The 228,996-nt window shown below is 61.0% G+C and carries 209 protein-coding genes and 7 pseudogenes (2 of these 216 only partly in view); 125 read left to right on the top strand and 91 right to left on the bottom strand.

The features are described from left to right. A protein-coding gene (locus tag NE851_RS03305) for a hypothetical protein (RefSeq protein ID WP_047612826.1) crosses the window boundary here: on the top strand, positions 1-56 show its 3' portion. It extends 223 nt beyond the left edge of the window; only the last 56 of its 279 coding nucleotides appear in the window; its start codon lies beyond the left edge, outside the window; it ends in the stop codon at positions 54-56. A 236-nt stretch (positions 57-292) separates the two neighbouring features. Here the strand turns inward: NE851_RS03305 and NE851_RS03300 are convergent, their stop codons facing one another. The 3 genes from NE851_RS03300 to NE851_RS03290 all read right to left on the bottom strand — a co-directional run bounded on the left by NE851_RS03300 (position 293) and on the right by NE851_RS03290 (position 4,428). After that, entirely contained in the window at positions 293-2,386 is a 2,094-nt protein-coding gene (locus tag NE851_RS03300; RefSeq protein WP_063476001.1) for a carboxy terminal-processing peptidase, read from the bottom strand. A gap of 258 nt (positions 2,387-2,644) precedes the next feature. Beyond that, the gene (locus tag NE851_RS03295) at positions 2,645-3,109 is read right to left on the bottom strand and encodes an NUDIX hydrolase (protein WP_063476000.1); all 465 of its coding nucleotides are present in this window, start codon (positions 3,107-3,109) and stop codon (positions 2,645-2,647) included. A 101-nt stretch (positions 3,110-3,210) separates the two neighbouring features. After that, complete coding sequence (locus tag NE851_RS03290; RefSeq protein ID WP_063475999.1) at positions 3,211-4,428, bottom strand: flavin monoamine oxidase family protein; 1,218 nt, start codon at positions 4,426-4,428, stop codon at positions 3,211-3,213. A gap of 100 nt (positions 4,429-4,528) precedes the next feature. Here NE851_RS03290 and NE851_RS03285 point away from each other — a divergent pair, with 100 nt between their 5' ends. Together NE851_RS03285 and NE851_RS03280 are read left to right on the top strand one after the other, a co-directional pair. After that, the gene (locus NE851_RS03285) at positions 4,529-6,070 is read left to right on the top strand and encodes a cation:proton antiporter (RefSeq protein ID WP_063475998.1); all 1,542 of its coding nucleotides are present in this window, start codon (positions 4,529-4,531) and stop codon (positions 6,068-6,070) included. A gap of 304 nt (positions 6,071-6,374) precedes the next feature. Further along, positions 6,375-6,680: a hypothetical protein gene (locus NE851_RS03280; protein ID WP_047612813.1), complete on the top strand. Its 306-nt coding sequence runs from the start codon at positions 6,375-6,377 to the stop codon at positions 6,678-6,680. A 102-nt stretch (positions 6,681-6,782) separates the two neighbouring features. Here the strand turns inward: NE851_RS03280 and NE851_RS03275 are convergent, their stop codons facing one another. Next, positions 6,783-7,679, bottom strand: coding sequence for a GGDEF domain-containing protein (locus tag NE851_RS03275; protein WP_047612810.1), 897 nt, complete (start codon positions 7,677-7,679; stop codon positions 6,783-6,785). A 204-nt stretch (positions 7,680-7,883) separates the two neighbouring features. Between NE851_RS03275 and NE851_RS03270 the strand changes: the two genes are divergently transcribed. From NE851_RS03270 to NE851_RS03240, 7 genes are all read left to right on the top strand, one after another. Continuing rightward, positions 7,884-8,318 carry a hypothetical protein gene (locus NE851_RS03270; RefSeq protein ID WP_063475997.1) on the top strand — a complete coding sequence of 145 codons (435 nt, stop codon included), beginning with the start codon at positions 7,884-7,886 and terminating at the stop codon, positions 8,316-8,318. A gap of 511 nt (positions 8,319-8,829) precedes the next feature. Next, positions 8,830-11,820 carry an ATP-binding protein gene (locus NE851_RS03265; RefSeq protein ID WP_183844790.1) on the top strand — a complete coding sequence of 997 codons (2,991 nt, stop codon included), beginning with the start codon at positions 8,830-8,832 and terminating at the stop codon, positions 11,818-11,820. Positions 11,821-11,835: 15 nt separating this feature from the next. Continuing rightward, the gene (locus NE851_RS03260; protein ID WP_183844789.1) at positions 11,836-12,984 is read left to right on the top strand and encodes a YcaO-like family protein; all 1,149 of its coding nucleotides are present in this window, start codon (positions 11,836-11,838) and stop codon (positions 12,982-12,984) included. After that, a complete protein-coding gene (locus tag NE851_RS03255; protein WP_183844788.1) occupies positions 12,977-13,741 on the top strand; it encodes a TfuA-like protein in 765 nt (254 codons plus the stop codon). Before NE851_RS03260 ends, NE851_RS03255 begins: the two co-directional genes overlap by 8 nt. Before the next feature lie 54 nt (positions 13,742-13,795). Further along, positions 13,796-15,004, top strand: a complete 1,209-nt coding sequence (locus NE851_RS03250; protein ID WP_254956245.1) for a gluzincin family metallopeptidase — start codon at positions 13,796-13,798, stop codon at positions 15,002-15,004. Between the two features lie 19 nt (positions 15,005-15,023). Beyond that, complete coding sequence (locus NE851_RS03245; protein WP_047612795.1) at positions 15,024-15,500, top strand: hypothetical protein; 477 nt, start codon at positions 15,024-15,026, stop codon at positions 15,498-15,500. Positions 15,501-15,523: 23 nt separating this feature from the next. Continuing rightward, complete coding sequence (locus NE851_RS03240) at positions 15,524-15,889, top strand: hypothetical protein (protein ID WP_097595652.1); 366 nt, start codon at positions 15,524-15,526, stop codon at positions 15,887-15,889. A 97-nt stretch (positions 15,890-15,986) separates the two neighbouring features. Here NE851_RS03240 and NE851_RS03235 read toward each other — a convergent pair whose 3' ends face one another. The 6 genes from NE851_RS03235 to NE851_RS03210 form a co-directional block, all read right to left on the bottom strand. After that, entirely contained in the window at positions 15,987-17,357 is a 1,371-nt protein-coding gene (locus NE851_RS03235; protein WP_047614861.1) for an alpha-glucosidase/alpha-galactosidase, read from the bottom strand. Positions 17,358-17,379: 22 nt separating this feature from the next. Then, positions 17,380-19,047: an ABC transporter ATP-binding protein gene (locus NE851_RS03230; protein WP_047612786.1), complete on the bottom strand. Its 1,668-nt coding sequence runs from the start codon at positions 19,045-19,047 to the stop codon at positions 17,380-17,382. A 10-nt stretch (positions 19,048-19,057) separates the two neighbouring features. Next, the gene (locus NE851_RS03225; RefSeq protein ID WP_047613456.1) at positions 19,058-20,194 is read right to left on the bottom strand and encodes an ABC transporter permease; all 1,137 of its coding nucleotides are present in this window, start codon (positions 20,192-20,194) and stop codon (positions 19,058-19,060) included. A 1-nt stretch (position 20,195) separates the two neighbouring features. Continuing rightward, positions 20,196-21,203, bottom strand: a complete 1,008-nt coding sequence (locus NE851_RS03220; protein ID WP_047613455.1) for an ABC transporter permease — start codon at positions 21,201-21,203, stop codon at positions 20,196-20,198. A 173-nt stretch (positions 21,204-21,376) separates the two neighbouring features. Beyond that, positions 21,377-23,464, bottom strand: coding sequence for an ABC transporter substrate-binding protein (locus NE851_RS03215; RefSeq protein ID WP_254956238.1), 2,088 nt, complete (start codon positions 23,462-23,464; stop codon positions 21,377-21,379). 122 nt (positions 23,465-23,586) lie between these two features. Further along, entirely contained in the window at positions 23,587-25,053 is a 1,467-nt protein-coding gene (locus NE851_RS03210; RefSeq protein ID WP_047612781.1) for an alpha-glucosidase/alpha-galactosidase, read from the bottom strand. Positions 25,054-25,298: 245 nt separating this feature from the next. Here NE851_RS03210 and NE851_RS03205 point away from each other — a divergent pair, with 245 nt between their 5' ends. Beyond that, complete coding sequence (locus NE851_RS03205) at positions 25,299-26,141, top strand: AraC family transcriptional regulator (protein WP_047612778.1); 843 nt, start codon at positions 25,299-25,301, stop codon at positions 26,139-26,141. A 19-nt stretch (positions 26,142-26,160) separates the two neighbouring features. Here the strand turns inward: NE851_RS03205 and NE851_RS03200 are convergent, their stop codons facing one another. Next, the gene (locus NE851_RS03200) at positions 26,161-27,222 is read right to left on the bottom strand and encodes a class I SAM-dependent methyltransferase (protein ID WP_047612777.1); all 1,062 of its coding nucleotides are present in this window, start codon (positions 27,220-27,222) and stop codon (positions 26,161-26,163) included. Between the two features lie 328 nt (positions 27,223-27,550). Between NE851_RS03200 and NE851_RS03195 the strand changes: the two genes are divergently transcribed. The 6 genes from NE851_RS03195 to NE851_RS03170 all read left to right on the top strand — a co-directional run bounded on the left by NE851_RS03195 (position 27,551) and on the right by NE851_RS03170 (position 33,332). Then, on the top strand, positions 27,551-27,871 hold the full coding sequence (locus tag NE851_RS03195; RefSeq protein ID WP_047612775.1) for a helix-turn-helix domain-containing protein: 321 nt from the start codon (positions 27,551-27,553) through the stop codon (positions 27,869-27,871). 3 nt (positions 27,872-27,874) lie between these two features. Beyond that, a complete protein-coding gene (locus NE851_RS03190) occupies positions 27,875-28,135 on the top strand; it encodes a hypothetical protein (RefSeq protein WP_047613454.1) in 261 nt (86 codons plus the stop codon). A gap of 9 nt (positions 28,136-28,144) precedes the next feature. Next, positions 28,145-28,384, top strand: coding sequence for a hypothetical protein (locus NE851_RS03185; RefSeq protein ID WP_047612774.1), 240 nt, complete (start codon positions 28,145-28,147; stop codon positions 28,382-28,384). Then, a complete protein-coding gene (locus NE851_RS35425) occupies positions 28,269-28,613 on the top strand; it encodes a hypothetical protein (RefSeq protein ID WP_080759866.1) in 345 nt (114 codons plus the stop codon). The genes NE851_RS03185 and NE851_RS35425 overlap by 116 nt, the downstream gene beginning before the upstream one ends. A 125-nt stretch (positions 28,614-28,738) precedes the next feature. Continuing rightward, complete coding sequence (locus tag NE851_RS03175) at positions 28,739-31,300, top strand: GcvT family protein (protein ID WP_097622684.1); 2,562 nt, start codon at positions 28,739-28,741, stop codon at positions 31,298-31,300. 511 nt (positions 31,301-31,811) lie between these two features. Further along, positions 31,812-33,332, top strand: a complete 1,521-nt coding sequence (locus tag NE851_RS03170) for a cyclic nucleotide-binding domain-containing protein (protein WP_063475985.1) — start codon at positions 31,812-31,814, stop codon at positions 33,330-33,332. 72 nt (positions 33,333-33,404) lie between these two features. Here NE851_RS03170 and NE851_RS03165 read toward each other — a convergent pair whose 3' ends face one another. The 3 genes from NE851_RS03165 to NE851_RS03155 form a co-directional block, all read right to left on the bottom strand. Then, positions 33,405-33,629, bottom strand: coding sequence for a hypothetical protein (locus NE851_RS03165; protein WP_063475984.1), 225 nt, complete (start codon positions 33,627-33,629; stop codon positions 33,405-33,407). Next, positions 33,626-34,378 (bottom strand): COG4280 domain-containing protein, encoded by a 753-nt coding sequence (locus tag NE851_RS03160; protein WP_183844786.1) that lies wholly within the window; start codon positions 34,376-34,378, stop codon positions 33,626-33,628. The genes NE851_RS03165 and NE851_RS03160 overlap by 4 nt, the downstream gene beginning before the upstream one ends. A 207-nt stretch (positions 34,379-34,585) precedes the next feature. Next, entirely contained in the window at positions 34,586-35,323 is a 738-nt protein-coding gene (locus NE851_RS03155; RefSeq protein WP_183844858.1) for a phosphatase PAP2 family protein, read from the bottom strand. 192 nt (positions 35,324-35,515) lie between these two features. On the opposite strand from NE851_RS03155, the gene NE851_RS03150 reads away from it, so the two are divergent. Further along, on the top strand, positions 35,516-36,058 hold the full coding sequence (locus NE851_RS03150) for a hypothetical protein (protein WP_183844785.1): 543 nt from the start codon (positions 35,516-35,518) through the stop codon (positions 36,056-36,058). Positions 36,059-36,063: 5 nt separating this feature from the next. On the opposite strand, the gene NE851_RS03145 is transcribed toward NE851_RS03150, so the two are convergent. The 5 genes from NE851_RS03145 to NE851_RS03125 all read right to left on the bottom strand — a co-directional run bounded on the left by NE851_RS03145 (position 36,064) and on the right by NE851_RS03125 (position 40,739). After that, positions 36,064-37,554, bottom strand: coding sequence for an HAL/PAL/TAL family ammonia-lyase (locus tag NE851_RS03145; RefSeq protein WP_183844784.1), 1,491 nt, complete (start codon positions 37,552-37,554; stop codon positions 36,064-36,066). After that, positions 37,551-38,327, bottom strand: a complete 777-nt coding sequence (locus NE851_RS03140) for an ABC transporter ATP-binding protein (RefSeq protein ID WP_183844783.1) — start codon at positions 38,325-38,327, stop codon at positions 37,551-37,553. The genes NE851_RS03145 and NE851_RS03140 overlap by 4 nt, the downstream gene beginning before the upstream one ends. 23 nt (positions 38,328-38,350) lie before the next feature. After that, positions 38,351-39,055, bottom strand: a complete 705-nt coding sequence (locus tag NE851_RS03135; protein ID WP_028759049.1) for an ABC transporter permease — start codon at positions 39,053-39,055, stop codon at positions 38,351-38,353. Positions 39,056-39,065: 10 nt separating this feature from the next. Beyond that, positions 39,066-39,791, bottom strand: a complete 726-nt coding sequence (locus tag NE851_RS03130) for an ABC transporter permease (protein ID WP_183844782.1) — start codon at positions 39,789-39,791, stop codon at positions 39,066-39,068. A 105-nt stretch (positions 39,792-39,896) separates the two neighbouring features. Then, positions 39,897-40,739: a transporter substrate-binding domain-containing protein gene (locus NE851_RS03125; protein ID WP_127430027.1), complete on the bottom strand. Its 843-nt coding sequence runs from the start codon at positions 40,737-40,739 to the stop codon at positions 39,897-39,899. Positions 40,740-40,935: 196 nt separating this feature from the next. Between NE851_RS03125 and hutC (NE851_RS03120) the strand changes: the two genes are divergently transcribed. Next, complete coding sequence (gene hutC, locus NE851_RS03120) at positions 40,936-41,691, top strand: histidine utilization transcriptional repressor HutC (protein ID WP_028757215.1); 756 nt, start codon at positions 40,936-40,938, stop codon at positions 41,689-41,691. 34 nt (positions 41,692-41,725) lie between these two features. On the opposite strand, the gene hutC (NE851_RS03115) is transcribed toward hutC (NE851_RS03120), so the two are convergent. Together hutC (NE851_RS03115) and NE851_RS03110 are read right to left on the bottom strand one after the other, a co-directional pair. Continuing rightward, positions 41,726-42,448 (bottom strand): histidine utilization transcriptional repressor HutC, encoded by a 723-nt coding sequence (gene hutC / locus NE851_RS03115; protein WP_028757214.1) that lies wholly within the window; start codon positions 42,446-42,448, stop codon positions 41,726-41,728. A 119-nt stretch (positions 42,449-42,567) separates the two neighbouring features. Then, positions 42,568-43,914: a formimidoylglutamate deiminase gene (locus NE851_RS03110; protein WP_183844781.1), complete on the bottom strand. Its 1,347-nt coding sequence runs from the start codon at positions 43,912-43,914 to the stop codon at positions 42,568-42,570. 122 nt (positions 43,915-44,036) lie between these two features. Here NE851_RS03110 and hutI point away from each other — a divergent pair, with 122 nt between their 5' ends. The 6 genes from hutI (at position 44,037) to NE851_RS03080 (ending at position 50,790) form a co-directional block, all read left to right on the top strand. Next, positions 44,037-45,299, top strand: a complete 1,263-nt coding sequence (hutI, locus tag NE851_RS03105; protein WP_183844780.1) for an imidazolonepropionase — start codon at positions 44,037-44,039, stop codon at positions 45,297-45,299. Continuing rightward, on the top strand, positions 45,296-46,831 hold the full coding sequence (gene hutH / locus NE851_RS03100; protein ID WP_183844779.1) for a histidine ammonia-lyase: 1,536 nt from the start codon (positions 45,296-45,298) through the stop codon (positions 46,829-46,831). The genes hutI and hutH overlap by 4 nt, the downstream gene beginning before the upstream one ends. Before the next feature lie 52 nt (positions 46,832-46,883). Next, positions 46,884-47,687 carry an N-formylglutamate deformylase gene (hutG, locus tag NE851_RS03095; RefSeq protein WP_028757210.1) on the top strand — a complete coding sequence of 268 codons (804 nt, stop codon included), beginning with the start codon at positions 46,884-46,886 and terminating at the stop codon, positions 47,685-47,687. Between the two features lie 44 nt (positions 47,688-47,731). Then, positions 47,732-49,405 (top strand): urocanate hydratase, encoded by a 1,674-nt coding sequence (gene hutU / locus NE851_RS03090; protein ID WP_028757209.1) that lies wholly within the window; start codon positions 47,732-47,734, stop codon positions 49,403-49,405. 5 nt (positions 49,406-49,410) lie between these two features. Continuing rightward, positions 49,411-49,986, top strand: coding sequence for a HutD/Ves family protein (locus NE851_RS03085; RefSeq protein ID WP_028757208.1), 576 nt, complete (start codon positions 49,411-49,413; stop codon positions 49,984-49,986). Between the two features lie 174 nt (positions 49,987-50,160). Next, a complete protein-coding gene (locus NE851_RS03080; protein ID WP_028756049.1) occupies positions 50,161-50,790 on the top strand; it encodes a J domain-containing protein in 630 nt (209 codons plus the stop codon). A gap of 18 nt (positions 50,791-50,808) precedes the next feature. Here NE851_RS03080 and NE851_RS03075 read toward each other — a convergent pair whose 3' ends face one another. The 3 genes from NE851_RS03075 to NE851_RS03065 all read right to left on the bottom strand — a co-directional run bounded on the left by NE851_RS03075 (position 50,809) and on the right by NE851_RS03065 (position 52,061). Further along, on the bottom strand, positions 50,809-51,510 hold the full coding sequence (locus tag NE851_RS03075) for a DUF899 family protein (protein ID WP_028757207.1): 702 nt from the start codon (positions 51,508-51,510) through the stop codon (positions 50,809-50,811). A gap of 79 nt (positions 51,511-51,589) precedes the next feature. Further along, positions 51,590-51,745, bottom strand: coding sequence for a hypothetical protein (locus NE851_RS03070; protein ID WP_174824428.1), 156 nt, complete (start codon positions 51,743-51,745; stop codon positions 51,590-51,592). Between the two features lie 55 nt (positions 51,746-51,800). Next, positions 51,801-52,061, bottom strand: coding sequence for a DUF982 domain-containing protein (locus NE851_RS03065; protein WP_183844776.1), 261 nt, complete (start codon positions 52,059-52,061; stop codon positions 51,801-51,803). A 514-nt stretch (positions 52,062-52,575) separates the two neighbouring features. Here NE851_RS03065 and NE851_RS03060 point away from each other — a divergent pair. From NE851_RS03060 to NE851_RS03050, 3 genes are read left to right on the top strand one after another with little or no spacing between them, the layout of a single operon-like run. Then, complete coding sequence (locus NE851_RS03060) at positions 52,576-52,920, top strand: ArsR/SmtB family transcription factor (protein WP_028756051.1); 345 nt, start codon at positions 52,576-52,578, stop codon at positions 52,918-52,920. Further along, entirely contained in the window at positions 52,901-53,386 is a 486-nt protein-coding gene (locus NE851_RS03055) for an SRPBCC family protein (RefSeq protein WP_183844775.1), read from the top strand. Before NE851_RS03060 ends, NE851_RS03055 begins: the two co-directional genes overlap by 20 nt. After that, positions 53,379-53,999, top strand: a complete 621-nt coding sequence (locus NE851_RS03050; RefSeq protein ID WP_028757559.1) for a glutathione S-transferase family protein — start codon at positions 53,379-53,381, stop codon at positions 53,997-53,999. The genes NE851_RS03055 and NE851_RS03050 overlap by 8 nt, the downstream gene beginning before the upstream one ends. Positions 54,000-54,320: 321 nt before the next feature. Here the strand turns inward: NE851_RS03050 and NE851_RS03045 are convergent, their stop codons facing one another. Further along, positions 54,321-54,503, bottom strand: coding sequence for a hypothetical protein (locus NE851_RS03045; protein ID WP_028756053.1), 183 nt, complete (start codon positions 54,501-54,503; stop codon positions 54,321-54,323). 70 nt (positions 54,504-54,573) lie between these two features. Between NE851_RS03045 and NE851_RS03040 the strand changes: the two genes are divergently transcribed. Beyond that, positions 54,574-55,215 (top strand): alpha/beta hydrolase family protein, encoded by a 642-nt coding sequence (locus NE851_RS03040; RefSeq protein ID WP_028756054.1) that lies wholly within the window; start codon positions 54,574-54,576, stop codon positions 55,213-55,215. A gap of 23 nt (positions 55,216-55,238) precedes the next feature. On the opposite strand, the gene NE851_RS03035 is transcribed toward NE851_RS03040, so the two are convergent. From NE851_RS03035 to pcaQ, 4 genes are all read right to left on the bottom strand, one after another. Then, positions 55,239-55,910: an RES family NAD+ phosphorylase gene (locus NE851_RS03035; RefSeq protein WP_028757560.1), complete on the bottom strand. Its 672-nt coding sequence runs from the start codon at positions 55,908-55,910 to the stop codon at positions 55,239-55,241. Further along, positions 55,907-56,431, bottom strand: a complete 525-nt coding sequence (locus tag NE851_RS03030) for an MbcA/ParS/Xre antitoxin family protein (RefSeq protein WP_183844774.1) — start codon at positions 56,429-56,431, stop codon at positions 55,907-55,909. Before NE851_RS03030 ends, NE851_RS03035 begins: the two co-directional genes overlap by 4 nt. 81 nt (positions 56,432-56,512) lie before the next feature. Next, on the bottom strand, positions 56,513-57,202 hold the full coding sequence (locus NE851_RS03025; protein ID WP_047614815.1) for a methyltransferase family protein: 690 nt from the start codon (positions 57,200-57,202) through the stop codon (positions 56,513-56,515). A gap of 19 nt (positions 57,203-57,221) precedes the next feature. Next, positions 57,222-58,139, bottom strand: coding sequence for a pca operon transcription factor PcaQ (pcaQ, locus tag NE851_RS03020; RefSeq protein WP_028757563.1), 918 nt, complete (start codon positions 58,137-58,139; stop codon positions 57,222-57,224). A 94-nt stretch (positions 58,140-58,233) separates the two neighbouring features. Between pcaQ and pcaD the strand changes: the two genes are divergently transcribed. The 8 genes from pcaD (at position 58,234) to NE851_RS02980 (ending at position 64,572) form a co-directional block, all read left to right on the top strand. Continuing rightward, positions 58,234-59,043 (top strand): 3-oxoadipate enol-lactonase, encoded by an 810-nt coding sequence (gene pcaD / locus NE851_RS03015; RefSeq protein WP_183844773.1) that lies wholly within the window; start codon positions 58,234-58,236, stop codon positions 59,041-59,043. Beyond that, positions 59,040-59,444: a 4-carboxymuconolactone decarboxylase gene (gene pcaC / locus NE851_RS03010; protein ID WP_028757479.1), complete on the top strand. Its 405-nt coding sequence runs from the start codon at positions 59,040-59,042 to the stop codon at positions 59,442-59,444. The genes pcaD and pcaC overlap by 4 nt, the downstream gene beginning before the upstream one ends. Before the next feature lie 9 nt (positions 59,445-59,453). Next, entirely contained in the window at positions 59,454-60,203 is a 750-nt protein-coding gene (gene pcaH / locus NE851_RS03005; protein WP_028757480.1) for a protocatechuate 3,4-dioxygenase subunit beta, read from the top strand. Positions 60,204-60,205: 2 nt separating this feature from the next. Then, on the top strand, positions 60,206-60,817 hold the full coding sequence (pcaG, locus tag NE851_RS03000) for a protocatechuate 3,4-dioxygenase subunit alpha (protein ID WP_028756260.1): 612 nt from the start codon (positions 60,206-60,208) through the stop codon (positions 60,815-60,817). A gap of 197 nt (positions 60,818-61,014) precedes the next feature. Beyond that, on the top strand, positions 61,015-62,061 hold the full coding sequence (locus tag NE851_RS02995; RefSeq protein WP_183844772.1) for a 3-carboxy-cis,cis-muconate cycloisomerase: 1,047 nt from the start codon (positions 61,015-61,017) through the stop codon (positions 62,059-62,061). A gap of 326 nt (positions 62,062-62,387) precedes the next feature. Beyond that, on the top strand, positions 62,388-63,218 hold the full coding sequence (locus NE851_RS02990) for an MBL fold metallo-hydrolase (protein WP_028756262.1): 831 nt from the start codon (positions 62,388-62,390) through the stop codon (positions 63,216-63,218). A gap of 86 nt (positions 63,219-63,304) precedes the next feature. Further along, positions 63,305-63,679, top strand: a complete 375-nt coding sequence (locus NE851_RS02985) for a GFA family protein (RefSeq protein ID WP_168332386.1) — start codon at positions 63,305-63,307, stop codon at positions 63,677-63,679. Between the two features lie 23 nt (positions 63,680-63,702). Next, the gene (locus NE851_RS02980; protein WP_168332385.1) at positions 63,703-64,572 is read left to right on the top strand and encodes an alpha/beta fold hydrolase; all 870 of its coding nucleotides are present in this window, start codon (positions 63,703-63,705) and stop codon (positions 64,570-64,572) included. Between the two features lie 41 nt (positions 64,573-64,613). Here the strand turns inward: NE851_RS02980 and NE851_RS02975 are convergent, their stop codons facing one another. Together NE851_RS02975 and NE851_RS02970 are read right to left on the bottom strand one after the other, a co-directional pair. Beyond that, positions 64,614-65,375: a polysaccharide deacetylase family protein gene (locus NE851_RS02975; RefSeq protein ID WP_183844771.1), complete on the bottom strand. Its 762-nt coding sequence runs from the start codon at positions 65,373-65,375 to the stop codon at positions 64,614-64,616. Beyond that, entirely contained in the window at positions 65,372-66,463 is a 1,092-nt protein-coding gene (locus NE851_RS02970) for a glycosyltransferase family 4 protein (RefSeq protein ID WP_168332383.1), read from the bottom strand. The genes NE851_RS02975 and NE851_RS02970 overlap by 4 nt, the downstream gene beginning before the upstream one ends. Positions 66,464-66,644: 181 nt before the next feature. On the opposite strand from NE851_RS02970, the gene NE851_RS02965 reads away from it, so the two are divergent. Together NE851_RS02965 and NE851_RS02960 are read left to right on the top strand one after the other, a co-directional pair. Next, positions 66,645-68,363: an adenylate/guanylate cyclase domain-containing protein gene (locus NE851_RS02965; RefSeq protein WP_063475966.1), complete on the top strand. Its 1,719-nt coding sequence runs from the start codon at positions 66,645-66,647 to the stop codon at positions 68,361-68,363. After that, positions 68,363-69,241: an FkbM family methyltransferase gene (locus NE851_RS02960; RefSeq protein WP_168332382.1), complete on the top strand. Its 879-nt coding sequence runs from the start codon at positions 68,363-68,365 to the stop codon at positions 69,239-69,241. The genes NE851_RS02965 and NE851_RS02960 overlap by 1 nt, the downstream gene beginning before the upstream one ends. Positions 69,242-69,459: 218 nt before the next feature. Here the strand turns inward: NE851_RS02960 and NE851_RS02955 are convergent, their stop codons facing one another. Further along, a complete protein-coding gene (locus NE851_RS02955) occupies positions 69,460-69,906 on the bottom strand; it encodes a DUF805 domain-containing protein (RefSeq protein WP_168332381.1) in 447 nt (148 codons plus the stop codon). Positions 69,907-70,151: 245 nt separating this feature from the next. Continuing rightward, positions 70,152-71,057: an NAD(P)/FAD-dependent oxidoreductase gene (locus NE851_RS02950; RefSeq protein WP_168332380.1), complete on the bottom strand. Its 906-nt coding sequence runs from the start codon at positions 71,055-71,057 to the stop codon at positions 70,152-70,154. 132 nt (positions 71,058-71,189) lie between these two features. Here NE851_RS02950 and NE851_RS02945 point away from each other — a divergent pair, with 132 nt between their 5' ends. Then, entirely contained in the window at positions 71,190-71,645 is a 456-nt protein-coding gene (locus tag NE851_RS02945) for an Rrf2 family transcriptional regulator (protein WP_183844770.1), read from the top strand. A 7-nt stretch (positions 71,646-71,652) separates the two neighbouring features. On the opposite strand, the gene NE851_RS02940 is transcribed toward NE851_RS02945, so the two are convergent. Then, positions 71,653-72,132 carry a class I SAM-dependent methyltransferase gene (locus tag NE851_RS02940; protein ID WP_028755871.1) on the bottom strand — a complete coding sequence of 160 codons (480 nt, stop codon included), beginning with the start codon at positions 72,130-72,132 and terminating at the stop codon, positions 71,653-71,655. A 72-nt stretch (positions 72,133-72,204) separates the two neighbouring features. On the opposite strand from NE851_RS02940, the gene NE851_RS02935 reads away from it, so the two are divergent. Then, a complete protein-coding gene (locus tag NE851_RS02935; protein WP_183844769.1) occupies positions 72,205-73,431 on the top strand; it encodes a DUF3095 domain-containing protein in 1,227 nt (408 codons plus the stop codon). On the opposite strand, the gene NE851_RS02930 is transcribed toward NE851_RS02935, so the two are convergent. Then, positions 73,421-74,758: a nucleotide sugar dehydrogenase gene (locus NE851_RS02930; protein ID WP_168332378.1), complete on the bottom strand. Its 1,338-nt coding sequence runs from the start codon at positions 74,756-74,758 to the stop codon at positions 73,421-73,423. The genes NE851_RS02935 and NE851_RS02930 overlap by 11 nt on opposite strands. 471 nt (positions 74,759-75,229) lie before the next feature. Between NE851_RS02930 and NE851_RS02925 the strand changes: the two genes are divergently transcribed. The 10 genes from NE851_RS02925 (at position 75,230) to NE851_RS02880 (ending at position 89,868) form a co-directional block, all read left to right on the top strand. Further along, entirely contained in the window at positions 75,230-76,573 is a 1,344-nt protein-coding gene (locus tag NE851_RS02925) for an adenylate/guanylate cyclase domain-containing protein (RefSeq protein WP_183844768.1), read from the top strand. Positions 76,574-76,728: 155 nt separating this feature from the next. Next, positions 76,729-78,618, top strand: a complete 1,890-nt coding sequence (locus NE851_RS02920) for an ABC transporter ATP-binding protein (protein ID WP_047612666.1) — start codon at positions 76,729-76,731, stop codon at positions 78,616-78,618. Beyond that, positions 78,618-80,525 (top strand): ABC transporter substrate-binding protein, encoded by a 1,908-nt coding sequence (locus NE851_RS02915; protein ID WP_028755866.1) that lies wholly within the window; start codon positions 78,618-78,620, stop codon positions 80,523-80,525. Before NE851_RS02920 ends, NE851_RS02915 begins: the two co-directional genes overlap by 1 nt. Before the next feature lie 3 nt (positions 80,526-80,528). Beyond that, a complete protein-coding gene (locus tag NE851_RS02910; RefSeq protein ID WP_028755865.1) occupies positions 80,529-81,527 on the top strand; it encodes an ABC transporter permease in 999 nt (332 codons plus the stop codon). Then, positions 81,527-82,699, top strand: a complete 1,173-nt coding sequence (locus tag NE851_RS02905) for an ABC transporter permease (RefSeq protein ID WP_028755864.1) — start codon at positions 81,527-81,529, stop codon at positions 82,697-82,699. The genes NE851_RS02910 and NE851_RS02905 overlap by 1 nt, the downstream gene beginning before the upstream one ends. A 96-nt stretch (positions 82,700-82,795) precedes the next feature. Then, positions 82,796-84,004, top strand: a complete 1,209-nt coding sequence (locus NE851_RS02900) for a glycosyltransferase family protein (protein WP_028755863.1) — start codon at positions 82,796-82,798, stop codon at positions 84,002-84,004. Positions 84,005-84,013: 9 nt separating this feature from the next. Continuing rightward, on the top strand, positions 84,014-85,261 hold the full coding sequence (locus NE851_RS02895) for a glycosyltransferase (protein WP_047612654.1): 1,248 nt from the start codon (positions 84,014-84,016) through the stop codon (positions 85,259-85,261). After that, the gene (locus NE851_RS02890; RefSeq protein WP_047613441.1) at positions 85,258-86,403 is read left to right on the top strand and encodes a glycosyltransferase family protein; all 1,146 of its coding nucleotides are present in this window, start codon (positions 85,258-85,260) and stop codon (positions 86,401-86,403) included. Before NE851_RS02895 ends, NE851_RS02890 begins: the two co-directional genes overlap by 4 nt. Before the next feature lie 182 nt (positions 86,404-86,585). Next, a complete protein-coding gene (locus NE851_RS02885; protein ID WP_254956172.1) occupies positions 86,586-89,300 on the top strand; it encodes an ABC transporter ATP-binding protein in 2,715 nt (904 codons plus the stop codon). Positions 89,301-89,400: 100 nt separating this feature from the next. Continuing rightward, positions 89,401-89,868: a cyclic nucleotide-binding domain-containing protein gene (locus NE851_RS02880; protein WP_003563501.1), complete on the top strand. Its 468-nt coding sequence runs from the start codon at positions 89,401-89,403 to the stop codon at positions 89,866-89,868. A gap of 96 nt (positions 89,869-89,964) precedes the next feature. Here the strand turns inward: NE851_RS02880 and NE851_RS02875 are convergent, their stop codons facing one another. Continuing rightward, complete coding sequence (locus NE851_RS02875; RefSeq protein ID WP_047612644.1) at positions 89,965-91,296, bottom strand: MFS transporter; 1,332 nt, start codon at positions 91,294-91,296, stop codon at positions 89,965-89,967. A 379-nt stretch (positions 91,297-91,675) separates the two neighbouring features. Here NE851_RS02875 and cyoA point away from each other — a divergent pair, with 379 nt between their 5' ends. The 5 genes from cyoA to NE851_RS02850 are packed head-to-tail and all read left to right on the top strand — an operon-like array spanning position 91,676 to position 96,695. Next, the gene (cyoA, locus tag NE851_RS02870; protein WP_063475959.1) at positions 91,676-92,845 is read left to right on the top strand and encodes a ubiquinol oxidase subunit II; all 1,170 of its coding nucleotides are present in this window, start codon (positions 91,676-91,678) and stop codon (positions 92,843-92,845) included. Positions 92,846-92,887: 42 nt separating this feature from the next. Further along, positions 92,888-94,891: a cytochrome o ubiquinol oxidase subunit I gene (gene cyoB, locus NE851_RS02865; RefSeq protein ID WP_047612638.1), complete on the top strand. Its 2,004-nt coding sequence runs from the start codon at positions 92,888-92,890 to the stop codon at positions 94,889-94,891. A gap of 6 nt (positions 94,892-94,897) precedes the next feature. Next, complete coding sequence (gene cyoC, locus NE851_RS02860) at positions 94,898-95,518, top strand: cytochrome o ubiquinol oxidase subunit III (RefSeq protein ID WP_028756183.1); 621 nt, start codon at positions 94,898-94,900, stop codon at positions 95,516-95,518. After that, the gene (gene cyoD / locus NE851_RS02855; protein WP_028756182.1) at positions 95,515-95,916 is read left to right on the top strand and encodes a cytochrome o ubiquinol oxidase subunit IV; all 402 of its coding nucleotides are present in this window, start codon (positions 95,515-95,517) and stop codon (positions 95,914-95,916) included. The genes cyoC and cyoD overlap by 4 nt, the downstream gene beginning before the upstream one ends. Beyond that, complete coding sequence (locus NE851_RS02850; RefSeq protein WP_183844767.1) at positions 95,913-96,695, top strand: SURF1 family protein; 783 nt, start codon at positions 95,913-95,915, stop codon at positions 96,693-96,695. The genes cyoD and NE851_RS02850 overlap by 4 nt, the downstream gene beginning before the upstream one ends. On the opposite strand, the gene NE851_RS02845 is transcribed toward NE851_RS02850, so the two are convergent. The 3 genes and pseudogenes from NE851_RS02845 to NE851_RS02835 form a co-directional block, all read right to left on the bottom strand. Further along, positions 96,676-98,604 (bottom strand): hybrid sensor histidine kinase/response regulator, encoded by a 1,929-nt coding sequence (locus NE851_RS02845; RefSeq protein WP_254956141.1) that lies wholly within the window; start codon positions 98,602-98,604, stop codon positions 96,676-96,678. The two genes, NE851_RS02850 and NE851_RS02845, sit on opposite strands and share 20 nt — an antisense overlap. A gap of 69 nt (positions 98,605-98,673) precedes the next feature. Next, the gene (locus NE851_RS02840) at positions 98,674-100,080 is read right to left on the bottom strand and encodes an FAD/NAD(P)-binding protein (RefSeq protein ID WP_254956139.1); all 1,407 of its coding nucleotides are present in this window, start codon (positions 100,078-100,080) and stop codon (positions 98,674-98,676) included. 325 nt (positions 100,081-100,405) lie between these two features. Beyond that, positions 100,406-100,843 (bottom strand): annotated as a pseudogene (locus NE851_RS02835) (flavodoxin family protein); the annotation flags it as partial. Positions 100,844-100,967: 124 nt separating this feature from the next. Here NE851_RS02835 and NE851_RS02830 point away from each other — a divergent pair. The 5 genes from NE851_RS02830 (at position 100,968) to NE851_RS02810 (ending at position 107,696) form a co-directional block, all read left to right on the top strand. Then, positions 100,968-102,929 (top strand): ABC transporter ATP-binding protein, encoded by a 1,962-nt coding sequence (locus tag NE851_RS02830; RefSeq protein WP_179869510.1) that lies wholly within the window; start codon positions 100,968-100,970, stop codon positions 102,927-102,929. Between the two features lie 90 nt (positions 102,930-103,019). Continuing rightward, positions 103,020-104,918, top strand: coding sequence for an ABC transporter ATP-binding protein (locus tag NE851_RS02825; protein ID WP_254956136.1), 1,899 nt, complete (start codon positions 103,020-103,022; stop codon positions 104,916-104,918). 106 nt (positions 104,919-105,024) lie between these two features. Next, entirely contained in the window at positions 105,025-105,342 is a 318-nt protein-coding gene (locus NE851_RS02820) for a hypothetical protein (RefSeq protein WP_254956134.1), read from the top strand. A 152-nt stretch (positions 105,343-105,494) separates the two neighbouring features. Further along, positions 105,495-106,586, top strand: coding sequence for a LacI family DNA-binding transcriptional regulator (locus NE851_RS02815; RefSeq protein WP_254956131.1), 1,092 nt, complete (start codon positions 105,495-105,497; stop codon positions 106,584-106,586). Positions 106,587-106,658: 72 nt separating this feature from the next. After that, positions 106,659-107,696, top strand: coding sequence for a LacI family DNA-binding transcriptional regulator (locus NE851_RS02810; RefSeq protein ID WP_254956129.1), 1,038 nt, complete (start codon positions 106,659-106,661; stop codon positions 107,694-107,696). 7 nt (positions 107,697-107,703) lie between these two features. Here NE851_RS02810 and NE851_RS02805 read toward each other — a convergent pair whose 3' ends face one another. Together NE851_RS02805 and NE851_RS02800 are read right to left on the bottom strand one after the other, a co-directional pair. Further along, a complete protein-coding gene (locus NE851_RS02805) occupies positions 107,704-108,996 on the bottom strand; it encodes an MFS transporter (protein WP_063475953.1) in 1,293 nt (430 codons plus the stop codon). 141 nt (positions 108,997-109,137) lie between these two features. Continuing rightward, on the bottom strand, positions 109,138-110,337 hold the full coding sequence (locus tag NE851_RS02800; RefSeq protein WP_097630784.1) for a multidrug effflux MFS transporter: 1,200 nt from the start codon (positions 110,335-110,337) through the stop codon (positions 109,138-109,140). A 272-nt stretch (positions 110,338-110,609) separates the two neighbouring features. Between NE851_RS02800 and NE851_RS02795 the strand changes: the two genes are divergently transcribed. Further along, positions 110,610-111,353 (top strand): TetR/AcrR family transcriptional regulator, encoded by a 744-nt coding sequence (locus tag NE851_RS02795; protein WP_254956125.1) that lies wholly within the window; start codon positions 110,610-110,612, stop codon positions 111,351-111,353. A gap of 29 nt (positions 111,354-111,382) precedes the next feature. On the opposite strand, the gene NE851_RS02790 is transcribed toward NE851_RS02795, so the two are convergent. After that, positions 111,383-111,823 (bottom strand): response regulator, encoded by a 441-nt coding sequence (locus NE851_RS02790; RefSeq protein ID WP_254956123.1) that lies wholly within the window; start codon positions 111,821-111,823, stop codon positions 111,383-111,385. Between the two features lie 280 nt (positions 111,824-112,103). Between NE851_RS02790 and NE851_RS02785 the strand changes: the two genes are divergently transcribed. Next, positions 112,104-112,643 (top strand): L,D-transpeptidase family protein, encoded by a 540-nt coding sequence (locus tag NE851_RS02785; protein ID WP_254956121.1) that lies wholly within the window; start codon positions 112,104-112,106, stop codon positions 112,641-112,643. Positions 112,644-112,661: 18 nt separating this feature from the next. Here NE851_RS02785 and msrA read toward each other — a convergent pair whose 3' ends face one another. Continuing rightward, positions 112,662-113,366, bottom strand: coding sequence for a peptide-methionine (S)-S-oxide reductase MsrA (gene msrA / locus NE851_RS02780; protein WP_254956119.1), 705 nt, complete (start codon positions 113,364-113,366; stop codon positions 112,662-112,664). A 198-nt stretch (positions 113,367-113,564) separates the two neighbouring features. Between msrA and NE851_RS02775 the strand changes: the two genes are divergently transcribed. From NE851_RS02775 to cueR, 5 genes are all read left to right on the top strand, one after another. Further along, the gene (locus NE851_RS02775) at positions 113,565-119,033 is read left to right on the top strand and encodes an alpha-2-macroglobulin family protein (RefSeq protein ID WP_254956108.1); all 5,469 of its coding nucleotides are present in this window, start codon (positions 113,565-113,567) and stop codon (positions 119,031-119,033) included. Beyond that, positions 119,033-121,114, top strand: a complete 2,082-nt coding sequence (gene pbpC, locus NE851_RS02770; protein WP_254956106.1) for a penicillin-binding protein 1C — start codon at positions 119,033-119,035, stop codon at positions 121,112-121,114. Before NE851_RS02775 ends, pbpC begins: the two co-directional genes overlap by 1 nt. A 103-nt stretch (positions 121,115-121,217) precedes the next feature. Further along, entirely contained in the window at positions 121,218-123,827 is a 2,610-nt protein-coding gene (treY, locus tag NE851_RS02765; RefSeq protein ID WP_183844756.1) for a malto-oligosyltrehalose synthase, read from the top strand. A gap of 108 nt (positions 123,828-123,935) precedes the next feature. Beyond that, the gene (locus NE851_RS02760) at positions 123,936-126,461 is read left to right on the top strand and encodes a heavy metal translocating P-type ATPase (protein ID WP_028759051.1); all 2,526 of its coding nucleotides are present in this window, start codon (positions 123,936-123,938) and stop codon (positions 126,459-126,461) included. 9 nt (positions 126,462-126,470) lie between these two features. Beyond that, the gene (cueR, locus tag NE851_RS02755) at positions 126,471-126,860 is read left to right on the top strand and encodes a Cu(I)-responsive transcriptional regulator (protein WP_097543521.1); all 390 of its coding nucleotides are present in this window, start codon (positions 126,471-126,473) and stop codon (positions 126,858-126,860) included. A gap of 37 nt (positions 126,861-126,897) precedes the next feature. Here cueR and NE851_RS02750 read toward each other — a convergent pair whose 3' ends face one another. Then, on the bottom strand, positions 126,898-127,206 hold the full coding sequence (locus tag NE851_RS02750; protein WP_028759112.1) for a hypothetical protein: 309 nt from the start codon (positions 127,204-127,206) through the stop codon (positions 126,898-126,900). A gap of 189 nt (positions 127,207-127,395) precedes the next feature. Between NE851_RS02750 and NE851_RS02745 the strand changes: the two genes are divergently transcribed. The 3 genes from NE851_RS02745 to NE851_RS02735 are packed head-to-tail and all read left to right on the top strand — an operon-like array spanning position 127,396 to position 129,420. Beyond that, positions 127,396-127,935 (top strand): sigma-70 family RNA polymerase sigma factor, encoded by a 540-nt coding sequence (locus NE851_RS02745; RefSeq protein ID WP_003553462.1) that lies wholly within the window; start codon positions 127,396-127,398, stop codon positions 127,933-127,935. Continuing rightward, positions 127,922-128,689, top strand: a complete 768-nt coding sequence (locus NE851_RS02740; protein WP_028759110.1) for an anti-sigma factor family protein — start codon at positions 127,922-127,924, stop codon at positions 128,687-128,689. Before NE851_RS02745 ends, NE851_RS02740 begins: the two co-directional genes overlap by 14 nt. Before the next feature lie 20 nt (positions 128,690-128,709). Continuing rightward, positions 128,710-129,420 carry a Bax inhibitor-1/YccA family protein gene (locus tag NE851_RS02735; RefSeq protein ID WP_028759109.1) on the top strand — a complete coding sequence of 237 codons (711 nt, stop codon included), beginning with the start codon at positions 128,710-128,712 and terminating at the stop codon, positions 129,418-129,420. Positions 129,421-129,641: 221 nt separating this feature from the next. Here NE851_RS02735 and NE851_RS02730 read toward each other — a convergent pair whose 3' ends face one another. The 6 genes from NE851_RS02730 to NE851_RS02705 all read right to left on the bottom strand — a co-directional run bounded on the left by NE851_RS02730 (position 129,642) and on the right by NE851_RS02705 (position 136,564). Continuing rightward, positions 129,642-130,772 (bottom strand): RHE_PE00001 family protein, encoded by a 1,131-nt coding sequence (locus NE851_RS02730; protein ID WP_097595603.1) that lies wholly within the window; start codon positions 130,770-130,772, stop codon positions 129,642-129,644. Positions 130,773-131,221: 449 nt separating this feature from the next. Beyond that, positions 131,222-131,893, bottom strand: coding sequence for a response regulator transcription factor (locus tag NE851_RS02725; RefSeq protein ID WP_028758519.1), 672 nt, complete (start codon positions 131,891-131,893; stop codon positions 131,222-131,224). Positions 131,894-131,932: 39 nt separating this feature from the next. After that, a complete protein-coding gene (fabG, locus tag NE851_RS02720) occupies positions 131,933-132,691 on the bottom strand; it encodes a 3-oxoacyl-ACP reductase FabG (protein ID WP_028758520.1) in 759 nt (252 codons plus the stop codon). Continuing rightward, the gene (locus NE851_RS02715; RefSeq protein ID WP_028758521.1) at positions 132,688-134,397 is read right to left on the bottom strand and encodes an acetolactate synthase catalytic subunit; all 1,710 of its coding nucleotides are present in this window, start codon (positions 134,395-134,397) and stop codon (positions 132,688-132,690) included. The genes fabG and NE851_RS02715 overlap by 4 nt, the downstream gene beginning before the upstream one ends. A gap of 2 nt (positions 134,398-134,399) precedes the next feature. Next, a complete protein-coding gene (locus NE851_RS02710; RefSeq protein WP_029868299.1) occupies positions 134,400-135,761 on the bottom strand; it encodes an aspartate aminotransferase family protein in 1,362 nt (453 codons plus the stop codon). Positions 135,762-135,865: 104 nt separating this feature from the next. Then, entirely contained in the window at positions 135,866-136,564 is a 699-nt protein-coding gene (locus tag NE851_RS02705) for a GntR family transcriptional regulator (protein ID WP_097595676.1), read from the bottom strand. 239 nt (positions 136,565-136,803) lie between these two features. Here NE851_RS02705 and NE851_RS02700 point away from each other — a divergent pair, with 239 nt between their 5' ends. From NE851_RS02700 to NE851_RS02685, 4 genes are all read left to right on the top strand, one after another. Further along, a complete protein-coding gene (locus tag NE851_RS02700; protein ID WP_183844754.1) occupies positions 136,804-137,913 on the top strand; it encodes an ABC transporter ATP-binding protein in 1,110 nt (369 codons plus the stop codon). Between the two features lies 1 nt (position 137,914). Then, entirely contained in the window at positions 137,915-138,823 is a 909-nt protein-coding gene (locus tag NE851_RS02695) for an ABC transporter permease (protein WP_029868302.1), read from the top strand. A 70-nt stretch (positions 138,824-138,893) separates the two neighbouring features. Then, entirely contained in the window at positions 138,894-139,664 is a 771-nt protein-coding gene (locus tag NE851_RS02690) for an ABC transporter permease (protein ID WP_097595598.1), read from the top strand. A gap of 34 nt (positions 139,665-139,698) precedes the next feature. Next, entirely contained in the window at positions 139,699-140,754 is a 1,056-nt protein-coding gene (locus tag NE851_RS02685; RefSeq protein ID WP_097595675.1) for an extracellular solute-binding protein, read from the top strand. A 15-nt stretch (positions 140,755-140,769) separates the two neighbouring features. On the opposite strand, the gene NE851_RS02680 is transcribed toward NE851_RS02685, so the two are convergent. Both NE851_RS02680 and NE851_RS02675 read right to left on the bottom strand, forming a co-directional pair. Continuing rightward, positions 140,770-142,011, bottom strand: coding sequence for an 8-amino-7-oxononanoate synthase family protein (locus NE851_RS02680; RefSeq protein WP_183844753.1), 1,242 nt, complete (start codon positions 142,009-142,011; stop codon positions 140,770-140,772). 114 nt (positions 142,012-142,125) lie between these two features. Then, a complete protein-coding gene (locus NE851_RS02675) occupies positions 142,126-142,941 on the bottom strand; it encodes a winged helix-turn-helix transcriptional regulator (RefSeq protein WP_254956086.1) in 816 nt (271 codons plus the stop codon). 182 nt (positions 142,942-143,123) lie between these two features. Here NE851_RS02675 and NE851_RS35480 point away from each other — a divergent pair, with 182 nt between their 5' ends. From NE851_RS35480 to NE851_RS02660, 4 genes are all read left to right on the top strand, one after another. Next, positions 143,124-143,381 (top strand): Y4oE-related protein, encoded by a 258-nt coding sequence (locus NE851_RS35480; RefSeq protein WP_097595593.1) that lies wholly within the window; start codon positions 143,124-143,126, stop codon positions 143,379-143,381. A 253-nt stretch (positions 143,382-143,634) separates the two neighbouring features. Then, positions 143,635-143,874 carry a type II toxin-antitoxin system ParD family antitoxin gene (locus tag NE851_RS02670; protein WP_029868342.1) on the top strand — a complete coding sequence of 80 codons (240 nt, stop codon included), beginning with the start codon at positions 143,635-143,637 and terminating at the stop codon, positions 143,872-143,874. Beyond that, positions 143,871-144,203, top strand: a complete 333-nt coding sequence (locus NE851_RS02665; RefSeq protein WP_183844752.1) for a type II toxin-antitoxin system RelE/ParE family toxin — start codon at positions 143,871-143,873, stop codon at positions 144,201-144,203. Before NE851_RS02670 ends, NE851_RS02665 begins: the two co-directional genes overlap by 4 nt. A gap of 157 nt (positions 144,204-144,360) precedes the next feature. Next, positions 144,361-144,810, top strand: coding sequence for a 2'-5' RNA ligase family protein (locus tag NE851_RS02660; protein ID WP_245434957.1), 450 nt, complete (start codon positions 144,361-144,363; stop codon positions 144,808-144,810). A 90-nt stretch (positions 144,811-144,900) separates the two neighbouring features. Here NE851_RS02660 and traA read toward each other — a convergent pair whose 3' ends face one another. Next, complete coding sequence (gene traA / locus NE851_RS02655; protein ID WP_254956080.1) at positions 144,901-149,517, bottom strand: Ti-type conjugative transfer relaxase TraA; 4,617 nt, start codon at positions 149,515-149,517, stop codon at positions 144,901-144,903. A gap of 213 nt (positions 149,518-149,730) precedes the next feature. Here traA and NE851_RS02650 point away from each other — a divergent pair. The 5 genes and pseudogenes from NE851_RS02650 to NE851_RS35255 all read left to right on the top strand — a co-directional run bounded on the left by NE851_RS02650 (position 149,731) and on the right by NE851_RS35255 (position 152,585). Beyond that, positions 149,731-150,019, top strand: a pseudogene (locus NE851_RS02650) (TraC family protein). Next, a complete protein-coding gene (locus tag NE851_RS02645; protein ID WP_097596299.1) occupies positions 150,009-150,248 on the top strand; it encodes a conjugal transfer protein TraD in 240 nt (79 codons plus the stop codon). The pseudogene NE851_RS02650 and the gene NE851_RS02645 overlap by 11 nt, the downstream one beginning before the upstream one ends. After that, the gene (gene traG / locus NE851_RS02640) at positions 150,239-152,152 is read left to right on the top strand and encodes a Ti-type conjugative transfer system protein TraG (RefSeq protein WP_097596300.1); all 1,914 of its coding nucleotides are present in this window, start codon (positions 150,239-150,241) and stop codon (positions 152,150-152,152) included. Before NE851_RS02645 ends, traG begins: the two co-directional genes overlap by 10 nt. 92 nt (positions 152,153-152,244) lie before the next feature. Further along, positions 152,245-152,406: a hypothetical protein gene (locus tag NE851_RS35260; protein WP_368411030.1), complete on the top strand. Its 162-nt coding sequence runs from the start codon at positions 152,245-152,247 to the stop codon at positions 152,404-152,406. Beyond that, entirely contained in the window at positions 152,403-152,585 is a 183-nt protein-coding gene (locus NE851_RS35255; RefSeq protein WP_368411028.1) for a PhnA domain-containing protein, read from the top strand. The genes NE851_RS35260 and NE851_RS35255 overlap by 4 nt, the downstream gene beginning before the upstream one ends. Here the strand turns inward: NE851_RS35255 and NE851_RS02630 are convergent. The 5 genes and pseudogenes from NE851_RS02630 to NE851_RS02610 form a co-directional block, all read right to left on the bottom strand. Then, entirely contained in the window at positions 152,569-152,982 is a 414-nt protein-coding gene (locus tag NE851_RS02630) for a hypothetical protein (protein WP_097596301.1), read from the bottom strand. The two genes, NE851_RS35255 and NE851_RS02630, sit on opposite strands and share 17 nt — an antisense overlap. Next, on the bottom strand, positions 152,982-153,248 hold the full coding sequence (locus NE851_RS02625) for a type II toxin-antitoxin system prevent-host-death family antitoxin (protein WP_097596302.1): 267 nt from the start codon (positions 153,246-153,248) through the stop codon (positions 152,982-152,984). The genes NE851_RS02630 and NE851_RS02625 overlap by 1 nt, the downstream gene beginning before the upstream one ends. A 191-nt stretch (positions 153,249-153,439) precedes the next feature. Continuing rightward, positions 153,440-153,899: pseudogene (locus tag NE851_RS02620) on the bottom strand (hypothetical protein). 317 nt (positions 153,900-154,216) lie between these two features. Then, a complete protein-coding gene (locus NE851_RS02615; protein WP_174824426.1) occupies positions 154,217-154,384 on the bottom strand; it encodes a hypothetical protein in 168 nt (55 codons plus the stop codon). A gap of 339 nt (positions 154,385-154,723) precedes the next feature. Then, positions 154,724-155,047, bottom strand: a complete 324-nt coding sequence (locus NE851_RS02610; protein WP_028758523.1) for a DUF736 domain-containing protein — start codon at positions 155,045-155,047, stop codon at positions 154,724-154,726. Between the two features lie 568 nt (positions 155,048-155,615). Between NE851_RS02610 and NE851_RS02605 the strand changes: the two genes are divergently transcribed. Both NE851_RS02605 and NE851_RS02600 read left to right on the top strand, forming a co-directional pair. Continuing rightward, entirely contained in the window at positions 155,616-155,939 is a 324-nt protein-coding gene (locus NE851_RS02605) for a WGR domain-containing protein (protein ID WP_409527186.1), read from the top strand. A gap of 124 nt (positions 155,940-156,063) precedes the next feature. Then, positions 156,064-157,254 carry a DUF1173 domain-containing protein gene (locus tag NE851_RS02600; RefSeq protein ID WP_028758524.1) on the top strand — a complete coding sequence of 397 codons (1,191 nt, stop codon included), beginning with the start codon at positions 156,064-156,066 and terminating at the stop codon, positions 157,252-157,254. 396 nt (positions 157,255-157,650) lie between these two features. On the opposite strand, the gene NE851_RS02595 is transcribed toward NE851_RS02600, so the two are convergent. The 3 genes from NE851_RS02595 to NE851_RS02585 form a co-directional block, all read right to left on the bottom strand. Then, positions 157,651-158,676 carry an ABC transporter permease gene (locus tag NE851_RS02595; protein WP_028758525.1) on the bottom strand — a complete coding sequence of 342 codons (1,026 nt, stop codon included), beginning with the start codon at positions 158,674-158,676 and terminating at the stop codon, positions 157,651-157,653. A 42-nt stretch (positions 158,677-158,718) separates the two neighbouring features. Then, complete coding sequence (locus NE851_RS02590; RefSeq protein ID WP_254956074.1) at positions 158,719-160,260, bottom strand: sugar ABC transporter ATP-binding protein; 1,542 nt, start codon at positions 160,258-160,260, stop codon at positions 158,719-158,721. A 78-nt stretch (positions 160,261-160,338) separates the two neighbouring features. Next, positions 160,339-161,301, bottom strand: coding sequence for a sugar-binding protein (locus tag NE851_RS02585; RefSeq protein ID WP_028756645.1), 963 nt, complete (start codon positions 161,299-161,301; stop codon positions 160,339-160,341). Between the two features lie 333 nt (positions 161,302-161,634). Between NE851_RS02585 and NE851_RS02580 the strand changes: the two genes are divergently transcribed. Continuing rightward, positions 161,635-162,744 (top strand): LacI family DNA-binding transcriptional regulator, encoded by a 1,110-nt coding sequence (locus NE851_RS02580; RefSeq protein WP_028756395.1) that lies wholly within the window; start codon positions 161,635-161,637, stop codon positions 162,742-162,744. Between the two features lie 316 nt (positions 162,745-163,060). Here the strand turns inward: NE851_RS02580 and NE851_RS02575 are convergent, their stop codons facing one another. The 3 genes from NE851_RS02575 to NE851_RS02565 all read right to left on the bottom strand — a co-directional run bounded on the left by NE851_RS02575 (position 163,061) and on the right by NE851_RS02565 (position 165,874). Beyond that, positions 163,061-163,978, bottom strand: coding sequence for a sugar ABC transporter substrate-binding protein (locus NE851_RS02575; RefSeq protein ID WP_028758526.1), 918 nt, complete (start codon positions 163,976-163,978; stop codon positions 163,061-163,063). 79 nt (positions 163,979-164,057) lie between these two features. Then, positions 164,058-164,822: an ATP-binding cassette domain-containing protein gene (locus NE851_RS02570; protein WP_028756648.1), complete on the bottom strand. Its 765-nt coding sequence runs from the start codon at positions 164,820-164,822 to the stop codon at positions 164,058-164,060. Beyond that, positions 164,819-165,874: an ABC transporter permease gene (locus NE851_RS02565; RefSeq protein WP_174824425.1), complete on the bottom strand. Its 1,056-nt coding sequence runs from the start codon at positions 165,872-165,874 to the stop codon at positions 164,819-164,821. Before NE851_RS02565 ends, NE851_RS02570 begins: the two co-directional genes overlap by 4 nt. Before the next feature lie 99 nt (positions 165,875-165,973). Here NE851_RS02565 and NE851_RS02560 point away from each other — a divergent pair, with 99 nt between their 5' ends. After that, the gene (locus NE851_RS02560; RefSeq protein WP_028756358.1) at positions 165,974-166,861 is read left to right on the top strand and encodes a GntR family transcriptional regulator; all 888 of its coding nucleotides are present in this window, start codon (positions 165,974-165,976) and stop codon (positions 166,859-166,861) included. A gap of 258 nt (positions 166,862-167,119) precedes the next feature. Here NE851_RS02560 and NE851_RS02555 read toward each other — a convergent pair whose 3' ends face one another. Together NE851_RS02555 and NE851_RS02550 are read right to left on the bottom strand one after the other, a co-directional pair. After that, on the bottom strand, positions 167,120-167,653 hold the full coding sequence (locus tag NE851_RS02555; protein ID WP_028756359.1) for a hypothetical protein: 534 nt from the start codon (positions 167,651-167,653) through the stop codon (positions 167,120-167,122). Positions 167,654-167,768: 115 nt separating this feature from the next. Further along, positions 167,769-168,434 (bottom strand): transcriptional regulator, encoded by a 666-nt coding sequence (locus NE851_RS02550; protein ID WP_028756649.1) that lies wholly within the window; start codon positions 168,432-168,434, stop codon positions 167,769-167,771. 638 nt (positions 168,435-169,072) lie between these two features. Between NE851_RS02550 and NE851_RS02545 the strand changes: the two genes are divergently transcribed. After that, positions 169,073-169,624: a DUF2087 domain-containing protein gene (locus NE851_RS02545; RefSeq protein ID WP_097545231.1), complete on the top strand. Its 552-nt coding sequence runs from the start codon at positions 169,073-169,075 to the stop codon at positions 169,622-169,624. Between the two features lie 469 nt (positions 169,625-170,093). On the opposite strand, the pseudogene NE851_RS02540 reads toward NE851_RS02545, so the two are convergent. The 4 genes and pseudogenes from NE851_RS02540 to NE851_RS02525 all read right to left on the bottom strand — a co-directional run. Next, positions 170,094-170,393 (bottom strand): annotated as a pseudogene (locus tag NE851_RS02540) (zincin-like metallopeptidase domain-containing protein); the annotation flags it as partial. A 110-nt stretch (positions 170,394-170,503) separates the two neighbouring features. Further along, the gene (locus tag NE851_RS02535; protein ID WP_254956064.1) at positions 170,504-171,496 is read right to left on the bottom strand and encodes a tyrosine-type recombinase/integrase; all 993 of its coding nucleotides are present in this window, start codon (positions 171,494-171,496) and stop codon (positions 170,504-170,506) included. Then, the gene (locus NE851_RS02530; RefSeq protein WP_254956062.1) at positions 171,493-172,431 is read right to left on the bottom strand and encodes a tyrosine-type recombinase/integrase; all 939 of its coding nucleotides are present in this window, start codon (positions 172,429-172,431) and stop codon (positions 171,493-171,495) included. Before NE851_RS02530 ends, NE851_RS02535 begins: the two co-directional genes overlap by 4 nt. Then, complete coding sequence (locus tag NE851_RS02525) at positions 172,428-173,648, bottom strand: site-specific integrase (RefSeq protein ID WP_254956290.1); 1,221 nt, start codon at positions 173,646-173,648, stop codon at positions 172,428-172,430. Before NE851_RS02525 ends, NE851_RS02530 begins: the two co-directional genes overlap by 4 nt. A gap of 239 nt (positions 173,649-173,887) precedes the next feature. Here NE851_RS02525 and NE851_RS02520 point away from each other — a divergent pair, with 239 nt between their 5' ends. From NE851_RS02520 to NE851_RS02505, 4 genes are read left to right on the top strand one after another with little or no spacing between them, the layout of a single operon-like run. Beyond that, positions 173,888-174,979: an alkene reductase gene (locus NE851_RS02520; RefSeq protein ID WP_254956060.1), complete on the top strand. Its 1,092-nt coding sequence runs from the start codon at positions 173,888-173,890 to the stop codon at positions 174,977-174,979. Between the two features lie 31 nt (positions 174,980-175,010). Then, positions 175,011-175,634 (top strand): TetR/AcrR family transcriptional regulator, encoded by a 624-nt coding sequence (locus NE851_RS02515; RefSeq protein ID WP_254956058.1) that lies wholly within the window; start codon positions 175,011-175,013, stop codon positions 175,632-175,634. A gap of 51 nt (positions 175,635-175,685) precedes the next feature. Beyond that, positions 175,686-175,973, top strand: coding sequence for a YciI family protein (locus NE851_RS02510; RefSeq protein WP_254956055.1), 288 nt, complete (start codon positions 175,686-175,688; stop codon positions 175,971-175,973). 3 nt (positions 175,974-175,976) lie between these two features. Next, entirely contained in the window at positions 175,977-176,585 is a 609-nt protein-coding gene (locus tag NE851_RS02505; RefSeq protein WP_254956053.1) for a DNA-3-methyladenine glycosylase I, read from the top strand. Here the strand turns inward: NE851_RS02505 and NE851_RS02500 are convergent. From NE851_RS02500 to NE851_RS02465, 7 genes are all read right to left on the bottom strand, one after another. Continuing rightward, positions 176,480-177,319: an ArdC family protein gene (locus tag NE851_RS02500; protein WP_368411026.1), complete on the bottom strand. Its 840-nt coding sequence runs from the start codon at positions 177,317-177,319 to the stop codon at positions 176,480-176,482. The genes NE851_RS02505 and NE851_RS02500 overlap by 106 nt on opposite strands. Before the next feature lie 547 nt (positions 177,320-177,866). After that, positions 177,867-178,661, bottom strand: a complete 795-nt coding sequence (locus NE851_RS02490; protein ID WP_028756652.1) for an inositol monophosphatase family protein — start codon at positions 178,659-178,661, stop codon at positions 177,867-177,869. A gap of 163 nt (positions 178,662-178,824) precedes the next feature. Beyond that, entirely contained in the window at positions 178,825-179,466 is a 642-nt protein-coding gene (locus NE851_RS02485) for an HAD family hydrolase (RefSeq protein ID WP_097545232.1), read from the bottom strand. 112 nt (positions 179,467-179,578) lie between these two features. Beyond that, positions 179,579-180,640 (bottom strand): ABC transporter ATP-binding protein, encoded by a 1,062-nt coding sequence (locus NE851_RS02480; protein ID WP_028756654.1) that lies wholly within the window; start codon positions 180,638-180,640, stop codon positions 179,579-179,581. Continuing rightward, a complete protein-coding gene (locus NE851_RS02475; protein WP_097545233.1) occupies positions 180,637-182,859 on the bottom strand; it encodes an ABC transporter permease in 2,223 nt (740 codons plus the stop codon). Before NE851_RS02475 ends, NE851_RS02480 begins: the two co-directional genes overlap by 4 nt. Before the next feature lie 67 nt (positions 182,860-182,926). Then, entirely contained in the window at positions 182,927-183,955 is a 1,029-nt protein-coding gene (locus tag NE851_RS02470; RefSeq protein ID WP_028755971.1) for an ABC transporter substrate-binding protein, read from the bottom strand. A 119-nt stretch (positions 183,956-184,074) separates the two neighbouring features. Then, positions 184,075-185,097 carry an ABC transporter substrate-binding protein gene (locus NE851_RS02465; protein WP_028755972.1) on the bottom strand — a complete coding sequence of 341 codons (1,023 nt, stop codon included), beginning with the start codon at positions 185,095-185,097 and terminating at the stop codon, positions 184,075-184,077. 216 nt (positions 185,098-185,313) lie between these two features. On the opposite strand from NE851_RS02465, the gene NE851_RS02460 reads away from it, so the two are divergent. From NE851_RS02460 to ligD (NE851_RS02445), 4 genes and pseudogenes are all read left to right on the top strand, one after another. Beyond that, complete coding sequence (locus tag NE851_RS02460; protein ID WP_028755973.1) at positions 185,314-186,054, top strand: response regulator; 741 nt, start codon at positions 185,314-185,316, stop codon at positions 186,052-186,054. Then, complete coding sequence (locus tag NE851_RS02455) at positions 186,051-188,144, top strand: ATP-binding protein (protein WP_028755974.1); 2,094 nt, start codon at positions 186,051-186,053, stop codon at positions 188,142-188,144. Before NE851_RS02460 ends, NE851_RS02455 begins: the two co-directional genes overlap by 4 nt. A gap of 215 nt (positions 188,145-188,359) precedes the next feature. Beyond that, positions 188,360-188,464 (top strand): annotated as a pseudogene (locus NE851_RS02450) (non-homologous end joining protein Ku); the annotation flags it as partial. 2 nt (positions 188,465-188,466) lie between these two features. Continuing rightward, positions 188,467-189,513, top strand: coding sequence for a non-homologous end-joining DNA ligase (gene ligD / locus NE851_RS02445; protein WP_028755975.1), 1,047 nt, complete (start codon positions 188,467-188,469; stop codon positions 189,511-189,513). Between the two features lie 109 nt (positions 189,514-189,622). Here ligD (NE851_RS02445) and ligD (NE851_RS02440) read toward each other — a convergent pair whose 3' ends face one another. After that, a complete protein-coding gene (ligD, locus tag NE851_RS02440) occupies positions 189,623-192,268 on the bottom strand; it encodes a DNA ligase D (protein WP_097596306.1) in 2,646 nt (881 codons plus the stop codon). A gap of 250 nt (positions 192,269-192,518) precedes the next feature. Between ligD (NE851_RS02440) and NE851_RS02435 the strand changes: the two genes are divergently transcribed. After that, positions 192,519-192,746: a hypothetical protein gene (locus NE851_RS02435; protein WP_028755977.1), complete on the top strand. Its 228-nt coding sequence runs from the start codon at positions 192,519-192,521 to the stop codon at positions 192,744-192,746. 89 nt (positions 192,747-192,835) lie between these two features. Here NE851_RS02435 and NE851_RS02430 read toward each other — a convergent pair whose 3' ends face one another. Continuing rightward, positions 192,836-193,240, bottom strand: coding sequence for a response regulator (locus tag NE851_RS02430; protein WP_049810872.1), 405 nt, complete (start codon positions 193,238-193,240; stop codon positions 192,836-192,838). A gap of 742 nt (positions 193,241-193,982) precedes the next feature. Here NE851_RS02430 and NE851_RS02425 point away from each other — a divergent pair. From NE851_RS02425 to NE851_RS02415, 3 genes are all read left to right on the top strand, one after another. Beyond that, entirely contained in the window at positions 193,983-194,300 is a 318-nt protein-coding gene (locus NE851_RS02425; RefSeq protein ID WP_028755978.1) for a PepSY domain-containing protein, read from the top strand. Between the two features lie 16 nt (positions 194,301-194,316). Beyond that, positions 194,317-194,916, top strand: coding sequence for a general stress protein (locus tag NE851_RS02420; RefSeq protein ID WP_028755979.1), 600 nt, complete (start codon positions 194,317-194,319; stop codon positions 194,914-194,916). 421 nt (positions 194,917-195,337) lie between these two features. After that, complete coding sequence (locus NE851_RS02415; protein WP_245445197.1) at positions 195,338-195,598, top strand: hypothetical protein; 261 nt, start codon at positions 195,338-195,340, stop codon at positions 195,596-195,598. A 171-nt stretch (positions 195,599-195,769) separates the two neighbouring features. Here NE851_RS02415 and NE851_RS02410 read toward each other — a convergent pair whose 3' ends face one another. Next, the gene (locus NE851_RS02410) at positions 195,770-196,387 is read right to left on the bottom strand and encodes a CGNR zinc finger domain-containing protein (protein ID WP_028755980.1); all 618 of its coding nucleotides are present in this window, start codon (positions 196,385-196,387) and stop codon (positions 195,770-195,772) included. Between the two features lie 90 nt (positions 196,388-196,477). Between NE851_RS02410 and NE851_RS02405 the strand changes: the two genes are divergently transcribed. After that, entirely contained in the window at positions 196,478-197,416 is a 939-nt protein-coding gene (locus NE851_RS02405; protein ID WP_254956043.1) for a DMT family transporter, read from the top strand. A gap of 170 nt (positions 197,417-197,586) precedes the next feature. Next, a pseudogene (locus tag NE851_RS02400) lies at positions 197,587-197,785 on the top strand (cold-shock protein). 153 nt (positions 197,786-197,938) lie between these two features. On the opposite strand, the gene NE851_RS02395 reads toward NE851_RS02400, so the two are convergent. Next, on the bottom strand, positions 197,939-198,250 hold the full coding sequence (locus NE851_RS02395) for a DUF982 domain-containing protein (protein ID WP_028757698.1): 312 nt from the start codon (positions 198,248-198,250) through the stop codon (positions 197,939-197,941). Between the two features lie 191 nt (positions 198,251-198,441). Here NE851_RS02395 and NE851_RS02390 point away from each other — a divergent pair, with 191 nt between their 5' ends. The 8 genes from NE851_RS02390 to NE851_RS02355 all read left to right on the top strand — a co-directional run bounded on the left by NE851_RS02390 (position 198,442) and on the right by NE851_RS02355 (position 207,733). Next, a complete protein-coding gene (locus NE851_RS02390; protein WP_097622671.1) occupies positions 198,442-199,467 on the top strand; it encodes a sensor histidine kinase in 1,026 nt (341 codons plus the stop codon). A 66-nt stretch (positions 199,468-199,533) separates the two neighbouring features. Then, positions 199,534-200,745: an MFS transporter gene (locus tag NE851_RS02385; RefSeq protein WP_127430013.1), complete on the top strand. Its 1,212-nt coding sequence runs from the start codon at positions 199,534-199,536 to the stop codon at positions 200,743-200,745. A gap of 831 nt (positions 200,746-201,576) precedes the next feature. Further along, complete coding sequence (groES, locus tag NE851_RS02380) at positions 201,577-201,891, top strand: co-chaperone GroES (RefSeq protein WP_028757336.1); 315 nt, start codon at positions 201,577-201,579, stop codon at positions 201,889-201,891. A gap of 57 nt (positions 201,892-201,948) precedes the next feature. Then, the gene (gene groL, locus NE851_RS02375) at positions 201,949-203,577 is read left to right on the top strand and encodes a chaperonin GroEL (protein WP_028756276.1); all 1,629 of its coding nucleotides are present in this window, start codon (positions 201,949-201,951) and stop codon (positions 203,575-203,577) included. Positions 203,578-203,631: 54 nt separating this feature from the next. Further along, positions 203,632-203,877: a hypothetical protein gene (locus tag NE851_RS02370; RefSeq protein ID WP_028756277.1), complete on the top strand. Its 246-nt coding sequence runs from the start codon at positions 203,632-203,634 to the stop codon at positions 203,875-203,877. Positions 203,878-203,927: 50 nt separating this feature from the next. Continuing rightward, positions 203,928-204,149 (top strand): hypothetical protein, encoded by a 222-nt coding sequence (locus NE851_RS35250; RefSeq protein WP_368411025.1) that lies wholly within the window; start codon positions 203,928-203,930, stop codon positions 204,147-204,149. 268 nt (positions 204,150-204,417) lie between these two features. Further along, positions 204,418-205,512: a glycosyltransferase family 4 protein gene (locus NE851_RS02360; protein WP_028756279.1), complete on the top strand. Its 1,095-nt coding sequence runs from the start codon at positions 204,418-204,420 to the stop codon at positions 205,510-205,512. 16 nt (positions 205,513-205,528) lie between these two features. Beyond that, entirely contained in the window at positions 205,529-207,733 is a 2,205-nt protein-coding gene (locus NE851_RS02355) for an amylo-alpha-1,6-glucosidase (RefSeq protein WP_097542423.1), read from the top strand. Positions 207,734-207,773: 40 nt separating this feature from the next. On the opposite strand, the gene NE851_RS02350 is transcribed toward NE851_RS02355, so the two are convergent. Beyond that, positions 207,774-207,998: a hypothetical protein gene (locus NE851_RS02350; protein ID WP_028756281.1), complete on the bottom strand. Its 225-nt coding sequence runs from the start codon at positions 207,996-207,998 to the stop codon at positions 207,774-207,776. Positions 207,999-208,215: 217 nt separating this feature from the next. Between NE851_RS02350 and NE851_RS02345 the strand changes: the two genes are divergently transcribed. From NE851_RS02345 to NE851_RS02335, 3 genes and pseudogenes are all read left to right on the top strand, one after another. Further along, positions 208,216-208,689, top strand: a complete 474-nt coding sequence (locus NE851_RS02345; protein WP_028756366.1) for an Hsp20 family protein — start codon at positions 208,216-208,218, stop codon at positions 208,687-208,689. Between the two features lie 93 nt (positions 208,690-208,782). After that, on the top strand, positions 208,783-209,292 hold the full coding sequence (locus tag NE851_RS02340) for an Hsp20/alpha crystallin family protein (protein WP_097542422.1): 510 nt from the start codon (positions 208,783-208,785) through the stop codon (positions 209,290-209,292). A 69-nt stretch (positions 209,293-209,361) separates the two neighbouring features. After that, positions 209,362-209,672 (top strand): annotated as a pseudogene (locus NE851_RS02335) (NADH dehydrogenase ubiquinone Fe-S protein 4); the annotation flags it as partial. 112 nt (positions 209,673-209,784) lie between these two features. On the opposite strand, the gene NE851_RS02330 reads toward NE851_RS02335, so the two are convergent. Together NE851_RS02330 and NE851_RS02325 are read right to left on the bottom strand one after the other, a co-directional pair. Beyond that, a complete protein-coding gene (locus NE851_RS02330; RefSeq protein WP_097596435.1) occupies positions 209,785-211,620 on the bottom strand; it encodes a methyl-accepting chemotaxis protein in 1,836 nt (611 codons plus the stop codon). Between the two features lie 721 nt (positions 211,621-212,341). Next, positions 212,342-212,536 (bottom strand): hypothetical protein, encoded by a 195-nt coding sequence (locus NE851_RS02325; protein ID WP_003577126.1) that lies wholly within the window; start codon positions 212,534-212,536, stop codon positions 212,342-212,344. A 1,296-nt stretch (positions 212,537-213,832) separates the two neighbouring features. Between NE851_RS02325 and NE851_RS02320 the strand changes: the two genes are divergently transcribed. From NE851_RS02320 to NE851_RS02310, 3 genes are all read left to right on the top strand, one after another. Then, positions 213,833-214,099: a DUF982 domain-containing protein gene (locus NE851_RS02320; protein WP_097596434.1), complete on the top strand. Its 267-nt coding sequence runs from the start codon at positions 213,833-213,835 to the stop codon at positions 214,097-214,099. Positions 214,100-214,221: 122 nt separating this feature from the next. Then, the gene (locus NE851_RS35245; RefSeq protein ID WP_312862844.1) at positions 214,222-214,374 is read left to right on the top strand and encodes a diguanylate cyclase domain-containing protein; all 153 of its coding nucleotides are present in this window, start codon (positions 214,222-214,224) and stop codon (positions 214,372-214,374) included. A gap of 316 nt (positions 214,375-214,690) precedes the next feature. Then, positions 214,691-214,963, top strand: a complete 273-nt coding sequence (locus NE851_RS02310) for a BON domain-containing protein (protein WP_097544234.1) — start codon at positions 214,691-214,693, stop codon at positions 214,961-214,963. A gap of 258 nt (positions 214,964-215,221) precedes the next feature. Here NE851_RS02310 and NE851_RS02305 read toward each other — a convergent pair whose 3' ends face one another. Together NE851_RS02305 and NE851_RS02300 are read right to left on the bottom strand one after the other, a co-directional pair. Then, a complete protein-coding gene (locus NE851_RS02305) occupies positions 215,222-215,458 on the bottom strand; it encodes a hypothetical protein (protein WP_097544233.1) in 237 nt (78 codons plus the stop codon). A 148-nt stretch (positions 215,459-215,606) separates the two neighbouring features. After that, on the bottom strand, positions 215,607-215,789 hold the full coding sequence (locus NE851_RS02300; protein ID WP_097596433.1) for a DUF3606 domain-containing protein: 183 nt from the start codon (positions 215,787-215,789) through the stop codon (positions 215,607-215,609). Between the two features lie 335 nt (positions 215,790-216,124). On the opposite strand from NE851_RS02300, the gene ku (NE851_RS02295) reads away from it, so the two are divergent. The 3 genes from ku (NE851_RS02295) to NE851_RS02285 are packed head-to-tail and all read left to right on the top strand — an operon-like array spanning position 216,125 to position 218,126. Next, complete coding sequence (gene ku, locus NE851_RS02295) at positions 216,125-217,033, top strand: non-homologous end joining protein Ku (RefSeq protein WP_097544231.1); 909 nt, start codon at positions 216,125-216,127, stop codon at positions 217,031-217,033. 12 nt (positions 217,034-217,045) lie between these two features. Continuing rightward, on the top strand, positions 217,046-217,858 hold the full coding sequence (gene ku, locus NE851_RS02290; protein WP_097544230.1) for a non-homologous end joining protein Ku: 813 nt from the start codon (positions 217,046-217,048) through the stop codon (positions 217,856-217,858). Between the two features lie 4 nt (positions 217,859-217,862). After that, complete coding sequence (locus NE851_RS02285; protein WP_254956004.1) at positions 217,863-218,126, top strand: hypothetical protein; 264 nt, start codon at positions 217,863-217,865, stop codon at positions 218,124-218,126. A gap of 253 nt (positions 218,127-218,379) precedes the next feature. Here the strand turns inward: NE851_RS02285 and NE851_RS02280 are convergent, their stop codons facing one another. Further along, on the bottom strand, positions 218,380-218,598 hold the full coding sequence (locus NE851_RS02280) for a hypothetical protein (protein WP_097544228.1): 219 nt from the start codon (positions 218,596-218,598) through the stop codon (positions 218,380-218,382). 291 nt (positions 218,599-218,889) lie between these two features. On the opposite strand from NE851_RS02280, the gene NE851_RS02275 reads away from it, so the two are divergent. Next, entirely contained in the window at positions 218,890-219,528 is a 639-nt protein-coding gene (locus NE851_RS02275; protein WP_097544246.1) for a hypothetical protein, read from the top strand. 10 nt (positions 219,529-219,538) lie between these two features. On the opposite strand, the gene NE851_RS02270 is transcribed toward NE851_RS02275, so the two are convergent. From NE851_RS02270 to NE851_RS02260, 3 genes are read right to left on the bottom strand one after another with little or no spacing between them, the layout of a single operon-like run. Beyond that, positions 219,539-222,802: an error-prone DNA polymerase gene (locus tag NE851_RS02270; protein ID WP_097596363.1), complete on the bottom strand. Its 3,264-nt coding sequence runs from the start codon at positions 222,800-222,802 to the stop codon at positions 219,539-219,541. Next, complete coding sequence (locus NE851_RS02265) at positions 222,802-224,313, bottom strand: Y-family DNA polymerase (protein WP_097623388.1); 1,512 nt, start codon at positions 224,311-224,313, stop codon at positions 222,802-222,804. The genes NE851_RS02270 and NE851_RS02265 overlap by 1 nt, the downstream gene beginning before the upstream one ends. Next, on the bottom strand, positions 224,234-224,992 hold the full coding sequence (locus NE851_RS02260; RefSeq protein WP_254956000.1) for an ImuA family protein: 759 nt from the start codon (positions 224,990-224,992) through the stop codon (positions 224,234-224,236). Before NE851_RS02260 ends, NE851_RS02265 begins: the two co-directional genes overlap by 80 nt. Positions 224,993-225,159: 167 nt before the next feature. On the opposite strand from NE851_RS02260, the gene NE851_RS02255 reads away from it, so the two are divergent. Beyond that, the gene (locus tag NE851_RS02255; RefSeq protein WP_097596376.1) at positions 225,160-225,423 is read left to right on the top strand and encodes a hypothetical protein; all 264 of its coding nucleotides are present in this window, start codon (positions 225,160-225,162) and stop codon (positions 225,421-225,423) included. A gap of 3 nt (positions 225,424-225,426) precedes the next feature. Next, on the top strand, positions 225,427-226,518 hold the full coding sequence (dinB, locus tag NE851_RS02250; protein WP_097544223.1) for a DNA polymerase IV: 1,092 nt from the start codon (positions 225,427-225,429) through the stop codon (positions 226,516-226,518). A 181-nt stretch (positions 226,519-226,699) separates the two neighbouring features. Here dinB and NE851_RS02245 read toward each other — a convergent pair whose 3' ends face one another. Further along, positions 226,700-227,095, bottom strand: coding sequence for a response regulator transcription factor (locus tag NE851_RS02245; RefSeq protein WP_097544222.1), 396 nt, complete (start codon positions 227,093-227,095; stop codon positions 226,700-226,702). A gap of 548 nt (positions 227,096-227,643) precedes the next feature. Here NE851_RS02245 and NE851_RS02240 point away from each other — a divergent pair. Together NE851_RS02240 and NE851_RS02235 are read left to right on the top strand one after the other, a co-directional pair. Then, positions 227,644-228,279, top strand: a complete 636-nt coding sequence (locus NE851_RS02240) for a response regulator transcription factor (protein ID WP_097544221.1) — start codon at positions 227,644-227,646, stop codon at positions 228,277-228,279. A 714-nt stretch (positions 228,280-228,993) separates the two neighbouring features. Continuing rightward, positions 228,994-228,996 carry the start of a trifunctional serine/threonine-protein kinase/ATP-binding protein/sensor histidine kinase gene (locus NE851_RS02235; RefSeq protein ID WP_254955989.1) on the top strand. The gene runs 5,535 nt beyond the window's last position, so the window shows 3 of its 5,538 coding nt (coding positions 1-3); the start codon lies at positions 228,994-228,996; the stop codon falls past the right edge of the window.

Raw genomic sequence — 228,996 nt, 5'->3', positions numbered from 1 at the left:
CGAAGCAGGAACGACCTGTCCCGACTATGGGCGTGGTTCCATCGTCATCCTTCTAGCGCATCGGCCCGAAAATCCGATTTTCGGAAAGCACGATGCGAGGATTGAAAGTGTTGGAGCGCCGTGCCTCCTTTTGGACGCACGGCGCTCTAACGAGGGGCATCAGCCACAGTTCCAGGCTTGTTCCTGGATTGGGACTGACGCCGTCATCAACAGCAATTGGCTGATGCGGACGTGCTAACCCGGTCCAGGAGGAGGAAGTTCGCAGTGCCTTATGTCTTCCGTCCGCATTCCCTTATTGTTTGGTGGCTGCCTTGAGCACGCCTTGCTGCAAATCCGCCTCGTCGGCAAGAATGGCGGCTGCCTCGTTGAGCAGGACGTCCTTGGCGTTCTTGCGGGCATTCTCGATGGCAATATCGGCGCTCAGGCTGCGCTCGCCTGCCTCCAGGCCATCATCGCCAAGGTCCTCGCCATCCCCTGCTTCGGCTCGATCCTTGAGCCGTTTCTCGCGAGCCGCCGCTTCTTTGCGACGTTCGGCTTCGTTGAGGGAAATGACCCCTTTTTCGCGCTGCGCCTTGAGGTCGGCAATGTCTTTCACCAGGCGCTGGAAGTCCGGATCGGTCTTGACCCGCGCATCATGGCGGCTTTGCAATGCCGGAAGCAATGTCGCGACTGTCTCGGCACGCGGGTATTTCGCGGGCTTGATCTCAGCCCACGGCAGCGCATTGTCATAACTGGTCTCGCCGAAAGCAGTCGGATCGGACAATCCCGGCAGGCTGAGATCAGGCGTCACGCCGTGCAGCTGCGTCGTGCCACCATTGACCCGGAAGAACTGGGCAATCGTCACTTTCAGCTCGCCGAATTCGGGTTTGCTATTGTGCACGATCTGGTCGAGATCGACGACCGTCTGAACGGTGCCCTTGCCGAAACTGGGTTCGCCGACGATCACGCCGCGACCATAGTCCTGGATCGCCGCGGCAAAAATCTCCGAAGCCGAGGCCGAGCCGCGATTGATCAGGACACCCATCGGGCCTGTCCAGACAGGCGCTGCAAGATCGGCGCTTTTGACCTCGACCTTGCCGTCGCTGCCGCGTTGCTGAACGACCGGCCCCTTGCCGATGAACAGACCGGTCAAATCGATCGCCTCGTCCAATGAACCGCCGCCATTATTGCGCAGATCAATGAGAACGCTGTCGACCTTTTCGTCCTTCAACTCGCCGAGAAGCTTGGCGACATCGCGGCTTGCGCTTTTGTAATCCTTGTCGCCCTTCCGCTTGGCGTCGAAATCCTCATAGAAGACCGGCAGCGTGATAATCCCGATTTTGCGCGTGGCATCGCCCGCCTTGACGGAGAGTACGGTCTTCCTGGCTGCCTGCTTGTCGAGGGTGATCTTATCGCGCACCAGGCTGATGACGCGATGCGTGCCATCGGCTCCGGCATCGGCCGGCAGGATATCCAGCCGCACGACGGAGCCTTTTTTGCCGCGGATCATCTGCACGACTTCATCAAGGCGGGTGCCCACCACTTCCTTGATCGCCCCATCCTTGCCTTGGCCAACGCCGGTAATGCGGTCTCCGACCGCAAGCTTGCCGGAGAGCTGCGCCGGTCCGCCGGGCACGAGCTCACGGATCGTCGTGTAGTCGTCGCGCTCCTGCAGCACAGCGCCGATGCCAAACAGCGAAAGCTTCATCGAGACGTTGAAATCGGCCGAAGCGGCCGCGCCGAAATAGTCGGTGTGCGGATCGATCGACGTCGAATAGGCGTCCATGAACGACTGGAACACGTCGTCGCTTTTAAACTTGTAAGCGCGCTCGAGCGTGTTTTCATATCGTTTGTCGAGTGTTTCGCGAATGGCCGCATCGGTTTTGCCGCCGAGCTTCAGCCGCAGCCAATCGCTTTTGACGCGCTTGCGCCAAAGCTCGTTGCTCTCGGCATCCGATTGCGGCCACGGCGCCTTATCGCGCAACACCGAAAAATCTTCCTGCGCACTGAAATCGAAGCCCTGCTTCAGCAGGCCGCGCGCATAGGTCATGCGGTCGACGACGCGCTGTTCATAGGCGTTGAAAATCGCAAACGGGATTTTCAGGTCCTGCTTTTCGATCGCATCGTCGATCTCGTTGCGATCGGCCATGAACCTGTCGACATCGGCCTGCAGGAAGAGCATGCGGTCCGGATCGAGCGACTTGATGAACCCATCCATGACCTTGGCCGACAAGGCATCGTCGAGCGGAACGGGTTTATAGCTATACCGCGACAGGAATTGCGCACTCAACTCAGCGGCCTGCGCCTGCCGCTTCAGCGGCTCCAAGACCGGCGGCGACGCGACTTCAGCATAGGCGGCCTGTGCGAGTGCAAGAAATGCACTGAGAAAAACGTAGTGTATGCGCATCCAGCGTCGATCCAATTCTTCATGCCTGTGGTCGATGTGTGATCTATGTGAGGCAATCATGGTTTTTTGGCAACCGGGTGGCAAATGGGATGGCTGAAAAGCCGCGGATTGCGGATCGCAGCTCCAATTTTCTCGATCTGATTCAGATGGCGGCGATTGTCGCATGCCGGCGGCCTCCAGAAGCAATTCATGGCTGCCGCGTGATTCACCCATAAGTGCGGCGAGGCGGGCCTCTGAAGCTGGAATTTGGGGGGCCGGTCACTCAAGATGCGTCAGGAGGTCGACGACCATCGGTCGCTGTCCTTTCAACAGTTTAAGCGTTGCGTCGGCTAAGGAAAACCAACCCGCGCGATCAACCTCCGGAAAGCTTCTTACCTGGCCCGACCTTGGCGGCCATTCCATTTGAAATTCGGAACTCCGAATCGCGTTCACATCCAGGACTGGATCAGCTTCGATCGACCACACGACGACAATCTTGCCGCCAGATTGCCGGTATTCGCCAAGCGGTCTGAATATGCCATCGATTGTTACACCAAGCTCTTCGGCAGCTTCCCTTTTCGCAGCCGCGAGTGCGTCCTCTCCAGGCTCGACCAATCCTTTAGGGATCGACCAGGCAGCCTCGTCTTTCTTCGCCCAGTAAGGTCCGCCCGGATGGACGAGAAGGACTTCGTAATTCTCGGAAGCGCGCCGGTATATGAGAAGTCCGGCGCTACGGATTGCCATTGCGTTATGCTCTCGCGTTGGTGGCGCGGCCATTTCGGGTGTAGGGCCGGCTCTCCCATCAACAAAGCGAACGAAGTTCGCCCTTCTATGTCACGAGGGCATTAAACTGCTGCGGCCTGGTCGGCAGCCCGCAATCCGCTTTGCCACGCACCATGGGCTGTCGAGAAGTCGGACTGATGCGTCGCCTCGCCGGCGAAAAACAGCCGGTCGCCGACGGGACGCGCCAAGACTGCGCGTGCGCCCGCATGGCCGGGCAGCGCATGGCTGTAGGAGCCGCCTATCCAATCGGTATGACACCAGGAAGAGGCTGCCAGGGGCCGCAGGTGGTGACGAATATTGCTCCCCAGCAGCGACGACAGCTGGTCCAGGGCGAAGGCGAATGCTTCCAGTAAACCCGCGCGTTCGATGACGACGGCGCCATTTCCGCCAAAGAAGCCTTCGACGACCGGCCGGCCGAGCGGGCGGATATAATAGCTGCCGGTCTCAGCATTTCGCGGGTCGCCGAGCAGATGGGTTTCCGGCTCCAGACCATGATTGCCATGGAGTTCCAAAAACAGCTTGTCTGCGAGGCCAAGCGGCAGCTGACTTGCGGCGTGGAGGTGATCGTCGGCCTCCGGGTCGAAGATAATGGCTCCGCGGGCTAGAACGTTGGTCGATGACGTGATGATTGCCGCACCGGATGTGACAGGACCGCGGTCGGTCTCCAGCTGGACGCCGTTCGCGGTCAAGGTCACGGCTCGAACGGGCGTCGAAAGGCGCAAGGCCACGTTGGGAACGGCGGCGCTGATCAGACTTCCGTAGCCTTCCCGCACGCGCCAATTGGCATCGGTTGCCGCATTGTCATAGGCAAGAAAGTCAGAGACCGAGAGCCGATCGAGCGGTGCGCCGTTCAGATATCCGCTGAGCGACTGGCAGTAGGCGTTCCATTCGCCGCCCGACTCCAGCGCGTCCGAAGCCCTGTCGCTGGCGGGAGGATTGACGCGCATCCGCTCCTCAAGCGCGTTCCATGCAGTCGCCGCAGCCGCCCGCTCATCCGGCGTGAAGCCGAGATTGCGCCACTGGCTTTGCCACGCCGTGCGCCCGCGCTCGATAGTGAACCCGGCTGCACGGCCAATGGCGACGAGAGGATTGCGCTCGGCAGAATGCAGCCAGCCGCAACCCATATCCAGCGGCATCCCGGCCATTTCGATTGTCCAGGCGCGTCCACCCACGCGGTTGCTGGCTTCCAGGATGACGACCGAGCGGCCGGCATCGACCAGCTTTTTTGCTGCTGCAATGCCGGCCGCGCCAGCGCCGACAACAGCAACCTCGTAATCCATCGTCGCCCTCCGCCGCTGCGTCGCCAGCTTGATACGACACAAGCTTTACATCTAGGCTGCACCCGCTTCAACGGGCCCGAAAGCCTGCTAGTATGCTGACATGACATTCTTCGAAACACTTGTTGCATTGCTGGCGGTTGCCATCCTGCTGCTGCAGGTGACGCGCCGCATGCGGCTGCCCTACCCGGGCATTCTGGCTGCCGCCGGCGTCGCCGTGGCAATGCTGCCTGGCGCGCCGACGATCCCGATTGATCCGCCGACGGCGCTCGCCTTGTTCATCGCCCCCGTCCTTGTCGACTCGGCCTATGACTTCCCGGTGGGTGCGGCGCGGCGCATGCTGCTGCCGCTGTTCTTCTATGCCGTCGTCGCCGTTCTCGTCACGACAGGTGTCGTCGTGTCGATCAGCATGCTGACTGTCGGGCTTCCGATTGCGGTTGCGGTCACGCTGGGCGCAATCGTCGCGCCACCTGATGCGGCAGCCGCCACGGCGGTCCTTTCCAATTTGCCCGTCGCCCGCCGTGTGGATGCCCTGCTCAAGGGAGAAAGCCTGTTCAACGACGCGACCGCGCTGCTGCTTTTCGGGGCCGCGCTCACTGTCCAAGCGCGGGGCGGGCTGGATGCCGGGACGGCGCTTCAGGTGGCTATCGCCGCACCGGGAGGGATCCTATTCGGCATCGCTTTCGGCTTTGTCGTCTCGCGGCTTCGACCGATAACCGAAAACACCGTCGGCGGGACCCTGTTTCAATTCGTCTACGCATTTTCGACCTGGCTGATCGCCGAGCATCTGCACCTGTCGGCCGTCCTTGCCACCGTGGCGAGCGCAATGACCATCGCCACCCTTTCTTCGGTCGAGGATTCGCCACGCATGCGGGTGCATTCCTTCGCGGTCTGGACGACGGTCGTGTTCCTCTTGAACGTGGTGGCTTTCCTGCTGATGGGGCTGCAGGCGCGCCGCATCCTTGAGGCGATGTCGGCTGAAGAGCTTCAGCGGGCGGTGGGATTTGCCGCGATCGTGGTGGTCGGCGTCATCCTGGCGCGCATGGCGATGGCGTTCCTGTTTCACGCCGTCGTTGCGACCCGTCACCGGCGCGGCCGTGAATTGGCGCCTTTCACATCCGGGGAAACCTTGCTGGTGGGTTGGGCCGGTATGCGCGGCCTTGTTACGCTGGCGACGGCATTCGCACTCCCTGCCGACTTTCCCGAGCGAGACCTGGTCGTGCTCACGGCTTTCGCGGTGGTGCTTGCAACCCTGGTCATTCAAGGGGCGACCCTGGCACCGATGATCCATCTCCTGAAACTCGGTCGGCAGGCAGAAGTGCGCGATGAACTCAAGGCGGCCCGCGTGTCGCTCGCCGAGGCCGCCTTTCAGCGGCTTGAGAAGGAAAGCGGTACTGAAGCCGAAGCGATCCGGACGATCTGCAAGGATCATTGGACAGCATCCACCGATGCGGCCAGAACCTCGCCGCTCAATCGGCGCCGTGACCTGACCATCGCAGCCGTTCTCGCCCAGCGCCAGCGCCTCGAGGAATTGCGCGATACAGACCAGATCGGTGCGATGCAATATCTCGAGTTGCAGGAGGACCTTGACTGGAAGCAGCTCTCCATCGGCTCAGATGAGGATCGCCGCATCACAGAAAGCTAGATCTGACCAGGCAGTGGTCGACGCCAGGACAATCAACGGTTCCCTGATAGCGAACGGGGGTCGGATGGTCCCTTGCCGTCCCCTCTATTGGAAAGCGGCGCCATTCTCAAACACAAGCCTCGCAGTCGTTGCTACCGCTGGGCTTCTTGACGGCCTCACCCGGGAGAAGCGCTTGGCTCTTCGTCATCAGCGCCTGCACTGTCAGTTCCTGCAGGCGTCGATGGGGATGGTTCTGCAAAGTTTGAGTTGACCGTTTTCGATCGTGAGGCGACAGTTGCACTTGAGGAAAGCAGGAGGAAAGACGATGGACGAGCCGGATCGCTGGCGCAATATGGCAAACGCTCCGAAAGACGGCAGCCGGATCCTCGTCACGATTCGCTCGTCCGAACAGGGGCCGGCGGAAGTTGACCTTGCCTATTGGACGAATGGCGATCAGTTCGGTGGAGAAGGCTGGCGCGCCTCCGATTCCTCGCCCGGGCACATCATCGAATATGCCGAGCCGGAATTGAAGTGTTGGATGCCGATGCCCTCGGCAAACCTCGCCAGCAGCTCGATGCCCTCCCCCTGGGAAGGCGACGATGACCAGGAGCTTTACGGGTCGGGGATCTGAGACATCGCGCCCGATTATATTGGTTCCGGCCGCAGCGAACAGGCCCGGATCGCCGTCCGCCACGACTGCGGCAACCAGATTGGGGTTCAACCGCATAAGCGCCTAGGCTGCGCGCACCCTGTCCCGGCCGCTTAGCTTTGCCGCATAGAGGGCTTGATCGGCGCGTCGATAAAGATCCGACGTGCTATCGGACGGGGCGCAAGCGGCGATACCGGCAGAGCAGGTGTAGCTGAAGTCGGGTGACGCAGGCAGGGGCCGGGAAAACCGGATCACCGTCAGCATGCGCTCGACAATGGCAATGGCGTCTTCCGTCTCGGTTGCCGGCATCACCAGAAGGAATTCTTCTCCGCCGACCCGCCCAAAACAATCGTTGCGGCGAACATTCTGATGAATGCGATGCGCAAAATCACGCAGGACCTCATCCCCGGCGTGGTGGCCAAGGCGATCGTTGATGTATTTGAAATTGTCGATGTCGAATACGGCAAGGCATCCGTTGCTGCCATGCTGGGCGGCCGCCAGCATGTCGTCGACGCGCGCCATCACGAAGCGGCGGTTGGCGACACCCGTGAGTTCGTCGGTGTAAGACGCCTTGATCGCCTGATCGCGATCTTGCCGGACAGTCCTGCCATGCGCGCGCAAACCGGTGATGTCGCTCGCAATGCACAGCATCCAACCGTTCTTCTGCACCGCCTCCGTCATCCAGAACCATCGGCCGTCCCACTGGTCCGTCTCGAAAGCGCGATAGCCGATCTTGCCGCGGCGCGACTGAGTCGAGCGCAGCCACTCTTCGAAATTGCTCGTTCGAATGACCGTGCCCCGCTGCTGTTGGAAATTACGCCGCATGAGATCCGGCCAGAGGGGCGTTTCATCCGGTTCGATGAAATAGGCCGAACGAAAGGCGCTGTTGGCGTATTGCAGCCGGTCATGACCATCATAGACCGCAATCAGCGTTTGCGTGCATGCAGAAAGGTGCAGAAGCTGTTCGAATATCTCGTCCATCCCGAACCCTGTCTGGTTGCCTCGGTATGACATGGCGCAGAGATCCTATGAGAAAAGAGCCCGTCAGCAAGCAAAAGGCGCCTCCAGTGATTACGGAAGCGTCAACGAGCTGTCGGTCCCAATCGTGATTGGACATCGGCTGCCACCTGAGCGACGCTATCTTTGGGAGCGGACCATCTATTTTTCCGGAGATAGGAGGCCGAGATGGAACAGTACGCACTCGATCAGTTGAAAACCATTGCCAAGGTCAGGACGACCTGCACGCGCCTTGACATGACGCGGCGCGAACGGCTTGAGCGGTGGGCCGAAAGTCTCGACCGCAGCCCCAGAGCGTTTCTGAACACGCTTCACGAAACAGAATATAAGTCGATGGCAGAACGGCTTGCGCTGCGGGATGACGACACCCCGATCTCCGTTGCATTCGCTGACCCCATTCTGCGGGCGGCAGGAATGGAAAATGACAGCTATGGAGAGGCCAGGCGGTTCTTCGAGCTAAGCGACGAGCAATTGCACGGCCTTGTCTGCTTCTGCCATTTCGGTGAACACGTCAGCGCGGCAGTCATCGCTCGCCGCCTGCGAAAGATGGCGAGTTACAAACCAGGCGGGTTCTTCGCTCAGCTTCGTGCGTTCTTTGCCTGATTGAGGCTGAAGGCCATCTGGCGCTGCAAGGCCGGCGGTCGCCGCGGCGGTGAAAGGGCCGCCACGGCGACCGACAGGCCGTCGTTACTGGCAATCTCCGGTGGCCCGGCGGTGAACGTCGTCGTCGCCAAAAACCGGCGCGGTTCTTCGTAACCTGGCTGGCGGAATGCCAATGGCTGGGAATAGCGACGGGCGAGCCGTAGCGGCGGGGCCTGATTTTGATGTGCCTTCGATCGGGCTGCTGCACGTTCAAGGAAAGGCGATGCAATGCGGCACGCCCATCTGGCCATCCCTTGAACGCCAAACTGTCCAATCTCACGCGAAGGAAAAGATGGCGGGCCCGAAGCAATATGGCGGGGGCACGCGCATGCGTCGCGGTGAAAAGAGGGCAGCCCATGATCAGGACGCAGGCCGCATAACGGATATATTGGCACCGCCGCACGAAAAGCTTGCATGCAAGCTATAAATCGGATGTCCTGAAAAAGGCTTCTGTGGTGTTGGGCGACTCCGAATGAAAACCCTCGACGCGCGAATTCGGTTTACAGGTGAGCGGCGACAGGTCACTGCCCTTTTCTATGACATTGTCGGCTCGACGGAGCTCTTATTGCGGAGCGAGCCGGAGAAATTCTTTCGTTCCGTTTCGGCATTACATCAGAATGCCGAAACGATCATAAAAAAGCATGGAGGTTTTCTTCATCAACGGCTCGGTGATGGGGGATGCTGTTTCTTCGGATATCCCGACCAATCCGAAGATGCGGCTGAAAGTGCGGTGCAGGCTTCTTTGGAATTGTTAGGCATTGCAGCGAGCACCAAGGGCAAGGCGCGCACAGCTTTCAGGCTGCGGATCGGGGTTGCCACCGGTCTTGTCGTCTTCTCCGCGCAAGGAGACGAGATTGTTGGCACAGCACCGGTGCTGGCGGCTCGCTTGCAGGCAGAGGCCGAACCGAATTCCGTTCTGGTCGCAGATTCGACCGTTCAGCTCACCCGACACAATTTCGACTATAGCCTGGTGCGGAAGGCCAAACTCAAAGGCTTCGAAGAGCCGGTTGCGCTCTGGCGTCCGCAGGAACGTGATCGCTCAACGTCTGCGCTGTCGCCATTCAGCGAATGGGATCGGCCGATAAGAGGCAGGGAAAGAGAACTTGCCGCTCTTTCGAGCGCCTGGAATTCAGCTCTCGACGGCAGGGGCAGTTCAATCACCGTGGTCGGAGAGGCGGGCATCGGCAAATCCAGACTGATCGGCGAATTCGCCCGCAGCCTGTCCCATACTTCGCACGAGACCCTGATCTTTCAGTGCGGCAGGCGCCTGGAGAGCCAGCCGCTGCACCCCTTTATGTCGTTTCTCGAGAGGCTTGTGGCCGAACCCTCTGTTCTGAAGAATGGCGATAGCGGGGCTTTCATGCAGGCCCTTCAAACATCCGGCCGAGCCTTAGGGGCAGACATCGTCGACACCATTCTCTCATTTACATCAGACCGATCGCCGGCGACCTCGCGCAATATTCGCGTGTCGGATCTGTCGGGGCGGGCATTCAGGCGGAAGGTCATCGAAGCCGCTGCCGACATCCTGACCTGCAAGGCGACTGGCGTTCCGACGCTCCTCGTCTTCGAGGATGTCCACTGGGCTGACGGCATGACGTTGGAGCTGATCGATCGGCTTGAATCACTCGCAGGCACGTTGCCGATCCTCGTGGTTCAGACATCGAGGATCAGACGATCCCTGGCACTGGCGACCGAGATAGAATTATCCGGATTGGCCTCTGCGGCGGTTCGCGATCTCGTCGCCTCGGTCTGGCGTGAGCGCCCCCCGCCGGGCCTGTCCGATTTCATTCTGGATCAATGCGATGGCATGCCGCTCTACGCCGAAGAACTGGCCAACTTCTTCCTGGAAAGGCAACCCTTGGGCAAGGCCTTATCCGAATGGAAAGGGCTGCTTCTGGAAGGTGGCGTCAGCTCGCTGAATGATCTGCTTTCCGCCAGACTCGCGGCGACCGGTTCCGCACGACGGGCAGCGCAATTTGCGAGCGTCATCGGTCGCGAATTCAACATCTCGCTGCTCGCCTACCTTCTCGAAGGGGTCAGCCGGCAGACGGTGGAGATCGCGGTCGAGCGGCTTGTTTCCCAAGGCATCATCGAGCCTTCTGCCGACACGCCCGGCTCCTTTCAGTTCCGGCACGTACTCACCCAGGAAGCAGCCTACAGCAGCCTTCTCAAAAGCGACAGACGACGCATACACAAGCGGATCGCCGAACTCCTGATCGGAGAAGCAAAGCCCAGTCTGCCGGCTGCCATCGCTGCCTGGCAGTGCGCCGAAGCAGGCTTGCACGACGCCGCGGCCAGGTTTGGCCTGGCCGCGGCGGAGGCGAGCGTTCTGCGCTCCGCCATGCACGAGGCGAACGTGTCGCTCGAACTCTGCGCCGAGGAGGTCGACAGCCTTTCCCGGCGCCATCCCGATCGCACCGAACTGGCATTGGGCCTGCTCGAACTTCAGGGGGTCGTTGCGACCGCGCTCGAGGGAGAGGGCTCGGAAAGCGCGCGCCGGGTCTATTCCCGCGCAATGCAGCTTCTGAGGAAACAGGCCTCGGCTGTCCGGTCGAAACATTTCCCGGTCTATTGGGGATGGTGGTTCACGGCACCCAACATTCTGACGCAGCAGTCTCGCGCGCGCATCCTCGTCGGCGACATGCAAACCGTCGAAGATCAGGAGACGCGGCTTCAATCCTATCACTGCGGATGGGCGACGAGCTTTCACGCCGGCGAGCACGAATTCTGCCTCGATTGCGTCGCCAGAGGCCTTGATCTTTACGATCCGGAAAGAGCGGTCAGAAATCGCGCCTTTTTCGGCGGACATGACGCCAAGGTCTGCGGCTTGGGCGAGAGCGCCTTGTCCTACCTGCTTCTCGACAATGCCGACGCCAGTGAACATGCGATCGGACAGTGCCTGGACTGGGCGGCCTCGACCGATCACGCCGGAAGCATGGTTCACGCGCTTTATTACGCCATCGTCCTGCGCCGCTGCCAAAGCCGATATGACGATGTCCATGACCTCGGCGAACAAATGCTGGCGCTTGCCGAGCGACACGGCCTCGCCGCCAGCCAGGCGCGCGCCAACATGTATTGCGGCTGGGCGGAGCTGATGACGTCGTTTGCCGAACGGGGCGAAGAGCGATTCCAACACGGTCTGCTGCTCCAGCAGCAATTGGGCACCGACGATAATTTTTCCATGCACAGCGACATGCATGCGCAGGTGCTGCAGCGGCTCGGCAAACCTGCTGAAGCCCTGGCGACCATTCACAATGCGATCAACGTTGGCCGCAACAGCGGTCAACGGTTCTGGCTGGCCGAACTCTACCGCCTCAGCGCAAGACTGAGACGAGATCTGGACGACCCTCCATCCTTGATAAGAAGAGACCTGACGAGGGCGGTGCAGATTGCCGAAGGACAAAAGGCCGCCTGGCTGGCCGAAAGAGCAAAGCGCGCCTTGGACGGCCTGCCAAGGTCGTAGGGCCAGGAGGAGGCGATGGAGAACGGGGTGCTCGACAACATCTTTGATGCCCCTAACCTCTCGCCCCCTGATCCCTGGCAGACGGTGCAGCGCATCCTGGCCAGCAAGCACGAATACGGGATCACCAGGCTGGGCTCGGTCACGGAACTCGACCGGATCGGGATCCCCGTCGTCCAGGTTGTCAGGCCGCGGTCCCTTTCCGTCGCCGTCAGCCAAGGCAAGGGTTTGAGCTTGCCGCTTGCGGCGATATCGGGCCTGATGGAATCCCTGGAGGGATGGGCCTCGGAGCGGATTGCCCCGGAGCGCGTCTTCGGAGCGCCTTTCCGCGGGATGAACGAGCAGAAATTCTGGTCGCACCTCGGCGTCGGACGAGAGGCGGAGAGGCTTTCCTGGATCGAGGGGCTGGATCTCTTTTCAGGCCGGAGAACCCCTGTCCCGCTTGCCCTTGTCGACTCCGCCTACACCCTCCCCTCGCCTCATCCGCATTGGATGCCGAGAGACACAACGGGTCTGGCGGCCGGCACCAGCCTGCAAAGCGCGGCCTTGCATGCCTGCCTGGAGATTCTGGAGCGGCAGGCGCGATGCACGGCGATGAAGACGCCCCATTTCTTCGACCGCTTCCAGATCGACTCGCGCTCCGTCCGCTCAGGCAGCGCCGGGGAGATCATGCAACGGCTGGCCAAGGCGGGTTTCGTCGTCGGCATCTGGAAAATCCCGGCGTCGCATGCGCTGCCGATCTACTGGTGCCACGTGATGGAAGATGCCGGCCGCGCCCCCTTTGCGCCCTTGCCGGCCGAAGGCTTCGGCTGCGACTTCAGCCACGATCGGGCGCTGACGAGCGCATTGCTCGAAGCGTGTCAATCGCGGCTGGGGGTGATTTCGGCTGCGCGCGACGATATCAGCAGCGAAGTCTACGCATATGCCGATGCTTCGGAGCTCGCCGCTTGGCGCGCGCAACTCGTAAAGGGCGGCAGCTCCTACCTTCCCGATGAAGGTCATGGCGCCAGCGGCCGCCCCATCCTGGCGATCGTCGAGGCGTTGAGGCTGGCCGGCGCGAAGGCGGCGATCCTTGTGGTTCTTCATTCCGACGATCGCGTCCCTCTTCACGTCGTCCGGGTGGTTGCCCCTCCGCTAGAAACAAATCCGGAGGCGGATCTTGCGTGACGATATCGTGGTCTTTCTCGGCCCCACCCTCTCCGCGACGGAAGCGCACAAATATCTGGAGGCGATCTATCTGCCTCCCGTCGGCTGCGGCGATGTCGTGCGCGCCGTGGCGGACTACGCGCCATCGGCGGTCGTGCTGATCGACGGCGTCTTCGCGCAGCGCCCCGCCGTTCGCCACCAGGAAATTCTCTGGGCGATGGCCCGAGGGCTCCGCCTATACGGTGCGGCCAGCATAGGCGCGCTCAGAGCAGCGGAGCTCGCTCCCCAGGGAATGATCGGGCATGGACTGATCTACCGGTGGTACAGACGGCACTCGCTCGCCGACGATGCCGACGTCACGGTGCCGATGGCTCCCGTCGAACTGGGCTCGCGCGCATTGGGTGATGCTCTCATGGACATCAGGCTCAGCCTGAAAAAAGCGGAACGCGTCGGGGTCATCGAAAGACGACTGAGACATCAGCTTGAGTCACTGGCACGCTCGCTCCACTTCAGCGAAAGGTCGTTCGCCAGGCTTTTCGCAGCGGCAGAAAACAATCTCAGCGCTGCCAACCAGATCGCAGTTCTAAAGGCGTGGCTGAAAGCCGGAGCCATAAACCAGAAGCGAACCGACGCTGTAAATCTCCTGAGATATCTGGCCGATCACAAGATAAATGGTCTGAAAAAATCTCCTTCTTTCGAATTTGAACTTACGGAATCATTCGCCAATGACATGGAGTACTGTGGAATGCTCGACACGCTATTGTCGAAATGCCCGTAGTACTGGTATAGTGAAAGATCGCTCGGCGTTGGGCAGAGAGCGGTGGGGGCAGCTTTGGATGCCATCACACATTCGCAGGGAGCAGGCGACGGGTCGGCTTTGGAGCGGCCGCTCGGAACGCGTTTCCTTGTCTTTCCGCAGCCATCCTTCATTCCCGGTTATGAAAAGCCCGAAGTGGTGTGGATCGGACCTTCGGGGGGACCCATCCTGGCAGGGCCGTCCGACAGCCGGATCTATGTGGCAAATCCCATCGAACCGAAATCGCCCTATGCCGCGCCTTATATCCCTCCCTATCCCGGCCTTTTGCAGCCGCCCGCAGAGCCCGGCCCCGACGGGCATTTCGATCACATAGGGCCTGGCTCGCCGGCATTTCTTTCAACCCACAGCTATGCCTGCGCCCGCCGGGTTCTCGATATCTGCGAGGGCTATGCCGGGCGCCCGATCAACTGGTTCTTCGAGCCGACGCTGGAACGGCTGGAAATCGTTCCCCGCATTCCCCATTGGCAGAATGCGCAATCCGGCTTCGGCTTTCTGGAGCTCGGCGAAAGCGAACCGGAAGGCCCGACATCCTGTTTCGCGCTGAATTTCGACGCGGTTGCCCATGAAATGGGACATCTCATTTTGCTGAGCGAACTTGGGATCCTCGAAGGCGACGGATCCGGCAGCGACTTCTTTTCCTACCACGAAGCGATCGCCGATTTCATATCGCTCCTGGGATTGCTGCAATTCGATACCGCGCTGGACCGGCTGCTTCGCCGCACAAGAGGCAACCTGCTCCTGCACAACGAACTCGACAAATTTGCCGAGCTCAGCGACGAAAAGCAGCTCAGATCGCTCAACAACTCGCTTCGTGTCAGTGATGTCAGCCAGGAAGTGCACGACCAGTCGAAGCCCTTTGCGGCAGGCCTCTTCGACTGCCTGATCGAGGTCTACCAATCACTGCTGTTCGAGCGCGGACTGTCGAAGATCAATCCCAGGAAGTTCAGCGACCTTCGCCAGCAGATGGCGCCGGCGCTGATAGAAGAAGGATTTCGGGCATCGGCGACATCCTATGAGCTGACGCATTTCGCCGCGAAAGCCGCCCTGCAGGAGGCGCGCGACGTGATCGGCGAGGCGGTCACCCGTTCCTGGACATATCTCGACCCGGATAGTCTGACCTTCGAGGCTGCGGCTTCGGCCTTTCTCGAGGCCGCCTGGCGGGGGCGCGGGCGCGCTTATATCGACCAGCTCGAAGATTGCATGAGGTGGCGCGGCATTCTTTAACCAAAGACGGGAGGCATCGATGATAGACGACAGCGTTCCAGCACCTTCACTTCCTGGACTCCCCTACGTGGCGGGCCAGATCATACTCTACGGCGTAGACTTAAACGACACCAATCGCATTACGCACCTGGATGTCGGGATGGCGGGAAAGGCGGAACTGCAGATAAAACTCGCAAGCGGAGTCGGCATAACGGGATCGACGGTCCTCGCTTACGGCTATGCGTTCGAGGGTCACTGCTACAGGCTGGATTCCAACCGCATTTTCGTTGTCACAGGTCCGCATGCCGAGCCTGCAGCCGGCTGCGGCTTTGACCCCGCGTTGGGGTACAAAATGTGGCGGCTGACGGCATCCACACAAATCCTGGAGATCTCGACGGCTTTCGGCGACGCCAGGACGCTTATTCTGGATGCCCAGTTGCCCGGCAAGAGGTCTCCGAGCTCCTACGCTATCACACTCAGAATGGCCCATCGCAACGGTCGCCTCAGCAACGATTAAACTTCCAACGGGGGAGAACAATCATGCCATGTGACGTGACAATAGATGTGACGGAAGCGCTCACCGCTTTCACAGTGGACGATGGGCTTAGTCCCTACGTGGACAAAAACAATCAAAAGCTTGAGAACTTAGCTGTGGGGGCCGCAACCTTCGACATATCGGTTGCGCTCGATAGCAACAATGAAGCTATGGTCTTCGTCCGGGCGACGGATACCAAATCCACAAAGTGGATCTTCAAATACAGCATTCCCGATGAACTCGATGGCGGGGGTAAGATCTATGTTCCCAAGAGAGTGCCGACATCGCAAGCCGCATCGCAGGCGGACCTCGATAAGCTTGCGCAAGAGGTCGAGAGCTTGAAGGAGAGTATTGCAGGCGGTCCAAGGTAGCGAGTTACACATCCCCGCCGTCCCGCCAATTATACGCAAAAACCCCGCGGTGTGTTGCCACCGCGGGGCTCTTTGACGCCCGACCCGGGAGAGAGGGTCAGGCAGCCTGAACCTTGCGGCTGGTGCGCGCCCATTCGGGCAGCCAGTCGCCGTGGGTGGCGAGCAGATCGTCGACCAGCGACCAGATTTGGTCGAGGTCGAGTTCGGCTGCCGTATGCGGGTCCATCATCGCGGCGTGGTAGATGTGCTCGCGATTTTCCGTCATCAGCGCCTGCACCGTCAGTTCCTGCACGTTGATATTGGTGCGGATCAGCGCCGTGAGCTGCGGCGGCAGGTCGCCGATGAAGGTCGGCTGGATGCCGGAGGCATCGACCAGGCACGGCACTTCGGCGGCGCAGTTGGTCGGCAGCGAGGTGATGCAGCCGTTGTTGCGGACATTGCCGTAGATCACCGAGGGTTCGCCGGTCCAGACCGAGTTGATGATCGAGGAGGCATATTCCTTCGACGGCTGAACCTCGATCTTGTCGGCCGAACGATAGGCCTCCGCCTGCCCCTTCCAGCGCTCGATCTGCTCGATGCAGCGTTTGGGATATTCATCGAGCGGGATGCCGAATTTCTCGATCAGGTCCTCGCGGCCCTCCTTGATGAAATAGGGCGTGTATTCGGCGAAATGCTCCGAGCTTTCGGTGACGAAATAGCCGAGCCGGGTCAGCATCTCATAGCGCACCTTGTTCGGGCAGCGCGGGTTCCAGCCGGGCTTCGGCGCCCTGCCCTCGCGATAGCCGCGCAGGAGATCGGGATAGAGGTTGCGATAGGACCCGTCCGGCTGGCGATGCTCGAATTTGAGATAGAAGGCCATGTGGTTGATGCCGGCCGCGCGGTAGCGGATCTCCTCGTAGGGAATGTCGAGGTCGTGGGCCAGCTCCATCGCCGTGCCCTGCACCGAATGGCAGAGACCGACCTGGCGAATTGTCGGGTATTTCTCCGATATCGCCCAGGTGTTGATCGCCATCGGGTTGACATATTGCAGCATGATCGCCTCGGGGCAGACGGCGAGCATGTCCTCGCAGACCTTCCAGAGATGCGGCACGGTGCGAAGCCCGCGCATGATGCCGCCGACGCCGAGCGTATCGGCGATCGTCTGGCGCAGGCCGTATTTCTTCGGCACCTCGAAATCGGTGACCGTGCAGGGCTCATAGCCGCCGATCTGGAAGGCGACGACGACGAAATCGGCGCCGGCAAGCGCCTTGCGCTGGTCGGAATAGGTCTCGGCCTTCGCCTTCACGCCGAGCGTCGAGATCAGCTTGTTGACGACGATGGCGCTTTCTTCCAGCCGCTGCGGGTTGAGATCCATCAAGGCGATCGTCGCGCCCGACAGGGCCGGACGCTGAAGCACGTCGCCGACGATGTTCTTCATGAAGACGGTGGAGCCAGCTCCGATGAACGTGATTTTGGGATTTGCTGCCATTATAACCTCCGGCATTCGGCAATCATGCTACCTCGAAAGCGGCTTTGACGAGCCGTTCGGTGTAGGCGGTCTTGGGATGGGATAGAACTTCGTTGACGGGGCCCTCTTCGACGATCTTGCCATGCTGCATGACGATGACGCGATGGCAAAGAGCCCTGACGACCTTGAGATCGTGGGAAATGAACAGGTAGCTTAGGCCCCGCTCGTCCTGCAGCTTGCGCAGGAGTTCGATGATCTGCGCCTGGACGGAAAGGTCGAGCGCTGATGTCGGCTCGTCGAGCAGAATGAATTCCGGCTCGAGCGCGATGGCGCGGGCAATGGCGATGCGCTGGCGCTGGCCGCCGGAAAATTCGTGCGGGAAACGCGACAGGATATTGCCGGGCATGCCGGCGGCAATCAGTGCTTCGCGCACCCGGTCCTGCCGTTCGGCCTTGGTCGCCCCCAGCCTGTTGACGACGAGACCTTCCTCGATGATCTGGCCGATCGTCATGCGCGGGTTGAGCGATGAGAAGGGATCCTGGAACACCACCTGCATGCGGGCGCGCAACGGCCGCATCTCGGCTCGGGAAAGGCCGTGGATCGGCTGATGGTCGAAATGGATCTCGCCGCTCTCGGGCGTGTTCAACCGCAGGATCGCCTGGCCGAAGGTCGTCTTGCCGGAGCCGGATTCGCCGACGAGACCGAGCGTCTCGTGACGGCGCAGCGTCAGGTCGAGGCTGTCGACGGCGACAAGCTCACGCATCGCCGGCTTGAGAAAGGTACCGTGACGCATCATGAAGGCGACGCGCACGCCCTTGGCATCGAGGATGACATCCGATCCCTCCGGCAGCGGATTGGCCTGGCCGCGCGGCTCTGAGGCAAGCAGATGCTTGGTATAGGCGTCCTGCGGATTGGCAAACAGAGCTTCGGTGGTGTTGTGCTCGCGCACTTCGCCAAGCTGCATCACATAGACGTAATCCGAGAACTGCCGCACCACGGTCAGATCGTGAGTGATGAGGATGACGGCCATCCCCAACTCCTTCTGCAGGTTGCGGATCAGGTTCAGGATCTGCGCCTGCACGGTGACGTCGAGCGCCGTCGTCGGCTCGTCGGCAATCAGCACGTCCGGATCGTTGGCAAGCGCCATGGCGATCATCACGCGCTGGCGCTGCCCGCCGGAGAGCTGATGCGGATATTGCATGAGCCGCGCGGCAGGATCAGGGATCTGCACATGTTCGAGCAGTTCGAGCGCACGCTTTTGCGCATCCCTCTTGCTGATCCGGCGATGGACGCGGATCGCTTCGACGATCTGGCTACCGATCGTATAGATCGGGTTCAGCGAGCTCATCGGCTCCTGGAAGATCATCGAGATGCGATCGCCGCGCAGCTTGCGGCGCGCCCGCTCGGAGAACTTCAGGATATTGCTGCCGTCATAGGCGACCGTCGATGCCTCGGAGACGACGGCGCGCTTCGACAAGAGCCCCATCACCGTTCGCGCCGTCACCGATTTGCCCGAACCGGATTCGCCGACGATCGCGATCGTCTCGCCGCGATAGAGCTGGAAGGAGACGTCCTTGACGGCTTCGACCATGCCGTCTTCGACCTTGAAATTCACCGCCACATTGCGGGCGTCGATGATGGGCGTGTCCGAACGGCCATCATGGTCGTGGCGGACGGGCGGGGCGAAGGAATTGACCAGTGCAAGAGCCATATCAATCACCTCAATAAGGATCGACCGCGTCGCGCAGTCCGTCGCCAAGCGCATTGAATGCGAAGACGGTGACGAGCACGAAGCCGACGGGGGAGAGAATCCAGGGATAGGAGCCGATCACCGAATAGGTCGCCGTATCCTGCAGCATCAGCCCCCAGGAAATCAGTGGCGGCTTGACCGCGAAGCCGAGGAAACCCAGGAAGGATTCCAAGAGCACGACGCTCGGTATGGCGAGCGTCACCGCGACGATGACATGGCTCATCACGTTCGGGAAGATGTGCTGCATGATGATGCGCATGTCGGTGGCGCCGACGGCCATCGCCGCCCGGACATAGTCGATACGGGCGAGCGCCAGCGTCTTGCCGCGCACCTCGCGCGACATCTGCGCCCAGCCGAGCGCCGACATGACGGCGATGACGAAGGCAAGGAAGACGTTGGTCGGCGCCGTCACCGGGATGAGCGAGGTCAGCGCCAGATAGAGCGGCAGTTGCGGGAAGGCGAGCACCAGTTCGACGAAACGCTGCAACCAGATATCGAATGTGCCGCCGAAATAGCCGGACACCATTCCGACGGTCGTGCCGATGATGGTGACGATGAAGACCACCGTCAGGGCGATCGTCAGCGAAATGCGCGAGCCGATGATGGCGCGCGACAGCACGTCGCGGCCGAACTTGTCGGTGCCAAGAAAATGCACCGGCTGGCCGTCAGTCGAGCCGAAGAAATGCCGGTTGGCCGGGATCAGGCCGAAAAGCCGGTATTCAGCGCCCTTGACGAAGAAGCCGAGCAGCCGCGGGTTGTCGTAATCCACGCCAACGATCGGCTGGAAGGTGACCGGGTCGAGCTCCTCGGAATCCGACAGCGCATAGACACGCGGCTGGAAGACGAAACCTCCGTCCTTGTCGTGGAAGCTGATCATCTGCGGCGGCGCGAAGCCGACATCGGTTGCCTTCGGGTCCATCGGCGCAAAGAAATCGGCAAAGATCGCCATGACGATCAGGAGCACGACGAGCACCAGCCCTGCCATGCCGGTCCAGGAGCGTCTCAGCCGGCGCCAGACAAGTGCGATGTAGCTTTCATGCCCACGCGATGGCTTGTTGATGGAAAGTTCTGTCGTCGGCGGAGGCGGCGCGGAGTCGAAAGCCAGCATCTCAGGCTCCTCCATACTGGCGGACACGGGGATCGAGCAAAGCGAGCAGCATGTCGGCGATGATGTTGCCGACGATCAGCGTCGCCGACAGCACCATCATGAAGGTGGCGGTGACATAGACGTCGCCGACCGCCATCGAGCCGACGATCGCCGGGCCGACGGTGGGCAATGCGAAAATGATCGCGGTTTCGATCTCGCCGGTCAGCATGTAGGGCAGCACGACGCCCTGGTACATCACCAGCGGGTGCAGCGCGTTCGGCACCGCATGGCGCATCACCACGGCGGCGCCGGAAAGCCCCTTGGCCTTGGCCGTCTCGACATATTGGGCATTCAGCGTATCGAGCAGATTGCCGCGCATGACGCGCATATTGTAGGCGAGCCCGCCGAAGGTGGCGATCGCCACGACCGGCCAGACATGGCGAACCAGATCAGCGAATTTCGCCCAGGACCAGGGCGCCCCGCCATATTGCGGCGAGAAGAAGCTGCCGATTTCGGAGACGTTAAGCTGGAAGACCAGCAGATAGACGATGATCAGCGCCATCAGGAAGCGCGGCACCGTCATGCCGAGGAAGGAAATCGCCGAAAGCGTGCTGTCGATCCAGCTATACTGTCGCGTCGCCGCCCAGATGCCGAAGCCGATGCCGAGCACCGAGGCAAAGAGATGGCAGACGAGCGCCAGAAGCAATGTCCGCGGCAGGCGTTCACCGACGACATCGGCGACCGGCTTGTTGTAAAACATGCTGTAGCCGAAATCACCGCGGGTCACTATACCGCCGATCCAGTTGACGTATTGGATGACCAGCGGCTTATCGAGGCCGTGCTCGACCCTGTAGAGCTGTGCCTGCGCTTCGGCCTGGGCATAAGATGCGCCGCCCTGGTTGATCAGCTGGGATCTTATATAATCGGCGTAGTCGCCGGGCGGTGCCTGGATGATCGCGAAAGTCACCACGCTCAGGATGAAGAGAATGGGGATCGCAGAGGCTATGCGCACGAGCAGGAATCGTAACATCGAACGGTTCGCTTCTCCTTGCCGCCAGTCGCTGCTTGTCAGCGCGGCCGGCTTGTTGGTCATATCAGGCCGCGCGCCACGCGCGGCCTGAATCTCACTTCAGCTGGGAGGGAACTCTCCGGCGTCGCATCACACGCGACGCGCTCTAGCTCTTTGTGTCCTGATGACACGCATCAGTTGATCGGGCCCTTGTCGCCGGGCTTGCCGGGCAGCTGCTCGGGGAACAGCTCGTATTTGCCCTGCTTGTCGGCAGCCACCCACACGCGTTCGCGGATGATGGAGTCTTCAGCCCAGTTGAACATGAAGATCGGCGTACCCTGGGGCACGTTGGAGAACCGCTTGTTGATGATCAGCGCGCCCGGATATTCTGTCAGGCCGACGGTGTTGACGTGCTCCGTCGAGATCTTCTGATACTGCTTCATCAGATCGACGCGCTCGTCATTACTCTGGCTCGTCGTGAACTTGTTGACGACATCGACAAGTTCCTTTTCGAACGGCATCAGATCGAGCTGATCGTCCTTGCCGGCACGATGGTGCCAGCTGGTGCGCGGACCGACAGGGGCAAGCTGTTCGGTATTCTGCACCACCGACGACAGTTCCGTCGTATTGCGCTGGATCAGCCAATCAAAGCGGCCGGCATAATGCGCTTCGTCGCGCTTTGCACCGTCGAGCCCATTGAGGATGACCTTCAATCCGAGCTTTTCCATCTGGCCGACGACACCTTCGGCGAGGCTCTTGTCTGTCGTGTAGTCGTTGTTGACGAGCATGACGATTTCGACATTCTTGCCGCCTTGCGTGCCGGACGGGAAGTTCACGATGCCGTCGCCATCCGTATCCTTGAGGCCGGCCTTGGCGAGTTCCGCCTTGGCACCCTTAAGATCATAGGGGTAGTAAACGGTCGAGTTGCGGTCGTAGAAGCTGGTGCCGGAGGAGAGCCCACCGGGATAGATCGCGGTAAACGGTCCCTTGACCAGCGAGTCGCCGATTGCCTTGCGGTCGAGCGCCATGGTGACGGCCTTGCGGAAGTCCTCGTTGCGGTTCAACTCGCGGATCGCCTCACCGCGCTCGTCCGGGTTGCCCCAGCCGTTGGCGGAGAAGTTCATGCGCAGATTGTAGCCGATTAGGCGCGGGCCGAAGGCAAGGCGGGCGGGTGCGGTCTTTTCGGCGGCTCGCTTCAGCGACGCGACGAAGTTTTCCGGCTGCTCGAGGTTCGAGATGTCGGCGGATCCGGCCACGGCCTGAACGTCACGGTCGGCCCAGGTCGAGAGCTTGTAGTGCAGCTCATTCAGATAGGGCAGTTGATCGCCCTTCTCGTCGACCTTCCAGTAATAGGGATTGCGGCGCATGACGATGATGTCGTCCGGGCGATATTCGACCGGTACCCAGGCGCCCATCACCGGCATGTTCATGAACTCGGGCGGGAAGGCGTTCTTGAACTGGTCGTAGGTGTTCTTCGAATATTTCGGATGCTTCGACTTCAGGATGTGCGACGGACCCGGGCAGAAATTCGGGTAGGACATCGTGTAGAGATATTGCTTCGGGAAGGCATCCTTGAAGGTCCATTCGACGGTGTAATCGTCGACCTTCTTCAGCGTCGTGCCGACGCCGAAGGCTTCCGGCGAGGCGCCGCCGCCGAGCGGCGAAACGTTCGGGTCGATGACTTCGTCATCCCAGTAGAACATGATGTCGTCGGCATTGAATGGCGCGCCGTCAGACCATTTGGCGCCTTCGATCAGGTGCATGGTCAGCTTATGGCCGTCTTCGGACCAATCCCAGCTCTTGGCGAGGTTCGGCAGCGGCTCGGTGTCTGAGGCCTGTACCTGGAACAGCGGCGCGGTGCGCGTCAGGCATTCGGAAAGGCCGATATCGATGCCGCCCCAGCCCTGCGTCTGGCCGGCGCCGTAGTTCCAGCCTTCCGGCCGGCCGCCGATGACGTGGCGCATCGTATCGCCGTAGACACCGATGCCGTCGGGCATATTGCCCGTCTTGAAGACCAGCGGCTCCTTCGGCAGCCGGTCCTTGACCGGCGGCAGCTTGCCGGTGGCGACGAAATTTTTCGTGACCCAATCCGGCTCATGATATTCGGGCAGCGCCTTGAACTCCAGGATGGAGTCGCGCGCCACATATTTGATCTTGCCTTCGGCCGGAAAGTCCGCCGGCGCCGGCGGGATGGTTGCCTCGGAAGCATATGCATTCAGCGCCGCGGCCGAGACGCTGAGCGCCAGCCCGGCAAGAATGCCCAGATTGCGGAAATTCATCATCGTTTCTCCCTCTGTTCCGGAGCGCGGGTCACACGGCTCCTTTTCCTCGCACGACATGAAAGCGGGCTTGATGTCATGGATTTCCCTCCCGGAAACCCATGACGACCCAACCTTCACAAAACTTAGACGGCCTGCTTCAGCGCCGCCTTTTCGGCGCGCAACTCCTCGATCGAGCGGACGTTGCGGCGCGCAGCCCCCGCCCAGTCGCGGGTCTGCACCTTCGATTTGGACAGCCGCTCCTTGGCGGCCGGCACGGCATCGGCATATTGCGGCAGCCAACGTGCCTGGGCAACGACCATCTCGTCGACCATCTGCCAGACTTCCTCAGGCGTCGAGACGGCGCCGACCAGCGGATCGTGCAGCACGGCGAGCTTCAGGAGATCGATGTCGCCTGAAACAGCCGCATGCACCGACATGCGCTGGACGTTGATCGAGGCAATGCAGGTGGCGGCACAAGCTTCCGGCAGGGTGACGCCGGAAACCATGTTGATGCCGAAGCGGTCGACGAAGCCGGGCGATTCGATGATCGCATCGGACGGCAGGTTGGTGATGACGCCATTGTTCTTGACGTTGAAATGGCCGCGATAGACCCGGTTCGTCTCCAGCGCCTCCAGGATGTGGCTGGCGTGTTCGTTCGAGCGCTTGGCAGGATCGATCGGCTTGGCGGCCGATTCCAGGAATTGCGGATATTCCGTCTCGAACCAGTTACGCGTTTCGGTGGAGTGGCGGAGATAGCCGCCGGTCTCGCCGTGGATCCAGTCGGACATATCGATCCAGCGGGTGATTTCGTCCGGCCGTTTGCGATACCAGGGCAGGTATTCCGAGAGATGGCCGTTGCTTTCCGTGGAATAGACGCCGAAACGCTTCAGCACGTCGATGCGCAGCTTCTCCTGCTGCGAATAGACGGGGTGCGCCTCGAAGGCGGCAACCAGCTCGTCCTTGCCGATCTTGCGGCCGTTGAGGCGCAGGTCGATGAACCAGGTCTGGTGGTTGATGCCGGAGCAGATGTAATCGAGTTCGCTCACCGACTTGGCGCCCAGCACCTCGGCGATCTGTTCGGCGCCGTGCTGGACACCGTGGCAGAGGCCGACCGTGTCGACCTTGCCGTATTCGATCGCCGCCCAGGTGTTCATCGCCATCGGGTTGGCATAGTTCAGGAACTTGGCACCCGGCTCGGCGACTTCCCTGATGTCCTTGCAGAAGTCGAGGATCACAGGGATGTTGCGCTGGCCATAAAGGATGCCGCCGGCGCAGATCGTATCGCCGACGCACTGGTCGATGCCGTATTTCAACGGGATGCGGATATCGTCGGCATAGGCTTCGAGGCCGCCGACCCGGACGCAGCTGATGATGTAACGTGCGCCTTCCAGCGCCTTGCGCCGGTCGGTCGTCGCCGTGACTTTCGTCGGCAGTCCGTTCGCCTCGACGACACGATCGAGGATCGCCTTGATCATTTCGAGATTGTGCTCGCTGAGATCCGTCAGCGCGAATTCGATGTCGCGAAACTCGGGAACGCACAATATGTCGGTAAACAGCTTCTTGGTGAAGCCAACGCTGCCCGCACCGATGATAGCGATTTTGAAACTCATGATCTTCACCTCGACCCAATCGAATGCTAGAGAAAAGATGGCTATGGAGGATCAGGCCGCATGCCGGCGCATGTGGTTGAAAAAGCCGTAAAACTGCCTGTTTTCCTCCCGGCCGCTCTAATCGGCCGTGGTCTCTTCCTTCTTGTCGACCGGGATTATGCCCGAAATCGTCGGGGCGACCAGAGAAGGATTATGCTTTCAGGGGTAATTTTGTGCTGCAGGATTTAATTGCCAATGGACAGTCGATGAGGACGGTTTCGCTGCCCCGCGGCCGCCAGCGATTGCACGCCATGCCGACCAGTACCGGCTATGAGGTGCGCGAGAACGAGACCTATGACTGGGATGGCCGACGGCGCGGCCAGACGCCCTTCACGGTGCTGCAGCACACGATCAGCGGCAGCGGTCGGCTGCGCTACCAGAACCGCAATTATCGGCTTCAGGGCGGCGATACGCTGCTGGTGCTCGTCCCGCACAATCACCGCTACTGGCTGGAGAAGGGCGACCGCTGGGAATATTTCTGGATCTCGATGAATGGCGAGGAGACGCTGCGCATCCATCAGCTGGTGCTTTCCACGTCAGGCCCGGTGTTGAAGCTGCAGCCCTCGACCATCGATCATCTCGCCGATTGCAGCCTGCGCCTCGTCAGAGGCGCGACGTCGCCAGGTGCTGCCTCGGCGATCGCCTATGAGGCGGCCATGGCGCTCTACGACGACGTCTTCGGCTCGCCGGCCTTTGCCGCCGAGCTCAGCCTGATGCAGCCGGTGATCGACCATATCAACGCCAATCTCGACAAGCCGCTGCCGGTCAGCGAACTCGCCGGCATCGTCGGCCTCAGCCGCGCGCATTTCTCGCGCAGCTTCGCCGAAAGCGAGGGCATGCCGCCCGCCGAATTCGTGCTGCAGCAACGCCTGCAGCGTGCCGTCAAGCTTCTGACCAAGGCCGACTTCCTGCCGGTCAAGGAAGTCGCCATCATGTGCGGCTTCGAGGACGCCAACTATTTCTCGAAAGTCTTCCGCCGCGTCTACGGCACCAATCCGACGGAATTCCGCACGACGGGCATGTATGCCAGCATCGGCAAGCTGAAATAGCGGATCATCCCAAATCGCGTCAGGCCCGCACCTCGAACACCATGTTGAATGGTGTTTCCGTCGCCCGCCGGAAATGTGTGAACCCGGCGTCGAGCGCCACCTTTCGAAGCTTCATTTCTCCCGCCTGTGCGCCGAGCCCGAGCCCGACCTCCTGGGAGAGCGATGCTGGCGTGCAGATCATCGTCGATGCTCCATAAAAGACGCGGCCGACCGGGTTGAGATTGTCCTTGAGATGGTCATGGGCAAAGGGCTCGACGATCAGCCACGTGCCGTTCGGCCCAAGTGTTTCCTTGACATGCCGGCCGGCGCCGACCGGATCGCCCATGTCATGCAGGCAGTCGAACATGGCAACCATATCATAGCCGCCGCCTGGAAATTCCGCAGCCGAGCCCTGCTTGAACGTCACGCGGTCGGCGACACCCGCATCTTCCGCGGCGGCCTTTGCCCTTTCGATCGATGGGCCGTGATAGTCGAAGCCGGTAAAGCGGGACGCGGGATAGGCCTGTGCCATCAGGATGGTCGAGGCGCCATGACCGCAGCCGACATCGGCGACGCTGGCGCCGGCCTTGAGCTTTTCTTCGACCCCCGCAAGCGCCGGAATCCATTCGTTGACGAGATGGCTGTTGTAGCCCGGGCGGAAGAAGCGCTCGGTGCCCCGGAAAAGGCAGGTGCTGTGCTCATGCCAGCCAAGGCCCTTGCCGGTGCGGAAGGCATCGGCGACCTTCGGCTCGTCCATCCACATGGATTGCACGACCTCGAAGGCCCCCACGAAAAAGGCCGGGCTGTTTTCCTCGGCAAACACCATCGCCTGTTCCGGCGTCAGGCTGAAACGATCGGTTTTTTCATCGTAAGCGACATAGTCCGCAGCCGCCTGGGCGCTCAGCCATTCCCTGAGATAACGCTCCTTCACCCCCGTTTTCGCTGAGAGTTGCTGGACGGTCATCGCCGTTCCGTCGGCCATCGCCTTGAACAACCCAACCTTGTCGCCAAGCACGACCAAGGCCCCTGACATGGCCGCGCCGACGTCCCCAACCAGACGACCGACGAGTGCATCGAGTTTTTGCATATCTGGCTCACGCATTGTTACCTCCCGGGTGCGTGATGAAGATAATCTAAATTAGCCTTTAATAATATTCAGTCAATCAACCTTCCCGTTTCACCAGATGAGCGCGGAGTATTGACGATCGAGGGAATGTAAAAGGCGGCGTCAAGGCGCGGCTCCATTCCGGCGCAATTTACGCGTGACTACACAATCCGGGGAGATTGCCATTCTACGAGAAGACCAACGTCAACCGCTCAAAACATCTTGTGTCGTCATGCGCTTGCTCTCATCATCGCTTGTATCGAGATTACATTTTTCATATCATCCGCGGGAAGCAGCGCTGCACTTTTGATGCAAGGTTATTGTTTTGAGCCTATCTTCCGCCCAATGCCGCGCCGCGCGTGCCCTGCTGGCTTGGTCTCAGGACGACCTCTCATCGGCCTCAAAAGTCGCCAAAGCGACGATTGCCAATTTCGAGGCCGGGAAGCGTTCACCCTATGAGCGCACCCTTCAGGATATGAAGCACGCCCTGGAAGGCGGCGGGGTTGTTTTCATCCCGGAAAACGGCGGCGGCGCCGGTGTCCGCCTGGCAAAACGCGCAAGCCCCTCGATCGACACGAATGAGACCGAAACGGTTCAATATGAAGAATATCTCGAAAACGACGCACCGCCCGGTGCGGGTGGCTGAATGATGGCAAAAAAAGAGAAGCTCGAACATTCCGAACTGGCGGGAGAATTCACCGATGACGGGATCACCGTGCTCGTCGATATCTTCCGCACATCGGGCAGCAATGAAGACTGGACGATGGAAGTGGTCACGCAGGCGGAGGATCTGATCCGCTGGGACGAGCCGTTTGCGACCGACCGGGAGGCTTTCGACGAATTCCTGGCCGTCGTCGCCAAGGACGGCATTCGATCGTTTCTCGAAGATGAAGAGCCATCCGTGCATTGAGGAAGATTCGTGAAGAGCATCAATGATCTAGTCGCATCGGCGAAAACCGTCTGCGATCGATACCGGGCCGGTCGGATGGAGCGCGAGACCGTGCGGGAATGGGTTCTCGGACTCGGCGCCTATCCGCCGCCGCATGGCGAGCGTGTACGGGAAGCGGCGGAATGGTTCCGATTGCACAATCGTGAGCCCGTTTCCGAAGATATCGTGCTCGCGGACATCGACCGGCTCAAGGCGATTTCAGCGCCGTGATCCCGGGGCGTGCGAACGACAGGCGGCCGGCTCAGCTCCTGCTTCGCATTTTCCTGGAATAGCTCCAGCCTCGCGGGCTGGCGCAATCACGCCGGTACTCGGCGGCGTAGGACCAATGACGATCATGAGCATGATGCATAATACCGCCATCGCAGCTTTCATGCGAAGAGGTCTGGAGGTTCCGCAGCAGAGCGGTATGGCGCTTCCGTTGAAAGCTGAGCCGCTCTAGCCGCGAAGCGCAGGTCGAGCGCGGCTACTGCAATTCAAGGTGTTGCAGCGTCCTTTGCGCGTCCTATCAGACTCGCGGCGCTGCAGGTAAATTTTAATTCGTCCGATAGGCAGAAGGGACAGTACGTGGCCACATTTCCGGAAAAGGCAAAGGTCGTCATCATCGGGCTCGGCGGTATCGTCGGCGCCTCCATCGCGCATCATCTCGTCGAGCGCGGATGGGACGATATCGTCGGCATCGATAAGTCGGGCATCCCAACCGACATCGGCTCCACAGCCCATGCCTCGGACTTCTGTTACACCACGAGCCACGACTATCTGTCGGTCTGGACCACACAATATTCGATCGATTTCTACGAGAAGATGGGCCACTACGCCCGCATCGGCGGCCTCGAAGTGGCGCGGACCGGCGACCATGCCTGGATGGAGGAAATCAAGCGCAAGCTTTCCTCGGCACGCGCTTTCGGCACGCGCGCCCATTATGTCAGCCCTTCCGAGATCAAGGAAAAGTTCCCGCTGATCGAGGAGGATCAGGTAATGGGCGGCCTTTACGATCCGGATGCCGGCCTCGTCATTCCGCGCTCACAGACCGTTGCCGGCAAGCTGGTCGACGCCGCCGAAAAGGCAGGCAAGCTGCAGGTATTCGGCAACACGCCGGCAAAGTCGCTGATCGTCGAAGGCGGCCGCATCAAGGGCGTCGTCACCCATCGCGGCACGATTATGGCCGACCACGTCATCGTCTGTGCCGGCCTCTGGGGGCGCCTGATCGCGGAGATGGTCGGCGAAGACCTGCCGGTCATGCCGGTCGACCACCCGCTCACCTTCTTCGGTCCCTATAACGAGTTTGAAGGCACAGGCAAGGAAATCGGCTTCCCGCTGCTGCGCGACCAGGGCAACTCCGCCTATATGCGCGATACCGGCGACCCGGCGACGACGGAGGGCGGTCAGATCGAGTGGGGCTATTACGAAGCCACCAATCCGCGCATGTGCCATCCGCGCGATCTTCTCGAAAAACACGAAGCACGCCTTTCGCCTTCGCAGCGCGACCTCGAGATGGAACAGATCATCGAGCCGCTCGAGCGCGCCATGGAACTGACGCCGATCCTCGGCGAACTCGGCTATAACGAAGGTCACTCCTTCAACGGCCTGCTGCAGGTGTCCGCCGGCGGCGGCGCATCCTGCGGCGAGAGCCAGAAGGTGCGTGGTCTCTGGTATTGCGTTGCCATCTGGGTCAAGGACGGCCCAGGCTACGGCAAGCTGATCGCCGACTGGATGACCGATGGCCGGACTGAAATCGATCACAACAGCATCGATTACGCCCGCTTCTATCCGCATCAGTTGACGGAAGAGTTCATCGAAGGCCGCTGCTACGAAGCCGCCCAGAAGATCTATTTCCCGGCCGTTCACACCCGCGAACCCTATGCATCCGGCCGCAACGCCAAGCGCTCGCCCTTCTACGAGCGCGAAAAGGAGCTTGGCGGCTACTTCATGGAACTTGGCGGCTGGGAGCGCGCGCACGGCTACGCCGCCAACGAGCACCTGCTGGAGAAATATGCCGACCGCGTCCCGCTTCGCGAGAATGAATGGGACAGCCGCCATTTCTGGCGCGTGTCGAATGCCGAGCATCTGGCGATGAGCGAGGATTGCGGGATCGTCAATCTCAGCCATTTCCACATGGTCGATATCGAAGGACCCGACCATGTCGAACTGATGGAATGGCTGTGCGCCGCCAAGGTCGGCGGCGATGCAAACATCGGCAAGGGCATTTACACCCACTTCCTCGACGACGAAGGCATGGTGCGCGCCGACTTCACCGTCTTCCGCATGGCCGACCGCTGCCGTCTCGTCAACGGCGCCGATGCCGGCCCGCGCGACCTGCACTACATGAAGCGCGTGGCCCAGGACCGTGGCCTTGACGTCACCATCACGGACGTCTCGGAAAAATTCGTGACGATCGGCATCTGGGGTCCGAACGCGCGCGACACGCTGAAGAAGGCTGTCGCCGATCCGGCCGGGCTCGACCAGGAAAACTTCGCCTTTGCGGCGATCAAGCCGATCGAAATCGCCGGTAAGCCTGTCACCGCCTTTCGCATCTCCTATGTCGGCGAGCAGGGCTGGGAACTGCACATGAAGTATGAAGACGGCCTCGCCGTCTGGGATGCGCTGCGCTCGACCGGCGTGATGGCCTTCGGCGTCGAGACCTATGCAAACTCGCGCCGCATGGAAAAGAGCCTGCGCCTGCAGAATGCCGACCTCCTGACCCAGTACAATCTGATCGAAGCCGATCTCGCCCGTCCGAAGGTCAAGGAAGCCGATTTTCGCGGCAAGGCAAAACATCTGGAATACAAGGCGCGCGAGCACCAGCCGGCCATGCTCTGCACGCTTGTCATGACCGAGAATACCGACAAGTCGGGCGTGAAGCGTTATCCCCTCGGCAACCTGCCGGTTATCGATCCCGCCACGGGAGAGGTTCTGGTCGACGAGCTTGGCCGTCGGTCCTACACGACCTCGATCGCCTACGGCCCGACGGTCGGAAAGAACATTGCCTTGGCCTATTTGCCTTGGTCGCATTGCCAGGTCGGACGCAGGCTGAATATCGAGTATTTCGCCGAGAGTTATCCGGTGGAGGTTGTCGGCGTCGGGTACAAGCCGATCTACGACCCAGAAAATCTGAAGCCGCGCAGCTAGAGCAGCTCAGCTTTTAACGGAGCACCGAACCGCTCTATCATTTTGTTCTTACGCAATTCCGGGCAAATCCGCTTCGCGCTTTGCCTGGAATTGCTCAAAGCACCTCTAGGCAGATGTGGCGCCACAACGGCGGCTTGATAGGCTCGCTCGAAACGCAGATCCGTCATCTGTTCCCGGCGCCCGCAAAAACTTGCTTGGAATTTCGCTGAAACACCGTCGCTGTCACCGTTTCCCAACGTCCATCGCATCGTCAGGGGCGGCTCGGAACGCGCCGCTTTGAGACCAGCCAGCAGCCAATCGCCCAGAGCGTGCCGTGCGCCGCCGAGTGACGTCCGCACCCGTTTCCGACGCTGTCGGCGCTGGCGCTATTTTAAGGTTGCCTCGCAGCCGGATTGGAAGTCAGGATGCGGCGAAGCCGTCTAGACGCGCTTTGGAATTCAATAGCGAGCCATGATGTTGCACGAAAACCGCTCACACTCTTCGGCATCATGCTCCGGCAAATGGACGGTCGATGCTTGATACTCTCACTTGGTCCGCAGTGCTTGCCGATCCCATCGTCCAGGCCGGGACCCTGGCAGTGGTCGGCGCGGTCGTTACGCGCATAGCGCTTCGGCCCTTCCCGAGCTGGAAGCTTGCCGGCCAGGTGTTTTTTTTCGCGGTACTGACCGTCCTGCTGCTCTATCACGACATCGTGCCCTACGAAGTTGGGCCGACGCCCGCATCGACCTTCGAACGCGTCTTCATCGCCCTTGCCAAGGTGGTCTGGTGGATCAATGCCGCCTGGGCACTGATCGCCTTCGTTCGCGTCTTCCTGATCTTCGAGCGGCAACCGCGCGAAGGTCGCCTCGTTCAGGATCTGGTCATCGGCCTGATCTATCTCGGCGCGATCCTCTCGGTGGTCGCTTACGTCTTCAGCTTTCCCGTCGGCACGCTAATCGCCACCTCGGGTGTCTTTGCCATCATCCTCGGCCTTGCGATGCAAAGCACCCTGAGCGACGTCTTTTCGGGCATCGCGCTCAATCTCGGCCGGCCATATACGATCGGCGACTGGATCGTGCTGAATGATGGCATCGAAGGCCGTGTCGTCGAAACCAACTGGCGTTCCACCCATCTGCTGAACGGCTCGAACGACCTCGTCGTCCTACCCAACAGCTTCCTCGCCAAGGTCGGGCTGACCAATCTCAGCAGTCCCGACCGCAGCCACGGGGCGACGCTGATGGTCCGCGTCGTGCCGACGATCGGGCCGTCGGCGATCGTCGACGTCATGCGCACAGTCCTTTTGAGCAGCAACTCGATCCTGACCGAACCGAAACCCGGCGTGCAGATCAAATCGCTTACATCGGATGCAATGGAACTGGAACTCTCCTTCCGCGTCAGGGATATCGGCCAGGTCGGGCCAGCGAAGAACGAGATTTTTGACCTCATCTACCGTCACATCAAGGCCGCAGGCCTCACCTTGGCCCGACCGATCGATGCCGCGGGGCCGCTGCCCGACCGCCTGCAGTCGGAGGAGATGGCGAAGCCGCACCGGCCGACGCCGCTCAAGCTTCTCGACGCCATCCCGCTCTTTTTCTCGCTGACCGAAGACGAGAAGGAAACGCTCGCAGCATCGATGACGCGACGCACCTACAAGAAGGATGCCATCCTCATCGAACAGGGCGATACGGTCGCATCGCTGATGATCGTGCGCAGCGGCGCCCTTGTCGCCACGCGGCGGGAAGGCCACAAGGAAATCGAACTCGGCCGGCTGGCGCCGGGCGACTATTTCGGCGAAAGCGGACTGCTGATCGGCCTCGGCGAAGCCGCCAGCCTGCGGGCGCTGACCTTCGTCGTCGTCTATGAGATCGCCCAAGCAAGCCTGACGCCGCTGTTACACGACCGGCCAGGCATCGCCGAAGAACTTGCCGCCACCCTGTCGCGCCGAATCGAGACGGGCCAGCACTCCTTCGCAACTGAAGGCGCCACGCTGAACGGCGGCTCGGTGAGCTCGCTGGTGACGCGGATCCGCCATCTGTTCAAGGTGCCGCAGTAGCTCCCTAAATCAAAGAAACGGAGCATGACGTCGTCCGAAACCGCTTCACACTTTTCGGTATCATCATCCAGGCTATTTCCGCTGAAACTTCTTCCGCGCCGCGCGCATCACACTCTCGGCGAGGATCAGCAGGCAGCCGAGGAGAAGCAGAGCGGCGGCGAGCAACGCGTCGGTATGGGCGAATTTCACCAGCACGCCGACGACGGCGATCAGCAGCAGCGCCGCCAGCGCCAGCGCGCCGTCGTCGACGAACATGCCGAAGAATTCCTTGAACGCGACTTTAAGAATATTCGTCATGCGGCGACCTCGGCCTGGGCGTTGAAATACTGGCGCAGCACCCGGACCGCGGCGAAGGAAAAGACGGCGAGCACGGCAAGGATCGCCAGGAGCGAAAGGTCGGCGCCCGGCCACTCTGCACCGATGCCCTCGCCGACCCAGAATATGCCGAAGGCGCTGAGCAGCAGCCCGACGACGAATTTGAGGCTGTTCTCCGGAACCGCTGAAAGCGGTTTGTGCACGAAGAGGCCGATGATCAGCACCAGCAGGCAAGCCGCGGCAGCCCCAAGGCTGGCATAACCGATCATGCCATGTCCGGCGCCGGTGGCGATGACGATGAACACCACTTCGATCCCCTCGAGCAGCACGGCCTTGAAGGCCGCAATGCCCGCCAGCAAATTCGCGCGACGCTCTGCGGATTGGCGCCTCAGGCTATCCGTCTCGGCCGCAAAGGCTTTGTCCTCGTCGTGCAGCGCGATGAAGCCAGAAGCCCTAAGGATCGCCTTGCGCAACCAGCGCAGGCCGAAGAGAACGAGCAGTGTTCCGATGACGAACTGCATCAGTTCGACCGGAATGAGGCCGAGCAACGGACCGAGCGCCAGCACAAGAATGGCCAGAACGCCGAGCGCAAGACCGGTGCCGATGAAGGCCGGTCGCCAGCTTTGCGTGACGCCGACGGCAAGGATGATGGTGAAGGCTTCGACGACTTCGACGAAGGAGCCGAGAAATGCGGCCGTGACCGTCGAGGTGATCGTTGTCAGAGTGGCCATGGTTTTTGTCCATTATGCCGGCGGAGATCAAAGTGCTGTTGATGCCGCAACACTGTGCAACAGCTGCATGAAGGGGAAAAGGCATGCGCTGCCAAAGATTGTGCATGAAGGGCATTGAAGCACGACATCGAAAATCTGAAAGCGGATCGGCCCTGATCGACATCCCCTGTCTCTCCGCCACCTACGCGATGGACGAGACTGGGAGGACTACCTGCTGTCACCATTTTCAGCCTTGGCGGCATCGTCAGGGGCACGGCTTGGAACAAACTGCTTCGAGATCAGCCAACAGCCAAGCGCCCAGAGCGCGCCGGCGCACCATCCGGCGAAGACGTCCGTGGGGTAATGAACACCGAGATAGATGCGGCTCAAACCGACGATGACGGCGAGGAAGACGCCGGCGCCCATGACAAAGATCCGCGTCGACCGGTAACGCTGTGTCCGCGCCAGCAGCGCCCCAAGCGTCAGATAGGTCACTGCCGAAACCATCGCATGCCCGGAGGGAAAACTGAGATCGCTCACTTCGACCAGGTGCGGCACGATATCGGGCCGCGGTCGGGCCACAAGGATCTTCAGCAGCGTGCTTGCCAGCCAGCCTGTCAGCACCGAGGAAAAGACGAAGATCGCAATCGGCCAGCGCCGATCAAGCAGAAGATAGACGGTGACGAGAACCGTCATCAGCGAGAGAATAGTAACGCCGCCGAGGCTGGTGATATCGTCGACGGCATGTGTCAGCCAGGCGGGCCCGATCGGCACGGCAAGTTCGCCTGGTCGTCGCAACGCCAGCAGGATCGCTTCGTCGAAGCGGAATGTCTCGCCCTCCAGGACTTCGCTCGTCAATCGCTGGAGCACGAATAGCCCACCCGCAACGGATGCCAGCACAATGAGCGTCAGCGGCTCATAGGCGGTAAGCCGTGCCAAAAATCCGCGTCGTTGAACCTCGGACATACCTGTCATCAAACTCCGTTCACATGTTGTCGTCCCCCGCCAGATTGGCAATGCAAACCCAGGATTCAAGACCTTGCGGCATTCAAAGACGTTCCCACGGACCGCCGCCGCCGGATCTCCGAGCACTTGGTAGCAAAAGCTCAACCTTCTTTTGCTATCGCTGGAGCCGATTGCGTTGGAGATGGTTCGGCGATGAAAATTCTCACTGCGATGATCCTGATGGCCGCCGCCCTGCAGCCGGTTTCTGCCTTGGGCGAGACCGAATGGATGGGCGGCGCGAGACAATGGTCGGTGGGTTTTGCAAGCGAGAGCCCGCCCTATTGCCGCCTGCGGTGGGACAGCGAACTCGGCAAAACGATGGAATTCCGCCAGAGCGCCACCGAGACCTTCTGGCTGGTGGCAAAGAACAGCTGGGACATTCCGGCCGACACCAAGACCGAGGTGACGCTGACCGATCGCAATTTGACGAAAGTCGTCGCCGCCGAATTCTTCGACAAGACCACGCTCCGCCTCTGGCCTCCGGCGAGCAAAGGAATCGGCGGACTGAAGAAGATCATCAAGAATTCCTTTGCCGGAACCCCTGACGTGCAGCTGACCTTTGCCGGCGACGAAGGCGACTGGACGCTGCCGCTATCGCGTGTGGACCAGCTCTATCCGACCTATCTCCAATGCCTCAAACGCCTCGAGGCGGGCGGAAAGCCCAAACAGGATTCAGAAACCAGCAAGCCGTTCTGACGAGATCAGTCGAGCGGCGGCGCTGTCTCGCGGATCAGGCCGCGCACCGCCTCGATATCGCCGTTGAGCGGCCGCTCGTCGCCATAATGGGAAACATGCTGCCGCACCGCCTGGTAGACAAGGTCAGTGCCGGCCGCCCGCGGCGCCGTCGCCGCCAGGAAATCATGCGCCTGGGCCGCCGCCATCAGCTCGATCGCCAGGATATATTCGGCATTGTCGATGACGGCGAGCAGCTTGCCGGCGGCAGCTGTGGGATGCGCCAGGAAATCCTCCTGCAGGCCGGAGGTCAGCCCGCCGTCCATCGCCGCGGGTGCGGCAAGCCGGCGGTTTTCGTTGCTGAGTGCCGCCGCAGTATATTGGGCGATCATGAAGCCGGAATGGCTGCCGGCATCACTCGCCAAAAAGGGCGGCAGACCGCTGACCAGCGGATTGACGAGCCGATCCATGCGCCGTTCGCTGATCGCGCCGATCTGCGCGAGCGCAATCGCCAGGCTGTCAGCCGCCTGACCGAGCGCCGGGGCGACCGCATGCGCCTCGGAGGAGACGATTGGCTGTTCCGGCGTGCCTGACACAGCCGGGTTGTCGGTCACCGAGGCAAGCTCCTGATCGGCGATGCGGGCGGAACTGTCGAAAACGTCACGGGCGGCGCCATGGGCATGCGGCACCGAACGGAGGCTGAGCGCATCCTGGGTGCGCCGGCCGAAAGCGGCGGCGACAAGGCCGCTGCCGTGGAGCCGCGCACGCAGCGTCGCTCCCACCTTCTCTATGCCGGCCGATGGGCGCAAAGCCAGCACCGCTGCGTCGAAGGCGGCGATCTGGCAGCCTGCCGCTTCCAGCGTCAGCGCCGCGATCGCATCGGCCCAGTCGAGCAGCCGTTCGGCGCGGGAAAGTGCAACGGCCGTCAAGCCGGTGGCGCAGGCCGTACCGTTGACCAGGCTCAAGCCCTCCTTGGCGCCGAGCACCAATGGTTCGAGGCCGATCGCGGCAAGCGCCTCGCGGCCGCTCAGGCGCCGGCCGTCCAGGTGAGCGCTGCCTTCGCCGATCAGAACCAGCGCGGTATGGGCATTGTGGGTGAGGTAACCCGCCGAGCCTTTCGACGGCACGTCGGGAATGCAATCATGTTCCAGCATGGCCGTGAGATGCGCGACAATCTCGCGCCGCACGCCGGAATGGCCATGGGCAAAATTGGCAATCTGGGCTGCGATGATGGCGCGCACCTCGCGGGCATCAAGCAATGGCCCGACGCCGCAGGCATGGCTGAGCACGATGCTGCGCGACAACAGGCTCTGCGAGGCACGATCGACCACCGTATCGGCGAGTGCCCCGACGCCGGTGTTGACGCCATAGGCGCGCACGCCCGTCTCGACGATGCGCGCGACGATGCGGCTTGCCTGCTCGACCCGCGCCCAGGCGGCGGGCGACAGCGACAGCGCCTCCCCTGCCCCGACGCGCGCGACATCGCGCCAGGTCAGCAATGCATCGATGGTGATCGTCATTGACCGCTTCCGAAATGGCCGATGAACTGGCGGAAAGCGGGTGTGGCGCCGCCGGTGAACATGTCGTCCGGCTTGCCGCTGCTTTCGATCAACCCTTCGCGCATGAAGACGACGCGGTTCGAGACGTTGCGGGCAAAGCTCATCTCATGGGTGACGACGAGCATGGTCATGCCCTCCTCGGCCAGCGCGCGCATGACACGCAGCACCTCGCCGACAAGCTCCGGATCCAGCGCCGAGGTCGGCTCGTCGAACAGCATGACCTTCGGTTTCATCGCCAGCGCCCGGGCGATGGCGGCGCGCTGCTGCTGGCCGCCGGAGAGATGGGCGGGATAGGCGTGGCGTTTGTCGGCGATCCCAACCTTTTCGAGCAGCGCTTCGGCCTCGGCGATGCAATCGGCCCGCGGCCGCTTCAGAACGTGGATCGGTCCTTCGATGACGTTCTGCAGGATCGTCATGTGGGACCAGAGATTGAAGGACTGGAACACCATGCCGAGTTCGGAGCGGATATGGTCCACCTGCTTCTGGCTGGCGGGTTTGCTCTTCCCGTTCTGGTGAACCATTTGAATATGCTCGCCGTCGACCCAGATCTCGCCGTCGCTGGCGGTTTCGAGCAGGTTGATGCAGCGCAGGAAGGTCGATTTGCCGGAGCCGGAAGCGCCGAGCAGCGAAATCACATCGCCGTCTTCGGCATCGAGGGAAATGCCGCGCAGGACCTCGTGCGTACCGAAGCTCTTGCGGATATTGCGGACCGAAAGTCGGGTGACGCCTGGCATGAGTGCTCCAATGGTTAGGCCGCTTACGCCTTCAGCGCCTGCGGAATGGCGCGGCGATGTCGGGACAGCGAATATTCGAGCAAGGCCATGCCCTGCAGGATGATGAAGTTCAGGACGAGATAGATGATCGCCGCGCAGAGGAAGACTTCCATCGTGCGGTAGGTCTGCGAGATCAGCCGCTGGGCCACACCGGTGACCTCCCAGACGGTGACGAGGCTTGCGAGCGCCGTCGACTTCATCATCAGCACGATCTCGGTGGAATAGGCCGGCAGCGCATGGCGGAAGGCAATCGGCGCCAGGATGCGGCGCACCAGCAGGAAGCCAGACATGCCGATCGAGCGCGCCGCCTCTATCTCCTTCGGCGAGACGGCACGGATGCCGCCGCGGAAGATCTCGGCCGTGTAGCCGGCCGTGCAGAGCGCCAGCGACAGCACGGCGCAGACCATCGGCTCACGCAGGAACGGCCAGAGGAAGGAGTAACGGATGACGCCGAACTGGCCGAGGCCGTAGAACACCAGGAACATCTGGATCAAGAGCGGCGAGCCACGGAAGACGAAGATGTAACCCTTGGCGAAGCCCGAAAGCACCGGATTGCCGCTGACCCGCATCCAGACGATGACGAGCGCCAGCAGGCCGCCGCAGAGGATCGACAGGGAAAACAGGATGAGCGTTGTCGGTACGGCCTTGAGCAGGGTGACCATGGTCGAGGCGATGAAGGTGAAATCCATCATTCCCTCCTTACGCCTGGCCCATGGCGGATGCCGGCATGCTGCGGTTGGCGCGGCGCTCCGCCCCGTTGAAGATGCGGTCCGAAAGGCTGGTCAGGATCAGGTAGAGGCAGCCGCCGGCGATGAAGAACAGGAAATATTGCCGGGTCGAGCCCGCCGCCACCTGGCTGGTGCGCATCAATTCGGCAAGGCCGGTGACGGAGACCAGCGCCGAATCCTTGAGACTGAGCTGCCAGACATTGCCGAGGCCGGGAATGGCCAGGCGAAGCACCTGCGGCATGATGATGCGGCGAAAGCGCAGGCCGCGATGCATGCCGATCGCCGAGGCCGCTTCGAGTTCGCCCTTGGAGATGGCGAGGAAGGCGCCGCGGAATACCTCCGCCTGGTAGGAGCCGGAAATGATGCCGACGGCAAGCGCGCCGGCGATGAATGAAGGCAGACCGAGGAAGCCCTCGTAACCCATCGCCTGGCCGATTGAGGTGACGGCCGAGGAGCCGCCGAAATAGATGAGATAGATGATCAGCAGTTCGGGAACGCCGCGAAATACGGTCGTATAGACGTTGCCGAGCGTGACGAGAACAAGATTGCCGGAGAGTTTTGCCACCGCGACGGTGGCGCCGAGCACGGCGCCAATCGCCAGCGCCGTCGCCGTCACAGCCAGCGTCATCAAGGCGGCGGCAATGAGCAGCGCGCCCCATCCGGTCGAGCCGAAGCCGAGCAGTTCCAAGCTTGCCATATCGTCCGTTCCCCGTCCGTGGCAGTGTTTTGCGGATTGACAATAACATGCTGTCTCCGGCGATAAAGCCGGAGACAGATGTTTGCGGCCCAAAGGCCGAAACGCTTATTCCTGCGGGCTGACGTCGACCTGGAACCACTTCATCGACAGGTTCTTGACCGTACCGTCGGCAAGCGTCGACTTGATCGCTTCGTTGAACTTGTCGCGCAGGTCCGTATCGGCCTTGCGGATGCCGAGGCCTTCGCCCTCGCCCCAGATCGAGCCGACGATCTCGGGGCCGGTGAAGGCGAGCGTGTCGTTGGCGGTCTTGAACGCGTTGGCGAAATAGACGGCATCGTCGAAGCCGAGGTCGATGCGACCGTTCTGCAGGTCGAGGTCGCGGTCGGCGCCGGTCTTGTATTCGCGGATTTCGGCAATATCGCCGAAATTGTCATAGACGAACTTGGCGTAGACGGTCGCCGCTTGGATGCCGATCGTCTTGCCCTTGAAGGCTGCCTTCAGCGCGTCGATCTCCTTCACGCCGGTCTGGCCGGGCGTCATCTTGATCGTGGCGCCGGTGCCGGCGGCCTTTGCCAGCGGGCTGTCCTTGGCGGTTGCGAAGGCGGCAGGGGTGGCGGCATAGGGAATGGTGAAATCGATCACCTGTTTGCGCTCTTCGGTGATCGACAGCGCATCCATGATGACGTCGAACTTGCCGGCGTTGAGCGCCGGGATCATGCCGTCCCAGTCTGAAGCAACCAACGTGCACTCAATCTTGGCGCGCTCGCACAGCACCTTGGCGAGTTCGGGCTCGAAACCGCCGAGCGTGCCGTCGGCATTGGTGAGGTTCCAGGGCGCATAGGCACCTTCGAGCGTGATGGTCGCCTTCGTCCAGTCCTTGGAAAAGGCAGGCACGGCAAAAGCGGAAAAAGCCGCCACGCCGCAAAACAGGATTGCGCTAAATTTCATTTGTGAATTCTCCTCTGGAGTTGAAACAGACCTTGCGGCACCACGGCCGATCTGCGCCGGCTTGCCCTTTCCCGTCCTATTTCTGTTTTAAGGACCGATTGGGAGGTTGTATATGGTACCATATGAGATATTTTGTGATATGCAAGAGGAAAGTCGCTTTATGCGGCGAATTCCCTTCGTGCAAAAGGAATAGGCAATGAAGCGTTCCGGCGAGATGAAGCGCGAACTGGCGGAAAATGACAGCACGCCGCTCTATGCCGGCGTCAAGCAGGTGATCCTCGACCGCATCCACAGCGGCGAGTGGCCGCCGAAATACCGCGTGCCGTCGGAAAACGAGCTGGTCGTCGAGCTGGGCGTCAGCAAAATGACCGCCAACCGGGCGCTGCGCGAACTTGCCAACGAGGGCGAACTCGTCCGCATCCAGGGCGTCGGCTCCTTCGTCGCCGAGCGCAAGGGTTATTCGGCGCTGTTCGAGGTCCGCAACATCGCCGAGGAAATCGCCGAACGCGGTCATGTCCACGAAGCCTCCGTCGTCGTTCTCGCCCAGGAAACAGCCTCTCCCGAGGTTGCCGACGCGCTGGAACTGCCGATTGGCGCTGCGGTTTTCCACTCGCTGATCGTCCACAGCGAAAACGGCGTTCCGGTGCAGATCGAGGACCGTTTCGTTCATCCGGAGGCGGCCCCGGAATATCTCGACCAGGATTTTTCGACACTGACGCCGAACGCCTATCTGACGGCCGCAGCCCCGCTCAGCGGTTCAGAGCATGTCGTCGAGGCGGCGATGCCGCAGGCCTGGGAATGCAAGTTGCTTACCATCATGAAGAGCGAACCCTGCCTGACGATCCGCCGGCGCACATGGTCGGCAAAACAGGTAGTATCGACCGCCCGCCTCGTCTATCCCGGCCACCGCTACCGGCTGGAAGCGCGCAGCGGCAAGATGTTCGAGGAATGAAAGCAGCGGCCATGTTGTATATGGAACATGGCCCTTATTGTGACGCCGGCGTGAACCGTGCCACCAGCGCGTGACGATCGCCCGGATAGGTGAAGCGCACATGCGTCACCGGCCCGGCGCCGCTCCAGGTGCGGCGTTCGACCACGAGACAGGCGGTGTTGCGTGCTATATCGAGCGCTGCGGCCACTTCGGCATTGGCGGAGACGGCATGGATCCGGTGTTCGGCCGTACTCCAGGGCACCTGGTTGAGCAGCCAGGGACCCGGCGCCATCGCCAGGAAATCGGCATTGGCCGCCTCCGGCACCGTCGCAAGGCTGATCAGTCGCTCCTCCAGGCAAAAGGGCCGCGCGCCGGCATTGTGGATGCAGACGACCTCGACGACCGAGGACGCCACAGGCAGTTCCAGCCGGCGGCTGTCGTCCGCCTTGGCCTTGCGGCTCGTCTTCTTCGATACCGCATAGGAGTAGGGCAGGTTCAGCGACTGCACCTCGGCCTTGATGTCGTGGATTTCGAGAACGGCCGATTGCGCCTGCGGCTGGGTGACGAAGCTGCCGGACTTCTTGCGCCGCTCGATGAGGCCGGCCTTGGCAAGCTGGGTCAGCACCTTGTTCACCGTCATGCGCGAACAGTCGTAGTGCGTGGCGAGATCGACCTCGAAGGGAATACGGTGCCCCGGCGGCCATTCGCCTGAGACGATATGGCCCTCGATGTCGCTCAGGATGCGCTGATGCAAGGTGGGATCCCTGCTTTGGTCCATTACCACGCTCCGGTTGGCTCCCGCTATCTCTTTGTTTTAGCGCAATTCCGGACGCAAACCGCTACGCACTTTTGCTGGAATTGCTCTAATTCGAATATCGGGATGGGAAAAGCTCTTTTTCAGGCGGCAAGCAATTCGCCCATTGCGGCCAGGAACCGCCGGTCGATAGCGTCGCGTTCACGGTGGCGACCGCCTTCCACTTGCTTGCGGCCGCGCGCCCAGACGCAATCGACGGAAACGCCGCCGGCAAACAGCCAGTGGTCGAGGATCTGATCACCCGCGAGATAGGGAACGGCTGAAATATCGAGCGAAACGATATCGGCGTGATGGCCCTTGGCGAGACCTGCCGGCGCTTTCAGCGCGGCACCGCCGCCGGCAAGCGCGTGTGTGAACAGCGAAAGCGCCGTCGAACCGCCGGGGGCTGCGACGACATTGCGGGCGCGAAGCGCCAGGCGCTGCGAATATTCGAGCTGGCGCAGTTCCTCCGGCACGGAGATCAGCACGTTGGAATCCGAGCCGATGCCGTAACGCCCGCCCTCTTGGAGGAAGAGTGGCGCGGCAAAGGCGCCGTCGCCGAGATTGGCTTCGGTGATCGGGCAGAGGCCGGCGATTGCGCCGCTTTTCGCCATTCGCCGCGTTTCGTCTTCGGTCATGTGCGTTGCATGGATCAGGCACCAGCGTTCATCCACGGGCGCATGATCGAGCAGCCATTCCACCGGCCGCGCGCCGGACCAGGCGATGCAGTCCTCGACCTCCTTCACCTGTTCGGCGACATGGATATGGATGGGACCGTCGCCAGCCATCGGCACGAGCCTCGTGAGCTCCTCGGGTGTCGCGGCGCGCAGGCTGTGCGGCGCCAGTCCGAGCTCGGCGCCATCGAGCCGGCCGGTCACTGCCCGGCATCCCTCCATCAGCCTTTCGAAGCTTTCGAGCGAATTGATGAAACGCCGCTGGCCGTCGATCGGCGCAGCGCCGCCAAAGCCGGAATGGGCGTAGAAGACCGGCAGCAATGTCAGGCCGATGCCGGTCTCTGCGCTGGCAGCGCCGATGCGTTCGGCAAGCTCGGCGATATTGTCGTAAGCGCTGCCATCCCTGTCATGGTGGAGATAGTGGAACTCGCCGACGCGGGAAAAGCCGGCTTCCAGCATTTCCGCATAAAGCTTGGCCGCGACGGCCTCGACATGCTCGGGCGTCATCGCCAGGGCAAACTTGTACATAACAGTGCGCCAGCTCCAGAAGCTGTCGTTGGCCGGGCCGCGCACTTCCGCAAGGCCGGCCATCGCCCGCTGGAAAGCATGGCTGTGCAGGTTCGCCATAGCGGGAACGAGCAGCGTGTGGCGTTCATCGCCCTGCTCGGGAGAAACGCCGATTTCGACCCGCGCGATGCGCCCGGCCTCGAGCGTCAGCCGTACATTCTTCTGCCAGCCTTCCGGCGTCAGCGCCGTGTCTGCGTGAAGCGTGGTCATCGCCTTCCCTCTCCTCTTGCCGCGCCGCCGATCTTTCTTTTCCAGAAAAGCGCGCAAAATTTCACTTGTCACCTGTTGATTATGTATATACATGTTTTGGCATAAGGAAAGGCGCAAAGCTGATGACCGGGAACAATTTTTCAGAGGAAGCCTCATCCGCCGACGTCAGGCCGGCGCTTTGGCGCAATGCGCGGCTCGCCACGCTTGCGCCTGGTAAAGAAGGGCTCGGCATCGTCGAAAAGGGCGCCGTGCTGATCGAGAATGGCCGCATCACCTTTGCCGGCGCCGAAAGCGATCTGTCCGCATCGGCCATCGAACATTCCGAGATCGTCGATCTCGAAGGCCGCTGGGTGACGCCCGGCCTCGTCGACTGCCACACCCATATCGTCCACGGCGGCAACCGCGCCCGCGAATTCGAAATGCGCCTTGCAGGCGCCACCTATGAAGAAGTCGCGCGCGCCGGCGGCGGCATCGTCTCCTCGGTGAAGGCGACCAATGCGCTGTCGGTCGAGGAGCTCGTCGCCGAGGCCCTGCCGCGACTCGACACACTGCTTGCCGAAGGCGTGACGACGATCGAGGTCAAGTCCGGTTACGGGCTGAACCGAACCGGCGAAGTGAAGATGCTGCAGAGCGCCCGCCTGCTCGGCCATATCAGACCGGTGCGCGTCGCCACCAGCTATCTCGGCGCCCATGCGACGCCGGTGGAATATAAGGGCCGCAACGGCGATTATCTCGATGATGTCGTCCTGCCAGGTCTCGACGATATGTTTAATCTCGGTCTCGCCGATGCCGTCGACGGCTTCTGCGAGGGCATCGCCTTTTCCACGACCGAGATCGCCCGCGTCTTCGACAAGGCCAAGGCGCTTGGCCTGCCGGTCAAGCTGCATGCCGAACAGCTCTCCAATCTCGGCGGCGCCAAGCTCGCTGCATCCTACGGCGCGCTTTCGGCCGATCACCTCGAATATCTCGACGAAGACGGCGTTGCGGCGATGGCCGCAGCCGGCACCGTCGCCGTGCTGCTGCCCGGCGCCTTCTACGCCATCCATGAGAAGCAGAAGCCGCCGATCGAAGCATTGCGGCGGGCAGGCGTGCCGATCGCAATCGCCACCGACTGCAATCCCGGCACCTCACCGCTCACCTCGATGCTGCTCACCATGAACATGTCGGCGACGCTCTTCGGCCTCACCGTCGAGGAATGCATCGCCGGCGCCACCCGCGAAGGCGCCCGTGCGCTCGGCCTGCTCGACAAGACAGGAACGATCGAGCCCGGCAAGTCCGCCGATCTCGCCGTCTGGAATACCGAAAGCCTCGCCGAACTCGTCTACCGCATCGGCTTCAACCCGCTTCACGCGCGTATCTTCAAGGGCGAAAGGAACGGTCGATGACCATCACGCTCCACCCGGGCTCCGTCTCGTTCAAGGATTTGGAAATCATCTATTGGACCGGCGAGCCGGCAAGGCTCGATCCCGCCTTCGATGCCGGCATCGCCAAGGCCGCCGCCCGCATCGCCGAGATCGCCGCCGGCAATGCCCCGGTCTACGGCATCAATACCGGCTTCGGCAAACTTGCCTCGATCAAGATCGACAGCGCCGATGTCGCGACGTTGCAGCGCAATCTCATCCTGTCGCACTGCTGCGGCGTCGGCGCGCCGCTGCCCGACAATATCGTCCGGCTGATCATGGCGCTGAAGCTGGTCTCGCTTGGCCGCGGCGCCTCCGGCGTGCGGCTGGAGCTGGTACGGCTAATCGAAGGCATGTTGGAAAAAGGCGTCATCCCGCTGATCCCGGAAAAAGGCTCGGTCGGCGCCTCCGGCGATCTTGCCCCGCTTGCCCATATGGCGGCGGTGATGATGGGCGAGGCCGAAGCCTTCTTCGCCGGCGAACGCCTCCCGGGCGCGCAAGCCCTCGAAAGGGCCGGGCTGAAACCGGTGGTGCTCGCCGCCAAGGAAGGCCTGGCGCTCATCAACGGCACCCAGACCTCGACGGCGCTGGCGCTGGCCGGCCTGTTCCGCGCCCATCGCGCCGCACAATCGGCCTTGATCACCGGCGCTATGTCCACCGATGCCGCCATGGGCTCTTCGGCACCCTTCCATCCCGATATTCATACTTTGCGTGGCCACAAGGGCCAGATCGATACGGCATCCGCCCTTCGCGCCCTGCTCGAAAACTCCATCATTCGCCAGAGCCATATCGAGGGCGACGAGCGCGTGCAGGATCCCTATTGCATCCGCTGCCAGCCACAGGTCGACGGCGCCTGCCTCGATCTGCTGCGCTCGGTCGCCCGCACGCTCGAAATCGAGGCCAACGCGGTCACCGACAATCCGCTGGTGCTGTCGGACAATTCCGTTGTATCCGGCGGCAATTTCCACGCCGAACCCGTCGCCTTCGCCGCCGACCAGATTGCGCTCGCCGTCTGCGAGATCGGCGCGATTTCGCAGCGCCGCATCGCGCTGCTGGTCGATCCCACCCTCTCCTACGGCCTGCCGGCCTTCCTCGCCAAGAAGCCGGGCTTGAACTCCGGCCTGATGATCGCCGAGGTCACCTCGGCGGCTTTGATGTCCGAGAACAAGCAGATGTCGCACCCGGCCTCAGTCGATTCGACGCCGACCTCGGCCAATCAGGAAGACCATGTCTCCATGGCCTGCCACGGCGCCCGCCGCCTGCTTGGGATGACCGAAAACCTGTTCGCCATCATCGGCATCGAGGCGCTGACCGCCGCCCAAGGCGTCGAACTGCGCGCGCCGCTGTCGACGAGCCCGGAACTGAGCAAGGCGATCGCCGCCATCCGCAGCAAGGTCCCGACCCTCGATACCGACCGCTACATGGCAAACGACCTCGCCGCCGCTGCCGAACTGGTGGCGACGGGCGCGCTGAACGCCTCGGTTTCAACAGGCATATTGCCGGTATTGGAGGGTTGATCGTGATGTATGTGCATTTGGGTATCGCCCGAGACACCGGAGCACTTTGCCCATGACCACACCATACGAAATCCGTCAGGGCACCTCGCCCGTCATCCTCGGCTTCCCCCACACCGGCACGTCAGTGCCGGCTGAGATCGCCGACCGTCTCAACGACAATGGCAGGATTCTCGCCGATACCGACTGGCACATCCACCACCTCTATGACGGGCTGCTCGACGACGTCACGGTCGTGCGGGCCACATTCCACCGCTACGTCATCGATGCCAACCGAGATCCGGCGGGCGTCAGCCTCTATCCCGGCCAGAACACCACCGGCCTCATTCCCGAAACGGATTTTGACGGCAAGGCGATCTGGAAGGATGGAAAGGGACCTGACGAGGCCGATATTGCGGCGCGGCTGCGGGATTTTCATGCGCCCTATCATGCAGCCCTTGCCGCCGAGATCGAGCGCGTGAGAGCGATCCATGGCGTCGCGATCCTTTACGATTGCCACTCGATCCGGTCCCACATTCCTTTCCTGTTCGAAGGAAAGCTGCCGGATTTCAATATCGGGACCGATATGGGCAAGACCTGCGACAGCGCCATCGAACAGGCGACGCTCACCGTCGTCGAAGCCGCCGAGGGGTACGACCGCGCGCTCAACGGCCGCTTCAAGGGCGGCTGGACGACACGCCATTATGGAAAGCCGGAAACCGGTGTGCACGCGATCCAGATGGAGCTTGCGCAATCGACGCATCTCCAGACCGAGGCACCGCCCTTTGCCTATGACGCCGCCAAGGCGGACAGGCTTCGCGTGCATCTCAAAGACATTCTGGTGCGCCTCGAACAGATCGCACCAGGCCTGAAACGCTGACGCCCGAAACCTGACGATTGAAACCTGAGAACAGGGGAACCGCCATGACCAATCCACGCCACAATATCCGTGAAATCCGCGCGCCCCGCGGCAACGATCTCAATGCCAAGAGCTGGATGACCGAAGCGCCGCTGCGCATGCTGATGAACAATCTCGATCCCGACGTCGCCGAAAATCCGAACGAACTCGTCGTCTATGGCGGCATCGGCCGCGCCGCCCGCACCTGGGAGGATTTCGACCGCATCGTCGCGACTCTGAAGACGCTGACGGAAGAAGAAACCCTGATCGTGCAATCCGGCAAGCCGGTCGGCGTCTTCCGCACCCACAAGGATGCGCCGCGCGTGCTGATCGCCAACTCCAACCTGGTGCCGCATTGGGCGACCTGGGATCATTTCAACGAGCTGGATAAGAAGGGCCTTGCCATGTACGGCCAGATGACGGCCGGCTCGTGGATCTATATCGGCACGCAGGGCATCGTCCAGGGCACCTACGAGACCTTCGTCGAGGCCGGCCGCCAGCACTACGGCGGCAATCTCAAGGGCAAATGGATCCTGACCGGCGGCCTCGGCGGCATGGGCGGCGCCCAGCCGCTCGCCGCCGTCATGGCCGGCGCCTGCTGCCTCGCCGTCGAATGCAATCCGGATTCGATCGATTTCCGGCTGCGCACCCGCTATGTCGACGCCAAAGCCGAGACGCTCGACGAAGCGCTTGCGATGATCGACCGCTGGACCAAGGCGGGCGAAGCCAAATCCGTCGGCCTGCTCGGCAACGCCGCCGAAATCCTGCCGGAGATGGTCCGCCGCGGCATCCGCCCCGATATGGTCACCGACCAGACCTCGGCGCATGATCCGATCAACGGCTACCTGCCGAAGGGTTGGACGATGGCCGAATGGAAGGCCAAGCGCGAGAGCGATCCGAAGGCTGTCGAAAAGGCAGCGCGTGCCTCGATGCGCGAGCATGTCGAAGCGATGATCGCCTTCTGGAACGCCGGTATTCCGACGCTCGACTACGGCAACAACATCCGCCAGGTCGCCAAGGAAGAAGGCTTGGAAAACGCCTTCGCCTTCCCGGGCTTCGTGCCGGCCTATATAAGACCGCTGTTTTGCCGCGGTATCGGTCCCTTCCGCTGGGCGGCCCTTTCCGGCGATCCCGAGGATATCTACAAGACCGACGCCAAGGTGCGGGAGCTGACCCCCGGCAATACCCACCTGCACAACTGGCTCGACATGGCCAGGGAACGCATCGCCTTTCAGGGTCTGCCAGCGCGCATCTGCTGGGTCGGGCTCGGCGATCGTCATCGCCTCGCATTGGCGTTCAACGAAATGGTCAAGAACGGCGAGCTTTCCGCTCCGATCGTCATCGGCCGCGACCACCTCGATTCCGGCTCCGTCGCCTCGCCGAACCGCGAAACCGAAGCGATGAAGGACGGCTCCGATGCCGTCTCCGACTGGCCGCTTTTGAACGCCCTGCTCAACACCGCGTCGGGCGCCACCTGGGTATCCCTGCATCATGGCGGCGGCGTTGGCATGGGCTTCTCCCAGCACTCCGGCGTCGTCATTTGCGCGGATGGCACGGATGATGCGGCAAAGCGTCTCGAACGCGTGCTCTGGAACGATCCGGCGACCGGAGTCATGCGCCATGCCGACGCCGGCTACGAGATCGCCCTCGACTGCGCCCGGGAAAAGGGCCTGCGCCTGCCCGGCATTCTCGGGAACTGAACCCGGTGAGAATCCTGCGCGCCGGTGATTGTAAACGCATGCCCTGGAAGAACGGCGGCGGCGAAACGGTGGAAATCGCCGTTTCGCCTGAGAATGCTGGTCTTGCCGGTTTCGACTGGCGCGTCAGTATGGCGACCGTCGCAACCGACGGCCCGTTTTCGATTTTTCCCGGCATCGACCGCACGCTGGCGATCCTCGATGGCAACGGCATGGTGCTCGATATCGAAGGCAGCACGCCGGTGCTGCTGACGACGGCAAGCGATCCCCTGGCCTTCCCGGCGGATATCCCCGTCGCGGCCAGGCTCCAGGACGGCGCCATCACCGATCTCAACGTCATGACCCGCCGCGACGGGCTCGCCCACAGGCTGGTCCGGATCGACGTCGATGGCAGCAGCACCCTGCCGCTGCCGCCCTCGACATGCCTGTTCCTCTGCCATGGCGGCGCGCTCTCCTTCCGGCGGGGCGGCGAGACCGGCGCGCTTGCGGCCGGCGATGCGCTGCTGATTGAGGACGCGGCCGCGATCGCGCTTGAGGTCGATGGTGAAGCCAAATGTTATCTCGCATCGATCACCACAGGCTGACTTTCAAACAACGATTTGAAAAGATTGAACAATCGAGAATTTGGCTAGGCATGCGCATCGACTATCCCGATCTCGGGCCATGGACGTCATTCCTGCTTTCGGTCTAAACTTTGCCCTTCTGATGCAGAAGAAGACCTAGACTGCCCGCAACATGCGGGGAGCAAGGGAGCAGGCGTGACGGATCCATACGATATTCTCGGCGTTGAACGCGATGCGGACGAGGCGCAGCTGAAGGCCGCCTACCGGCGTCTGGCGAAAGTTGCCCACCCCGATTCGGGCGGTGATTCGGACGCCTTTGCCAATTTGCAGAAAGCCTATGGGCTGCTTCTCGATCCGGTCCGGCGCAAGGTCTACGACGATACCGGTTACGACGTTGAATTCGCCGATGCCGCCGAGCTGCAGGCGCTCGTGATGATCGAGAAGCTCGTCACCGACGCCGTGCTCGACGAGCGCGCGCCGGGAAGTTTCGATCCCGTCGCTGTCATGCAGGAAAGCCTTTCCGAAGAACTGCGCAAGGCCCGTTTCAGCAAGAGCGAATTGGAGCGCCACGCCTCGCGCATCGGCCTGCATCTGGAACGGCTCGAAAAGCAGTCCGGTCGCGATGTGCTTGCCCACATGTTCCGTGCCCGCATCGAAGCCATCGCCAAAGCGGTCGCGGAAACCGAGGCGAAGATCAAGGCGACCGAACGCGCCGCCGATATGCTCAGCGGCTATGTCTACGACATCGATCCGCCGCCGCTGCCGGATGCCGCGGTCACCAACATCGAATGGGTCGAGACCTCCAGAAACCGCTCCACCGGCTGACGGACGACGCGGCCGATCTTAATAGGACAGTTTCGGATACCAGTCCGGCGCCCGGCCTTCGGGCGTCGCATCGAGCACGGTCCAGAGCGGCATCAGATCAGGTGCGCCGCGCGGATCCTCGCCGGGATCGGCCGTCGCTTCGCCCATCTCCTCGCTCCAGAAATGGCGGATGGTGCCGTCGCGCCGCGTGAAGACGTTGAAGGCGGCGCCATCGCTGCCGTCGCTGCCGATCGCGCGATAGTCGCGGCTGTAATCGTCCGTCATGTCGGAGTAGAGCGGCAGGTGGTGCCAGCCGCGTTCCTTCTTGAAGGCGAGCAGCCTTTCGATCGGCGAGCGGGCGACGATCGCAAGGGCGGCGCGCTGCTGGATGTCAGGTACCTCGCCGTCCCAGGCCGACAGCAGCGAGGTGCACATTGGGCATGGGCGCTCGCGTTGTGGGCCGAACATGTAGCTGTAGACGATCAGCGTATCCTTGTCGGCGAAGAGCTCGGCAAAGGAGATCGGCCCATCGCTGCCTTCGAAGCGGTATTCTTTTGTCACCTCGCCGCCCGGCGGCAGCGCCCGGCGCTGTCTTGCCACGCGCTCGATATGACGGCGCAATTCGATCTCTTCGGCCAGCAGCGCATCGCGGGCGCTGCGATAGGCCTCGCTCTCATTCGGGAAGCGGGCGCCGTTCTTAGCCACAAGCACGGCGGCGGGTACCAGATGCCGATTATCCATGACGATTCCTCCTTCTGTTGCCGCGCGCCTCAGGCGCGCAAAGGACGTGCTGAAGCCACGACCGGGTCGCAGCACATCATTACAAGGACGATCGGCTGATGCGAAAATCGACAGAAGCCGACGGAAAATATTCGCCCCGCGCTTTGGCCGGCCCGGTGCCCGGATCGCCAAAGCCAAGCAGATCAAGATCGCGCGTTCCGAAATGCGGATCATCGAACCAGATCATGATCAGCATTGCGCCCTTCCTAGAGGACGCCGCCCCGAACTCATTTCACCGTCGGCTGCGAAACTCAGTGAACGGTGATCACCGGAATGCCAGCTTCGTCGGCGGCACGGATAAGCGCTGCTCGCGCGTCCTGCGCCGGAATTTCCCCATGAATTGCATGTCGGCACGCGCTAATCGCTATAAGGTACTCTTCTCCGTCGTCGATCGGCCAACCAACTGTCAGCATCTCGGCAGCCTGGAAAAGAGTTGCGACAATCTTGTATTTTTCCGACCCACTCACAACGAACATCAGAGGGGCGAACTCTGCGGATGTGCACCACTTCATGACATTAGGTCTCCCCACAGTAAACATATTAGTAACCGTGCAAGAACCGTTCCGTGATCTTCGCTCGCATGCCGAAGCTCGTTTTGGAGGCCGAATAAAGGAAAGGAGAATATTTCTTAAGGGGCGCTTTAGCCGCCTCGGCATCGCCAGCATCAGCATGGGCACCAGTTGGCAGGGAAACGGTCGCCGGCCTCATTGCCCGCCATGCTGAAGCCACCAAAGCCGCCGACATGCTTATACCAGGCGCCCTTCCCGGTCTTCTGCCTCCTCAGCAAACTCAAACTGCTCCGCGGCGGCATCAGCGAGCGCGGTGTGCCTCTGCAACCGGAAACATTTCATCAGCAGAGCGGCAGAAAGAGATCCCGTAGTCGCCTCCGACTCCGGCACGACAGACGCGGGACTTCCCGCTCTGTTGCCAACGCATGAGTCTCTGTTGCCAACCTACCGGAAGATTGCCTTTGACACATCGCGATAAGTAATATATCTATGCGGTTATATAGCCATGTGGTGATATATGAAAAGCAGCCTCGATGCGATTTTCTCCGCACTTTCAGATCCAACAAGGAGAGCAATTCTTGGGCGGCTTGCTCACGGCAAGGCGACCGTGGCCGAACTCGCAGATCCCTTCGAGCTGTCTCAGCCTGCCATTTCAAAGCATCTCAAGGTCCTGGAACAGGCCGGATTGATCCGCTCCGGCCGTGAAGCGACTTCGCGTCCCCGCGAACTTGAGCCGGACGCATTGAAGAAAATCTCTGATTGGATTGGCGATTACAGACGCTTCTGGGATCAGAGCTTTGATCGTCTCGATGGCTATTTGTCCAAGGTACAAGGATACGAAGATGACAAATCCGGAGACTGATACTAACAACGCCCGCGATCTGGTTTTTGTACGAAGGTTCGATGCCCCATGCGATCTCGTTTTCAGAGCATGGACCGACCCCAAAGCGCTAGCGCAATGGAGCGGTCCTCACGGCTTCAAGGCGGTGGGCGACCAGCTTGAAGTGTGGCCCGGCGGTAGACACCGCGCCTGTCTGATAGCGCCAGATGGAGAGGAGCACTGGGTTAGCGGAAAATACCTTGAAGTCAACCCTCCGCACAGGCTTGTCTTCACACATGCCTGGGAGATCGGAACCGGCGAAAAAAGCCCGGAAACAGTCGTCACCATCACGTTAAAGGAAAGCGACGGAGGAACGGAAATGACATTTCGGCAAAGTGGATTTGAAGACGCATCATCACTTAAGGGTCATGAAGGTGGTTGGTCGCAAAGCTTCGAGCGACTGGGCGTTTTTCTGGGGGCTACGTCCGAAAGGCCGGATCATGAGTAAGGCGGCGATGAAGCTTTACTATTGCGAGACGCTCAATCCTCGGAAGGCCTGCGCCGCTGCCCGTTTTCTTAAAGCCGACGTGGAGTTCATAAGGATTGACCTAGCCAGCGGAGAGCAGCGTACCACGGAATTCCTGGCTCTCAACCCGAACGGGAAAGTCCCTGTGCTGCAGGATGATGCCGGAACCTTGTGGGAAGCGAATGCCATCATGTGCCGATTGTCTGACAGAGTTGGCTCGGATTTCTGGCCGCATGACCACAGGCAGATCGACGTCCTCCGGTGGCTGAGCTGGGACGCGAGTCATTTCACCCGGCACGCGGCAGCCTTGTGGTTTGAATACTTGATCAAACCTTTGTTCGGCGGGGAGCCTGACGTCGCCGTGATCGAAGATGCGAAGACGAGCTTCCGACTACATGCTCGCGTGCTCGACGACCATTTGGCCACTAACAGCGTCGCGGTCGGGAAGACGCTGACTGTCGCAGATTTCGCATTGGCCGCTGCACTTCCTTATGCGACTTCTGCTGAGATTCCACTTTCCGAGTTTACGCATATTCAGGCGTGGTACGAACGGCTTGAACAACTAGATGCGTGGAGAAACCCTTTCCCGGCGTAACAAGGTGCGGCCGCTGTTCCGTGGTTATTATTTCCGCCCACGTTTCTACAAGTCTTGCCGGTAATTCGCGCCACAGGGCCTCGCTTCTCCGTCGCTGGAATCCCTTCCGCCATCAAACGACAAGACGAAAGCGGTGATATGCGCAAGGGCTGTAAAGCAAAAAGGGCGCTCGACCCTTGCGGGGAGCGCCCTTATCCTGTCGGACAACGAACAGTTCGACGACGTCGATACCGCGCGCATCCATTTTTCAGGCAGGGCCGGTATATGGACCTTTTGCGCCCCGGTTTCAAGGGCTATTCGGCAGGACATTGACAAGGTCCGTCAGATGGCAACTCCACTGACGGGATTGACCACCGGTCGTTCGCTCTTGTCCCCGACCCCGGCCGGCTGCACCGCCGGCGGCGCCATCGATTCTGCGTCGGCGGGCTCCGGCTTGTCGGGAACGGCGCCGACATCTTTGGGGCGCCGCTGCTCGGGCTTTACGTTTTGATCATTCGTCGACATTGTCAGTCTCCTTTCAGTGAAGAAGTCACGGCCGTCGACATGGTTCCGACGATGGCATGGAGGATTACCGATGCTTGACAGGTTTCTGCTGCAGGGGCCTCAGGATGCGCGCTTCACGATCCTTCTGGCCCATGGCGCCGGCGCGCCGATGGATTCGGCGTCGATGACAGCAGCGGCAAATGCGCTTGCCGGCGTTGGCTTCCGTGTGGCCCGCTTCGAATTCGCCTATATGGCCGCCCGCCGCACCTCGGAAGGCCGCAAGCCGCCGCCGCGCGCCGAAACGCTCAATCCCGAATATGAGGCGGCCATTGCCACGCTCGGTGCCAGCGGCCCGCTTATCATCGGCGGCAAGTCGATGGGCGGCCGGGTTGCCAGCATGATCGCCGACGATCTTTATCACAGGGGGAAGATCGCCGGCCTGCTCTGCCTCGGCTATCCCTTCCATCCGCCCGGCCAGCCGGAGAAGCTGCGCACCGCCCACCTTACCGGGCTGACGACGCCCGCCTTGATCTGCCAGGGAACGCGCGACGAATTCGGCACACGAGACGAGGTGCCGGGCTATGATCTCTCCGACAGGATCGAGATCCTCTGGCTCGAGGATGGCGACCACGACCTCAAGCCGCGCAAGACGATCTCCGGCTTCTCCAGCGCCGATCACCTCGCCACGATGGCCAAGGCGGCAAAGGCCTGGGCCGAACGATTGCCGGTTTGAGGCTCACCTTGCGATTGCCGATATCAGGCGGCAAGCTTCCTGATATCGATGCGCCGGTCAGTGGCGGAAACGGTGATTTCGAAATGGTCGGCCTGCACGACGTCCCGGATGTTGCGCGGTCTATGCGCGACGATGACCACCCCGCCCCTCAGCCGGACACTGTCATAGAGGATGCCGGCGCCACCGCTCGAGCGGACCTCTTCCCCCAGCACCTGCGACGCCGCATAGCTGGCGCCGTCATAGACATCGGGCCGCAGCAACTCTTCGCCGCGAATGTCGAGGTAATCGCCAATCAGGGTGGCCGCATAGCTTCGATAGGTGCGCGCCATCATCGCCACCCCGCGTGCGACAGCCTCGCGCCGAAGATGGTGGCCGACCTCGGCAGCGGCTGTCCTGAGATCATCGGCGGCATACCAGGCGCCGAGATCAGAGCCGTTGAACCGCATTCCTCCCGGCGCAACATGCAGGAAAGCCGCCATCACGATGCTGGCGTTTGGCGTGCCATAAACCCATTCAGCCTGGGGAAGCCGTTGGATGCGATCGGCGACGAGACGGTCGTTGGTCCAGCCGACGAGTTCCATCACCGCTTCAAGGTCGGACACCCGCGTCACCGTCTCGAAAAGCCCGATCGGTGGAAATTGCGACGGGATCAGCCGGTGTGACGGACGCGGCGCCTCTGCAAAACGATCCCTCACCGGAAGACGATGTCCGCATCTTCGTAAGGCGTGAAGGCTTCGTCGAGCCTGTTCGGCTGCATGTAGAGACCACCGCGCGCGCCGTCGAGAAACCGGCGGACGGTCATCAGCCCGTCCTGGGTTCCGCTGGTCACGATATCAAGCGGTGGATGCCCGCCGAAAACCGGCGCCTGATGCGGCGTGCGCAGCCAGGCGACGCCGGCGCGCTCATCGGCAAAAAGCACGCCGAGTGCCTGATGGATGCCGAGCACCGCCGAGATCCGGGTCAGCGTATCGACGTCAAGCGTGAAAGCGCCGTGCTCGCGCGCCTGTTTGGCCCAATTGTGGTAGGTCGACCGGGAGGGGTAACCGAGTACGAGCAGACGCTGCTCTTCCGTCAGCCCCCAGAGATCGGCGATCGCCAGGAAGGTCCGCAAGGCCGGTGCGCTTAGCCTCTTGCGATTTGCCGGCGCAAAGCGATCCATGTCCAGCCGCTGTGGCCCCTGGTCTTCCCGGTGCTCGGTGCGTCGCGCATGCTGCATAACAGCCTCCTGTCTTGAATTAGACATAGTCCAAATCTAGGCATTCGGCAACAGATTTCAAGAATTGCTCCAATGGAGCCGTCACCATAGCCCAGGCAGCAGCCGGTCGCGGACCTTGCGGCGGTATTCGGCGTAACCCGGCAGGTCTCTTGTCAGATGTTTCTCCTCGTCCAGCAGCCGCGCGACAAGTCCGGCAAAGGCAGGAGGGATGGCCAGCAGGCCCCAATAGGAACCGAGCGACAGCGGTATGCCGACGAAGAGCACCAGCGCCGCCGCATACATCGGATGGCGCACGACGCTGTAGAGCCCGCTTGAAATGACCCGCTGATCCCGGCGGATCTCGACCGTTGCCGAAGCGAAGCTGTTTTGCCGCAGCACGAGGAAGCAGCCGTAAAAGCCGGCCGCCATCAGAACATTGCCGAAAATCACGATCGGCGCCGGAACGGCCGACCAGCCGAACCGGTAATCGAGCGCCGAACCGATGAAGAGCGCGATCAGCACGATGCCGTTGAAAAGCTGAATGCGCTTCTGGGCCGGTTCCCGCTCCGCAGCCGGCCCGACATGCAGCCGCTGTTCCAGCAAGGCGCGGTCATATTTCAGGAAATAGGCCGTCGTCGCGACAATCCAGCCGCCAAAATTGAAAAGGAACAGCCAGCCCTGCCAATAGGACAGCGAGCCCGCCGCGATGAAGATCATCGCCGCAAGCACTGCGACGAATTTCACCGTCGCTTCCGTCGCCCGCCTGCCGAGACTCCTCTTCTGATCCTCCATCGGTCCGTCCTCCATTACCTCAGGAAACCTCGCCTGCCGCCTCCCGGATCGTCTGCATCAGGATCGATTGCGGCAGCGACGGCACGGCATCGGCGCGCATCGTCAATCCGACCGGCCCCTTGGTCTCGCCGGTATCGATCGGCAGAAGCGCCAGCCGCCCGTCGGCGACATCGTCGGCCACCACGCCGTGGGAAATGATCCAGATCGCGTCGTTTGCCCGGAGGAAAGCGCGGCCGAAGGAATCCGATACCGTCTCGATCTGGTTGGGCAGGCTGGCGACGCCATTGGCGATGAGAAAATTTTCGACCACCGGCCGGATGATCGAACCCCGCGTCGGCATCAGCACCGTGTAGTTGCCGAAACCTGAAAACAGCGATTGCCGGCCGTCGAGCAGCGGATGGCCGGGGCGCACGGCAAACACTACCTGTTCGGAATAAAGATGCTCGAAGGAAAAGCCGGCCATCTTCTCGGCGCCTGCCAGACGCCCGACGACGACATCGAGATCGCCGACACGAAGCTGCTCCAAGAGCACCGCATTCTCGCCGGTGACGATCTTCACCCGACTCCAGGTATTCTCCTTGAGGAAGAGCTCCATCGCCCGCGGCATGATTCGCGATGACACCGTCGGCAGCGCGCCGATCCGGATCGGCGGCGCTTCGGAAAACTGCTCCTGCGAGACGGAATCGAGACCCTGGCGCAGCGCCGTCAGCGCCGCACCAGCGTGCCGCAGGAAGACCTCGCCGTAACGGGTGATCTTGATGCCGCGGCCGTCGCGCTCGAAGACATCGACACCCAGCACCTGTTCCAGTTCGCGGATCGTCTTGGTGACCGCCGGCTGGCTGACATGCAGCAATTCGGCGGCCTTCATGACGCTCTTCTGCCGCGCCACCTCGACAAAGGTCTGCAGATGGCGAAACTTGACGCGGCTGTCGATCATCGCTCACATAACTCCGAAGTTATCGAAAAGCCTAAAAATATCATTTTACTTAACCGGATCAAACATTCAATTTCGCCTTCAGGAGGAGAATGACGTGCAATTCGCCCGCATAAACGACGTGACGATCCATTATCAGGTCATCGGTGCACCAGCCGACAGGCCGGTGATCGTCTTTACCAATTCGCTCGGGACGGATTTCCGCATCTGGCGCGACGTCGTGGTGCGGCTTGCCGGCGAATTCCCCATCGTGCTTTACGACAAGCGCGGCCACGGCCTGTCCGATGTCGGCCAGCTCCCCTCATCGATTGCGGATCATGCGACGGATCTCGCCGGCCTGCTCGATCTCTTGTCGGTCAAGAAGGCCGTCATCTGCGGCCTCTCCGTCGGCGGCCTCATCGCCCAGTCGCTCTATCAGCGCCGGCCGGACCTGGTCAGTGCCCTGATCCTGTGCGACACCGCCCATAAGATCGGCACAGCAGAGAGCTGGAACACCCGCATTGCCGCCGTCGAGAAAAACGGCATCGGCAGCATCGTCGACGCCATCATGGAGCGCTGGTTCACGCCGGCCTTCCGCCGGCCCGAAAACACCGCCTATTTAGGCTATTGCAACATGCTGACGCGTCAGCCGGTCGAAGGTTATGTCGCTGCCTGCGCCGCGATCCGCGACGCCGATTTTACCGAAACTGCAAAGACGATCACTGTCCCGACAATCTGCGTCGTCGGCGACCAGGATGGCTCGACGCCGCCCGATCTGGTGCTCTCGACCGCCAAGCTTATCCCCGACGCGCGTTATGAGGTCATCCCCAATTGCGCGCACATTCCCTGCGTCGAGCAGCCGGAAGCGCTAACGGCGGTCATCCGCGCCTTCCTCACATCCATTACGCCTGGAGAAAACAGCCCATGAACGAAACCGCGTCCTCCTCCGAGCGCTATCGCCAAGGCATGGCGACCCGCCGCACCGTGCTCGGCGACGCCCATGTCGACCGAGCCGCCGCCGCATCGACGGAGTTCGACCGTCCCTTCCAGGAATTGATCACCGAAGCCGCCTGGGGCCATGTCTGGTCGCGCCCGGCGCTGACGAAGCGCGAACGCTCGATCGTCACCATCGCTCTGCTCGCGGCGCTCGGCCAGGACGACGAGGTCGCCATGCATGTGCGCGCCACCGTCAATACGGGTGCCTCCCGTGAGGATATCTGCGAGGCGCTGCTGCATGTGGCGATCTATGCCGGCGTTCCCGCCGCCAATCACGCGATCAAGATCGCAAAGCAGACCTTCGCACAGATGGACGCCGACAAGGCGGCCTGAGGGGGAAAAATGTCCGAACGAGCAAATCGCAAACCCGAGACCGGCGCCTTCTTCGGCCGCGACCGTGCCTGGCATGCGCCGGCGCTGACCCCCGGCTACAAGACCTCCCTGCTGCGCGCGCCGCAGCGTGCGCTGCTGTCGCTCGACGGCACGGTTTCCGAAACCACCGGGCCGGTCTTCGGCCATTCGATGATCGGCGAACTCGACAACGACCTGATCCTGAATTATGCGCGCCCCGGCGAAAGCGCTATCGGCGAACGCATCATCGTCCATGGCCGGGTGCTCGACGAGCGTGCCAAGCCGGTTGCCGGCGCCCTGGTCGAGTTCTGGCAGGCCAATGCCGGCGGCCGCTATCGCCACAAGAAGGAAACCTATCTTGCGGCGATCGACCCGAATTTCGGCGGCTGCGGCCGCGCCATCACCGACGAGGAAGGCCGTTACTCTTTTCGCACCGTTCGCCCCGGCGCCTATCCCTGGCCGAACGGCGTCAATGATTGGCGGCCGGCCCATATCCATTTCTCGATCTTCGGCCACGGCTTTGCCCAGCGCCTGATCACCCAGATGTATTTCGAGGGCGATCCGATGATCTGGAAATGTCCGATCGTCGGCACGATCCCCGACAAGGCGGCGATCGAGCAGCTGATCGCGCCGCTCGACTGGGGCAACACGATCCCGATGGATTCACGCGCCTATAAATTCGATATCGTGCTGCGCGGCCGCCGCTCGACGATGTTCGAAAACAGGCTGGAGGGCAACTGACCATGCAGCAGCTCGGCTATCTCAAGGAAACCCCGTCGCAGACGGCAGGCCCCTATGTCCATATCGGCCTGACGCCGAATTTCTGCGACATAAAGGGCGTCTACGACACCGATCTCGGCATCGAGATGGTCAATGACAAGACGCTCGGCGAACGCATCACCGTCACCGGCCGAATCTTCGATGGGGCCGGCGCATTGGTGCGCGATGCCGTTATCGAGATCTGGCAGGCCGACAGCGCCGGCCTCTACAACAGCCCTTCGGAAATGCGCGGAACCGCCGATCCGAATTTCACCGGCTGGGGCCGCTGCCCGACCCGCGCCGAGGATGGCGTCTACAGCTTCGAGACCGTCAAGCCCGGCCGTGTCCCCTTCAAGGACGGCCGTAGACAAGCCCCGCACATCACCTTCTGGATCGTCGCCCGCGGCATCAATATCGGCCTGCATACGCGTATGTATTTCCCGGAAGAGACGGAGGCCAACGCCGCCGACCCGCTGCTGTCCCGCATCGAACATCGCGAGCGCGTCGCAACGATGGTCGCCACCCGCGACGGCGCAACCTGCCATTTCGACATCCATCTGCAGGGTCCCAAGGAAACGGTATTTCTCGATATCTGAGGGTCGGCATGCCGGTGGCTTGTTCGGACAGCCCTGTGCAAGTAGCCTCCCCCTCACCGGACCCTCTCCCCGAGGGGAGAGGGACGTGCCCACGCGAGATTACCTGCCCATAAAGCGCGGACGCCACCGCAGTCCCGTCCCCCCAATAGGGAGAAGGTGGCGGCAGCCGGATGAGGGGCCAGCAAAGCGAGACAATCATGACCGCATCGCCCTTCGACCACCCCTTCCTTTCCGGCCTGCTCGGCGACGGTGAAATCGCCTCCTATTTTTCCGCCGAGGCCGATATCCGCGCCATGCTCTCCTTCGAGGCCGCGCTCGCCAGGGCCGAAGCCGGCCATGGCCTCATCCCCGCCGAAGCAGCAAGGCGCATCACCGAAATCTGCGCCGCCTTCTCGCCCGATCTGGCCAGCCTTCGATCGGCAACGGCAAGGGACGGTGTCGTCATCCCCGAACTCATCAAGCAGCTGCGCACCGCTGTCGGCGAGGAGGCAGCCAAGAGTCTCCATCTCGGCGCCACCAGCCAGGATGTCATCGATACCAGCCTGATGGTCCGCCTGAAGGCCGTCGTCTTCCTGTTTGCCGGCCGGCTTTCCGCCATCCTCAAGAGGCTCGATGCGCTCGACGGCCAGTTCGGCCAAAACGGGCTGATGGGCCGTACCCGCATGCAGGCGGCGATCCCCATCACCGTCACCGATCGCCTCGAAGCCTGGCGCACGCCGCTTGCGACCTATCGCGACCGCCTGACCGAGCAGAGTTTTCCCGTCCAGTTCGGCGGTGCGGCCGGCACGCTTGATAAGCTCGGGTCGCAGGCCGCAGCCGTTCGCGCCTCGCTCGCCCAGGAGCTCGGCCTTACCGACGCAACGCAATGGCAGAGCGGGCGTCTGCCGATCGCCGATATCGCCGGCCTGTTCGCGTCGATATCGGGCAGCCTCGGTAAGATAGGCCAGGATATCGCGCTGCTCGCCCAGGCCGGCGGCGAAATCGAAATTGCCGGCGGCGGCACCTCGTCGGCGATGGCGCACAAGCAGAACCCGGTTTCCGCCGAAGTCCTGATCTCGCTCGCCCGCTTCAATGCCACTGTTCTCTCGGGCATCCACCAGTCCCTCGTCCACGAGCAGGAACGCTCAGGCGCTGCCTGGACGCTCGAATGGCTGCTGCTGCCGCAAATGACCATGGCAACCGCCGCCTCGTTGCGTCTCGCCGCGGACCTCATGGGAAATATCAACAGGCTTGGAACTGCCTGACGCCGCGCTGGCGTGCCACGATCTTGACAAAGGCATGCAGTGGATCTGGGCCTGAGGAGGCAGCAATTGTTTTTTCAATCGCGCGCAACCATCTAATAGGCATGACTTGCGGAAAACGCCCCGCCCCAGCAGCCCGTTTACCGAAAACCAACCAAACCGGCTTGCTTTCCGAAGCGAAAGCCGATTGCTTAGGAAAATCTACTTCTTCTTCCGCTAGCGGTTAGGAGAATGAAAGGGGGCGCAGGCAAACCCGTGGAATTCTACTGCTTCGCATCGGGATAAACAATGACTACGATGGCGACGCGGGAAGGCCGGTTTGAAGAACGATGACGACAGAACTGTTTCAGGTAAAATTTTGGGGCGTCCGTGGCAGTATTCCAGTGTCGGGCCCCGAGTTCGATCGCTACGGCGGTAACACTTCCTGCATCGAAATTCGCTGCGGAAAACATCGGATGATCTTCGACGCGGGCTCCGGCCTGCGCGAGGCGGGGCTTTCGTTGCTCGCCGACGGCGTCAGCGACGTGGACCTGTTCTTCAGCCACTGCCACTATGACCACATCATCGGCCTGCCCTTCTTCAAGGCGATCTATTACCCCTCGATCAACGTCAACATCTGGTCCGGCCACCTCGACGGCAAGATGAGCACGCGGGAAATGGTCGATCAGTTCATCAGCCCGCCCTGGTTTCCCGTCAAGACCGACATCTGTCAGGCGACGATGAACTTCCGCGACTTCCATCCCGGTCAGGTTCTGACCCCCCACGAAGGCATCGCGATCAAGACCTTCATGCTGAACCATCCGGGCGGCGCCATCGGCTACCGCGTCGAATGGCAGGGCCGTTCGATCGCTCTCGTCTATGACATCGAACATATTCCGGGCGCTTATGATCCGGTCTCACTGGAGATGATGCAGGACGCCGATCTCGTCGTCTACGACTGCACCTACAATGAAGACGAGATGCAGCGTTTCAAGGGCTTCGGCCATTCGACCTGGCAGCACGGCACCGAGCTTGCGAAGATGGCGGGCGCCAAGCGCTTCGCGCTCTTCCACCACGCCCCCTCGCGCACCGACGAACAGCTGGCTGAGATGGAAGCGCAGGCGCAGGCCGCCTTCCCCGAATCCTTTGCCGCCCGCGACAATCAGACCGTGGTGATCTAGCAACCCGCGAAACCTCAGCTTGCTGACGGAACAGATGTTGGATCAGGCCGTTTCCCGGCAGGTAAACCATTACGCGGGGACCAGCTATGACCGTGTTTTCCGGAAAGTGCCTTTGCGGGCAGGTGCAGATCTCTGTTCGGGGCGAACCTTTGCGCGTCGGGATCTGTCATTGCACCGACTGCAGGAAAGAAAGCGGTTCGGCCTTTACCTTTTACGGGATCTGGCCAGCCGGCCAATTCGAACATTCTGGGGAAACCGCCGAGTTCCGAGGTCGCCATTTCTGCACCGGCTGTGGTTCGCGGCTGTTTTCCGCCGATGACGAAGAGGCGGAAATCAAGCTCGGTATCCTGTCCGATGCCCCGACGCCGCTCGTGCCGCGCTACGAACTCTGGATCAAGCGCCGCGAGCCCTGGCTGCGGCCGGTAGAGGGCGCCGAGCAGCATGAGGAGGACCGAAAGTGAGCGGCGGCGGCGGAAGCTTCCCGATGTCCGCTCTCGTCCGGCATCGCTCGATCACGGTCGCAGGCATCGAGACTTTTTACCGCGAGGCCGGTCGGCCGGATGCTCCGGTCTTGCTGCTGCCGCACGGTTACCCCTGCTCGTCCTATGAATTTCGCAATCTCATGCCGCGCCTTGCCGACCGCTGGCGCCTGATTGCACCGGATTTCCCTGGCGCGGGCTATAGTGGCACGCCTGACGATTTCGACTACAGTTTCGATGGTTATGCCGCCTGGCTGCGGGCTTTTATCGACGCGGTCAATATCGACCGCTTCGTCCTCTACCTGCACGATTTCGGGTCGCCTATCGGCGCGCGGCTGGCAATCAAAGAGCCTCGGCGCATCGTGGCGCTCATCATCCAGAATGGCGACATCCCCTATGAGGATGCCCTCGGACCCAAGTATGCCGATATCGAGGCGACGTGGACGCTTCCACTATCGGAGATGAGGACGGCGCTGGCGGAAGCGGTCAGCGAGGACACCTTCAGGGATGAATTCCTCAACGATCTGCCGCCGGCTCTGGCCGGTACCATCCCGCCCGATCTCTGGACGCTGCATTGGTCGCTGACCACGCCGCGGCGCAAGGAAATCGCCATCGACCTGATCGCCGGATTGAAGGAGAACCGGGCCTGGTTTCCGGAACACCGGAAATACCTGCGGGAATACCAGCCTGCGACCTTGATCGTCTGGGGTCCCAACGACCACTACATGCCGGAAAAATCGGCGCGAGCCTATCTGCGCGATCTGCCGGATGCCGAACTGCATCTGCTGGGCGGCGGCCACTGGCTGCTCGAGACGCATCTCGATGACGTCGTCGCACTCATGCGAGACTTCCTCGGGCGCGTTCACGCCGCCTGATCTTGTTTTTACGCATGTCGTTATCGCAAAACCGCGGCACACTATTGCGCGACATGCTCAAGCAGCTCCGACGCCGATGACCAGCGGACGGCCGGATGCCGGCCCGTCACTGCAAACAAGGCCGACAGGAAGTCCCATGCGGCCGCATCGTGCACCAGATGGTGAGTGAGCACGCCGACAGGTTCCTCGCTGCCGGCAAACCGATCGCGGAGCTCCGCTACCAGGTCGGCCACCAATTCCGCCTCGCCCCGTCCGCCGCGCGTGCCGTGCCAGTCGATGATGTCGACATGGGTGTTGAGCAGCGGCACCGGGCCATCCTGCCTTGCCCGCCCATAAACCGAAAGGGCGGTAAATCCGAGGCCCGGCAGCGCCGGGATAAGACTAGCGTCGATCCGGTTCCAAGGCGGCACCAGCATCGGCAGGAAGCGGGCCGGATGCAACAGCTGCAACAGCCGGAAGCCTTCCCGCAACTCGCCGAGCACGACATCCGCCGGGCGTTCGCCGCCGAGTTCCTGCTTCTTTTTTTCCGGCCCCACATGGTTCGTATGAGACCAGCCATGCACCGCAACCGTTATGGCTGTTTCCTCCCCTAGGCGCGCGGCCAAGGCCTCGCCGGTCAGGGCGGGAATAACCGCGAGCGTCAGCGGAACGTTGCTTTCGCCCGCGAGCGCCGTCAGTGTCTCCAGTGCCGGCGTCGGTTCGACGGCATCGTCATCCCGCAGCCAGAACCGCGCCACGCGGCCGGCCGCCTGCCAGCGGTCAAGCTCGCGCCGCAAAGGCTCCCAGGCCATCTTGTCGGTCATCCCGTCGCTCCCATTCCCAGATTGTCCTGCAAAATTCCGTTCAACACTCGCGCCGCGTTGGGAAGCGAACGCTCCCTGAGCACGAAGCGCCGTGCCGCCTGCCCCATGGCGTCGCGCCTTTGCCTGTCGTCAAGCAGGGCGGCCACGGCGCCGGCATAGGCCACGACATCACCGTCCGGTGTCAGCAGGCCGGTCACGCCAGCCTCGACCACCGCGGGCACGCCCGCCGTTTCTTGCGCGACGATAGGCAGGCCGGCGGCCTGGGCTTCCAGATAGGCAAGGCCATAGGCCTCGCCGCAGCCGGGCCAGACATAGAGGCCGCCGTGTCCGAGCAACTCGGCGATCTCGACGGCATTCCGCTCGCCCAGCCATTCGACGCGGCCGGGAAGATCGGCAAACAGCGCCTGCACCTCGTGGCGCATCGGACCATCGCCGATGACGGCAAGCGTCCAGGGCCGGTCTTCGATCAGCCGCAATGCTTTTGCGAGCATCGCATAACTGTCTATCTTGTCGCCGGCCCGCATCATCGCGACCGTCATCAGCCGGCGCCGATCGGGCTCCGGCGAAATCGTTTCAAACAGCGTCGTATCGATGAAGGGTTTCAGACGAGCAAGGCGCGCCTGCGGAAAGGCGGAGGCAAGTCCTGCCTGGTCACGCTCGGTGAAGCTGATATTGACCGCCGCCTGCATGATCGCCGCGCCCACGCGCTTCTGCGACGCGGCCCAGCCGCTCGCGTTGCGTTTTGCCGCATAGGAGGCTTCGGCGGTGACATAGGGAATGGCGAATTCGGCAGAGAGGACAGGCCCGAAGGGATCGGGCGATTTGTAATAGGGGTGGTAGCAGAACCAGAGATCCGGCCGCGGCGCGGATTTCCATGCCAACCGCAGCCGCTCCAGTTCGGTGTGGACGGCGGGTTCGAGCTCCGCTGCGGCTTCCGGTGTCGAGGCATAGGCGCGGAATTCGGAAGCGACCTCGACCTCGTGTCCGGCAAGTTCCAGCGCCCGGATCAACAGCCGTGCCATCAGCCGGTCGCCTGACGGCACCGGATGGTTCGGCGATTTCATCGGCGCGTAGAAAGCCACCCGCATTGACACCTCACATAAGACAGACTGTTTACAACCGGCACTCGTGCTATCACGAAAAATTCCGCTATTGTCCCCTTCATTAAAACTTGCGCATAAGCATATGGAATGTGATCGCGATCGAAGCAATTCCGCCTCTTTCTCAATCTCTATGGGCCTGCGGTTACATCGACAAGAACGGGAATGAATGACGACGGTCTCGGCCACAGGGATTTTTTCGGAGCGTGCGATCAGAAGGGCGAGGCTCGGTTCCGGCCTCGTCATTTTCATCTTCGTCCTGCTGCATTTGTCAAACCATGCGATCGGCCTGATTTCGGTCTCCGCCGCCGATAAAGCCGCCCATCTTTTCCTGATGATCTGGCGCAATCCTCTGGGGACGACCATCTTCTATTCGGCGGTCCTCATCCATATCGCGCTGGTGCTGCGCGCCATCTATGTCAGACGCAGCCTCGTGATGCCGAAGGGGGAAATGGCGCAGATCGTGCTCGGCTTGATGATCCCGCTGCTGCTCCTCGATCATGTCATCGGCACGCGTATCGCCCACGAGTTCTACGGCTACATCGATGACTATGAGGCGGTCGTCAGCATGCTCTGGATCAGGAATCCGGCGAACGGATTGCGGCAGGGCTTCGCTGTCGTCGCCGTCTGGATCCATGGCTGCATCGGCATCCATTTCTGGTTGCGCTATCGGCCCTGGTATCCGGATTTTGCGCCCCTTCTGCTGGCGCTTGCGATCCTCGTGCCGGTGCTTTCGTTGCTCGGCTTCGTCGAAATGGGCCGAACGCTCGCCGACCCATCCTACCAACAGGCAATGACGATCAGCGCCTACAAGGAGGGCGTCAACACCCGTTACATCTCAAATCCGGAAGTTCACCGTCAGGTCGCCATGATCCGTGCCGGGCTCTACGGCGCCTTCTCGGCCTCGCTTCTGATCGTCGTCGTCGCCCGCGCCCGGCGCAAGCTGAAGGAGCGGCTTGACCAGGTCGCCGTGAATTATCCGGGCGGCGAGGTGATCCGTGTGCCGCGCGGCTTCTCGGTGCTGGAAGCAAGCCGGCTCGGCGGCTTGCCGCATTATGCCGTCTGCGGCGGCAAGGGGCAGTGCTCCACCTGCCGGGTGCAGATCCTTGGCGATTACGAAAACCTTCCGGCCCCCGACAAGATGGAACAGACGACATTGAGGCGCATCAATGCCGGCCCGGATGTCCGGCTCGCCTGCCAGCTTCGTCCGAACCACAACGTCGCGGTTGCGCCGCTTCTCGTGCCGGCGACCGAGGCCGCTCTTCCCGCCAACAGTCAGGAAACGAGCCCCGGCCGCGAGCGCGAGATCGCCGTACTCTTCGTCGATATCCGCCATTTCACCACGCTGACGGAAACCCGCCTGCCCTTCGACGTCGTCTTCCTGCTGAACCGCTATTTCGCCATAATCGGCAAGGCAGTGGAGCAGGCGGGCGGACGGCTGGACAAGTTCATCGGCGACGGCGCCATGGCGCTGTTCGGCCTCAACACCGCGCCGGAGGAAGCCTGCCGCCAGGCGCTCAACGCAGCAGCAGCGATCGTCGCCGAGATCGAGAAACTCGCCGCAGAGCTCGCCGACGAACTGGCGCTGCCGCTGCGCATCGCCATCGGCATTCACACCGGCCCGGCCGTCGTCGGCACGATGGGATATGGGCGGGTGCGCAGCATGACGGCGATCGGCGATACCGTGAATGTGGCGAGCCGGCTCGAGACCGCCGCCAAGGAATTCGAAGCGGCAATCGTCATCTCCGAGCCGGTGGCGAACCTTTCGGGTGCTGATCTCGCCGGCATCGAAAGCCGTGAAATCAGCGTGCGCGGCCGGGCCTTGCCCTTGAAAGTCTACGTCATTCCGAGAGAGAAAGCGGCAGAACCGCTCGAAGGAAAAGACTGATGCCCGGCAAGCCCTGGCTGACCGCCAAATATTGGAGCCGTCGCCTGCGCAAGGCGCGCAATGCCGCCGCTTCGCGCTTCTTCGACACCCGCTTCGGCCGTCGCCTGCTGATCGAGAATATCGGCCCGCGCGTCGTCTCGATGACGGTCGACGCCGGCGACCATCGGATGACCTTCTCGCCCGCCGACTATATCGGCCGCAAGGTCTTCCGGAAGGGCCATTTCGAGCGCGAGGCCGTCGACCGGCTCATCGTCATCTTGCGCGAGCGCGGCCTGCTCAGAAAGGATGCGACGCTGCTGGAGATCGGCGGCAACATCGGCACCCAGACCGTCTATTTCGCGTTGAGCGATACTTACAGCAAGATCGTCAGCATCGAGCCCGACCCGCGCAATTTCCCGCTGCTTGCCCTCAACATTCGCCAGAACCGGCTGGAGGAGAAGGTCCGGCTCGTCAATTGCGCCGCCGGCGAGAGCGAAGGCGAGATCGACTTTTTTCTCAACCTCAACAATCACGGCAAGAGCAGCGCCATCCGCCAGAGCCCGACGGACAAGAAGATCAGCGTGCCGGTAAAGCCGGTTTCCGAGATCCTTGCCGGCCTTTCGATCGACCCGGCCGCGATCGGCCTCGTCTGGATGGATATCGAGGGTTACGAGCCGGTCGCCTGCCGGTCGATGCAACCTCTGCTTGCCCGCCGCGTTCCGCTCTACATGGAGTTCACGCCGCTCTTCTACGGCCCGGAAGGAACGAAAGCCTTCGTATCAATGCTGTCGGGATTCTACGAGGATTGCCTCGTCCTCTTCGAGGACCGTGAGGAGGAGATGAAGGTGCGGGATCTGCCGGGCGAGTTCGATCAGTACAACGTGCTGTTCTTGCCGTAGGCTTCCTTCCGGAAAACTGATCGTTGGCGCCTACCGTGCGGCCCCCTCATCCGACCCTGCGGGCCACCTTCTCCCCGTTGGGGAGAAGGGATAGCAAGTCGTTCCGACACTGCCAAACGAACCCGCCTGCTCAATCGCACTCCGTCCAATGGGGCGATGACGAAGCGGCATTCTCCCGTTCATTGCCCTTTGCTCCCGCTGTTGCGGATGGTCATGCTCTAGGCAAAGACCTCTGCGCTTCGTTCCGGACGCAGCGGATCCGTCCCGAACTTGTTCGGACCTTCCGTGCCCGGAAGCACGGAAATAACAATGATCGCCGGGACTGTGACCAGAGCGGCATAGGGAACAAAGCTCAGGACAACCAGCGCAAGATACCACCAACCGGAAATGTTGCGGTCATGGAACCGGCGCACCTGCAGGGATATCACCGACAAAAGGATTGCAAGCGTAAACAACAACCAGGCGACCACGGCAAATGAAGCCGGTGACGCGGCGCCCAAGCCCCCACTGAAAAGGATGGCGAGGATACCCGCCAGAATTGCAATAGGGAACAGCGCCAACACATAAAACAGCACGAACCACCAATATTCCGACCGAGAAGCCCTGCCGGAAAAGGTTGCGTATTTCTGCTTCAGAACAGTCCGAACAGCTTCAGTAAAACCCATTGAAATGCCCCCATTTCTGCTTGGTGCAAGCACGGTGATCCACTGTCTCACCATCGTCTTGCTTGATAGTCATTCAGATGAAAACAGCTACAATTCAAACGTAGAAATTGCACTAAGTGGGTTGCATCCGCTCCTTATTTTAAAAGCAATGATTAACGCGTTGAGATTTTCACCGCGAGGATTACGAGGTGGACGAAGGTCCTTGATCTGCTGGGGGAAATTCCACCCTGCGTGCTGTTTCTGCCTTACGCGACCGACTGCATGACCAGCGATTGATGGCAGTGCACGCCGGCGAGCACGCCTGAGGCGGAGGCGAGGGTGGCGTTGTGCATGGCGCTTGCCGCATCGCCGGCGGCAAAGACACCCTTGACGGTGGTTTCCTTGTTATCGGCGATCCGGATGATCGGCCCAAACGGGCCGTCGTCGAAGGCGCAGTCGAGCTGTTCGGCAACAGGGCTCGCCATCGTCGTTTTCGGCGCGACGAACAGGGCGTCCAGCGGCACGACGCGGCCATCGGCGAGGCGAACCGCCTCAAGCTTCGGATTGTCGCCCAACAATTCCACGATAGGGCTGCGTTCGATCCGGACACCCCGGGCAGTCAGCCGCACCAGTTGCTCTTCGTCGGGTTCAAAGAGCGCCTGGGTGAAAAAGGTCGTTGCTCCCCAGTCGGGAATCATCATGGCCGAATGGGCCGAATGCGGATGGTTTGCGAGAACGCCGAGCTTGCCGCCGCTGACCTCATAACCGTGGCAATAGGGGCAGTGCAGCGCGGAGCGGCCCCACCGATCCCGCAGTCCGGAGATCTCGGGCAGCGTGTCGCTGACGCCGGTTGCGAGCACGATGCGCGCAGCTCGTTCTTCGCCGCTGTCTTCGGTGCCGACGATGAATGCGTCACCATCCCTCTGTGCCCGGACGACTTTCCCGTCGCGGATGGTGATGGTCGCATAGAGTGAAAGCTGCCGTTTTCCCTCCCGCATGATCGCTGCCGGCGTCTGGCCGTCCTGGCCGAGGAAACCATGCGATGCTTCAGAAAACCGGTTGCGCGGCGCGCCGGCGTCGACGAGCAGCACGCGCCGCCGCGCCCTGGCAAGCTGCATGGCTGCCGACAGGCCGGCAAAATTTCCGCCGATGACGATGACTTCGTAGGACATGAAACTCTCCTTTGGCTCTACCGATCATGGATCATCATAAGTTACATGAAGAGGCGCGGTCAAGTATCACGTCACTTGTCTTGTTACGATTGATTTGTCATAATGCCCCGTCCGACCGACAGGAAGAAAACCATGCGCAATGACAGCCGCCTTTCACGCATGCTGCACGTGCTGATCCACATGGATAGGCACCAGCACTCGGCGACCTCCGAAATGATTGCCAAAATGCTGAACACCAATCCGGTGGTCGTGCGCCGCACTATGGCCGGCCTTCGCGAACAGGGCTACGTCCGCTCCGAAAAGGGCCATGGCGGCGGCTGGACGCTGGTGCGTCCCTTATCGGAAATCACCCTGCTCGACGTCTACCGCGCCATCGGTGAGCCGCATCTCTTCGCCATCGGCCCAGCCGACGATCAGCCGCAATGCCTGGTGGAACAGGCCGTGAATATCGCCCTCGGCGACGCGATGAAGGAAGCCCAGTCCCTGCTCCTGCAGCGGCTGGGCAGCGTGACGCTGGACGAAATCGCTACCGACTTCGAGGCAAAACTCACTGCGCGCCAGGCCGCAGGCTATTCCTGCGCTTCATGAGCGGAGATCATGTCCTGCGATAGAGAAAATACCGCCCTTCCTTGATCCCCTCCGGCAGCGGCAGCGCCACCAGCTCGGGATGCTCCAGCGGCAGGCCGCTGACGGCGATGCCGTTTTGGGCGAGCACGCCGGCCATCAGTTGCGGCAGCCAGGTCAGCGTCACGGCGTCGATCTCGTCGTGGCCGGTGCCGATATCGGCATGGGCAAGGGCTGCGCCGATGCCGACAAAGGCCTGGCCGGATTCGCGGATGTTGCCGGTCACCATGTCTTCGGCCTCCGGTGTCGAGGCCGAATAGGAGCGCACCTCCCAATCGAAGGCGACGATGCGCCGGCCGGGGAAGTTTTCGCGCAGGTGATCATAGGTGCGGCCGTTGCCGAGGCCGAACTCCAGCACCGGGCCTTCGATTTCCCCGACCAGATCGACGATCGAGTTCAGAATGTCGCGTTGAGCCGTCAACCGGCGAATGAAGCTGTCGAGGCGGCTCATCTAATCCGTATCCGTCATGAAAATCGTGTGGGCGTGCTAACACATGAAACCGCGCCAAGTCGATTGCCGTATATGGGAAATGGCGTTGCAGTGGCAACATGGGTCTGTGCTAAGCTCGATGATATGAAAACAGTGACCGATGAAGATTTCTTTGCCGAAGTGCCGCTCTTCAGCGAATTCGAGGGCGTGACCGACGCCGCCAACTACCGGCCGCTGCCGGACGGATGGGTGCTGGCGCTGGCCGACATCGTCGGCTCGACGCAGGCGATCGCCAGCGGCCGTTACAAGGACGTCAACATGGCGGGCGCCAGCGTCATTTCGGCGGTCTTGAATGGCGTCGGCAAGGGCGATTATCCCTTCGTCTTCGGCGGCGACGGCGCGCTGATCGCGCTGCCCGGTTCGCTGGAGAAGGCGGCGCGCGATGCACTTGCCGCCGTGCAGGTCTGGGTTGAGGAAGATCTGAACCTGATGCTGCGCATCGCCATTGTGCCGGTCGCCGACACTCGCGCCGAGGGCCTCGACGTCCGCGTCGCGCGTTACGCCGCAAGTCCTTACGTGACCTACGCGATGTTCTGGGGCGGCGGCACCAGCTGGGCCGAAAGACAGATGAAGCTCGGCCGTTACGGCGTTGAGCGGGCAGCTGCGGGAACGCGCCCGGATCTCACCGGCCTCTCCTGTCGCTGGAGCCCGATCGACGCACGCAACGGTGAGATCGTCTCGATCATCGCGATTCCCGGCGAAGGCCGGCCGGGCGAAGAATTCCGCGATCTCGTCAACGGCATCGTCGCCATTACCACCGAGCAGAACCGGGACAGCCATCCGGTGCCGGCGGATGGCCCCAACCTTGCCTTCTCGCTGCACGGCATCAATCGCGAAGCCAAGGCCACCGCGCCGGCAGGCCGGCGACTGCGGCAGAAACTCATCATCTTCCTGCAGCTCGCGATCACGGTCGTGTTCTACAGGCTCGGAATTCCGCTCGGCAGATTCGACGCCCGCCGCTACAAACGCGACGTCGCCGGCAATTCCGATTTCCGCAAGTTCGACGACGGGCTGAAGATGACGGTCGACGTCGATGCCGAACATCTGAAACGGATCGAGACGCTGCTGGACGGGGCACGCGCCAAGGGCATTGCCCGCTACGGTCTGCATCGGCAGACGTCGGCGCTGATGACCTGCTTCGTGCCGACGCCGATTTCACGCGACCATGTGCATTTCATCGACGGGGCGGCGGGCGGTTATGCCGTGGCCGCAAGCCAGATGACCGGCAAGTCTTTTTCAAGCATTTCCGTCACGCCTTGATCACATGACCGGCCGAGAGGCCGAGCCGGTTGAAGACGTTGCGCGTGTCGACGATCAGCGCCGCGCTTTTCGACAGCGCCGCATAATCCACTTGGTCGTGGTCGGTCGCGACCAGCACCGCATCGTAGCCGGCGATGGCATCAGGCGTCAGCGCCACCGATCTGCGGCCCTTCAGCGCCTGGTATTCGCGCGTTGGCGGGATCTCGGCGACGAAGGGATCGTGGTAATCCGCCCGTCCGCCGCGCTCCTCGATGATCTCGATCAGCCGCAGCGACGGGCTCTCTCTTATATCGGCGACGTTCTTCTTGTAGGCGAGCCCGAGCACCAGCACCCGGCTGCGGCTCAGCGCCTTGCCGGCGCGGATGTCGAGCGCTTCAGCAAGCTTGCCGACGACATAACGCGGCATTGCCGAATTGATCTCGCCGGCCAGCTCGATGAAGCGGGTCGGCAGCTCGTATTCGCGCGATTTCCAGGTGAGATAGAAGGGGTCGATCGGGATGCAATGGCCGCCAAGGCCGGGGCCGGGATAGAAGGGCATATAGCCGAAGGGCTTGGTCTTGGCCGCGTCGATCACTTCCCAGACGTCGATGCCCATGGCCGCATAGACGGTCTTCAGCTCGTTGACGAGGGCGATGTTGACCGACCGGAAGATGTTCTCGGTGAGCTTCACGGCCTCGGCCGTCGCATTCGAGGAGACCGGAACGACGGTCGACACCGCCGCACCGTAGAAGGCCTTCATCAGCGCCAGCGCCTCGGCCCCGTCGCCGGCGACGACCTTCGGGATGGTGGCGGTATGATAATGCTGATTGCCGGGATCCTCGCGCTCCGGCGAGAAGCCGACGAAGAAGTCCGAGCCGGATTTCAGGCCGTCCCTTTCGAGAATGACCTTCACCACGTCATCGGTCGTGCCGGGATAGGTGGTCGATTCCAGCACGACGAGCTGACCGGGGCGCAGATGCGCGGCGATCGAGCGAGACGTCGCCTCGACGAAGGAGAGGTCGGGATCGCGATGCTTCGTCAGCGGCGTCGGCACGCAGATGATGATGACGTCGCAATCGACAAGGCCAGCGAAATCGGTCGTCGCCTTGAATCGGTCCGCATCGATCTCGGCGGACAGCGCCTCGTCGCTCACCGCGTCGATATAGGAGCGGCGGGCATCGAGCGCCACCATCTTGCCGGGATCGATGTCGAAGCCGGTGACGGCAAAGCCGCTGCGCGCCACCGCGATCGCCAGCGGCAGGCCGACATAACCGAGCCCGATAATGCCGGCGCGGGCGGTACGGGTTTCGATCTTCTGCAAAAGCATATCGAAGGGGGAGATGGCCAAGGCGGGATCTTTCAAACGGGAAATTCAAGACGCTGATCTAATGCATGATCAGGGCAAATTAAACCCGGACGTGGATCTTCCTATTATCGCTGGCGATGCTGCTGTCCGTTTTGCCCCCATGGCTACCTCCCTCACCCCGCTGCCGTTACTCACCGTCGGAGCAGGGTGTGGCCGAAATGACTCGCCCAGCCCCTTCGCTGCAACTTGAGCGCACAAAAAATTCCAGATCCCATTGTTTCGCATTTGCAGCATCCCTATTTTGACTTTTGATAATGAACCACCTGGAAAGGACTACCCGTCCGATCCCCGGCATGGGGAGCTGAGGGGCGCTGCTGCCGCGCTTCGGCAGATCGTTGACACAATAATACCGCTCGTACATCCTGATTTCCCTGTGACCTGCGCATGAAAATGTGCCGGCCGAGGGACTTTTGGCTCTTGGGGATGGCGTGCTTTATGAGGATCATACCGAGAATGAGCACGATCGAATCCAGCGTGTCCTCCATCTTGTTGGACCGGGTCGCTGAATGGCTGACGAACTCATCGCTGGCCGGAGACGAGCTTGAAAACATCGTGCGCGGTTTCTGCGAAAGGCTCACCGCTGCGGGCCTGCCGCTTGCGCGCGTGCATCTTTCCTTCTCGATGCTGCATCCGCTCTACGATGCGCTGAGCTTCACCTGGCGGCGCGCCAGCGGCGTGACCATCGAGGGCTTCCGCATGCCCGCCGGGCAAAAGCCGGACCGCTTCCTGCAGAGCCCTTATTATTACCTGCTAGACAACAATCTGCAGCACATCCGCCGCCGGCTGATGCAGGATGGGCCGAACGAATTTCCCATTTTCGAGGACCTGCGCAAGGACCTCATCACCGATTACCTGGCCTTCGTGCAGCCCTTCGGCGACGGCTCGGTGCAGGGCATGATGGGCTCCTGGTCGACGGACCATAATACCGGCTTTTCCGACGACATGATCGATGCGCTGCTCAGGATGCAGAACCATCTGGCGGTTGCCGCCAAGATGGCGGTGCTCGGCAAGCTCGCCAACAACATGCTGACCACCTATCTCGGCGGCGACGCCGGCAAACGGGTGCTGAACGGCCAGATCCGTCGCGGCGACGGTGAGACGATCCGCGCAGCCCTCGTCATGGGCGACATGCGCGAATCCACCATGTACGCCGAAAAGGAAGGCCGGCAGGCCTATATCGACACGCTGAACCAGTTCTTCGATGCCATAGCCGCCCCCTTCAACCGCAATGGCGGCGAAATCCTGAGCTTCCTTGGCGACGGCTTCCTCGCCGTCTATCCCTGCGGGCGCCACAAGGACCCATCGAAAATTGCCTGCGAAGCAGCCCTTTCGGCCGTCCATCAGGCGCAGGCGCGGGTCGCCGAACTCAACCGGGACCGCGAACAGAAAGGCCTGACCAGAGTCGGCTACGGCATCGGCCTGCATGTCGGCAACGTCATGTTCGGCAATGTTGGCCTCAAGGACCGCCTGACCTTCTCCGCCTTCGGCTCGGCGGTCAACGAGGTTCAGCGTTTGCAGATCCTGACCAAGAAATACGGCCGCGAGGTCGTCGCCAGCCAGGCGTTCGCCGGTTATTGCGGCGGCGAATGGACGACGCTCGGCGAAGAGAAGCTGCGCGGCATCCGCCAGAAAGTGACGGTGCTGCAGCCGCGCGCGCCCGCCCCTGAAATCAATGTCGACGAAAGCTTCCGCGAGGCCGTGCAGAACGGACTTTCCGAGGCCGAGCAGGTCATTCTCCTGCATCGCGACGCCAAGAAACAGGTCAAGCGCACCAGCATGGAGAAATTCATCCAGTAAAACGCCAAGACCCCGCCATGAATCTGCTTGTTTCGCCTCAGGGAACTTTGGCGGGACGCGGCAGTTTTCCTGTGATTGTCATCTGCTAGACACCCCGTTTGCGGTACGATAGTGTGCCTTAACGGGAACACAGAAGACTGGGGAATTTCATTGGTATGGCGTCTGCGGCCGATTTGTTGCGTATTGAAAATCTCGACGTCTCCTTCTCGGTTTTCGGCGACCGACTCCGTGTCGTAAAGGAAGCCAATCTTCGCATCCTTCCGGGCAAGGTCACCGCTCTCGTCGGTGAATCCGGCTCCGGTAAATCGGTGATCAGCCAGTCGATCATGGGCATCCTGCCCAATCCGGCGAAGGCCTCCGGCCGTATCCTGTTCACCGATCCGCTCGACGGCAGCACGACCGATATCCTTTCCTTTCCACGCGACAGCGAGGAAATGCGCGATCTGCGCGGCCGGCGCATGGCGACGATCTTCCAGGAGCCGATGACCTCGCTCTCGCCGCTGCATACGATCGGCAACCAGATCAGCGAGGTGCTGCTGATCCATACCGAGGTCGACAAGCAGGAAGCGCGCGAGAAGACCGAGGAGATGCTCGGCCTGGTCGGTTTTACCAATCCGCATCGCACCTACGACATGTATCCGTTCGAACTGTCCGGCGGCATGCGCCAGCGCGCGATGATCGCCATGGCGCTGATCTGCAAGCCGGCGCTCTTGATCGCCGACGAGCCGACGACGGCGCTCGACGTGACGATCCAGGCGCAGATCCTCGAATTGCTGCGCGAGCTGCAGGCCAAGCTCGGCATGGCGATGCTGCTCATCACCCATGATCTCGGCATCGTCGCCAACATGGCCGACGAGGTGGTCGTCATCTATCATGGCGAGATCATGGAGGCCGGGCCGGTCGAGGATATCTTCCGCAATCCGCAGCATCCCTATCTCAAGGGCCTGATGGCCGCCGTTCCGCATTTCGATATGAAACCCGGCGAGCGGCTGAAAGCGCTGCGCGATGTGACGGTCAATCTCGAAGCCCTCGTCGGCAAGAAGAAGCCGCTCCAGGCAGAGGCGCCGGGCATCCTGCTTTCCGTCGCCAACCTCTCGAAAACCTACAAGACACGCAAGCGCAGTTTCTTCGGCAAGCACGAAGCCACCGTCTTGCGCGCCGTCGACGACGTCAGCTTCGACATTCGCCGCGGCGAATGTCTGGGCCTCGTCGGGGAATCCGGCTGCGGCAAGACGACGCTTAGCAAGATCCTGATGCGCGCCATCACGCCGGACGGCGGCGCGGTGGTGTTCAACGACGGCAAGGAGGTCGTCGACGTCCTCTCCGTCAAGGGCGCCGAACTGCAGGACATGCGCACCAAGATCCAGATGGTGTTCCAGGATCCGGTCTCCTCGCTCTCGCCGCGCATGACGGTGCGCAACATCTTGAGCGAACCCCTCGAGATCCACGACCGCGGCGACAGCGCCGAGCGCAAGCGCAAGGTCGAAGGGCTGATGGCGGCCATCGGCCTCGACAAGCGTTATCTCAGCCGTTATCCGCACAGTTTCTCGGGCGGCCAGCGCCAGCGCATCGGTATCGCGCGCGCTCTCGCGCTCGGCCCGAAGCTCGTCATCCTCGACGAGCCGGTCTCGGCCCTCGACGTCTCCGTGCAAGCGCAGATCCTCAACCTGTTGAAGGATTTGCAGAAGGAGCTGGGGCTGACCTATCTCTTCATCTCGCACAATCTCGCCGTCGTCGATTACATGGCCGACCGCATTGCGGTGATGTGCAAGGGTCGCATCGTCGAGATCGCGCCGCGCGAGATCATCCTGCGCGATCCGGTGCACCCCTATACGAAATCGCTGCTCGCCGCCGTCCCCTTCCCCGATCTCGACCGGCCGCTCGATTTCAAGGCGCTCCGGGAAAACGGCGCCGCCGACAAGCAGAACTGGGGCAAGACCTTCACCGCCGAGCATGACGACGCTTCCGAACTTGCCTATGCCGATCTCGGCGACGGCCATCTGGTGCGCGCCCGCAAGGGCGCCGATGCCAAGGAGTTGCGCTGATGGTAACGCGTCGCACGTTTCTCGGCGGCCTCGTCGGTGCGGCGATCGCGCCCGCGGTGCTTCGGGCCGAACAGGCCGGCGAGCCGGAATTCCTGAAGGAGCGGCTCGCAGCCGGCAGCCTGCCGCCGATGGCAGAGCGCATTCCTGCCCGCCCGCGCATCGTCAATCTGAAGGAGATGGGGCTTCAACCCGGCAGCTACGGCGGCACGGTGCGCACCATCATCGGCAGCCAGCGCGACATCCGCTTCATGACGATCTACGGCTATGCCCGCCTCGTCGGCTACGACAAGCACCTGCAGTTCCAGCCGGACATCCTCGCCGCCTTCCAGTCCGAGGAGGACACAGTCTTCACCTTCACGCTGCGCGAAGGCCATAAATGGTCCGACGGCCAGCCGTTCACGGCCGACGATTTCCGCTACTGGTGGGAAGACGTCATCCTGAACGACAAGCTGACCCCGGGCGGCGGCGCTCTGGAGCTTCGCCCGCACGGCAGCCTGCCGCGCTTCGAGGTGCTCGATCCGCTGACCGTGCGCTACACCTGGGAAAAACCCAACCCGATGTTCCTGCCGACGCTGGCAGGGCCGCTGCCGCTCGTCATCTGCGGCCCCGGTCATTATCTCAAGCAATTCCACAAGAAATTCCAGCCGGACCAGGCGAAGCTGGACGAGCTGATGAAGACCTATCGCGTCAAGAAATGGCAGGATCTGCACATCAAGATGGCGCGCTCCTACCGTCCGGAAAATCCGAACCTGCCGACGCTCGATCCCTGGCGCAATACGACGGCGCTGCCGGCCGAGCAGTTCGTCTTCGAGCGCAACCCGTTCTTCCACCGCGTCGACGAGACCGGCAGGCAGCTTCCCTATCTCGACCGTTTCATCCTCAACGTCTCCTCCTCGTCGATCATCGCCGCCAAGGCCGGAGCCGGCGAAGCCGACCTGCAGGCGACCGGCATCGATTTCAACGACTACACCTTCCTGAAGGAGGCCGAGAAGCGCTTCCCGGTGAAGGTCGATCTGTGGAAGCTGGCGCGCGGCTCGCGCATCACGCTGTTGCCGAACCTCAACTGCGCCGACGAGGTGTGGCGCGGTCTCTTCCGTGACGTGCGCCTGCGCCGGGCGCTGTCGCTGGCGATCAACCGGCACGAGATCAACATGGTCGCCTTCTACGGTCTCGGTACCCCGAGCGCCGATACCGTCCTGCCCGACAGCCCGCTCTTCAAGCAGGAATATGCCGATGCCTATGTGAAATTCGATGCCGACGAGGCCAACCGCCTGCTCGACGAACTCGGCCTGAGCAAGCGTGGCGACGACGGCATCCGGCTGCTGCCGGACGGGCGGCGCGCCGAGATCACCGTCGAGACCGCCGGCGAAAGCAATCTCGACACCGACGTGCTGGAACTGGTGCACGACCACTGGGCCAATATCGGCCTGGCGCTCTATACCCGCACCTCGCAGCGCGACGTCTTCCGTAACCGCGCCATGAGCGGCTCGATCATGATGTCGATCTGGTACGGCCTCGACAATGGCGTGCCGACGGCCGACATGTCGCCCGCGGGACTTGCGCCGACGCTCGACGATCAGCTGCAATGGCCGCTCTGGGGCATGCATTACCTCTCGGCCGGCCAGGAGGGCGTCGCACCCGACCTGCCGGAGGCAGCCGAACTGGTCGACCTGCTCAGCCAATGGGGGGCGGCGCCGAAATTCGAGGAGCGTCAGGTGATCTGGCACAAGATGCTGTCGCTCTATACGCAGCAGGTGTTCTCGATCGGCCTCATCAACAGCACGCCGCAGCCGATCCTTCGTGCCGCCAAGCTGCAGAACCTGCCGGCGAGAGCGCTCTACGGCTTCGATCCCACCTCCTATCTCGGCGTCTACATGCCGGATGCATTCTGGTACAAGGAGGCCTGAGGCGTGCTCAGATACATTCTCTGGCGCATCGCCGCCATGGTGCCGACGCTCTTCGTCATTTCGGCGCTGGTTTTCACCATCATCGAGCTGCCGCCCGGCGACTTCTTCGAGAGCCAGATCGCCGAGCTGCGCGCTTCCGGCGAGACCGCCAATCTCCAGGAAATCGAGGAGATGCGCCAGCAATACGGTTTCGACAAGCCGGAAATCGTGCGCTATTTCTACTGGGTCGGCGGCATGCTGCACGGCGATTTCGGCTACTCCTTCGAATACCAGCTGCCGGTCTCCGACGTGGTCGGCGAGCGGCTCTGGCTGACGATCCTCGTCTCCTTCACGACGATCCTGCTCACCTGGCTGATCGCCTTTCCGATCGGCATCTATTCGGCCACGCATCAGTACAGCTGGGGCGATTACGGGCTGACCTTCCTCGGCCTGATGGGCATCGCCATTCCGAATTTCATGCTGGCGCTGATCCTGATGTATTTCGCCAATATCTGGTTCGGCGTCTCGATCGGCCATCTGATGGACCAGCAATATATCTCGGCGCCGATGAGCTGGGAGAAGGCACGATCGATCCTCTCTCACCTCTGGATCCCGGTCATCATCGTCGGCACGGCGGGAACGGCCGGCATGATCCGGCGGCTGCGCGCCAACCTGCTTGACGAGATGCAGAAGCAGTATGTCGTCACCGCCCGCGCCAAGGGCCTGCCGCCGCTCAAAGCGCTGGTCAAATATCCGCTGCGCATGGCGCTCAACTTTTTCGTCGCCGATATCGGCTCGATCCTGCCGTCGATCATCTCCGGCGCCGAAATCGTCGCCATCGTGCTGTCGCTGGAGACGACCGGGCCGATGCTCATCAAGGCGCTGCAGAGCCAGGACATGTATCTCGCCGGCTCCTTCCTGATGTTCCTGGCCTTCCTCAACGTCATCGGCGTGCTGATCTCCGACATCGCGCTCGGCTTCCTCGATCCCCGCATCCGTCTGCAAGGCAGGAGCACCAAATAATGTCGCCCCTTCCCGCACCCGGCGCACCGCTGCCGCACTACGTCTCGACCGCGCCCTTCGATCCGCACGCGACCGAAACTATGACGGCGGCGCAATCGCGCATCCATCTCGCCTCGCAGAAAAAGCTGATGTGGTGGAAGTTCAAGCAGCACAGGCTGGCCTTGATTTCCGGCATCTTTCTCGCCGTCATCTACCTGATGATCCTGATCGTCGAGTTCCTGGCGCCCTACGGCCTGCACACGCGCAACGTCGATTTCATCCATGCGCCGCCGCAGACCATCCACTTCTTCGACAAGGGCAGCTTCGTCGGGCCCTTCGTCTATGGCCGCAGCATGACGCTCGATATCGACACGCTGCATCGCGTCTATGCCGACAGGCCGAACGACGTGCAGCCGATCCGTTTCTTCTGCCGCGGCGATGGCTACAAGTTCTGGGGCGTCGTCGCCTCCGACTATCACCTCGTCTGCCCGGCGATCGGTGGCCAGATGTTCCTGCTCGGCACCGACCGGCTCGGCCGCGATGTGCTCTCGCGCATCCTCTACGGAGCGCGGATATCGCTGACGATCGGCCTGATCGGCATTTCGATCAGCTTCGTGCTCGGCATCGTCATCGGCGGGCTTGCCGGTTATAGGGGCGGCGTTTTCGATCTCATCGTCCAGCGCCTGATCGAAGTGCTGCAGTCGCTGCCAAGCCTGCCGCTGTGGATGGCGCTAGCCGCCATCATGCCGGTGACGTGGAGCCCGATCGTCATCTATTTCGGCATCACGGTGATCCTCGGCATCATCGACTGGACCGGGCTAGCGCGCGCCGTGCGCTCCAAACTGCTGGCGCTGCGCGAAGAGGATTACGTGCAGGCCGCACAGCTGATGGGCGCCAGCACGCCGCGCATCATCGGCCGGCATCTGGTGCCGGGTTTCATGTCGCATCTCATCGCCTCGGCGACAATTTCGATCCCCGGCATGATCCTCGGCGAAACCGCGCTCTCCTTCCTCGGCCTCGGCCTTCGTCCGCCGATCACCAGCTGGGGCATTTTGCTCACCGAAGCAAAAAGCGTCAGCGTCATCGCCTTTTATCCTTGGCTGCTCTATCCGATCATTCCTGTTGTTCTTGTCATTTTGGCGTTCAACTTTCTGGGAGACGGCTTGCGTGATGCGGCAGATCCCTACAAATAGCAGAAAGCTCGGCGGCGCCTCACGGCGCCGCCCCCGCCTTGCGGCCTCCGGACGGTGGGGGTGCTAAGTATGTTGCTCACCCCAGAAGGGATGCCCATGTCCAGACGTCTCGAAGATGCGCGCATCCTCATGTACAGCCACGACACATTCGGTCTCGGCCATCTGCGCCGCTGTCGCGCCATTGCCCATGCTCTGGTCGAGGATTATCGCGGCCTCAACATTCTGATCATTTCGGGTGCCACGATCGCCGGCGCCTTCGACTACCGCGCCCGCGTCGACTTCGTGAAGATCCCGAGCGTCATCAAGCTGCGCAACGGCGAATATACGTCGCTCGCCAGCCATATCGACCTGCACGAGACGCTGAAGATGCGCGAATCGAGCATCCGCCACACCGCCGAGACTTTCCAGCCCGATATCTTCATCGTCGACAAGGAGCCGATGGGGCTGAAGGGCGAGGTCGAGGATACGCTCGCCTATCTCAAGGCCCGCGGCACCGTCCTGGTGCTCGGCCTGCGCGAGATCATGGATGCGCCGCATCTGCTCGAGGCCGAGTGGAAGAAGAACAGCATCATGCAGAAGATCGACCAATATTACGACAGCGTCTGGGTCTATGGCCCGCCTGACTTTTACGATCCGCTGATCGGCCTCGACGTGCCGGCGAGCCTGCGCCGGAAGATGGATTTCGTCGGCTTCCTGCAGCGCAGCGTCTCCAAGGGCAAGACCTCGATCAATGCCCGCAAGGATAATTACCTCCTCGTCACCACAGGCGGCGGCGGCGACGGCTCCGATCTCGTCCACGACGTCATGAACGCCTACGAGGCCGATCCGACGCTGACGCAGAAGGCGCTCGTCGTGCTCGGGCCCTATATGCCGGCGGCCGAGCGCGCCAAGCTGGTGCAGAAGGGGGAAGCCATCCCCTATATCGAGGTGATCGAGTTCGACAATCACATGGAAGAGCTGATCGACGGCGCCACCGGTGTCGTCGCCATGGGCGGGTACAACACCTATTGCGAGATCCTCTCCTTCGACAAGCCAGCGCTCATCGTGCCGCGCGTCAAGCCGCGCGAGGAACAGCTCCTGCGCGCCAAGCGCGCCAGTGAACTCGGCCTCGTCGACATGCTGCTGCCGGACCAGTCGGTCGACCCGATCATCATGGCCGAGGCGCTGAAGCGCCTGCCCTCCCGCCAGCCGCCTTCGAAGAGCGGCGGCAATATGCGTCTCGAAGGGCTGGACCACATCTCGCAGACCGTCGCCCGCTGGATCGACGGCCGCGGCAGCCATCTTTCCCTCGTCGGCGCGGAATAGGGCACAGCCTTGCCACCACGCCGCAAGATCCTCGTCGTACTGAAAGGCTATCCCCGCCTTTCGGAAACCTTCATCGCCCAGGAGTTGCTCGGCCTCGAAAAGGCCGGCTTCGACCTCACGCTGATTTCCATGCGCCGGCCGACCGACAGGAAGCGTCATCCCGTGCATGACGAGATCAGGGCGCGCGTCGTCTATCTGCCGGAATATCTGCACGAGGAGCCGATCCGCGTGCTGAAGGGCCTGATCGCCGGCTTCTCCAAACCCGGCTTCAAGGCGCTGATCAAACGCTTCCTCGCCGATCTCAAGCGCGACATCTCCCGCAACCGCTTCCGCCGTCTCGGCCAGGCGCTGGTGCTGGGACGCGAATGGCCGGATGGCGGCGAATGGCTGCATGCGCATTTCATCCACACGCCGGCCTCGGTGACGGAATATGCGAGCATCCTGACGGGTACGCCCTGGACCTGTTCGGCGCACGCCAAGGACATCTGGACGTCGCCGGACTGGGAACTGCACGAAAAACTCGGCAGCGCCCGCTGGGCGGTCACCTGCACCAGGACGGGCTACGAACACATGCGGGAATTGACCGACCGAAAGGATGCGGTGCATCTGAGTTATCACGGTCTCGATCTTGCCCGCTTCGGCCATTTTGCCGGCGAACGGTCGGACCGCACCGGCAGCGATCCCGACGATCCGGCCTTCATCCTCAGCGTCGGCCGCGCCGTCGAGAAGAAGGGTTATGACGTACTGCTGCAGGCCCTGGCCCTGCTGCCCGCTGACCTGCACTGGCGCATGGACCATATCGGCGGCGGCGAGGAGCTCGCAAAACTGAAAGTCCTGGCCACCGAACTCGGCATCTCCGGTCGCATCGTCTGGAAAGGCGCCTTGGCGCAGGAAGAGGTGCTCGACCATTACCGCCGCGCCGACCTCTTCGCGCTGGCCTGCCGCATCGCCGCCAACGGCGACCGCGACGGCCTGCCGAACGTGCTTGTGGAAGCCTCGAGCCAGCGGCTCGTCTGCCTCTCGACCGACGTATCCGGCGTGCCGGAGCTTTTGAAGGACGGTGAAAACGGCCTCGTCGTGCCGCCCGAGGATCCGGCGAAGCTCGCCGAAGCGCTGGAAGCGGCGATCCGCGACCCGGCGCTGCGCAAGCGGCTCGGCGATGCGGCCGAACGCCAGGTGCGTCAGCATTTCGACTATCACTGCAGCATCAGACAGCTCACCGGCCTGTTCGAGGCCGAATGGCAGAAGGCCTCATGACGGCACCACGCATCTTCTTCTACGTCCAGCACCTGCTCGGCATCGGCCACATCGCCCGCGCCAGCCGTATCGCCAATGCGCTGGTCAAGGACGGCTTCGACGTGACCGTCGTGACCGGCGGCCTGCCGGTGCCGGGTTTTCCCGCCGAGGGCATCAAGACCGTCGCCTTGCCGGCGGTCGTCGCCAGCAATGCTGGCTTCTCCGGCCTCGCCGATGCCGATGGCCGGCCGGCCGGCGAGGAGTTCCTCAATGCCCGCCGCGAGCGGCTGCTCGAGGCCTTTCATGCCGCAAGGCCCGATGTCGTGATCATCGAAGCCTTCCCCTTCGGCCGGCGGCAGATGCGCTTCGAACTGCTGCCGCTGCTTGCCGCGATCGAAAAGGCCGAACCCCGGCCGAAACTTGTAAGCTCGGTGCGCGACATCCTGCAGGAAAACCGCAAGGCCGGCCGCGACGCCGAGACCGTCGCACTGGTCAAAGAGCATTTCGATGCCGTGCTCGTCCATGGCGATCCCGGCTTCGTCAGGCTTGAGGACACCTTCCCGCTGACACCCGAGATCGCCGACAGGCTGCGTTACACCGGCCTCGTCGCACCTCCGCCGGCGCCGGAACCGATCGAGACCTTCGACATCATCGCATCGGCGGGCGGCGGCGCGGTCGGCGCCGAACTGATCGGCGCGGCAAAACAGGCGGCAGCGATGCTGCCCGATGATCTTCGCTGGCTGCTGATATCAGGCCCGAACCTGCCGGAGGCCGATTTCGCCGCGCTGTCGCGGGACGCGCCCGCGAATGTGACGCTGGTGCGCTTCCGCAGGGATTTTCCCTCGCTGCTGCGCGGCGCGAAGGTGTCGATCTCGCAAGCGGGCTACAACACGGTCGGCGATCTCCTGCGCACCCAATGCCGGGCGATCCTCATCCCCTTCGTCGCCGACGGCGAGACCGAACAGACGGTGCGCGCCGAACGGCTGCAGGCGCTTGATCTTGCCGATATCCTGCCGGAAAAGGGACTGACGTCGGGCCATCTGAAGGAGGCTGTCGAAAAGGCGCTTGCAGCGCCGCGACGGCGGTCGGTATTGCTCGATCTCGCCGGGGCGGAGAAGACGGCCGGCATCATTCGCTCACTGATTGCCGAATCGCTCGCCTAATCCAAAATTCCTGTGATATAAGCAAAGTTCCGGCGAGAATCGGCGTTTCTGCAGCCGGTCGCTTCGCCTTGTTTTCATTGCGATATCGGCGGTCCGGCTGCATGGTCCTGTTCTCAAGCTTCCTCCCTGTCCCGGCGCCCGGATCGCGCCCCCGGAATGTCCCAGCAAGCTGACGGTTAGCCATGGAAAAAAGCCTCGCCCGCTACATCTGGAAGAACACGCGGCTGCAGCAGCTGTGGATTCTGGCTGTCGTCGCCGCCTCGATGGTGCCCTACTTCCTGTCCTTCGACCTGCCGAAGCAGATCGTCAACGGACCGATCCAGGGTGACGGTTTCGAAGGTCCCGGGGCAAAGCAGACCTTCATGCACATTGCCTACGACATTCCGCTGATCGGCCATGTCGAATTCTTTCAAGGGTTGCAGCTCAACCGCTTCCAGATGCTGATGGCCCTCAGCCTGGTGTTTCTGGCGCTGGTCGTGCTGAACGGCCTCTTCAAGTTCTACATCAACACCTATAAGGGCCGGCTCGGCGAGCGCATGCTGCGCCGTATCCGCTTCGAGCTGATCGACCGGGTGCTGCGTTTTCCGCCCATTCACTTCAAGCGAGTCAAATCGGCCGAAATCGCTACGATGATCAAGGATGAAGTGGAGCCGATGGGCGGCTTCACCGGCGATGCCTTCGTCTCGCCTGCCCTTCTCGGCGGCCAGGCGATCACGGCGCTCGCCTTCATCATCGTCCAGAATTTCTGGCTCGGCATGATCGCCGCCGGCATCGTCGGCGTGCAGGCCGTCGTCATTCCCCGCATGCGCAAGCGTCTGCTGGAGCTCGGCCGCCAGCGGCAGCTGACGGCACGCGAGCTTTCCGGCCGCGTCGGCGAAATCGTCGAGGGCATCGGCACGATCCACGGCAACGACACATCAAACCTCGAACGCGCCGACATCGCCTCGCGGCTCGGCCGGATCTTCTCGATCCGCTACGACCTTTACCAGTGGAAGTTCCTGGTGAAGTTCATCAACAACTTCCTCGCCCAGGTGACGCCCTTCCTGTTCTACGCGATCGGTGGCTACCTGGCGCTGCAGGGCCGGCTCGACATCGGCCAGCTCGTCGCCGTCATATCGGCCTACAAGGACCTGCCCGGCCCGCTGAAAGAACTGATCGACTGGGACCAGATGCGCCAGGACGTGCAGGTGAAATACCAGCAGGTCTATGAGCAGTTCAATGTCGAGCCGCTGATCGACAGCCGCATCCAGGAACTCGCGACCACCCCGGTCGGGGCACTGACGAGCGCGCTCGTCGTCACCAATCTGTCGCTCTCCGACGACAGCGGCGCCCGCCTCGTCGATCACGTCTCCGTCGAGATCAAACCGAACGAAACGGTGGCGATCGTCGGCCCGAACGGCAGTGGCGCGGAAGCCTTCGCCGAGGCGCTCGGACGCATGGTCTGGCCGGATTCCGGCCGCATCACCATCGACGGCCGCGATTTGCTGGACCTGCCGGAATCGATCACCGGCCGGCGGATCTCCTATGCCTCGGCCGACACCTTCTTCTTCCACGGCACGCTCGCCAGCAATCTGCTCTACGGCCTCAAGCACGCGCCGATGACCGATCCCGTCTATGACGAGAGGGAAGCGCTGGAGTATAAATGGCATTCCGCCGAGGCGGTGAAGGCCGGCAATCCGACGCTCGACCTCAACAGCGACTGGGTGGACTACAAGGCAGCCGGGGCCAGCGGGCCCGAGGACCTGCTGAAAGCGATCCGCCCGGTGCTAGACGCCGTCCTGATCTCGCAGGACATCCTCGATCTAGCGCTGCGTTCGACCGTCAACACCGACGTGCATGTCGCCGTCAGCGACCACGTCGTGGCGCTACGCGCCTCGCTGCGGGACCGGCTGCGCGACGAAGGGCTCGACACGATCGTCGTGCCTTTCGATTTCGACGCCTATAACGCTCAGGCGACGGTTGGCGAGAACCTGCTCTTCGGCACGATGAAGCGGCCTTTGATGACCAATCGCCGGCTTGCCGCCCATCCTTACTTCCAACAGTTGTTCCGCGAGACCGGCCTCAGCACCGATCTCTACGCCATGGGCCTCGAAATCGCCGAGAACGCTGTGGAACTCTTCCACGACCTGCCGCCGGACCACCCCTTCTTCCAGCAACTGACCTTCATGACGGCGGACGACATTCCGACCTATCAGGCGCTGCTGCAGAAGCTGCAAAGCCGCCGCTTCGAGGACGCAACGCCTGAGGAACGGTCGGCCATCATCCGGCTGAGCTTTGCCTATATCGAGCCGCGCCACCGCTTCGGCCTGTTGACGGACGAGCTGATGGACAAGATCGTCAGCGCCCGCAAGCAGTTCCACGAGCATATACGGGCCGATCTCGCCGAGTTGATCGAGCGCTACGACGCCGAACGTTTCACCCCGTCGGCAAGCCTGATGGACAATGTGCTCTTCGGCCGCATCGCCTATCAGCAGGCCGATGCCTCCGACCGCATCCGCGGCATCATGGGCGAACTCTTCGACGCGCTCGACCTTTACGACGACGTGCTGTCGATCGGCCTCGAATTCGACGTCGGCTCCGGCGGCAAGCGGCTGACCATGGTGCAGCGGCAGAAGCTGAACCTTGCCCGCGCGCTCCTGAAGCGCTCGGACTATTTCATCTTCAACCGGCCGCTCTCGGCGCTCGACCAGCGCGTTCAGGATCGGATCACCCGTAACATCATCGAGGATCTGCACGAGGAAGGCCAACGGCCGGCGATCATCTGGGTGCTCTCCAATGCCCGGCTGGCGGAGATGTTCGACCGGATCCTGCTCTTCGACCGCGGCGGATTGGCCGAAGCCGGAAACTATCCCGAACTTTCCGAGAAAAACGGGATGTTCAAGGAACTGTTATCGTAATATTCTATAGGGGCGGCGATAATGGGCGTTCCCGGCGGGACGCCTCGGAGTTTGAAGACGCCTGGTCCCGCGGACCCTGCGTTAGGGGGTAAAAACGCTCATGCTGTTGAGAGACGAAGTCGAAATGCTGCGACGGGTGCCGATCTTTTCCAGGATCGCACCAGCAAAGCTCAAGCTTTTGGCCTTCACCTCCGATCGCATGACCTACAAAGCCGGGCAAAACCTCTTCCATCAGGGCGATGTCGGCGACGCCGCTTATGTCATTCTTTCGGGTACCGCCGACATCATCGTCTCCTCACCGGCCGGCGAGATCAAGGTCGCCGACGTCGAGCTCAATTCCATCGTCGGCGAAATCGCCATCCTCTGCGACGTCTCGCGCACGGCAACGGTGCGCGCCACCTCGCCACTCGAGGTGTTGCGCATCAGCAAGGAGCACTTCCTGAAACTGCTCAGCGATTTCCCCGAGATGGCGGTTGAGATCATGCGGGTGCTGGCCGACCGCCTGAACCACACCACGGCGGAACTGACCGCGGCGCGGGCGGCAAAGCAGCCGCAGATGGCGCAGTAAGACGCATTCAGCGTTTCGATTGCAATGCATTTAATAATTGGAATTGCGCAGTCCGAAAAAGAAAGCCTGCATGGTTTCCCATGCATTTAAGTCCGCCTATTCGCGCTGTTCCAGCGCCCTGCTGAAGGCGAGTGCCGCCAGCGTGCAGATGGCGCCGGACAGCAGGTAGTAGCCGACGAAGGTCAGGCCGAAGCGGCTGGAGAGGCTGAGCGCCACCAGCGGCGCAAAACCGGCGCCGACCAGCCAGGCGAGATCCGAGGTGAAGGCGGCACCCGTGTAGCGGTAGCCGCGGCCGAAGCGCGACGAGATCGAGCCCGTCGCCTGGCCGAAGGACAGGCCGAGCACGCCGAAGCCGATGATGACGAAAGCGTCGTGGCCGCTGTTGCCGGATGCGATCAAAATCGGCCCGACGAAGCTGAAGATGGCGATGATGACGGCGCAGATGGCAAGCTGGGCGCGTCGCCCGATGCGGTCGGCGATCAGGCCCGACGCGATGATGGTGACGATGCCGACCATGGCGCCGACCACCTGCACCACCATGAAGGCACCGATCGGCTGGTTGCCGTAAAGGCTCATCCAGCCGAGCGGGAAGATGGTGACGAGGTGGAACATGGCGAAGCTCGCCAGCGGCACGAAGGCGCCGATCAGGATGTCGCGGCCATGAACGCGCAGCACGTCGAGGATGGGTGCTGCTTCCAGCTCATGCTGCTCGAGCAGCGTGCCGAATTCCTTCGTCATCACGAGGCGCAACCGCGCAAACAGCGCCACGACGTTGATCGCGAAGGCGACGAAGAAGGGATAACGCCAGCCCCAGGAGAGAAAATCCTCACTGGAAAGATTGGCGACGAAATAACCGAACAGGGTGCTTGCCAGCGCAAAGCCGATCGGTGCGCCGAGCTGCGGGATCATCGCATACCAGCCGCGATGCTTGGCCGGCGCGTTGAGCGCGAGCAGCGAGGCAAGGCCGTCCCAGGCGCCGCCGAGCGCGAAGCCCTGGCCGAGACGGAAGAGCGCCAGCAGCGCGATCGACCAGACGCCGATCTCCTGGTAACCCGGCAGGAAGGCGATCGAGGCGGTGGAGCCGCCGAGCAGGAAAAGCGCGATCGTCAGCTTGGTGCCGCGGCCGTATAGCCGGTCGATCGTCATGAAGACGACGGAGCCGACGGGGCGGGCCAGGAAGGCGAGCGAGAAGATGGCGAAGGAATAGAGCGTTCCCGTCAGCCTGTCCGGCGCGAAGGGGAAGATCAGCTGTGGAAAAACCAGCACCGAGGCGAGGCCGTAGACGAAGAAATCGAAGAATTCCGACATGCGGCCGATCACCACGCCGACGGCGATGCTGCCCGGCGAAACCGGTTTGTCGTCGTGAATGCGCCGCGCGTCGCGTTCCAGCGACGACGATGACGGTCCGTAATGCGATGTTGTAGCCATGAAAACGCCTCCCTCGTTGAAGCGCTTTCGCCAAGGCGCCTCAGCCTGATCTTGATCAAACCTGCAGGCTTATCAAGTCCGTAACACGTAAATAGTTCGTCATGGCTGCTCAAAATGAGGCTTGGATGGGAAAAATAGCGTGATCGGGACCGCGATTTTCCCATTGGAACGCTGGCATGGCCGGCTGTAGCGGATATATTGGTCGAAACATGCGCTCGCGAAAAATCCTTCTTGATTTCATCAGGATTTCAAAGCTGTAGTGCGACCTGATTTGTACCGCAGTGCGGCAAGATTGCTGCACTGCGACCTTCCGCCTCATGTCGCGATCGGGTTCAGTGCTTTAGTCGCGGATCAAATGAAACAACAAGAGCTTAGAGACGTGCCAAAACTCATGAAGTTTTCCCGCCTTCTATCCGTCTTGCCGCTGCTTTTCTTGGCAGGATGCAACATGGTGGTCATGGCGCCTTCCGGCGACATCGCCATGCAACAGCGCGATCTCATTGTCATCTCGACGGTGCTGATGCTGTTGATCATCATCCCGGTGATCTTCCTGACGCTGTTCTTCGCCTGGCGCTACCGCCGCGCCAATACGGCCGCAACTTACGCGCCGGAATGGCACCATTCGACCCGCCTCGAAATCGTGATCTGGGCAGCACCGCTGGCGATCATCATCGCGCTTGGCGCCGTGACCTGGATTTCCACCCATAAGCTCGATCCCTACCGCCCGCTCGACCGCCTCGATGCCGAGCGCCCCATTCCCGCCGATACCAAGCCGCTGACCGTCGAGGTCGTGGCGCTCGACTGGAAGTGGCTGTTCTTCTATCCCGAACTCGGTATTGCCACGGTCAACGAGCTCGCGGCTCCTGTGGACATGCCGATCAATTTCAAGATCACCGCCTCCTCGGTGATGAACTCCTTCTACATCCCTGCCCTTGCCGGCCAGATCTACGCCATGCCGGGCATGGAGACGAAGCTGCACGCCGTCATCAACAGGGAAGGCGAGTATGACGGCTTCTCTGCCAACTACAGCGGCGCAGGCTTCTCCCACATGCGCTTCAAGTTCCATGGCCTGACCAAAGAGGGATTTGACGCCTGGGTGGCGCAGGTCAAGCAGCAGGGCACGATGCTCAATCGCGACGCCTATCTGAAGCTCGAAAAGCCGAGCGAGAAGGAACCGGTGCATTATTATGCCGGCGCCGATGCCGACCTTTACAACGCCATCCTCAACATGTGCGCCGCGCCGGGCAAGATGTGCATGAACGAGATGATGCACATCGACATGATGGGCGGCGGCGGCAAGGAAAGTGCGGAGAACCGCGAGAAGCTGCGCTATGACGATCGTCATGCCGACGAAGGCATCGTGGCGCCGGCGGCAACCGGGGCTCCGGCCCGAAGCGAGCCCGAGCGTCCCGACGGCAGCAGCATGCAGCACGACATGCCCGGCATGCCTAGTACGCCCGGGATGGACATGCAGCATCAGGGTCATTCCATGCCCGGCATGAGCAATGGCGCCGATCCGGCGCCGGCGCAGCTCAACAACAACAATTAACCTGGCGCTTTGCGTCGCAAGACATAATGAACGGGTTGTTCCATGTTTTCCAATCCTGACCTCCTGAAGTTCGTCTTCGGCCGGTTGACCCTCGATGCCATCCCCTATCACGAGCCGATCCTGGTCGTGACCTTCATCGGCGTCGTCATCGGCGCCATCGCGGTGCTCGGCCTTATCACCTATTTCAAGTTCTGGGGTCCGCTCTGGCGCGACTGGATCTGCAGCGTCGATCACAAGAAGATCGGCATCATGTATGTGATCCTGGCCGTCATCATGCTGCTGCGCGGCTTCTCCGACGCGATCCTGATGCGCATCCAGCAGGCGATCGCCTTCAACGGTTCGGAGGGCTATCTGCCGCCGCACCATTACGACCAGGTGTTCACTGCCCACGGCGTCATCATGATCTTCTTCGTGGCGATGCCCTTCGTCACCGGTTTGATGAACTTCGTGGTGCCGCTGCAGATCGGCGCGCGCGACGTCTCCTTCCCCTTCCTCAACAACTTCTCTTTCTGGATGACCACCGCCGGCGCGATCATCATCATGCTGTCGCTGTTCATCGGCGAATTCGCCCAGACCGGCTGGCTCGCCTACCCGCCGCTGTCGGGCGCGGCCTACAGTCCGGGCGTCGGCGTCGACTATTATATCTGGGGGCTGCAGGTGGCCGGCGTCGGAACGACGCTGTCGGGCATCAACCTGATCGCCACCATCGTCAAGATGCGTGCTCCGGGCATGACCTTCATGAAGATGCCGGTCTTCACCTGGACGGCGCTTTGCACCAACGTGCTGATCGTCGCCTCCTTCCCGATCCTGACGGCGACGCTCGCGCTGCTGTCGCTCGACCGCTACGCCGGCACGAACTTCTTTACCAACGACCTCGGCGGCAATCCGATGATGTATATCAACCTCATCTGGATCTGGGGTCATCCGGAGGTCTACATTCTCGTGCTGCCGGCCTTCGGCATCTTCTCGGAAGTCGTTGCCACCTTCTCCGGCAAGCGCCTGTTCGGCTACGCCTCCATGGTCTACGCCACCTGCGTGATCATGATCCTGTCCTACATCGTCTGGCTGCACCACTTCTTCACGATGGGCTCGGGCGCCAGCGTCAATTCCTTCTTCGGCATCACCACGATGATCATCTCGATCCCGACGGGGGCGAAGATGTTCAACTGGCTCTTCACCATGTATCGCGGCCGCATCCGCTACGAGGTGCCGATGCTGTGGACGGTCGGCTTCATGGTGACCTTCGTCATCGGCGGTATGACCGGCGTCATGCTTGCCGTGCCGCCGGCCGATTTCGTGCTGCACAATTCACTGTTCCTGATCGCCCATTTCCACAATGTCATCATCGGCGGCGTTCTCTTCGGCATGTTCGCCGGCGTGAACTACTGGTTCCCGAAGGCCTTCGGTTTCAAGCTCGATCCCTTCTGGGGTAAGCTGAGCTTCTGGTTCTGGCAGATCGGTTTCTGGTTCGCCTTCATGCCGCTCTACGTGCTCGGCCTGATGGGCGTCACCCGCCGGGTCAGCCAGTTCGAGGACCCGTCGCTGCAGATCTGGTTCATCATCGCCGCCTTTGGCGTCGGCCTGATCGCACTCGGCATCGCCGCCTTCCTGATCCAGATCGTCGTCAGCTTCATGAAGCGCGAGGAATTGCGCGACGACAGCGGCGACCCGTGGGACGGCCGCACGCTGGAATGGTCGACCTCCTCGCCACCACCGGATTACAACTTCGCCTTCACGCCCGTCGTGCACGATCATGACGGCTGGTACGACATGAAGAACCGCGGTTATGCGCGTCCGCTGCAAGGCTTCCGGCCGATCCACATGCCAAAGAACACCGGCACCGGCGCAATCCTGTCGGGCATCAGCGTCGCGCTTGCCTTCGGCCTGATCTGGTACATGTGGTGGCTGGTGGTCGTCTCCGCCGTCGCCATGCTGGCTGTGGCGATCGGCCATACCTTCAACTACAGACGCGACTTCTACATCCCCGCCGAAGAGGTAACCGAAACGGAAGGCAAGCGCACCGCGCTGCTTGCCGAGCAGGTGTAAGAGACCATGAGCGATCACACCATCGACACGGCCGAAAAGCCTGAATTCTACCTGACGGAAGATCATCATCCGGAGAACAGCACCAATCTCGGTTTCTGGCTCTACCTGATGAGCGACTGCCTGATCTTCGCGGTGCTGTTTGCAACACACGGCGTGCTTGGCCGCAACTATGCCGCCGGCCCGTCGCCGGCCGATCTCTTCGATCTGCCGATCGTTGCCCTCAACACCTCGATGCTGCTGTTCTCCTCGATCACCTATGGCTTCGCCATGTTGCAGATGGAGCGGAACGCCAAGGCGGAAACGCTGTTCTGGCTTGGTGTGACCGGCCTGTTCGGCGCAGCCTTCATCGGGCTCGAACTCTACGAGTTCATCCACCTGATCCATGAGGGAGCCGGGCCGACGCGCAGCGCCTTCCTCTCCTCCTTCTTCACGCTGGTCGGCACGCACGGGCTGCACGTCACCTTCGGCATCATCTGGCTGATCACGCTGATGGTGCAAGTGTCGATGCACGGGTTGATCGAGGCCAACCGCCGCCGCCTGATGTGCCTTTCGATGTTCTGGCACTTCCTCGACGTCGTCTGGATCGGCGTCTTTTCCTTCGTCTACCTGCTGGGAGTTCTCGGATGAGTTCGCAAGCACCTGCACATGAGGATGCCCACGAGGCTCATCACGGCCACAGCCACGGCCATCAGGCCGGCCACGGCACGTTCCGCAGCTATATGGCGGGCTTCGTGCTCTCCGTCATCCTCACCGCCATTCCCTTCTGGCTTGTGATGGCAGGCGTGTTCGAAAGCCCGGCGGTGACGGCGGTGCTGGTGATGGGCCTCGGCGCGATCCAGATCGTCGTCCATATGGTCTTCTTCCTGCACATGAACACCAGGAGCGAGGGCGGCTGGACGATCATGGCGCTGATCTTCACCCTCATCATCGTCGCCATCGCGCTCTCCGGCTCGCTCTGGGTCATGCATCATCTCAACACCAACATGATGCCGATGAGCCCCGAAATGATGAAGAACATGCCGTGACTGCTACGAAGGGGCGGCGGCAGCGTCACCCGCAGGCTCCCTCGGAAAAACGGCGTTATCAGGTAAAACGCGCGGTCTTCGCCGTCTGCCTGATCCTGCTTGCCGCAGCACTCGCGACACTCGGCACCTGGCAGGTTGAGCGCCTCGCCTGGAAACGCGACCTCATCGCCCGCGTCGACCAGCGTGTGCATGCCGCACCCGTGCCTGCCCCGACGCGCGCCGACTGGAGCAAGGTCAATGCCGCCGATGACGAATATCGGCGGGTGACCGCGGTGGGGATGCTGGCGAACGACAAGGAGACGCTGGTCTATGCCTCCACGATACTCGGTCCAGGTTATTGGGTTATGGCGCCGCTCACACTTGCCGACGGCACATCGATCCTCGTCAATCGCGGTTTCGTGCCGACCGACAGGCGCGACCCGGCCTCGCGCCGCGAGGGCGAACTGTCCGGCCCGGTCGAGATCACCGGGCTGATGCGCATGACCGAGCCGAAGGGATCGCTGCTGCAATCCAACGACGTCGCAGCCGACCGGTGGTATTCACGCGATGTCGCGGCGATCGCTGAAAAGCGCGGCATCAGTGCAGTCGCTCCCTATTTCATCGACGCCGATGCCACGGCCAATCCGGGCGGCCTGCCGGTCGGCGGCCTCACGATCATCGCTTTTCCCAACAACCATCTCCTCTACGCGATCACCTGGTACGGGCTGGCGGCGATGGTGTTGGCATTGCTGGTGTTCATTCTTCGCGGCGAGAAAGCCGCTATGAAGCGATCCGGCTGATCGCCTCGGCGAGTTGCGCTTGCGAAAACGGCTTGCCGAGGCGCGGCAGGTCAACGATGCCTGCCCCTTCGGGGATCTCGGCGTAACCGGTTGCGAGGATGATCGGCATATCGGGCCATTCCTTGCGGATCGCCTGTGCGAGCTGTGCGCCAGTCATGCGCGGCATGGCATGGTCTGAAATTACCAGGTCGACTTTCTGCTTGCGCAGGATCTCCAGCGCCTCGGAACCCGCCATCGCCTCGAACACCGTATGGCCAAGATCCTCCAGCATCAGCGTCGTGTTCATCAGCACCAGACCATCGTCATCGACGGCAACGATGCGCAGCCGGCGCGGCGCGTTGTCCTCGCGTACCGGCAGGCCGGCAGCGGCCTCGGTCACCCGCTCGACAGTGACGACCGGGAACCATATTTCGGCCGTCGTGCCTTCGCCGAGGCTGCTCTTCAGCATGAGGCGGCCGCCGGACTGGGACGCAAGGCCCTGCACCATGGAAAGGCCGAGGCCGGTGCCCTTGCCGACACCCTTGGTGGTGAAGAACGGAGTAATTGCCTGCTCCATCGTCTTTGCATCCATGCCCTCGCCTTCATCGATCACCGCGATGCGGACATAGCGGCCGGGCGGCAGCGGACCCTTGCCCGCCGGCACCGATTCCTCGGACGCGCGAAGCACGATCCGGCCCCCGGACGGCATGGCATCGCGGGCGTTGACAACGAGGTTCAGGATCGCCATCTCGAGCTGGTTCGGATCGGTCAGGATCGTCGGCAGCCTGACCGGGAAAGAGGTTTCGATCACGGTCAGTGGTCCGAGCGAACGGCTCAGCATATCCATCATGCCGCGGACCAGGCCGGAAACGTCGATCGGCTCCATCAGCAGTTCCTGCCGGCGGGAAAAGGCCAGCATACGCTGCGTCAAGGCAGCACCCCGCTGAGCACCCTGCATGGCATTGTCGACCAACGACGTCAGGGAGAGATCCTGCGGCATGCGCTTCTTGAGGATTTCGAGACTGCCGAGTACAGCCATCAGCAGATTGTTGAAGTCATGGGCGATACCGCCGGTCAATTGACCGATGGCTTCCATCTTCTGCGATTGGAAGAGTTCTTCGCGCGCCTGCTCCAGTGCCCGCTGAGTCTCCATCTTCTCGGTGATATCGCGGGTGATCTTGGCGAAACCGAGCACGCCGCCTTCGTCGTCGCGGATGACGTCGATGACGACGCTCGCCCAAAAACGGGTGCCGTCCTTGCGCATGCGCCAGCCTTCCCGCTCGAACCGGCCCTCGGCGCGCGCAATGGCGAGAGCGGCCTCCGGCACGCCGGTGGCGCGATCCTCGGGGGTGTAGAAGGTCGAGAAATGCCGGCCGATGATTTCATCAGGCCGATAGCCCTTGATACGCTCGGCGCCGAAATTCCAGCTGCTGACGTTGCCGTTGGGATCGAGCATGTAGATCGCATAGTCCGAGACGCCCTGGATCAGCCGGCGAAACTGTTCCTCACTCTGGCGGATTGTCTGTTCCGCTGCTCTGCGTTCGGTCAGATCACGAGTGATCTTGGCAAAGCCGATGAGCTCGCCTGAGGGACGGCGGATCGGATCGATGATCACATGCGCCCAGAAGCGGCTGCCATCCTTGCGCTGGCGCCAGCCTTCCCCCTCGAACCGGCCGTGTTCCGCCGCCGTGGCGAGAGCCCTCGCCGGAACTCCCGCTGCGCGGTCCTCTTCCAGATAGAAACGGGAGAAATGCTCGCCGAGAATTTCGGAAGGCTTGTAACCCTTGAAGCGCTGAGCGCCGGTATTCCAGCTGGTGATGATGCCTTCAGGGCTCAGCATATAGATGGCGTAGTCGGTGATGGCATCGACCAGAAGGCGAAAGCGTCCCTCCTCGTTGAGAGACGTATCATGTCGATTCAGCGCTTCCATCGGCCCCTCTTAACCACCAGCGCATTATAACGCAGCGGCGGGCGGATGGTTCCGAAACAGCCTCGAATTTCAGACGGCCTTGACCTGCGGGTAGAACCGCTCACCGACGCGCTCGGCAGCCGCATAGGCCTGCGAGACGATCTCCGGCACGAGATCGATATCGGGCAGGCTGCCAAGGCCGAGCGGGCCGACGGCAAAGAGCCCGGCGACCGTCGAACCGTCCTCGAGGAAGGGCTCGCCACGCGCATTGACCGCCAACCCCAGCGACAGCTCATCCGGCATGGCGAGGCCGGCCGAAAGCAGGCTCTGCATCAGCGGCGCGGAAAGATCCGGCGCCTGACAGCGGCGGTCAATGATGCGCTCGGCATGGATGACTTCCTCGGCAGCGGAACCGGCCGGCGTGAAGAACAGGCCGCTCAGGCCCCGGCGACCAGCGCGGCCGCGGCGCAGCACCGTGCGACCCTCGGCGAGCTCGCGTTTCAGCCGCAGGTGCATGGCCTCCGGCAGGCGGTTGCGATGGCTGTCGTAGATCGCCCTGAGGTGCCGGTTGAACTGATGTTTGTCCCGCGCCGGCAGCGAGCGCCAAAGCGAGCGGGCGTGTTTCCTGAGGCCGTTCATCACCGATTGCCAACTCCGGCCCTCCTCCTCCGCCTCGCGACAGGCCTGGCGGATGAAGTGGACGATGTCAGGCAGGCTCTGCGGCAGCGCTTCGGCCGGGAAGACCGGATCGGCGGAATTCGGCGTATGGCTCTGGGGCAGAAAGCCGTGCCGGGAAATGATCGTCACCTGGCCGGCATAACCGGAATCGCGCAGCTGCAGCAGCTGGTCGACGACGCGGATGCCGCTGCCGAGCAGCACGGCATGCGGCCGCGCCACCAGGCGCTGGGCTCTGACCGGCGAAGCCTCCTGCTCGCCGGCATCCGGCGCAGTCAGGCCGTAGCCGGTGGCAAGCATCACGGTATCGAACAGCGGATTGGCGGGATTGGCGCTTTCGAGCAGGAAGCGGTTGCCGTGGCTCCTTCGGATCGCCACGACCGGATCGTTGCAGACCTGGACGGTGATGTCCCTGCGGGCGGCCAGCGCCTCCGAAAAGCGCTGGTAGACATAATCGCTGAAAATTTCCTTCGGCACGAAGATCTGCCGGAATCCGGGGATGGCCGCCGGCACGGCGGCGCGGAAGGCGGCGTTGCTGCAGAGCCAGTCGTTGAAATCGTCATTATCGCCGAGCGAAACCGAAAGATCGCGCACGCGGGTGTTGAGGATCGTCGAGGAGCGGGCTGAAGCCAGCGCCTGCCCGCCGCTGACCGACGAATTCGGATCAAACAGCTGCAGATGGAAGGGCGCGCGCACCGTCTTCATCAGCGCGATCGCCGTCATCATGCCCGAAAAGCCGCGCCCGACGATGGCGATGCGCGGCACGGCCGAGATCTGCGCCGCCGCATTGGCTCTCGCCGAAAAAAGTCCCTGAACCGTCATCGCAACTCCTTTGCGGCTTCATCCGCACTATGGGTCGATCGAGGTTTCAACGCATAAAACAGCGGATCATGCGTTGATGAGGTTCGTGCGGCCATTCGCAACATCTGCCGCGGCATCGGGGGTCCGAACCAGCGGCCCCGCAAGAAAACTAGGGGAGCAATCACGCTCGTCCATAGTCTATTAAACTAGTAGTGTATGAAAGCGCTAAATGGCGCATGTGGCAAGAGCTTTATTGCCACATCGTTTCAATCCATTGAAATATAAAGATAATTTACAGATATTTCGGATAAAGTCCGGCCGGGCCGCCCCTCTTCAGCTGCCCTCGCCCGGATATTGTCAGCGCCTGGAAGAGCTCGGCCGACACGTGATGGGCGCCGTCCTCGTTGCCGACGACGGCGACGGCCGCGACCCGGCCATAGGAGACCATACGGCCCTGATCGTCCGCCTCATCGAGGAAGGCGTCCATGCGCTCCAGCGCCCGCTTGCAGACACTGGATGGCTGGCCGAGCCAGATCGGCGTCGCCATCAGCAGGATGTCGGCGGAGAGCAGCTTTGCGCGAATATCAGGCCAATCATCGCCGGCGCCTTCGTCCGAGGTGACGCCCGGCTTGATGTTGAAATCGGCAAGGCGCAGCACCTCGGTCACGACACCGTGCGCGGACATTGCCTTGTCTATCAGGCCGATCATCCAGTCGGTCGAGGACGCCTCCTTGGCGTCGCTGGTCTTCAGCGTGGCATTGAGGGCGAGAGCTTTGAGCGGCATGGGTCTCTCCGGTAAAGGCTGGCTGTCGGGCATTCGCCTGCTGCAACCCGTTCGCGCGCAGATTGTTCCCGCCGGGGTGGCGAGGCGACCTCACGTAAAAATAACCAACTGGTGAATTCTTTACTTGAACCCCCAAATGGAATCGGCAAAAGTGAAGATGCTATCAATCCCTTCATGGATTTGCCGTCTTTTCGGGCCAGCGTCCGACCACACATCTATTGGAAAAAATACCGTGAGCAGCGATGCGTTAACACGCGCGACGAAGCCTTCGGCTTCGATGGCGCTTGCAACTGCGGCAGGCTGGGGCCGAGGCCTCTACACATTGGTGCGCATCACCATGATGGCCTTCCGCCACCCCTGGCAATCCGGCTTTGCGATCGGCGCCACGCTTGTCGCCTCTACCTTCCAGCTGATGATCCCGCGCCTTCTCGGCCAGGCCGTCGACCACACGCAGATGGCGATGAGCGGCGGAGCGGCGGGCCAGGTGGCGCAGGACGCGCTTCTGACCACGGCGCTGCTGCTGCTCGGGGCCAGCGTGCTGCGCGGCCTCTTCACCATGGTCCAGAACTATTACAGCGAATCGGTCGGCCATCACATCGGCTACGAGTTGCGGCTGGCCTGCTACGAAAAGATCCAGCGGCTCTCCTTCAGCTTTCATGACACCGTGCATTCCGGCGACCTGATCACCGTCGGCCTGCTCGACCTCGAAGGCGTGCGCATGTATTTTTCCACCGCGCTCGTCCGGATGATCCTGCTGTCGATCCTGATCGGAATCGGCGCCTATATGCTCCTGTCGACCGATATCGTCCTTGGCCTGCTGGCGCTCTCCTTCGTGCCCTTCGTCGGCTGGCGCTCCTCGGTGACGCAGCTCAGGCTGCGCGCCACCTGGCTCGACCTGCAGGAGCGGCTTTCGGTGCTGACCCGCATCATGGAGGAGAATCTTGGCGGCATCCGCGTCGTGCGCGCCTTTGCCGCGCAGGACCACGAAATGTCGAAATTCGAGGCGGCGTCGAAGAATGCGCTGGCGCTCGCGCATCAGCGCGTCGGCATCCGCGTCACCAATACCAGCGCCATGACCTTCTCCTTCTTCGCGGCGATGGGCCTGGTGCTCTGGGTCGGCGGCGGCAAGGTGATGTCGGGCGAGATCACCGTCGGCACGCTGGCCTCGTTCCTGACCTTCATGACCATCCTGCAGATGCCGGTGCGCCAGCTCGGCCTGATGGTCAACGCCTTTGCCCGCGCCTCCACCTGCGGCACGCGCCTCTTTGCCCTGCTCGACCTCGACATTTCAATCAAGGATGCGCCGGATGCGAAGGAATTGAAGCTCACCGATGGCGTGCTGCGCTTCGAGAATGTCAGCTTCGCCTATCCGGGTTCGGAAAAGCGCACTGTGCTCCACGATGTCTCCTTCGAAGCCAGGCGCGGCCAGACGATCGGCATCGTCGGACCTCCGGGCAGCGGCAAGTCGACGATCGCCCATCTCATCCCGCGCTTCTACGACGTCACCGGCGGCAAGATCACCATCGACGGCCAGGACATCCGCAAGGCGACGCTGCAATCGCTGCGCCGGGCGGTGGCCGTCGTGCAGCAGGATTCCTTCCTGTTCACCACGACGATCGAAAACAATATCGCCTATGGCGACCCGTGGGCGAAGGAAGGCCGCATCGAGCGCGCCAGCGAAAGCGCCCAGCTCCACAATTACGTGCTCGGCCTGCCCACCGGTTACGGCACTGTCGTCGGCGAGCGTGGCGTTTCGCTGTCCGGCGGCCAGCGGCAACGTCTTTCGATCGCCCGCGCGCTGATGCTGAAGCCGGCGGTGATGGTGTTCGACGATTCGACGGCGGCAATCGATGCGGCCACGGAGCAGCGCATCCGCGGCGCCATGCGCCGCTATGCCGCTGACCGCGTAACGATCATCGTTGCCCATCGCCTGAGCTCGCTGATGCATGCCGACCAGATCCTGTTCGTCGAAGACGGCCGGATCGTCGAGCGCGGCACGCATGCGGCGTTGCTTTCGCTCGGCGGGCGCTACAAGGCGCTCTACGACCTTCAGGTGCGGCCGGGCGACGAGGCGCTGAGCGCCTAGCAACGGATATGTTCCCCTCTGCTGCCAAGTGGAGAGGAATGTGTAGTGACTATGCAGGCCACCGGAAGTGATGGCCGCGGGAGGAATGTCATGGCCGAGGAACTGGAAACCGAGCGTCCCGACGTTCGCGAGGATGGACGCCGCCCGCCGCGGGCGGTGGTCGGTTCGCATCGCGTCGAGGAGGAGATGTTCGGCAGGGCCTTCGACGGCAACATCATCAAGCGCATCTGGGTTTTCGTTCACCCCTATCGCCGTCAGGTCCTCTGGTCCGTCGTCGCCGTTCTGACCTTCACGATGATGCAGCTCATCATCCCGCTGATCATCCGCTATGCCATCGACCATGGCATGTCGCCGGGCGGCAACCATTCGGCGCTGATCTGGTCGATCGTCGCCTTCACGATGGCCATCCTCATCAACTATGCGGCGAGCTACGCACAGGAGACGCTGGTCGGCGGCGTGGCGGAAGAGGTGCTCTTCGATATCCGCAAGGCAATGTTTTCGCATCTCCAGCGCGTCTCGCTCTCCTTCATGGACAAGACCGAAGTGGGCCGGCTGATGTCGCGCCTGCAGGGCGACGTCAACTCCATGCAGGAATTCCTCGAAACCTCGGTGCTTTCCGTCGGCGACATCGTGCTGCTCTTCGGCATCGTATTCGTGATGCTCTATCTCGATTTCAAGCTGGGACTGCTGACGCTCTCGGTGCTGCCGGTGCTGTTCATCGTCCGGCTGTTCTGGCTGCCGCTCGCCCGCAAATCTTTCATGGCCGCGCACGAGACCAATTCGGTTGCTGCCGGCGCACTCGCCGAAGCGATCCACGGCGTGCGCGCCGTCCAAAGCATGGACAGGCAGGGCGTCAACTTCACGCTCTATGACGACAAGGCGCATGCCAACCTCAAGACGCATCTGACAGCGGCGCGTTATGCGCAGGTGATGGTGCCGATCGTCGACAGCCTGACCGGCGTGGCAATGGCGCTCGTCATCGTCGTCGGCGGCGCCCGCGTGCTCAACCAGGCGCTCGATGTCGGCGTGCTCATCGCCTTCCTGTTCTATATCCAGCGCTTCTTCGACCCGATCCGTTCGCTGACCCTGCAATATTCGGTGATGCAGCGCGCCATGGCGTCAGGCCAGCGGCTGACCGAAGTGCTCGACGTGCCTGTCGACATCAAGGATGCGCCTGGTGCCACGGCGCTGTCGCGCGACATGAACGGCTCGGTCGAATTCAAGGACGTCGTCTTCGGCTACAATCCGAAACATCCGGTGCTCAAGCATGTCAGTTTCAAGGTCAATCCCGGCGAGACGGTGGCGCTGGTCGGGCCGACCGGGTCCGGCAAATCGAGCTGCATGTCGCTGATCCATCGCTTTTACGATGTGCAGCAGGGCCAGGTGCTGGTCGGCGGCCATGATGTGCGTGATCTGACCCAGGATTCGCTCGGGGCGCAGATCGCCATGGTGCTGCAGGAGCCCTTCCTCTTCACCGGCACTGTTTTCGAAAACATCCGCTACCACAAGCTGGGGGCGACGCGTGGAGAGGTGATCGAGGCGGCGAAGGCCGTCGGCGCGCACGACTTCATCATGCGACTGGCCGATGGTTACGACAGCGTTCTCGGTGAGCGCGGCGGCAATCTTTCGCTCGGTCAGCGCCAGCTTTTGAGCTTTGCCCGCGCCCTGGTGGCGGACGCGAAGATCCTCGTGCTCGACGAAGCAACGGCCAATATCGACAGTTATACCGAGATGCTGATCCAGAAGGCGCTGGTTAAGCTGCTCGAAAACCGCACTGGCCTCGTCATCGCCCACCGACTGGCGACGATCCGCGAGGCGGACCGCATCATCGTGCTGCAGAACGGCGAAATCATCGAAAACGGCGACCACCGCCTGCTGATGAAGAACGGCAAGCTCTATTCCAAGCTCTATAATCTCAACTACGCCTCCTTCGACGACATTCCCGAAGACGTGCTGGAAGAGACGACGGCGGCGCAATCGGCGACCTGACTCGGGCAGCATGCATTAATGCCTGTTGCAAAGTTTGAACGAACAAACGCCGTGCTGCCCCATTTATCTCCTATCGGGGGACCCAGTTGCCACTGAGGAGAACGTTATGAAGAGAGTTATAAGCAGCCTGTTGATCGCCACGGCCCTTGTTGGATCGGCCATTCAGCCTGCTGCCGCGCGTGATCGCCATCATCACAACGACACCGGTCGTGTCATCGCCGGCGGCGTTGCCGCAGGTGTCGTCGGCGGCCTGATCGGCGGCGCGATCGCCAATAGCGGCCCCCGTTACGTCGATGGCGGTCCCCGCTATGTCGATGGCCCTCGCTATGTCGAACCCGCGCCGAGATGCTGGTATGAGGACCGTGACGTCCGCAACCGCTATGACGGCGGCTATCATACCGAAACCGTGCGGGTCTGCGAGTAGCGGAGCTGAGCGCCTTTTAAGGCGTTGATCTCATTATTTTCGCCCATCCGCCGAGGTTGCGTCCTGCAGCCTCGGCATTTTCATCAAAAATTCTGGCTGCCCATGCGCTTCCTGTCATTCGGCTGTAAGAGACGAGCAGTAGCTGAAAGCCGATGAATGATGGTCCGGGGACCGGCGGCAAGGCGCCGAAGAAAGAACGCATGCGCTTCGTCAGCGCCGAGCAGGTCGCGCAATTGGCAGGCGTTTCGCGCTCGGCCGTGTCGCGCACGTTCACGCCGGGCGCCAGCGTGGCGCCGGCAACGCGGGAAAAGCTGCTGCGGGCAGCGCAGGAACTCGGCTATCACGTCAACGACCTGGCGCGCGGCGTACTTGCCAATCGGAGCCGTCTCGTCGGCATCGTCGCCACACGGCCGGAGCTGGGCTTTCGCGCGCATCTCGCCGCAGCACTGGCCAAAAGCCTGATCAAACGCGGCAGCATCCCTATCCTCATCAACACTGGCCAGACGGAAGACGAGCTGCTCGCCGCCCAGAAGATGCTGATCGGCCACCGCGCCGAAGCGATCATCATCCTCTCCGGCTCGCCGCCGGCGAGTTTTTTCGAACTCGCGCAGCGAAACGGCCAGCCGCTCGTCGTGATCGGCCGCTCGGAACCCGGCGCCGACCATGTGCGCGCCGGTAATTCCGAAGCCTCCCGCAAGGCGGCGACGGCCTTTTACGAAAGCGGCAGACGGCGGCTGGCGGTCATCGGCTCGAACACGGGAACGCCTGCCATCATCGAGCGCGAAAACGCCTTCCTTTTGGCGGCCGGGTCGCTCGGTGCATCCGTCGTCGTCGGGCGCGGCGGCGATTCCGATTATGATGGCGGCGTCACTGCCGGGCGCGCGCTCTTTTCGGAAAAAATCAAGCCCGACGCCGTCTTCTGCGTCAACGACCAGCTCGCCTTCGGACTGATGGATGTCGTGCGCCTGGAAGCGCGGCTGCGCATCCCCGAGGATGTCGCCGTCATCGGCTTCGACGACGTGCCGGAATCCGCCTGGCTGAGCTATCAGCTCACCACCTTCCGCCAGGATCCGCTGACCATGGCATTGCGCGCCGTCGAGTTGATGGAGCGGCGGCTTGAAAACCCCGATGCGCCTCCAGGGTACGAGCGCGTCATTCCGGAACTCATCATCCGCCGGAGCTTCGAACCCCAACCTCCCCAACCGCTTTTCGCGGACGCCATCCTGTGGCAAGAAGACACGTAGATCAAAGTGTTACAGCGTCGTTTGTGCGTCCGATATGACGCTGGGCGCTGTAAGGGAGGAAGATCGCCTGCGATGAAGGGAATTCGCCAGCTTGCCAAACATCTCGACATTTCGATCGGGACCGTGTCGCGCGCGCTGAACGGCAAGCCCGACGTCAACGATGAAACGCGCCGGCGGGTGCTTGCCGCCGCCGAAGAGCTCGGTTACGTCGCCAACCAGTCGGGCCGCAGCCTTCGCCAGGGCATGACCAACGTCATCGGGCTGATGCTCGAAGTCAGCCGCGAGACGGTCGAAAACAGCGACGATTTCTTCCTCGGCGTCACCGACGGGCTGCAGAGCGTCTTTTCCCGTCACAAGCTCGATCTGGTCATGCTGCCCTGCCCCGATGACGAGGATCCGCACGAATATCTGAAGCGCATGGTGGCGCGCCGCCTCGTCGATGCGCTGATCATCTCGGCGACGCGACGCACCGACCGGCGCATCGAGCTTCTGGAAAAGGCCCGCATCCCCTTCGTGGCGCTCGGCCGCAGCGCGTCCGGCGGCAGCTATACCTGGATGGATCTCGATTTCGAGGGCGTGGCGGCGCGCGGCGTCGACCGGCTGGTCACGAAAGGCCACCGGCGGATCGCGGTAGCCGCCCCCTCCTCCGACATCAATCTCGGCTACATCTTCCTCGACAGTTACCGCCAGGCACTGCAACGGCACGGCATTGCCTTCGATCCGGCTCTCGTCATCCGCGTCAAGTCGAGCGAACAGGGCGGCTATCAGGCTGGCCACGAATTGCTGATGATCAAAGAGCGGCCGACCGCGATCATCCTGATCCACGAGCTGATGGCGATCGGGCTTTACCGGCGGCTGGCCGAGGCCGGCATCGTGCCCGGCCGCGACCTCGCCGTCGTCGGTTTCCGCGAGGAGCCGCGCACGCATTTCCTGCAGCCGTCGCTGACCTCCTTCCGCATGTCGCTGCGCGATCTCGGCGCCCAGCTCGGCGAAACCCTGCTCGCCACCATGCCGGCCTATGCCGATCATTATCCGCAGGGCGCCCGCAACCGGATCTGGCCGCTGGAACTCGTTCCCGGTGAAAGCGACGCTTTCACCCTGACGATCTGAACCTCTCTCAGACCCGGCTCGCCGCCGCCGCATGCTCCCGTTGCGACAGCTGATGCGTGACGACGAAGACCAGCAGGGCGCCGGCAGCCAGGCAGGCGGCCAGGAAGAACATCGGCGCGATCGTGCTGCCGCTTGCTTCCTTGATCCAGGGCACGACGTTCTGGGCGACGAAGCCGCCGAGATTTCCGACCGAATTGATGGCGGCAAGGCCCGCTGCAGCACCCGCCCCCTTGAGGAAACGGGAGGGCAGGCTCCAGAACACCGGCTGGGGTGCGAAGATGCCGGCAGCGGCGACGCAGAGGAAGGCGAATTGCAAAGCGTGATTCGGGATCAGCGCCGAGAGCAGCAGGCAGGCAGCGCCGATGAAAGCGGGAATGACAATATAGGGCGTCTTCGATGGCGCCTTGTCGGCCATGGCGGGAACGGCATAAAGCGCGACTGCAACCAGCAGCCAGGGAATGATGTTGAGGAAACCGTTCACCGTGTTGCTGACGCCGAAGGCCTGGACGATGGTCGGCAGCCAATAGCTGAGCCCATAGGCCGAAAGCGGAAAGGCGATATAGCAGAGCGCCATCAGCAGCACGCGCGGGTCGATGAGCGCCTTGAAGCCGTTTGAGGCATTCTCGCCCATGCCGGCATTTTCCGAGGCAAGCCTGCGTTCGAGCCAGGCCTTCTCCTCACCGCTGAGGAAGCTTGCGCTTTCGGGCCGGCCGGGAAGATAGAAGAAGGTGACGATGCCGGCGATGACGGCCGGAACGCCCGTCGCCAGGAAGACCCACTCCCAGCCGGCAAAGCCGTAGAGACCGTCGAGATCGAGCAGCATACCGCCGAGCGGCGCGCCGACCGCATTGGCGATCGCGCTGAAGATCATGAACAGCCCGACCATCCTGCCGCGATAGGCCGAGGGAAACCAGAGCGTCAGCAGATAGAGGACGCCGGGAAAGAAACCGGCTTCGCACACACCGAGCAGGAAGCGCAGGATATAGAACATCGTTGCGTTCTGCGTGAAGGCGAGCGCGACGGTGACGAGGCCCCAGGAGACCAGGATGCGCGCAAACCAGACGCGGGCGCCGAGCCGGTCGAGGAAGAGATTGCTCGGCACCTCGAAGAGGAAATAACCGATGAAGAACAGCGAAGCGCCGAGGCCATAGGCATATTCGCTCATATCAAGTGCATCGACCATCTGCAGCTTGGCGAAACTGACATTCTGCCGGTCGATATAGGCGATGAGATAGAGGATGCCGAGAAAGGGCATCAGCTTCCAGGTGATTTTCGAGATCAGCCGCTTCTCGTCGACCATGCGTATCCTCCGAAATGACAGTGCTTCGTCACGGCGTAGATAGAGCGGTCAGATGATAATCAATTGCGCGTTGCATTTTCTCACGCAAGTGCGACCAGTCATGTGGCCGCACCCGGGAGACCGGGTGCGGCCTGTCGTCGATCATTCGGCCGCGGCAACGGCGGAGCGGCGGCCGATCGTTGCCTGGGTCAGCACGAAGGCCGAGAAGGCGCAGAGCGCGATACCGGCGGCCATCGGAACGGCGGTGCCGTCGAAGAAGACGCTCGATATGACCATGGCGACGGCGGCGATGACGAAATGCAGCGTGCCCATCAGCGACGAGGCCGTGCCGGCGATCTCGCCGTGATCCTCGAGGGCGAGCACCGCGCTCGTCGGAATGACCAAGCCGAGGAAACCGTAGCCGATGAACAGGAAGGTCGCCATCACAGGCAGCTGGTTGAAGCCGGCGGCCATCACCACCGCCATGACGACCATGGCAAGGGCAAAGGCGCTGACTGCAATCCGCATGACGCGCACGAGGCCGAACCGCTCGCCGAGCCAGCCCGTCGCCTGCGATACCGCGAAGAAGGACACGGCGTTGATCGAGAAAGCGAAACTGTATTGCGTCGGCGTCAGCCCGTAATGCTGGATCAGCACGAAGGGCGAGTTGGCGAGATAGACGAGGAAGCTCGAAATGCCGAGGCCGCCGATGAAGGTCAGCGTCAGGAAGTTGCGGTCGGTGAGCAGCAGGCGATAGGCGGCCATGGCGCTCTTCAGACCGCTGCCGCTGCGCTCGCTGGCCGAACGGGTTTCCTCGAGCTGGGTGGCGAGCAGGACAAGGCCGATGAAGGCGGCGATCGTCACGGCCCAGAACACGCCACGCCAGCCATAGAATTCGATGACGGCGCTGCCCGTCAGCGGCGCCAGGATCGGAGAGATCGAGAAGACCAGCATCAGCAGCGACATCAGGCGCGCGGCCTGGACGCCGGTATGCATGTCGCGGACGATGGCGCGCGGAATGACCATTCCGGCGGCACCGCCGATACCCTGAACGAAACGGAAGGCGATCAGCGTTTCGATATCGGTGGCCAGCGCACAGCCGATCGAAGCGATGGCGAAGAGGCCGATGCCGAGATAGAGCGGCAGCTTGCGACCCCACATATCCGACAGCGGACCGTAGACGAGCTGGGCGAGCGCAAAGGAGATGAAGAAGGCGAGAAGGGTGAGCTGAGTGACGTTGTTATCGGCATGCAGGTCCTGGCCGATGGAGGGCAGCGCAGGCAGATACATGTCGATGGCGAAAGGCCCGATGGCCGACAAAAGGCCGAGAATGAGGGCAATGCGAAAGAAGGAAGCCGTCATAATGGTGATCTTTCTTAAAAGCGCAGCGGAGGTACCGGATCGTCGCTCCGCGACTTTGCTCTTAGAGCGCCATGCGTCCTCTCGGACGCACAAGGGACGCTCTGATCTTTGAATTTACGCATCGTGCTTTCCGAAAATCGAACCGATTTTCGGGCCGATGCGCTAGGGTTCAATGATGATCGTTCGCGCGAAGACGAAGTTGGGAGCTCATATCTCCAGCGGCAAACCAAGAGTGTCAACAAATTTGGACACAGATGTAAAATTAGACGCCATTGTCTAAAACGTCAAGACGTCTTATCTTCGCTCTCATGAAAGATCGCATGACACCGGCAGCCCGGATAGGGGGGCATACGCAGCGCGGCCAATGCGCCAAGCGCATGTCGATCCTCGATGCCGCCGCCGACGTCTTCTGCCGCCAGGGTTTTGCCGGCGCCAGCATCGACGAGATCGCCGCAGTCGCCTGCGTATCCCGCCAAACGATCTACAATCACTATCGCGAGAAGGAAACGCTGTTCGTCGCCGTCGTCGAAGACGTCATGAACCGCGCCAACGCCATGCTCTTCTCGGTGCTGTCATCTTTCCCGGACAACGCCGACGATCTTGAGGGTGAACTGACGGCTTTCGCCGTGCGCCTCAATAAGAACTGCATCTGCAACCACGATGGAAAATTCTTGCGCAAGCTGGTGCAGACCGAAGGCGAGCGGTATCCGCACCTCTTCGAAAGCTGGCGCCAGCAGGGGCCAGGCAAGCTGATCACTGCCCTTTCCGCACTGTTCGCGCGGCTTGCCCACAAGGGAACGCTCGTCATCGACGATTTCGACGTCGCCGCCCGGCAGTTCGTCGCGCTCGGCAATGCCGACCTGCAAATGATGATCCTTCTCGGCGCCACACCCACCGATGAAGAGCTGGAAAAGGCGGCGCGCAACGCCGTCCGTACTTTTCTCAAGGCCTATGGCAGGCCGGTGGCCGAAAAGGCCGGCCAGCAGCCGCAACTCGCAGCCATCTTCTCAGGCTGATCAGGCCTCCTCTGATCGGGGCCCTCTGATCAGGCAAAGACCGTCATCTGCGAAGGCACGACCGCGAACATGCCGACGCGGCGCGCGGCAAGATATTTCACCAGCTGTTCGACAACCGAAGGCATGACCGGCTTCTGGACCACGCCGACCGCACCCTTGACCCCATCGGCGACGATTTCTGGATTGCCGGTCATGAAGACGACCGCGATGCCATGCTCTTGCGCCAGCCGCCGGCCGATCTCAGGCCCGGTCGGGCCGTCGGCGAGATTGACGTCGACGAAAGCGATATCGGCAAGCGGCGCCAGCCGTAACGCCTGTTCGCAATCATTGGCAAGGCCGGCGACCTGCATCCCCATGCCTTGCACCGTCGCCTCGAGATCGAGCGCAATCAGGAATTCGTCTTCGACGATCAATACTCTCTGTTTCATCAGATCATCTCGTTGCCAGCGCCGCACGACATTGGTGGCCATGATACGTCCCCTTGTTACGCCTATACTTCGAAAGAGGGATCCGCTCCGCCAGCCTGTCCTTCAAGCGAAACTCATGGCGGTAACGGGCAACTCAAAGATATGTTCCGCGGTGGAACGCGATTTGCCATATTTAAGATATTGTTAACGTTGATAAATTCTTAATAACAAGGAGATGGAGAAAAAGGCGGAGCCGGATCGCGCTCAAGCTCGAGGCTACATCTTATGGCTGAAGGCGCGATAAGACGGCATAACCCTTGCGTTACCTCAAACGAGAATCATATTGAGAAACACATTTATCGTTCTGGCCGCCGTGATCATCGGCTTGTTCGCTTACACCAAATTGATGGCCGGGGTCGGCTCAGGCTCGCCGCCTGCGGATGCGCCTTTGGAGCAACGGACTGACCTCATTCGCGTTTATAAATCCGAACGCCGCATGGTCCTTCTCAGAGGCGATGCCGCCCTCTCGACATACCGGATTTCTCTTGGGTGGGCTGCCGACGAGGGTCCCAAGCAGCGAGAAGGTGACGAGAAAACACCCGAAGGACGGTATGAGATAGACTGGCGAAATCCCAAGTCCATGGCGCATCTCAGCCTGCACATTTCCTATCCAAATCCTGATGACCAGCGCAACGCTCAATCCGGCGGCTTCCCTCCCGGCGGAGCGATCATGATCCACGGCCTTCCCAATGGCTGGGGCCTGTTCGGAAACATCCATCAACTGTGGGATTGGACGGATGGGTGCATTGCGGTCACCAACGCGGAGATGCGCGATATCTGGGCTCGCGTACCCGACCATACGCCCATCGAGATTATGCCCTGAACTGTTGCCACGGCCTTTTCAGCCCTTGGCCTTCAGGACGAGGACCGGCTGGCTGCGATAGTCGGCGGGAAACAGCGACTTGAGGTTCTCGATTTTCGGCAGGTCGTTATAGACGATATAGGGATAGGTCGGATTGAGCGTCAGGAAATCCTGATGATAAGCTTCGGCGGGATAGAAGCCGGTGGCTTCGGACACCTTGGTGACGATCGGCTGGGCGAAGACATGCGCCTTGTCGAGCTGCTCGATATAGCTCTCGGCGACCTTGCGCTGCTCGGGATCGGAGACGAACAGCGCCGAGCGGTATTGCGTTCCCCGATCCGGACCCTGGAAATTCAGCTGCGTCGGGTTGTGCGCCACCGAGAAGAAGATCTGTAGCAACTTGCCGTAACTCACCTGATTCGGATCGAACTTGACCTGAACGGATTCGGCGTGACCCGTCGCGCCGGTGCTCACGGTTTCATATTGCGCCGTTTTGGCATCGCCGCCGGCATAGCCGGAGACGGCGCTCTTAACGCCCTTCACGTGTTGGAAGACGCCCTGGACGCCCCAGAAACAGCCGCCGGCGAAAATGGCCGTCTCGGTGCCGGATCCGGCCGCCTGGTCAACGGCTGGCGGCGGGATGACGACCGCCTCCTCGGCCGCGGCTACGCCACACGCACTGAGCGAGACGACGGCGGCGGCAAGGAACACGGCAAGGCGCCGGCGATGGGAAGACGTGGACATTGCGCTACCTCCTGCGACAGCCCAAATTCTTGCGCATCCTTGCAAAACCCGCAAATCACAAGCCGGTCACTCACGCCGATGTGACAGCTGGACGAAAGCCCCTGTGCGAACATGAAACAGCGCTCAACTTGAGTTGACAATCCCGCGAGGAGTGAGGAGAGTGCCGCCGATCAGAGCCTGCATTTCCGGGGGGAACCTATGTCCGTGCGCTCGTTCTTTGCATTCGCGACAATCGCTTTTTTTTCCACGATCGCCGTCAGCCTTCCCGCCGCCGCTGCGGACACCAAGCGCGACATCCAGACGATCAAGGACGCCGATTTCTTCGGTTTCGATCTTCGCACCGAGCAGAATGTCTCGCTCGATCAGTGCAAGACCTCCTGCATCGGCGACAAGAGCTGCAAGGCCTTCACCTACAATCCCAAGGTGAAATGGTGTTTCCTGAAATCCGATTTCAAGACGATGAATGCTTTCCCCGGCGCGATCGCCGGCAAGATCGTCGAAACATCAGGCAAGCAGGAGCCCGAAATCGGCGCCGCGCCGCGCCTGACCTTCCTGACCAACGACCTCATCCAGCAGGCCCATGACTTCAAGGACAATCTGGCGCTTACCGACGACCAGCAGGGCCAGGGCGTCGACAGCCTGACGGCCAATGCCCGCATCGACCTCACCGCCAACAATCTGGCCGAGGCGCTGAAGTCCTTCCATGGCGCGCTGTCGATCACCCCTGACGACGCCGATCTCTGGCTCGAAACCGCCCGCGCCGCCGCTTCGCTCGGCAACGCCGAGACCAACACATCCGGCCAGGCCGTGCTCGACGCGCTGAACGGCTACGAGCTGACGCGCACCAAGGCCAAGCGCGCCGAGGCGCTCGCCGTCCTCGCCGACGCCCTGGACCGCAACGCCAATTACCGCTCGGCGCTCGACGCCTACAAGGCGAGCCTGGCGCTGGTTGCCTCCGACGATGTTCAGACCGCCTACCTGCAGCTGAAATCGACGCAGGGCTTCCGCATCACCGAACACACGGTCGATGCCGACAGCGCCACGCCGCGCGCCTGCGTCACCTTCTCCGAGGCGCTGGTCAAGACCACCGACTACACGCCCTTCGTGACGCTGAACGGGGCAGCTCCCAAGGCGCTGGAAACCAAGGACAAGCAGATCTGCGTCGAGGGGCTGACGCATGGCGAGACCTACAAGATCGCTTTCCGCACCGGCCTGCCGTCCTCCGTCGACGAGGCGCTCGAAGCACCCGTCAGCATCGACGTCTATATCAAGGACCGCAGCCAGATGGTGCGTTTCACCGGCGACAGCTTCGTGCTGCCCTCGACGGCGCGCCGCGGCATCCCGCTCGTCTCGGTCAACCTGAACTCGGCCAATCTCAAACTCTACCGCATCGGCGATCGCGCCATTGCGCCGCTCTTGACCAATTCGCAATTCCTGACTCAGCTCGACGGCTACAGCGCCCAGAACATTCAGGACCAGAATGGCGAACTCGTCTGGCAGGGCTCGATCGACATCGCCAACGAGCTCAACAAGGACATCGTCACCAGCTTCCCGGTCGACGAGGCGCTGCCCGAGCGCAAGCCCGGCATCTACGTGCTGACGGCAACAGGCCCGAATGGCCCGGCGCAGGAGTGGGATTCACAGGCGACCCAATGGTTCCTGGTCTCCGATATCGGCGTCACCACCTATGCCGGCACCGACGGGCTCAACGTCTTCACCCGTTCGCTCGCCTCGGCCAAGCCGATCGCAGGTGTCGAACTGCAGCTTCTCGCCAAGAACAATGAAGTGCTCGGCACCGCGACGACCGACGAAAACGGCCGCGCCACCTTCACCGCCGGCCTGATCCGCGGCACGGCGGCGCTCACACCCGCCGTCATCGCCGCCAGGAACGGGACCTCGGACTACGTCTTCCTCGACATGACACGCGCCGGCTTCGACCTTTCCGACCGCGGCGTGACGGGCCGCGCCGCCCCCGGCGCGATCGACGTGCTGACCTTCACCGAACGCGGCATCTACCGCGCCGGCGAAACGGTGCATGCCCAGGCGCTCGCCCGCGACACCGACGGCAACGCCATCGAGAACCTGCCGCTCACCTTCATCTTCAGCCGCCCCGATGGCGTCGAAGACCGGCGGATCGTCAGCCAGACCAGCAATCTCGGCGGTTATTCCATCGATTTCCCAACCCAGGAAACCGCCATGCGCGGCACCTGGACGATGAACATCTATACCGATCCCAAGGGCAGCGCGATCGCCAGCAAGAGTTTCCTGGTCGACGATTTCGTCCCCGATCGCACCGACATGGAGATCAAGACCGAGGCCAAGGAAGTCGGTTCGGACACGCCGGCGACGATCACCGTTTCGGGCAAATATCTCTACGGCGCCCCGGCCGCCGGGCTGACGCTCGAAGGCGATGTCGTCGTCAAGCCGACGCGTGAGAGTGCTGTCTTTAAGGGCTTTCTGTTCGGCCTCGCCGACGAAGAGGCGAGCGAGGATTCGCGCCTGCCGATCGATGGCCTGCCGGAACTCGACGAGAACGGCGAAGCCTCGACGGATCTCACCATCAGCGACCTGCCGGCCACGACGCAGCTGCTCAACGCCACTGTCTACATACGCATGCAGGAAGCGGGCGGCCGCGCCATCGAGCGCTCTCTGACCATTCCGGTGAAGAACGAGCGGGCGTCTATCGGCATCAAGCCGGAATTTTCCGGCGACCTGCCGGAGAACTCGATCGCCAACTTCACGGTGATCGGCGTCAATGCCGCCGGGCAGAAGCAGGAGGCGAAGAGCCTGCGCTGGAAATTCTACAGCCTCAATCGCGAATACCAATGGTATCGCGAGGGAACGGCGTGGAAATACGAGCCGGTCTACACCGCCGAGCAGGTTTCCAACGGCAGCGTCGACGCGACGATGGATGGCGGCAAGATTTCCGTTCCGGTGACCTGGGGCCGATATCGTCTCGAAGTGGAAAGCCCGGATGTCGACGGCCCGACCTCCAGCGTCGAATTCGACGCCGGCTGGTTCGTCACCTCGACCTCGACCGAAACGCCCGACGGGCTGGAAATCGCCCTCGACAAGGACAGTTACAAGATCGGCGAGACCGCCAAGCTGAAAGTCACCTCGCGTTACGGCGGCGAGCTGATGGTGACGGCCGGCACCGAAAAGCTGGTCGCCGTGCAGAACGCTGCGATCGGCGATACCGGCGGCGAGGTCGACATCCCCGTCACAGCAGACTGGGGTGCCGGCGCTTATGTCACAGCCACGCTCTTCCGTCCCGGCGATGCCCAGGACAGCCATATGCCGATGCGCTCGATCGGCATCAAATGGCTGAAGGTCGATCCCGAACAGCGTGCGCTGCAGGTAACGCTCGCAACACCCGAAAAAATGCTACCGCGCGGGCCGCTCGATATCGGCCTGCAGGTGACGGGCGCCGGCGCCAACGAGGACGCCTATTTGACGGTTGCCGCCGTCGATGTCGGCATTCTCAACCTGACGCGCTACGAACCGCCGAACCCGGAAGACTGGTATTTCGGCCAGCGCCAACTCGGCCTTGAAATCCGCGACCTCTATGGCCGGCTGATCGACGGCTCGCTCGGTGCGACCGGCAAGCTCAGGACCGGTGGTGACGGCGGCGCCGTGGCGCTGCAGGCAAGCCCGCCGACGCAGAAGCTCGTCGCCTTCTTCTCCGGGCCGGTGAAGCTCGACGCCGAAGGCAAGGCCCATGTCTCCTTCGACATTCCGCAATTCAACGGCACGGCGCGCGTCATGGCGGTCGCCTGGTCGAAATCAGGTGTCGGCCACGGCGTCAAGGATGTCATCATCCGCGACCCTGTCGTGGTGACCGCAAGCCTGCCGAAATTCCTCGCCCCCGGCGACAAGGCCAATCTGCGCCTCGACATCGCCAACACCGACGCGCCGGCCGGCGATTACAAGCTGCAGCTGACCGGCAATGATGCCGTCGGCATCGAACAGGCTTCCGCCGCGCAGACGATCCGCCTCGAGGCCGGAGCGAAATCCGAGTTGACGCTTTCGCTCGTCGGCAAACAGCCAGGCGCCGGCAGCGTCTCGATCAACCTTTCCGATGCTTCCGGCCTGTCGCTCGACCAAACCGTCGACGTGCCGGTGCGCCCTGCATCGCTGCCGATCACCGAACGGCGGGTGCTGGCGCTGAAGCCGGGAGCAAAGCTCACCGTCGACAAGAACCTGCTGGCCGATAGCGTGCTGCCCGGCGCCTCGATCAGCGTCAACGTCACACGTTCGGCCGCCTTCGATATCCCGGCCTTGCTGATGACGCTCGACCGCTATCCCTTCGGCTGCGCCGAGCAGACCACCAGCCGGGCGCTGCCGCTGCTCTACCTCGCCGAAGTGGCAAAGCAGGCCGGCACGGCAAATGACGAGGACGTGCACCAGCGCGTGCAGGACGCGATCTACCGCGTGCTCTCCTACCAGGCCTCGGCCGGTAGCTTCGGCCTCTGGGGACCGGATTCGGGCGACGTCTGGCTCGATTCCTACGTCACCGATTTCCTGACGCGGGCCCGTGAAATGAAATATGACGTGCCGGAAAGGGCCTTCGTGCAGGCGCTGGAAAACCTGCAGAACACTCTGTCCTACACCACCGACATCAAGGGCCAGGGCGATCAGATCGCCTATGCCATCTACGTCCTTGCCCGCAACAAGAAGGCCGCGATCAGCGATCTGCGCTACTATGCCGATACGATGATCAACGACTTCCCGACGCCGCTCGCCAAGGCGCATATCGCTGCGGCACTGGCCCTCTATGGCGATGCGCAGCGTTCGAAGAATATCTTCCTCGACGCGCTGCAGATGTCGGAGCAATCGATGGTGTCGCGCGTGAACCTGTCGCGCACCGACTACGGCACGATCCTGCGCGATGGTGCTGCGATCCTGGCGCTCGCCGCCGAAAGCCGGCCGGTGCCGCCTGTCATCCCGGAACTCGCCAAGGCCGTCGGCAAGGAATGGGGGCGCAGCAAATATAAGAGCACGCAGGAAGAAACCTGGATGCTGCTTGCCGCGCGCGCCATTCAGGGCGGTGACGATGGACTGAAGGTCGATGTCAATGGCGCGCCGCATACCGGCGCCTACATGGCCCGCATGACCGGCGATGCGCTCGCCGACCATCCGCTGACGCTGACCAACCAGACGAACGACACGGTTTCGGCTGCAGTCACCACCGTTGCCGCCCCCACAGTGCCGCTGCCGGCCGGTGGCGACGGCTTCATCATCGAGCGCAGCTACTACACGCTCGACGGCGAAGAGGCGAATGTCAGCGAGGCGAAGCAGAACGAACGCTACGTCGTCGTCATCCATGTGCGCGAAACCAATGACTGGCCGTCGCGCATCGTCATCACCGATCTCCTGCCCGCCGGTTTCGAGATCGACAATCCGAATCTCGTCGACAGTGCCCAGATGACGAATTTCGATTGGATCGGCGAGATCTCGGCCGCCCATACCGAATTCCGCTATGACCGCTTCGTTGCCGCCTTCAACCGCGCAACAGGCGACAATCGCGAATTCAACGTCGCCTATGTCGTGCGCGCCGTCACCCCCGGCACCTACGACCATCCGGCGGCAAGCGTCGAGGACATGTACCGGCCGGAGCTTTCGGCCCGCACGGCGACCGGCAAGATGGAGGTCCTCGCAGCGCAATAATGAAGCGGTGGCACAAGATCGCGATCGGATCCGCGGCCGGCATCGTTCTTGCCGGCGCGGCTCTCTTTGCGCTCGACGCTGCCGACAAGGCTTATCCGCCGCCATTGGACAGGGCGAATGCCGTCTCCGCCGAGGTGCTGGATGCCGACGGGCAATTGCTGCGTGCCTTCGCGACCTCAGAAGGCCGCTGGCGGCTGAAGACGGCGGTCTCCGACGTCGATCCGCAATTCCTGCGCATGCTGATCGCCTATGAGGACCAGCGTTTTTATGATCACGGCGGCGTCGATCCCTGGGCGCTCGGGCGTGCCGCCATGCAATTGGTCGGCAATGGCCGCATCGTTTCCGGCGCCTCGACCCTGTCGATGCAGGTGGCGCGGCTGATCGAGCCGCGCGAAGGGCGTTCGCTTTCGGCAAAGCTCCTGCAATTGGTGCGCGCCGTGCAGATCGAGCGGCGGCTGTCGAAAGAACAGATCCTCGATCTCTACCTGACGCATGCGCCTTATGGCGGCAATCTGGAAGGTGTGCGCGCCGCAAGCCTTGCCTATTTCGGCAAGGAACCGCGCCGCCTCACGGTCGCAGAGGCGGCTTTGCTCGTCGCCCTGCCGCAATTGCCGGAACGGCGCCGGCCGGACCGCAATCTCAAGGCAGCCGAGGCTGCGCGCAAGCGTGTGCTTGACCGTGTGGCGGTGGCGGAAGCCGTGGGCGATGGCGAAGCGGAGCGTGCCGAGGGTGTCGCGGTCCCACCGCGGCGCATGCAATTGCCCGCACTTGCCGCCCATGTCGCGGAAGCCGCGCTGCGCAAGGAGCCTGATGTCCTCAAGCATCAGACGACCTTGAAGAAGCAGGTGCAGCAGGGGCTGGAATCGGTTGCGCGGGCAGCGGCCATGAAGCTCGGGCCGAAGCTGTCGCTCGCCATGGTGATGGCGGATGCGCAAACCGGCGCGATCGTCGGGGAGGTCGGCTCGGCCGATTATTTCGACGCCAGCCGCTCCGGCTGGATCGACATGACCCGCGTCAACCGCTCGCCGGGCTCGACGCTGAAGCCGTTCATCTATGGGCTCGCCTTCGAACAAGGCTTGGTGTCCCAGGAAACGATCATCGAAGACCGGCCCGCCGATTTCTTCGGCTACCGGCCGCGCAATTTCGACATGAGCTATCAGGGCGACGTCACCGTGCGCGAGGCGCTGCAGCTTTCGCTGAACGTGCCGGCGGTCAAGCTGCTCGATGCGGTCGGGCCGTCGCGGCTGATGGTGCGCTTCCGCCGCGCCGAGGTGCGCCCGGTCCTGCCGCCGAATGAGACGCCGGGGCTGGCGATCGGTCTTGGCGGCGTCGGCATCACATTGAAGGATCTGGTGCAGCTCTATACGGCGCTCGCCAATCGCGGCCAGCCGGCAAGGCTCGGCGACGGTGTCACCGGCGCACCGGGCAAGCTCGACGGCGAACTGCTGCTGGAGCCGGTCGCGGTCTGGAACGTCGCCGATATTCTCTCCGGCGTCATTCCGCCCGCCGGCGCGCCGCAGCGCGGCATCGCCTACAAGACCGGCACGAGCTATGGCTATCGCGACGCCTGGTCGGTCGGCTATGACGGGCGCTATGTCCTCGGCGTCTGGGTCGGACGGCCGGACAATAGCGCCGTGCCGGGATTGACCGGCTATGGCACCGCAGCACCCATCCTGTTCGAGGGCTTCGCCAAGTCCGGCATCGCAACGACGCCGCTGCCCCGCCCGCCGGCCGGCGCCATGCGCATCGCCCAGTCCGAGCTGCCGATCAGCCAGCGCCGTTTTGCGCTGAATGCCAATGGCCTGCTCGTCGCCTCCGGTCGCGAGGCCGCACCGCAGATCATCTATCCGCCCGAGGGCGCGCATGTGGATCTCGGCGCTGGAGCAGGCAACCTGTCACCCCTGATGCTGAAGCTGCAGGGCGGCCGCGCCCCCTTCCGCTGGCTAGCCAACGGCAAGCCGCTGCCCGACCTCTCGCGCCGGCGCACCCAGCAATGGCTGCCCGATGGCGGCGGCTACTCGAAACTGACCGTCATCGACTCGGGCGGGAGGGCCGCAAGCGTGGGCGTCTTCATCGACTAACGCATCGCGCTTTGCGCGTCTGAAAAGACGCGCGGCGCTGTAAGGGAACAAAAACCCGGCCACAACCGTTGGAGAGGGTCTCCCTCCAACGTCAGACGGCCTCATGACACTTCCGACCGCGACCTACCGGATCCAATTCCGCAACGGCATGACTTTCGATCGCGCCTGCGACCTCGTCCCCTATCTCAAGACGCTTGGCATCAGCCACCTCTATACCTCGCCGATCTTTACCGCCGTCAGCGGCTCGACCCACGGCTATGACGTGACAGACGCCAACGAAATCGACCCGACGCTTGGCGGCCGGGCCGGATTCGAGCGGCTGACGGAAAGTCTCGCCTCGGCCGGCATGGGACTGATCCTCGACATAGTACCGAACCACATGGCGGCCTCGCCGGAAAACGGCTGGTGGCGCGACGTATTGGCATTCGGCCGGCAGAGCGCTTATGCCAGCCACTTCGACATCGACTGGAGCGAGCCGCTGACCCTGCCACAGCTCGGTCAGGATTTCGATCGCGCTCTGGCCGGCGGCGAGCTGCGCATCGCGCTCGACGAAACGCATGGCAATTTCGCGCTCGGTTACTTCGAGACGCTGTTGCCGCTGAACCCCACGAGTTACGGCGCCCTCGCAAACCGGCTCGACGATCCCGTCGCCACCCGAATGGCGGAGGCTGCGGCCGAGACGTCCGGCGAGGATTTCAACCGCACGATGCGCGATATCCTCTTCGAAGGCGGCGATCGGGCCATCCTCCAGCAAAAGCTCGACGAGGTCTCGGCCGATCTCGATTTCCTGAGAAGCCTGCACGAGGAACAGCATTGGCGGCTGACCCACTGGAAGGACGCGGCACGGCATCTGAGTTATCGCCGTTTTTTCGAGGTGACCGGCCTGGTCGGAACCCGCGTCGAAGATCCCGCGGTGTTCGAGGACATGCACCGGCTGGTGATCGAGCTGGTGCGCCATGGCAAGGTGCAAGGCCTGCGCATCGACCATGTCGACGGGCTGGCCGAACCCAAGGCCTATCTCGACAGGTTGCGGGAGGCGGTGGGACCAGACACCTATATCGTCGTCGAAAAGATCCTCGGACGCGGTGAGGTCCTGCCGGAGAACTGGCCGGTCGCCGGCACCACGGGATATGAGTTCATCGCCGCGCTCAGCGAGCTGTTCATTGAGAGCAGCGGTCTGCGCATATTGGACGGAGCCTATCGCAGCCTCGCCGGCGAGACCGGCAATCTCGAAGAGAGCCGGCAGATTGCCAAGCGACTGATGGTCGAACGCAATTTCGCCGGCGAGACCGACAGGCTGGTGTCGATCGCGGCAGGCATCTTTCCCGAGCTGAAAAGAGACGAGATCGCCACCGCGCTCTGCGAACTGCTGATCGCCTTTCCCGTCTACCGCACCTATGGCGACGGAGGCCCGCTTTCCTGGCAGGATGCAGCGGTCCTTGCCGGGACCGCGTCGCAGGTTTTGCCAAAGCTCGATGATCGCAGTGCCTGCGACCATGTCCTGAAGCTTCTCGAAGGCAAGATCGAAGGTGATGCGGCCCATGCGTTCCGGATCCGCTTCCAGCAATTGAGCGGGCCAGTGATGGCGAAGGCGACAGAGGATACGCTGTTCTATCGCTACAACAGGCTGCTTGCCGCAAACGAAGTGGGCGGCGAACCGGGCAAGGCGCCCGGCGGCATGGAGGAATTCCACCGTCGCATGGCCGAGCGGGCGCGGCTGCAGCCGCATGGGCTTTCGGCGAGCGCCACCCACGACACCAAACGCGGTGAGGATGCGCGCGCCAGGCTTTACGCGCTGAGCGAGGGCGCGGATGTCTTTGCCCAGGCGGTGGAGCGTTGGCGCGACATGAACCGGCCGTGGCTGCAGGAACTGGCGGATGGCATTGCACCGGAGCCGAATGTCGAATGGATGCTCTATCAGGCGCTGGCCGGCATCTGGCCGGAAGACTTCGACAGAGGACGGACGGAAGAACTGCGCGAACGCCTTGCCGACTACGCGGTCAAAGCCGTGCGCGAGGCGAAACTGCGCGGCGATTGGACGGAACAGAATGCCGCTTACGAGGAGGCGGTGACGACCTATGCCACGGCGCTGGTTTCACCTGAGAATGACGCCTTCCTCGAAGATTTCGAAAGGGTGCTGCAGCCCTTCATCGCGGCGGGTTACCTCAACAGCCTGTCGCAGACGCTGCTCAAGCTGACAGCCCCCGGCATTCCCGATATCTACCAGGGTGCGGAGGGTTTCGACTTCAGCCTGGTTGATCCCGACAACCGTCGGCCGGTCGATCATGAACGGCTGGCGGCCTGGCTTGATGAAGCCGGGCCGATCGCCAAGCTGCAGGCGGCGGCGCTGAAACAGCGCATCGTCGCGATCGGCCTGCAGTTGCGCCAACGGTATGTGGACCTCTTTGCCAGAGGCGACTATCTGCCGCTGAAGGTGACGGGCAACCGCCGCGATCATGTGCTCGCCTTTGCCCGGGTGCATAAGAGTGATTTCGCGATCGTCGCCGCGCCGCGGCTGATGTTCGGCTGGCTCGACCCTGGCGTGCTCTTTGCCGGCCCGGAATTTTGGGAGGATACGGCGATCGCTGTCCCCTCCCCGCTTCACGGGCTGAAGGCGGATCTGGTGACCGGAAAGACGATCGAGCCCGGGGGCAGCATCTCGGTCGCCGCCCTGCTCGGGAGCCAGCCGGTCGGGCTGATCACCCCACTCTGAGGTATCCAGCGCCAACGCATCGGACATTCGTCAAAATAGTGCTTGACCTTCCAGTTGCTGGAAGGTTCATAACCCTATCCAGATGCCGCTCCCGGCGCGGAGAGAGTTATGAATATCAAGCACGAACACGATCACCATCACAGCCACGCCCATGGCGACAATCATTGCCATTGCGGCCATGATCAGGAGAAGGCTGCCGACGCCATTGTCCGTGATCCCATCTGCGGCATGACCGTCGATCCGCAGGCCGGCAAGCCCTCACTCGACCATGGCGGCCGCACCTATCATTTCTGTTCCGAGCATTGCCGAACGAAATTTGCGGCTGCACCCGAGGATTACCTGACGGCGAAGGACCCCGTCTGCGGCATGAGCGTCGATCGCTCGACGGCGAGATATTTCCTGAAAGCCGAGGGCGAGAAATTCTATTTCTGCTCGGCCGCGTGCCAGGCGAAGTTCGAAGCCGACCCTGCAGCCTACCGCGATGGCCAGCGCCCGACGACAAAACCGGCGCCGAAGGGTACGCTCTATACCTGCCCGATGCATCCTGAAGTCGTCAGCGATCGCCCCGGCGACTGCCCGAAATGCGGCATGGCGCTGGAGCCGATGGGCATCCCCCCAGCCGACGAAGGCCCAAACCCGGAACTCGTCGATTTCGTCAGGCGGCTCTGGGTCAGCGCCATCCTTGCCCTGCCGCTGCTGGCGCTCGGCATGGGGCCGATGCTCGGCCTGCCGCTCCGCGAAGCGATCGGCGAGCCGCAGGCGACCTTCATCGAACTGCTGCTGGCAACCCCGGTGGTGCTCTGGGCCGCCCTGCCCTTCTTCCGCCGCGCATGGGCGTCCGTTGTCAACCGCAGCCCGAATATGTGGACGCTGATCGGTCTCGGTGTCGGCACCGCCTATCTCTACAGCGTCGTCGCCACGCTTGCGCCCGGCATCTTCCCGATGAGTTTTCGTGGCCATGGCGCGGCCGTGCCGGTCTATTTCGAGGCAGCGGCCGTCATCGTCGCGCTCGTCTTCGTCGGCCAAGTGCTGGAATTGAAAGCGCGCGAACGCACCGGCTCGGCAATCCGCGCTTTGCTGGACCTTGCGCCGAAGACAGCACGCCGCATCGATGCCGAAGGCAACGAAAGTGACGTGCCGGTGGACGATATCAATGTCGCCGACCGGCTGCGCGTTCGCCCCGGCGAGCGGGTGCCGGTGGACGGTTCCGTCCTCGAGGGCCAGTCGACCGTCGATGAATCGATGATATCGGGCGAGCCCCTGCCCGTAGAGAAATCGAAAGGCGATCCGCTGACCGGCGGCACGATCAACAAGAACGGCACCTTCCTGATGTCCGCCGAGAAGGTCGGCGCAGACACGGTGCTGTCGCGCATCGTCGACATGGTCGCCAAGGCACAGCGCTCGCGGGCGCCGATCCAGGGGGCGGTCGATAGAGTATCGGCCGTCTTCGTGCCGGCGGTCGTCGCCGTCGCCCTTCTTGCCTTCCTCGCCTGGGCCGCGATCGGGCCGGAGCCGCGCATGGCGAACGGCCTGCTTGCCGCCGTCGCCGTTCTGATCATCGCCTGCCCCTGTGCGCTCGGCCTTGCGACGCCGATGTCGATCATGATCGCAACGGGGCGTGGTGCTGGAGAAGGCGTGCTGATCAAAGATGCCGAAGCGCTAGAACGCTTCTCCAAGGTCGATACGCTGATCGTCGACAAGACGGGCACGCTGACCGAAGGAAAGCCGAAGCTTACCGATATCGCAGCCTTCGGCGGGGTCGGGGAAGACCGGCTGCTATCGCTGGCGGCAAGCCTGGAGCGCGGCTCCGAACATCCGCTGGCCGAAGCGATCGTTTCCGGCGCCGAGGAGCGCGGTGTCGCCTTCGTCGAGGTCACCGGCTTCGAGGCAACGACCGGCAAGGGCGTTCAGGGCATTGCCGACGGCACGATGGTCGCGCTCGGCAATGCGGCGATGCTTGCCGATCTCGGCATCGATCCGGCAGCACTTAGCGAGAAGACCGAAGCTCTGCGGGGCGACGGCAAGACGGTGATGTTCGTGGTGTTCGACGGCGCGCTTGCCGGGCTTGTTGCCGTTGCCGACCGGATCAAGCCGACAACGGCTGCCGCCATCCAGGCGCTGCATGACAGTGGGTTGAAGATCATCATGGCGACGGGCGACAATGAGCGCACGGCGCGGGCGGTGGCAAAAAGCCTCGGCATCGACGAGGTGCGCGCCGATGTGCTTCCGGAAGGCAAGAAGGCGCTGATCGATGAACTGCGTAGCAAAGGCGCTATCATCGCCATGGCCGGCGACGGCGTCAATGACGCGCCGGCGCTTGCCGCCGCCGATGTCGGCATCGCCATGGGCACCGGCGCCGACGTCGCGATGGAAAGCGCCGGCATCACTTTGGTGAAGGGCGATCTCACCGGCATCGTCAGGGCGCGGCGGCTGGCGGAGGCGACGATGCGCAACATCCGCCAGAATCTCGGCTTCGCCTTCGGCTATAATGCGCTCGGCGTGCCGGTCGCCGCCGGCGTGCTCTATCCGATCTTCGGGCTGCTGCTTTCGCCGATGATCGCCGCGGCAGCGATGAGCCTCTCCTCCGTCTCGGTGATTTCAAATGCGCTGAGACTGCGCTTTGCAAAACTATAGGAGATAGCGATGAATATCGGCGAAGCATCGGAACGGTCCGGCCTGCCGTCTAAGACCATCCGCTACTACGAGGATATCGGCCTCATCCGCCCCGAAAGGGGTGGAAACGGCTATCGCGACTATGCCGCGACCGACGTCCACAAGCTGCGTTTCCTGCAGCGCTCGCGCGGCCTCGGCTTTTCGGTCGAGGAATGCCGGCAACTGCTGGCGCTCTACGAGGACAAGGATCGGGCGAGCGCCGACGTTAGGGATATCGCTCAGACAAAGCTTACCGAGATCGACCGCAAGATCCGCGAGCTGACGGAACTGCGCCGGACGCTGGAGCACCTCGTGCATGCCTGCCACGGCAACGACAGGCCGGACTGTCCGATCCTCGAAGAGCTTTCGGACGGCGCCTGACCATTTCGCACGAGCAGGCCGATTCAGGCGGCCTGCATCAGGAAAGCGGTTGTATGTTCTGGTTGGCCGCCTGCGAAGTTTGAGCCCGCTCGTCGGGCTCGTCCTCTTCACCCTCGTCCAGCACGCCGTCATCCAGCCGGTGCTTGATCGCCAGCGCATAGATCACGTCGAGAATATTGCGGTCTCTGAGATGAGGATCGGTCAGCGCGAGAAGCGAGGCCCGGACGATCTTCTTGCTGGTGGCCTTCGGACAACGCGCCTTGACGAAATCATAGAGCGCCTCATCCGTCAGCCCTTCCATGGCGCCGTCCACGAGAGCTTCGTAGACCCGCTTCTTTTCCTTCATTCTTTATTTTTCCCCTGCAAATCAGCGGCGTCATGATCTGTCATGTAATTGTCACACACAATCGCCGATTTGAGGCGCCTGTCCACTGGAGAAGAATGTCCGATCGTGGTCCGGGCAGCATTCTTTTGGCTGATCAACTTTTTTGACCCGGCCGGGAATAAAATCGGCTGCACTTGCGTATACTCAATCATGGAACGCAAAGACCGCCCCTTCGATGTCATCGGACAGCTTGCAGCGCTGAGGCGCTACGCGCGCTCGCTGGTGCGCAATTCGGACGAGGCGGAGGATCTGGTGCACGATGCGCTGGTGCGCGCCTTCGAGAAGCGCAAGAGCTTCCGCAGCGGCGGCAACCTGCGCACCTGGCTGCTCTCCATCCTGCACAATGCCCATATCGACCGTCTGCGCCGGAACCGGTCGCTGACGCGCCGCCACGACGAGGCGGCTGTCGAAGCCGAGCAGTCGCTGCCGGCCGGCCAGGAACATGCTGTGCGCCTGCAGCAGGTGCGCGACGCCTTCTTCGACCTGCCGGAGGAACAGCGCGAGGCGCTGCATCTCGTCGCCATCGAAGACCTTTCCTACCAGGAAGCAGCCCAGGCGCTCGGCATTCCCGTGGGGACGCTGATGTCGCGCATCTCGCGGGCTCGCGCGCAGCTGCGCGAATTCGAGGAGAAGACACCACGCGTTTCGCATCTGAGAATTATCGGAGGGAACGGCAATGAAAGCAATTGATCCGATCCTCGATGCCGATCTCGACGCCTACGTCGATGGCGAACTCGATGTCGCCCGTCGCATCCAGGTGGAATCCTATCTTTCCGAGCATCCGGCGATTGCCGCCAAGGTGATGGCCGACCTCAGCGTCAAGGGCGAACTGCGTCTGGCGCTTGCCGGCGAAAGTGCCTTCGGCCGCCCCGAGACCCGCGATGCCGCCCGCCGGCTGGAACGTGGCCTTTCCTATGGCCGCATCTTCCATTCCATGCAGCGCATTGCCGCCGTCGGTATCCTGATCGCCGCCGGCTGGGTGGCGCACAATTCCTTCGGCGCCTTCTCGGCGACAGAGGTGTCGGCTTCCGTTCCGGCGCCCGCCTATGTCGAGGATGCCGTTCGCGCTTATCAGACCGCGGCCCTGCGCCAATCGATGCCTTCGCAGACATCGGCCACCTATAACGCTGACGACATCCGCGCCGCCACCGCGATCGTGATGCCCGAACTGCCTGGGGATTGGAAAGTTGCCGACGTGCAGATCTTCCCGTCCGAATTCGGCCCCAGCGTCGAAATGGCGATCGAGCAGTCCGATGGAAAGCGGCTGTCGCTTTTCGCCGTCCGCCCGGGCGCCTTCGAAGTCAAGCCGGTCAGTCATCTCACGCTTGAGAAAGCAGAAGCCGCCTATTGGCAGATCGGCGAGGTCGCCTATGCACTCATCGCCGACGATAGCGGTCTCAATCTCGACCAGGCGGCCGAACGGCTCGCCCGCTCGCTCTATTAATTCAAACCGAGGAGATCAGCATGAACCCGATCAATCCCCGCTACGGTGCCGTCGCCGGCTCCCAGGCCCTCTTCGACGAAGGCCTGCGCCAGCATATGCTGCGCGTCTACAACTATATGGCTCTCGGCCTCGCCATTACGGGCCTCGTGGCCTTTGTCGTCGGCTCGACGCCGGCACTCTACGTCCCGATCTTCGGCTCGCCGCTGAAGTGGGTGGTGATGCTTGCTCCGCTCGCCTTCGTCTTCTTCTTCTCGTTCAAGATCCAGACGATGTCGGCCAGCACCGCTCAGATCACCTTCTGGGCCTTCTGCGCCGTGATGGGCCTGTCGCTCGCTTCCGTCTTCCTGGTCTTCACCGGGATGAGCATTGCGCGGACCTTCTTCATCACCGCCACGATGTTCGGCGCCACCAGCCTCTACGGCTATGCGACCAAGCGTGACCTCTCGCGCATGGGCTCGTTCCTGATGATGGGCCTGTTCGGCATCATCATCGCCAGCATCGTCAACATCTTCCTGGGTTCGAGCGCACTGCAGTTTGCGATCTCGGTGATCGGCATCGTCGTCTTCGTCGGCCTCACCGCCTACGACACGCAGAACATCAAGGAACAGTATTCGGAGAACTTCGATCAGGAATCGAACCAGAAGCTCGCCGTTTTCGGTGCGCTCTCGCTCTACCTGAACTTCGTCAACATCTTCCAGCTTCTGCTCAACTTCACCGGCGAGCGGGAATAGGACTGCGCTTCTGGGGGCAAAGGAAGCGCAAGAGCGCCTGGTCTGCAGTCTGTGACAGGATGGCTGGCTGGGTGCTCACCTAAAGGAAACGGCCGGGCCAACGCCCGGCCGTTTTCGTTTCAAGCGAACCGCGTCAAATCGCACTCATGCGACGCGCTTTAAATCTTTGTCTTATGCATGTCGTTGTCCCAAAGCCGCTGCACACTTTTGGGCGACATGCACTAGATGATACCCCAGGCGCGATAGCGGCCGCGGCCGGTGATTTCGCGAATGCCGATCTCGTTGACGAGGTTGAGCGCGCCGCGCGGCGTAATGCGCAGATGACGGGCGATCATCGCCGCCGAGACCATCGGCCGCGACAGGATGAAATCGGCAAGCTCCGGCAGGCTGCTGTTCGAACGGCGGCCGCGAAAGCGCAGCTCCATCTGTGTGCGCGCCAGGGACAGGCGGTCGATTTCCTTGAGGCCGGCCGCAGCCCCGAGATGCATCGCCTCCAGAAAGGCTAGCAGCCGTGTCGCCCGATCGCGCGCCCGACGACGCTCATGGCGCACCAGTTTCAGTCCGCCGTAGAAAGAAAAGAGGTGCGAGGCAACCTTGCCGCGGGCGCGCAGCTGGCTTGCGACCAGAAGACCGCCGAGCCAGTGCTGACGCCGCAACGGCTCGATCCTCTCCCAGGCTTCGAAAAGGATGACGGCGCCGAGAACCGGCGGCAAGCTGTCGGCCAATGGCAGTACGCTCCGCCACTCCGCAAGCCGCTGTTCCTCGTCCCATTCGTCGTCACCAAGCAAGCCGAGAGGATCTTCGTTGGGCCTTGCCGGGGCAACGGCCGTCTCGCCTGCCGGCGTTTTCCCGGTATGGATATCGAGCAGCTTCTGCGAGCGCGCAAGCAGCGCATCGATCTCCGCCATTTCGGCCGCGAGCGGCCCGTCCTCATCCTCGCCCTCTTCATCGGCCTCAACCGGAGCTGCGAGGCTCTTGGCGTCCTGCGCTTTCCCCTCCCCTTCCCCGCCGGTCGCGGTCAGCGTTGCGAGGCCCGCGACGCCAAGTGCCCAGCCGGGTTCGCCGGTCCATATGCGCCGACGTGCCCGCAGCACGGAATGGGCGATCGTCAGTTCGTGGGTCGGAGCGCGGCTATCCATATGCGCATCATGCAAAACGAGATCCTCGACATGCACGAGTTCGCCGGCCACCCAAAGCGCGCCGGCGGCATCGAAGAAATGACTACGTTCGGCAAAGCCTTCGCCGACCACCGAACGCAACACCCGCTCGTCCAGCCGCGCCAGCGCATCCTCCGCCGCGGTAAGGGAGGGAAGCAGAGTTTGGAGCATTGCACCGTCGATATCGTAGCGCATTGTTAAACTTTACGGTTTTTCACAAATGGAAGCAAAATACGAGTTTCTTTCCGATGTATGCCATGGTTAACGATGTATTTCAACAAAAGGTCTGGGAAGGAGCCGTTAAGATGGCTGATCGAGCGGCTGCATAAGGAAGCACTCGGACGCGGCATGGCGTTCAGGCATGCCTGCGATTTCTCTCAGATAGACAATCGCATCCTTCGAAGTACCGCTGCTTGCAATCCCCACCACCTCACGCCGTTCGCGAACGGTAACGATCGCCCGGTTCAAAATGGGTGTCTTCGAAGATTGTCAGCTTGTCGACCTCATTAGCTGCGCCAACCAATTCGAAAACGAAGTCTGTTTTTGCAGGTCGAGGTCAAATTCTGGCTGCGCCGCTTCCCACTGGCACCGATCTCTCAGGCTAGCCAATCCGGACCCACCCCGGCTGAAGCTATGATCGGGCATCAAAGATCGTGACATTCAAGAGCGTAACCCACACCGTATAGCGTGCGAATCTTCAGATTGCGGAGTCCTGCAAATGCTTTTCGCAGCCGGCCGATATGCACGTCAACCGTCCGGCTTTCCACGGCGTGCGGAGCTGGCCAAACGGCCTCGATGAGTTGCATGCGCGTACTGATCTGCCCCTGCCTTTCCAATAGGAATTTAAAGATTCTCATCTCCATTGGCGCAAGTGCTATTCTTGTGCCTGACACCACGACGACGTGCGACCCGAGGACGACCTCGGCGGTGGCAGCAAAATTTAGTTGGGTTAGCGCCTCCGAGCGCGGCCTTATGCCGTGGAGAAAGGCGAGAAGCTTTGAAGGCGACAAAGGACGTGTGATGCCTTCGTCGAGCCCGGCCTTGATCAACTCCAAGTGTTGGGCACGCGTGTCCTCACCGATAAGAGCACCCACTGGAATCCCTGAATTCTTCAAGAGCGCACATAACGGCGCAATATCACTCGACCACCCTGCACAATCCAGTACGATGGCGGAAACCCCTGCAGATGCGCAGGCTACCACGACATCGTCGTCACTTGCAGCAAGACGCGCCTCGAAGCCCTCACAACGCAGGATATGCGCGAGGAGCAGATAAAGCTCAGCGTTCCGTGAGCAAACCAGAATGACAGAAGCCATGTCGATTGCCTCTTTCCTAGCCAGACAAAACGGCAAAACTCAACTCGGCGCGAATTCGCCACCGTTGACATCTATGATGGCTCCATTGACGAACCCGGCATCTTCCGATGCCAGGAATGCAATGACCCCGGCGACGTCGTCCGGAGAACCGAGCCTGCCGGCTGGAATACGAGCCAGCGCGTCGATGTTGGTGTTGTTTTGCGGGGAGCCTGTCAGTGGCGTCAGGATGCGACCTGGCGCCACGACATTTGATGTTATGCCATAGGGGCCATATTGAGACACCAGCGCACGGGACAACCCTGAAAGTGCGGCTTTGGACGTCGCATAAGCGGCGCCTGCGATCCGTGGTCTCGTCCGGCCGGCAAGAGAGCCAACGAATATGACCCGTCCGTAACCCTTTTCCTTCATCACGGGCAAAACGGCTCGACAACACAGCATCGCCCCCGTCAGGTTGACGGAGAGCACGTCGTTCCACTCTTCCAGGGTAAGGTCGGCGGAAAGACCTTTTGGCGAAATCCCCGCGTTGCAAACGAGAATCCCAGGTGCGCCCAAGACACGACCGACTTCGCCGAAAAAGGAATTGATGGCCTCAGGTTCGCGGAGATCGACCTTTTTCGCCAGCCACCGCTCTGGCTCGAAAGCCTCGGCAAGCGCGGCCCCTGCGGCGATGACGCTTGCATCACCATGGCTGAAGACGGCAACCCGATGTCCCGCACTGAGCAGACGAAACGCAGCGGCAAGACCGATTCCGGTCGTGCCACCGCTGACGACCGCAACACGCGGGGTATCCTGGCTCATGCTGCCTGATCCAATGCAGCGAATAGCGAAATCGGGGGATGGGCGTCGGCGTCCGTTATCACCTCGATCAGCAAAGGCCCTTCTTCACGCAGGCCGCGCTCGAGGCAACGAGGAAGATCGGCGGGATCAGAGATTCGAACAGCCGGGCAGCCGCAAGCTTCGGCAATCTGTCGATGATCGACATCCGCGAAGCTGCAGGCGGTGGTGAAGCTGCCGAACTTGACGGTTTCAGCATCACGCTGGAAGCCGAGGATGCCGTTGTTCAAGACGATGATGAGTACGGGTAGCTTGCTCCGCACCATGGTCTCCAGCTCCGCCCAGCTATGCGCGAAGCCGCCGTCCCCTACGATGGCGACCACCGGCTCGTCCGGCCTCGCCGCTTTTGCACCGAGCGCAAGTGGCAAGCCCCACCCGAGTCCAGCAAGACCCCGCGGCGACAGGAAGCGCATACCGGAGGAAAGAGCCCGCAATTGGCCAGCTATCCACATTGAGGAATAGCTCGCATCGGCAACAACGGTCGTCTCTGCCGTCAGCACTTGCTGCAGGTCCGACATGACCCGCTCGGGACGTATCGGACTGTTCTCCGAACCAGCTACGGATTCCCGCTCCGTGTCAAACGCGCGCCAGAAACCGGCGATCCGGGCCGTCATCTTATCGCGCTGCGATGCGCGGTACGAGAGATCGCGTCGGGCAAGCGCGCTTCGAAGTGCGCTAATGGTTTCGGCCGCATCGCCTGCCAATCTGACCGCTTCGTAGTTGCGCCCGATTTCGGTGGGATCGACATCGATGTGGATGACTGATGCGGACCGGGGGATTTGGCGCCAACTGTCAGTGCCGTTCTGATTGGTTCGCGTTCCGACCAGAATGACGAGATCGGCCTCTTCGACAAGGGCAAGCGTGTGCCGCCCAAGCGATCGCGGCCCGACGAGAGCCCCGAGAACGCCAGCTGACAGCGGATGGTATTCGTCGACGGCGCCTTTTCCCATATTGGTCGTCAGCACGGGAAGCGAGGCTTCGTCCTGTAGCCCCGAAAGCTCGCCAGCGGCATGGCTCGCATGGACGCCTCCTCCGGCTATGATGATGGGTGCCTGGGCCGTGGCGATCATTGAGGCCGCGCGCTCGATGTCACAATCGCGCGGACGTAACCGATCGAGCGGCCAGTGGCCTAGGACAGCCTCACGACGAAAGGGCGAAGGGACTATCTGCTCCCGCAAGAGGTCGGCCGGGAGCAGGAGAGCTGCCGGTCCTGGCCGGCCCGAGGCGGCTGCCGTGAAGGCAGCATCGACATAATCGTCGATCCGCTCCGCTACGAGAACTTTTCGCACCCACTTCGTGCAGGATTGGAATAGGGTAAGATGATCGAGTTCCTGGAATGCATTACGGTCAGCCTGATCGCGTTCGACATCCTGGACGAGAGCAACGACCGGAACGCTCGCCTTCAGCGCCTCGGCCAGCGGCGGAACAAGAAGCGTTGCGGCAGGTCCGTTCTGCGCTGCGACCACGCCGACCTTGCCGGAAAGGCGCGCATAGCCGTCGGCCATGGTCCCTCCCATATTTTCCTGTCGGTAGGCGATTTGACGGATGCCGATTGCTTCGGCCGCAAGGATAACCGCCGAAGGCAGGCTCTGAGCAAAGATATGGGTGACGCCATGCCTCTTCAGGCAAAGAGCGATCCGCTCGGCGACGGTTAGATTATTGGTTGCCATGGTCACATGCCTGCTTCGGTTGGAGTTACTTCGAGGATTGAAAGGAAGTCTGAGAAGGCTGAGATGACTGCGTCACCGTCAGCGGTCGTCATTGCCGTCGAAATGCAGGCCGCAGCGCCATCGGGAAGCAGGATGCCGCAATTGAGGAAATGCTTTGAGAGCCGACCCATCAACTCGGCCTCTTCCGGTGCGAGATACGCCTCGCGAAAGTCCCTTGGCTGCCTTCCTTTCGGATGGATGCGAAACAAAGAGGCAGCTCCCGTCACGCTGAAGGCGGCACCGTGGCGTTCGATTTCCTTTCGAAGTCCGACCCGGATGCGATCTCCAAGGCTCTCCAGTGAAGCGAAAGCGTCCTCCGTCATCGCCTCCATGGCGACCCGGCCTGCGACCATCGACACGGGATTTGCCGAAAACGTGCCGCCCTGCGGCAGCAGCGGCTTACCGCTGTCGCTTGCGAACACCCGCATTACGTCCTTGCGCCCGCCGATGGCCCCGACGGGAAAACCTCCGCCGATGATTTTTCCGGCGGCGACCAGGTCAGGGTGGAGACCATAGCGGGCCGATGCCCCCGTATATGACTGCCGAAGATTGAGGACCTCATCGGCCACGATGAGAATCCCATATTGCTTCGCGATCGCCTCGACAGCCGCGAAAAAGCTCGGCTCAGGCGCTATCAACCCGGCGCGGCTCGGCATCGGATCGATCAGGATACAGGCAAGCGAAGGGGCAGCCGAAGCAATTCGGCGCTCCAGATCCGCGATGTCATTGAAGCGGATAACGGTCACCTCCTCACCTACCGAAGGCGGCATACCGCGATAGGCGGGTACGGCCGGCGACCCCAATGGGTCGTTCCATATAGTCGGCGTCACCGCCTGCCCCGTTTCCGCCCAGTCATAGGCGCCATGATAGGCGCCTTCGATCCGTGCAATGCCTGGCCGGCAGGTGAAGGCGCGAGCGGCCTTTATCGCAAACATCACTGCCTCGGTCCCGCTGTTGACGAAGCGAATATGTTCGATCGCTGGAATGCGCTCGATCAACAGCTCAGCCAGAGTGATCTCGTGCTCAGTCGGGTTAGAGAAACACGTTCCGCGATGAAGCAGATCTGCAACCGCGTCGGCAACTGGAAGAAAGCCATGGCCGTGTATCAGCGTCGTGAAATTGTTATTCAGGTCGAGAAGGCGATTGCCGTCGACATCGAAGAGATAGGCGCCTTCCCCGCGTGAAATGTATAGCGGGCTAGGCTCATGATTGACCGTGACCCGCGTGATTCCGGTCGGAAATACGCGACGACCCCGTTTGAAGAAATGTTCGGACCTCGACCGGGAAAATCCCCGGCCGTCGCGCAAGATATAAGGGTGAAACATTCGATCTTCTCCGGCAAATGGGTCACGGTGCGACCCTTCATAATTTTGTTATCACAAAAATCATGAACCCGAAGAAGTTGCAACAAAAAAATCCGGCCGCAATGCTATTCTCGCTTGAGACGCTCCTGCGCTGCTTTCTTGAGGCGACGATAGCCGTCTCGAATGTCGTTTTCCATTGCGGCTCGGACGGCGGAGGGATCTTTATCCACCAGAGCCTCAATCGCGGCCAGATGGTTGTGGACACCGTATTTTGCTTCCGCAAACTCGGGATAGAGGTCGTGGAACGCGGCACCCACCCTTAACCATAGGGCGTCGATGGTCGAAAGAAGGTGCGGCATCCCACACAGTCGATAGATCGTAAAGTGGAATTCCTTATTGTCGTGAAGAGCGTCCGAATAACGCTTTTCGTCGAGCGACAGCGTGATTTTCTCTTGAAGTGCCAATAGCTTATCGACGACATCATTCGTCGCGCAAAGCGTGCCTCTTTCTGTCGCCAATCCCTCAAGCGCAAGCCGCATCTGCGTGACTTCATAAAGTGCCGCAAGATCGAGATGTGGAACGATGACCGTTTTTGGACCTACCATGACCAGCGCACCCTCAAAAACCAGACGGTTGATTGCCTCGCGCGCTGGCGTGGCACCAACCTTCAGCATTTCAGCAACCGAACGGATCGGCAACTTGTGACCGGGCTTGTAAACACCCCGCGTAAGTTGCTCTTTGATGGATGAATAGGCGAAGTCGCTGAGGCGCCCAGAGTGCAATTCCGACGCCGACGATTCCTCTTCAGTTGTATTATCGTTCAAAATTAACTCCCCACGAGTTGACATTTTCACATTTTTGTTGCAACAAAAATGCATCACGCAAAAATTGATCACGTAATGTGACAGCATAACGGGATCGCGAATATTAGCAACGCCTTGGCCCCGGCGGCCATGCCTGAATAGCTCCGGTCTTGCCGGCACGACGCACACAGCACCTGGCGCCGCGCGGGCGGAGCCGAGGGGTTCCATGCATCTCAAAGCACACAAAAGGAGATATCATTTTGATTGGCGCGCCTGTTTTTATCGATCGCATAGGCAAGGCCTACGGCAGCCAGACTGCCGTAGGCGAAGTGACCTTGGACATTTCGGCAGGCGAATTCTTGTCGATCCTTGGTCCATCCGGATCGGGCAAGACGACGCTTCTGACAATGATCGCCGGTTTCGAAAGCCCTTCTGCCGGACGCATCATCATTGGCGGTCGAGATGTCACCGCCGTATCGCCCGACCGCCGCAATATCGGGATGGTCTTCCAGCGTTATGCCTTGTTCCCACATCTGACCGTCGCCGAAAACATCGGCTTTCCCTTGCGGATGCGAGGCATCCGCAAGGACCTCAGGGCAGAACGCGTTGGCCGGGCGCTCGAACTCGTTCAACTCCCGGACTACGCCAAGCGCTATCCCCACGAACTTTCCGGCGGCCAGCAGCAGCGGGTGGCGGTCGCGCGAGCAATCGTGTTCGAACCGCCTGTTCTTTTGATGGACGAGCCACTCGGGGCACTGGACAAGAAGCTGCGCGAATCCATGCAGATCGAGATCAAGCAGCTTCAGAGGCGCCTCGGTGCAACGGTCATCTACGTGACGCACGATCAGGAGGAGGCCTTGACGATGTCCGACCGGATCGCTGTCATGGCAAAGGGGCATCTCGCGCAGCTCGGAACCCCGACGGATCTCTACTGTAATCCGCAGAGTGCCTTTGTAGCCGACTTCATCGGCAAGATGAACTTCCTGACGGGAGAATTCCTGGGCGGGACCGCTGGCCGCCAGACGATCAGACTGGGTGACGACGTGGTTATTGATACGCCCGGTGCAGCCCATGGTTTCGAGGGTTCGGCAAAAATAGGTGATCGCGTTCGGCTCGCGCTGCGGCCTGAGCGCCTTGGCCTTGCAGCGCGTGGCGCAGGGGGACAGAACGCCCTCCCCGGCCGGATCGAAACGTCGGTCTTTGCAGGCTCCTTCGACCTTCATCTCGTTCGCTCCGATTTCGGAAGCGGAGAGCTCATTCAGGTGCAGATCCCTGCTGACGGAAAGCGGGTGCCCTTTGCAATGGGGGCACTCGTGGATGTCATCGCCGAACGCGACGGCCTACGGCTCTTTACGGCTGCGGAGGCATGAAATGACCATGACAGTCGATAATTTGCCTGTTGCACCAACCCGTCCAGCAAGCTGGATTTTCTCACGCTCGGCGCGCCAGTATTCGCACGCGCTGACGCTCTTGCTTATTGTGCCGTTGATGCTCTTACTGGCCGGAGGCTTCATCTATCCAATTGGGCGGCTCGTCTCTTTGAGCCTAATGGCGCCGGGATTCACGCTGGAGCATTACGAGCGGATCGTGACCGAGCCACTCTACATGGAAGTCCTGCTTCGCACGTTGCAGACGGGTGCAATCGTAACAGTGGCGAGCTTGCTGCTTGGATATCCGGTTGCCTTTCTCATGTCCCGCGCCAAAGGCAAGACGGCGGTGATCGTATCGGCGGCGGTCTTCGTGCCGCTATGGACCTCAGTGCTGGTGCGATCCTACGCCTGGATCGTGCTGCTGCAGAGAAACGGCATCGTAAACGGTCTGCTGATCGAGAGCGGCCTCATTAACAGCCCGTTGAAGCTTATTTACACCGAAGGCGCAGTGATCCTTGCGATGACGCATGTCCTGATGCCCTTCATGATACTGCCGATCTACAACGCTCTTCGCACTATTCCTGCAGAGTACCCCCAAGCCGCCCGCAATCTCGGCGCCGGCCCGATCGGCGCGTTCATGCGCGTGACCTTGCCGCTCAGCTTGCCCGGAATCTTTGCCGGGTGCGTCATGTGCTTCATCCTGGCGATCGGCTTTTACATCACACCGGCACTCGTCGGTGGGCCTGGAGCATTGATGATGGCAACGCTGATCGGTCAGCAAACCACCGTCCTGCTCGACTGGCCATTTGCCGCAGCGCTCGCGACCGTCCTTCTGACCACGACGCTGGTCTTCGTCCTTGTGTTCCGCAAGGCGCTTTCCCTCAGCAAAGGGATGAACAGTGTCAACTGAACCCGTAGCCATCGCCCCATTCGCCGGCTCTCCCGTCAAAAGCACCCATCGACCTTACGGCAAAGCAGCCTTGCAGCTCCTCGTCGGCCTCTTGATCGGAGCAATCCTGTTCTTCCTGGTTCTGCCGACGCTGCTCGTCATCCCGATTTCGCTGAATGACAGCAGCTATATCGAGCTTCCGCCGAAGGGCCTAACGCTTCGCTGGTATGCCGAATTTCTATCCGATCCGGACTGGCGGGCAGCAACGATGTTCAGTCTGCAGATCGCGCTGGCGACGACGGTCGCTTCGACGGTTGTCGGAACGTTGGCTGCCATCGGGCTCGTTCGAGGCAATCTGCCGGGCAAGACCTTTCTGCAAGCGTTATCGCTGGGGCCAATGATCGTTCCCCATGTTGTCTTTGGCGTGGCCCTCTATCTGGTTTTTTCCCCGCTCAGCCTGACCGGTAATTTCACTGGCTTCCTGATCGCGCACACCGTGCTTGCGGTTCCCTACGTGATCATCACCGTTTCGGCGGCACTCGAGCGCTTCGATACGTCGCTCGAGCTTGCGGCACTGAATTGCGGGGCAAGCCGGAGCCGCGCCTTTTTCAGCATTGTGCTTCCCAACATCGCGCCAGCAGTGGCTGCCGCTTCGGTTTTTGCATTTCTAGCGTCGTTCGATGAGGCAACAGTCGCCTTCTTCATTTCCGATACTGGCGGCAAAACGATCAGCCGCAAGATGTTCGAGGACATCGATTTCAACCTCACCCCGGTCATTGCTGCGGTTTCGACACTGCTCGTTGCGGTATCGCTGGCGCTCATGGCGACCGTTCATCTCCTTACCGGCCGCGGGGAGGACTAACGTGGCCCATATCAATCGAACAGAGGAACACGCGATGAATAAGCGAACCAAGATCAAGGCAATGCTTGCGGCTTGCCTTATGCTTGCCGGTGCGGGGGCGGCGCAAGCTGAGGAGCAGGTCATCATTGCGACCACGGGTGGCGCCTATGATGCGGCGCTTCGAAAATTCTGGTTCGAACCATTTACCGGAGACACCGGCATTAAGGTTGTTTCGGTCGCGGCAACGAATGCCGAGATGCGCGCGAAAGCTGCTGCTATGGTTAAGACCAGCAATGTGACCTGGGACCTTTACCCGGACGGCGAGATACAGGCGAGCGCCGAAGCGCATCGGCTGACATCTGAAGACTTGACCGACTTCTGCAAAACTTTCCAGGGCCGGCCAGACCTGGTCGAGGACGCCTGCGTCAGTGCAGGGGCCAGGCTTTTTTCAACCGCAACGCTGATGGCCTACGACCCAACTGCCTTTAAAGATGGAAATCCATCGAGCTGGGCCGATATGTGGGACGAGACAAAGTTCCCTGGTGGTCGCGCGTTTCCAAATTTCGACGATCCGTGGCGGGTCATGGCTGCCGCGCTTCTCGCCGATGGCGTCCCGCGCGATAAGCTCTTTCCGCTCGACGTCGACCGCGCCCTCAGCAAGCTCAACGAGATACGCCCGGCAATATCGCTCTGGTGGAAGACCGGCGATCAGAGCGTTCAGGGCTTTCGCAATGGCGACTACAGCATCGGGCAGATCTGGCTGACGCGCGCAAATACACTGAAGGCGGAAGGGCGCCAGATCGCTTGGTCCAAGCAAGCGTCGTTCCTCGTTGGCGATCGCTTGACGATCATCAAGGATGCGCCGAACCAAGCAAACGCGTTGAAGTTGATCGCCTACTGGCTTGATCATCCGGAAGCGCAGGCCCGTGTGTGCGACGAACTTCTTTGCACGCCACCGAGTCGCAAGGCGATCGATTTGATGTCACCGGCTGCACGCGTGGCCCTGCCGAGCGACGAGGACATCCGGGATTACATCGTCATCCCGGACGCTAAATGGATCAACGACAATGCCGCAATGATGCTCGAGCGTTGGAATACCTGGATCCGATGACGATCAGACGAACCTTCATCCCTTGAGTGCACGGTTGATGGCAGTTGCAACGTCGCGCACTTCGGAAGCCGTGTGCCCGGCGGTCGGGCATATCCGCAGCCCCGCCCTCCCCTTAGCCACTGTCGGGAAGAAAATGGCCGACGTATAACAACCAGAATCAAGCACCCTTCTGGCAGCGCCGATTGCCGCGAGCTCGTCACCGACCATGACTGTTCTGATCGGGAGTGGGGATCCTGCTTGTGCGGTCGGCACCAGTTCGTCGAAAAGAGAAACGTGTTCGGCGAGCGCCCTTTGCCGCACGCCGAGTTCCGGTGTGCGATGGAGCGACTGAGACGCGAGAGCTGCACCGATCGCGGCAACATTGATAGAGGCCGAGAAGGCGTGCGCGAGAGCAAAGCGCCGGAAGATCTCTTCCTGGAAGGCTGTTGCGAGCAACAGAATGCCGCCCGAGGCTCCGAAGCCCTTCCCGAGCGAGGCTGCGATGATCGTCCGTTCACCGAGACCTTCTGGCATTTGTGAACGGGCAAACCCCTCACCTCTTTCCCCAAAGATCGATATGCCGTGAGCATCATCGATATAAAGGAAGAGTCCGTATCGCCCCTGAAGCTCCCGCAACTCCTTGATTGGGGCACAGCCGCCCATGGAATACACACCGTCGCAAACATAAGCGACCGTCTCGTTCTGGCGGCAAATTTCCTCGAGCGCCTGAAGATCGTTGTGGCCTATGGTGCGCACCTCGCATTCTTCGGCAACGACGGGCTTGTTGAAGGCCAACGTTGCATGCGCGAGACGGTCGAATACCATGACTGGTTTTTTGCCGCCCGTCAGAACGCCGCACGCAATTAGGGGAAGCGCGCTGAGGTTGGCGGCAAGCACAGTTGTATAGGTGATCACCCTGGCGCCGAAGAGATCAGAAAGAGCATCCTCAAGGTCTCCGAGGGCTGCAAAATTGAGCCGCGTGCGGGCGCACGACCAATGCAGAGTTCCATAGCGCCGAATGGTTTCGATTGCGCCTTCGATGATTGAGGGATGATTGTCGAGCCCGAGATACGAGCAGCGGACGAAGTCGATGACGCGCTCCGATCTGCCCTCTGAAACTGGCAGTTCCACCGCTCGCCCATCGGACGGATGGACATAGAGTGCCATCAGGCCGTCAAGATGGGCCGCTGCAAAGTGGGGACTTGCGTGACTGATCAGGCCCGCGGTGTTTCTGTGGGATGTTTTCGCCGATCCGGCGCCCGAAGCTAACTCTTGCATGCTGACCTCCCAGGTGTTCCATGGGCTTCACGCTATGCGCGTGATCGTTGTTTATACAACGAAGGCGGCCACAAATTTTCGGGAAGTTCCAGTGAACATGTGAACGTAGCGAAGTCACATATATTGGGTAATCTCGATTGCATATCCCTCCTTTGGCACGGTGCGGATCACGTCGCGGCCAAGCGCCCGCCTCAATGCGCGCCGGAGCCGGCCGATGTGAACATCGACTGTCCGCGGCTCGACGAAGGCTGTTTCCGGCCAAGCAGCGGCAATCAGTTCCGCGCGACCGAGAACGCGCCCCGCGTCGCCCATAAGAGCTCTCAGCAGACGAAACTCGATCGGGCTGAGATTAATCGGCATCCCCTTTACCAAGACACGCCGGCCGCTGACGTCCAGTTTCATATCGTCAAACATCGGAACGAAACGGTCAGACGCTTCGTTTGAGGAATTGCCTATTTCACGGTGCAGGTAAGTCAGGAGACGTTCCGGAGGCATCGGCCTTGTAAAGCTCTCATCGACGTTGGCTTTCAGTATGTCGAGATAGGCGGCCTTTTCGGCAACGAGCGCGATGAGCGTGAGGCCGTCGGCAAGCCCTTTTTCCTCCAGACTCGACGCGATATCTGCCAGAATTTGTGAACCCGGCTGGCAGTCGACGATGATGGCTGCAGCCCCGCGCGCCTCAGCGGTCGCAACTGCTTCATTTGGAATATCGACGAGGACGGTCCTGTATCCGGCGCCCTTCAGGATATATGACAGCATCAAATAGTAGTCGGCATCACGCGATACGATCGCCAGAAGAGCGCTCATTGGCTCGCCTCCCTCGCTACTGCCTGTATTGCGAACTCGTTTGATACGACAAAATTCTCGCGGGACTGCTTCATATTGGGCGGCACCTCGACCCTGGCGGGCAAAACTGACTGCGAAATACACCGTGACGGCGGCTATTTTATAGCTTGCCTTTCAATTTTGTTACAACATAATGTTGAAGCTGAGAAGCACTTCGCACAGAAGCGTAGATTTGCCAGGGACGACACGTGATCGTGGCCCACGCAGTGGGATCGACGTCCGGCATAATTTGATAGCCTGTTTCCGGACGGTAACGGGGCTTTTTAATGCGCGAAATATTCGAAGGGTTCTCAGCCGGCTGCGCAGTAGCCACACCGGACTTTTGGAGTGATGTAGATTTTGGGGACATAAGTACCGCTGTCCGTTTGCTTTATGGACGGCATGCGAAAACAGCCGCCGCCTGGTGTGCAATCTGCGCCCGATCTGACGGACGCTCAGGCGATTTCAAATTTTGGGTGCGCGTCTTCGAGCATCTGGGACCAGAGGAGTTCATGGAAATTCGAAAACAAAAGCGATTGTCATAAACTTTGAACGTTATGTCGCACGCCTATTCGGTCCGTTCCGACACTATGAATCTGGCCGCCTTATAGGCCGGCCGGTTTCGCACTGATCATGCATCCCGCTCGAATTGAAATGCGATATTGCAAGACACGTAGGCACGGAGCAAACAAATGAATGTAGCCGGAGCGAAGAATTCATGATCTCCACAGTAAGCCCCATGGGGACTGGTGGAGTCCCTACCTTGCCAAATTTTGCCATCCGGGGTATTTTAGCCCGATGAGCACTATGAACATTTCGCTGCCGGAGAACCTGAAGCAGTTCGTCGACAAGCAGGTCGCAGGGCGAGGCTATGGGACCAGCAGCGAATACGTCCGCGAGTTGATCCGTCGCGACAAAGATCGCCAGCACTTGCGTGATCTTTTGCTTGAGGGTGCTTCATCCGAAACGACGGAGCCGGTTGATGCCGCCTATTTCGATAGTCTGCGAGACCGTGCCTCGCGGCAAAGCTCCAGGTGACGGGAAAGTCGATCGTTCCCCGCGAGTCGGCCCGCAGGGATGTCGAGAATGCCGTAGACTATTATGCTCGCGAGGCTGGCGCGCAAGTCGCGATAAGCTTCGTTGATGCGCTGCAGTCGACATTCGGTTTAATCGCAACGCATCCTGCATCGGGGTCGTTGCGCTACGCATATGAACTCCGTTTGCCCGATTTGCGGAGCATGACGCTGAAGGCTTTCCCATACCTCGTCTTCTATCTTGAGCACGCCGATTATGTCGACATATGGCGTATTCTGCATATGAAGCGCGACATTCCCGCGTGGCTGCAAGATCCCGAGGTGTCTGCATAGTTTGCTAGCTGTGTTAGGTAGAAGGGGCCTGCGGCTATGATCCGAACGAAGGTCGATCCACTGTGGTTTAAGCGGTGCCGCGTTTCACTGCAGTTTTTTCCCGATCGCGAGGCGCCATCACTGCGCCGCTTCTGCGCGTCCCGCCACAAGCCTGCATATGACGGTCGCCACGTTGCTCAACGCAGCGACCCAATTGAGGATTCCAAACCACGAATTCTGGAAGCGGAAAAGGGAAAGATGGAAGGAGATCGTGGAAAAACTGGTCGAAGAGACCCCGCCGTTTGACCTCCATTTCGATGAGGTCGCAGCCTCAGAAGCCGCTTTCTTCGTAAAGGCCCAGCAGCCGCTGGAATTGTGCGACCTTCGGTCCGCCATTTCAGATGCTATCCACTTCGAACATTGGCGTCCAACTCCGCCCCAGATTGCTCACATGACATTGTTCAGGTTTTCTGCGGTAGAATGGCTATCAGCGGTCGACTTTGACGCGGGGATCTTGCCCGTAAAAGTCAGCGTTAGATCCCTTCAATTGTTGGAAGGGCGGGTTTATCCGAGCGTCGACATCAATATCCTCAGCGAGCCGTTACTACATGGCGAGAGCCCGCGATAACGCACCTATTTCACGCGTATCGTAGATCTGCTCGACGCCACCCCCATCCGCTCCCCGGCCCGGCCGAATCCTTGCCTTCTTCGATGGACTTCAAAGATCGACGCCGCGGCCGCGGCTGACAGCCCGCTGGCGCCGTTCCGACATGATCTTCTCGCTGCTCTCCCTGCGAACGGTCTGCTGCAGGACCTTCAGCCTGTCCTGCATCGCCTCGAAGGCGCGGCGCTGCGCTGGCGGGATGCGGTTGATGAGATCCCTCTCTCCTCGGACGATGGCATTGCGGCCGAAGCGCTCGTCGAGCGCCGCGCTGACTGCGGCGAACTCCCGGCGAATGCTGGGATCAAGAACAGCAGACGATGCATTCCGCTTGCGGCCGTCGTTCTTCGCCTCGGCAGTCAGCCACATGAGCGCTTCTTCCGCCGCCTTCGACAGGCCGGGAATGGCAACCGCCATGCGCCGCCGCTCTTCGGCGATCGCCTGGCGCTCGGCATCAAGGGCGCCGGCATAGGCCGCACCGAGCGATCGTAGCCAAGCGGCGGCTTCGGGCACGGCCTGCGCAGCGTCTCTGCGCTCCCGGCCGGCGGCCAGCATCCGATCCATCAGGCGATCGGAGCCACGCAGCGCACCATAGGCGGCCGGGTCATTGGTCACTGCAGCAGAGATGCGGTCGGCGGCAAAACCTTTGACAAGCAGCTCTTCGATCTTCTCGACAGCGCCAGCCGGATCGCGCCAGATCGTTCGGGAGGTCTCGGCAAGCGCTGCTCGCTGCTGGCGATAGAGAGGGCCGGCCAGAGCACGCGATCTCGCCTCTTCCTCGATCGGAGTCTTGAACTCGGTGACGGCGGCAAGCATGGGGATATTCTCCTTCTGCGGATCGGCACTGGCGCTGGCGACGATCTTCGAACGATCCCGCCGTTCGGCGAGATGCTGCTCCTCGGCAAAACGCTTCACGGCCTCGAACAGCCGGGTCAGCTTCTCGCCCCTGGTGCCTGTGAAGTCTTCCGGCATACGCTCGACGATGTTGCGTTCGGCAACCGTATCGGCCTTGGATGTGAAGGCGCTCCAACCGAAGCGGGCGCTGAGCGCCTCGCTGACGGCCTTGATCTCCTGCACAACGGCCCGGTCTTCGGCGGCGATTGCAAAGGCCGTCTTGTAGGCATCGTCCCCTCCCTGCTTGCGCACCGCCTCGATCTCGACGAGACGTGCCACCGCCTTTCTGGAGAGCGCTGGGATCGACAATGACATATGCGCGCGGCGCTGGTGCTCGCGGCTTTCGAACTGCTCGGCGTTTCTGCGGAACTCTGTGGCGTGGGCGCGGGCGAGCGGCAGCAGTTCCGTCAATGCCGCGGTCGCAATGCTGCGCTCGTCACGTGCGGCGCGACCGTCTATCATAAGGTCGGAACCACGCAGGCGGCCGATCCGATCCGGTGCAATAGCAAGATCGTCGGCGAGCCTGCGGGGTTCGTTGCTCGTATCCGATGCCAGGGCGTTCAGGGCGACCAGTGCCGCCTCCGGCTCACGATAGATCTTCTCCAGCAGCGGCCGCAGGATTGCTTCCCGCTCCTTCCAGGCCGGCGAGGAAAGCTGCGCCCACCGCGCTTCCTCCTCCACGCTTCTGGCAAAAACAGTGGCGGGCGGCATCAGATATCGGCCGCCGCCAACATCTGTCTCCGAGACGGTGTGTGTCTCAGTGCGCTCCTCATTGTACGAGACACGTCGTTCCCGCTCGATCGCAAATCCCAGCGCAACGCTCGCCCTTTCCCAGAGCTTTGCCACCTGCCGGCGCTTATCGGCAATCCACGCGAGCCGGCGCGAGACGTCCTCCTCCATCCCGGCTGCGACGAGAGAGAGATGATCGAGGCCGCGGCGGCGGGCAAAATCGTCGGCATGTGCCCGGTACCCAGCCTCGCTTTCGAAATCGAGCGTCGTCGTCTTGGCGCCGGAGCGCGACAGGCGTTCAACGAGTTGTTTGAACAGTTCCGGCCGATGGCTTTCCTGCTCGATACGCTCCCGGCGCGCTTCGGCGGTTTCGACCCGTTTGGCTGTCCAGATATTGCGATCGACTTGTCTTTCCTCGAAGTGCTTCTGCCCGGTCTGCTCGTCGACGATGGGAACCTGGACTTTGACCCGCTCCACCCCGTCCTTGCGCAGGGCCACCGTGTCGCCCTCTAAGACACCGGCATCCTCCAACGCCTTCGGCAGGCTCACGCCCCAAAGACGATGGACGGCTCCGTCATCCGTCTTCACATCGGCATAGGGGCTATCGTCGGCATCCTCGTCATTCGGCCGGAACTTGGCTTGTCCGGTTTCCACGAGTTCGCCGGTGACACCGGCAGCATGATCGGCACGCAGCTTGCGGCCCCATTCGGGCTTTGCTTCAAAATCTTCCTTCGCGGCATAGAGATCGGCACGATGGCGATGCCGGGTCATCGACACATAGGTCAGATGCTGGTCCATCATGCCGGTGGCAAGAACGAAGGTCCGGTCGACGGTCGAGCCTTGAGATTTGTGGATGGTCGCAGCGTAGCCGTGATCGACATTGCGATAACTGTTCTCGCTGATGACGACGTCGCGGCCATTGTCGAGACGCACCGAAAGCAAGACCTCGCCCCGCTTTTCGCCGGTGGATACGACCGTCCCGAGCATGCCGTTCTTGACGTATTGCGGACCGAGACGCATTGCGCGCGCTTCGACGAAGCGGGCATTTGCCAGAAAGATGATGCGGTCGCCGGTGGCGAATTCCCGCGCGCCGCGTTCGGTCTGGAATGCGCGGCTCTCACCCAGCGCCCCCTCGCCCGCCATCACAGATCGCAGTTCCTCGTTCAGACGTTTGACGTCCTGATTGGTGTGGGCGAGCACGAGAAGCTCATCACCGCGAAGACGGCCATCATTGCCGGCAGCTGTTGAGTCCTGGACCGCCTGTTTGCGCGCCGCCGTCCAGTCGCTGACAATGCGGCCGATGACGTCGTCCCGCGTCTCTGCCTCGACCAGATGACCCTGCTGCGCATAGGCATCAAGACCTTTTCCGATCTCGCCACGTGCAAACAGCCGCGACGCCTCGCGCGCCCATTGCTGGCGCTGGCGGCGCACGCCGCCAAGTTCGGCAAAACCGATCCGCTCGGTAATCGCCCGGAACGCCGCCCCCGCCTGGATCGGCTGCAATTGCATCGCATCGCCGACCAGCACGAGTTTCGCTCCCGCTTCCTCGACGAGCTTCAGCACGCGGGCCATCTGCTGCGACGACACCATGCCGGCCTCGTCGACAACCACCACATGGCCGCGGTGAAGCGTCTCCTGTCCATTAGCCCAGGCCAGTTCCCAGGCGGCGAGTGTTCGCGATCTGATGCCGGAGCTGTCTTCCAGACCCTCGGCGGCTTTGCCCGCAAGGGCCGCACCAATGACCTGGCGGCCTTGGCTTTCCCAGGCGAGACGGGCCGCGGCAAGCAGGGTCGACTTACCGGCGCCGGCAAGACCGACCACGGCGGCAATGCCATTGTCCCGCGTGACATGATGGACGGCGTCCACCTGCTCCGGGTCGAGCCGGAAGGTCTTTTCCGGGTCTTGAGTTTCGACGTTTCTGATCGCAGCGGCGACCGCCCGGTCGGAAACGGCAAAACCGCGACATTCCACCAGAACCTGCGCCGACTGCGCCATGTCATATTCGATGCGAAGGATCTCGCGCGTGGTGAAAACGGCGGGTTCGCTCGCCTTGCCCGTTTCGACGTCGACCTGCTGCGGCTTCAGCAGGACCAGATCGTCCGACGCCATCAGCCGCGCCCGGATATTGGCGAAGTCTGCGGGATCGTCGACATAGCGATGCAGCGCCTTGGCGATATCGCGCTCGTCGAAGGTGGAGCGCTCATTGCTCAACTGCTTCAGCAGAAGCTCCGGCTCGGCGAGCAGCCGGTCGGCCATCTCCTGGCGACGGGCAAGATCGGCCGGTGCAAAATACATCTCGGCACCCCCGCGGGAGAGTGCTGCCTTCTCGGGGCCCAGATGTCTTTGTGCGATGCCATCGAGGCCCTGCTCGGCATAAGAGCGGCCGTCAAGACGGATGTCATGGCCGGCGAGCGCCAGATGCCGGCTGGCCGTCTCCGCCCAGGCGATCTTCCACGCCTGCAAGGTTTCCTTATCGCCGCCCCAGGACTTATACACAATCCGACCCGTTAGCCGTCCAGGCGTGACAAATCGCAATGGCTCTCCATTTTCTCCCAAAATCGGAGCATGTTTTGCCCCGAAGCCCTCCTCCGTCAGCGGTCTCACGGGCGTCAGCAGATGGATATGCGGATTGCCGTCTTTATCGTGGTAGACCCAGTCGGCGACCATTCCCGCTCTTGTGAAATTATCCCGCACGAATTCGCGCACCAGCGCGATGTTCTCGGCCCGCGTCAGTTCCTCCGGCAACGCAATGATCAGCTCGCGCGCCAGCTGCGCGTCCGCCCGTTTTTCGAAAGCATCAACCACATTCCACAGCACTTCGCTGGCACCGGCAACCGAGCGCCCCTCGATTGCTGACCGTAACCAGGCCGGGGTTTGGTCCGGTAGCGCCAGTTCCTCGTGCACCAGTTCGGACGCCCCGCCCCGATAGCTGAACGACGTGCCGGCCTGCTCGTCCATCATCCGGGCGCGATGGCGATAGGCCGCGGCCGAGACGATGCTTCGCCCCGCCCCTCTGCTGATCACCTGCGCTCTGACGAACATGATCGCCACTGCCGTCTCCTGATCCCGGGCGCGTCGCGACAGCGACGTATATTGCGCCCTCAAACCGATCGGACCGAAGGGCCGATGCCGCCTTTCCCGGAAGACGGCATCGGCCGAAATTCCAGCTGCGACGTTTTGGGGTTGGTGCAAAATAGCCTATTTAACTATCTTAGACTAGTTAGTATAATCGCTGAGGCTGGTTCCAGGAGGGAAGATTCCTCAATGGCCATAAAATCATCGATTTCTGATCTCGATGCACAGATGGAGAAGCTGCGAGAACGTCGGCGGGTTTTGACAGTTAAATCGGCAGAGCGGTTTGCCCGCGCTGCGACGAAATCCGGGCTGGCGGAAATGGAAATTGCAGACGAGGAGGTCGAGCGGATCTTCGAAGAGATCGCCGCTCGATTTCGCAAAGAGGAGAAGAAAGGGGGCCGGCGGCCCGCCTCCTCAAGCGCGTCGACCAACAGCTGGTGGCCTTGGACCGGCGCCGGAGGTTTCACATGACGGCTGAGAGGAAGGAAGAAGCGCGCGAGAAATTCCTGCTCGGCGGCATCGTCGTCAAAGCCGGCCTGTCGAAGGCAGACCGGGCGTTTCTGCTCGGCGGACTCCTCGAGCTGGCGACAGTGATTCCGGGATCGTCCGAACATCGGTGGCTACGCCATATCGGTGAAGAGGCGTTCAAGGCCCCTTCGCTCGATTCTTCTTCACCGCGCGTCGAGGAGAACGCCGGATGGCGCTGAAGGGTCGACTGCATGCAAGCCTGCTGCTGGTCTTCGTGCCGATCGCCGTGACAGCGATCACCGTCTACATCACCGCCTGGCGATGGCCGGCGCTGGCGCACAGCCTATCTGGTAAAACTGAATACTGGTTTTTCCGCGCAACGCCTGTGCCAACGCTTCTGTTCGGGCCGCTTGCTGGTCTTCTGACCGTCTGGGCGTTGCCGCTGCATCGTCGGCGGCCGATCGCGATAGTCAGCCTCCTGTGCTTGCTCGTTGTCGCCGGATTTTACGCCTTGCGCGAATATGGCCGTCTCGCTCCGTCGGTGGAGAGTGGCGTCGTCACATGGGACCATGCGCTTTCCTACCTGGATTTCATTGCCGTCATCGGCGCGCTGGCGGGCTTTATGGCCGTGGCGGTCGCTGCTCGGATCTCCGTCGTCGTGCCCGAGGCAATCAAACGGGCGAAGGGCGGAACCTTCGGCGATGCCGATTGGCTTTCGATGTCGGCGGCAGCAAGGCTCTTTCCGTGCGATGGCGAGATCGTCGTCGGCGAGTGTTACCGCGTCGACAAGGAAGCCGTTCACCAAGTGCCTTTCGATCCGAAGGATCGCAGCACGTGGGGGCAGGGCGGCCAGGCGCCACTGCTCGCCTACAGCCAGGACTTCGATTCCACGCATATGCTCTTCTTCGCCGGATCAGGCGGATACAAGACGACCAGCAATGTCCTGCCGACGGCACTGCGGTATACCGGACCGCTGATCTGCCTCGATCCCTCGACCGAGGTCGCGCCGATGGTGGTCGACCATCGCACGCGCATGCTCGGGCGCGAGGTCATGGTGCTCGATCCCACAAATCCGATCATGGGCTTCAACGCCCTCGACGGCATCGAGCACTCGAAGCAGAAAGAGGAGGATATCGTTGGCATCGCCCACATGCTGCTCTCAGAAAGCCTGCGTTTTGAATCCTCGACGGGCTCCTATTTCCAGAACCAGGCGCACAATCTCCTAACCGGATTGCTTGCCCATGTCATGTTGTCGCCGGAATATGCCGGCCGGCGGAACCTGCGCAGCCTGCGCCAGATCGTGTCCGAGCCGGAACCCTCCGTCCTCGCCATGCTGCGCGACGTTCAGGAACACTCGGAAACTGTCTTTATTCGCGAAACGCTTGGTGTCTTCACCAACATGACCGAACAGACCTTCTCCGGTGTCTATTCGACGGCGTCGAAGGATACGCAGTGGCTCTCATTGGACAGTTACGCCGCGCTCGTCTGCGGCAATGCCTTTAGGTCGAGCGATATCGTATCGGGCAAGAAGGACGTGTTCCTCAATATCCCGGCGTCCATCCTGCGCTCGTATCCGGGCATCGGGCGCGTCATCATCGGCTCTCTGATCAACGCCATGGTCCAGGCCGATGGCGGCTTCAGTCGCCGAGCGCTCTTCATGCTCGATGAGGTCGATCTGCTCGGCTATATGCGGGTGCTGGAAGAGGCGCGCGATCGCGGTCGCAAGTATGGCATCAGCATGATGCTGCTCTACCAATCGGTCGGACAACTGGAACGGCACTTCGGGAAGGATGGCGCGACGTCATGGATCGACGGCTGCGCTTTCGCCTCCTATGCGGCTATCAAGGCTCTCGATACCGCCCGCAATGTCTCCGCTCAATGCGGGGAAATGACCGTCGAGGTGCAAGGGCGGTCGCGCAACATCGGCTGGGACACGAAAAGCGGCGGGGCGCGCAAATCCGAGAGCGTCAATTTCCAGCGCCGGCCACTGATCATGCCACACGAGATCACCCAATCGATGCGCAAGGACGAGCAGATCATCATCGTTCAAGGCCATAGCCCGATCCGCTGCGGCAGGGCGATCTATTTCCGTCGGAAGGAGATGGATGCGCAAGCAAAGGCCAATCGCTTCGTGCGGAGTTGACTTTCACAGGCAGTCCGGAGCGCTGCCGGAGTTGCCTTGGGCGGATGTCTGCGATAAGCGCCTTTGCGCGCCGTTCCCGCACGGAGACGAACATGGCCGCTGAAAATGACGAATACATCTATGACGAAGTGACTGGCGAATGGCGTCCGGCTTCGGAGATGGCAGCATCCGCCAGTGGCGTGCGGCGGTCGTTCGAGACGCAAGCGGCAATTTTCTTGCCGATGGCGACTCGGTCACCGTCATCAAGGATTTGAAGGTCAAGGGGGCCGGCCTAACGCTGAAACAGGGCACTGTCATCAGGTCGATCCGCCTTACGATAGTCCCGAGGAGATCGATTGCCGCCATGATGGAATCAAGGGCCTCGTTCTACGCACCGAGTTCGTGCGCAAACGCTAATTCGAGTTCTCAGGGGCTGCTCAGCGGAATCGGCTGACCTCCGTGGCCGACCTACGGCGACGGATGAATTCGCGCAGCAGCGGCAGGAAGAAGGCTTTGCTGAAGCGGCCGGTTGGCGGCTCAGGCTCAAGATAGAATGAATTTCCGACGATGTCGGTATTGAACTCATCGAAGATGATCCAAAGCCTGCGATCGGCATCGAGGCCGGCGCGGCGCTTTTCGATGGCCGGCACTTCCACAGCAAACCGCGACGCCTCCGGCTGCTTGGTGGTGATGGGAAAGAAGAGAACCAGATCGCCGTCCGGCCGCGGCATTCTTACGCCGACGGCGACCGGCCGCTCCTTGCGTCCTTCCGTCTCTCCACGCCCAGCTTCTCTCGCCCATAGATAGGGATAGCGTATGACGCTTGCGGTCTGGATCAGCTCGTAGTTCATCAGTGGCCTGCCTCGTCCTCGCCGGCGTAGCCATCGACGGCCTTTTCGAACTCGGTAAACAGTTCATCAGGCATCGTTTCGATGGTCCCGGCGGCGCGTCGGTCGGACTGCTTCATCAGCCGTTGGTAGTCTTCGATATTGAGGATGACCAGACGGGGTTTATTCCGCTGGGTGATGGTCACTGGATGGCGCAGGGCCTCGGCGATAATGTCACCAGACTTACGGGAGAGGTCGCTGGTTGAATAGGAACCGCTTGACTTAGACATATGGGTTTCCTTACTGCTGTATTTGTTGCAATATACAGCATTTCCAACAATGCTGCAAATTTGTTTGTTTGAGGTGTTGCGCGTCGGCTGGAAGGGAAATTGCGGCGTCCCGCCATTGCCGCTCAGCTCTAAAAGACTGAGGCCATCGCCAAATAGAGGCGGCCGTCTCTCGGCATCGTTTACCACGGGGATCAAATGGCGCGCACCGCATGAACGGGGATGCCAGTTTCCAGCGATATCCTCAATAATCGATGCCAGTGAACCGATTGGTCAACCTAACCATGTCGGAAACCGGACCTCGACCCCACCGTCATCGGCCGTCAAAGCGTTGATCCAGCTGCCGCCATTGATGCGGTATTCGTGGGTGTCGACGTCGATTTCGAGATCATCCAGCAGATTGATGGTGAGGCGCCCGAAAATCTCGCTCTCACCCTGCATCTGATATTCGGCGAATTCATCCCCTCCGGTCAGAACACTTCGTTCCAATGCCTTCATCACCGGGACCCGGGCGATTGCCGCGTCGAGCCCCTCGAGCAGCAGGTCATGAAGCACCCGCCGGAAAGCATCGTCGCATCCGTGACGCTCTGCAAGGACCATCAGCCGAAAGCCAGCGAGCTTGGTGTAGAGCATGAGGTTCTGGTCGCTTGTCATAATGTGATCTCCTTCATCTTGATGACGGAGATCGGCCACTCTGTTGCAAAGAGGGTCAAGAACCGCGGAACGCGGCTCGCAAGCGGGGGAACCGATTTTATCGCTTGTGGCAAAATTGGGAGAGACCGCGCCGTCCTTGACGCCGGATTTGCTGGAGTAAATTAGGACGTCAGAGAGAGAACAGACCAGCGGCCCCAAAGGGGTCGCGACCGTTTCCGGCGTCAGCCGGCGGGGAGTGTCGAGGGGCGAAACCCCTGATGGCCTGGCGCCTGGTCGATCCGGCCGCCCAGGGTCACGGACACGGCGATAAGCCTCCGTCAGAACGGAGGCTCGGCGTCGATACGGCCGTCCTGCTCGGCCCAGATCACCTCACGTTCGGCCAGCGCCAGTTCGAGTTCGTTCTCGATCTGGCGACGCTCGGCTGGATCGGCGTTCCGCAGCTCGGCCTGCAGCAGTGCGATGACTTCGTCGATGCAAATGGTCATTGTCGTCTCCTTGACGTTTGTGAAAGACGAGCGCCCCGGCCATGGCGGCATGGAGGGGTCAAGGATTGCGAAGCAACCGGCGGAGCCGGCGAGTGGGGGAGCCGATTTTGTCGACGTGGAGGGGACCGGAGCGGAGGCAAAATTGGGGGCACCGCTCATCCTTGAGGCCTTCATGCCGCCATGACACCCTCGGATCGACTGAGCAGACCTTCCCTCTCGTATGGCACCAGAAGAGCCGTCGACGAGTTCGATGCCCTTGACGGCTCGAATAACAACAAGACTCGCGGCAGAGACATTCCGGAAGTCGGCCTCGATCGCTCGAGGCCGACGGTCTGTCGTTCAGCTCGGATTGTTCCAGAGGATGACCTTGCGGTTGGGCTCGCCACCGGGGGCTGGAGCGACGTTGCCGAAGATCACGCCGATCTCCGGAGCCTCCAGCTTCACCGCGAGATATTCCTCGCCGGTCAGGCGGGCGATGCGGTTCCAGCCCGCGCCGATCTCGAAGCCGGTTTTGCGGTGGATGATGCGGTAGTCGGGAGCTTCCTCGCTCGCCTTGTTGGCATTCGGAACGATGGCGATCGGGGCGTTGACCCGGATGGTGGCGAAGATACCTTCGAGGGTACCGTCGCTCTTTGCGGTGAGGATTGCGATCGTGGTGGCCATGGTATTGTCTCCTTCGGTTGCTCGGGACCATTCCCGATGGCGCCCGAAGAAGGGGCCGAGCCGCAGGCGTCACCGAAGCGCAGCGCAGGGGAACCCCTTGCGGGTTGACGCTGATGGCGGCCGATCCCTTAGAAAGGTGACATGCAGAACGGGAATGGCCTCGTGCGACCGAAGGGCGAGACAAACCGTTATGGCGCTCGGTCCAGTGCTTGCGAGAAGGCAGGAGCTTGGAATAACCCGCCGCCATTCCGCACAAAGCCCTCACCGTGCTAACCGCGGCAAGCCAGAAACTCGTACCAGTTGGCCCATCATACGTCGGCGCCCGGCGGGCGGCGCGGTAATCGCATCGGCGCTACAGGTCGTACGGTAATGCCAAGTGTAGATGTTCGCTGCGAGGATCGAATACGTGATCCTTGGCGACACGCCCGGCAGCGCCGGCTCATGGATGGTGTTGCGCCATTAACCCGACGCTGGCGCCCGGGCCACACCGGTAGACCGGCACCGGCTTCGTCAGGCGCTCTTCGCTGCCCTTTGACCCGCCAACACATCACAAAACGGAATCCATCGGATGCAACGGATTCAAAACTCTCGTTGGACATGGCCGGCCCCAGCAGGAATGATTCCCGACATGAACCGAATGTCGTTCCAACTGCATTTCCAGCGCATTGATGCAAGCCGAAATATGGCGCGCTATTACATGCTTGCGATCCAGCCGACCTTGTTCGGCGAAACCGCGGTCGTGCGTAACTGGGGACGGATCGGCAGGCGTGGCGGTGAAAGGACCGACATGTTCGGGACCGAACAGGAAGCTGTCGCGCATTTTCTCGACCTCGCACGCCGGAAACATCGAAAGGGCTATAGACCGAGCGAAGCTGCGATGCCGTCGAACTGATCGCTCACCGCGCTGGTCCAGCAACAACATACTTCCTAATTTGCGCTAGTATAATGGTCGAAGTCCGTGGTACTTTTGCCCGTGGTTTGGTAAGCCGGTCCGGCGAGATGATCATGGGAGCGCTGTGAGACAATTTTTAATCGGCGACCAGACATTCGACGAAGACGCTCCCGAGCTTCAGGCCCGGCTCGAACGTGCTTACGCGCAGAAGCTGCGGCCACTGTGCCGGTGCAAGAACCCGCCGCTTCCCATGTACATCGCACGCGTCGACGACCTCTATTTCATCAAGCGCATGCCGCTTTCGGGGCCTGGCCATGACCCCGCATGTTCGTCCTACCAACCGCCTTACGAATTATCAGGCTTAGGATCCTTGATCGGCAACGCGATCCACATCGACGCGAGTGGGAAGGCAGCCCTAAAGCTCGAATTTGCCCTGACCAAGAAAGGCACTCGCGGCGCACCCGCGTCTTCTTCCGAGGCATCCGAGTCGGCTCTGCGCAATGAGACAAAGAAGCTCTCGTTGCGCGCCGTCCTGCACTATCTCTGGGAGGCGGGAGAGTTGACGGAATGGCGCTCGTCGTGGTCCGGAAAACGCGGCTGGGGCCGGGTTCGGACAAGCCTCATAAATGCCGCCTCACAGATGACCGCTCGCGGCGAACCGTTGAGTGACATTCTGTTCGTACCGGAAGTGTTTCATCAGGAGGACCGCGAGGGAATAGCTTCTCGCCGGGCAAACGCGCTAGCAAATGCTCTTGACGCCGGTCATGGCCCCCGGAAGCTTATGGTAACCGTGGCTGAGGTTAAGGATTTCGCGGTTGCCCGCAGCGGCCAGAAAATCTTCGTTCGCCACCTCCCTTTTCCTTTCATGATCCAGGGCGGGACATGGAGGCGATTGAGCGCCAGATACGAGACGGAACTCGAGCTCTGGCGGTCGAGCGAAGACTTCCATCTGATCATGATCGCCACCTTCGGGATATCCGCCGCGGGGATCGCTTCAATCGAGGAGATCGCCATGATGGTGGTCAACGAGAACTGGATCCCGTTCGAGAGCATCCATGAGCAACATCTCCTGGAACGTCTTTCAAGGCTGAAGCGAAAGAGCGTGAAAGGCCTGCGCTTCAATCTCTCGCGTGAACAACCGGTGGTCTCGATCACCTTGCCGGAACAACGCCCCGCGCCCGTCGCGATGTTCATCGTCCCGATAAGCGCCGGCAAAGACTACGAACTCGCCCTGAATGAGATGATTGCCGCGAGACCGGAGATGACGCCATGGATCTGGCGCATCGCCGAGGGAGAAATGCCGCCACTGCCGTGATCGCCGGCAAGTACTGCGTCGGCGCGCGTATGCTGGCGAATAGTAGGAGGAACAGTTCCACATGGGCTCCGTCCCGTCTGGATGATGCGGCTCTCCCTTTTCCGCATAGCTGCACTGCATAATAAATATTTTACCAGCCGGTCAAAATATGTGCATATTGCCTTCAGTTGATGCAGCTGATGGTTTTCCTCCCAGTGCCATCGCATCAGCTGTTCCCCTCTGGAGGTTCATTGACCTTCACACCTTAAAGGGCCCTGGTTTTCCAGTGGCCCTATTTTTCTGCGTCAGCAGCGAAGCATGAGGGAAGTTTTCTTTCGCGGCAGCCTGTCTTGCCGCACTTGCCCTCTTCGACTGAGGCAAAGAGGAGATCACCTATACCGTGGCCCGTCCCCGGACCTAGTCCTGGTTGGCGACCACCGGCAGGCTGCTTTCGTTTGAAAGACGAGTTTCAGCCTGCCGGGCGGCAGAGACGAGGCGACGCCTTGCGCGGATCGCGTGCCATTGTTGGTCGATCAGGACGCCGATGAGGATCACGCCACCCATGACAGCGAAATTCAACGACGAAGGGATGCCAAGGAGATTCACGAGATTCTGCAACTCCTGGAGCAGGACCGTTCCCAGCACGACGCCGACGATCGATCCCTCGCCACCGCGGAGCGAAAAGCCGCCGAGTACGGCAGCGGCAATCGCGTAGAGTTCATAGAACTGGCCGTGGCTCGCCGGCGAGATCGAGCGCGTGTACATGGCGAAGTAAATCGCCGAAAGCGCCGTCAGCAGTCCGCAAATGACATAGGCCGACATGACCATACGGCCGGTGCGTATACCGGAATAGCGGGCCGCCTCCTCGTTCTTGCCGATCGCGTAAAGATAGCGCCCAAAGACGGAGCGATGGAGCACAACCCACATGGCCACGGCAATGATGACGAGCGCGATGAAAGTGTTGGGAACGCCATAAAACCGCCCAGCGGTCAGGAATTCGAGCTCGGGGAAATTTTGGCCAAAAGCAAAACCCGCCGTTCCGTCGGCGGTATAGAAGCGCGCCGCCCCACGATAAATCAGGAGGCCGCAGAGGGTGACGACGAAGGGCTGCAGGTTGAGCCGGGTGATCAGCCAGCCGTGGACGGCACCTATGACCGCACCGAGCACGAGAATGAGCGGCAGCGCCAGCATCCATGACATATCCTGGACCGCGATGAAATCGACGAACAGCACACCGAGAAACGCGACGAGCGAGCCCACGGAAAGCTCGATACCACCTGTAATGATGACGAAGGCTTGGCCGATCGACAGGATGCCGAACAGGCCGATCAGGTTGGCCGTGTTGGCCAGGTTGATCGGCAGCAGGAAGCGCGGATTGATGATGGCGACGACGATGCCGACGACGACGATCAAAAGCAGCAGTCCGAGATCTTTTTTGATCATCCGAGATCCATCCCCGATACTTATTTGTACAGGCCGCAGCCGCTATTTTACCCGTTTACCAACAGCAAGCAAAAGGACGCTTTCCTGGCTGATTTCGTCCTCTTCCAATATGCCGGCGATTTGGCCCTCATGCATGACGGCGATGCGGTCCGAAACGCCGATCACCTCTTCCATGTCGCTGGATATCATCAGGATCGCCACTCCCGCATCGGCAAGCGCTCGCATCAGGCCGTAGATCTCGTTCTTCGCGCCGATATCGATGCCGCGTGTCGGCTCGTCGAAGATCATCACCTTGGGGCTCATCGATAGCCATTTGGCAAGCACCACCTTCTGCTGATTGCCGCCGGACAGAGTGCCGGTTCGCGTCGAAACCGAGGGCGCCTTGATACCGAGACGAACGCGCTGCTTTTCGGCCGCCGCCTTCTCCCGTTCAGCGGAGAGCATGAAGCGGCTGGAGAGTTTGGGGAGATCGGCAAGGGTTATGTTCTGGGCGATCGGGAAATCAAGAAGAATGCCGTTGCGCTTGCGGTCCTCCGGCACGAGGAAAATGCCGCGGTCGACGGCGTCCCGGGCAGATTTGACCGCAATTTGCCGCCCGTCCTGCAGGATGGCTCCGCCGTAGCACCGATCAATGCCGAAGAGGACCCTTGCAAGCTCGGTGCGGCCCGAGCCCACGAGCCCTGCAAGCCCCATGATTTCTCCATACCGGATTTCCAGATCAACGGGACGGCCGGGATAGGCCTCGGTGCGCACGCCGATTGCCTTCAGCGCAACCGAGCCGGGCGAGCGCTGCGGTTTTGCGGTTCGCGCCGCAAGCACCCGACCGATCATCAGCTTGACCATCTGATCGTGGCCGATGTCTTGATTGGCGAGTGTGCCCACCAGCGTGCCGTCGCGCAGGACCACGACCCGGTCTGCGACGCGCTCAACCTCGTGGAGGCGATGCGAGATAAAAATGACACTGATGCCATCCGCTTTCAGCAATTTGATAATGCTCAGGAGCCGTTCGGTTTCGGCCAGCGGCAGGCTCGACGTGGGTTCGTCGAAAATGACGAGCCTGGCGTTGATGGATAGCGCCTTGGCGATTTCCACCATCTGCTGCTCGGCCAGGGAAAGCGATGCCACTGGTGTGTCGGCGGAAAAATGCGCCCCAACGCGCTTCAGGAGCGGCTTGACCAGGTCTCGCAGTCGATCTCGATCGACGAGCTTGAAAGGTCCGGCCTTCAGCGGTTCGCGGCCCAGGAAGATATTGGCGGCAACGTCGAGATTCTCAAAGAGATTGAGTTCCTGGTGCACGAAGGCAATGCCGGATGCGATGCTCGATTCCACGGTGAGGGAACGAAGCTCTGCCCCGTGGAGCATGATCGTTCCTCGGTCGGGGGTAATCACGCCGCCGAGAATCTTCATCAGCGTCGATTTTCCAGCCCCGTTCTCGCCAACGAGGCCGATGACCTCGCCAGGCATGATGTCGATCGACAGGCCCTCAAGGGCAACGACACCTGGATAAGTCTTGCCAACGCCGGAAAGCGAAAGGAACGGCGTTGCAAGCGCGTCCGGTGACGGAATGTCGGAACTATGGTTCATCGCCTGTCCATGGCTGCTAAAGCTGTCGGCATGAGACGTCTTTCGCGGCGGCGGCAAGTGCCCCGCCGCGAAGGAGGGTTATTTACCAGCCATGGCCTTCAGGTTGGCGGCATATTTGTCAACGTCATCTTTACCGATGATCACGGTCGGAATGATGATCAAGCCGTTGCTGGGAACGCCTGATTTGTCGCCCTTGAGATAGGCTGCCATCAGCTTCATGCCCTGATAGGCCCACTCGAACGGCTGCTGCACGACGGTCGCCGCGATGGTGCCTTCCTTGACGCCGCCGAGCGTGATCGGATCGTCATCAAAGCCGACGACGGTAATCTGGCCGAGTTTGCCGGCGTCGCGCAGCGCCTCATAGATGCGTGGCGTGTTGTAGGAGTAGAAGCCGACCATGCAAGTGACGTCAGGGCTGGCCACCAGCGCGTCCTCGACGTTCTTCTTTGCGCGCGTTTGATCGATATCGTCGCCGCGTACATCGGTCAACTCGATCTTCGTGCCCTTCAGGCCATCCTTCATGCCCTGGATGCGTTCCTTGGCGTTGTCGGCGCCGAGCAGGCCGACGAAGCCGATGCACTTGCCGCCGTCCGGCATCGCCTTCTTGGCGATTTCGGCTGCCTGCAGGCCAGCGTCGATGTTGGATGAACCGATATAGGCGACGCGATTGGTCTGCGGGGCGTCACTGTCGGTGGTGAAGAGAGCGGTCTGCGAGCCAATTTTATTCAGGCCGTCCGTCTGCGTCTTTGGATCGACCGCAGAGACCATGATACCCTTGACGCCAGCACTGACCAAGTCTTCCATCAGGCGTTGCTGAACGGCGACCGATGCCTGCTCAGGGTATTTCAGCTCCATCTGGTAGTCTGGCATTTCGCCCTGGGCCTTCTTCACGCCCGCTTCTGCAGCTTTCCAGAAGTCGGACGCGCCGTTGACGACGAATGCAAGTGTCGGCTTGTCGGCAGCATGGGATACGGCAATCGGCGCCGTGCTCAGCATCAACCCGGCGAAGAACAAGGCTGCATTGCGTTTCAGCTTCTTCATAACATACCTCCCGAGGGCCGCGGTTGCATTGGCCCGTTTGCGATGAGCGGCCGGCCGGATGCACGCCCCCTCCCTGGGGCCGTCGCGCGAGCGACGAGTGGCATATGTTCCGATCGCTCCCCGACGGTATACAATTATCTTAATTAGTAAATAGTATTATCAACCTGCATCAAAACATTTGATCATACTTTATATCATGCGCAATTTTTTTACTGGAAAATGCTAGAATATATAGCGTTACGGCAGTTCACTCCATTGTCAGCGCTTTCGAATGACTGCTAATGTTTATTAGCTGCCGTGCCCATCAATCCCAATCGGAGACAATTTCCAAGAATGCGAAAACCAACGGTCCAAAAGCGGAACAGGCATCCCGCCGAAAAGCCTGCCCGCGTGACGATGACAGACATTGCCGCGGCGGCGGGCTGCTCGCAGGCAGCCGTTTCCTTCGTCCTCAATGATACGCCCGGCACCCGAATCTCGCAGCAGACGCGCGACCGGGTTTGGGAGGCGGCGCGTGCGCTCGGCTATGTGGGACCGACTTACACGACGACGGCCTCCTATTCGGGAACGGACAATGTGATCGGTTTTGCGGTGGATCAGCTTGCCACCAGCCCGGAAGCGATCGTCGCGATCGAAGGCGCACGGCAAGCCTCCTGGAACGCCGGCAATGTCCTGCTGGTAACACAGACGCTCGGCGATCCTGTCATGGAGCCGAAGGCAATCGAGGCGTTGACGAACGGGGGCATATCGGCCCTTATTTATATGACGATCTATACCCGCCAGATCGAGCTCCCTTCTTATATCTACAAGCTGAAAATCCCGACAGTATTGCTGAACTGCTACACGGCGGACCATGCCTTTCCTGCCGTGGTGCCGAGCGAGATCGCCGGAGGCCAAAGCTCGACGCGGCATCTGATCATGCACGGCCATCATCGCATCGCGACGATCACCGGCGAAATCTGGATGCAGGCTGCGCAGGATAGGCTGACGGGATATCGCCGGGCGCTGGCCACCGCCGATATACCCTTCGATCCGGACTTGGTGGTTGAAGGCGACTGGTCGGCTGGCGCCGGCTATGCCGCCACGATGAAACTGCTTGCCCTGGCAGAGCCGCCGACCGCGATCTTCTGCCAGAACGACCGCACGGCCATCGGGTGCTACGAAGCGCTGAAAGACGCAGGGCTCCGCATTCCCCAGGACATGTCGGTGGTGGGTTATGATGACGAAGAGATTTCGCGACATCTCGTACCTCCGCTGACGACTTCGGTTCTTCCACATCTCGCCATGGGGCAATGGGCGATCGAACATCTCAACCCGGAAAGCGTGCCCGGCAAGCGCTATCCGATCGCAAAGCTCGAATGCTCTCTCGTGAAGCGTCATTCCGTCGCCGCGCCGCGAACCGCAGCGCGGCTGATCCACGATGGGGCGCATGCTCAGCCATAGCTCTCGGGTCTGCGCCAACGCCAAACACGGCCGGCTCTGGGCCGGAAAATTGACCGCTCTCCCTGGTTCGCAGCGACCACATGGCCGTGACCGAACCGGTCACGACACCGGTTGAAAAAGCCGAAAGAGACAATAGGTGCTGCGGCGACGAAAAGTCGACGACCGACGAAGGTCGATTGCGGTACGGGGCATCGGCATCCAGCCTGCCAGGGAAATTCAAGCGAACTGAGGAGAGGGCGCAAAGAGTGGTCAAACGTCCGGCCCGCCCGAGAAGGACGGACCGTTTGCTTGATCCAATACCCGCAGGAGCAACGGTTCACTGGAATTTTGCCATATTCTCAGGCGTCACCAGCGCCGCGCCGGAGTCGATCAAAGACTCGACCTTCTCTCCGCGAATCGCCTTTACCAGTGCATCCACACCGAGTTCAGCCATCTTGGTGGGGAACTGCGCCACCGACGCATCCTCCACTCCACTCTTTAGCGCCTCCTCTTCACCGCAACAGAAGTCGAAACCGACCAGCACAATCTTGTCGTTGGCAGTGCCGGCGTTCTTGATGGCGCGCGCCGCTCCGGCAGCGGGCGGGCCGCAAGCGGCATAAATGGCCTTCAGGTCTGGGTTCTTCGTCAGCAGATCCTCGGCGACACTGATCCCGAGTTCCTCGCTGCAGTTTGTGGCGCCTTTCCCGACGATCTTGACGTCAAGACCGTTGAGCCCCTCAAGCATACCCTTCACACGGTCATCAAGCGCCGGCACGCCGGGCACGCCCTCAAGAATCCCCATGGTGTCGCCGGCCTTAAGAACAGTTTTGAGATATTCGCCGGCGATTTTGCCTGCAGCGAAATTATCCGTCGTGGCAAGCGCCGTCCTGCCTTTCCAATCCGGAATATTGTTATCCATCAGCACGACCTTGATACCGGCCGCCACTGCCTTGTCCAGGGCTGTCGACACGGTGGGATCGACAGGCGTGAGGGCGATGCCCTGCACCCCTCGAGTCACCATTGATTCGATTTGTGCAATCTGGCCCTCGATGTCGGTTGCGGACGCACCCTGGCCGTAGATGATCTCTACCCCGGGATTTCTCTTTGCATATTCTTTGGCTGCGTTCTCCATTGTTGCAAAGAACGGTACGGGGAATTTCGTTATAAAGCCGAGTTTCACCGGCTCCTGCGCCAAGGACGGGACTGCGGCGACGGCCAGGAGCGCAAGAGCTCCCAGCAGGGATTGCGGTTTCATGATACACCTCCCACGTTTTCGACCGCCCTCCTCTAGAGCGATCTCGTTGTCCGCTGCCCCCACGAAGCAGCGATCTCCCTTAAGCCTCGGCGCCGACAATCATCGCGACAACGTCCTGCTTGTTTGCTTCCGTTGGCTTCAATTCGCCCACCTTCCGACCCTGCCGAAGCACAACCGCCCGATCGGCGATTTCGACCACATGCTCCATGTTGTGCGTGATGATGATCACGGCGTTGCCGTCGGCTTTGAGCTGTTTGATAAGGTCAAGAACCTGGCGAGACTCGCGAAGACCGAGGGCGGCCGTCGGTTCGTCAAGAATCACCAGCTTGCGCGCAAAAACTATGGCGCGCGCGACCGCGATCGCCTGTCGTTGTCCGCCGGACATCAGCGCGACCGGCGCATCGAATCTCGGCAGCTTAACCTTCAGACGATCGATAACACTCGCCGCTTCCTGCCTCATCGCGGCCGTGTTGAGGAAGCGGAGCGGACGCGGCAACCAAGAGGGAAAAGCGACTTCCCGTCCGCAATAGAAATTCTGTACGGGGGTCAGGTTGTCGAAAAGCGCCAGATCCTGATAGACGGTTTCGATGCCGGCGCGGCGGGCGGCTGCCGTCGAATGGAGCGATACGGGAGCACCATCCACGAGGATTTCTCCTTCGTCGAGGCTATGAAGCCCGCTAATGCATTTGACGAGCGTCGACTTGCCGGCGCCGTTGTCACCCAAGAGAGCGGTTACCTCACCTGAATAGGCATCAAAGCTTACATTTTTCAGGGCGTGTATTGCGCCGAAGCGCTTCTGGGCGTTTCGAACCGAAAGTGCCGGTGTGATGGATGTCGGGCTCATCGTGCGCTCGCCGATTGAAGCACGCGGGCGCGTGCTTCAAGATGGTTACGGAGCACGTCAGCCTCCACGGCGATGACGATAACGAGCCCAATCGCGATCATTTGAAAGAACACGTCGACGCCGAGAAGGTTAAGGGCGTTGCGGATGACGCCGATCAGCACGGCGCCGATCAGGGCGTGGCCGAGATGACCTCGTCCGCCCAGGAAGCTAGCGCCACCGATAATCACCGCAGCAATCGTGTCGAGCTCCAAAAGATTGCCGTAGATTGGCGAGGCGGCGGCGGTCCGGCCCGCGAGCAGCACCGAGCCGAGGCCTGCACAAAAGCCGGAAATAATATAGGTCGAAAGCAAAATGCCCCTTACCGGTATGCCCATGCTTCTGGCAGCACTCGGCGAGCCGCCGACCGCATAGATCCATCGGCCACAGACCATCGACTTCGTCAGGATCAGAAAAAGAAGCCCGAACATGCCGACGACAAAGAATGAATTGGGCACGCCAAGCGTCGTACCGCCGCCGATCGCCGTCACAGCGTCGGGCATTCCGCGCATGGTGGTGTGGCCTGGCGCCAATGCAAGTGCCAGGCCGCGGCAGATACTCAAGCTTGCAAGGGTAATGATAAAAGGATGTGGCAGCCGCCCGTAGACAAAGACCACGCCGTTGACCGCACCGACAGCCGTACCCGCAACCAGCATGGCCGTAATGACGACGATTGAGGAATCAACCTGCTGGTAGACGAGTCCGCCGATGACTGTCGCCAGCGCAAGATTCGAGCCGACAGACAGATCGATCCCTCGCGTCAGGATAACGAGCTGCTGCCCCATCGCCACAACGGCAATCACTGCCGTCTGCGCCAAGATGTTCCCCAGGTTAACGGGCTTTAGAAAAGCCGGCGTGATCAAACTGACGACGGCGATGAGCAATATCAGGATCAACAACGGGCCAAGGCTCAACAGCTTCAGTCCCAATGAGATGCCAGATTGTCTCGGGCGGAAGGTTGCTTGCGAACCACCAGGCCGCGACGAATTCTGAGGCAGAATCCCGGAGTCTTCCAATTTCCCCTAGCCTCCCCTGTTTTTTATACATAAGAAACATATGATACACGTACGTCAACTTGTTTTTTATGGATATCAAACCATACCTGGAGTTGCGCCATGAGAACCGATACGACATTCAAGCGGGCATTCAATGATATGATCGAGATCATTCGAACACTCGATCTTGGGGAGGAATTGCCGTCCGAAAACGCACTGCGCGCCCAGCTTGGCGTGAGCAGAACAACGGTGCGAAAGGTGCTGGCAGGGATGGCCGCACGTGGGATCATTATGTCTGAAGCCCACCGACGGATTATACGCAAGCAGCCGCGGCAGAAAGAGCGCTATCCGAAGGAAGAGACCTTGGCAATTTCGGAACAGGTCGAGACGAGCTTCATGGAATGGATGCTGCGCGGTGATGCCTGTCCGGGCACAGAAATCAATGAGACGGAATTGGCCCGGAAATTCGGCGTCGCGACAACGATTATCCGTGAATTTCTCAACCGATTTCAGAAATATGGGCTGATCGAGAAGCGTCAGAATGCCGGCTGGGTTTTTAAAGGGTTCACGGCCAGTTTCGCGCTCGAACTGTTCGAGATCAGAGAGATGTTCGAAATGCGCTCCGCCCGGCTGTTCGCCACCCTGCCCGACGGGTCGCCCGTCTGGAAACAGATCCAGGCCATGCGAGCGGCGCATTTGGAGCTGCTCGCAGATATTGACGCTCGATTTCAGGATTTCTCGGAGCTGGACAGCCGATTTCACCGGCTGATTACGGCAGTCGCGCCAAACCGCTTTATCGAAAGCTTCCAAGACGTTATCGCCATGGTCTTCCACTACCATTATCAGTGGAACAAGCGCGATGAACGCGCGCGGAACGAGGTTGCCATCAGGGAACATCTCGCGTTGATCGAAGCCCTTGAAAGCCGCAACGTCGCCTCGATCGATCGCGCCTGTCGACTGCATCTGACGTCCGCCCGCGAGACTTTGCTTCGTTCGATCATGCAGTAACCTTGAGATGCACGCGGCACTCATGGTCCAATGCGGAAAAGGCTTGATTGGTTTGAAGTGTCTCGTCCGCCGATGTGCCGATCACGGAAAAAGCATAAAAAGACGATCTGCCGCTGCGCAGCAAGGGGGGTCCCGTTGGCGTGCGGATGTATCTCCGACAACAATTAGGTCGTCCAAGCCATCCCCCACAACCGCGCGGCGGAAAATGCTTCCTGCAATGGCGAGCCCCTCTGCTTGGAGCTCGAGCCACCGACAGCTTCAACGTTCAAATCGCGCCAGCATCCGCTTCAGTTGTGCGTTTTGCAGTTGAAGCTTGTTCGCCAGTTGCTCCCGGAGCAAGCTGATCTCTTTATCGAGGCTCATCGCTTCATCAGACAGTGCGGGAACGCCTGGAGACTCATGCCGAACGACCCCAGTCTCGGCTTTCCTGCTGCGGCTGCCCCGTTTTCGGGTTGCGCCTCGGCGGGTCTGCGAGGGTCTCGAAGCGTCGTATGCGAGCACGTCGGTGTCATCAGATACAACCGAATTAGCAGCTTCCAGCGGCTTGGCGCCTTCAATAACCGGCGCGCCCTGTTCCTGCAGCTCACCAGACCTCGCACCAGATTGATCGTGAGGCCGCAGCTCCTCGCCTGCTGGGCGGTCTGTGAATCGCAATCCTTCGTCGTCCGCCGGTGCAGTCGGCCTGTCGACGGTCGACATTTCCGGCGTCACATCACCGGTCGAGTTGTTTTCTTCCTTCGGAAGCCGTCGCGGTGACACCAACCGAGCAAGAAGTTTCCATGGAGACGCCATTCTATTCGACCTCGCGTTACCCCACATGCAGTTGCGAATTCAAGTCTTGGCGGCAACGGGAACTGTCGCCAGACGCACATCTCCATAAACACGGAAATGTGCCGGCAACCGTTGGTCAAACGAGGTTGAGCCGCTTTCGCAATTCGGCATTTTCGGCGCGAAGCTTCTCAGCCAACAGCTTACGCAGTCCTCGATTTTCCTCTTCCAGCTGCAGTAGGTCCGCCATCTCATCGATCACCCCCGTTATAGGTGCGCTCTCGATTTGCACCGCCTTCGGAGTCCGTTTGATTCGCCCACGCTTGGCGCTGTTCACGACGTCATCGGCCTTGACCCTGCGTCCTCTCTTCGGTTTTCCGGCTGCCGTCTTGGCAGCATCCGCGGGCTCTGCCGCAACTTCGGCTGACCGGGTTTCAACGGCCACCTTTTTTGCGCGAGGTTTGCGCTGCTTCTTAATCGTCGCGGGAGCCGTTACCGCTGGGGCGTCAGCAACAATTGTCGTATCTCGTTCGTCGGCCATTATGGTCTCCTGTAAAGCCGCTTCAGTTGTCCGCTGTCGGGCCGGCAGTGTCAACACTCCCGGCTGTCCCCGTTCGGGCAGAGATAGCTCACCGCCTGGTTTGCCAACCTGGAAGCCTACCGGCGGAAAGAGCATTGCCTCTTCCTGCACATCTTGAGCGATGGACTTGAGATCCATGTCTCCCCAGATCGAATTCGATTTGCTCTCGGTTCTTCGCCGACCCGATTTGTGTTCGACAACAAAACTGCGTTGGAGTTTTTTCACTAAGAGGCCTTGGGTGTCTGCGGTGATGTTCCAGCGATGTCTTCAGCACCGCGACGGACTCCGTAGATAACGGCTGTCGCGCTGCCGGTCTAGACCCATGACGCGCCCCGCCATGCACACGGCTCTGACGGATCGTCCTCCGCTCGAAGTCATCACGACGTTGAGGGAGATGTCCTGTCCGTGCTTCAAAACACGACCGAAAGCGTATGATTGTGCTGGGTCGCTCTTGCGAGGCAATCAGCGGGGATCTCCAGTATGCGCGGCCTTGTTCGGGGGTTCAATAAGCAAGCCCTTAGATCAGGACGCATTAGGTTGGTATATCAGATCATTATGAGCCGCTTATCGTCGCGAGGGACAGCATAATGATCCGGGTGACAACTAGAGCCCGTCTACAATCGACAGGATGGACGCGCATCATTCCGCGCTCCGTAGCAGAACCGTCAAGGGTCCTCCGTTCCACTTGAACTCTCTAATACTGGATGCTATGTGCGACGCCGGGTCCGCAGTTCACCCAGGCATCGCCGTTCCCCCGAACACGCTAAACCTGCCTGTCAAGATAGATATGGACACCAATCCGTGCCATGTCGGAAGGGCGATCGCCGATGATCCTTTTGGACGGCACGACCGAAGGATAGGTCATGTCCAGAAAACTGATACCGCTTAATCTGAGCGACGTTTCGACGTTTGCCAAATCGGTGAGATCGCAATTGTCCAACCAAGATGGACTCCCGTCCCACCTCGAATTGTTGAATATCCTCGCCAAAGCTGCTGGGCTCGGCAATTTCCAGAATTTGCGAGCGACGGTGAAAGGTGCGGGGGATCCGGCACCAAGCCCACCCGACGACAAACTGTTTCAGCAACCTTCCGATATCAATCAGAGGCTGGTGGAGAGAATTGCCCGCTGCTTTGACAAGGGCGGCCGATTGCTGCGTTGGCCGGCGCGACGCACTGACCAGATCGTTGCGCTTTGGATATTGTGGGCGCAGATTCCGGCAGCACGCGAGTTCTCTGAGCCAGATGTAAACATCCTGCTCAATGAGCGCCATGACTTCGGCGATTACGCACTTCTGCGCCGCGAGCTCTGTGATCTCGGGCTGATGACCCGGACGCCGAACGGACGAGTCTACAGACGCGTCGAACGACCAATGCCTAGCGACGCGGCAGCGGCGCTCCGTCTTATCTTGCGCTGATCAGTCCAATCGGCACTGATCCCGATCCCATTCTCGTGATCGGCGGTGGCGAGGGCTTTATGATGAAGTCCGACCCAGGCTCGTCTCGCAAAGAATGCAAGCGAAATTTGGCCCATCCGTCAGGCGGATGTATCTGACAGGCTATGTGGGGCTGATTGCTGGAGTTCAGGTCTTTCGACCGGTGACCGGCAGCGTCTTGTGAGGGATCGAACCTGTGCGTGGGGAGTTAAGGAGCTCGCTTCACCTCGGCTTTTCGTCGCTCCTGGTTCAACCTGTTGCTCCGGCTGCCTGTCGAGCTTGGACGTGGTCTGGAGAACTTGGAGGCGATGGAGCAAGAGGTCAGGAACCCTCTGCTAGCTGCGGCTGTCAGCGCGTCGATATCTACAGCAACGGTGGTTAGCCGCGTTTGTCGCGTGGCTAGCGGACCGTTGCCGTGATGCGCGTCTCTCATGGATGAGGCAGAGGCGGCTCACGCCGCCTCCTCCTCGTCGCGGTTCGGCTGCAAGGAATGCAGGTAATCGACGGCGCGCTGCGCATGTGCTGCCGCTGAAAAGATGGCACGCTTGTCGTTGCCCAGAACCTTGAGCCAGCCGTCGAGGTAGCTTGCGTGGTCGGGTCGTGGTTCGAGCTCGGGGACGATGCCGAGATCGGCGCAGAGAAACGCGCTGCCGAGTTCGGCAATCAGCTCCTCACGGGCACGTTCGCTCCTGCCTTTTGCGTAGCGGCTGAGATCGCGATCAAGCCTTCGTGGTGCGCCGGTCCAGTGCGTCTTATGCCGATATCGGCATAATTGCCATTATGCCGTAAGCCGGATTATGCCGCATGACCGATCTTCAGGGTGGAAACTCCTCTATTCGGCCATGCGACGGTTCGGCATAATCAGAGCGATTCTAGGAACGCGAGCAGTTCGTCGTTGGGTTGATATCGTCCTGGATGGGCTTCCGGCCTGGTGACTTGAGAGAGCGCCTTCTCCTTCAACCGCATGTCGGCGTGGATATAGATTTGGGTCGTTTCCACGGATTCATGCCCAAGCCAGAGCGCAATCACGGATTGGTCGACGCCGTGATGAAGCAGTTCCATCGCCGTGCTATGTCGCAAGGTATGCGGCGTTACGCGCTTGCTCTTGAGGCTCGGACATGCTCGGGATGCCGTGAGGCAATGCTTGCGCACCAGATGTTCAAGCGCATCACGGCTGAGCCGCTCGCCCCGGATCGAGGGGAACAGGGGACTGTCGCTGTCACGGCGCTCCCCAATCCAACCCTGGATCAGCTTTACCGTATCGCGACGAAGAGGCGTACTGCGTTCCTTTCGCCCCTTCCCGATGCACCGGATGTGGGCGCCGGTGCTAAGGACCACATCATTGCAGCGCAGACTGATCAGCTCGGAGGCCCGCAATCCGGTCTGAAGCGCAAGCAACAGCAGGGCGTGATCACGTCGCCCCACCCACGTCGTTCGATCCGGCGCGGCCAACAGCGCCGCTATTTCCTCTGCGTCCAGGAACGTCACACTTCGCTTCACGTATCGCTTGCTTGGCATCGAGAGAATGCGCTGGCAATGAAGAAGCCAGGTCGGATCGGTCATCGCAACGTATCGGAAGAATGAGCGTATTGCGGCAAGGCGCGTATTGCGGGTTCGTGCCGTGTTACCGCGCGCCGTCTCGACGTGGGTTAGGAAGTCGGCGACGAGATCGGCGTCAAGATCTTCGATCGTCAGCTTCGTGGGCGGCTTTCCACGCCGAGAGCCAGCGTAGCGTATCAGCAGCCGGAATGTATCCCGGTAGCCGGCGATGGTGTGGGGGCTTGCCTCCATCTGTGTGCATAGCCGGTCAGTGAAGAAGCGTTGGATGAGTGCGGGGAAACTGCTCGCCTTCATAGCTCCCCCTCCGCCGCCCTTGCTATTCGGGCGGAAGCCAATTCCAGCAATTCCGGAACCGCCTCCAGATACCAATAGGTATTGGCGGGGCTTGCGTGACCGAGCCAGGTCGTGAGCTTGATCATCTCGCGCCCGACATCCTGGCCGGAACGATACCAGTTCAGCATCGTCCGAACCGCGAAGGTGTGGCGAAGGTCGTGGATACGTGGCCCGCGCCCATGGCGCTTGTAAGCCTGCCTCGGCCTCAAACCGATCTGCTGGCAGACGAGCGCGAAGTTGTAGCGTGCGCCGCAATCGCCGAGACGATGGCCATCGCACGTGACAAACATGGGCTCTGATCTGTGCCCTAATAGCCGGTCCCGTTCACGCCTATAAATCTCCAGTTGGTGCACGACGGTTTGATCCAGCGGCAAAAGCCGTTCCTTGCCAAGTTTTCCGAAGCGAACACGAAGGACGCCCGATTCAACATCGAGATCGGTCTGGTCGAGACGCAGGGCTTCGTTAATCCGAAGTCCGGTCACGGCGATCAGGCCGAAGAGCGTCGAACAGGTGAGACCGCGGATGCCGTAGACTGATGGCAACGTGCTGGCATGCTCGATAATCGCAATGATTTCGGCGTCGCTGTAAATGTATGGATGTACCCGTTGGACATGAGCAGGCACCAACCCCTGGGGCGGAACCTCGTGCCGCCGATCCATGCCGTGTAGCCAGAGGGCAAATTGACGAGCGACCCGGAAGCGAGCGCCTCGTGTTCCGGCACTGGCGGAGGGCAGGCTTTCGAGCCAGCGCATGATCAATCTGGTATCGACGTACTCCGCACCATTGTTATCGGCGAAGGCGGTGAAGCGACGCAAAATGCGTTCGTCCGTACTCAGGTCGGCACCCAGCCGTCTTCTGATGCTGATGTAGCGATGCTGTTCGGCGAGGAAGCTCATTGCGCTGCCTCCACAGTCGGCCAAGGCTGGGCGATGGAGCGCAATCCATCCGTGTCGAGCTTCGCATAGATCATCGTTGTTGCACGCGATCGATGCCGCAACAGATCGCCGATCTCCTCCAGCGAGGCACCGGACCGAACCAGGTTTGTCGCAAGGCTGTGACGCAGAACATGCGATCCGACATAGGGTGTCGGCGGCTTCACCCCGGTTGCCGCGAACGCTTCCCGCAAAATCGAGTTGACGATCTGGCTATCCTTGAACGGGCGGTTCGGTGCCCGATGGCTCACGAACAGCGTGCGGGTTGTCGTTGACGTTCGCTCGTCGCGCAAATACCTGCTGATTGCCTCGCCGACGTCTGGCGGGATTGGCAGACGGTCATGACATTGACCCTTTCCGCGAACCAGAAGCTCGCCGGCCCGCCAGTCGATGTCATCGAGCTGGATCGCCATGACCTCCGGCGCGCGCATGCCGAGCCTGGCCATCAAAAGCAACATCGCGTAGTCACGGGCGCCACGCCGCGGATTGGTCGCGACCGATGCCAGAAGGGCATCCACTTCGTCGGGCGACAGATATCGCGGAAGCCTCTCGCCCCAAGGCTTGTGCACCCTGGGCACGCAGAGCGAGAGGTTGGTGGTGGTCAGACCTCGGGCGAACAGATACTGGAAGAAGCCACGCAGATGCGTGGACAACGTCTTGTCGCGGTAGGGCGTCTTGCGCGCGATAACATGCTCCATAAACGCAACGACGTCGCGGGCGCTGAGCACAGCAAGATCGAGCCCACCGTCTCCAAAGCGATGAGCCAGGAAGCGGGCGGCAAACCCCAGCACGTGTTTGACGGACCGTGGGCTGAGGCCGCGCTGCCGCAGAAGGTAAAGCTCAAGGTTGCCGAGAAGCTCTCGGCGTTCGGCTTGCGCAGCAGTGAGTGGCGGTCGCGTCGCTACGCCGATTTCGATCAGGTGCTCGACAAATAGCCTGGCAAGGTTGGGAACCTTGTTTTGGCTCTTTGGTGTCGTCGGCAGCCGCCGACCCAATTCGACCGCAAGTTCTGTCGTCAAACCTGACGGCGCAATTCCCTCGTCTTCCAGCAGTTGGCCAAAGCGCCGCAGGAGGTAACGATAGTTCTCCACGGTGGCAGGCTTGTAGTTCTTGGCGGAGAGGCTTTCCTCGAAAGAGGCGAGATAGGGCTCAAGGCAGGTAAATCGGTTGGATATGTCCATCATTGTGCTCCGGGTTGGTGGAGCAACAATCTTCTTCAACAACTCTACATCAATTCGATACCGGCCTTTGCTGACCTGCTGGCAGACATGACGTGGTCGAGCTGATTACGGCACGCCGGGAGTGCCGCAAGAGGGTGGTTTGCCACATGTCGGTAGGGAAGATATATCGATGTTGACAGAGTAGGACAATTGACCTAATTACCAAACTAGGACAAGTGACCTAGTCGTGGAGAAGTTTCATGATCGCCGATCTCTTCAATACCTTTCAGCTAAGTGATTTGCCGCTGACCAATCGCATGGTGATGGCGCCAATGACGCGCAACCGCGCCGACGGTGGTGGCAATGTGACGCCCATTATGGTTTCGCACTACCAACAGCGGGCTTCAGCCGGTTTAATCATCGCCGAGTCCACTACTGTTTCTCCCGAGGCTGTTGGCTACCCCTTCACTCCCGGCCTTTTCACCGACACACACGTGAGCAGTTGGCTGCGACTGACCAACGCCGTGCATTCCTCAGGAGGCCGTATTTTCGTGCAACTGCAACACTGCGGCCGGGTTTCCCATCCCAGCCTCCAGCCGGAAGAAGCTCCCCCGGTCGCGCCATCGCCGGTTCGTCCAGCCGGCAAGGCAGTCACATACGCCGGGATGCAGGATTTTGTGACGCCGCGCGAACTAATGCTCGCAGAGATTCCAGGTCTCGTCGCTCAGTTTCGACATGCCGCGGCGTTGGCAAAGCGCGCGGGATTCGATGGGGTCGAGATTCACGGAGCGAACGGATACCTAATCGACCAGTTCCTGCGCGACGGCAGCAACCGGCGAGGTGACGCGTACGGCGGCAGTGTCGGCAACCGTATGCGATTGCTGAACGAGATCCTCGACGCCGTCAGTGAAGTTTGGCCCGTAGGGAGAATTGGTGTGCGCCTGACACCAGAGAACAGCTTCAACGACATGGTCGATTCCGACCCGCAAGCTCATTTCGAATACGTCATCAGGGAGCTTGGGGCTCGAGGGGTTGCATACGTCCACGTTCTACAAGGAGACATGTCAGCAAAATCGTCTGTGGTCGACTATCGCGCTCTTCGGGCATGTTTCGCTGGCACTTATATCGCGAACAACGGCTATGACCTAGCCCGCGCAAAGCAGGCAATCGCGAATGGCGAAGCCGATCTCGTGGCATTCGGCCTCCCCTTTCTCGCCAACCCTGATCTCGTACGGCGTTACCGGCAGGGATTGCCATTGAACACGGCTGATCCAGCGACGTTCTATGGTGGGGGCGACGCCGGATATACTGATTATCCGTTCTTCACGGGCGAAGAGGCCTCTGCTGCCTAAGGCGTCCGAAGACCAACAGGGAATTACTACGATGGCCAATCGGGCTACACGTGAGGAGATCGTCGGCGTAGCGGACGATCTGTTCTATCGCAGAGGATTTGATCACACGTCCTTTGCAGACATTGCCGAGCTGGTGAAGATTTCTCGCGGCAACTTCTATCACCATTTCAAAACGAAGGACGACATTCTCGAAGCGGTGATCCAGAAACGCCTCGCTGATCGCAATGCCATGGTGGAGCGATGGGAGATAGAGGGCGAAACACCTGTAGAGCGGATCAGCAGCTTCATCGATATCCTGATTGTGAATGGGGATAAGATCAAACTGTATGGATGCCCGATCGGGACTTTGACGAGCGAGCTTGCGAAACTGAACCATCCAGCGCAGCCAGACGCCGGCAGATTGTTCACGCTGTTTCGGACATGGATTCGCCGTCAGTTCGTAACACTGGGTCGAGAAGCCGATGCGGATGTGCTTGCCATGCATCTTCTCTCCCGGTGTCAGGGCGCAGCGACCCTTTTCAATGCATTCCAGGATCAAGACTTCGTTCAGCGCGAGGTCGATCAGATGAAGGGCTGGTTGAAGGATATCGCTGCCGAGGCGTCAAAACCGACCGGTGATAAGCTGCCTCGAACGAAACCGCTCAACGCGACATAACGAGGCGCGTGTCTTTCTCATTCCATCACAGCTCAAGAAACGGGACAGTTCATGTTTATCGTATTTCTCAGGTTTTCCGACAACAAGCCGCAGGCCTCTCAATTTCTTGAGGGACACAATGCCTGGATCAAAAGAGGTTTCGACAGCGGAACTTTTCTGCTTGCAGGCAGCCTGCAGCCGAACGCGGGAGGTACACTTCTCGCTCACAACATTGATCGGATAAGCCTTGAGGCGTTGGTTCAGGAGGATCCGTTCGTGGCAGAGCGTGTGGTGAGCGCCGAGATCCACGAAGTCACCCCAGGCCGGCTTGATGAACGGCTTATGTTCCTGAAAGGGTAATTGATGAGCGGAACTGTCCTGGGTCATGACGGGCGGCTGCGCTGCCGTTGGTGTGCGGCCGCACCCCACTTTCTTCATTACCATGACGCCGAGTGGGGCTTTCCGGTCTTCGACGATTTTCGTCTGTTCGAAAAGCTCTGCCTCGAAGGCTTTCAGTCGGGCTTGAGCTGGCGAACAATCCTGGCCAAGCGCGAGAACTTCAGGTTTGCCTTTTGGGCCTTCGATTTCAACCGCATCGCGCAATTCAATGACGCCGACATCGAACGACTCTTGAAGGACGAGGGAATTGTGCGCCATCGTGGCAAAATCAATGCTGTCATCAACAATGCGAAGCGTGCGCAAGAACTCGTCAAGGCGGAGGGCTCCTTCGCCAACTACATCTGGCGCTTCGAGCCGAGACGTGAAGATTGCGCCGAACCGCAGACTGCATCGACTTCCGCAGCTTCAATCGCGCTATCGAAAGATTTAAAAAAGCGTGGGTGGTCCTTCGTCGGGCCAACCACCGTCTACGCCTTCATGCAGGCAATGGGGCTCATCAACGACCACGCTTGGGGATGCGAGATCAGGGCTTCTGTCGAAGAGGCGAGAGCGGATTTCCAGCGACCAGTGTAGCCAACGGAAAGCAAACCGGTAGCTATTATGCCGACCATCAAGGCGGAGTTAGTGTTTAATTCCAGTGTCGTTCTCATCAGATTCGGCATAATCCGGCTTACGGCATAATGCGTCATCTCGTGACTGAGGATGGCGACATAGGAGGCATCGTCCCTGAAGGCATCCAGGCATGGCATCTGGATGTAATCACGCTGAGCGGCATAATAGGCAGCCGTACCTCCGTGCCGGATCAGCGCACCGGTATTGGCAAAGAAGCGGCCGGCATTGCCGATGCGGCTCATTGGATCGACGACAGGTGCGATGTCATCAAAACGCCCGTCGAGACCGGCGATCTGATCGGTGTTGAACACTGTGTAAGCTTTGAGGAATGGAATATCCTGTTCGACCTCAGTGCCAGTCTCCGTCGTTTCAGTGCGGATGAACGAACTGGCGAAGATCACGGTTGTGCCGGTTTCGCCCTTGCGGACGGCGCCGCCGAGCTCGATTGCCTGGCGAAACGTCATCCAGCTTGATGAGGCAAAACCACGGGCGATGGCTTCGGACCAGAGGAGAAGGACGTTGATCCCGGAATAGGGTTGACCGTTATGGCGCAGTGGCCGGCTGACCTCGCCCGTCGCATGTCCCGTCGTCCAGGGCTTGGTCCACGGCCGCACGCCACGTTCGAGATCGGCGATGATTTTGGTGGTGATGCGGCTATAGATATCGGATCGTTGATGGGATGGCTGCCTGCTCATGTCTGAACCTCCGTTTCGAGGTCGCGGCCATCGCGACCTGCTACGGCGGTCCGAAAGCCAGGCTGCAAGCGCAGCCTGCACCCGCAGGGCCGCAACGTAGTGGAGGACGGCAAGGCCGTTGCGGGCGGCGCGAGCCTGGCAGGACCAGAAGCCGAGGCAGGACGCAATGGCCGCAATAGGATCGGCAAGTGTTGATGCAGGCAGACGTGGCAGATCTGCGAGGTGTCAGGCCGTCGCTCACGCCGCAGATGGACCGCGGCAATGAGGCCCACCTGGCCGGCCGCGCCAGTAACCCGGCGATATCGACAACGTCGCCACGCAACGCCGAGACGATCCTGAAGTGGATGCCGCTCACCGCTTCAGCTCGAAGGCCAAGTTTGGCAGGTCCGATCAGGCGCTGATGCCTATAGCGGACGGAGTGCAGCGTCCCATCAAGGTTGGACTGCCAGTCATTGGCCCTGTGCCCAGGCCTCCGGACGGGTTAGCTCATGCGTCTGGCCCGCCTTGGCCGTATCGGCCAGAAAAGTGCACTGAGCGGCCTTGAAGGTCAGCCAGTGTGGATTGCAAGCAAATCGGCATAAACTGTCGGATTGCTCGCCAGCACCGGATGGCCCTGCAGCAAGGCTTCGCCCTCAGCCGGGAAGGCTAGACGGGTTCCACCGGCTTCCTTGACGAGGCAGTAGCCGGCCATGCAGTCCCAGGCACGCATGTGGGGCTCGTAGTAGCCAACAAGCCGCCCCGCGGCCACATAGGCCAGCATCAAGGCGCCCGAGCCATTGCGGATGAAGTTGCCACCCTTGGCAAGCAAAGCAGACACAATTGCGCCTACCCGCTCCGGGGTTACATAGGAATTGCAGCCAATGCCGGTCATTGCATTCTGCAAAGTCCGTGACGGATCGAGGCTGAGTTTCTTGCCGTTCAGGCTCGCGCCCATGCCCGCCGCCGCTGCGTAGAGTTCATCATCGCACGGGACGTGGATCACGCCGATCACGGGCATACCGCGGTGCAGAACGGCAATCGATACACACCATGTCGGCATGCCATTGACGAATGGCGCTGTTCCGTCAATCGGATCGACAACCCATGTCAATCCCGACCCCCCTTCCTGATAACCGTATTCCTCGCCGAGAAATCCGTCTGCCCCAAAAGCTTCCGCCACGCGCTCTCGTATGAATGTCTCGACGTTGCGGTCGGCAATTGACACGACGTCCTGCAGATCCCGCTTCGTTTCGATCACGAGTCTGTCGCGCCCGTTGAAATAGTCGAGCGCCATAGCGCCCGCCTCCCGCGCAACGGCTTTGGCAAAGACAAAGCGTGTATCAAGTTCCGTCTGTTGCGACATAATGCTGGTACTCCTTGCAATAGTTCAGGTCGTTGAGTGGTTTAAGAGGTCGGCGTCGAAGTGGATGGGCGAAGCGGCCGATCAGGGGGGTGATTAGAATCGCTGCTCAGATGTATCGGCAACGGACATCAAGAACCTGCGCAAGAAAAGGCGCAGCCGAATCTCAGGCCTTCATCTTCAAGCTGTCGCGAATGTTCAACTCGCGTTGCTGCTCAGGAAGATCAAGCCGATTCACATCAATGGCGCTCATACCCGCCCGTCGAGCTGCTTCGAGACCTTGTTCGCTATCTTCGAACACGACACACCGGGCTGGTTCTATTCCCAATAGAGCGGCCGCCTGCAGAAACAGGTCTGGGGCCGGCTTTGGATTTGCCACGTCATCGATCGTGACCAACTCGTCGAAATATTCCCGCAGGCCCGTTCCATGCAGGGTCGCAGTGACAATTTCCCGCGAACCGCCGGAGGCAACAGCCATGGGACGCACGCCGGCCAACCGGCGAACCGTCGCAGCAACCACATGCACTTCACGCACTCTGTGTAGATTCTGAAGAAAGTGCGATCGCATGGTGGCGATGACGGATTCGCGATCGAGCACAACGTCGAATTCTCGCTCAAAGGCCTCCATAAGGACCCCTTCAGACATTCCCGCCCGCATCAAATACCAGGCCTGATTCATCGGTTTGCCGGAATGGGCAAAGCCGGCTGCCCATGCGTCCGCATAGACAGGGGGCGTGTGAACAAGTGTGCCGTCGCAATCAAAAATCACGGCCTCGAAATCATTTTCCAGCGATAGAATATCAATCATACCTAATCCTTCCGGCGGGCGAACATCGGTTTAACGCAAGGGCTCCATACAGGCTCGTTCTGTTAGGCGGTCATCGAACGCAGGCTGGCCCAGGATTTTGCCTCAGAGTCTCTCACGTGCTGATAAGGGCGATGCCGCGACTTCGGAAGCCGAGCGTAGCGTCGGACGCGACCGGTAAAATGCGGTCGACGGCGTGGTCGACGATGAAGAGCGTGCCGACGTCGGTTTCGACCTCATACTCGACATGATCTCCGAGATAGGCCGAATGCAGGATGCGGCCGGCAAGCCCGTGCCCCCGCCCCTCGGAAAGCGCGATGGCGCCGGGACGAACGGCAAGGCTCGCCGCACCCGGCGTCGCTCTACCCGCCGGCACACGATGTCGGAAACCACCAATGCGGATGTCAGCATCGGCGCCATCGATACCAACCACCTCGCAGGGGATCACATTCGCCTCTCCCATGAAATCCGCGATGAAGGCGGAAGCCGGCGCTTCATAGAGGTCGCGCGGGGCGCCGGACTGGGCGACTTCGCCATCTTTCATGATGATGATGCGGTCGGACACGGCAAGCGCCTCATCCTGATCGTGCGTGACATAGACGGCGGTGAAGCCGAGGCGCTGCTGGAGTTCGCGGATATCCGTGCGTACCTTGCGGCGCAGGCGCGCATCGAGGTTGGAAAGCGGCTCGTCGAGCAGCAGCACCTGCGGTTCCAGCACCAGCGCGCGGGCGACGGCGACGCGCTGTTGCTGGCCGCCGGAGAGTTCGGCGGGCAGGCGATGGCCCATGCCGGCAAGGCCGACCAGTGCCAGCCCCTCCTCCGCCTTCTCGCGCGCTTCCTTGCGGCTGAAGCCCGAGGATTCCAGGCCATAGGCGACGTTGTCGCGCGCATTCATGTGCGGAAAGAGCGCATAGGACTGGAAGACCATCGAGACATCGCGCTCATTGGCCGGCAGCATGGTGACGTCCTTGCCGCCGATCAGTATTTTTCCGGCCGAAGGATGTTCGAGGCCGGCAAGCATGCGCAGCGTCGTCGTCTTACCACAGCCGGAGGGGCCAAGCAGGGTGACGAGCGTACCGCGCTCGATGGTGAGCGAGAGGTCGGGAATGGCAGTGAAGGCTCCAAATGTTTTGCGCACGTTCTGGAAGACAACGGAACCGGCTTTGGGATTAATCATGCGATTTTCTCCTGGCGAGAGGAAGCGGATGTGGCAAGGCCGGCGACGCGGTTTTCACGGCGCAGGCGCCGTTCGCCCACGATGAGCTGGAAGCAGGCGATGACGGTGATCATCACGACGATCAGCATGGTGGAATAGGCGATGGCCACGCCATATTCCCCGTTCTCGACGAGGCCGACGATGTAGGAGGTCGCCATATTGTACTCGGCGCTGACGAGGAAGATGACGGCGCTGATGGAGGTGATTGCGCGCACGAAGGAATAGACGAGCGCGGCGGTGATGGCCGGGCGTAAAAGCGGCAGGATGACCTTGCGGATCGTGCGGAAGCTGTTGGCCCGCAGCGTCAGGGAGGCTTCATCCAGGCTCTTGTCGAGCTGGCTCATCGCCGCGATGCCTCCGCGCACGCCGACCGGCATGTTGCGGAAGACGAAGCAGGCGATCAAGATCAGTGCCGAGCCGGTCATTTCCAAGGGCGGCAGATTGAAGGCCATGATGTAGCTGACGCCGATGACTGTGCCGGGAATAGCAAAGCTCATCATGAGGGCGAATTCGAAGGCATTCTTCCCGACGAATTTTTGACGCACGATAATATAAGCCGTCAGTAGGCCGACGGCGGCAGTCAGCGGAGCAGAGACCAACGCGATCTCGATCGTCGTCCAGAACGAGTTCCAAGCGACGCCCGTCCAGGCGATCCCATTTTCGAAGCTGATCGAGAAGGCCTTGGCGTAGTGGTCGAGCGTCAGCGAGTTGTCGAGACCCCAGGTTTTCACGAAGCCGCCGACCAGGATCATGCCGTAGATGACGAGCGTGAAGAGGATCCACGGGATGACGACGGCGTGAACGCCGATCGACAGCCCTCGCGGCAGAGCGATGTGCGATCCGCTATCGCCCTTGCCGGTGACGGTGGCGTAGTTTTTGCCCGACAGCCAGACGCGTTGGGCGAGGAAGGCGGAGAGCGTGAATAGCAACAGCACCGTGGCGAGTACGGCGGCGCGCGACGGATCGTTCTGCGACCCGACCACGGCGAAGAAGATCTCGGTCGAAAGCACGCCATGGCTGCCGCCGAGCACCAGCGGATTGCCGAAGTCGGCCATGCTTTCGATGAAGCCGATGAGGAAGGCGTTGGCCAGACCGGGCTTCATCAGCGGCAGCGACACCCGCCGGAACGTGCGCCAACGGTCGGCGCGCAGCGTCGTGGACGCCTCCTCCATCGACGGGCTGACGCCCTCGACGACTCCGATCAGCACGAGGAACGAGATCGGCGTGAAAGACAGCACCTGCGCTATCCAGATGCCGGTGAGACCGTAGAGCCAACGGCCGGGCTCGATGCCGAAGAGTCCCGACAGCCCCTGCGTGACGACACCGGCGCGGCCGAAGAGCAGCGTGAGCGCCAGACCGATGACGAAGGGTGGAGTGATGATCGGCAGGATCGTCAGCAGCCGCAGGCCCTTCTTGAAGGGAAACCGCGTGCGGGTGGCGACAAGCGCGAAGGCGAGGCCAAGCAGGGTCGAGCCGAGGCCGGTCATGATGGCGAGCCAGAGCGTACGCCAGGCGACGCCGCAGCGACCGGCGCCGATCACACAGTTGAGGCTCCAGATGCTCGGATCCTGCACGTTCCGGATGAAGTTATCCGCATTGAACGAGCCGTCGAAATCCTGCACCGATCCGATGAACATGCTGCCAATCGGGTAGAAGACGAAGACCGCGACGAGGAAGACGAGCAGCGCGATCGCGCTGACGACAAAGGCATCGCCCTTCATGACACCGCGTTCGGCAAGGCCGAAGGCGAAGAGCAGCACGAAGGTGATCGCAGAGAGCACCGCACCCGCCCCCATCGAAGCCTGACCGTTCGAGAGCGGGCCGAAGAGCATTTCGCTCACCGTCCAGGTCCAACCGGAAAAGCCGACGGCGAGGCCCTGGAGCGACAGGAAGAGGACGCCGATCGCGCCGGTCCAGGCGAGCACGGCGCCGCGGCGCATTGGGTCTGCCGTGCCGCGGGCCACGATAGCCAGGAGAAGGAGCACGAGCGCAGCGGCAAGCCACAGCCGGCCGTGCGCGAAAATCTGCACGACGCCGGGGGCGGCTTCCGGAGAAAGGGGGAAACCGGCCAGCCAACCGAGTCCGAAGAAGCCGTTCTCGATCCGATACCAGGGCAATAGGGTCAATGCGACCACGCCCAGGATCAGGACCACGTCCAGCCTGCGATTGCCATGTCTCATGGCTGACCTCGCTGTCTTGAGTGTGAGGAGGCGGCGCCCGGGGAGACGGGCGCCGCCGGTCTGGACATCAGTTGGCGGCGGCGCCTATTTCCCGATCCCAGCGTTCCAGCAGTGCCTTGCGCTTCGTCGGCTCGCCATAGGTCTTGAAGTCGTAGTCGATCAGCTTGATGTCCTCGAAGCGCGGCGCCTCCTTCGGGATTGCGGCGCTCTTGTTGGACGGCAGCTGGAAGGACTTGGCATCCTTCATGCGCGACTGAACTTCCGCCGTCAGCGCCCAGTCGTACCAGATCCTCGCATTGTCGAGATTGCGGGCGCCCTTGATGATCGACATGGAGCCGATCTCGTAGCCGGTACCTTCGCAAGGCGTAATCGACTTGACCGGGAAGCCTTCGGCCGTCTGCGCCACAGCATCGTGGACGAAGACGATGCCGAGCGCCGTCTCACCGCGTGCTGCGGCCTTGACGGGTGCCGATCCGGACTTGGTATATTGCGATATGTTGCCGTTCAGCTTCTTCAGGTAGTCGAAAGCCTGGTCCTCGCCCATGATCTGCACGAGAGAGGCGAGCGCCGTATAAGCGGTACCAGAAGAATTCGGGTTCGCAATTTGGATTTCGCCCTTCAGTTCCGGTGCCAAAAGGTCGGCCCAGCAGACTGGCTCCTTGTAGCCTTTGGACTTGAAGATTTCCGTGTTGTAGCCCCAGCCCAGCGCGCCGGCATAAACGCCGACGGTCTTGTAACCGGAGCTTTCGGCCTGCTTCTTCGCCCAGTCGTTGAGTTCATCGAGCTTCGGCGACTTGTATTCGAGGGTCAGATTTTCCGAAGCCGCCTGAAGATGCGGATCGCCCGTGCCGGCCCACCATATGTCTGTCTTCGGATTGCGAGCCTCGGCGCGCACCTTGGCATAGGTCTCGCCGGACGAAAGGCGAACCATGTTCACCTTGATGTCGCTATGCGCCTTCTCGAAATCGCCCTTCATCTGCTCGCAGATGACAACGTCTGCCGAGCAGATGAGGTTGAGTTCGCCAGCCGCCTGCGCCGGTAGCGCCCCGAGCGCCGTGCCGGCGAAAAGCACGAGGGAAAGGGTCTTCATTTTCATGGGGCATCCTCCTTGTTGCCTGGGTTAGATTTTCGCACGAACAAAACACAGCAGAGCCATCGGCCTGCCCGCGTCGGCGTGTGCATGTTTCTGGGTTGTGGTTTGTCTGAATGCCTTGATCAGTTCGTCGCGGCGATTTCCGCATCGAACCTGCGGAGCAGTCGGCTTCGTTCATCCGGCGAGCCGAAGGTGGCGAAGTCATAGTCGACCATCTTGATCATCGAGATATCCGGGGCTGCAAGCGGCAGGGTGGATTTCGCGTTGGATGGAACTTGGTTCTGGCCGGACGCCGCGCCCGTACCCTGCCCTTCCGGGCTCAGCGCGAAATCGACGAAGCGCTTTGCTTCCTCGATATGCCTTGCGCCTTTGACGATGCTCACGGCGCCGATCTCGTAGCCGGTGCCCTCGCAGGGTGCGACGATGACGAGGGGAAAGCCCGCTTGCTTCTGCGTCACGGCATCATGCATGAAAGAAATGCCGATGAGCGTTTCTCCTCGCGCCGCCGCCTTGATCGGCGCAGCCCCCGAGGGTGTGTAACGTTCGATATTGCGATTGAGCGCAGCGAGATAACGGAAAGCCTCATCCTCGCCGAAGAGCTGAACCAGCGTCGCAAGCGTCGTGAAGGCGGTGCCAGACGAATTCGGATTACCGCTCTGGATGCGGCCGCGATAGGCGACATCCGTGAGGTCCTTCCAGCAGGTCGGCGCGGGCAGCTTCAGCTCGCGCAGCAGGTCGGCATTGTAGGCAAAGCCGAGCGCCCCCGCATAAATGCCGGCTGAGCGGCCGCCAGACATGGCGAAGAAGTTCTGCGCCCAGGGCAGCATGTCGCGCTCATGGGCCGGCTGGTAGGGTTCGAGCAGATTTTCAGAACCGGCCTGCAGATGAGTATCGCCCGTGCCGCCCCACCAGACATCGACGGTAGGTGCTGTTTTCTCCGCGCGGATCTGATTGAGAATATCGCCGGTGCTCTTGCGTGTCACCGAAATTTCGAGCCCGGTCTTCGCCTCATAGGCCGTCTTCATCGCGGCACACCACGTCTCGTCCACCCCGCACAGAACGGTGAGCGACGGTGCTGCGATGCCGGTGCTGGCGCTCGCCAGCCACAAAGCTGCTACCGCGCTGAAAGCGGTGATGCCTCTCACAACTTCCTCCCATTGGACCTTGCGTCCCAATCTCCGTAATCAGGATGTCACATCTGCTTCCCCGCGCAATCGAAGAATGGTTACGGTTCTTACAGCCGGAGCCGGTATCACCCTCGAAAAAATGACAAAGGTTACAAATGTGACAAACCGCATAACACGAGCTCGCTTTGAAGATCGTGACATCTCTGCCTATAATAGGCACGGGAGGACGTGCATGTGTTGAATGAGAGGATAACCATCCTGATCGTCGAGGACGATCCGGACATGGCGGAGCTTATCTCCGACCTCATAGAGGCGGAAGGTTGGACAGCTCTAACCGCGCCATCCGCGGAAGAGGCCGCGATCGTCCTTTCGCGCGAAACCGTGCATCTCGTGCTCGTCGACCATAACCTGCCCGGCACATCCGGACGCACCTTCGCGCAGCGCCTGCGCGCGCAGGCCAATATCGGCATTGTCATGGTGACCGCTGCAGGCAGCGCCGTGGACCGGGTGCTGGGTCTCGAAACCGCGGCAGACGACTATGTCGTCAAACCCTTCGAGCCCATCGAATTGACGGCCCGTATCAAAGCCGTGCTGCGCCGGACGATTCCCTCGCTGAAGCCGGAGCGCGAAAGCGAGCGGGAGCATGAACCCACATCCCTGAAGCTCGGCGAATGGTCGGTGGATCTCAAGAGCCGCCGCGCCATCTGCCGTACCGACCCCGCCAAGTCGCTCACGAGCGCCGAATTCGCGCTGCTCGAAATCCTCGCCGAAACGCCAAACACACCCGTTAGCCGCGCGCATATCCTCGATCGATTGGGCGCGGAAAGCGAGCGCTATATCGACCGCAATGTCGACGTGCTCGTGCTGCGTCTGCGTCGCAAGATCGAGCGCAATCCAGACCTGCCGCGCCATATCAAGACGCGCCGCGGCAAGGGCTATATTCTCGACACAGACGATAGCGAGACCGCACCGTGATCAGCCGTCCGTTCCTCTCCTCCATCGCCTTTCGGCTGCCCTTCGCCATCGCCTTCATCTGCGTGCTCGTCTTCAGCCTTGCGACCATTGCCGTCTACGGCCTGCAGCGGGCGCGCCAAGAAATGGCCGCCTATGGCTTGCAGGCGTTTTCGGCTCTCGCCAAGGCCTCGCTGGTCTCGCGGCAGGTTTCAGACCTCGTCTCCAGCGCACCCTTCCTCATGAATTCGACCTCACCCTACCGGGTCTCTAGCGAAAGCCGCTCGGTCGTCCTGCAGGTCGATGCGCTTTTGCGCGCGATGCAACCTGAAAACGACCGGGCTGCCGTACGGGGTTTTGCCAGCAGCCGCATCGTAGAGCTGCTGGAAACCATCCGCACGCAGACGACGACGCTTGCGGGCGACGCGGAATCGGCCCAGCAGCACAAGGCGGAGGCCGCGGCAGCACTCGGCGAGATCGCGACCGGCAGCGGCATTGGGGATGCAGGTTTCCGCAGTCGGCTGAACGCCATCGTCCAATCCGCCTCCAATTCGGATAGCCTCTTCCAGCTCGGCGAATTGCGCCGGCGCTACGTCTCGGAGACCGCCCCGCGACTCGAACGCGCCGCGCCGGACACCCGGGTCGCCGCCGCCGAGCTTGCGCCTTACGAACGGATCTTCGAGGCACAGACGCGTTATCTGCTCGAAATGTTCGCCATCCGCGCCGCAGTCTCGCGCCTGCACAGCGTCTCACGCGATCTGTCGCATGCGACGGAAACCCAAAGCGAGGCCGTTGCCCGCAACCTCAGTGACGACCTCGTCTCGACCTCCGATGCATTGAGCCGCATCCTCGTCATCGTCGCTGTTGCCTCGCTGTTGGTCCTGGCAATGGCCGTGGTCTCGATCCGATCGGTCATGCGTGTCTCACGCGGCATCGTCTCCCTTTCGAACGGCATGAACGCACTGGCAGAAGGGCGCAAGGATGTTGATACGCCTCGCTATGACGGCACGGAAACCGAGCTGGTGCGCCTGCTCGAAGCTTTCCGCGCATTCCGGGAGAGCGTCGAGCGCGTGACGCGGCTTCGGCGTACGGCGGAGGCCGCCGCACGCACCATCCGCTCCACCTTCCGCAGTATGAACGAAGGCATCGCGCTATTCGATCCGCGCGGCCGGCCGATCACCATGAACCGGCGTGTCATCGAGCTGGTGGGCTGGTCTGGTTCGGCCAGGAAATTGCCGCTTCGCAGCTTCGTGACGCCGCTGCCGGAGATTGATCGGGCCCTTCTGCCGGCTGAGGATGATGCGGGGCTGCTCACCGACCGCTGTGTGCTGCGCCATCGCTCCGATGTCGGACAGGTAACCGAAGTGTCGGTATCGCGGCAACCGGACGGCGGCGTCGTGCTGCTGGCGCGCGATATCACCGACATGGACCGGCAGGAGGCGGAGGCGGCAAAAATCCAACGGCTCGACGGCATCATGCGTATGACCCATCAGGTGAGCCACGAAGTCGGCAACATGATCGGCATCATCACCGGCAGCCTCGGCCTGCTGGAGCGCGAAACCGGCTTCAATGAGCGGCAAAAGCGACACCTCGCCCGCATCCGTAAGGCTGCCGACCGCGGCAGGTCGCTGGCCGGGAGTATGCTTTCCATCGGCAGCCAGCAGCCGATCCATCCCGGCGCGGTGGAGATCGGCGCGGTGCTGCGCGGCATGGCCGACGTATTGGAAATCGCCATCGGCGAAAAATGCCGGCTCGCCTTCGAAATAGCCGGCGACCTGCCCACCGTCCTCATCGACACGGCGCTCTTCGAACAATCGATCCTCAATCTCTGCCTCAACGCCGCCGCGGCTATGCCGGCAGGTGGAACAATTCTCATACGTTGTTCCCGCAGTGAGGCCGGCGTCAGCGTCAGTGTGACAGACGACGGCATCGGCATGACACCCGAGGCCGTCGACAAAGCCTTCGAACCCTACTTTACCACGCGCGACGCGGAAGGCGGCGTCGGTCTTGGCCTAGCAGTGGTTTATGGATTCGTACGCCAAAGCGGTGGCGACGCTCGCATTGCCTCGGTGCCGGGCAAGGGAACCGTCGTTGAACTTTTGTTTCCGGCATGAATTGTCACTTTCGCCTTTCATCGCACCAGTTCGCATGTGCCGAACGCACAAGAACGCACGGAGCCGCAAAAAAGGCATTGAATCAAGAGCATCTGCCGACTCGCAATACGAGTGAGATATCAGCGTTAAGTCATTGAAACTAGATTCGTTTCGACTTGGAACAAAGCGTCACTGATTCGGTTGAGTCGGGTTGGTTGCGTCAGGAGTCCGCGAAGATGGTTACCCCGCGAGCGAATTGGAAAGGCTATATCAAGTTTGGAGAGGTCGCGTTCCCTGTTGCCTTTTACACAGCGGCATCGTCCTGCGAACGGATAGCCTTTACATGATGCGTCCACGTCGCCCCTCCCTGCCGTTGCTCGACGAGTCACGCTTAACGCTGCTGTCTCGTCCGATCCGCAAGCGCGACCCCGACCAGCCGAGTCTACCCTTCGATCCAATGCCGTCACGCGTCGAGCCATGTCTCGCGCTGCTCAAGCCGACCGTGCCTATCGGATCGGATTGGCTCTATGAGGTGAAGTGGGACGGTTATCGATTGGCAATCCACATCGAGCCAAAGCGCGTGCGGGTCATCACTCGCGGCGGCCATGACTGGACCCACCGCTTCCCCACCATCGCTGCTGCGGCAAAAGACCTTGGGGTAACAACTGCCATCCTCGATGGTGAGGCGGTCGTTCTTGACGAGCGGGGCCGATCTGATTTTGCCGCCCTGCAGCGTTCGCTCGGCGGGCGGGGGGGCAAACGGGTATCGACCGAGTCCAGCCTTTTCGCGTTCGACCTGGTCTATCTCGATGGGCATGATCTGACCCGCACCGAGCTTGCAGTGCGCCGGCACCTGCTTGAAGACCTTGTGCCGGAAGACGGCGACGGCGCGATCCGTCTTTCCGAGGAGATAGAACTGCCCGCCGAAGACCTGCTCGAGCACGCCTGCCATCATCAACTGGAAGGGATCATCGCCAAGCATCGTGACCGACCTTACCGAAGCGGCCGGACCGGTGACTGGCTGAAGATCAAGTGTGTCCAGAGCGAAAGCTTCATGATCGTTGGCTACGAGCAGTCGGCAGTCGCGCGGGGCGGCATCGGCAGCTTGCTGTTGGCCGGTAGGAAGGGATTCGATTGGGCTTTTGTGGGATCAGTCGGGACTGGATTCACTGCGAAGGATGCCGAGCACCTGAAAAAGACGCTCGATCCGTTGAAGACGAACCGGCCGGTCGTTCCGCTGAGGGGCAAGCGCTTCGTCTTCGTGCAGCCGACGCTGATCGCTGAGATCGAGTTTCGGGGCTGGACTGGGGACGGCAACCTCCGTCATGCATCGTACAAGGGGCTTCGGGAGATCCAGGACAACGCGGCAGTGTATGATTTGACGGAATGATCCGACGCCTGGCCAGCTGGTCGTCCTCTGCAGATCTTGGCCGGCCCCGAATTCGCAAAGCAATGCCGGCTACCACCTCGAGCCAGATCCGCGATGAACTACTTCTCAATCAAGCCGCCACCCGGGCCTTTGCGAGGCGCTTCATCGCCTGCTCCAGCGGCCGCTGGCCGTCGCAATAGTCCTCCCAAGCCGACGATTTCGACAGAAGCGCCGGAACAGTGCGGATGGTAAAGCGCTTGGGGTCGAGGCCGGATTTGACCTGCGTCCAGCTCAACGGCATCGAGACAGTGGCGCCCGGTCGAGCCCGCGGCGACAACGGCGCCACCGCGGTTGCCATTCGGTCGTTGCGAAGATAGTCGAGGAAGATGCGGCCGTTCCTCAGGCTCTTCGTCATCTTGATCAGATAGAGTTGCGGATTGTCGCGCGCCATCTGTTGGCAGACGTCATGCGCGAAGCCCTTCGCTTGCGCCCAAGAAAGCGGCTCGCTCTTGTCGACGGCAAGCGGGGTGACGACGTGCAGGCCCTTGCCGCCGGTTGTCTTGCAGAAGCTTATCAGGCCCAGTTCGTCGAGACGGTCGCGCATTTCGCGGGCTGCGGAAACGACCTCGGAGAAGGGCACACCCGGACCTGGATCGAGGTCGAAGACCAGTCGTCCCGGCACCTCAGGCTTATGCGGCTCGCAATTCCAGGGATGCAGTTCGACGGCGCCGATCTGCGCGACGGCAGCCAGACCCTCGACCCGGTCGATCTGCAGATAGGGCTTTTTGTCGCCGAAGACTTTGACCAGTTCGAGCAGGTTGGAGGTGCCGGGCATAGCATGGCGCTGGAAGAACTGCTCGCCGCCGACCCCGTCGGGTGTCCGGATGATGGAACATGGACGTCCCTTGATGTGCTCGATCAGCCAGGAACCGACCGCTTCGTAGTAACGGGCCAGCTCCTCCTTGGTGACGGGTTTGCCGTCATTGGCATCCGGCCACAGCGGCTTGTCAGGGTTGGAGATCAGCACGTCCATGACCTCCGCCTTGGCGCCCTTTCGCCTGACCGGCCTGGCCTTCGTCTCCGCCGCCGGCTGCGGCACGTCCGTCTGCGCGGGTTTCGCCGGCCGTTCGGCCTTGACCTCCTTGGCCGGCTTGTCTGTGCGCAGCCCCTTGAACGCCGCCTGCCGGACAATACCGTCGGCCGTCCAGCCTGCGAATTCAATTTCCGCCACGAGCTCCGGCTTCAGCCACTTGACCTCGGCCTCCTTTTTCGGCGCGCCGATGCCGGTGAAAGGCGATTTCACCGTCTCGAGCGCCTCCAGCTTCGGAAGCAGCGTTTCCACCTTCTTCGCACCATATCCGGTGCCGACGCGGCCGACATAAACGAAGTGGTCGCCCCGGTAGACGCCGACCAGCAGAGATCGGAATTTACCGTTGGTCTTGGCATAGGCGCCGATCACGACTTCGTGGCCAGCGCGGCATTTCGACTTTGCCCAGCTTTCGGTGCGGCCGGATTGATAGGGTGCATCCGCCTGTTTCGAGACGATGCCTTCCAGTGACAGTTTGCAGGCAGACCGAAGGACCGCATCACCGCCCGTTTCGAAATGCTCGACGAAACGGATGCGCGGATCGCTGCCGGCGTCGGACAGAAGGCTTTGAAGCCGCTCCTTACGCTCGACGAGTGGCAAGGACCGCAAATCTTCGCCACCCTCATAGAGAAGATCGAATGCGAAATAGACGAGCTCGCCGGTCCTGCCTTCCGAGAGAGCCGCCTGCAGGGCTGCAAAATCCGGCGCGCCGCTTTCATCGAGTGCGCAGATCTCGCCATCGATGATGGCGTCCGGCAGGGCCGACGCTGCCTGGGCAATCTCGGGATACTTGCCGGTCCAGTCGAGTCCTTTCCTGGTCTTCAGCGTCGTCTCGCCATCCAGCACCCGCATCTGGATCCTGTAGCCGTCGAACTTAATCTCGTGAATCCAGCCGGTGCCGGGGGGCGGACGCTCCACGGTTTGGCAAAGCTGCGGCGCAATGAAATCAGGCAGATCGACCGTTGTGACCGTCTTCGATTTTCGCCCGGCCCTGTCATCCTCTTTTCGCTCTTCGGCCGCCAGTCCCTGATTGCTGTCCCAGACGGCATCGGCCTGAACGTCGCCGCCCTCGACCATGAAAGGCTTGGGTTTTCGTCCCCTTCCCGTGGCAATCATCTCCATCGTACGTCCGGAGGCAACTGATGTCTGGTTTTCCTCAAGTATGGCCGCGCCGTTCTCGTCGACGGAGAACTCGTCGTGGTGTTTGATCAGCAGCCAGTTTGTCCGCTTGCCGCGGTCGCGATCGTTGCGCATGCGCACCAGCACGAAGCTGCCGTGCAGCCGTTTGCCCTCCAGCGTAAACTTGAAATCGCCTTTCGCCAGGGCCTGCTCCGGGCTCATCTTGCCTTCCGGTTCCCAATAGCCCCGATCCCAGAGCATGACCGTGCCGCCGCCATACTGGCCTTTCGGAATGGTGCCTTCGAAATCACCATAGTCGAGCGGGTGGTCTTCGACCTCGACGGCCAGCCGCTTGTCATGCGGATCGAGGGACGGCCCCTTCGTGACGGCCCACGACTTGAAGACGCCATCGAGCTCGAGCCTGAGGTCGTAATGCAGGCGGGTAGCATCATGTTTCTGGATGACGAAGCGACGGCGATTGCTGCGCGCGAGGCGCTTTTCACCGCTCGGTTCGGCGGTTTTCTGAAAATCGCGCTTCGACCGATAGGTCGATAGTTTGTCCGTGGCCATGGTCGTTCCCAAAAAGCGGTCCGACAATGAAATGTCAGCAGGTGGCTGGAAGTTCCGTGGCGTTGCCTCAACGCACCTTAGGGCGAGGGCTAGTTCAGCGGCCTGGCCATCCTGGATGCTTCATAGACGCCAATGGGAAGCCGGCCAGCCCACGGGTGACCGTTATCCACCCGATGACGACCTCGACAAGCTGAGGCATTCTCATTTCCAGGATTTCTGCTATCGTTCACTTGTCATGGGAGTTGGCGTCATGGTTGCAGCAAGTTTGGTTCCGGATGCGTTTTACTGGGCGAAGTCCTCGAAGCACTTCGACGGACGAATAACGATCGTTCAGGTCTCCACGGTTTTCGGGGAGGATCCTGCTTACTGGACGCTGGCGCTCGTGGGAACCGATCAGCACGCCATGCCCGCGGACTTCGAGATCATCGCTTCGGCAGAGCTCGCAGACGGATACCCCCTCCGTCATGCCGCCGAGTGAACCACCAATCCGACAAGTTTTCCCTTCGGAGGATCACCGGAACAGGATGATTGGCTTCGCCGCGCTCGGCCTTGCGGAAACTCGGTGCATTAAATTCGCTCGGCGCGTGGGATGCAAACCTGGTAAGTCGCCAGCCGTCGAAGCGTGTAAGCGAGCTCGTCGGCATCATATGGTTTGGAGAAGAACACCCCACGCTCGGGCAGGCCCTCCCTGCCGATCGTCACCCTCCCCGACACGACGACGATCTCGATCAGGGGCCATCTTTCGCGGACCAAGGCGGCCAGCGCCAAGCCATCCATCGTACCCGGCACCTCGACCTCGGTCAGGACGATGGCGATATCGCTCCTGCGTTCCAGGATGAGGACCGCATCATCCGCGTTCGTCGCCTCGAGCGCTTCCAGTCCGACCGCTTCGACAACGTCCACCGCCATCATCATCAGCAGGGGCTCGTCTTCGACGACGAGCACTGCATGCCTTCCGTGAGGATGCGTCATGCCGTATTACCGTGAATCATAACCGCGAACCTCCGCATTTCAATTTGGTTCCCGGACGTCCATTTGATGGTTGGCAGGTTTATGCGCCCGTTTTGCCGGGGGACTTGAATTGAACATAACCCGAAGCTATCTACGGATCATCGGCGTTGCTGGTGAGTGCTCCACGCGAGTGTTCGCGACTGCCGAAGTCGCTTATCTGCTTTTGACCACGGATGTACTGGCACTGGTGTGAAGAGCGATGTTGGAAAGGTCGGTGCGATTTCGCCCCGGCCTTTTTTATTGCCCGCTGCTCGGGGTAGAGAGCTTGGCCCCGCGTTTGACGGCGCTCGCGCACCGAGAATTCGGAAAAAACCGGTGCGTTCACCATCTCCGTAACGTCCGGTTGGCACGCCGCGACCTCGGCGAATAAATCGGCAGCGGTTCGGCCGGGCCGAGACTCTTTGGGCCGGTAAAAAATGTCTCGCCTTAATCTCCTGTGCAAAGGAAAGCACAACTTTAGGAGTTAAAAGTCCCATCGCCTATGTGAGGCTTTTGAATTGCTCATTGGAGGTCGGTCGCTCCACGCCTCATTGTCCGCTCGTTTTGCCGCGGCACCGGGAGGGATAGTGTTATTTCGGGGTCTCGTCGCCGTATATTTAAAAAAATCAATTGCATACTTCCCTGCGGCGGCGAGGAACAAAAATCTTCTCTGGCGGTTTTGAGAGCATGGATCTGCCTGATCCGCAAACGGAGGAAACACCATATGAAGAAGATCATGTTGGCAGCGGCAATTTTTGGCGCCTCTGTCGTCGCAACTTTCGCCCAAACACCGCCGGCTCCATCTCCGGATGGAAATACACCAGCAGTTGCAACCCCGGATACCAAAAATCCGACTGCGCCCGTTGAGGGTGCCAACAGCTTTACCGAAGCTCAGGCGAAGGATCGCATTGCGGAAGCCGGCTACACCGACGTCAAGGATCTCAAGCTCGACGACAAGGGGATCTGGATGGCCTCTGGCATGAAGGATGGCAAAGCCGTCTCCATAGCCCTCGATTATCAAGGCAACATCGTCGCCAAGTAACCCAAGGAGAAGCATGATGAGAACTGTAACCGGACTTTTCGATGACTACTCTGACGCTCGCTCCGCCGTCACCAAATTGGAAGCGGCAGGCGTTCCCTCAACCGACATCAGTATCGTCTCCAACAAGGCCGGCCGCATCGATCGCGACTCCGACGTTGGAGAGGATGCCGCGACCGGTGCCGGCATTGGCGCTGCCCTCGGAGGCGCTGGCGGCCTGCTCACCGGACTGGGCCTGATGGCCATTCCCGGTGTCGGACCGGTGGTTGCCGCAGGCTGGCTTGCCGCGACTGCGGCCGGGGCTGTTGCCGGCGCCGTCGCTGGTGGTGCCGCTGGTGGCCTAATCGGCGCCCTCACCGACTCCGGCGTCTCGGAAGATGATGCCCACCTTTATGCCGAAGGCGTCCGCCGTGGTGGCAGCTTGGTTACGGCCCGGGTCGACGACGCCCGCGCTTCCGAGGCGCAGGCCATTCTCCAGGGTTCGAACTGGGTCGACCCGGTTGAACGTCGGCGTGCCTATAACGAGCAGGGATGGACCCGGTTTGACGATACGCTCGATCCATATGCCCCTGAACAGATTGCGCAAGAGCGCGACCGGTACCGGCGGACCGCCATCTAACCGGCTTCGAGTTCAACCCTCCTCGCGCTGCGCAAGGAGGGTTGAAGCGCAGCTGGCGTCTCCCCTATCGAGCACCATCTTGCGCTAGCGGCAAAAGCCACACGTCGCTTGATGAGATGGCGTTTCCGCCGCGGGGATCGATGGCCGCGGTGGTATGCCATGGCTGGCAATGAAATCGCGAATAGCTGCTTCCGCGTGCTTCGCCTTGGAGCAGCAACGCCGATAACGTGCGATCTCCTGAATTTTGAATCATAGCACGTTGCTCTGACCTCAGAGCTGCCGCGGCGAGCTTGTTTTGAAGAGACGGCGTTTCCACTGCCCGTGACGGACATTGGCTTGTGTTTGCCATGGGCTTGTGTTTTTCCGTCGACAACGACGGAGCGGCGCCTGGCCGATAATCGCGATAGAGGAATGGATCACAATGCTCTCCGCCGAACAAAAGAGTGAATTTCATCGAGCCTTCGAACGTCGCCGGCCTTATGCCGATGGTGAAGCGGACGCGTATCTTGAATCTGACAGCGTCACTGCATTTTCTCCTCTAGAAGACAATGACCTTTCGTTTCGGTTGGCGCTGACCAGCAATGAAACACTCGACCTTGCGACCAACCCGATCTGCGCGGGACGGCTGGCCGCAGCCTTGCTCGACCTGATAGCGAAGAGGGGGACTTTGTCGTCGACCTGACGATCTGGGACGCTGGAAGCGGGGAGCAGCTTGTGATGCTCAAGCCCTGACGAGCCCACGGTTAGGATACCGCGGCGATCTTCGCCGTCAGCGGGTGCATGTAACCCACTTTCGCGTTTGCGCTAACGAAGACGAAGACGAAGACGAATTTGGCCGGTCAGCCTGGCGTGATCAACTGGCTTGGATAGCCCGAAACCTGCGCACTCTAGCATGCGATCCGCAGGTTTTGTCCGAGCACCATCGTCTGAGGCCGCCACGAGATTGATCCAGAAAGAGCCAGCCGCAATTTGGACCTTGACACGCACGTACAGGACGGCGTGCGTGTCGCGACGTCAGCAGTTCGGCGGCTGACTGGGCGATACGAGTACTGATTGCATCCAAATCTTTGGCATCCGCCGGACGCCACTGGATCCTGCCTCCAACGCAGCTCAGTGATTGCTGCAGTTGCGCACGCCGGGCCATGCCGGCAACGAGGTCGAGATCGTCCCGGCTGATCGGGCTTGCATCATATTCGGACAGAAACAGGCGGCTAAGAGCCTCCCGCAACTCCTTAGCTTCTCCGAGTTCCTTTTTCGCGTCGGACGGCGACCCGCCGGCCTTAGCTAGTAAGGTATCGCGTTCTTTGTCGTCGATCAGATCGAGACGACGGGCCCAGGCCACGAGGTCATCGTAGCTATTCAGGAAATCCGGGCCCCAACGTTCACCGCGACTATCGACCGTGTTGACGAAGTCGAGCGCTGGATGACCGCCGAGAAGGCTGATGTCATGGATCGTCTTTAGCGTGTTCATAATTTGAATATCGTTTCCGGGAACGATTTGGGCAAGGGCGAGTTGTAACGGTCTAAATGATTTTTACACGTTACACGGATCGGAGCCCCGATGCCCAGCGGTGCCAACAAAAATCATCTGCGCTTTCTGATGTTATGCATAATCTGGGGAAGCACCTGGATCGGAACCAAGGCCGGCATCCAAGCCGTGCCGCCGCTCGTGTTCGCCGGCACGCGGTTCACCCCTGCCGGCATGTTGCTTCTTCTCTACGCTTGGGCGAATGGCAACATAGCGGGGCTGAAGGTGAGAGATGGCATTCGCTTTACCGCCGCCAGTATGCTGATGATTACGCTCTGCTACGGCCCATTGTTCTGGGGCATGCAGTATATCAATTCCGGGACTGCCGCCGTTCTGGAAATGTCGCTCACTCCGATCGCGCTGCTGGTATTTGCTCTCCTGCTAGGCGAAGAGACATTGGATGGCCGGCGGATCTTCGCGATCGCTCTGGGGGTCTGTGGACTGGTCGTCCTGTTCTGGCGGGCTTCCGCCTATGTAAGTCTGCCTGAAGCCTTCCCAGGCGCGAGCCTATGGGGGGGATTGGCGGTTGCATCAGCGGCCTTCACCTATGGTTACAGCTCGGTGTTGGCCCGTCCACTTCTCCGATCCTATCCGGCCTTGTTCGTTTCAGGTGTGACGACCTCGTTCGGAGGCTTCGTGCTGCTGATGGTAGCCCTGGCTTTCGAACCGGGGGCAGTTTCCGCCCTCTCCGGCGACTGGGGCATGATTGCCTGGCTTGGCTGGTTCTTCCTTGTGATCTTTGGCTCGCTAATCGGCTACACGACCTTCATGCGCTTGCTGCGGGATATCGGCGCATCCCGCGCCGGTAGCTATGCCTTCGTTTCGCCGGTCATCGCTGTCGCCCTCGGCGCTGCTGTCTTCGCGGAGCGGATAACAGTGATGGATGTGATCGGCATCATCGTAATGCTGAGTGGCGCCTGTCTCGCCATGTCAGGAGCGCCGGCGACCGAACATGCCGCTCTCGAAAGCTGAATCAGATCGAACTGAGTTCCAGTTGTATCAAATGTTGGAGACCAGAGATGGCAACGACACTGATAACGAAAATCCAGCAGGGGCAAACAGGCGCCTGTTCTTGAGGCAGGGCGGATAGTGGAGCCCTTATCGTTCGCATCCTCCGCGAGCTGGAGGCGCATCGGCCGGATGTGCTCGGAAACGTGCCGGCTGAGCGCTGCGACAAGGGCTTCGGCTTCATCACGCCTGAGGGCGGCGGACAGGATGTGTTTGTTCACGTCTCTGCCTTGCAACGCGGCCGTTCGCTGCGCGAAGGCGATAAGGTCAGCTTCGAGGTCGGAGGACCGCAAGACCGGAAAGTCGAAGGCTGAGAACGTTTCGGTCTTCTGATCGGCTGTCGTAGATTTGCCAGGCTGCTTAGACAGGCGAGCCCAGCACCACGATGTCGTCATAGACCGGCGCGACCGTGCCGAAGATAGCGCGGCCGGGGAAGGCGCTATGCCGGACCTCGCCTCCGATGAGGCGAGGTCGTCACTGATACCCCTAGATGATAGCAAGGCGCGCAGGCCGAGCCGGATGCGCGGTCGGCTTTCTCTTCCAAGGAACAAGAACGGACGGCATGCCGGCTTCCAAGCAGGCGGCCACGAAGGCCTCCCGCGCGATAATGCCGGCGGTGGTGTCGTTGAGGGCGCCACGGCACGTCTTGACTGCTCGCTCGTGGCGCTCTCCGTGACGCAACGGCCATTCGTTTTCGAGAAAGTCCAAGGCGTCGTATGCGCCTGTGAAACTGCGCTCCAAACCGCACTGCAGCCGGATTCTTACCGGCTGGGTCCATGGAACATCGTTCTGCGGCATTTTTTCCTCCTTTCATGCCACCAATGGTCCTGTCGAAATGATATTGTTAGGGATAGCCGATCATTCAAGGACCGTCAGAACCGTCGAGTAGCCCATTGCAAACGCCAGCGCCGTCCCCAATGTCAGGCGGCGTCCTAGAAACAGGATGAGGCCCTTTTTCTTGCGGGCCCTGGGAAGGATCGGGCCATCATATGATCATGAAACTCTTTTTCAACTCCAGTCGCTCCCGAGAGCGCTTTCTCGAAGCCATTCTCCAAAGTGCGATCGAATATGCGATCATCTCGACAGATCTGGATGGGCTGGTGACCACCTGGAATGAGGGCGCGCGCCGGATCCTCGGATGGGATGAGGCCGAGTTGGTCGGCCGGCCTGCGGCCGTGATTTTCACCGAGGAAGACCGGCAGGCGGGGGTTCTTCAACGGGAAATGACCGCCGCTTTGACCGAAGGTCATGGCAATGACGAGCGCTGGCACGTTCGCAAGGACGGCTCGTTGTTTTGGGCGTCGGGTCAGATGATGGCATTGACGACGGATGACGGCGAAGTCGAGGGCTTCGTGAAGATTCTCAGAGATCAGACAGAGCAGAGAGAGAACGAGGAACGACAGCGCGTTCTGATGCACGAGCTCTCGCACCGGATGAAGAATACGCTCACCGTCATTCAGGCTATCACCAGCCAATCCTTCCGAAACGCGAGCTCTATAGAGGATGCGGAACAGGCGATCTCGGCACGGATCAATGCATATGCCAAAGCGCACGAAATTTTGCTACAGCGGAATTGGCTGGGCGCTACCCTGACGGCGATTGTCGAGGCGACGGCTATCAATCTCGGACTAGAGACGTCGGAACGGTTCAAAGCAAGCGGTCCTGCTGTTGAATTGGGTCCTCAGGCGGCTCTTTGCTTCTCCCTCGTGCTGCACGAACTTGTCACCAACGCCAACAAGTATGGTGCGCTATCGGGAGAGACCGGGATAGTCGAAATCGATTGGTCTGTGCGCGACGAGGCGGGTGACAAGCGCCTAGACTTCCGTTGGCGGGAGGTCGGTGGCCCTGCGGTAGAAGCGCCGGATAAGAAGGGGTTCGGCTTTCGACTCATCAACTCCAGTCTCTCCGCCTTCGGCGATGTCACTGTTGGCTACGCGCCGACAGGTTTTGTCCTGTCGGTGGACGCATCGCTTCTGAAACTGCAATTCAAAACGTATTCCGACGCTGAGGAATAATTCGAGAGAACGATCTGCAAGAGTTAGGGGCGCTTGGCGTCGTCGGTTCGGAACCATTCGCACCGATTGACATTGCTTCTGGATCTCGCAAACGGCGGACGCTTGATGCACAACAACAGGAAGCAGTTCTTCGTCCTCGCTCTTGCCTTTCTGATGAGCATGTTCTTTCGCAGCTATTTCGGCGTGGTCGGTCCGATGGTCGCTGCCGACATCGATCTCGACCCCAGCCGCTATGGATACGCGGCGTCGGCCTTCTTCATTTCGTTCGGGCTGCTGCAGATGCCACTGGGCTCAGCCTTCGACCGCTTCGGCGCAGGAACGCCTATGACTGTTTTAATGATCGTCGGCGCCATGGGGGCCGCGTTGGTCGCCATGGCACGAACGGCCGGACAGCTTGTTGCCGGTCAGGCGGTCCTGGGCGCGGGATGCGCGCCGATCTTCATGGGAGTGGTCTATCAGTTCGGAAGTCTTGGCGACGGGGTGGCCGCGCGGAGAAAGATCACCGCCGTCAGCGCTGTTGGCACCATCGGCGCCCTTCTATCGGCGTCGCCTATGGTTTGGCTTTCTGAAGTCCTCGGGTGGCGCGGGGCGATGCTTGTTGCAGCGTCAGCGATGGCGCTTTGCGCGGTTGGCGTCGCCTTTCAAATGGCACCAACGCCACAAGAAGGACAATCGGAAGAGGCGACTGAGAGCAGGCCAGCGGGCTTAGTCTACCTCTTGCCAATATGCCTAACCCTGTCGCTCGGAGGGACTTTTCGCAATGCTTGGGCGACCCCTTACCTGTCCGGGGTGTTCTCCGCGGATCAGCGTGTCTCAGGTTTCGCGCTGACGATCGTGAGCGCCGTCGGCATAGGGACGTCCTTTGCTATTCCCGCGCTCGTATCCAAAGTGTCACCGCGAAGCATCGTGACGGCTGGGATGGTCGCGGGGACGATCGCCGCTTTCGCCATGGCCGTTTCACCCGGCTCCAGTATTGTCGCCGCCGTCGCTCTGATCTGCCTGCTTTATTCAATCGGCAACCTCCATCCCCTGGTTATGGCCGAAGCGCAGGAACTTGCACCTTCCAAGCACCGAGGCCTTTTGTTGGGCTTTCTCAACACCCTTGTGTTTTTCGGAGTTGCGATCTCTTCGGCTGTATTTGGATGGATCGCCCAAAGTGCCGGTGGACCCTCCGCCACGTTTGAGATCATCTTGTTCAGTACCGCAGGCTGTCTCGCCATCGGCCTGACAGCGTATTTGGCGAGGCCAGCCTGGCGGAGCATCGCAAACCAACGTTAACCGGTCGCCGAGCGAAAGGTGGATCTGTCGAGCGCCAATTTGCGGCCGATCCGAGCATAGCCAGCGTCAAAGGCAGGTCGTGCCCCTCTGTCGCGCGGAATTTATTTCAGTTCAAATTACTTAGTCACTGCTGGAACTTTTTCTGGAGCGTCGCGTTTTGAGCGCGGATGTGATTGCGATTTTTCGCTAACGTCCGCCTTTCCATGTCCGCTCACCATTGCGCCCCGCGTCTCCGCGGGGCGATTTTTGCGTATATTTGGTGGGGATCAGCTCCCAGTGTTAACCTGGTGCATGGCCACTTCTGATCTTGCCTTGTCGACCAGTCAAAATGCTCGTCAATCGTTGATCTTAGCTGTGTTCTCGGGCCGAATTGGCGGGCCCACCTTCCACTGAACGCTTGGGGTGCCGTTGATCGGCGTCTTCCCCGATCCTAATGCTTGCCGACACTATTCGTATTGTCGGTCAGCAGACGCAACATGCCCCACGCCGTGGCTCGTGACCGCTCTATCGCCGGGAAGCGAAAAGATCTGTCGCCATAGGCCAATCATGCCGATTCATCTCGGTTTCGCGACAGCCTGCAGGGTTCTGTAAATTTTGCGGTCATCACCGATTTTTGAATACCGGAGGCGTTGTTGTTGTGTTTTTCCAGTGTGTTAGCAGCCGGCGATGAAGAGTGCTAATTTTTTTGTTTTGACCTCTTGAAATCAAAAAACCGACAAACCAGATCATTTTGCGCAAAACGCTCGAGTGAGGTTTTGCACCCGCCCGGACTGGTCATCCGGTCCGGGCGGGGGAACAACGTCATCATTGTTTGTCCATCGGAGGGAAAACATGTCGTTCCGACCGCTTCATGATCGCATTCTTGTCCGCCGGGTTGAGTCTGAAGAGAAAACCAAAGGCGGAATCATCATTCCCGATACCGCCAAGGAAAAACCTCAGGAAGGCGAGGTCATCGCCGTCGGCCCCGGCGCGCGCAACGATGCCGGCCAGATCCAGGTGCTTGACGTCAAGGCTGGCGATCGCATCCTGTTCGGCAAATGGTCCGGCACAGAGATCAAGATCAACGGCGAGGACCTGTTGATCATGAAAGAAAGCGATGTCATGGGCGTCATCGAAGCCCCGGCAGAGCAGAAGCAGGCCGCCTGAGCCGTCCACCCCACCAATCTATCAGTCAAATAGCTGCCTATTAGAGGAGTTAGAGAAATGGCTGCAAAAGACGTTAAATTTAACACCGATGCTCGTGAACGCATGCTGCGTGGGGTCGATGTGCTTGCCAACGCAGTGAAGGTGACCCTCGGCCCGAAGGGCCGCAACGTTGTGATCGACAAGTCCTTCGGCGCACCGCGCATCACCAAGGACGGCGTTTCGGTCGCCAAGGAAGTCGAACTCGAAGACAAGTTCGAAAATATGGGCGCCCAGATGCTGCGCGAGGTGGCATCGAAGACCAACGATCTCGCCGGCGACGGCACCACGACCGCAACCGTGCTTGCTCAGGCAATCGTCAAGGAAGGCGCCAAGGCGGTGGCGTCGGGCATGAACCCGATGGACCTGAAGCGCGGCATCGACCTGGCCGTTGACGCCGTGGTCAAGGAACTGAAGACCAACGCGCGCAAGATCTCCAACAATTCGGAAATCGCCCAGGTCGGCACGATATCGGCCAATGGCGACGAAGAGATCGGTCGGTATCTTGCCGAGGCCATGGAAAAGGTTGGCAACGAGGGCGTCATCACCGTTGAAGAAGCCAAGACCGCCGAAACCGAACTCGAAGTCGTCGAAGGTATGCAGTTCGACCGCGGCTATTTGAGCCCTTATTTTGTGACCAACCAAGATAAGATGCGCGTCGAGCTCGAAGATCCCTATATTCTCATCCACGAGAAGAAGCTGTCGAACCTGCAGTCGATGCTGCCGGTTCTCGAAGCCGTCGTCCAGTCCGGCAAGCCGCTCCTCATCATCGCTGAAGACGTCGAAGGCGAAGCTCTTGCAACGCTCGTCGTCAACAAGCTGCGTGGCGGCCTGAAGATCGCTGCCGTCAAGGCGCCTGGCTTCGGCGACCGCCGCAAGGCCATGCTCGAAGACATCGCCATCCTGACCGGCGGCACCGTCATCTCCGAAGACCTCGGCATCAAGCTTGAAAACGTGACGCTGAACATGCTCGGCCGTGCCAAGAAGGTGTCGATCGAAAAGGAGAACACGACCATCATCGACGGCGTCGGCTCGAAAACGGAAATCGATGGCCGGGTCGCGCAAATCCGCGCCCAGATCGAAGAGACCACTTCGGACTACGACCGCGAGAAGCTCCAGGAACGCCTTGCCAAGCTCGCCGGTGGCGTTGCCGTCATCCGCGTCGGCGGCTCGACGGAGGTCGAAGTGAAGGAGAAGAAGGATCGGGTCGACGACGCCCTGCATGCGACCCGGGCAGCGGTCGAAGAGGGTATTCTGCCCGGCGGTGGCGTTGCCCTTCTGCGGTCGGTCAAGGCGCTCGACAATCTCACCACCGCGAACCAGGACCAGCGCGTCGGCATCGAAATCGTGCGACGTGCAATCGAAGCCCCGGTGCGTCAGATCGCCGAAAACGCCGGCGCGGAAGGCTCCGTGATCGTCGGCAAGCTGCGTGAGAAGACTGAGTTCGCCTACGGCTGGAACGCTCAGACTGGCGATTATGGCGATCTCTATGCGCAGGGCGTCATCGACCCGGCCAAGGTCGTTCGCACCGCGCTTCAGGATGCAGCCTCGGTTGCCGGCCTGCTGGTGACGACGGAGGCTATGATCGCTGAAAAGCCCAAGAAGGAAGCCGCTCCGGCGATCCCCGCCGGTGCCGGCATGGATTTCTAAGGCCGCCGGCCCGCCCTGCTCTTGAAGGGCGGGCCTCCAGCAATGGAGGAACAAATGGTTCAAACGATCATCAAGAAGTCGCAAGCGCCGCTTGATTCCCGTGACCTCGAAGTCTGCCGACACGTCTTCGATGACCTCAGAACTGTGGCGGACTTGCCTCGCAATTCTGAAGAAGCTGAACGCATCGCGGCAATCGTCGTGGAGCTTTATCGGCAGGGCGTTCGCAATCCCGAACACCTGAAGACCATGGTTCGGGCCGCGCGCGGACTGTTCGAAAAGCAACCCACCCAGGCCGCGTGACATGGGAGAGTCGACAACGTCCATTGGTCCTATATCCGTGGAGTCAGAACATGAGAAAGGAAACTGATAGCAATTCTGCAGCCAAGCATGCCGCAGCAACAATAAGCGCCGCGCATCTGTTGCACCCGGCCATGCATTTCGATCATCCCCGCCACGTGCTGTTGGCGGACAATATCAGCAAGGACGAGAAGCGGGCTATTCTGGCCTCTGGCAATCGAATCCATGCCAGCCTGGCGACGCTATCCCGGGACAGAACGGATTGTCTCCTATGATGAGGTTCTTGCGACCTTGAAGGCTCTCGATGGTGACGATCAAAACACATCAGCGCAAAAGCAGACGGCTTCCGTCAATGACAGCCAAAGCCGCCGCCGTAGATCGCTGTCGCACCGATCCGGCGGCTTCGGTCTGTGCAGCTACTGGAAACGAGGACTCAGACAACCATTCGAGATCTAACCGCTCCCCCTGACCGCCGCGTGCCTGTTTCGGACGCGGAGAAGATTTTTACCGACGACTCTTTGCTCAACTGAGGAGGTTTTGCCGATGAAGATCGCTCAGATCGCGCCGCTCCCCGAAAGCGTTCCGCCGAAGCTCTATGGGGGAACGGAGCGGATTGTATCCTATCTCACCGAAGAACTTGTCTCGCAGGGCCACGACGTCACGCTTTTTGCCAGCGGCGACTCCGTCACCGACGCCCGGCTCGTATCCTGCGCGGACGTTGCGCTGCGGCTTAACCCGGCGGTCAAGGACCAACTGCCGCATCAGATTGTGATGCTGGAGGAAATTCGCTGCCGCGCGCATGAGTTTGATGTCCTGCATTTCCATATCGATCTGTTGCATTTCCCGCTGATCCGAAATTTTGCCGACCGCACGCTGACAACCTTGCACGGCCGTCTGGATCTGCCGGATCTCAAGCCCTTCTACCAGACCTTCGCAGATGTTCCGGTCGTTTCGATCTCCAATGACCAACGTAGGCCTATGCCACCGGTCCATTGGGCGGGAACGGTTTACCACGGTCTGCCCACCGGTCTGCTGCCTTTCACGGAAAAGCCAAAGGGCGATTACCTTGCGTTTCTCGGCCGCATTTCGCCGGAAAAGCGACCCGATCGTGCAATAGAGATCGCGGCAAAAGTCGGCATGCAGCTGAAGATCGCCGCCAAGATCGACAATGCCGACATGGCCTACTGGGAAACGGTCATCGAGCCGATGATGAAACGTCATTCCAATGTCGAGTTCATCGGCGAGATCGATGAGCATCAGAAAGCAACCTTCCTTGGAAATGCAGGAGCCTTGCTTTTCCCGATCGATTGGCCGGAGCCGTTCGGACTGGTGATGATCGAGGCAATGGCCTGCGGCACTCCGGTCGTCGCCTTCGGCTGCGGCTCGGTGCCGGAGGTGATCGACAACGGCGTGTCCGGAATTCTGGTCGACAGCGTCACCGACGCGGCCGAGAACGTCGAATGGGCGCTTCGGATGGATCGCCACAAGGTGCGGGCCACGTTCGAGAAGCGCTTTACCGCGGAAAGGATGGCGTACGACTACCTCGACCTCTACCGTAGCCTACCCGGCGTCCGTTCCAAAGTCGCTCCAGTTCGCCGGTCGAACGGGCAGCCGCTCGACTTGCAGCTCGTCGTCTGAGATTTCAGGAGGAGCAATGTCTTCTATAGACAGCAGCCCAGTGCCAGCATCGTCCGGCCCGATGGCAACGGTCGAGAAATTTTTCATTCCGGCTACCTCATCACTGCAGGAGCGCCGGCCGCTCACTCTAAAGCACGGCGATACTTTCGCCGTCTTTGATCACAATGGCGATGCAGTTTCGGGACCAGACAGCCCGGAAGGCCTGTTTCATCGCGATACCCGATATCTCTCGCATCTCAGCCTGACGATCAACGGCAAGCCCCCAATGCTGCTGTCGTCGATACTGCGCGATGACAACGCGACGCTCACCTGCGACCTCACCAATCCCGACCTCTTCGACGACAAGGGTCGGCTTGTCCTCGGCCACGACGTCATCCACCTGCGCAGGTCTCGCTTCCTCTGGAATGCTCAGTGCTACGAGCGACTGTCGATAAGGAATTTTGATGACCGCCCGCGGCCCATTCGTATCGAGATCACTTTCGGAGCGGATTTCGCCGATCTCTTCGAAGTTCGCGGAACCGTAAGGGCAAAAAGAGGGCGCCATCTTTCTCCTGTCGTTGAGCAGGATTGTGTCTTTCTCTCCTATATCGGCCTCGACAACCAAAATCGATCAACGCAACTTTCCTTCGATCCGAAGCCGACCGAACTCACCACCGGCCATGTCACTTATGATCTCCAGCTGGCGCCGCACGAGAGCCGGTCTCTGTTCATAGAAATCGGCTGTGACCAGAAGGAGACTCGAAAACCCGGCCATCGTTCGTTCTTCCTTGCGCTGCGGGATTCGCGCAGAGCCCTGCGCGCCTCTTCGTCGCGCGCCGCCTCGATCACAACGTCGAACGAAATCTTCAACGAAGTCGCCCAACGCAGCATCTCCGATCTCTACATGCTGATGACCGACAAGCCAGAAGGCCCCTATCCCTACGCCGGGATTCCCTGGTTCAGCACAGTCTTCGGGCGCGATGCTCTGATTACGGCGCTGGAGACGCTCTGGCTCGATCCGGAGATCGCACGCGGAGTTCTTGGCCACTTGGCAACCAACCAGGCAACGGAGATCGATCCAGTCGCAGATGCGGAACCCGGCAAGATCCTGCACGAGGTGCGCTGTGGCGAAATGGCCGAGCTCGGCGAGGTTCCTTTTCGCCGCTATTACGGCAGCATCGATTCGACGCCGTTGTTCGTGATGTTGGCCGGTGAATATCTCGGGCGAACCGGTGATTTTGCGACCATCGACCGTCTCCTGCCGCATATCGAAGCCGCACTGACATGGATTGATGACCATGGCGATCGCGACGGCGACGGCTTCGTCGAATATGGGCGACAGACGGAAGAAGGGTTGGTCAACCAGGCATGGAAGGACAGCCACGACTCCATTTTCCACGCGGACGGGACGCTCGCCAAGGGTCCGATCGCGATCGCCGAAGTTCAGGCCTACGTCTATGGCGCGTGGCAGGCGGCGGCCGAGATCTTTCAGCGCCTCGGCCGGCCGGAACGGGCCGCCGGCTTCTTAGCGCGTGCGGAGGGGCTGCGTCGCACCTTTGATACGAGCTTCTTCGACGAGGAACTTGGCACCTACGTGCTGGCGCTCGATGGCGACAAGCGACCCTGCAGGGTCCGCTCCTCCAATGCCGGCCATGCCCTGTTCACCGGCATCGCCTATCCCGAACGGGCCAGACAGCTCACCCTCACTTTGATGAGTGCCTCGTCCTTCTGTGGCTGGGGCATCCGCACCATTGCCTCCACAGAGGCGCTCTACAATCCCATGAGCTATCACAACGGCTCGATCTGGCCGCACGACAACGCCCTGATCGCCAGGGGGCTTGCTCGCTATGGCTATCGCGCGGAAGCCGCGCGGATCTTTGAGGGACTCTTTGCCGCTTCGACCTATATCGAATTGCGGCGGCTTCCCGAACTTTTCTGCGGCCTGCCGCGCAGGCGCGCGCAGGGACCGACCTTCTATCCGGTCGCCTGCTCGCCGCAGGCATGGGCGGCGGCAACGCCTTTGTCGTTATTGCAGTCGTGTCTCGGTCTTGAGTTCGATCCGAACGCCTTGCAGATCAGCTTGAACGAGCCGCGCCTTCCGAGCTTCCTCGATGAGGTCACGTTGCGACACCTGTTAATCGGCAATGGTTCGGCAGACATCGCCATTCGACGTTCCGGACTCAATGTCGTTGTGGACGTGATCGATCGCAAGGGCAACATCCGCGTGCTCGCGACGGCATGACCGGTTGCGTCGATCGCGCCCGGAGCAGCGGCCAGTGATGTCATCTATCCTGCTCTTCCTCCTCGGCGGAAAGCAGATCAACGAGCGCGGCAACCCTGCCTGTCGGCAGACGGCGACCTTCGCCCATCAAGGCTTCGTCGTTGTTGGCCCACGCAAATGCCTCGGCAAGTTCAGTCTTGGTCGCACCTGTCGCGATGACCTCAGCCACCAGCGTTTCGTCGGCAGGCCCAAGCACGGCGATGACGTCGTCTGCGGTCATTATCATAGCAACTTTCTCCTCTCTCCCGCTCGGCCCAGATATGGTGGCGCCTCGGAAAATTTTCAATTTTTTCCACCGAGAAGTTCCACTCCCCTTGAAATTCTAAGACACTGAATTATATCGATATTAGTCGATTGCCCAATGGGGATTGACACAGGTCCAGGAGACGCCGTTGCTCTTGGCGTCTCCTTGTATCCATGTTGCTTATAAGGAGGATATGGCTATGAGGACAAACCTCGATTTCTCACCCCTGTTCCGATCGAGCATAGGCTTCGACCGGATGTTCAACGCGCTCGAGGCTGCAAGCCGCGCCGAGACGAGCGACAGTTGGCCGCCTTACGATATCGTCAAAGCTGGCGAGAATGATTACCGCATTGTCATGGCACTGGCGGGCTTCTCACAGGACGAGCTGGCGATGACTCAAGAGCAGAACATGCTCATCGTCTCGGGACAGAAGGCGAGCGACGATGACCTCCAATATCTGCACCGCGGCATCGCCAGCGGCTCGTTCCAGCGTCGCTTCGAACTAGCCGACCATGTCAGGGTCGTGAGTGCGGGTTTCGTCAACGGTCTGCTGACCGTCGATCTCAAGCGCGAAATCCCTGAAGAGATGAAGCCGCGCCAGATCGAGATCCGAACCGGCCAGATGCCGAAGGCCGAGACCAAGCAGATCGAGGGCAAGCAGCAGGCGGCTTAAGCCTTCCCCAGCAGACCGCAAGCAAGGCGCCGGGCATGGTCCGGCGCCGGCAGCAAAGTTTCGCCAAGCGAACCAACAGAAAGGAGAAGAAACATGAGTGTTCGTGATCTGATTCCCTGGGGCCGCAACAATGGCAACCAGGTTTCAAGTCTCTTGCGCGATGACGACCGTGATCCCTTCCTGTCGCTTCATCGTGAGGTGAACCGTCTGTTCGATGATGTCTTCCGCGGCTTTGGCTCCGGCCTGCCGTCCTTCGGCAACGCCTCCTCCCTCGGGGGTGGATGGCCAAGCGTCGAGATCTCCGACACCGACAAGGAGATCAAGGTGACGGCCGAAGTCCCCGGTCTTGAGGAGAAGGACATCGAGGTCCTGCTCAATGATGGCGTGCTGACGCTGAAGGGCGAAAAGCACTCCGAGAGCGAGGATAAGGATCGCCGGTTTTCCGAGCGCTACTACGGCCGCTTCGAGCGCCGCATCCCGTTCGGTGTCAAGGTCAAGGAAGACCAGGTCGACGCCACCTTCAAGAACGGAATACTGACGATCACCTTGCCGAAGACCGAGGAGGCGCAGTCGCAGGTCAAGCGCATCGCCATCAAGAGTTGATCGAGACGAACGCGCGGCGGCCAAGTGGCGGCCGCCGCGCATCCTTCTCCAACATGGGGAGGACAAATGATGGAGACTGGCAGACACTCAGATAACGAGAGAATAGTAACGGCTCCCGGTTTGCGCGTCTTAAACGACAACCGGTGGAGCCATCCTTGTTTCGGGCACTCATTGTTTCCCGAGAATGCCGTTGCCCAAATTTTTAAACCGTCGCGCTCGGTGACAACATCAGGGACCGCGCGGACGAAGGGCTGGCGTCTTGTTTTCGACCGCCGCAGCGCGCCATTCAGCGAACCTTTGATGGGCTATACGGGAAGTGCCGACACGCTCACCCATTCCCCACGCTCGAATCCGCCATCCGCTGTGCCGAGCGGCATGGAGGCGAATGAGGCCTCCACGTCGGATCTTGGAGAGGTTGCAGTCGAAAAGAGGCCAAGATCTGCGCGAGGACAGTCTCAGCAACCGCCGCTCGACGAAACGGCCGGGCCATTATCATGCCGCCCTGATCCTGACATTACTTCTCAACGCGGCCACATGGCCGGCGGCGCTGTCGAGATGAAATTGGTTGACGAGTTCACGCAGTCTGCTCGCCTCACTCGACAAAGACGCCGCCGCTGCGGTCGATTGCTCGACCATCGCCGCGTTCTGCTGGGTGGACTGATCCATTTGATTGACGGCGGTGTTGATTTCGGCGAGCCCCGTGGACTGCTCTCGCGCCGACGTTGCGATGGCTGCCATCAGCTGATTGATCTGAGAGACTTGGTCGCCGATAGACTTAAGCGACTGGCCCGTTTCGAGGACTAATTTCACACCCGTGCCGACTTCGACTGATGACTTTTCGATGAGTCCCTTGATTTCCTTCGCCGCCGTCGCTGCGCGCTGGGCGAGTTCGCGTACCTCCTGTGCGACAACGGCAAAGCCTTTACCGGCTTCTCCGGCGCGGGCTGCCTCGACGCCTGCATTCAGCGCCAGAAGGTTTGTCTGGAAAGCGATTTCGTCGATCACGCCGATGATATTGGAGATTTGCTCCGAGCTGTCCTCAATGCGCCTCATAGCCTGTTCGGCTTGAGACACGACGGCAGCGGAACGTTCCGCACTGACATTAGCCTCCTGCGCGACATTGCGGGCCTCGTCGGTTCGTTTGGACGCGGTGGCAACGTTGGTGGTAATCTCATCGAGAGCTGCCGCCGTCTCTTCCAAAGACGCGGCCTGCTGCTCCGTACGCTTGGAAAGATCTTGCGCACCGGACGCGATTTCGCGCGTTCCATTGTCGATGCTGTGCACCGTTTGCAGGACAGCACCGATTGCCGTCCCGAGTTGCTTGAGGGACGTGTTGAAATCTTCCCGCAGTTGCTCGTATTCCTCAGCGAAGGGCTCCGCCAGCTGGAAAGAGACATCGCCGCCTGCAAGACGTCTCAGTCCGTCACCTAGAGTGGTCGTCGCAAACCGTAATTGTTGCGCCTCATGCTCGGCGCGCTCCTGTGCAGCTGCACGTGCGGCCTCCGACTGGCTTCGCGATGCCGACGCTTCCTGTTCCAGGCGGAGGACATGTATGGCGTTCTGTCGGAACACTTCGACCGCTGCTGCCATTGCGCCAATCTCGTCGGCGCGGCCGGCATAAGGGATCTCGCTTTGCAGATCCCCGTCGGACAAGATCTTCATGGCTGAGGCGATGCGGCGGATCGGGCTCGCGACGCCGAGCACGGCGAATATCGTGCCGGCTAAAGCGACCAGAACGGCAAGAGTTGCAATTATTGCTGTGATTACGAATGCCGTGCGTGCGGCGCCCTCGCTTGCCGCCACATAGGTCTCGGTCTGGCTCAAGATGAAGGCCACGAGATCAGAAATCTTCTGGCCGACCAGATCGGATTGCGGCTCCATACTCTCGCGGAAAAAGCTGACCGCCTCGGCGCCCTTTCCGCCGTCCTGTAATTTAGCCATATGCTCAGCAAGCTCGCCGTACTTCTTGAGTTCCGAGTTGACCTGAGTGATCAGTTCCCGGCCCCGCTCGGTACGCACGCCTTTCACATATTCATCGATCGCGGTCTGGACAGCGGACTTGGCGTCGTCGACCAGTTTAGCTTCAACGGCTTGATTTTCTGGTGAAGACTCCAACAGATAGCGCGCGTAAGCAAGCTTCAAATCGGAGAAATTCCCCTTGATATCCCTCGCGGTAACCAGGCGTTTCATCCAGAAGCCACCAATTTGCTGGGTGTTGTCGTTCAAGGTCGAGATCGTGCTGAGGGAACTGTAGGACAGGACAACGAGGAAGGCACAAATGACGGATAAAACCGCAACAAGGGCCTGCTTGACATTCGGGCGCTTCATTCGGATCTCCAGCTCCTGAGGACGACCGCGCGGGTCACGTAGCTGCGAGAATTCGCCCGATTGGCTAATTTAGAATTAACTTTATTTACTTCGGTCGCCGTGGGCCTGATTATTCTCGTTGCTTACAAACGACACATAGCAAAGCCGTCCGCGCGTACCATCAGGGGGTTGCATCCAGCGCCAATTGCGAATCGTGACAATGCCAACCTGGCGCCGACGGGAGCATTCGCGTCGCTGTGCTGGTTCCGCTTCGTCTGACCGGCGGCAGGCGCAGGAGGCAGTCGGCTCGGTATGGACCGGCTAGAATTCCAAGGATGCGAGTGGCAGCGCATCACGTTCGACAAATCGAAGACAGGTCGGCCGGCCGAGGCTCAAGCTTAGGCACGAACGTTTCTTCGCGGTCCTCTTTTGCGGGCCAACATTCGATCTCGGTGCCGGCTTCATGGCATCATTTTACATCCCCACGGGAGCGTCATACGAGGCGGGGCGATCGGGCGAAATTTCAATGTCGCCAATCGAATTGAACGTGGGATCAACGACACGCGAAATCGCTACAGTGCCGTGACGTCGAAAGTGCCTATCGCATGGCGGCAGACGCAGCTGGCCGGCGTCCGATTGCCCTGCAGCCCTGGGTGGGTAGCGTTGTGAAGCAGATGGGATTGCGTTCATGTCGGCCTCCCATGACGGACGCCGCATGACGTAGAAGAATATCTTCTGCCATTCAGTGCGAGGTTATCGCACGACCGCTGGACGCGAGATGCTCTGTAATGGCGCGCCGGATTTCGGTAACCGTGTCGAAGAGCCTGTTGTCCAGGTCAATGACATTGAAGCGGACAGCGATGAATTTGAGGCGGTTTTCGACTGGGACCGCGATCCCGACTTCCTGACCGTTGAATACGACAGCTTGCTTTTGCATAACAAACCTCGGGCGCACCACACCGGAGCACCATCTTACAAAAGTGGGACAAAGGGTTTCCGACGCGTCAGATTGCCGTCGTAGGTCCGTATCGGATCGAGACGAGATCACGCGCTCGCTGCATCATTGCGAAGAAACGAAGTCGGACAAACAACGTCATGATCCTCCTCAAGCGAGATCAAACGACCGCTGAGTATCGCCGGCGAGGCCGGTTATTTCGGAATTTTTCTGTAAAAAACGTAGTCGAGAAACTTCGAGTAAGCAACTGATTTTTGTTATTTTTTAGCGTTTTGAATCGTATGACAATTACCGCATGTGCGAAGTAATAAATGATGTACGTTCGTCCGATACCCATAGTCGAGGGCGGCCCGCCGACGGCTTTACTGGCGATATTGCGGATCGCCACTGAGCGCAGGTGCTAGGTTGGCGGGATCAAAGAGTCCGATTTCACTCCCAGGTAGCTTCCGGACAGACGCGATATCCCTGAGGGCTTCAGAAGTACCTGATCACCGTATAACAAGCGATATATCCGATGGGAACATTGCCGCTACAATGTAGTAAGGTTGATAGTTCGACGCCATATGGAAGTTGCCGCTTGCCCTCGGGTAACCGGGGGTTCACCATCTAACCGAAGTATGTGTGAAGCAGCGTTCCGTTCCAGTTGATTTCAATGAGATTTCAGGCTGATGTAGGCACATCTAAATCTATGGCTTGAGAATGCAGCGCTACCAGATACAAGCACTCGAGAACGGAAGGTGGTCGGTCATAGACCACCAGACCGGCAAGCCAATAGTTGACCAGCAATGGTCAAGCGAGAGAACGAGGCTGGAGGCTCAAGCCTTAGCTGATTTTCGCAATGGAATATCGGCCCCTCCTCCACAGCGGATTTCCTCCCGCCTTCAGAAGTTACGTCGAGCTTGGGCACTCCTCGGTCGGCCACGTTCAACTTGAACCGGCTCTTCTTATTCTGGCAATCGCCGATGCGTTAAACTAATTGAATTTTGGAGGCCGTCGAAATGATATCGATCGGCCTCATCTTTACCCTCGACATCCCTTGCTCACAGAGTTTCAAAACCTTGGGCGAGTGACCTCGATGCCCTGCCGCTGTCGTCATCTATCGCAACAATAGCCGATGCTGCTCAGGGCGCTCCGATACGAAATCGTAGAGCGCCCAATCCTTTCCAGCGGCATACCTTCACACCCGGTCACTCCGGGTAACCAATCGTCAATTACGCTTTTGGAATACACGCGTATATTATCCCGCGAATAGCGATGTCTGACCTGAGGTCGACGACAATGAACTGGGACGCAACGTCTGCATTCACACCCGTCGGGCTGGCTCTGCGCGGTCAGCCAGCTCACAGGATCGTTCGCACCCTCGGCGACGCGGCATATATGCTGCTCAGGGACTGGCCTTCCGATGACGGCGAAGAATATGTCACTGCGGTGAAGGCTTGCGTCGATGCGATCAGCGGTGAGATCGCTCCGGAGCAATTTTGGGACGCGTTCTTGCGTGCGGCCGATGAGGCAGGTATCGCTGCGCTGACCGTCGTTCAGCGATGACAACGAGTAAAAGAAGCGGTGGTTGGCGAGGGTGAGACGTTCAGCACGGCTTGCCTCAACTCGTGAGGAGCTCCAGCATCTCGCCTCGCGCGATCCTCTGACCGGTCTTTCAAACCGAGCTCATTCAGCACCGAACTCGCCGTCCGGCTTGCGGCGGCTCCCAGGGCCAGAGCCACTGCGTACTGTTCATAGACCTCGATCGAGTCAAAGCGGTCAACGATACTTTCGGGCACCCGACGGGGACAAGCTCATCTCGCTCGTGGCCCAGCGCATGAATGAGATCATGCAGACGGTCTTCGGGGGAATATTGTCCTGAATGGCATCCAGGCAGGTTTTCACAGAGCGAATCTTCGCTTTTTATGCGACGCCCGACATGGATCGACAAAGCTTCACCAGGGAGGTTCTGACTGGGAACGGCAACATTGCTAAAACCTCCCTGGTGTCCTTTTAACAAGGATGAGGAAAATCTAAGCTGGATCGCGCCGAGGGGAAGACGGACCTAAGTCGGACTGGCGACTCCATAGCCCGCTTCTCTTATTAGGTTCTGAGGTAATATGACGGTTCGTGGAGGGCAACGACCAGGAGGACGATATGAAGTTCGGTTCCGACAATGCCAGCCACCAAGAGTGCTGCTCCCAGGGCCATAGTTCGGCCTCGACCATGGCGACGATCAAAGCGACCCTTTCCGCCGCTCAGGATATCGACAGCAGTGCGATCGAGATCAGGATGCTCGGCCCTGTGGTCCTGCTCGAAGGCTACATAACAAACGTTGCGGACCGTGATAAAGCCATCTCGCTTGCGGCGATGATCGTCGGCGAGGAGAACGTCCAGGACCGGATGCTGAGCCGGTTTCCCGCCCAGTAATGGCATCAATCGGATCAGGACAAAGGTCGGGTGAGGCCCGGTCAGCAGGCAGGTGATAGCCCGGACGTTGGCAATACTCAACAGGAAGACGCGTGAGCAGCGCGGCGAGTTTTGCCGCCAGCGCTTCGTTTAAGCGGTGCGACGAAACATGCGCGCGACCGCAATCGACCAGGGGAATATGTCTACGGCTGGAAGAAGACGCGCTAGGATCACATGCAGTGCGAATTCGCCGAGTGCAGCCCGATCTGATTTGGCCTGTCAATGCACTGAGCTCGAAGATGGCGCGTTTACGCGCGTGGCGGCCAGCCCGACGTAAGTGCCGATCAGAACGGTCGCCATCTCCTCTAAAGAGCGACAGCCCTCGTTGTAGAGTTCGATGGCGGCATCACACAAAAAGGAGGACGCTTGATCGTCCCACTCCACCTCGTAGTACCGATACCATTCACGGACGGCCTTCGACATCAGCAGGTGGTCTTCCTGTAAGCACTTGGACATGCGTTACCCCAGACATGGCGGCGGCAGGCGTGCGCGGCTATGACTGCTTCGTTCCGACCACAGCGGGGTCGCCATCATTCAGACTAACAAAGACAGGACTTCACGGGAACCTGCCTCGTCCATGGATAGGGCAACACCGCTTGGCCGTCTAGCGGCGACCAATCTCGGCCTCGACCTTCTTCCGTGCGTTTCCAGCGCTCTTCACGGCCTTCTTGACAGCATCTTTCGAGACGCCTTCCTTCGTTGCTTCGTACTTGACCTCGTGATCCTGACCGCCGGCCACGCGAGCTCGATCCTGTGCGCGGCCGCGGGATGTCGGTGTCTGTGCCATCGGGCTTCTCCTTCGAATGAACGTTCGCAGTACAAACTCACAAGGATTCCGGTGGTTCCCGGGAGACAGTGGATGGCGATGCTGCGCTTGAAGCGGCTGCGGAATTCCCTAAGCGGTGCCCGCCATTGTGCTGGGAGGAAGGTGGTTACCGTGGCGCTCGAACTGAACAAATCTCCACCTTTCCACTACTGTCGGGCGCAATTCGGCCAGCGGTGACGGCGGAATCAATTTGAGAGAGAATTTCCGTAAAGTATTGAAAAATGATTCGTTTTGAGTCGGAACGAATCACCCTGACACGTCTTTGAGTCGCGTATTAATGATTCGGAGTATTTGTCATGCCGTCAGGACAGCGTGCGCAGTGGAAAGGCTTTCTGAAGTTCGGCGAGGTAAGCTGCGGCGTCGCTCTCTACACGGCAGCCTCGACTAGCGAGCGCATCACCTTCAACACCATCAACAAGGCCACGGGCAACCGCGTCAACCGCATCTTCATAGACAGCCAGACCGAGGATCCGGTGCCGAAGGAAGCCCAGACCAAGGGCTTCGAGATCGAGAACGGCCAGTACATCATCATCGATCCTGAGGAAGTTTCCGCCGCGATTCCTGAGAGCAACAAGACGCTCGAGATCGAGGCGTTCATCCCCTGCTCCGACGTCGACGACGTCTATTTCGACAAACCGTACTACCTCACGCCCGACAAGATGGGCGGAGACGCGTTCGCGGCTCTCCGCGATGCGATGAAGAAGTCGATGGTCGCAGCCATCGCCCGCACCGTCCTATTCCGTCGAATGCGCACGGTGCTGATACGGCCGCACGGCAAGGGCCTAATCGCCAGCACGCTCAACTACGACTACGAGGTTCGTTCCTCCGAGAAGGCTTTCGAGGAGATGCCCAAGCTCAAGATACAGGGCGAGATGCTCGAGCTCGCCAAGCACATCATCAGCACCAAGAAGGGCGAGTTCGATCCGGCGACCTTCGACGACCGCTACGAAGCCGCCCTCGCCGATCTGGTGAAGGCGAAGCTGGAAGGCAAGTCGCTTCCAAAGCCGAAGAAGGTGCAGGTCTCGAAGCCCAACGATCTGCTGGCCGCGCTGCGCGAGAGCGCAGGCATCATGAAGGCCGCTGCGGACAAACCGAAACGCACTGCCGCCAACGCCAACACCGGCACTGGGAGGCAGCGCGCCGCGCGCGGGGCGGCAGCGAAGTCCGCCGCTTCAAAGGCTGCCCCGCAGCGCAAAGCCAGCTAGGGAGATTAGACGATGGCTCCGAAATATTACTGGAAAGGCTATCTCAAACTCTCCCTGGTCACCTGCCCCGTGGCCATGACCCCGGCCACGAGCGAAAGCGAGAAGGTTCGCTTCCATACACTTAACAAGGAGACGGGCAACCGCATCGTCTCCCGATACATCGATTCCGTCACGGGCAAGCCCGTCAAGGACGAGAACGAAGCCAAGGGCTACGCTCGCGGAGAGAACGACTACGTTATCCTCACCGAGGACGATCTGGATGCCGTTGCGCTCGACACGGTGAAGACGATCGACATCGACAAGTTCGTCCCGGCCGACAGCATCGAGTGGATCTACCTTGAGAAGCCGCATTACCTGATGCCGGACGACGCCGTCGGCAACGAGGCATTTGCGGTGATCAGGGATGCCATGAAGGCCGACAAGGTTTTCGGTGTGTCGAAGCTCGTGATAGGCCGCCGAGAGCGGGCGGTCGTCCTGGAACCGCGCGGCGAAGGAATCGTGCTCTGGACGCTGCGTTTCGGCGACGAGGTTCGACCGGAGGAGAATTACTTCGAGCAAATCGACGAGCACGCAGATCCGGATCTCATTCCGCTCGTCCAGAAGCTCATCAAGCAGAAGACCGCGCGCTGGTCGCCGGACATGGTCAGCGATCCCATCCAGACCAGCCTGCTGAAGCTCATCGACGAGAAGAAAAAGGCGTTGAAACCGAAAAAAACGGCGACAGGGAAAGCGGCCGAATCCGCACCGAAGTCGAATGTGGTCAGTATCATGGATGCGCTCCGGAAGAGCGTCGAGGCCGATCTCAAAGGCAGGAAGGCCGGGTAGTCACATGCACTTGCTGGAAACCAAGGTTGCACACGAGAGGACGGGCTGGCGGATAGATTTCGTCGGCGACGACGGTGAAGTGGTGTCGATCAAGGTCGCAGACGGTCACGCTGCAAGCGAAGACGAGGCCATTGAGCGTGCGAAAGAGGTCATGGTTCAGTTGACGGGATATGGCACGCGTGGCGGCGGCCGCAGCATCAACTCGTACGATGCTGCCAGCAATGGAAACTTTGACGACGACGAGCCGTCGTTGGATACGTGGCACTGATCCGCCCTGAGGAACCCCCCCGCCTCTCAGGCAACAAAAAAGGCCGGGTAGAAACCGCACCGACCCATCATCGCCTTCTGACCAGTGCCAGTACATCCGTGATCAAAAGCATTTCAGCGATGCGGCGTTGCGAGCTGCGAATTCAGCGCGCATCAGCAAGGCCTGTGGGAGAGTTCTACCTGAAGTGTGTCCGCAACAAGTCTCAACTAGAAAATTTCCCGAAGGATTTGCCGGCCGTCTTCCCGCGCGTGGGTCAGGCCTGGGAAGCCGGCTTGTCGTTTGACGGTTCCTCGACAACGTCGTCCGATTGGTCGTCTGCGGGATCCGGGTCCCGGTCGTACGCGACCCTCAGGCGGTCAAGTTCGTTCTGTATGGCATCGTAGACCTCCGTTGCCTTTGCGCCTTTAACCACGAACGTGTCGACGAAATCTTCGAGCTTCAGGCTCAGGTCGTCGCGCCAGTCCTTGGTCATTGCCCGTTCTCCGGCTGAAGACGAATGCCTCTGCAAAGAAGGTCCCACGTCGGGCGATGTACGGAAGCGCGTGTTCTTGGAGAAGCGCCCTCGTCGGGCTCGGGATCGGGAAGCGGTTCCTCGCCGGGTATCCGGTCAGGATCGCGCGGTGGCGTGTCGACGGGCGGTGGCGATGGCGGCGGCACGATGGGTTCGTTTGGCACAGACATGGGGTCCTCCTCGCTGCGAGAACGTGGGAAATCCTCCCGAGTTCCGTTGACGCTTGACCCCTTGGACACCATTTGCTTCGACATGCCCAAGACGAAGACGAAAAGCAAGGAAACCGACGATCCCGAGCTGATCAGGGAGTGGCTACTTCCCGTGGTGGCGACCCTCGGATCTGGTGTCAGGGTGAAGGGAATTCTGCAGGAAATCCGCTCGCGACTACCATCCCCGGTGCGGAAGTCGCTCGATATGCAGGCAGGCACGCTCATCCTCGTCATGCCAGAGACTGCGAAGACAGCATTCAGGGCGACGGCATCGGCCGTTTCCTGCGCACTGGACGGCATCGCAGACCTTCCGATCATCCCTCGTGAGATCGAGGATATCCTGACGATCACGGCATCAGAGCGGAAGCGCTGGCTCGAAGACGGTCGCCTGCCCAGCGCCGGAACGCGAACGGTGAGGCTGCAAGGGCGCGCAAGGAAGATCACCTTTCACGTATTCGACCCCCGAGTCGTCGAAGATCTGCTCGACCGTGGCGCAGTGGATGAATGGCGAGAGGACGACGCAGCGGCGAAAGCGGAAAATCGCAGGCGGGCCGCGTATCAGGCGAAGCTGACGCGTTCACTGAAGAAAAAGGAAAAAGCCAAACAGAACGAACGAGCCGATGAAGCCGCGACCGGCTTGAGCGGATGGGACGAATTCGGGAGCGACGGTCTCCTTCGGTAGGATTGCCGTTTCAGTTGAAGTTTCGCGCCTTCACTTTCAGCGTATCGATGTGCAGATCTCTGACGAAGATATCCCTCGGCTCGGGCAGAGGCTTCGGTCGATCCCGCGAATCCGAACTTCCGGGAGAGCCATGCGCGAACTCGTCGCCCCTGCCTGTCGGTAGCCTGAAACCTGTGTCGCGATCCGCCAGACCGGATAGATCGCCGGACAGGTCGAAGAGCTGTTGTGCAACAAGATGGACCACGTCGCCCTCCCTCTGGATCTTCCCATTGATCGCCATCATTGATGATCCGAGCACCACGCGACGGCGCTTTTCGAACAAGGATGGCCAGACCACCAGGTTGGCAGCACCCGTCTCGTCCTCGATGGTGATGAACATCACGCCCTTCGCCGATCCTGGCTTCTGCCTGACGAGGACAAGGCCCGCGGTCATCAGCCAGCGGCCGTCGCGAGCGTTCATCGCTGCCGCGCACGTGACGATGTTCTTCTTCTGCAGATCCTTCCGCAGGAAGGCGAGCGGATGCTCGCGTAGCGTCAGCCCGACGTGGCTGTAGTCGGCGATGACATTGTGCCCGTCGGTCATCTGCCGGAGTGCGACCTCCGGTTCCTGCTGCTCCGCGATTGCTTTCATCTCGCGCTCGGCAGCGGCCGCGAACAGAGGTAGCGGCTCGTCACGGAGGGCCTTGATCGCCCAAATCGCATCACGTCTCTCAAGCCCCAGAGACGGCAGATATGCATCGGCGTCGGCGAGTTGCTTCAGAGCCTCGGACGGAACGGCCGAACGCCGCCACATGTCGTCGATGCTCTCGAATACCGTATCCATCCGGGCGGCGACAATCCGAGCGGCATCGGCGGCCGCCAGTCCCTTGACCATCCGCATCCCGAGACGAACGGCATGGCGGTCGCCGTTGCCGACGCGTTCAAGCGTGCAATCCCAGCGAGATCGGTTCACGCAGACCGGTAGAATTTGCACACCGTGGTTCTTGGCACATCCGACGATCTGCGCGGGAGCATAGAAGCCCATGGGCTGGGAATTCAGGAGCGCCGCGCAGAAGGCATCCGGAAAATGGCACTTCACGAAGCTGGAGGCGTAGGCGATGAGAGCGAACGAGGCCGCGTGGCTTTCGGGGAAACCATAGGATCCGAATCCCTCGAGCTGTGAGAAGGTCTTCTCTGCGAATTCTGCGGTGTAGCCATTCTTGACCATCCCGGATACCAGCTTGTCCTTGAACCTCGATACGCCGCCCGTGAACTTGAAGGTTGCCATGCTCTTCCGGAGCTGGTCGGCTTCCCCGCCCGTGAACCCGGCGCAGACCATAGCCACGCGCATCGCGCTCTCTTGGAAGAGTGGCACTCCGAGGGTCTTCCCGAGAACGGCCTCCAGTTCCGGTGTCGGGTATTCGATCTTTTCCTTGCCTTCACGGCGGCGGAGATAGGGGTGCACCATGTCGCCTTGGATTGGCCCCGGCCTAACGATAGCAACCTGAACCACGAGATCGTAGAACGTCTGCGGCCGGAGCCTTGGGAGCATCGACATCTGCGCGCGGGATTCGATTTGGAAAGTTCCGAGCGTGTCCGCGCGCCTGATCATCGCGTAGGTCTTCGAGTCTTCCTGCTCGATCTTCGCGAGATCGAGGTCGACCTCCTTGTGTTCCCGGATCAGGTCGAAAGCCTTCGACATGCAGGTGAGCATGCCGAGCGCCAGCACATCGACCTTCATGAATTTCAACGCCTCCACGTCATCCTTATCCCACTCGATGATCTGGCGATCCTTCATCGAGGCGGGTTCTATCGGCACAAGGTCGTCCAGTCTGTCATGCGTCAACACAAAGCCGCCTGGATGCTGGCCCAGATGTCGAGGCGCGCCCATAAGCTGCTGCGCTAACCTCAAGGTGAGTGCAAGACGGCGATCATCGGGGTTCAGGCCAAGGTCGCGGATGTTTTGATCAGGAACCTCCTCCGACCATGACCACATGCCAGATGACAGCGCCTTGATCACGTCCTCTGGCAGCCCCAGAGCCCTGCCGACATCGCGGATGGCGCCCTTGGCCCGGTAGCGGGTGACCGTCGCACACAGAGCGGCCTTCTCGCGCGTATAGGTTTTGTAGATCCATTGGATCACCTCCTCGCGACGTTCATGCTCGAAGTCGACGTCGATATCCGGCGGCTCGTCCCGTTCCTGCGAAACGAAGCGCTCGAACAGAAGATCGTTGGTCGAGGGATCAATGCTCGTAATACCGAGGATGTAGCAGACGGCCGAGTTCGCCGCCGATCCGCGTCCCTGACACAGAATACCTTGGCTGCGCGCATATTTGACGATGCTGAAGACCGTCAAAAAATACGGGGCATACTTCATTATCTGGATGAGGGCGAGCTCGTGCCGGACAGTCTTCAGCACCTCCGGCGGCAGGCCTTCCGGATAGCGGTTCGGCACGCATTCCCAGAGATAGTGCTCAAGGGATTCCTGCGCGGTCTTGCCGGGGACGATGGCTTCTTCCGGATACTGGTAGGTAAGCTCTTCGAGGCTGAACTTGCATCGATCGGCGATCTCGATCGTGCGCCTGAGCGCTTCCGGATAGCGCGGGAACAGGCGCTCCATCTCGTCGGGAGGCTTGAGATACCGATCGGCATGGCGCTCGCGCTCGAAACCAACGGCATCGATGGTCGTATTGTGCCGGATGCACGTGACAATATCCTGAAGCTGCCGCCTCCCGGCCTCATGGAAAAGCACGTCATTGGTCACGACGGTCTTCACCTTGAAGCGGATTGCGAGGTTCGACAGCTCATGGAGCCGGAGCTGATCGTTCGGACGTCGTCGAAGGCAGAGCGACAGGTAGGCGCGATCGCCGAATATCTCGGCCAACTTCCGAAGCTGGACGGCACAGGTCTCGTCGGCAAGATCCGGCACGAGGATTCCAATCATGCCATCGGCATATGCGACCACGTCGTTCCAATGCAGAATGCAGTTGTTCTTGCCTCCACGGGACTTCCCAAGCGTGATCAGGCGCGTGAGCCGGGAGTACGCGACGCGGTCGGTGGGATAGACCAGTATCGACATCCCGTCCTGCAGATCGAGCCGACAGCCGACGACGAGCCGGATCCCGGTCGACCGCGACGCCTCCAGTGCGCGGACTATCCCGGCAAGCGAATTCCGGTCAACGACACCAACGGCACCAATTCCCAGTATCTTCGCAGTCTCGAATAGCTCCTGCGCAGAACTCGCTCCCCGGAGAAAGCTGAAATGCGTCGTGACCTGGAGTTCGGCATATCTCATCAGCCAAAGATCCCGTGCATGAACCACCGATGGTTCCCGGTTTCAGGATCCACGCCGTCGCCGGAACGGAAAATCCACAGACGCTCGCCCGCATCATCTTCGATGACGAAGTAGTCGCGGACCGCGGCCATCTCGGAGTTGCGTTCCCACCATTCGCCGAAGATCCGCTCTGGACCATCGGCGTTCTTCACCTTCCGGCGCTTGCCCCGCCACATGATCCAGACGGGCGGATGGTCTGGCAGCAGCGCCATCACGTCGACCTGCTCTGGTCGCGCAAGCAGGCGGACGGGCCGGCGCCAGTGATTGACCCAGGCAGCCTCTATCGGATCGGATGCGGCACTGATCCTCCGGACCGAGCGCTCGGGAACGTCGGAAGCAAAGGGGGCGACGCGATAGACCCGCTGGCCACGGTTGCCGTAGATGTCGATGAGCGGCGTGAGGTCCACACCCTCGTCTTCGACCAGCGACGACGTCTTCTGGGCTTCCTCTAGCGGCTCCGCCATGACCGCCACTAGCGTCATCTTCTCGATACCGAAGCCGGGTTCGATCTTCTCGGTTCTGTCTTTGAACAGTTTCGTCAGCCAGGCGACATCGCGCACGGGTTTGGCGGTCCCGGCGCGGATGGCTTGCCGGGTGCCGTCGACCTTCTCGACAATGAGGTCTGCGCGACGGACGCCGAGCCCCCTTCTCTGCAGCGCATCGACAAGCTGGACGACCAGTCGGGCGACATACTTGTTGATGGTCTCGGCGGCGCCGATAGGTTCGGCGAACGCCCTGCTGACTTCGACAAGTTCGGCTGTTCGAATGGGATCGATCGGCTCAGGCGTGCGGCCGAACATCTGGTCGAAGCGGCGGCCGACCTCCGGCCCGAAGCGGAGCGTAAGCGGTGGGCGAGCAGTATTGGCAAGCTCGCCGATTGTCTTGAAGCCGAGCGTCCGCAGGTCGCCGACGATCTTCTCAGGAAGCCGTAGAAGAGAGATCGGCAGCTTTTCCACTGCCCGGAGGGTCTCGCCCCTCGGAACGATGACGGTCTCGCGGCTGGTCGCTCTGGCGCATGCGTGGGCGGCACCCCACGTGTCGGCGATGGCGACCCGTGTCGTCAGGCCCTTGGCGCGGAAGCGGTTGGCGATGCTCGTCAACATTCGCTCCTCGCCGCCCTGTAGATGGTCCGCGCCCTCCGTGTCCATGACGATGCCGTCCGGCGCGTCGACGGCGACGATCGGCGAATACTGGCTGAGCGCCCACATGGTGATGCGATCGAGCGCCGCTGCATCGGCGGCGGCATCGGCGTCGATCATCCGGAGGCCCTGGAAGAGCGCCTGCGCCTTGGCGGCCGGCATGCCCACGTGAACGCCAGCCTTTCTGGCCGCGGGATCGGCGGCCGACACCCAGCGTTTGGAACCGCTCTTCGAAATGACGGCGATCGCCTCCTCAACGGGAATGGCGGGATCGGCCCGCCTGATCCTGTCCGTCGCCAGATCGGGAAAAAATATCGATACGACCCTCGGCATCGCAGGCTCCTACTTCGAACTCGGCGCACTCACCCGCTTTCACCCTCATCAGTTCCAGAAGCCATCTCGCCCGCCCGACGCCCGGAACCGGCAGTTCCTCGCTCGGGATGACGCTCACCCTCCAGCGCGTGGTCGACGCCGTCGGCTGGCCGAAGTCGCTGGCCTCGGTCTGCCGTCGCCACCGCCGCACTGCAAGCGCCATCGTGCCGCTCTTCTCGGCTGCGAGTTGCAGCCGCCCGGACGCGGCCATCGGCAGCCGGACGATCTCGCCGATCACCGCCCCGAGGCCGCCGTATGAAAGGCCCTCCTCCATATTGGCAAGGACGTCCTCCTCCTTGTCGGACTCGACGAAGACGACCCGGTTCGGATGAAGACCCGCCTGCGCCAAGGCCGGGAAGAACAGGTCAGGACGTGTCAGGCACCAGACGACCTTGCCTTTGGTACGGGCGGCAATCCCGCTCACGAACAGGGCGGCCGCCGCCCCGTCGACGGTGCCGGTCCCGCCGCCGGCGCATTCGTGCAGCGCGCCATAGGCCAATCCACCACCCGGAAGCCGCTCGTCGATCTGCGCGACACCGAAAGGCAAAACGCCTCGGCTGCGCCGACCGGCGCCTTCCAGGTGCGCGATCTGCTCGCGCAGCCCGTCGAGGACGGCGTTTGGGGCGACGGCTGACTTCATGATCTCGGGCAACCCGTTTTCGGCTTGAGTAACAGCAATATGTTCTGTATTTGTTCCGAAGAGATAAATGAGTCAATGCGCATATGACCCGCTGAAGTTGAGCGCCGGTACAAAAGATAAAAATCGCCAGCGGATTCAATCGGATGTTGAGACAGGAATATTTTTGGATGCGCCGAACGCGGCTTGTGGAAGATACGATCCCGAGACTGCAAGATCACCAGGTCCCGGTGGTCGAACTCATATGCCTCCTCTGCGATCGCCATTGTACACATGAGCGCAAACTGTTGGTCAAAGCGTTTGGCGCAAGCGTCACCTTCGCGGAAATCCGCCGGCGCATGGCCATGGGCTGCGAGCGGATGCAGACGCCGCGAGGTGACAAGTGTGGAGCACACTTCCCATGTTTGAGTGATGGTCTTGCTGATGGAAGCTAGATAATGACAGGCGAAGACAACCGCGAACGGCCGCGCAAGATCGTGCATGTCGACATGGATGCCTTCTACGCATCGGTCGAGCAGCGCGACAATCCGGAGCTGCGAGGTGTGCCGGTTGCTGTCGGCAGTCCTGCTGCCCGCGGGGTCGTGGCGGCCGCCAGTTACGAGGCACGCAAATTCGGCGTCCATTCCGCCATGCCTTCGGTGACCGCCCAGCGGAAATGCCCGGACCTTGTCTTCGTCAAGCCGCGCTTTGATGTTTACAAAGCCGTGTCGTTGCAGATCCGCTCGATTTTCGCCGAATACACGCCGATGATCGAGCCACTGTCGCTCGACGAGGCCTATCTCGACGTCACCGAAAACCTGAAGGGCATGGAGATTGCGACCGAGATCGCCGAAGAGATCCGAGCGAGGATCAAGGCGGCGACGGGGCTCAACGCGTCGGCGGGAATTTCTTACAACAAGTTTCTGGCCAAGATGGCAAGCGACCTCAACAAGCCGAACGGCCAGGCCGTCATCACCCCCAAGAACGGCCCCGCCTTCGTCGAACAGCTTCCCGTCAAGAAATTCCATGGCGTGGGACCGGCAACGGCCGAGAAGATGCATCGGCTCGCGATCGAAACGGGAGCGGACCTGAAGGAGAAAACGCTCGACTTCCTCGTCGAACATTTCGGAAAGTCAGGGCCGTATTTTTATGGCATCGCCCGCGGCATCGACAATCGCCAGGTCAGACCGGACCGGGTGCGGAAATCCGTCGGTGCGGAAGACACTTTCTCTGCCGACATCCATTCTTATGAACCCGCGCGCGACGGGCTTCAGTCGCTGATCGAAAAGGTCTGGGGCTATTGCGAGGCCAATGAAATCGGCGCCAAGACGGTGACGCTCAAGGTCAAGTATGCCGACTTCAGCCAGATCACCCGTAGCAAGACAGTTCCGTCAGCACTGCCAGCAATTGCCAATCTTGAGGAGGTGGTCGATATGCTTCTCGCGCCAATCTTCCCGCCGCGAAAAGGCATCCGTCTGCTCGGCGTGTCGCTGTCTTCGCTGGAGCGGCGCAGATCTGAAGCGACGCCGCAGTTGCAGCTCGCGTTTTAGGTCACATTAGATGTGACGCGGTCGGTTTTAGATTGGATGCGCTCCGCACCGGCGTTCCCGCGCCTGCCAGTGGTACCGCCCCTCGCCTAAGTTCCCTTGACCTGCTTGCGGCAGATCGAAGCTGAGAGGTCGGAGTTTCGTCGAAGCCGTCTGATGTGAAATTCCGTTGGAATTTCCGACCTCACGAACCGCTTTCGCCCTCGCTATTGAGAACTAGCGCAGAACGGATGCAATCAAGCAAAATCTGTTCGCCAAACGGTTTTGTCAGGCAGCCGACGACGTCCGCGCCCAACGCAGACGCGCGCACATTCTTTTCCGGAAAGGCGGTGATCAGAACAGTCGGAACGCTCTTGCCCAGCGCGACCAGCCGGTGGTGCAGATCGAGCCCGCTCATTCCGGGCATATTGATGTCAGTCACAAGGCAGGCCGTGCGGCGGATATCAGGGAATCTCAAGAAATCATCCGCGGATGAAAAGGTCTCGGCGTCAAATCCCATCGACCTTATGAGCCCCTTGATAGCCTCCCGCATCGACTCGTCGTCGTCGACGATCGCAATCAGAGGTTTCTTGGTTGGCACCGCCGCCTCCCGACTTCGCCGATGGGCGTCGCGCCTAAATGGCGTTATGGCAAATTGCTGGATGGACTTATTATCGGGCGGCGACAAAGGCACCGCAAGCTATACGCTCGTATACGCTGTCTAAACAGTTCTGCGACGGATTGGGAATGTGAACGCGCGGAACATGGAAAAGAGGAGACCGACGCGCGCTGCGAAAACAGAGCCATACGCGTGGCAAGTTCGTTAATGCATAAAATGTGGGTTGGAGGACGGTCATCTCGAATGTGCCGGCGCCGAAAGGGTGGAGAGCCGTCCTGCAGGCTGCCTACTCTACCCGAACCAACCGACGCGCCCCGACAGAAGGTTCGTTCGCCGGCGACGCTGGCCGCTCCACGATGCGCAAAACGCCGTTTGCGGCCGCCGGCATCCACCCTTGTGGCCGGGGTGATTATCGCGCATTGTGGCGTGCGAAAGGAAACCCGATTTCGGCATTCGTTTACTCATCTCGTGGCCAATAGGCGTAGATAGTAAATTATGCCAACGTCGATTCACATTGCGGGCTCTGACGATTGACCGAGGCGCTAGCGACCATCATTGTTATCGATGATGACCCCGAGGTCCGGGAGGCGCTTGGGAGTCTGCTGCGTTCGGTCGGCTTTGCCGTCAACCTCCTCGCTTCCGTGGGCGACTTCCTCACGTCCGGGCGACCCGATGGACCGACCTGTCTCGTACTCGATGTCCGGCTTCCGGGACAAAGCGGTCTTGATTTTCAGCTCGAGCTGTCGAGAGAAAACATTCAGTTGCCGATTGTCTTCATCACCGGGCACGGCGACATCCCCATGTCTGTCAAAGCGATGAAAGGGGGCGCGGTCGAGTTCCTGACGAAACCGTTCCGAGACCAGGACTTGCTCGACGCCATTCAGATCGGCCTGGCGCGCGACCGCGAATGGCTTGAAAATGAAAAGGCGCTGGCGACGGTGCGCACTCGTTTCGCTAGCCTGACCCCACGGGAGCGCGAGGTGATGGCTTTGGTGGTGACAGGACGGCTCAACAAGCAGATTGCCAGCGCTCTAGGCGTCAGCGAGATTACCGTGAAGGTTCACCGCAGCCAGGTCATGCAGAAGATGGGCACCAGATCCCTGCCCGAACTCGCGCGTATGGCTGACAAGCTGATGCTCGCGCCAGGAAAGACTCAAACGAACTGATAAAGGTCTTGGCTGCGCGTATAGGTCATCCCCCGCTCATTGGTAATCGATCCTTCCTGGTGGCCAATAGCCCCTGCGGAAGCCCTCCTCTATGGTGCGCGTTCATTTCCCCCTCCTCCCAGGCCGGATCGCTACCGATCGGCCCGCCTTGGCCTCCCACCCGCGGGAGGCTTCTTTTTGGCCTCAGTCCCTGCAAGACACTTTCGACTCCAACACGGAAACCGACACCGAATCGAACTGACGGCACCCATGCGCGGGGTTAGAGGAGCAGACCATCGCCCCAGTCATTGCGGGCCAGGATGACTTCGCCGACATGAGTCGCTGAGCAGAAGTTCTGCTGAGGGGTGTCCGTGCCGGTATTCCAAGGTATCGCAAAGCGAAACCACAGTATAATGTCGCGTCGTCCCTTCCATCGCTAGACTAGTCGTTGCCTCGCGAGACAGGTAGCGAATCCCCCCGTTGCTACCACCAAGCTTCGGCGCTCCCTCCATCCGAAGCTCTACGGGTCCACGACCCGCCCGACCGCCCAGCAGCCGCTGGGCGGTCTTTCCTAGAGGTGGACCACGTATCGACCGGGCGGGTGATGGCCTCGTTGTTGGGACGAGCAGGCGAGATGTGGTAAGAAGTGAGGAAGTGGTTGCGGTTCGTCATATGTGCTCGCTTTGGCCAATTTGACCGGACGGATCTCCGAAACGCGTTGGTGGAGATGGGAGTTTG

The sequence above is a fragment of the Rhizobium anhuiense bv. trifolii genome, from assembly GCF_024346605.1.
Classification (GTDB): domain Bacteria; phylum Pseudomonadota; class Alphaproteobacteria; order Rhizobiales; family Rhizobiaceae; genus Rhizobium; species Rhizobium anhuiense.
Note: the sequence above shows the minus strand (reverse complement) of the source record. Positions and strands in the feature narration are given on the sequence as shown.

Bases quoted from the DNA above. Each gene is read 5' to 3' on its own strand.
- NE851_RS03210 (WP_047612781.1), bottom strand. From the start codon at position 25,053: ATGAGTTTCAAAATCGCTATCATCGGTGCGGGCAGCGTTGGCTTCACC.
- NE851_RS02710 (WP_029868299.1), bottom strand. From the start codon at position 135,761: ATGTTTCACCCTTATATCTTGCGCGACGGCCGGGGATTTTCCCGGTCG.
- NE851_RS02310 (WP_097544234.1), top strand. From the start codon at position 214,691: ATGAAGTTCGGTTCCGACAATGCCAGCCACCAAGAGTGCTGCTCCCAG.
- NE851_RS02975 (WP_183844771.1), bottom strand. From the start codon at position 65,375: ATGACCGACAAGATGGCCTGGGAGCCTTTGCGGCGCGAGCTTGACCGC.
- pbpC (WP_254956106.1), top strand. From the start codon at position 119,033: ATGAAGCGGTGGCACAAGATCGCGATCGGATCCGCGGCCGGCATCGTT.
- NE851_RS02485 (WP_097545232.1), bottom strand. From the start codon at position 179,466: ATGATTGATATTCTATCGCTGGAAAATGATTTCGAGGCCGTGATTTTT.
- NE851_RS02575 (WP_028758526.1), bottom strand. From the start codon at position 163,978: ATGAAACCGCAATCCCTGCTGGGAGCTCTTGCGCTCCTGGCCGTCGCC.
- NE851_RS02360 (WP_028756279.1), top strand. From the start codon at position 204,418: ATGAAGATCGCTCAGATCGCGCCGCTCCCCGAAAGCGTTCCGCCGAAG.
- NE851_RS03050 (WP_028757559.1), top strand. From the start codon at position 53,379: ATGAGTAAGGCGGCGATGAAGCTTTACTATTGCGAGACGCTCAATCCT.
- ku (WP_097544230.1), top strand. From the start codon at position 217,046: ATGGCTCCGAAATATTACTGGAAAGGCTATCTCAAACTCTCCCTGGTC.
- NE851_RS02880 (WP_003563501.1), top strand. From the start codon at position 89,401: ATGCTGTTGAGAGACGAAGTCGAAATGCTGCGACGGGTGCCGATCTTT.
- ligD (WP_097596306.1), bottom strand. From the start codon at position 192,268: ATGGCCACGGACAAACTATCGACCTATCGGTCGAAGCGCGATTTTCAG.
- hutC (WP_028757214.1), bottom strand. From the start codon at position 42,448: ATGGACCAAAGCAGGGATCCCACCTTGCATCAGCGCATCCTGAGCGAC.
- NE851_RS02800 (WP_097630784.1), bottom strand. From the start codon at position 110,337: ATGACGGCTTCCTTCTTTCGCATTGCCCTCATTCTCGGCCTTTTGTCG.
- NE851_RS02920 (WP_047612666.1), top strand. From the start codon at position 76,729: ATGGCGTCTGCGGCCGATTTGTTGCGTATTGAAAATCTCGACGTCTCC.
- NE851_RS02300 (WP_097596433.1), bottom strand. From the start codon at position 215,789: ATGGCACAGACACCGACATCCCGCGGCCGCGCACAGGATCGAGCTCGC.
- NE851_RS02900 (WP_028755863.1), top strand. From the start codon at position 82,796: ATGTCCAGACGTCTCGAAGATGCGCGCATCCTCATGTACAGCCACGAC.
- NE851_RS03150 (WP_183844785.1), top strand. From the start codon at position 35,516: ATGAAAATTCTCACTGCGATGATCCTGATGGCCGCCGCCCTGCAGCCG.
- NE851_RS03155 (WP_183844858.1), bottom strand. From the start codon at position 35,323: ATGTCCGAGGTTCAACGACGCGGATTTTTGGCACGGCTTACCGCCTAT.
- NE851_RS02585 (WP_028756645.1), bottom strand. From the start codon at position 161,301: ATGAAGAAGCTGAAACGCAATGCAGCCTTGTTCTTCGCCGGGTTGATG.
- NE851_RS02475 (WP_097545233.1), bottom strand. From the start codon at position 182,859: ATGAGACATGGCAATCGCAGGCTGGACGTGGTCCTGATCCTGGGCGTG.
- NE851_RS02670 (WP_029868342.1), top strand. From the start codon at position 143,635: ATGAGCACTATGAACATTTCGCTGCCGGAGAACCTGAAGCAGTTCGTC.
- NE851_RS02605 (WP_409527186.1), top strand. From the start codon at position 155,616: ATGCAACGGATTCAAAACTCTCGTTGGACATGGCCGGCCCCAGCAGGA.
- NE851_RS02995 (WP_183844772.1), top strand. From the start codon at position 61,015: ATGACCGCATCGCCCTTCGACCACCCCTTCCTTTCCGGCCTGCTCGGC.
- NE851_RS02555 (WP_028756359.1), bottom strand. From the start codon at position 167,653: ATGGCGTCTCCATGGAAACTTCTTGCTCGGTTGGTGTCACCGCGACGG.
- NE851_RS02525 (WP_254956290.1), bottom strand. From the start codon at position 173,648: ATGGACATATCCAACCGATTTACCTGCCTTGAGCCCTATCTCGCCTCT.
- NE851_RS03055 (WP_183844775.1), top strand. From the start codon at position 52,901: ATGACAAATCCGGAGACTGATACTAACAACGCCCGCGATCTGGTTTTT.
- NE851_RS02260 (WP_254956000.1), bottom strand. From the start codon at position 224,992: ATGAAGTCAGCCGTCGCCCCAAACGCCGTCCTCGACGGGCTGCGCGAG.
- NE851_RS02840 (WP_254956139.1), bottom strand. From the start codon at position 100,080: ATGACGGTTCAGGGACTTTTTTCGGCGAGAGCCAATGCGGCGGCGCAG.
- NE851_RS02630 (WP_097596301.1), bottom strand. From the start codon at position 152,982: ATGAACTACGAGCTGATCCAGACCGCAAGCGTCATACGCTATCCCTAT.
- NE851_RS02645 (WP_097596299.1), top strand. From the start codon at position 150,009: ATGACGGCTGAGAGGAAGGAAGAAGCGCGCGAGAAATTCCTGCTCGGC.
- NE851_RS03215 (WP_254956238.1), bottom strand. From the start codon at position 23,464: ATGATGAATTTCCGCAATCTGGGCATTCTTGCCGGGCTGGCGCTCAGC.
- NE851_RS03225 (WP_047613456.1), bottom strand. From the start codon at position 20,194: ATGCTGGCTTTCGACTCCGCGCCGCCTCCGCCGACGACAGAACTTTCC.
- NE851_RS35250 (WP_368411025.1), top strand. From the start codon at position 203,928: ATGAGAAAGGAAACTGATAGCAATTCTGCAGCCAAGCATGCCGCAGCA.
- NE851_RS03045 (WP_028756053.1), bottom strand. From the start codon at position 54,503: ATGTCGACGAATGATCAAAACGTAAAGCCCGAGCAGCGGCGCCCCAAA.
- NE851_RS02320 (WP_097596434.1), top strand. From the start codon at position 213,833: ATGAACTGGGACGCAACGTCTGCATTCACACCCGTCGGGCTGGCTCTG.
- NE851_RS02695 (WP_029868302.1), top strand. From the start codon at position 137,915: ATGACCATGACAGTCGATAATTTGCCTGTTGCACCAACCCGTCCAGCA.
- NE851_RS02350 (WP_028756281.1), bottom strand. From the start codon at position 207,998: ATGATAATGACCGCAGACGACGTCATCGCCGTGCTTGGGCCTGCCGAC.
- NE851_RS03140 (WP_183844783.1), bottom strand. From the start codon at position 38,327: ATGCCAGGCGTCACCCGACTTTCGGTCCGCAATATCCGCAAGAGCTTC.
- NE851_RS02470 (WP_028755971.1), bottom strand. From the start codon at position 183,955: ATGAAAATGAAGACCCTTTCCCTCGTGCTTTTCGCCGGCACGGCGCTC.
- NE851_RS02960 (WP_168332382.1), top strand. From the start codon at position 68,363: ATGCCCGGCAAGCCCTGGCTGACCGCCAAATATTGGAGCCGTCGCCTG.
- traG (WP_097596300.1), top strand. From the start codon at position 150,239: ATGGCGCTGAAGGGTCGACTGCATGCAAGCCTGCTGCTGGTCTTCGTG.
- NE851_RS02890 (WP_047613441.1), top strand. From the start codon at position 85,258: ATGACGGCACCACGCATCTTCTTCTACGTCCAGCACCTGCTCGGCATC.
- NE851_RS03060 (WP_028756051.1), top strand. From the start codon at position 52,576: ATGAAAAGCAGCCTCGATGCGATTTTCTCCGCACTTTCAGATCCAACA.
- fabG (WP_028758520.1), bottom strand. From the start codon at position 132,691: ATGAGCCAGGATACCCCGCGTGTTGCGGTCGTCAGCGGTGGCACGACC.
- NE851_RS02740 (WP_028759110.1), top strand. From the start codon at position 127,922: ATGAAAGCAATTGATCCGATCCTCGATGCCGATCTCGACGCCTACGTC.
- cyoC (WP_028756183.1), top strand. From the start codon at position 94,898: ATGAGCGATCACACCATCGACACGGCCGAAAAGCCTGAATTCTACCTG.
- NE851_RS02280 (WP_097544228.1), bottom strand. From the start codon at position 218,598: ATGACCAAGGACTGGCGCGACGACCTGAGCCTGAAGCTCGAAGATTTC.
- NE851_RS02580 (WP_028756395.1), top strand. From the start codon at position 161,635: ATGCGAAAACCAACGGTCCAAAAGCGGAACAGGCATCCCGCCGAAAAG.
- NE851_RS02570 (WP_028756648.1), bottom strand. From the start codon at position 164,822: ATGAGCCCGACATCCATCACACCGGCACTTTCGGTTCGAAACGCCCAG.
- NE851_RS03295 (WP_063476000.1), bottom strand. From the start codon at position 3,109: ATGGCAATCCGTAGCGCCGGACTTCTCATATACCGGCGCGCTTCCGAG.
- NE851_RS02905 (WP_028755864.1), top strand. From the start codon at position 81,527: ATGTCGCCCCTTCCCGCACCCGGCGCACCGCTGCCGCACTACGTCTCG.
- NE851_RS03265 (WP_183844790.1), top strand. From the start codon at position 8,830: ATGAAAACCCTCGACGCGCGAATTCGGTTTACAGGTGAGCGGCGACAG.
- hutU (WP_028757209.1), top strand. From the start codon at position 47,732: ATGACCAATCCACGCCACAATATCCGTGAAATCCGCGCGCCCCGCGGC.
- NE851_RS02560 (WP_028756358.1), top strand. From the start codon at position 165,974: ATGAGAACCGATACGACATTCAAGCGGGCATTCAATGATATGATCGAG.
- NE851_RS02420 (WP_028755979.1), top strand. From the start codon at position 194,317: ATGAGAACTGTAACCGGACTTTTCGATGACTACTCTGACGCTCGCTCC.
- pcaC (WP_028757479.1), top strand. From the start codon at position 59,040: ATGAACGAAACCGCGTCCTCCTCCGAGCGCTATCGCCAAGGCATGGCG.
- NE851_RS02940 (WP_028755871.1), bottom strand. From the start codon at position 72,132: ATGAGCCGCCTCGACAGCTTCATTCGCCGGTTGACGGCTCAACGCGAC.
- NE851_RS02875 (WP_047612644.1), bottom strand. From the start codon at position 91,296: ATGGCTACAACATCGCATTACGGACCGTCATCGTCGTCGCTGGAACGC.
- NE851_RS02610 (WP_028758523.1), bottom strand. From the start codon at position 155,047: ATGGCCACCACGATCGCAATCCTCACCGCAAAGAGCGACGGTACCCTC.
- NE851_RS02820 (WP_254956134.1), top strand. From the start codon at position 105,025: ATGAAGAGAGTTATAAGCAGCCTGTTGATCGCCACGGCCCTTGTTGGA.
- NE851_RS03160 (WP_183844786.1), bottom strand. From the start codon at position 34,378: ATGGCCACTCTGACAACGATCACCTCGACGGTCACGGCCGCATTTCTC.
- NE851_RS02265 (WP_097623388.1), bottom strand. From the start codon at position 224,313: ATGCCGAGGGTCGTATCGATATTTTTTCCCGATCTGGCGACGGACAGG.
- NE851_RS02955 (WP_168332381.1), bottom strand. From the start codon at position 69,906: ATGGGTTTTACTGAAGCTGTTCGGACTGTTCTGAAGCAGAAATACGCA.
- NE851_RS03280 (WP_047612813.1), top strand. From the start codon at position 6,375: ATGGACGAGCCGGATCGCTGGCGCAATATGGCAAACGCTCCGAAAGAC.
- pcaQ (WP_028757563.1), bottom strand. From the start codon at position 58,139: ATGATCGACAGCCGCGTCAAGTTTCGCCATCTGCAGACCTTTGTCGAG.
- NE851_RS02730 (WP_097595603.1), bottom strand. From the start codon at position 130,772: ATGCGCTACGATATCGACGGTGCAATGCTCCAAACTCTGCTTCCCTCC.
- NE851_RS03300 (WP_063476001.1), bottom strand. From the start codon at position 2,386: ATGCGCATACACTACGTTTTTCTCAGTGCATTTCTTGCACTCGCACAG.
- msrA (WP_254956119.1), bottom strand. From the start codon at position 113,366: ATGTCCACGTCTTCCCATCGCCGGCGCCTTGCCGTGTTCCTTGCCGCC.
- NE851_RS02745 (WP_003553462.1), top strand. From the start codon at position 127,396: ATGGAACGCAAAGACCGCCCCTTCGATGTCATCGGACAGCTTGCAGCG.
- NE851_RS02370 (WP_028756277.1), top strand. From the start codon at position 203,632: ATGGTTCAAACGATCATCAAGAAGTCGCAAGCGCCGCTTGATTCCCGT.
- NE851_RS35260 (WP_368411030.1), top strand. From the start codon at position 152,245: ATGGCCGCTGAAAATGACGAATACATCTATGACGAAGTGACTGGCGAA.
- hutC (WP_028757215.1), top strand. From the start codon at position 40,936: ATGAAGCGTTCCGGCGAGATGAAGCGCGAACTGGCGGAAAATGACAGC.
- hutG (WP_028757210.1), top strand. From the start codon at position 46,884: ATGACCACACCATACGAAATCCGTCAGGGCACCTCGCCCGTCATCCTC.
- NE851_RS02435 (WP_028755977.1), top strand. From the start codon at position 192,519: ATGGTTGCAGCAAGTTTGGTTCCGGATGCGTTTTACTGGGCGAAGTCC.
- NE851_RS02845 (WP_254956141.1), bottom strand. From the start codon at position 98,604: ATGGAAGCGCTGAATCGACATGATACGTCTCTCAACGAGGAGGGACGC.
- NE851_RS03025 (WP_047614815.1), bottom strand. From the start codon at position 57,202: ATGGAGGATCAGAAGAGGAGTCTCGGCAGGCGGGCGACGGAAGCGACG.
- NE851_RS02415 (WP_245445197.1), top strand. From the start codon at position 195,338: ATGCTCTCCGCCGAACAAAAGAGTGAATTTCATCGAGCCTTCGAACGT.
- NE851_RS02925 (WP_183844768.1), top strand. From the start codon at position 75,230: ATGAGCACGATCGAATCCAGCGTGTCCTCCATCTTGTTGGACCGGGTC.
- NE851_RS02750 (WP_028759112.1), bottom strand. From the start codon at position 127,206: ATGAAGGAAAAGAAGCGGGTCTACGAAGCTCTCGTGGACGGCGCCATG.
- hutI (WP_183844780.1), top strand. From the start codon at position 44,037: ATGACCGGGAACAATTTTTCAGAGGAAGCCTCATCCGCCGACGTCAGG.
- NE851_RS02480 (WP_028756654.1), bottom strand. From the start codon at position 180,640: ATGATTAATCCCAAAGCCGGTTCCGTTGTCTTCCAGAACGTGCGCAAA.
- NE851_RS03110 (WP_183844781.1), bottom strand. From the start codon at position 43,914: ATGACCACGCTTCACGCAGACACGGCGCTGACGCCGGAAGGCTGGCAG.
- NE851_RS02510 (WP_254956055.1), top strand. From the start codon at position 175,686: ATGTTTATCGTATTTCTCAGGTTTTCCGACAACAAGCCGCAGGCCTCT.
- NE851_RS02490 (WP_028756652.1), bottom strand. From the start codon at position 178,661: ATGTCGCAACAGACGGAACTTGATACACGCTTTGTCTTTGCCAAAGCC.
- NE851_RS02990 (WP_028756262.1), top strand. From the start codon at position 62,388: ATGACGACAGAACTGTTTCAGGTAAAATTTTGGGGCGTCCGTGGCAGT.
- groL (WP_028756276.1), top strand. From the start codon at position 201,949: ATGGCTGCAAAAGACGTTAAATTTAACACCGATGCTCGTGAACGCATG.
- NE851_RS02805 (WP_063475953.1), bottom strand. From the start codon at position 108,996: ATGGTCGACGAGAAGCGGCTGATCTCGAAAATCACCTGGAAGCTGATG.
- NE851_RS03240 (WP_097595652.1), top strand. From the start codon at position 15,524: ATGCCATGTGACGTGACAATAGATGTGACGGAAGCGCTCACCGCTTTC.
- NE851_RS02735 (WP_028759109.1), top strand. From the start codon at position 128,710: ATGAACCCGATCAATCCCCGCTACGGTGCCGTCGCCGGCTCCCAGGCC.
- NE851_RS02355 (WP_097542423.1), top strand. From the start codon at position 205,529: ATGTCTTCTATAGACAGCAGCCCAGTGCCAGCATCGTCCGGCCCGATG.
- cyoB (WP_047612638.1), top strand. From the start codon at position 92,888: ATGTTTTCCAATCCTGACCTCCTGAAGTTCGTCTTCGGCCGGTTGACC.
- ligD (WP_028755975.1), top strand. From the start codon at position 188,467: ATGATGCGTCCACGTCGCCCCTCCCTGCCGTTGCTCGACGAGTCACGC.
- NE851_RS02505 (WP_254956053.1), top strand. From the start codon at position 175,977: ATGAGCGGAACTGTCCTGGGTCATGACGGGCGGCTGCGCTGCCGTTGG.
- NE851_RS03030 (WP_183844774.1), bottom strand. From the start codon at position 56,431: ATGCAGCATGCGCGACGCACCGAGCACCGGGAAGACCAGGGGCCACAG.
- NE851_RS02965 (WP_063475966.1), top strand. From the start codon at position 66,645: ATGACGACGGTCTCGGCCACAGGGATTTTTTCGGAGCGTGCGATCAGA.
- NE851_RS02340 (WP_097542422.1), top strand. From the start codon at position 208,783: ATGAGTGTTCGTGATCTGATTCCCTGGGGCCGCAACAATGGCAACCAG.
- NE851_RS02390 (WP_097622671.1), top strand. From the start codon at position 198,442: ATGATCATGAAACTCTTTTTCAACTCCAGTCGCTCCCGAGAGCGCTTT.
- NE851_RS02945 (WP_183844770.1), top strand. From the start codon at position 71,190: ATGCGCAATGACAGCCGCCTTTCACGCATGCTGCACGTGCTGATCCAC.
- NE851_RS35425 (WP_080759866.1), top strand. From the start codon at position 28,269: ATGGCGAGCGTGTACGGGAAGCGGCGGAATGGTTCCGATTGCACAATC.
- NE851_RS03135 (WP_028759049.1), bottom strand. From the start codon at position 39,055: ATGGATTTCACCTTCATCGCCTCGACCATGGTCACCCTGCTCAAGGCC.
- NE851_RS02790 (WP_254956123.1), bottom strand. From the start codon at position 111,823: ATGGCCACCAATGTCGTGCGGCGCTGGCAACGAGATGATCTGATGAAA.
- NE851_RS03075 (WP_028757207.1), bottom strand. From the start codon at position 51,510: ATGGATAATCGGCATCTGGTACCCGCCGCCGTGCTTGTGGCTAAGAAC.
- NE851_RS03230 (WP_047612786.1), bottom strand. From the start codon at position 19,047: ATGGCTCTTGCACTGGTCAATTCCTTCGCCCCGCCCGTCCGCCACGAC.
- NE851_RS02255 (WP_097596376.1), top strand. From the start codon at position 225,160: ATGCGCCGAACGCGGCTTGTGGAAGATACGATCCCGAGACTGCAAGAT.
- NE851_RS02535 (WP_254956064.1), bottom strand. From the start codon at position 171,496: ATGAAGGCGAGCAGTTTCCCCGCACTCATCCAACGCTTCTTCACTGAC.
- cueR (WP_097543521.1), top strand. From the start codon at position 126,471: ATGAATATCGGCGAAGCATCGGAACGGTCCGGCCTGCCGTCTAAGACC.
- NE851_RS02410 (WP_028755980.1), bottom strand. From the start codon at position 196,387: ATGAACACGCTAAAGACGATCCATGACATCAGCCTTCTCGGCGGTCAT.
- NE851_RS03145 (WP_183844784.1), bottom strand. From the start codon at position 37,554: ATGACGATCACCATCGATGCATTGCTGACCTGGCGCGATGTCGCGCGC.
- NE851_RS02425 (WP_028755978.1), top strand. From the start codon at position 193,983: ATGAAGAAGATCATGTTGGCAGCGGCAATTTTTGGCGCCTCTGTCGTC.
- NE851_RS02935 (WP_183844769.1), top strand. From the start codon at position 72,205: ATGGGAAATGGCGTTGCAGTGGCAACATGGGTCTGTGCTAAGCTCGAT.
- NE851_RS03070 (WP_174824428.1), bottom strand. From the start codon at position 51,745: ATGCTGATCATGATCTGGTTCGATGATCCGCATTTCGGAACGCGCGAT.
- NE851_RS02885 (WP_254956172.1), top strand. From the start codon at position 86,586: ATGGAAAAAAGCCTCGCCCGCTACATCTGGAAGAACACGCGGCTGCAG.
- NE851_RS03270 (WP_063475997.1), top strand. From the start codon at position 7,884: ATGGAACAGTACGCACTCGATCAGTTGAAAACCATTGCCAAGGTCAGG.
- NE851_RS03260 (WP_183844789.1), top strand. From the start codon at position 11,836: ATGGAGAACGGGGTGCTCGACAACATCTTTGATGCCCCTAACCTCTCG.
- NE851_RS02685 (WP_097595675.1), top strand. From the start codon at position 139,699: ATGAATAAGCGAACCAAGATCAAGGCAATGCTTGCGGCTTGCCTTATG.
- NE851_RS02305 (WP_097544233.1), bottom strand. From the start codon at position 215,458: ATGTCCAAGTGCTTACAGGAAGACCACCTGCTGATGTCGAAGGCCGTC.
- NE851_RS03275 (WP_047612810.1), bottom strand. From the start codon at position 7,679: ATGGACGAGATATTCGAACAGCTTCTGCACCTTTCTGCATGCACGCAA.
- NE851_RS02405 (WP_254956043.1), top strand. From the start codon at position 196,478: ATGCCCAGCGGTGCCAACAAAAATCATCTGCGCTTTCTGATGTTATGC.
- NE851_RS02985 (WP_168332386.1), top strand. From the start codon at position 63,305: ATGACCGTGTTTTCCGGAAAGTGCCTTTGCGGGCAGGTGCAGATCTCT.
- NE851_RS02285 (WP_254956004.1), top strand. From the start codon at position 217,863: ATGCACTTGCTGGAAACCAAGGTTGCACACGAGAGGACGGGCTGGCGG.
- NE851_RS02775 (WP_254956108.1), top strand. From the start codon at position 113,565: ATGTCCGTGCGCTCGTTCTTTGCATTCGCGACAATCGCTTTTTTTTCC.
- NE851_RS02725 (WP_028758519.1), bottom strand. From the start codon at position 131,893: ATGGCTTCTGTCATTCTGGTTTGCTCACGGAACGCTGAGCTTTATCTG.
- NE851_RS02815 (WP_254956131.1), top strand. From the start codon at position 105,495: ATGAATGATGGTCCGGGGACCGGCGGCAAGGCGCCGAAGAAAGAACGC.
- NE851_RS02625 (WP_097596302.1), bottom strand. From the start codon at position 153,248: ATGTCTAAGTCAAGCGGTTCCTATTCAACCAGCGACCTCTCCCGTAAG.
- NE851_RS02515 (WP_254956058.1), top strand. From the start codon at position 175,011: ATGGCCAATCGGGCTACACGTGAGGAGATCGTCGGCGTAGCGGACGAT.
- NE851_RS03165 (WP_063475984.1), bottom strand. From the start codon at position 33,629: ATGACGAATATTCTTAAAGTCGCGTTCAAGGAATTCTTCGGCATGTTC.
- NE851_RS03220 (WP_047613455.1), bottom strand. From the start codon at position 21,203: ATGTTACGATTCCTGCTCGTGCGCATAGCCTCTGCGATCCCCATTCTC.
- NE851_RS03170 (WP_063475985.1), top strand. From the start codon at position 31,812: ATGCTTGATACTCTCACTTGGTCCGCAGTGCTTGCCGATCCCATCGTC.
- treY (WP_183844756.1), top strand. From the start codon at position 121,218: ATGACACTTCCGACCGCGACCTACCGGATCCAATTCCGCAACGGCATG.
- cyoD (WP_028756182.1), top strand. From the start codon at position 95,515: ATGAGTTCGCAAGCACCTGCACATGAGGATGCCCACGAGGCTCATCAC.
- NE851_RS02430 (WP_049810872.1), bottom strand. From the start codon at position 193,240: ATGACGCATCCTCACGGAAGGCATGCAGTGCTCGTCGTCGAAGACGAG.
- NE851_RS02825 (WP_254956136.1), top strand. From the start codon at position 103,020: ATGGCCGAGGAACTGGAAACCGAGCGTCCCGACGTTCGCGAGGATGGA.
- NE851_RS02595 (WP_028758525.1), bottom strand. From the start codon at position 158,676: ATGATCAAAAAAGATCTCGGACTGCTGCTTTTGATCGTCGTCGTCGGC.
- NE851_RS02530 (WP_254956062.1), bottom strand. From the start codon at position 172,431: ATGAGCTTCCTCGCCGAACAGCATCGCTACATCAGCATCAGAAGACGG.
- NE851_RS02810 (WP_254956129.1), top strand. From the start codon at position 106,659: ATGAAGGGAATTCGCCAGCTTGCCAAACATCTCGACATTTCGATCGGG.
- NE851_RS02615 (WP_174824426.1), bottom strand. From the start codon at position 154,384: ATGACCATTTGCATCGACGAAGTCATCGCACTGCTGCAGGCCGAGCTG.
- NE851_RS03130 (WP_183844782.1), bottom strand. From the start codon at position 39,791: ATGGCAAGCTTGGAACTGCTCGGCTTCGGCTCGACCGGATGGGGCGCG.
- NE851_RS02680 (WP_183844753.1), bottom strand. From the start codon at position 142,011: ATGCAAGAGTTAGCTTCGGGCGCCGGATCGGCGAAAACATCCCACAGA.
- NE851_RS02275 (WP_097544246.1), top strand. From the start codon at position 218,890: ATGCCCAAGACGAAGACGAAAAGCAAGGAAACCGACGATCCCGAGCTG.
- hutH (WP_183844779.1), top strand. From the start codon at position 45,296: ATGACCATCACGCTCCACCCGGGCTCCGTCTCGTTCAAGGATTTGGAA.
- NE851_RS02980 (WP_168332385.1), top strand. From the start codon at position 63,703: ATGTCCGCTCTCGTCCGGCATCGCTCGATCACGGTCGCAGGCATCGAG.
- NE851_RS02970 (WP_168332383.1), bottom strand. From the start codon at position 66,463: ATGCGGGTGGCTTTCTACGCGCCGATGAAATCGCCGAACCATCCGGTG.
- NE851_RS02590 (WP_254956074.1), bottom strand. From the start codon at position 160,260: ATGAACCATAGTTCCGACATTCCGTCACCGGACGCGCTTGCAACGCCG.
- NE851_RS35480 (WP_097595593.1), top strand. From the start codon at position 143,124: ATGCGCGAAATATTCGAAGGGTTCTCAGCCGGCTGCGCAGTAGCCACA.
- NE851_RS03065 (WP_183844776.1), bottom strand. From the start codon at position 52,061: ATGAAGTGGTGCACATCCGCAGAGTTCGCCCCTCTGATGTTCGTTGTG.
- NE851_RS03235 (WP_047614861.1), bottom strand. From the start codon at position 17,357: ATGGCAGCAAATCCCAAAATCACGTTCATCGGAGCTGGCTCCACCGTC.
- NE851_RS03125 (WP_127430027.1), bottom strand. From the start codon at position 40,739: ATGAAATTTAGCGCAATCCTGTTTTGCGGCGTGGCGGCTTTTTCCGCT.
- NE851_RS02345 (WP_028756366.1), top strand. From the start codon at position 208,216: ATGAGGACAAACCTCGATTTCTCACCCCTGTTCCGATCGAGCATAGGC.
- NE851_RS03205 (WP_047612778.1), top strand. From the start codon at position 25,299: ATGAGGACGGTTTCGCTGCCCCGCGGCCGCCAGCGATTGCACGCCATG.
- NE851_RS03245 (WP_047612795.1), top strand. From the start codon at position 15,024: ATGATAGACGACAGCGTTCCAGCACCTTCACTTCCTGGACTCCCCTAC.
- NE851_RS02915 (WP_028755866.1), top strand. From the start codon at position 78,618: ATGGTAACGCGTCGCACGTTTCTCGGCGGCCTCGTCGGTGCGGCGATC.
- NE851_RS03290 (WP_063475999.1), bottom strand. From the start codon at position 4,428: ATGGATTACGAGGTTGCTGTTGTCGGCGCTGGCGCGGCCGGCATTGCA.
- NE851_RS03200 (WP_047612777.1), bottom strand. From the start codon at position 27,222: ATGCGTGAGCCAGATATGCAAAAACTCGATGCACTCGTCGGTCGTCTG.
- NE851_RS03285 (WP_063475998.1), top strand. From the start codon at position 4,529: ATGACATTCTTCGAAACACTTGTTGCATTGCTGGCGGTTGCCATCCTG.
- NE851_RS02545 (WP_097545231.1), top strand. From the start codon at position 169,073: ATGTCCAGAAAACTGATACCGCTTAATCTGAGCGACGTTTCGACGTTT.
- NE851_RS02500 (WP_368411026.1), bottom strand. From the start codon at position 177,319: ATGAGCAGGCAGCCATCCCATCAACGATCCGATATCTATAGCCGCATC.
- NE851_RS03040 (WP_028756054.1), top strand. From the start codon at position 54,574: ATGCTTGACAGGTTTCTGCTGCAGGGGCCTCAGGATGCGCGCTTCACG.
- NE851_RS02325 (WP_003577126.1), bottom strand. From the start codon at position 212,536: ATGCAAAAGCAAGCTGTCGTATTCAACGGTCAGGAAGTCGGGATCGCG.
- NE851_RS02760 (WP_028759051.1), top strand. From the start codon at position 123,936: ATGAATATCAAGCACGAACACGATCACCATCACAGCCACGCCCATGGC.
- NE851_RS02715 (WP_028758521.1), bottom strand. From the start codon at position 134,397: ATGGCAACCAATAATCTAACCGTCGCCGAGCGGATCGCTCTTTGCCTG.
- NE851_RS02660 (WP_245434957.1), top strand. From the start codon at position 144,361: ATGACGGTCGCCACGTTGCTCAACGCAGCGACCCAATTGAGGATTCCA.
- NE851_RS02950 (WP_168332380.1), bottom strand. From the start codon at position 71,057: ATGTCCTACGAAGTCATCGTCATCGGCGGAAATTTTGCCGGCCTGTCG.
- NE851_RS02330 (WP_097596435.1), bottom strand. From the start codon at position 211,620: ATGAAGCGCCCGAATGTCAAGCAGGCCCTTGTTGCGGTTTTATCCGTC.
- dinB (WP_097544223.1), top strand. From the start codon at position 225,427: ATGACAGGCGAAGACAACCGCGAACGGCCGCGCAAGATCGTGCATGTC.
- NE851_RS03190 (WP_047613454.1), top strand. From the start codon at position 27,875: ATGGCAAAAAAAGAGAAGCTCGAACATTCCGAACTGGCGGGAGAATTC.
- NE851_RS02270 (WP_097596363.1), bottom strand. From the start codon at position 222,802: ATGAGATATGCCGAACTCCAGGTCACGACGCATTTCAGCTTTCTCCGG.
- NE851_RS02520 (WP_254956060.1), top strand. From the start codon at position 173,888: ATGATCGCCGATCTCTTCAATACCTTTCAGCTAAGTGATTTGCCGCTG.
- NE851_RS02395 (WP_028757698.1), bottom strand. From the start codon at position 198,250: ATGCCGCAGAACGATGTTCCATGGACCCAGCCGGTAAGAATCCGGCTG.
- ku (WP_097544231.1), top strand. From the start codon at position 216,125: ATGCCGTCAGGACAGCGTGCGCAGTGGAAAGGCTTTCTGAAGTTCGGC.
- pcaH (WP_028757480.1), top strand. From the start codon at position 59,454: ATGTCCGAACGAGCAAATCGCAAACCCGAGACCGGCGCCTTCTTCGGC.
- pcaG (WP_028756260.1), top strand. From the start codon at position 60,206: ATGCAGCAGCTCGGCTATCTCAAGGAAACCCCGTCGCAGACGGCAGGC.
- groES (WP_028757336.1), top strand. From the start codon at position 201,577: ATGTCGTTCCGACCGCTTCATGATCGCATTCTTGTCCGCCGGGTTGAG.